The organism is Nocardia sp. GCM10030253 (assembly GCF_042675075.1).
Taxonomy (GTDB): domain Bacteria; phylum Actinomycetota; class Actinomycetes; order Mycobacteriales; family Mycobacteriaceae; genus Nocardia.
In genome coordinates, this window is the sequence record NZ_JBHTDL010000002.1 from 228,084 (window position 1) to 458,769 (window position 230,686).

Here is a 230,686-nt window from a genome sequence, read left to right on the forward strand (position 1 = left end):
CATCGTCGATAGTGAGATGCGGTGTGTCCGGCCCGACCGTCACGGTCATGCCGCACACTGGATCGAGCGCCTCGACCGCGACATTCGCCGGGCGGGGCGTGACGGCCAAGCCACCTTTGCGGATCGCCTGGATCACTTGCGCGACAATCGAGACGGCGATCTCCGCGGAAGTCTTGGCGCCGATCGGCAAACCCACCGGGGTGCGCACGCACGCCCGCTCGGCGTCGCTCAACCCGAGCTCGTCGAGAACCGACGCACCCCGAATCCTGCTGGCCACCAATCCGATATACCCCACACCGGCGTCGAGCGCGGCGCGGATCATCTCGGCTTCCGGGCCACCGTGGCTGGCGATCACCATCGCCGTCGTGTCGGCCAGCGAATCCAGCGAGTCGGCTCCGGCACCACTGCGCTGCACCCCGAATCCCACCAGTTCGCACATTTCGGCCAGGGCGTCCGCGATGGGTGTCGCGCCGCAGATGCGCACCAGCGGCGCGGGGATCTGCGGCTCGAGGAATATCTCCAGCGCTCCGCCGGACAGGCAGGGATTCACCACCACCGCCGCGCCGGGCGCTTCGGGAAACTGCACATCGCCGTCGGGCAGCACGCGCAGCAGCACACTCTCGTGCGACTGCAGGGCACCCAGCGCCGCCTTGCGGACCGAGTTCTGGGCGCACTGGCCGCCGACAAAACCTTCGATCGTCCCGTCCTGCAACAGGATCGCCTCGTCCCCGGTGTGCGCCGAGGTCGGCTGCTGCGCGCGCACGACGGTCGCGTGCACGAACGGAGTCCGGGTGCGGACCAACTGCTGTGCACGCTCGGTCAACTTCATCGGTGATCCCATCGCTCGCACCCACTCAGATAGGCGGTGTGGCCCGCCCCTGCATCGCTTCCCACACCCGCGACGGCGTCAGCGGCATGTCGGCGTGCCGAACTCCGAACGGCGCCAACGCATCCACCACCGCGTTGACCACCGCTGGCGGTGATCCGACTGTGGCCGATTCGCCGACGCCTTTCGCGCCGATCGGGTGGTGCGGCGACGGGGTGACCGTGTACCCGGTCTCGAAATGCGGAACCTCGAGCGCCGTCGGGATGAGGTAATCCATCAGGGATCCGCCGAGGCAGTTGCCGTCCTCGTCGAAGGCCATGATCTCCATCAGCGCCATGCCGATGCCGTCGGTGAGACCGCCGTGCACCTGGCCCTCGATGATCATCGGATTGATGCGGGTGCCGCAGTCGTCCACAGCTAGGAAGCGCCGGACCTTTACCACGGCCGTCCCCGGGTCGATGTCGACGACGCAGAAGTACGCACCATACGGGTAGGTGAGATTCTCCGGGTTGTAACAGATCTGCGCGTCGAGTCCGCCCTCGATGCCTTCGGGCAGATCACCGGCGCCGTGTGCGCGCATCGCGATCTGCTGGATCGTCACAGCCGCGGACGGATCGCCCTTGACGCGGAACGAGCCCTTCTCCCACTCGAGATCGGCGACGGAGACCTCGAGCATGCCGGACGCGATGATCCGCGCCTTGTCGCGCACCTTCCGCGCCACCAATGCGGCAGCGGCGCCCGAGACCGGTGTCGACCGGGTCCCGTAGGTGCCGAGGCCGAACGGAGTCTGATCGGTGTCGCCGTGCACGACGTCGATGTCGTCCGGTGGTATGCCGAGCTCTTCGGCGACGATCTGGGCGAACGTCGTCTCGTGCCCCTGCCCCTGGGTCTGAACCGACAGGCGCACAACGGCCTTGCCCGTCGGATGGACGCGTAGCTCGCATCCGTCGGCCATCCCGAGTCCGAGGATGTCCATATCCTTGCGCGGACCCGCGCCGACCGCCTCGGTGAAGAAAGACATCCCGATGCCCATCAACTCGCCGCGGGCGCGCTTGTCCTGCTGTTCTTTTCGCAAGGCGTCGTAGCCGATCATGTCCATCGCCAGGCGCATGGTCTTCTCGTAGTCGCCGGAGTCGTAGACCCAGCCGGTCTTGCTCGTGTACGGGAACTGTTCGGGGCGAAGGAGATTCCGCAGCCGTAGCTCGGCCGGATCCATCTTCAGTTCGTAGGCGAGGCAATCCACCAACCGCTCGACGAAGTACACGGCCTCGGTGATCCGGAACGAGCACGCGTAGGCAACGCCGCCGGGGGCCTTGTTCGTGTAGACCGCGGTCATCTTGCAGTAGGCGGCCTCGATGTCGTAGCTACCGGTGAAGACGCCGAAGAAGCCGGCCGGATACTTCAACGGCGCGGCCTGGCCATTGAAGGCGCCGTGATCGGCGAGCACGGTCGACCGGATGGCGAGGATCTTGCCGTCGGCGTCGGCGGCGATCTCGCCGACCATGATGTAGTCGCGGGCGAACCCGGTGCTGGTGAGATTTTCGCTGCGATCCTCCATCCACTTCACCGGTTTGCCCAGCAACAGCGACCCGACGATGGCGCAGACGTATCCCGGATAGATGGGCACCTTGTTGCCGAACCCGCCGCCGATATCGGGTGAGATCACCCGGATCTTGTGCTCGGGCAGTCCTGCCACCAACGCGTAGAGCGTGCGGTGGGCATGTGGCGCCTGGCTCGTCGACCACAGCGTGAGCTTCCCCGTCACAGGATCGAGATCCGCGACGGCACCGCAGGTCTCCATCGGGGCTGGATGCACTCGCGGATAGACGATCTCCTGCTTGACTACGACGTCGGCGCGCGCGAACACCGCCTCGGTCGCGGCGGCGTCGCCGGTCTCCCAGTCGAAGCACCGGTTGTCCCGCTTGCCCTCGAGATCATCGCGGATCACCGGCATCTCGGGCGCCAGTGCGGTCCGGGCGTCGATCACCGGATCGAGCATCTCGTACTCGACGTTGATGAGCTCCAACGCATCACGCGCGGAGTAGCGATCCTCGGCGACGACGAAGGCCACCTCCTGGCCCTGGAACCGGACCTTATCCGTCGCAAGCACCGCCTGCACATCGTTGGACAGCGTCGGCATCCAGGCCAGTCCCTTCGCCGCCAGATCCGCACCCGTGACAACCGCTCTGACCTTTGGATGTGCCTGTGCCGCAGAGACATCGACGCTCACGATCCGCGCGTGCGCGAACGGGGAACGCAGGATCGCCAAATGCAGCATGCCGGGCAACGACACGTCGTCGACGTAATTGCCGCGTCCCCTGATGAACCGCGGATCCTCCTTGCGGAGCATCCTGCCGTGACCACACGGCTTGTGGTCGTTGTCGACGCGGTCTTCGGGGCGGGACTCGACGGCGGTCATGATGCGCTCCGTACCGGCGCTGCTTTGGCAGCGGGTTCGGGCTCCGCCGCTTCGCCTCGTTGCTTCGCCGCGGCCCACAGGATCGACCGCACGATGGTGGTGTATCCGGTGCAGCGGCAGATCTGGCCCGAGATCGCCTCCCGGATGGTCTGCTCATCGGGGTTCGGGTTGCGGTCGAGCAGGGCGCGGGCGGTGATCATCATTCCCGGTGTGCAGAATCCGCACTGCAACCCGTGACACTGCATGAAGCCCTCCTGCACGGGGTCGAGTTGGCCGTCCACCTCGAGCCCCTCTACGGTGCGCACCGCACGACCGCCGGCCATGACGGCCAGCATCGTGCACGACTTCACCGGTTCGCCGTCGACCTCCACCACACAGGTGCCGCAGTTGCTGGTGTCACAGCCCCAGTGGGTTCCGGTGAGCCGCAACTGATCTCGCAGGAAGTGCACGAGCAGGGTGCGTGGCTCGACCTCCGCGGTCACCGGCTCGCCGTTGACGGTCATGGTTACCTGCATGGCTAATTCCCTTCCAGCGCAGAAACATTCAGTACGCGTTCGACCGCGGTGCGCAGCACGCGAATCGTCAGTTCGGACGCGAGATGGCGCTTGTAGTCCGTGCTGCCGCGCGCATCGGAGACCGGTGAGCACGCTGCGCTCGCCCGGCGGCCCGCCTCCGAGAAGACCTCCTCGGTGGGCGGCTCGCCGAGAAGCACGTCCACCGAGGAGGCGAGCGCCGCCGGATCGGGGTTGACGGCCGTCAGACCGATCCGCGCGGCCGCGATCGTCCCGCCGTGCAGTGTCACCGTCGCGCCGGCCGCCGCGATCGCCCAGTCGCCGACCCGGCGCTCAACCTTCGCGTAGGCACTCGATGTCCGATGCCGCACGGGAATTCGGATCTCGATCAGAAGTTCGTTGTGCGACATGGCGGTTTCGTACGGACCGACCAGGAAGTCGTCCATCGCGATCTCCCGTTCGCCGGACGGTCCGCGCACCAGACAGGTGGCGCCGAGGACCGTGCAGACCGTGGTGAGATCTTCGGCGGGATCGGCCTGGCACAGCGAGCCGCCGATCGTGCCGCGGTTGCGCACGACCGGATCGGCGATCACGCGCTCGGCGTCACGGAAAATCGGGCACACCGCGGCGAGGCGGTCTGATTCGAGCAAGTTCCGATGCCGGACCATCGCACCGATTCGCACCAGGGTCGGATCGGTGACGATGTATCCCAGCTCGGCTGCCAGGTCGTTGATGTCGATGAGGTATTCCGGATTGGCCAGACGCAGCTTCATCATCGGCAGCAGACTGTGCCCGCCCGCGATGATGCGCGCCTCCTCCCCCAGCCGGTCCAGTAGTCCGATGGCGTGATCCACACCCGTTGCGCGCTCGTATTCGAATGGCCCAGGAACTTGCATGTGATCGACCTCACATTCGCGGGAATGGGCTCAGCCTCTGCCCCGCCGATGCAGTCGTCAAGACCGATTTAAGGAATCACTTAATTCGCTGTTCGCGCCCGGTGTGTGGTGAATCCGGCCGCCGGTTTGGGCCAGTGAGCGGCCGTGTCCGCCCCAGCGTCGCGCGATGATCTCGGCCGCGATGGACACCGCCGTCTCTTCTGGTGTCCGGCCTCCCAGATCCAGCCCGATCGGGCTGGCAAGTCGGGCGAGTTGGTCGTCGGTGAGGCCGGCCTGTCGCAGCCGGGACAGCCGCTCGTCGTGTGTGCGGCGCGACCCCATGGCGCCGACATAGCCGATCTCCGGCGCGCGCAGCGCCACCTCGAGTAGCGGAACGTCGAACTTGGGATCGTGGGTCAGCACGCAGACGACGGTCTGCGAATCGACCGCACCGGCCGCGATCTGCGCGGCCAGGTAGCGGTGTGGCCAGTCGACGACGACCTCGTCGGCGGTCGGGAACCTGGCGGAGGTGGCGAAGACCGGCCGCGCGTCGCACACCGTCACCCGGTACCCGAGGAACGATCCCTGCTGGGCGACGGCGGCGGCGAAATCGATCGCACCGAACACCAGCATCCGCGGCTGTCGGGCATAGCTGGCGACGAAAACCGCCATGCCCTCACCGCGACGCTGGCCGTCCGGACCGTAGGACAGCACCTCGCTGCGGCCCGCCGCGAGCAGCCCGCCCGCGTCATCGATCACCGCATCGTCGGCGCGCGCCGACCCCAGCGTGCCGTGCGCATTGCTCGGCCGGATCAGCAGCCGTCGCCCTACCCGGGCGGGATCAGGGTGCTCGATGACGGTCGCGATCGCGACCGGCCGCTGGTCGGCGATGTCGGCGGCGACCTCGCCGAGTTCCGGAAACGTCTCCCGCGAGATCGCTTCGATGAAGATGTCGATGATGCCGCCACAGGTGAGACCAACGGCGAACGCGTCGTCGTCGGAGAAGCCGTAGCGCTGCAGCACCGGACGACCGGTCCGGACGACGTCGGTGGCGAGTTCGTAGACCGCGCCCTCGACGCAGCCACCGGAGACCGAACCGCCGACTGTCCCGTCCGGGGCGACGACCATGGCCGCACCGGGCGGTCGCGGCGACGAACGGAAGGTCCGCACGACCGTCGCGACCCCAGCCGTGCCCCCGGCGTTCCAGGTTGTCATCAGATCCGAGAGCACGTCCTGCATGATGTGTCCTCCAGGCGCGGCGCGACTGTAGGCGCTGCGTCCACCTCCAAAGTAGACTCGGATCGTGACGCCCGCCCAGCTTCGGGCCTACTCGACCGTGGTGCGGCTCGGCTCCGTCCATGCGGCGGCCAGAGAGCTGGGGATGTCCGACGCCGGTGTTTCGACGCACATCGCTCAGCTGCGCAAGGAGCTCGACGACCCGTTGTTCACCCGCACGGCGTCGGGTCTGGCGTTCACGCCCGGCGGGCTGCGCCTGGCCAGCCGGGCGATCGAGATTCTTGGACTGCAGCGCCAGACCGCCATCGAGGTGAGCGAGGCGGCGCACGGCCGACGGCTGCTCCACATCGCGGCATCGAGCGCGTTCGCCGAACATGCCGCGCCCGGCCTCATCGACCTGTTCGCGGCGCGGGCGAAGGATCTGTCGGTCGAGCTGAGTGTGCATCCCACCAGCCAGTTCCGCAGCCTGATCGAGACCCGTGCGGTGGACATCGCGCTGGGGCCCGGGCAGGACGGTACCGACACGACCATCACTGCCCGGCCGTTCCTGAAGTATCAGATCATTTCGGTCGCGCGCCCCGACAGCCCGCTGGCGGACGTCGCAGCACATCCGGCGCTGCTGCGGGAGCAGCAGTGGATGCTCGGCCCCAGCGCCGGCAGTGTCGACGGGCACATCGCGACGATGCTGCGCGACTTGGCCATTCCCGAATCACACCAGCGGATCTTCCAGAGCGACGCTGCCGCCCTCGAAGAGGTCCGCCGTGTCGGGGGCATCACCCTGACGATCGGCTTCGCCGTCTCCTCCGACCTCGCGGCCGGTCGGTTGAGCCACATCAAGGGACCCGGCCTTCAGGTATCCGATGAGTGGTGCGCGACCACCCTGCCGCCTGAAACCCGCCAGCCCGCGGTGTCGGAACTGCTGCGGTTCATCACCACCCCGCGATGCATCCAGGCGATGATCCGCGGGTCCGGCGTGGGCGTCACCCGGTTCCGTCCGAAAGTGCATGTGACGCTCTGGAGTTGAACGCGGGCACCACAGCGGAGCATCGGCTCGGGTGTAGCCCGGTCCTATCGGTGTTCTGCGGTGTCAGTGGGATGCAATGGATCCCAGCGGATGCAACGACCAAGGCATCGCCTCGATCGGGACTGTCGCAGCAGATTTGTCCATCCGGGTCGTCTTGGATCCGGTCGTGAATTCGGGATCGGTGCCCATAATGACGCGGCCTTCGTCGTTGACCAGCACTACCCGCTGACCGGATGCCTGGAATCGCGGAAGCAAGACCTCCTCGATCGCGGCAACAGGCACATCGGCACCGGCGATTCCGAGGAATGTTCCCGATGTGGTCGTGACCGGTATCGAGAATGTGCACACGTACTGATCGGAACACGCGTAATCGAGGTGCGGACCCTGCACCCATCGCCGACCCTGCTCGCGCGGAATCGTGAACCAGTCCATTTTGGTGTAGTCGTAGAAGTATTCACTATGGGGATTCAATTCCAGCATCAGGCGTTGCGCGTCCGGAAGCCACCATTCCAGGTGTCGGGGGCGGTCCGCGAGAACGCCGTCGGCCATCACTACGCCCGCGCCGGTGAACAGCTTTCCGCGCCGCTCGAGCTCGCCGAAAATGGTCTCGCGCAGCGGTGCCAGATCAGCCGACCGGGGAGCGGACCGTAGCTTCTCGGTGAGACCATCCCACAGGGTTGTCAGCGCGGTTCCGATGGTTGCCAGCGACAGGTAGGTGTCGTCGGCCAGTTTTGCGACGGAAGCAGCGAGCGACTCGACGGTTGCCGGGGCCGGAAAGTTATCGGTATCCCTCATCAATCACTGAGCTCCAAGCGTAGGGCGACGAGGCGGCGGATGCGTGATTCTGTATGCGATTCTGCCAGTTCTCTCGCCTGGGCATCGTCTTCTCGTTCGATCGCGTCCACCAGGTCACGGTGGGCGGCCGCCTCAGCCGCCGGGTCCAGTTTCAGCCGCGGCAGCCAGAGCAAGGCGGAGAGCTCGGCCTGCAGACCGACCTCGGCGCGGGTCAGCCGGGTCGACTGCGCGCACACCGCCATCTCGATATGAAAGCGACTGTCGGCCCGGCGTGCCGAGACGAGTTCGGTGCTGTCCTTCAGCCGGTCGGCAAGGGCGCGGAGCCGAACTATATCGGCCCGCACCCCGCGCCGCGCGGCAAACACAGCGACAGCTCCGGTGACGGCGAAGTGCTCGTCCCCCAGATCGCGCAGCTCCTGGATGCTCATCTGTTGCAACCGCGCCAGCGAGGTGTTCTCGAAGACCTCCGCCGAAGCGCTGATGAAGCTGCCGCCCCCGCGCCCGCGCTTGGTGTGCACGATGCCCTGGTGCCGAAGTACGACCAGCGCTTCGCGCAGGGTCATCGTCGATACACCCAACTGGTTGGCGAGATCGGTCTCGCTCGGCAACTGTTGGCCGTCGACCATCACGCCGAGGCTGATCGCAGCAGACAACCGCTGCACCACGGCCTCGGTTTTCGGGCCGCCGCCCTCGAGCGGTGACAGCACGGCGCCGAGCGCGGTCAATCCGGCCCTCTCCTGGTGGGACAACGCGACTCCTCGGGTGGCGGGGACGTGACATGATTCTAGCCAACTAACAGTTGAACTATGAACTCTAAAGTTAGAGGTACACCCTTGGTCAGCCGCGCTCCGGAGCCCCGGAGCGCTTCGCGGCCACCCGCATTTCCGCCGTACGCCCTGCTGGGGCAACCGACGGGTCGACTGTCCGACCGACATAACTCGCCGAGCTGCCAGTCGGCGAGGCGGCGTGCCAGATGGACGGTGAGGACGTAACGCGATTTTTACTGGGGAACCTCTTGAACTATGAAATCTAATGTCTTATGTTCAAGGCATGTGAACTGCCCCACCCGGACACCATGACGCGCCGGCGTCACGATCGAAGCAGGAATTCCTCATGTCCGAGACCCCGACCTGTCCTAGCGGGCACCTCCAGTGGTGCATCCGGGGCCATGCCGAGTTGCCAGCCGAGATGGTGGCGCATAGCCGAGTGCGGCCGGTTGATAGTGGTCGCCGAATGCACAAGGTAAGCGTGCGGCGACGGGGTATCGAAGATGGATGAAATGCGCCGAACGGAAGTCGACGGACTGCGTGTCACGTGGCGCTTGGTTCAGCATCATCTGATCGCAATTGTCGCCGTGGACAACGCATCCGACGCTTCGCCGGTAGCATCCTTCTGCCCCAGCAACTACCCGGATCTCGCCCTGGCGCGAGAACTCCTTCCGGAACTGACGAGGCTGTGGGATGCGGTCCGCCACGAATTCTGGACGAAGCTCATTCCGCCGCTGCCTCTGGCGGCCGGACAGCGGGCATTTGCCTAACGTCGCCGAACGTGGGTCGACCGCGCTCATCACGTCGCGGCGCACGCCGGGCTTGCCGACACGACCGACAAGGTGGTGGGCTATTCGGAAACGCCACATCACTCATGTCCCGATCCGCTAGTCCGGTCGAGAAAGAAAGCGGTTCACCAGGCAATCGCCTGGAACAGCCAGCCAGATGTCAGCGCCGAGATGGCGATGGAGCAACACATGGACGACGAGATCGAACGCACGCCGCGGCTCACGGCGTTCCCGCGCATCGACGACTACGGGTTCATTTCCGACTGCGAAGTCACTGCACTTATCGCCCCCAGCGGAGCCATCGAGTGGATGTGTCTACCCCGCATGGACTCCCCGAGTGTTTTCGCAGCCATACTCGATCGTTCCGCCGGCTCGTTTCGGTTCGCCCCCGCCGACTTCATGGTGCCCTCCGATCGCCGCTACGTCCCTGGCACGATGGTCATGGAGACGAGTTGGCGCAGTGGCGAAGGGTGGGCGACGGTTCGCGATGTGCTGCTGGTCGGGCCGTGGCGGCACCAGACACCCGGCCGTAGCGCCCATCGTCGAACCCCCACCGACTACGACGCCGAGCATATTCTGCTGCGGACCGTGCACTGTGAGACCGGGCAGATCCAGTTCGGGCTCGACTGTCAGCCGTCCTTCGGCTACGGCAGGCATCGCGCTCATTGGGAGTACCTCGACAGCTACCACCTCGCGCAGGCCAGCGCTGACGGGATTGATCTGCAGCTGACGCTGAGCACCGACATGCGCTTGGGGCTGGAAGGTACACACGCGCTTGCCCGCACCTTGCTGAAGGCGGGCGACACACGCTTCTGCGCGCTCTCCTGGGGTAGTCGCGACGCCCCCCGCGCTGTTGACGAGGCCGATGAACGGCTGCTGCAGACAATCCACCATTGGCGGCACTGGCTGGCCGGCGGGCGGTTTCCGGACCATCCGTGGACCGGCCAGCTCACCCGCAGCGCGCTGACCCTCAAGGGTCTGACCTTCGCACCCACCGGTGCCATCAGCGCCGCTGCCACCACATCATTACCCGAAACCCCAGGCGGACAACGCAATTGGGACTACCGCTACTCGTGGATACGCGACTCCGCCTTCGCGCTGTGGGGCCTGTACACACTGGGCTTCAGCTGGGAGGCGAACGACTTCTTCTCCTACATCATCAACTTGACCGAAGACGTCCGGGACATGCAGATTGTCTACGGCATCGGCGGCGAAACCGACCTCACCGAGCAGACCCTCACCCACCTGCGCGGCTACGAGAATGCCGGCCCCGTGCGCATCGGCAACGACGCGTACCAGCAACGCCAGCACGATGTGTGGGGCGCTGCGCTGGACGCGGTCTATCTCTACGCGCGCAACCAAGACCAAATCGACGCACGAGCCTGGCCGCTGCTGGGCCGGGCGGTCAAAAGCGCGCTCACCTACTGGCGCGAGCCCGACCATGGCATCTGGGAAGTACGCGGAGAGCCCCAACACTTCACCTCCAGCAAAGTCATGTGTTGGGTCGCCGCCGATCGCGGCGCCCGACTGGCCCGCATCCACCAGGACTTCGAACGCGCGCATCGCTGGCAACAGGCCGCAGACGAAATCCACGCCGACATATGCACCCATGCGGTCGACTCCCGGCAGGTCTTCACCCAGTACTACGGCAGCACGGCGCTGGATGCTTCGACCCTGCTCATCCCGCTGGTTCGTTTCCTGCCCCCCGACGACGACCGGGTACGCAACACGGTGTTGGCCATCGCCGACGAACTGACAGAGGACGGCCTCGTATTGCGGTACCGCGTCAGTGAAACCGACGATGGATGCGCTGGGGAAGAAGGTGCGTTCACGATCTGCTCGTTCTGGCTGGTTGCGGCGCTGTCGGAGATCGGCGAAAAGAAACGAGCCAAACAGCTGTGCGAGAAACTGCTTGCCTACGCCAGTCCCCTGGGCCTCTACGCCGAGGAGATCGACCCTCGAACCGGCCGGCACTGGGGCAACTATCCCCAGGCGTTCACCCACCTCGCCCTGATCAACGCCGTAATGCACGTCATCCAGGACGAACAAGCCATACTGCGGCAGGCACTCGGCGGGGAATCGATCGCCCCACGACTGGACGACGCATCATTCACACCGGGATACCTGCACCGCTGACCCCGACGCTGGCGATTACAACAACAGCTCGACGACTTGTGCGCCGGGAACACACTCGTCCGTGATCTGGTCTCACCGCTCGGAGATCCGGCGTGTCGAGGCGTCGGACCGAAACGCGTCGGGGGCGGTGGCGATAGACGGGACAGTCCCACCGGTGTCCGTACTGCGTAGGGCCGAAAACGACCGTAGACCAACAACTCTGGGTACGGTCCGTGCGGCGGTGAACCATGGTAGAACGCGCTTGCTCCTTGTCGGGGGAAGCGGCTTACCCAGGCCGGCGCTCGGACGCGCGCCTCTACCTCGGAATCAGGCAACCATGGCAATCACACGGCGATATGCCGACGTCCTCATCACTTTCGCGGCAGTCACGCTCGCAGCTGCGGCGTGCGGCACCGAGACCGCGTCGACACCGCCCACCAGCGCGCGGCTCACCACCTCGGCGGCACCCGCCACGAGCGCGACGCCCGCTCCGACGACAACCTCGGTGATACCGACTACGCCAGCCACACCACCAGGGATCGTCGCGCCCGCACCGCCGGCTGCGGCACCCGCGCCCGCCGCACCTCCAGCCGCCGCGCCGGTGCCGACAACCCCCTCGTCTCCCAGCGTCTACTACCCCAACTGCACCGCAGCTCGCGCTGCGGGCGCCGCGCCGCTACGACGTGGCGAACCCGGCTACAGTTCGAAACTGGACCGAGACAACGACGGCATCGCCTGCGAGTAGAGGCCGGCGAAACCACCGAAAGCCGCCGCGCCGCCGCAGAACCGTATCGAAGTCGAGTGCGGATAGTTGTCTTCGTCGATCCTGACTCCGGTTGCCCGGGTGAGCTTTTCGACGAAGGTCAGCAAATCCGAGGACCGAGCCCGGCTCACCGCGCCGGTGTCCGCACCCGCGTGACGACGTCGTGCGTGCGGTGTCGCCGCAGGCGAGTCGGGACGGCAGTGGCGACTGTTCAAGGTCGCTGAGGTCGGTGATAGACGGGGTCGCCGACTGGTAGTGATCGGTATTCAGGTAGTCGGTATTCAAGGTGAGCGGGTCGGTGGTCCTCAGCGGTCGTGATTGCCGGGTGCGTAGCGGTTCCAGGTGCCGCCAGCCTGGGCGAGGTGCCGGTGGGCGGTGGTGTAGTGGATGCTGGGGAACAGCCAGGGCGAAGTCGGGGGTGAAATCGGCTGCCCGCCTCGATGATCCGAAGTAGTGTGCTCGCTTGGGCACTGTGCGAAGATCGACCCGATTCGGGGAGAGGGAGCGGTGGCATATGACCGATCAGGAACCTATGACCAAGTCCCAGGTCGGATGCCTGAGCACGATACTCATAGTGGTTGCCGCCCTCGCGGTGGGCTTGCTGGTCCTCGGCTGGAATTTCACCCAGCAGGAACTCACCCCGGGCGGCTTCTGCGGCGGAAACAATGTCGCCGAGGACGCCGAATGCGTGACCTACGACCGCAGCTGGAACGAGATCTCGAGCAAGTCGGGCCGTGCGGCCAAGCAGGAGGAACTCGACACCCGGCACGTCTTCGGATGGATCTTCATTGTCGTGGGGGCGGTACTCATGCTTTTCGCTGTGGTGACCGTCAAGATGTGGCGCGACCAGGTTAAGGGTGCCGCGCCCTGACCGTCGCCACTGCGCGCGGTAGGGGGTCCCAGACTGGCCGGGACCGCTATTCAAGTAGTCGCTATTCGGACGTGAGGGCGGGTCACCGCGATCGTGATCGCCGGGCGCGTAGCGGTTCCAGGTGCCTCCGGCCTGCGCGACGTGTCGGTGAGCGGTGGTGTAGTGGATGCCCAGAGCGTCGGCGACCACTGGCGCCGGGGCTTGGAGCACGAGTTGCCGGAGTGCGGCGACGCGGCCGGTGATGCTGGGGATTCCATTCTTGACGGTCTACTGGCCGAGGGTTTCCGGCCGGAGCGGCTGGCCGGCGCGGCGACCGGGAAAGAGCCAGCGCTCGCGCTGGTCGACACCGGTCCGCAGCTGGATGCGTTGACCGACAACGGCCCGATCGCCAACCTGCTGTTGAACCCGGTGATAGGGCGGCCCTTGTGGCCGCTGCTCCCGGACGCCGCCGTTCGCAGTGGCCTGAGCCGCGTTCACCCGCGACGTACAAATTCCCGAGCAGATCAGCGATGGCGGCCATCGTCCACTCCGCGATGAGCATCGGCCGGATTGGAGTTCTGCGAACTCGTCTTGGACGACACTCCTCTGAACGTGCCCGACTTCCATCGCAATGTTGCGTTTGGGTGCTGCGCAGGGTTTTCACGTTTCCGTAGCCTGGACCGGGTGGGAGTTGCGGATATCGGCTGCGGGCCTGGTGTGGGTTGGGATTTCGCGGGTCCGTCCGCTGCCGCGCCGTCGGGTGCCGCGATCATCGGATACCGCGATGTGGGTGGCGCTGGGTTGGACATGCGGGTTGCCGCGACGACGGCGGTCGCCGTGGTAATCGAGTTCGGGGGTCGCGAACTGATTGTCGACGACGCTGGTGGGCGGCAGGCACTGGGCGGTTTCGTCGTCGGACTTCCCATGGCGACCACGCGCATTCATAGCAGGCAGGCCGAGTGCGTGGAGGTTCGCTTGTCGCCGATCCGGGCGCACTCCCTGTTGGGTATTGCCGCAACCGATCTGGGCCGTGGCGTTGTCCCGTTGGAGGAGCTGTGGGGATCCGAGGTTCGGCGACTGCGGGAGCAACTCGCGGACGCCGGGACCTGGGAGGAACGGTTCGCACTGACGAAATCGTTTCTGGCGCAGTGCGACAGGCCGATGCGGACGCCGGATCCCGAGGTGATCGCCGCCTGGCATCGCATACTCGCCTCCGGTGGCCAGGTGAAGGTCGGCGAGCTCGCCGAATCCCTCGGATGGAGCCGTAAACGGCTGTGGGCGAGGTTCGAATCCCAGATCGGTCTGACACCCAAGCGGGCGGCGATGCTGGTCCGATTCCGGTGCGCGGTCAACGGTTTGCTGGCGGGCCGGCCCGCCGCCGACGTCGCTGCGGTGTGTGGGTACACCGATCAGGCTCATCTGTGCCGGGATGTGGCGATCTTCGCGGACCGCACACCGGGGACGCTGCACGCGGACAATCTGCCTGTCATCGCCCGGGATCGGTACCGGGCCTGGGGAACATTTTTCCAATCTCCGGGATGACCGATCGGTCGATAGTGGTGTTCACCTCGGGTGCGGTCGGCGAGCCGAACGCAACTCGAACCCTCACCCCGATCGACGACGAGAGGACACGTGTCGTGACCGACACCCTCAGCCCTGCGAAGCTACAGACCGCCCTGGAGACCGTTCATCGCGCGGGCATGCCCGGAGTTGTTCGCCGAGGTGCGTGATGGTGACCGGATCTGGTGTTCCCGGCGAACACGGCGCGACGATCACGGTCCGAATGTTGATCAACCGCACCAGCGGCCTCGCCGAATACCTCCCGGATGCCTACCCCTAGCTCACGGCCTTCCCCGACGCGGCGAATACCACACCGGAGAGCCCGAACGACGATGACGAATTCGTAGACGGCCGATTGCAGCCGGGCCGTCGAAATACTCATAAAAGGAACACACGATCATGACGGCCGCATCTTGCGGCAAAGGAGAAAATCATATGGAAACCTCAGCACAAAGTACTGGAGAGCAGTCAGCGGCGATGAGACTGCTGCTGGCTTGCGGTGTCATTGCTCCGCTGCTCAACATTGTTGTCATTCTCATCCTTGGGGCCATACGCCCTGACTACAACGCCTGGATAGTCCCCGACAGCAACCTCGAACTGGGGCCTGGTGGGTGGATGCAAATAACCAACTACATCGTGACCGGAGCGCTCCTGCTCGCTTTTGCCATCGGGATGCGGCTGCTTCTGCGTACCGGACGTGGTTCCACCTGGGGCCCCATCCTGCTCGGCATCTATGGCCTCACCTTCATCGCCATCGGGCCTATCCTTCCCGACCCGTCGCTAGGTTACCCACCAGGAGCGTCGAGCGCGCTAACCATTCACGGCGCCATTCATAGTCTCCTTGGTCTGGTTCAGTTCACTTCGCTGACTGCGGCTTGCTTCGTGCTGGCGCGGCGCGATGAGGCGCTCGAAAGTCGCGGCTGGTCCCGGTATTCGGTTGCCACTGGCCTGCTGGTCGCCACCTCTTATGTCGCCTTCGTCCTCACCGCCAAATTGGTAGACGGGGGACCAGCAGGGCTCATTGAACGGATTGGGATCATTGCCGGCGGCATTTGGATTGCTCTGTTGGCGATCCGCCTGATGAGCAGGCCAGTCCCACGCGTGTCTGTCGAATAAATGGATCTGTCAGAACTCAGGTCGGTCTGGTCGTCGAGCTGGCGGGCGCGGATCGTGCCCACGTGCGCGTACAGCAGGTCCCGGCGCAGCGCATGCAGGGACTCGCCTTTATTGAGCTGGCGGGAGATCTTGCGCCGATAGTCAGGATCCGACAAGTAGCGGGCGGCGTAGACGGTGCGCCGCAGGGCCCCGTACTCCTCGAGCGCGGTGGCCAGGGGTGTTCTGCCGCCCGGACGCGAACACCTCGTCGCCACGAACCCCAACCTCCAGCACACCGACCAACCGACGGCTGTTCACCCGGCGACGGATTCAGGGGAACGGGCGAACCGGAGCGTGACGAGCTGGAAAGGCCGCAGCCGCAAGCGAACTCCCACGCCCTCCTGGATCGCGGCGGTGTCCCCCGGTAGCGGCCGCTCCAGCAAATCGCAGACCTGGAACCCGGCGACACCGAAGCCGACGGCCACCAGCGCCGAGGCACGGCCGCCGTGCGCCTCATAGACTCGGAGCACTATATCGCCGCTGCCGTCGTCGGCGAGTTTGACAGCGCTGGTCACCACGGCGTCATTGTCGATGGTGAACAGCGGTTCGACGGCTTCGGCGACACCCGGCCGCAACGGCGTGAGGTTGACGCGGTAGCCCTCACACACGGCGTCCCCGATCGAGGCGCCAGGGACCAGCGAGTGCCGGAAGTAGTGTGCACCGTGGTCGGTCTCCGGATCTGGAAATCGTGGCGCCCGCAACAGTGAAACCCGCAGTGTTGTCGTTGTCCCGCCATCGGCTCGGACCGTGCGGGTGACGTCGTGTCCGTAGGTGGAGTCGCTGACGAGCGCCACACCCCAGCCCGGCTCTGCGAAATGGACGAACCGGTGGTTACAGGCTTCGAATTTCGCGTACTCCCAGCTGGTGTTGGAGTGGGTAGGCCGGAAAAGATGCCCGAACTGGGTCTCGGAGGCATAGCGGTCGGCGTGGATGTCCAGGGGGAAAGCCAGTTTGAGGAATTTCTCCGTCTCGTACCACTCGACGCTGGTGTCGATGTCGAGGCAACGCGCGCCCGCCCGCAGCGCCAAGGTCTGCTCGACTTTGGAAGACCCGAACGAGCGGCTCACCCGCACCACAGCCGAGGCCGGCGAATCCGTGTCTACCGCAACGAAGTCCGCTTCGGTGAGGTTGGTGACCCGGTTTCGGTAGAAGAGCTCGACATCCCAAGCATCCCATGCGTTCGGGTAATCCGGGTGCAGCTGCAGCAGGTTCGCGGCCGAACCCGGCGGAAGCGTCTCACGCTGCTTCTCGAGGTCGAACACCGACACGACGAGTCCACGCGCGTCCACTTCGACCCGCAACAGTCTGTTGTCGAGGACGAACCCGCCACCCGCGCGCTCGGCCACCGAGCACGACTGACCCGGCTCCACCGCAGCCGCCGCACCGGCCGGGACCGATCGCCAAGTGTGCGGCGCCGGGTTGAAGAAATTCGGTCCCATCCGCTCACCGCCGAGCACCCATTGGGCCCGTTCGATGATCGTCGTCAGCTCCTCGGCCACTGCCGCGTAGGCCTGCTGCGCCTCTCGGTGTACCCATGCGATCGACGAGCCCGGCAGGATGTCATGAAACTGGTGCAGCAGCACCGTCTTCCAGATCCGGTCCAGTGCCGCGTAGGGATACTCGCAGTTCTTCCGCACCGCCGCCGTGGCGGCCCAGAGCTCGGCTTCCCGCAGCAGGTGCTCGCTGCGCCGGTTACCCTGCTTGGTCTTGGCTTGACTGGTCAGCGTGGCGCGGTGCAACTCCAGGTACAGCTCCCCCACCCACACCGGCGGGTTCTGATACTCGGCCTCGGCCTTGGCGAAGAAGGCGGCGGGGGTGTCCCACAACACCTTCGGCGAGCCCTCGAGGTTCTTCATCCTGGCGGCCTTGGCGACCATCTCCCGTGTCGTCCCGCCACCGCCGTCGCCCCATCCGGTCGGTGCCAGTGACATCGACGCCCGGCCCTTGTCCTTGAAATTCCTTGCGGCGTGCGCGATCTCGCGGCCATGCATCGAGCAGTTATAAGTGTCGACCGGCGGAAAATGGGTGAAGATCCGGGTTCCGTCGATGCCCTCCCACAGGAAGGTGTGGTGTGGAAACTGGTTGATCTGGCTCCAGGAGATCTTTTGTGTCAGTAGCCATTTGGACCCGGCGGCCTTGATGATCTGTGGCAGCCCGGCGGCGAATCCGAACGTGTCGGGCAGCCATGCCTCCTGGTTCTCGACACCGAACTCCTCCAGGAAGAACCGCTTGCCGTGCACGAACTGCCGCGCCATCGCTTCGGAGCCCGGCATATTCGTGTCCGACTCGACCCACATGCCGCCGGTCGGCACGAACCGTCCTTCCGACACGGCGTTCTTGACCCGCTCGTAGACCTCGGGTCGGTGCCGCTTGATGAAGTCGTATTGCGCGGCTTGGGACATCGCGTAGATGAACTCGGGCTCGTCGGCCAGCAACGCGGTCATGTTCGCGGTGGTGCGCGCCACCTTGCGCACCGTCTCGCGCAGCGGCCACAGCCACGCCGAGTCGATGTGCGCGTGCCCGACCGCGGAGATCTTGTGCGCGGACGCCACCGCCGGCTTGGCCAGCGCGTCGACCAAGCACGCGCGCGCCGCCGTGGCGGTGGCGTTCACGTTCTGCAGATCGACGGCGTCGAGCGCGCGCTCGAGCGCCCGCACGATGTCGTAGCGGCGGGCGGGATCCTCGGGCATCTCGTGCATCAGCTCGCCGAGCACCTCCAGATCCTGCACCAGCAGCCAGACCTCGTCGTCGAATACCGCGAGGTCCAGCCGACCCAACCGGTACTGGGGCTCGTCACCGGCGGTGGACTTCTCGCCGAGCGTGGTCGGCGAGAAGAAGTGAATGATCGGGTTCGAAGCCGCCTCGACGTGCAACACCACGTGCTCACCGCCGACCGCGGGGGACGCCACACGCACCCACTGATTACGCGGGTGCAAACCCTTGACCGGCGATCCGTCCGGCCGATAGACCAAGCCCTCGCACTGGAAACCCGTCATGTTCTGGTCGAAACCGAGATCGATGATCGCCTCGACGGTCTTGCCCGCCCACACGTCAGGCACCGTCGCCTCGACGGTGAGCCAACTGGTCCCCCATGGTGCGCCCCACCTGGCGCCGGATTCGATAGGCGTCCGGGGCGCGGCCAAGCCCTCGGCGACCGGTACCGGCTCATCCGGCGCAACCCAGATGGACGCTTTCAGCGGCACCGACTCCGGGTAGATCGCCGGAGTGATCCGCTCTGCCAAGACCCGCCCGAGGCGATTCTCGACCAACCGACGGTCATCGTGCATAGCGGTGGCTCCCATCGGACCGGGGGCGTGATCAACGAACCGCACCCATTCTCCGACAGCACGGTGATTTCTCGGGCACACCGGCTCATATTGCGTGTTTCACCGACCCGGCCGCGACGCCAACGGCACCGGGTTTACGGCATTCATCGGGGGGCATGTTCGGTGTGGAGGGCTTCGGCGTAGACCGACAGGATTCGGGCGATGTGCCTCGATTGGCGCGGTTCGTCGGCGTGCGCCGCGAGTGCCTTGCGCATGCCCGGCAGGCGGGTTCGGTTCCGCGCGAGGGCCTTCAGTACGGTGGCGAGCGACTCCACCAACGAATCGGGGGCGCGGACGCCGCCCTCATCGGGCACGGTTTCGGAGAGTTCGGGGTCGCAGTAGACGATCGGCAGACCCATCGCCACCGCTTCCAGCAACACCATGCCCTGAGTGTCGCAGTCGGAGGTGAGTAGCAGGACGTCGTGGTCGCGCATGGCGGTCAGGCAATCGGCCTGATCGACCTCGCCGTGCAGGTGGACGCGGTGGCTCAGATCCGCCTCGGCGCTCGCCGAGCGGACCCGATCGGCGAGCGGGCCGCTGCCGTAGATATCCAGCGTGCATTCGTCGACCAGGCGCGCCACCTCGATCGCTTCGAGCGGACGTTTCTCCGGCGACAGGCGACCGCACCACAGGGCACGCAGCGGTGCGTCCTGGTTCGTCGCCGTACCCTCCGCGCCGCGCATACGGTCGAGCAGCGTGTCATCGATACCGTTCGACACCACGTGAATCGGCCGGTCCACGCCGCGGGCGGCCAAGCGACGGGCGAAGTGCTGGGTCGGCACGATCACCCGATCGGCCGCCTGGGCCTGCGCGATCAGCGGACGCCACGCCAGCCGCGCGATTCGGCCGTCACTGTCGTATGCCGGTTGGCGGCGTAGCGGCACGAACCAGCCGTGCAGCAACCGCATGGTCAAGGCGGCCAGATACGGTGACGGCGAATACTTTTCGATCATCGCGTCATCACGGCTCTGCATAGTTTGGACGACCGGGATACCGTGCCTGCGTGCGGCGCGTACGCCCGCGATCCCGCAGCCGTAGGTCGTCAGCGTGTGCACGATGTCGACCGGGCCGCGCTCGGTGAACGCGGCGTCGATCAGACGCCGGTTGGCTCGGGTCGGAAGGACCACCGGCAGCCCGTTCGACATCGAGAGGGTCGGAACCGGTCCGAGCACGACCGTATCGGCCTCGGACCGCATGGAACCCGGTGCGGGAGGACAGAACACGGTCACCCGATGACCGAGCTGCCGCAGGCTGTCGCACAGCGACCGCATCGCGGTTTGGACGCCACCCAGAGTGGCCGGGTGGAAGTCGGTGAAGATCGCGACGTGCACGGAATCGGCCACAGTTCAGGCCGATGTCGTGACGGCGAGTTTTTCCACCGCGTCCGCCGCGGCACGGATACCGTTCTCGGCAGCGACCAGGCGGCCGAGTTCCGCGGCTCGGCTGCGCGCCTCGGGGGTCAACGTTCGGACCAGCGCATCGTGCAGCCGATCCTCGGTCAGCGACGGGTACGGGAAGTCGGCCCCGATTCCGAGCGCCGACATCCGCCAGCCGTAGAAGAACTGGTCGCTGTGCACGCCGATCACCACCGCGGGCAGTCCGGCACGCAGCACATCGTGGGAATTTCCGCTGCCGCCGTGATGGACCACCGCGCGACACCGCGGCAGGATTCGGTCGTAATCGAAGGAATCCAGGACGAACAGGTTCCGGTCGTATCCGATGCCACGGGGGTAGCCGTCACCTTTCACGGTGACCAGGGCGCGGGCGCCCAGCCTGCGGCATACGGCGGCGATCAGATCGCAGGAACCGGTGGGGTCCAGGATCGGCATACCGGTCATGCAGAAGTAGATCGGTGGCTCGCCCTCGTCGAGCCATTCGGTCAGCGCCGGATCGACTACCGACTCGCCCCAGGCCTCGCGCATATGTGCCGGCAGAATCGGCGCACCGACGACAGTCGAGCGGTCCGGCCAGTCGCCCGGCTTCGGCAACAGCACCGGACTCACCATGTGCACCAGCGGAATACCGTCCTTGCGGATGCGGCGGAACGGATTCTGGGGCTTACCGGGCAACCCCATCATTTGGCGCACCCGCCGGTCCATCTTGCGATACGCCACGCCGTACGCGATTTCGAACGCCGAGTAGCTGGCCAGTCGTAGTCGCCGCGACGAGATCATGTGCTTGACCATGAACGACGACGGGAACTCACCGGTGCGCTCTAGCGGATACGGCAATCCGCCGATCACGGGTTGTCCGGTTTTCTCCCTGCGCTCCATCGCCCACGGCAAGGTCGAGGCGCACGACACGATCACATCGGCCGATTCGCAGGCGCCGCTGAGCACCTGGTGCATCTGGTCACCACGCTCGCCCGCAATGATCTTGACCGTATCCAGCATGATCTGCAGGAACGGCAGCGGATTGCCCGAGGACAGGCCGCGTTTGGCCGCAGGCGATTCCAGCAGCTCCGCGGAGTTGAACGGGATAACGTGCGGCTCGAAGCCCGAGCGCCGCACCACCTCGGCGTAGTTCTCGGTGGCGGTCATCTCGACATGGTGTCCGCGCGACCGGAATTCGTCGGCCAGGGCGAGATACGGCTGATGATCGCCCCGGGTTCCCGCCGTCAACAATGCGATTCGCATACTCTCGACTTCCGTTTGTGATCTGTTGTGTTTCATCCGCATTCGCCGATCGTCCGGCCGTCGGAGCGGCCCGGCCACGGTGCGGTGCCGATGTTAGTGTCGGCGGATGACCGAAGACATCCGCCCCCGGCTGCGTATCGGGATCCTCGGTGCGGCGAATATCGCGCCCGCGTCCCTCATCCAACCGGCCGAGCGGAACCCTGAGGTCGTCGTCGCGGCGGTCGCTGCCCGGGATCGGTCGCGTGCGGAGGGGTTCGCCCGCAAGCACGGCATCGGGCGGGTCTACGACAGCTATCAGGCGCTGATCGATGCGCCCGATCTCGACGCGGTCTACATCCCGCTGCCCAACGGCCTGCACGGTCGCTGGACCCGCGCCGCCGTAGAGGCCGGGAAACATGTGCTGTGCGAGAAGCCGTTTACCGCCAACGCCGAGGAAGCGCGTGAGATCGCCACGCTGGCCGATGATTCCGATCGTGTGGTGATGGAAGCGTTCCACTACCGCTACCATCCGCTGATTGCGGCCGCCGAAAAGATCATCGCGTCCGGCGAATTGGGGAAGCTGCTGCGCGTGGAAGCCGCGCTGAGCTTCCCCCTGCCGAAGTTCTCCGATATCCGATACAACTACGACCTCGCGGGCGGAGCCCTGATGGACGCGGGCTGCTACGCCGTACACATGGCCCGCGTGCTCGGTGGCGAGAACCCGGAAGTGGTTTCGGCGCAGGCGAAGCTGCGTGACCAGCGGATCGACCGTGCGATGACCGCTGAACTGCGCTTCCCGTCCGGGCACACCGGCCGCATCCGGTGCTCGATGTGGTCGTCGGATGTGCTGCGCATCGGCGCCACCGTCGTCGGCGAACGCGGCCGGATGCGGCTGATCAATCCGGTGCTGCCGCATCTGGGACATGTGCTGTCGGTCCGTTCGGAGAACGGCAGGCGGTTGCGGCGGTTCGGTCGTCGTGCCTCCTACGACTACCAACTCGACGCCTTCGCCGCCGCGGTGCTGCGCGGCGAGCCGGTGGCAACCACACCGGGCGATGCCGTGGAGACCATGAGTGTCATCGATGCCATCTACCAAGCCGCCGGCCTGCCCCTACGCCAGCCGAGCTGACGTCTCGTCGAGGAAATCGACGATATATCCGAACACGTCCAATGCCGCGCCACGGCCGATGAACGTGTCGAGGTGGCCGTAGGAGGGAATCTCGGTGTACCGGACATCGATACTCGGATTGCGTGCCGAAAGCACCTCGTAACAAAGCTTGTTGGAATCGAGCCAGGCCTCGTTGCGGCTACCGGACAGCAGCAGTACCGGACAGTCGATGCGGTCGGCCTCGTCGAGCGCGTTCTCCGGGAGCGCACGGTAGCGCTCGTCGTCGACATTCCACCGGACGACGGCGTGCGCCAATTCCATCTGCCGCAGATGCGGCAGCACCGACAGCGGTACCGCCCCGAACAGCTCGGCCAGCCGATCGTGGGTGCGAGCGTCGAGGTGATCGTGTTCGAACAGCTTCGCGCCCATGCCCCAGCCATGGTGGACCATGCGGCAGGTCGGGTCGGGGCAGTCGCCCTTGCGCGATAGCGCGGCGTACAGCAGAGTGCGCTTGGACCATAAGCCGACCTTGCGGAAGTCGGATTCGAGGTGGGTGATGCGCGAGCCGATCAGTTCGCTGCCCAGCAGCACGCGCATCCGCGCCGATGTACTGACCTTCGGAGTCAGGAAGACCCCCTGCGCGACAACGCCCGCCAGTCCGGGGAGTAGTCCGCCCGTCATGCTCAGCGACAGGGCCAGTGCGCCGATGCAGTGTGCGACAACGAAGAGAGGGCGGTCCCCGATCCGCTCTCTGATCTGCGCGACCGCCGCAGGTAGGTCGTAGAGCGCGACATCGTCGAAGGTGTAGGGCCGACCGGATTCGTTGTAGGGCAGGCGGCAACTACCGCGCCAGTCGAGCAGCCACGACTGGTACCCCGCGTCGGTCAGGACATCGGTCACATTGCGAATCTCTGGAAGCGCGAACATCTCCGAGGACACGCCGTGCCCGTGCACCAGCAGCACCGCGGGCGCCTCGGCGGGGCCGACGCGACGCACTTGCAGGTCGATGCCGTCGGCGGTGCGGAAGGAGATCACCTCTGCGGCATCGAGTTCCGGGCTGGTCGATCGCGTCACCGGCGGTGCTCCTTACGCATGGCCCGGCGCAGATCCAGCAGATCGGTACCCACCCGAAGTACCGGTTCCATCAGGCTCTTTCCGAGTTGGCTGCCGAACCAGCTGAGCCACAACAGTTTCGCCAGGCGCTGCTGCCGTTCGGGCAGTCGTGGATCGATCTCGATGCCGTCGATCTGGTCGGACAGGTAGGTGTGCATCGGCACGGTGACCTCGCCGGTGTACGACGCGGGCTCCCCGGTGCGTCCGATCTCGATTACCTGAGTCCCGAGCTGGCGCACCAGGCGTCGCCGCGCCGCGGCGAATTTGTATCCCTCCAGCCACCATGTATCGCCGGACGAATCACGCAGCGTCAGTTGGTAATGCATGATCGGATGCCGTGCTTCGTGGCGCAAAGGTATCCCGTCGTGCGGCCGGACTGTCGCGGTGCCCTCGACCGTGAGCGACTCGTCGTGCAACCGAGGGCAGGTCAGCTCGCCGCTGACGTCGAGCGTTCGCGCGCTGAATACCTGAGCGCTGCTCGCGACGGACAGGGTCAGCCGTAGATCGCAGGGGATGTCGGCGGTCTCGCCGATCGGGCCGACCGTCCCGGTAAGTGTTTCGTGGAACCGCAGATAGGGCTCCTCGCCCGGCTGCGGTCCCATGCCCGCCATGGTGGCGAGCATCTTGCCGCGTGCCGCCGGACCGGAGGTGGCAGGCACGGGCAGGCCGTTGGCGGACACGAAGGCATCGGTACGCGCGGCCGATGCGGGCGGCGCGGTCACCATCGCCGCCAGCTGTCGCCGGGCCACCGGACTCTGCAGCACCTGCGCCAGCGATTCCAGTTCCGGCACCGGCCCTTCCCTGATCGCCCGTACCGTGTCATCGCACCACTGTTCCCAGTGCTGCACGCGAATACCCAAGCCGCCCATGGTGGTTTCGGCGACCATCTGCTCGAGCGAGGTGGGCGCGCCGGTGAGGTGATAGGTGTGGCCCCAGGCGCTCGGGGTGCCGATGATCTGCGCGGCCACCCGGCTGACCCAATCCACCGGGGCGGCGTTGAGGTACCGGAATCCCGGCACGGTGCGAAATCGCATCAATGCCGCGGTGATCCCTGCGTTGAGGTCACGCGGGTTGTGGGCACCGGTCTCCGGGTGGCTACCGATCCCGCCGGGACGAAGGATTGTCACCACGAGTCCGTGTTCGCCCGCCCGGCGCAGCACGGCCTCGGCGGCCCATTTGGATCGGTCGTATCCGATGGGCAGCGCGGCGACATTGGCGGTCGGTTCGTCCTCGCCCAGCGTCGTGGCATCAGATCCGTTGAACACCGCCAGTGAGGAGATGTGGTGCACCGGTTTGGGCCGATCGGTGCAGGCCAGCTCCGCGAGGATCAGCGGGCCGAGTACGTTGGTGCGGCGCAGCGACGGATAGCCGCGCAGGAAATCCACTGCGGCACCCGCGTTGACGATCGAATCAACTTCCGCGGCAAGGGTTTCCCACCGTTCGTCCGACAGGCCGAGACGGGGCAAGCGTAGGTCGCCAGCCAGCGGCGTCACTCGCCGCAGTACCTCCCGCGACCAGGGGAGCGCGAAGCGCCGCAGGGCGTGCTCCAGCCGCCCGGCGGCGGCCTTATCGTCGTCGGCGCGAACCAGGCACACTACGTGGGCCTGACTGTGCCGCAACAGATCCAGCAGCAGGTGACTGCCCAGAAAGCCGGTGGCCCCGGTCAGCAGAATGCGGCGCGGCGCGGCCCGCTCCGGCGCTGCTACGAGCGGCAGCCGGTCGGCCCCCGCGAGATCGGCGAAGAGTTGGGCGAGATCGTCGGTGTCGGTGAAGGGTCGGTCGACGTCGTCGGTATCGGCCTCGGGTTTCACTTCCGGCCGCGACGGTGCGGATTCCAGGTGGTCGGCCAGCCAGCGGTGCGCCAGCCTGCGCGGGCGCGCGTCGAAGAACACCGTGTCGAGATCCGGGTGGATGCCGAGCTCACGTGCGAGTGCCGCGACCAATTCCACTGCGGCGAGGGAGGTTCCGCCCGCGTCGAAGAAGTCGGTGTCGGCGTCGATGGGCGTCTCGGTGAACCGATTCGCCACCGCGGTGATCGCCGCAGCCAACGAGTCGGCGTCCCACTCTCTCGCGTCGCGCTGTGTCTCTACCTGCGGTGCGGCGACATCCGTTCCGGTAGAGCCTCGTTCGAGGGTTTCGCCGCGCACGCGACGGTCGACGGACGCGTTCTGGGTGCCGGTGCGTGCCAGCAGGGCAGCGACATCCATTCCGGCAGTGCCCCGTTCGAGGGCTTCGCCGCGCACGCGACGGTCGACGGAGGCGTTGCGGACCGCCGTCCCGTCGTCCGGCACGCGTTGGTCGATGGTCGGGTTGCGGGCCGCGGTTCGCTTGTCAGGACTGGTCAACCCGTCACCTCCTCGTCATTCGCCTGCGTCTCCCAGGACCGGAACTCCCGCAGGCGATCCGGGGTCGCAGATACCTCCAGCGGCCCATCCTCGGTGGCACCGGCGAGCAGCCGCGCCGCCAATCGTCGAGCTGGTTCGTTCCTGGCGGTGCGCTCGACCGATATCCGTACCGTCGAGCAGCCGAGGGCATCGGCCCTATCCGCTGACCAGCTCAGCAGCCGTTCCTCGACGCCGCGGCCGAGGGCACGGCAACTGAGCTGCCAGCCGCGAATCCACAGGCTGTCCGCATCCTTCCGTAGCGCGAGCACCGAGATCAGCCCGTAGTCGCCGAAGCGGTCGCGCGCCGTCGCGGTCCACACCTCGCCCTCGTCGCGCCACCGGTCGAGGTCGTCGACGGTGACGGCGGCAAGGGTGAACTGAGTGGTCCGCCGCACGAGTTGTCGTGCGCGCTCGATCGTGGCTTCGGTCAGCGGCTCGATATCGACCTCGAGGTTCAGTCGGTCGAGGAACTCCGCGAATTCCGTGGCGGCGCGAGCACTGTCGCGCTCCCGCTCCTGGTGGTAGAAGTCGGCTCGCGCGCGGTCTTCTGCCGTCGCCGCGACCGGCACCATCGGCCACAATCGCGTGATGAACGATTCCAGTTCATCGGCGGGAGGACACGTCACCGACAGCACCTCGGGCAGCAGCGCGCGCATGCGCGCCACTTCGACCTGGTTGTCGTCGAGATAGCAGAAGCTGTCGAGGCCGAGCCGCAGTGTGCGTGCGACCTGCTCCATCCGCTCGGGCTTACCGTCCCAACCTGTGGAGATCGCGGCGAAATCGTCGCGGCGCAGCGGGCTGTCTGGCCGGTCCAGGATGGCTCGGACGATATCGTCGTCGTTGTTCGTCACCAACACCAGCAACGTTCCCGCCGCGCGCCACTGCAACAGCCGCCTGGCCAGTGCTCGGCGTGGCTCATCGAAAGCCACAGCGGCGGAACCGAGTTCGCCCGCCGTACCACTCCACAAGGTGTCGTCGCCGTCCACCGCGATCACCTTCGGCGCGGGTTCGCTCACGACGCCGACGGTCGCGACGAGGGTGAGGGCCACCGCCGCCTGGAATTCGGGCGAGAAGGGCAGATGTGCAAGGATCTCGGTCCGGTCGTCGAAGGGGTTGTCCACCAGGTGATGGCGCGTCCATTCGCTCGGTTCCAGCACCGCGACGCCGGGAATCTCACGCAAGCGTTCGGCGACGAGCCGCTCCCACCTGAGCAACCGTTCCGGCGGCCTGGCCGACGGCAGGATGCCGACGACAATCGGCTTACGCATGCGTTCGGCCACCTCGCGCACGGCCGCCGGATAGTCGGCGGCGAGCTCGGTGAGCAGGTCGTCGGAAATCGCGCCGAATCGTTCCAGATCCGCCGCACGCAGCAGCACGATGCCCAGCGCCGTCGAGGGCTGCGCGAAGACGCCCGACGGGTCACGCAGGCACGACAGCACATGATGATAGGGCGCCTCCGCGACGGTGATCGCGGTGGCATCCGACGATGCCGCCACCAGCAACTCGGGCAGCCTGCCCAGCGCGAATGTCGCACCCAGTGCCGCACGAACACCGGAAACCGGCTGCTGTCCGACTGTTTCGGGCCGGACCGGCGCTCCGGGATCGGTGACCGCGGCGGCAACCGTCTCCAGGTATTCCGCGCCGAACTCGGCACAGGTCCGCGCGTCGATGATGTCGCTGTTGTAGGTGAACCACACCTGGCCGGTATCCGGCAGCACCGCCACCATGAGGTCGAGATCGGAGTAGCCGGTGCTCACCGGAACGACCTCGGCCGCAGCCACGGCGGAGTTGGCGCGCAGGTAGTTGAAGTACACCTCGATCATCGGCGCGTTGTCGCGGTGCAGGCCCTCGGTGGCCAGCGCGGCGAGCACGTCGGCGAAGCCCGCGCCGGGCGCGAGCAGATTCCGCAGCCGCTCACCCGTGCGCTGTAGCACGTCGGTGACAAGGTCACCGGTCGTGACGGTCGCCGGGAACGGCACGGGCACACCGAAATATCCGACGGCATCGGTCGCGTCGGCGTGCATGCGGGTATCCACCGGAACCGCAAGGGCGAATCGGTCGACCTGCTGTCGCCGGGCCAGCAGCACGGTCAGTGCGCCGAGGAAGACCGCGGCCGGCGTGAGGCCGAGGTCGCGGGCTCGGTCCGCGACCCGGTCGTGCAATCCGGCGGGCATGTCGATCGCTATCGCTCCCGCACCGTAGCTGCGTTGGGCCGGACGCGGATTCGCCAAGGTCAGCTCGAGTCGGCTTGCTCCGGAAAAGGTCTCGCGCCATCGCGTGACCGCGGCATCGGCAACGTCGCGCTTGTTCGGCTGCGCGGCGAGCAGTTGATGCATGTCACGGTTGGTGACAGCGTCGTCGAGCTGCGAACCGGACAGTTCCGCGGCGAGCTCGCCCCCGACGAGCAGCATCGACTGCACATCGCTCATGCTGTGATGTGCGCCGAAAAGCAGTACCTGGTCGTCGGATTCGCTGTTGAGCAGTTCGAAACGCCAGAGCGGGCCTGTCTCCAGGTCGAACGGCCGCGCCATCAGTTCCCGGAAGTGCTCCTGGACGATAGCGCCACCGAGGTGGTCGAGGTCGCGCCAACCGGCCAGGTCGCCGGGCTCGCGGCGAATCTCGAGCTGCCGTCCGTGCTCCTCGCTGCGCTGAATAGTGGTGCGCAGTGCGGCATGTCGGCGGGCAAGTCGCGTGAGTGCCTGCTCGAGTTGCTCTCGGGTGACCGGCGCGGACAGTCGCACGGCGACACCGCCGGTCTGCGCGGCGCTCGGGATACCGAGTTGTTCGGTCCGCAGCAGACGCATCATGTCCCTGGTCACCGGCAGCACTTCGACCTCGGGTACCTCGGTGGCCACGGCGTCGATATCGCCGCTATCGGCCTCCCGTGTCACCGCGTCCACGAGGTAGTCGGCGAAGTCGGTGAGATTCTGCTCGGCGAGGATCGTGCCGAGCGGCACCGAGATTCCGGTGTGCTCACGCACCTTGTTGCGCAGTTCGATCGCCATCAACGAATCCAGACCCAGACTCTGTAAGGGCTCCTCGACCGCGACCGTCTCGGTGCCCGCATGACCGAGCACCTGCCCGGTCCACTCGGCCACCGCGGCAATTGCCAGGGCGATCGCCTCCGCACGCGGTACGGCCCGTAGTTGTTCGGCGAAGCGCGATCCCGCCGCCACGTCGACGGTCGCGAGGTCGGCGACGGCCCGGCGCGGCACGCGGCGCACGAGTCCGCGCAGTAGCGGCGGGACGGCGGGCGCGCGCCGCAGCACGTCGGTGTCGAGCAGCAAGGGGACCAGCATCGGATCGCCGAGCCGAAGCGCGGCATCGAAACAGGCCATACCCTGCGGCACCGAGAACGTGCGAATACCCGCGCGCTCGATACGCCGGATGTCGGCCTGCGCGTAATGGTTGTGCATATCGACCTCCCACGCGCCCCAGGCCAGCGACTGGGCGGGCAACCCGAGTGCTCGGCGGCGCAGCGCCAGTGCGTCGAGATAGGCGTTGGCCGCCGCGTAGTTGGCCTGCCCCGGTGTGCCGAACAGTCCGCCTGCCGCGGAGAACAGCACGAACAGCGACAGCTCCCGATCCGCCGTCAGCTCGTGCAGATGGTGTGCCGCATCGACTTTCGGGCGCAGTACGCGGTCGAGCCGCTCGGGTGTCAGCGAGCTGAGTACGCCATCATCGAGTACGCACGCCGCGTGGACCACACCAGCCAGCGGCAAACCGTCGAGCAACTGTGCCAGTGCCGCCCGGTCGGCGATATCGCAGGCCGCGAATCGCACCCGCGCACCGCGGCGCTCCAGGTCGTCGCGCAACTCACGGCCACCCGGGCCCTCGATACCGCGGCGACTGACGAGCACCAGGTCGCGGGCACCGTACGCGTCGACCAGATGACGGGCCAGTGCCGAGCCGAGCCGACCCGGTGCCCCGGTGACCAGCACAGCACCGTCGCCGAGTGACACCTGGCCTTCCGGCACGCGCTGTGCGCTCTCCGGCAGCCGAACCAGCCGCGGCAGAAACGCCAGGCCGTCACGCACGGCCAACTGCGGTTCGCCCGTGGCGAGGAGTGCGGCGATGTCCACGTCGGGGTCGGCCGTGTCGATCAGCACGATGCGGCCCGGATTCTCCGACTGGGCCGAGCGCACCAGCCCCCAGACGACCGCACCCGCCGGATTCGGTACCTCCGCGCCGGGCCCTGCAAGAGCTGTCGCAGGCACGGCTACCGCATCTCGAGTCGCGGCCACTGCATCGCCAGTAGCGGGCGCAGCGCCGGAAGTGACGGGAGTAGCTGGCACACCGTCGCGTGTAGCGGGCGCAGCGACGCGAGCAACGAACACACTGTCGCGACCAACTGATACAGCGCCACGAGTACGCACGACAAGTGTCGTCTTCTCGAATCGACTGTCGCCGAGGATCGTTTGCAGCGCGGCCAGGATGTGCTGGGCAGTGTCGTGCACCTGTTCCAGCGAATCACCCTCGGGCACCGGCAGAATGATCGCGTCAGCTGTCGGCGGCTCGGCGGAATTCCACTCGCTCAGCGTGAGTGTCCGGTCCGGCGCGGGTAGCGCGAGTTCCGACCACTCCATCCGGAACAGGCGACGGTACGCGGGCGCGAGCGATGCGGCATCCCATTGCGCGGCGGCGACCGGTCGCAACAGCACCGAACCCACCGACACCACCGGTCGTCCGGTCCGGTCGGTCGCGGACATGGTGACGGTGTCGGCGCCAGACCGGGTGAGCCGGACGCGTAGCGCGGTGGCGCCTGAAGCCCACAGCGCCACATCGGTCCACACGAACGGCAGCATGGCGTGTTCGCCGTCGGCGGCGAACAGGGCGGTGGCGTGCAACGCGGCATCAAGCAGTGCTGGATGGATACCGAACTTCGCGGCGTCGCCTCGAGCGGATTCGGCGAGTTCCACCTCGACGAAGATTTCGTCGTCGCGTCGCCATGCCGCCCGCATCGCCTGGAACAGCGGACCGTAGTGGTGGCCGCGCGTGTACAGCTCGGAGTACAGGCCGTCGACGTCGACAGGCACCGCTTCCACAGGCGGCCACACCGACGAATCGGCTTGCAGCGGAACAGGTTCGGACTCCTCGGCTAGGGTGCCGTCGGCGTGCAGCGTCCATCGGGCATCCGGATCGTGCTCGTCGCGGGCGTAGATACGCACCGTCCTGCGGTCATCGGCGTCGGCGCCACCGACCACCGTCTGGATCTGCACGGCTCCGCGATCGGGGACGAGCATCGGGGCGCGCAACACCAGCTCCCGCACCACCGGGCTGTCCACCTCGTCACCGGCACGGACGGCCAGTTCGACCAATGCGGCGCCGGGCAACAGCACCGCGTTCGGGCCCGCGTGATCGGCCACCCACGGCTGCTGCCGACGCGATACCCGACCGGTCAGGATGACACCACCCGAATCCGGCTGCGGCACAACGGCACCCAGCACGGGGTGGGCAACGTCCCCGAGTCCGAGCGAGGTGGTATCACGGTGAACTCGGTCGGTCCAGAACCGCCGCTCGTCGAAGGCATAGGTGGGCAGGTCCACCCGCCCGTACTCGGGAACCATACTGGTCCAGTCGAGTTCGTGACCCGCGACGTAGAGTTCGGCCTGCGCCCTGGCCAGGCAGGTCGGTCCGTCCTGGTCTCGCACCAGTGAACCCACGGCCACCACCTCGCGCACGAGTTCCTCCGACACCGTCTTGACGGCGGCAGTCAGCGACGGGTGTACCCCCAGTTCGACGAAATACCGGAATCCGTCGGCGATCATGCGCTCGATCGTGGGTGCGAACCGCACGGTCTCGCGCGCGTTCCGATACCAATAGTCGGGTCCGATCGTCCCGCTCGTCACCGGCTCGCCCGATATCGTCGAATACCATGGTGTCGCAGGCGAATCCGTGGCCATATCGGCCAGCTCGGCCGTCAATGGTTCGCGGATGGATTCGATCAACCGGCTGTGCCCTGCGAAGCCGGTACCTGAGCCGGCGAGCCGCGTGTAGATTCCCGCGTGGCTCAGCTCGGCCAGCAGTTTCTCGACCGCGGCCTGCTCACCCGCCACGATAGTCGAACGGCGCACGTTCACCGCCGCGATCGACACCCGGCCGTCGAAGTCCGCCAGCCGCCCGCTGACCTCGGCTTCGGGCAGGCCGACCAGAGCCATCGCGCCCGCTCCGCGGACGGCCTGCATCAGGCGGCTGCGTGTGACGATAATCCTTGCGGCATCGCTCAATTCGATGGCACCGGCGCAGTAGGCAGCGGCGACCTCGCCCTGACTGTGGCCGATCACCGCATCCGGGATCACGCCCGCCGCTCGCCAGGTGGCCGCGAGCGCGGCCATGGTCGCGAACAACAGCGGCTGCACGACGGGGAAATCATCGAGGTCCGTGGTGGTCATGGTGGTCAACTTGTCCACCAGCGACCAGCCGGTGTGTGCACCGAAAGCCTTGTCGCACTGCTCGAATTCCGCGCGGAACTCCTCGGAGTGAGCGAGCATATCGCGCGCCATACCGACCCACTGCGTGCCCTGCCCGGGAAAGACGAAGGCGGTCTTGGCGTTGGTGAGCACCGCACCGGCGCCGACGACGACATTCGCCGACGACCCCCCGTCCACCAGATCGCGCAGCGCGGCGACCATCTCATCCCGATCGGCCGCCACCACGACCGCGCGACGCTCGAACTGGGTGCGCTGCAACGCCAGTGCGCGCGCGACCGGACCCGGCTCCAATCGCGGGTCGGCAATCACCAGATCGAGCAGCCGCTCGGCCTGACCGTGCAACGACGCCTGACTGCGAGCCGAAATCGGCAGCAGCGAAACACTCCGCTGGTCGGCTGACGTGTCCGGCACGACGATGGGCTCGGGCGGAGCTTCCTCGAGGATCAGGTGCGCGTTCGTGCCGCTGAGTCCGAAAGCACTCACACCGGCACGACGCAGCCGATCACCCCGGCGCCAGGGCATCGGCTCGGCCGCAACCACGACACCGCTTCGCTCCCAATCGACCTGCGGTGACGGCACACTCGCATTCAAGGTGGCTGGGATTCGTTCGTGCTGCAGTGCGAGCACCAGTTTGATGACACTGCCCACGCCCGCCGCGGCCTGGGTGTGACCGACATTGGATTTCAGCGACCCGATACCGAGTGGCCGAGCCGGGTCACGACCCGGCCCGAACACCCGCGCCAGTGCGCGCGCCTCGATCGGATCCCCGAGCGCCGTACCGGTGCCGTGTGCCTCGACGTAGTCGATGTCGTGCGGCGTCAGACCCGCGACACGCAGCGCCGAGCGCAGCACCTGCTCCTGGGCCGCGCCGTTGGGGGCGCTGAGACCCTGGCTGCGGCCGTCCTGATTGACGGCGGAACCACGAATGACCGCGAGCACCCGGTCCCCGTCGCGGCGAGCATCGCCGAGCCGCTTCAACAACAGCAGACCAGCGCCCTCGGCCCACACCGTCCCGTCCCCGTCGGCGGAGAACGGCGCACACCGGCCCGTCGGCGACAGCACACCCAATTTGCACAGTTCGATATGGGCGATCGGTGACATCAGCAGCGTGGCGCCGCCCGCCAAGGCGAGATCACATTCTCCCGCGCGCAGCGCCTGCATCGCCGAGTGCATCGCGACGATCGACGAGGAGCAGGCAGTGTCCATGGTGACCGCCGGACCGTGCAGCCCCAGCGTGTAGGAGATCCGCCCGGACGCGACACTCGGCGACAATCCGGTTCCCACTTGGCCGTTCAGCTGTTCCGGCGCGGGGTCGGCCAGATAGCCGGTGCTGTACACGCCGAGGTACACGCCGGTCGCGCTGCCGTGCAGGGTGCGCGGATCGCGCCCCGATCGTTCGATCGCCTCCCAGCTGAGCTGCAACATCATGCGCTGCTGCGGATCCATTACCGCGGCCTCACGCGGGCCGATACCGAAGAAGGCGGCATCGAAGCGATCGATGCCGTCGACATATCCGCCGCGGAAGGTGTACGCCTTGCCGGTCGCGGAGGTATCGGGGTCGTAGAGCCCGTCGATGTCCCAGCGGTCCGCTGGCACGTCGGTGAGCGCGTCGCCGTTGCCGTCCAGCAGCCGCCAGAGGGCCTCGGGTGAATCCGCCGCGCCGGCGAATCGGCAGGACATCGACAGGATCGCGATCGCGTCGTCGTCCGCGTTGTCTGCGTCATCGTCCGCGGTCGCCGCCTCGGGACCGGCCGTACCCGCCTCGATCGGCGCGGCGGGCGCCAGTGCCGTCGCCACTCCATCGATCGTGGGGTGGTCGAAAAACAGATTGGTGTCGATGAAGCGTCCGACGAAATCCGACAGCTCGACTACCAGCTCCACCAGATCGTGTGAGCCCAAACCGAATTCGACCAGCGGCAGATGCACATCGATACGTTCCGGATCCAGCGCCGCCTGCCGCGCGATCTCGGTCACCAGCCAGGATCGGACCGCCTCCGTGGACGGCTCCGCCGCAGACCGATCCGCCGACTCCTCGGTCGCCGTATCCGGTTCGTGCTCCTCGTCCACCGGCGCCCGCAGCGGACCCGCCGTCAACGTGAGCAACTCGCCGGACAGGTATGCCGCCCGGCACGCCGAACGCTGGATCTTCCCACTGCTGGTCTTGAATATGGTGCCCGGCCGAATCAGCAGCACCGTCGCGAGTGTGAGCCCGTACTCGGTCGCCACCGCGCCGCGCAGGGCGCCCTCGATCTCGGCCAGTTCGCCGGGATCCTCGCCGCGCACCTCGGCCACCACCACCGGCTGCTCGCCGGTCGGCCCGAGATCGACGGAGAAGGCCGCGACACAGCCGGCCCGGATACTGTCGTGCGCGGCCTCGACGGTCGATTCGATGTCCTGCGGATAGTGATTGCGGCCGTCGACGATCAATAGATCCTTGCGTCTGCCGGTGACGAACAACTCACCACCGGAGAGGATTCCGAGGTCCCCCGTGCGGAGGAAGCGGCGACCGTCACCGGGCAGCGTCGCCCCGAACACCTCGGCGGTGGCCTGCTCGTCACGGAAATAACCGGCGGAGACACTGTTTCCGGCGACCCAGATTTCGCCTTCGTCCCCGGCGGCGCGTTCGGTGCCGTTCTCGGGGTCCACGACCGCGATCGACATACCCTCGACCGGCCGCCCGACACCGACCAATTCGGCACCGCGCGCTCGGGTGTCCCGACCCGCAACCTCGCGGAGCGTCGGCGCCGCGGTGGTGGATGACGCGGTCACGATCAGGGTGGCTTCGGCCAGACCGTAGACCGGCTGGTGGGATGCGGCGCGGAATCCGACCCGACCGAAGGTGTCGGTGAACCGCCGCATCGTCGCGGCCCGTACCGGTTCGGAGCCGTTGAACGCCACCCGCCACCGGCTCAGGTCGAGCCGATCGATCTGTTCCGGCGCGATCTTGCGCGCACACAGTTCGTAGGCGAAGTTGGGGCCACCGCTGGTGTGGGCGCGGTAGGTTGAGATCGCCTGCAGCCATCGCTCGGGACGCTGCAGGAAATGCAGCGGCGACATCAGCACCGAATTGGCGCCGAGATAGACCGTATGCAGCAGCGGCGCAATGAGTCCCATGTCGTGGTACATCGGCAGCCAACTGGCGAACAGGGCGCCGTCCCATGAGTCGGCGAACGTGCGGTCATGCCCGAGCCCCGCGGCGATCGCCGCCTGGTTGTGCAGCAGATTTTCATGGGTGAGCAGTACGCCGCGCGGCGCGCTGGTCGAGCCGGAGGTGTACTGGATGAACGCGACCGAATCCGGGCCGAGATCCGGCTCCCGCCACCGCGCTGCCTGATCGTCCGCGATCTGGTCGGTGGCCAGCCACCGCACACCCGCCAACTCGGGAATCTCCGCACACAGCGCGGCCGAATCCGCGACGACGCGCTGCGGCGCCAGCACCACGTCGACCTCGGCGTGCGCCACCATCCGCCGCAGCCGGCGCAGCGAGCGGTTATCCCATTCGGGCAGCGGCGCGGGAACAGCGACCACGCCGGCCGCAAGACATCCGAAGAACGCCTCGGCGAACTCCGGGCCTGCCGGGTACAGCAACAGCGCCCGCTGCGGCATCGAATCCTGCAGCGCGGCGCCGATCGCCCGACTGCGGACACCCAGGTCTGTGTAGGAGATTTCGCGGACGACGCCTCCGACATCACCGCTGTCAAGGAACCGGTACACCACATCGGTCGGCCGATTCTCGACCTGAGTGAACAATGTCTCGACGAAAGTGTTGAGCACGGACTACTTCCTGTAAACGGTGAAACCCGAGATTGAGCCCGTCCTGATTCCCCTGATCTACGGGAAATGGCACGCGGCGCGTTGCGACTACAGCGCTCATCAATATAGCCGTCGTTACGCCGCTTCCCTCGGTAGGCAACTCGACGCAATCGCTCTGTGCCCCGGAAAATAGGGGCAGCGGCCGCTCGAAGCTCATTGCCGCTGGGGGGATTTCACGTTTGCGAGTTGACGACCCAGCGGTGAGGATGGCTACGTGTCAGACACCCTGGTATCGCTGCGCCAACTTCCCCGACTACGCACCCGTCACCTCGGGCGGATCGGTGGACTGCTGCGTCCCGGCACCCACCGTTCCCCCTTGCTCGAGCTTGGAAAGCGGTTCGTCATCTCGCCGCCAGGATTCCCGATCATGCTGGTCACCCACGACATGGACGATGTCCGAGAACTGTTCGCCAACCACGACGACTTCTCGATCGGGCAGGTACTGAGCCGGTTGTCCAGCCACGACATGATGTTCGGCAAGCAGACGTTGATTTTCCTCGACGGCGACGAGCACCGCCGCGAGCGCCGGCTGTTCTCTCCGCCGTTCCAGAACAAGGCACTGCGGTCCTACGAAGACCTCATGGTCGAGGTGGTCCAGCGCGAACTGCCCACCTGGCCGGTCGGCGAGCCGATCGAGTTCTTGAAGGTCGGCTACGACCTGGCCATCGGTGTGCTGCTCGGCGTCGTCTTCGGTGACGTGGCTCCGGCCCGCAGGGACCGGCTGAAGCAGGCGGTGAGCGAGTGGTTCGGGGAGATCGAAAGTCGCGGTTTCCTCGCCGTCACGTTGCTCACGCCGCTGTTCGGCGGCTACACCCCGCCCTACCCGCCGCTCGGTCGCCGCCAAGCCGATGTCGACACCGTCATCATCGAGGAGATCACCGCACGCCGATCCGACCCCGGCTACGCGGACGACCGGAAAGATGTGCTGTCCCGGTACGTCGGCACCGAACTGGATCAGCACGACGATGCCGCGCTGGCCCGCAACCTGCGCGGCATCCTGCTTGGCGCCTACGAGACCACCGCGATCACGCTCGGCTGGATCGCCGCCATGCTGGCCGGCCACCCGGAGGCCATGGCCGAACTGGACGCAGCGGCCGACTCCGGCGACCAAGCCAGGCTCGATGCCTACTTGGACGCCGTGGTCGCCGAAACGATGCGGCTGCGCCCGGTATCCCCGTTCACCGGCCGACGAGCGCTGCGCGACACCGTGATCAACGGTGTCCACATCCCCAAGGGCGCCATCGTCATCGTCCCGATCCTGCTCATTCACGAATCAGAACAGCACTACCCGGACCCGATGGTCTTCCGCCCCGAACGCTTCCTCGACGAGCGGCCGAACGGCCACACCTGGCTGACGTTCGGCGCCGGTCCGCATCGCTGCCTGGGCGCCCAGTTCGCCCTCGCGGAGGCGCGCATCCTCTTCCGCACCGTCCTAGAACATCGCCGCATCGACACGGTCCCAGGCCCGGTCGAACCCCCACGCCGCTACCACACCGGCCTCAGCCCCGCCCACAACGCCCGTATCACGCTCCTCCCCCGCTGACCCAGAAGCCGAGATGAACCGCAAGGTCCCCGATCTCAACAAAGATCGGGGACCTTCCTCATGTGGGCTCAGGCAGCGGAGACGCGAAAGCCCTTGTACCAGATGCAATTCCGCGCAGACTGAGCAATCTTGTTGTGATTCAGAGCAATTCGGCGTCGGGCAAATCGACGTCGCCCACTCGCCGCAGTGCCGCCGCCGCTGCGGCGGCTACCTCGGCCGTGATTGCACCCGAACTACTACGATCAGGATCCTGAGTCGACGTTTTGGCGGGAGAGGCCCGTTCGCGACCGGAGGGGCTACTACGCATGACCTATTTTCAGCACGAACCCGGCGATAACCGGAACCCGGGCACCCCCGAACCCGCACCGCTGCCATCCAACCCACCCGGCGGCCAGGACAGCCCCACTGCCGGCGCCGACCTCGTGTTCTCCGGTCCCGCTGCGGCTGCCGACTCGCCCTGGTACGGCCAACCCGGTCAGGGGTACCGGCCGCCACCGCCGTATCCGCCGCCGCCGTATCCGCCACAGTCGACCGGTAGCGGCAAAACGGGTCTGATCGTCGCCGGCGTTCTCGGGCTGGTGGTGGTGCTGGGTATCGGTGTGGCGATCGGTATCTTCGTCGGCGGCGACGGTGGCGGTGAGTCCGCCGGTGCCTCGACCACTGCCCAGCAGGGATCGACGCCCGGGACCTATTCGATGAACGGGATCACCAATGCGTGTGACCTGGTCGACCCCACACCGTTGACCAAGTGGTCGTCCACGCCGAAAGGCACTCCCAACCATCGGGAAACCTGGCCGTCCACCCACGACAGCGGCAGCCTGAAGTGCATTGCCGGCTACATCAGTTCGACCAGCGACGAGTTCACCATGAACAGAGCCGGAATGAGCGTCGAGGCCGAGTTCACCGACGGGACGGCTCCGCCCTTCTACGACCATTGGAAACACGCCGATACCGCAAACGCTGGACCGGGGTCGGTCTCCGGCGAGGTCACCGGAATCGGCAGCCAGGGCTACTGGCATTCCGAAGTGACCGGCAACCTGGTCTCGGAAATGGCCTACGTCGTGTGTGTGCAGGACGGTAACGTCTCGGTGCGGGTAAAGATCGCGCTCACGCGGGAGAAGGGTTCTCCTGCGGTGAGCCAGGACGAACTCGATTCGATCGCCAGGCGCCAAGTCCGCAGTGCGCTGGACGGTTTGAGGGAGAAGTAGAGGCCGCCGACTCGAGCAGGCCGGTGGGGACAGTGCGGATGACTGCTCGACGTCGGCAGTAATAGGATCGGTTCAGAGTTGATGGTCGACGGCGGAGCCCGTTGCAGAACCGGAGGGGCTACGTGGGATGACCTACTCCCAGCGCGGACCTGACGATCAGCCGACACCGGGAAGCGCCGATCCCGCTGTGCGGCAACACGATCCGCCGTTGGGCGACTGGCGTAACCCCGACTCGGGCACCTACACCTCAGTGCCTCCGCCCGCGTTTGCTCCCGGTCAACCTGTTATCGGGTACGGCCAACCTGGTCAGGGGTACGGGCCGCCGCCGTCGATCGGTAGCGGCAAAACGGGTCTGATCATCGCCGGCGTTCTCGGGCTGGTGGTGCTGGGCATCGGTGTGGCGATCGGTATCTTCGTCAGCGGCGGCGACAGTGGCGGCAATTCCGCCGCTGCCCCAGCCACTTCCAGCGCTGCCCCAGCCACTTCCAGCGCCGCCCCGGCCACGACGACGTCGCGCAGGGAAGCCGCGCCGGGGATCTATTCGATGAGCGCGATCACCAATGCCTGCGACCTTGTCGATCCCACGCCGTTGCACAGGTGGTCGTCCACGCCAAGGGAAGTCCCCCGGCATCAGGAATTCCCGCCGAATACCTCCGACGGCGGGAACCTGTACTGCGCGATCCGCTACACCAGCCCCTCGACCGTCGAGGACGACGCCACCGTCGACGAAGCCGGAATCAGCCTCCAGGCCCAGTTCACCGGCGCCGAAGCCGCCCCCGCGTACGACCGTTGGAAACAGACCGATACCGCCGCCACCGGAGCAGGGCGGGCCTCCGGCGAGGTCACCGGAATCGGCGCTCAGGGCTACTGGCACACCGCGACCACCGACACCGGCAACGGAATGACCTACATCGTGGGCGTGCACGACAGCAACATCTCGGTGCGAGTAGAGGTCGCCGTCCTGCGCGCAAAAGGCGAACCGCCGGTGAATCGGGACGATCTCGACACGATCGCCAAAAACCAAGCCCAGCAAGCTCTGAATGGACTAAAGACGGAATAGGCGTCACCAGCCATCCGCGACGGTGTCCACTAGTCGATAGTGTCACCAACGAACAGGTCGTCATGTTCGGATCCCGATCGTCGCTCCTGCGCGGTGGGTGTCGAAGAGACGTATCGAGATGTACGACGCGCCTGCGGGCAGCCGCACCGGGTCCGCCGGCCACCGACACCCCAACTGCCGAAAGCGGTCTGGATCAAAACTCCCGGCCTCACTCGAACGGCCGAGTGGCTCGGCGCCAGGACGCACGTGGTCAGAGGGGCTGGAGCCGGGGGTGCAGGAGGCAGAATTCGTTGCCTTCTGGGTCGGCCAGGACGTGCCAGCTGTTGGTGCCGGTCTGGCCGACGTCGACGGGCCTGGCGCCGAGAGCGAGCAGCCGCTCCAACTCGGCGTCCTGGTCGCGGTCGGTGGGGTTGACGTCGATGTGCAGTCGGAGCTTTCCGGTCCGGGGGTCGCTGCTGGGGATGAGGATTAGGGTGGGCTGCGGGCCGCCGAAGCCGGTGTCCGGCGGCCCGATCTCGATGCTTCCGTCGTCCTCCCGGCCGAGTTCGACGTAGCCGAGGACCTCGCTCCAGAATGCGGCGAGCCGGTCGGGGTCGGCGGCGTCGATGACGAGCTCACTGATGCGGCATGCCATGCCCGTCAGTGTAGGTAGACAACCCGGCAGTCGATAGTCGGTCGTGGTCCGGAGGGCAACGTGCGAAGGAGAACATGATGGTTCGCCGACATATTCAGGTGGCCACCGGGATTGGGGTGTTGACCGGGCGTGTGCCGTGTGCGGCGTTGCGCGTGTCCCAGCGCTGGCCTGGTGACGACGACCGGTAGGGACGTTCGGTGGGGATATCGGGTTCGTAGGACGAGGTTCGTGTCGATTGCCCTTGTGGTTCCACGTGTTTCATGTCCGCAAAACCGTTGGCGCGGACGCTGATCCGGGTCCGATCGCGCCGCGCCGGCGCAGCGACCTGCCGGAGTCGCGGGATCGACTGATCGCTGAAACTGCCTGCCACCACCGGTTTCGGCAACAAAGTTTGTACTACTGGGCTGCGCCCGCTGCGGTAGCACCGACAAGCTCCTCGCGTTGCGTGGAGTTCTGTTTCGGGAGTCTCCTACCTGGTCGGACGGTTAACGGTTGGGTCACTTACTAGTTGGCCAGGACTGACCTGTGCCTTGTCCGGCCAACAGCGCAGACTCCGATACATGTTGACACTCGGTGTTCATTTGTAACAGACTCGGCCGGTGATCATGAGCAGGGAGGTGCGCCGGTGACCGACAACGCCCGAGCGGCGCTCGAGATTCTTCGCGATGCGAGTCAGTTCAAGTGGTACGTCATCCCGTTCCTGCTGATCGTCATCTACATCTATGCCGTCGAAGTCGAGCGGCGGAACTGGAATGTCCTGTTTGCTGGGCTCGCGCTGTGGGGCATGGACTGGTTCAACGAGATCTGGAACGCTCTGGTCTTTCATTTCACCGATCGTGCACCTGTCTGGGGTGCGACCGGGTCCACCGCGTATCAGATCCTCATCGGTCTCAATATCGAGATCTGCTTCATGTTTGCCGTCATGGGTATCGCGGCGGCGAAGATGCTGCCGCCGCGTGAGACTCGCATCTTCGGCATGCCCAATCGGCCAGTGCTCATCGCGGCCAACTCGGCCGCGGCGGTGGGCGTCGAGGTGCTACTCAACAAGGTCGGTGTGCTCACCTGGGAATGGTCGTGGTGGCAGCCGAGCTTCCCCTTCCTCATCTGGCTCATCGGATATGTACCGTTCTTCGCGGCTTGCTTCTATGTGCATGATCTGCCCACCGTGCGAGCCAAAGCGCTGATCGTGGGCGTGATCCTCGGCATCGACGCCGTCGCCCTTATCGGTTTCGGCGCGGTGGGGTGGCTGTGATGCCCCGGCACGCCATCAGGCGTACCGCTGTCATCGCCGTGACCGGGTTGGTATTCGCTGGGATAACAACGCGTTCCGTGACTTTCGCCGACACCGGCTGTGCGCCGGTGGGCACCGTCGGCACTCCGGAACTGACAGTCGACGAATCCACCGCCGGGCTGGAGGCATTGGCCCCTGCCGCTGTCGACCTGCCCGAACGGGTCTACTTCCGCACCACCGCCGAGTCGTTCAACCGGCGTTGGACATTCGCCAACCGTGACGGCCATGTATACGTGAAAGAGTCCGCCGCCCAGGGCGGTTGGCGCATCGTCGCACTGCCGGGCTGTCTGGAGGGCCGCATCGTCGGTGTCTCCGCCGAGGACGACGAGGTGATGATGATCGACCGCGACGGCCGATTCTTCACCATGGACCACGCGCTGAGCGCACCCCGGGACTGGAACTGGAGCAGCCGCTACGGCACCCCGCTGTGGACCGGCCCCGGAAACACACTCCCACCAGGCACACTCACCTGGTCCTGGTCGGTGCTCTCCCCCAACGAGGACCACGTCTGGCGAGATACGGCCGGTAATGATCACCCGGTCGGCGGGGCGAAAGTATCGCACGTCTACGCGCTCACCAAAAATGGTCAGCGCATCCAGTACATCGATCCGTGGCTGCCCGTGGATCACAGCTACGAGATGGCCACACCGTATGGCGGCCGGTTTCAGGCGGTCGCACTGTCCACGAGCGCATCGACCTCGCTGATCGTCAACCGTTTCGGCGACTTCTACACGCGCCTCTACGATTTTGACATCTCCGGCGCCGACAAGGTGTTCTTCCGATACTCCTACCGTGATCAGCGCGGACTGCCCGAGGCTCCCGACATGCTGTCAGAACGGATGGACAGCCGATATGCCGCGATTCAGTTGCCCGCACCGGACTGGGTGCAGCAGCCGAAGGTTCCCGGTGAGATCACCGACCGCATCTCAATCCACAAGACTGGGCCTGGCTCGCTAGCGCGGGAACTGCGCGTCGAGGGCCGCCGCGGTGGTCGAAACGGGTTCTGGACAAAGCAACTCACCGACGAGTCGTGGACGTTTGCCCCTACCGATCAACCCCTCGTGGGGTCCGTGCTGGAAAACTCGCCGACCAACCGTTCGCTCGACACGCTGGCGGCCCCATCGCCATACGACTATCAGGGTGTCTCGACGCGGGGATGGAGCGCGCAGCTGCGCACCTTCGACGCGGCCGTGACCCCCACTCCGCTTCGGATCGAGTTCAGCGATGGCAATGGGCTGGACCTGATTCTGCACACTGTCGACGGGTTGCGCCAGACGCCTCAGCGGCCAGGAATCACCAGTCAACCCAGGTATTTCGACGGGACAATAGAACTGTCGCCGGAGTTGCTGGTCGGCCTGGATACGCAGCCCGCCACCGTCCGCGATTTCGTTCGAAACATATTGGGCGGGAATCGTTTCACGGATACATCCGTCGATGTCACCGACACCCAGTTCCACATCGCCCTGTTGGACCTGAGCTTGAACCGATCCTGATTTCGACCGACCGGCGCGACTTCCGAACCAGGATTAGGTGTCGCAGTCGTCCGTTGCCGGTCCAAACTGGTGGAGGTCGTAATTCGATCCCTCCGCTATTTGTCGGCAGGATCAGATGAATAGCGAAGAACACCGAGGAGTGAGTAGGTTGCCGATTCAGGTTGCCGTCTGCGGGCCCCGCCATTGCACCGACACCGACGCCGCGAACGCGAGAGAGATCGGTCGGCTGCTGGCCGAGGCTGGCGTGACCGTGCTGTGCGGCGGCGGGACCGGGGTCATGGCCGCCGTCGCGGAAGGCGCGACCGGCGCGGGTGGTCTCGTCATCGGGGTTCGCCCGGACGCCGACCGGTCCTTGGTCTGCGATGGACTGTCCGCCGTGCTCTACACGAACATGGGGGAAGCGCGGAACGCGATCCTCGTGTGGTCTGCCGACGCCGTAATCGTCGTCGGCGGATCCTGGGGCACGCTATCCGAGCTCGCGCTCGCCCATCGCCGCGGCGGCATCCCAGTCGTAACGCTTGGCGGGTGGCAACTACTCGACGCCACCGGGAAACCAATCGACGCCGCGCTCGTTGCGGACGATCCCCATCATGCGGTGGAACTCGCCCTCCCAACAGTATGAACACGGCGACATGCTGAGTTAGTCAGCCAAGTTGTTGCGCAGGAAAGGAACGGCCGAGAATAGCGGCTTCAACGGCGCCGATCCGATCGTCGATCTGCCTACCAGCCTCCTCGGTTCCTCGCCCCAGCCATTCCGCCGACCACCGCTCGAGCTGATCTGAGCGCTGAGGCTTCCAAAGAGATCACTCCCAACCGGATCGGCATCAGTTCCACCGAAACGCCGTCAGAAACGACTCGGCAAACTCACCCTGGTCGAGTTTGAAACAATCAACCAGACCGCACACTCGGCCTGAACCACTCGACCCCACGAGTCAACCAAAGTGGGGGCAGTCCCGTGGGTGTGCAGTGGCTAGGCGGCTGAAGCTATGAGCGCCGCAGTTTTTGCAGTATTTCCGAGATTTCGAGTCCGGCTCATCTGCTGATACCGACACCACAGAGCAGCACCACACCCAGCCGATCAACGTCGGCTACCGCGGCGCCCGACGACGCCGGAAGCTCCATCGCGCCGGCCGCAGCGACAACATCGAAGGGATTGGGCAGCAATGATTCACTTGATCATGCGAACCGCGATCTACGTGATGGCGGGAACCGGCCTCTCGTTCGCAGGCCCTCCAGCGCCCGTGGTCGCGGCGACCCCACCCATCGCAATCGTGACCGGCGGCGAGATCTCCGGCTTCGCCTCCGGCGGAATCACCAAATACCTGGGAATCCCCTTCGCCGCACCCACTGGCGGCGAAGCGCGATTCAGCCCACCACGGCCCGCACCGCCGTGGCCCGGCATCCGGCAGGCCCTCGGTCACGGACCACAGTGTCCGCAGAGCGGGTTCCTGCTCGGTGGGTTACCGACAGGCCCCACCAGCGAAGACTGCCTGAGCATCGACCTATACGTGCCCGACGGGATCCGCGACAGAAACCTGCCGGTCATGGTGTTCTTCCACGGCGGCGGCTACACCGACGGTTCCAACAGTCAATACGACGCGCCTACCCGGATGGTCGCCGAAGGCAACGTCATCGTGGCCATCCCCAACTACCGCCTCGGACCATTCGGATTCATGTCGCTACCAGAACTAGCCGCCGAGTCCGGTGGCGCCACCGGAACAGTCGGCATCCAGGATCAACAAGCCGCCCTACGCTGGGTGCGCGACAATGCCCACGCCTTCGGTGGCGACCCGTCCAACGTCACGATCTTTGGTGAATCGGCCGGCGCCGGAAGCATCTGCACACACTTCGCCGCACCCGCCTCCGACGGCCTCTACAACAAAGCCATCATCGAAAGCGGATCCTGCGCACAATCACCCTTGGTGCCCAGCAACCGCGACGACTCCTTCAGGCGCTCACAGCGATACGCCGAAAGCATCGGATGCGGAGATCCCGCAACACAATTGGCATGTTTGCGCGCACTACCGGCCGCGAAACTCCTGGATTCACCGATCGCCGAATTCTACGAACTACCACCGACCTGGATACCCAGCATCGACGGCGTAGTCGTCACCCAAACACTCGACACCGCACTCGCACGAGCAGCCGACCGAAAAATACCCCTGATCGTCGGAAACAACAGCAACGAAGGCGCACTTTTCATCGCCGAATCCGACTATGCCCGCGGCCACAACCCGGATGCCGCAAGTTACGAACGCTACGTCCGCCGGTCATTCGGCACCTTTGCCGACCGGGTACTCACCCAATACCCGCTCGACCGATACCCCTCACCCGCAGCCGCCCAATCAACAGTCATCACCGACGGCCTGTTCGCATGCCCCGCCCTGTTCGTCAGCCGCGCCGCCCGCGACACCGGACATCCGGTGTGGCAGTACGAATTCGACCAAGCCCCACTCGGCGACACAAACCCCCTGCTGCCCGGCGCCTTCCACACCGCCGAACTGCCCTACCTTTTCACCAGCCTGATAAGCCTGCCGATCCCATGGACCGGACCATCCGATGCCTTCTCCCGACAAATGCAGCGATGGTGGACCACCTTCGCCCACACCGGCAACCCGAACGGACCGGGCTCACCCCACTGGCCGGTCTGGCCCGAACCGACCGGGCAAAGCCCCGACGGGCCAGTATTGATCATGCGGGCAACCGGCAGCACTGTGTCCCAAGACTTCGCCGCCAGGCACAACTGCGGATTCTGGTCCGAACGCCCACAGTAAGGCCCCGTTCACCGAACCGATACCCCTGTTTCAGTGGGCAGTCTGGAGCCAGTCCTGGTAGTGCGTGGGTGCCAGGTGTGCGTCCGGTCCTGCGGTGAGCACATCGCCGGTGACGGCCGCGAACATGCCGGCCTTGTCGTCGGTGATGACGGTCCGGCTGTCGTGCTGTGCCGCCAGGGTGACCCTGGCGAGTTCGTCGAGAGGGAAGACGTCCGGGCCGGCGACGTTCCGGATCCCTTGCAGCGGGGTGCCAGTGGCGACCTCGACGACCGCGTCGACGACATCCGCGGCGGCGATCGGCTGGAGGCGGGTGGCGGGCAGGCGGACGGCGTCGCTGTCGGAGGTCCAGGACAAGACCGCGTCCATGAACTCGAAGAACTGGGTGACGCGCACGATGGAGTACGGCGTGGGCCCCTGCCGGAGCAGGTCCTCCTGCAAGGCCTTGGCCCGGTAGTAGTCCAGCTGGGGCACCTGGTCCACCCCCACGATCGAGAGGATGACCTGGTGCCGGACACCGGCACTCTCTGCTGCGGCGAGCAGGTTATTCATGGAGGTGCGGAAGAAGCTCAGAGACGCCTCGTCGAAGGTCGGCGAGTTCGCCAGGTTGATCACGACTTCGGCGCCCTCCAGCGCCTGGTCCAGGCCCTTCCCCGTGATCAGGTCGACACCGGTGGACACTGCCGCGGGGACGGCCTCATGACCGGCCGCGGTCAGCTTCTTGACCACCTGCGAGCCGATCCGTCCGGTACCGCCGATGACTGTGAGCTTCATGGTTCCCACCTTTCACGGCGTGCCACCGGGCATGCCGGGGGTTCGTAGAGGTCGATTGCACTGATGTCCGAAGTTCTGTTCACTGCGGCGGCCCGAAGTCGATCCGGCCCTTTTTTCGCAGCCGTGGGCACGAGTAGTGACCTACCTTTTCGCGGTTCAAGCATCCCACCAGCAAACCGATGGCGGAATGGGTCTGTCAGAGGTCGACGGAGTCCCACGAGGCCGACGCCACCCGATAAGCGAGCGCGGGCCATCATGCGCCGGGGCGGGCCGCCTGATGGCGCGCCGCATATCCCGACGGCGCTGTCGAGGCGTTGCCGAAGCGCCCCGGATCCGGTAGCAATTCGGAGTACACGGTGACCTGGCCGGTAACCCGTCACCGATCAGCAGGCACCAGTGCCTCCGACAGTTCCTGCGCGACCACAACCTCACGCTGACACCTGGGCTCCGCTCGCTCACCCCTGGTGACCCGATCAGCGTGCGGGAACTGAGGGCTGCCGCGCATGACTTGCTTCCCGCACTGAGCACACCTTGCCGCGTGAATAATCCGCCACAGTCGAACAGGTGTCCCACCTCGGTGATGACCGCTACGTCGACCAGCCAGTCGGGTCCGGTAACAAGTCGCATCAGAGCTGGAAGGTGAAGGTGCCGCACCGATCCCGCAGTTGGTTACGTCCGCGCCATGCCCCGGGTCTTCAGCGTCGCCGCCAAGTCATCCCATGTCGGCGCGGTAACATCCTGGGGATGATGACTCGTCAACGATGTCGCTCCCATCGTGACGGGCACGGCCCGGCAGTTACGGTAGTGGTTGCAGAGCCCCCGTGGGGCAAGGCATTCGCGGTGAGGGGCTCGGTTCCGTGACTGACATTTTGGCCATGGCATGGCGAGAAGCCGCCCAGCGCCTCGGGTTAGCGCTCGGTGAACGAACCCCCTTTGTGCTCGCGAGCCTATTCCATACGCCCGGCGCGGAGCTGAAGTTCATGGTCTCGAAAGTCGAGCGGCTGGACACCAATATCGCGAAGCGCATCATGTTGACAGCGGAGGAGGGAGTGAATCGGCGCGTCCCGCTGGGCGCAATCGGAAAGAAAGTGGTGGACCTTCAAAACACGCACCGTGCCGGCCTTGCCGCCGGGAAGGGGCTGCGGATGAGGCTGCCGAAGACCCGGCAAGCGCTGGACGATCTGAACGCGCCGCCCACCACCGCGCGTCCGGACGCCGAACTGGAAGTATCCTCCACCTACAGTCGCCCGACCGGCTACCGCAAAGGCGTCCGGCAAACGGTGTGGGATATGAACAAGGACGCCGATGGTCTCGTTCGCGACAAGTTGACCGGCCAGGTGATCGACCCCACCAAGCCGTGGCATATGGGGCACAAGCCTGGCCTGGAGTTCTGGAAACATCAACGCGATGCCGCAGTGCGCGGGATCACGCGAGAAGAGTTTCTGAACGAGCACAACGACGTCAACCGATATCGACCCGAACTACCGAGTTCGAATCTGAGCCATGCCGGTGAAGACCACAGTGACAACTACTTAGGGGGCGATCTTTGAAAGCCAGTGACGACAACCGGCAGATCGCGGAGACAGCCAGGGCCGTGTTCGGTGGCACTCCCCGCGTCGTGCAGTATCTCGATGCGGATGAAAAGTCCGAGATCGCAGTGCTCAGTAGCGTCGATCGACCTGAGCCCGGGTTGATCTCGTTCTGCACCATCACGCTGTCCGATCACCCGATTCCAGGCCGTGTCCAGCCGCCGCTCGGAGTCGAGATCGTCGCTGTCAGTACCGCGCCGGAGTTCGCGGCCGTGCTGTCGACAGCGGCCTTCTGCGCTATCAACAGTGGTTGGCTTGTCGAGCCCGGACGGGTCTTTCCAGATGTCGTTGGCGCACACATATCCGACACCACCGTCCCCCATCTGATGTTCGTCGACCCGTTCCTGTGGGACGACTCCGACTTCGCGGCCAGGCCGATGACCGGCAAGACCGTGGCGTGGGTTCAAGGTGTCCCGATCAGCGACGCCGAGATGGAATACGTCCGGTCGCATAGTTCGGACGCCTTGGAGGATCTGTTCGTGTCCGCTCAACCGGACGTGCTCGATCTCCGCCGGCCCTCGGTGGTGTGAGCCTCAGGCGGTGCTGGGGTCCCGCATTCGCCGCTGGCGAGAGATCCCGGTTCGGTCGGCAAACCCGTGGAGCCCGCTGCCCTTTCGCAGAGTCGATCGGCGACCGGATGTGGTCGATGACCTCGCTTCCATCCTGCGCGTCATCGGCCCCGAACTCCGACGGGCAAGGCGCCCTCTGCAATTCGCACGAAGTCGGACCCGGCTCCCGTGGCGTTCCCCTCCAGCACTCGCCCGATCTCGGGAAGCACCTCGGCCGCCATCATCTCATCGTGTGTGACGGCGAGCGGATAGTTGGCGATGGTGCCCGCGACATGCGGACGCCAGCGGCGCGACGCGGCGCTCGGGTCGGCTTTCAAGGTTCCCCCGTACTCCCGGGCCGCGGTGAAGAAGACCAGATCGCCGTCGTATCGGAGGGGACGGTAGCCCGCGACCATGCGCACCGCCGCGTTGTAGGAGGCGGTCAACCGCTCCAGATCGGTGCCGGTGACGTGGAGCGTGCCCGCCACGGTGCCGCGCAGCGCGGCCGCGGCCTCGTCGGCGCTCAGTGTGTTCGCGTCGACCCGCAGCCCGAACACCGGACCGAACTGGTGCACGAACTCACCCGGAGTGAGCGGATCCGGTGGCTCGAGGTGCCGCGCCGCCGGATCGGTGTCGAGCAGTACCAGCCGCACCGGCTCACCGGCGCGGCGCAGCCGTGCCGCCATCTCGTGTGCGACGAAGCCGCCGAAAGACCAGCCGAGTAGCTGGTACGGGCCGCGCGGAGCGATCTTGCGGATCTCCCGCAGATAGCGTTCGGCGTACTGGTGGATGGTCTCCGGGACGGCGTCGTCGGGACCCGCCGCCAATTCCGGCGATTGCAGCCCGTAGATCGGGCGGCGCGGGTCGACATGCGCGCCGAGCCCGGCGTAGCACCAGGCCAGGCCCGAGGCGGGTGCGACGCAGAACAGCGGGGGCAGGTCGACGTCCTCGGTCCTGGCCCGGATGGGCAGCACCACGTCCAGTGCCGTGCGCATCGCCACGGCAGGCTCTGTCTCTCCTGCGGCACCGCTCGCGATACGGTCGGCCAGGCCGGCGACGGTCGGATCGACCAACATCGCCAGCACCGCGACCTCGACACCGAGCGCGTCGTGGAGCAGCCGCACCGCCCGAACCGCGCTCAACGAGTTGCCGCCGAGGGCGAAGAAGTCGTCGTCCAGGCCGATGCAATCGGCGGCCAGCTCCAGCACCTCCGCGTAGGCGGCGGTCACCGCCCGCTCGATCCGCGTCACCGCCGGACGGAACTCGGCCCGGTTCGTACCTACCGGCGCCGCCCGCTCGTCGGCCCGGCGCCGCTCGGCCAGCGCCGCCAGCACTTCCGGGTTGTCGAACAAGGCGATCTCCTCGACCGCGGTCGAGGGGTCGGCCAGCACGGTGTGCAGGATCCGATCGAGCGCCGTGCCGAAGTCGGCCACCGTCTCCGCTTCGAAAAGGTCTGCCGCGTAAACGAAGTGGCCGATCATGCCGTTCGGGGTGCCCGCGTCACCGATGTTCTCGGCAATGTGCAGGTGCAGGTCGAAATGCGAGATGTCGGTGTCGATATCCAGCTCCGCCAGTTCCAGGCCGGGCAGCGAGTACCTGATCGTCGCGAGGTTCTCGAAGGAGAACCCCACCTGGAACAGCGGATGCCATGCGGCGGACCGGACCGGGTTGAGTACCTCGACGAGCCGCTCGAACGGCACATCCGTGTTGGCCAGCGTCCGCAGGTCTCGTTCCCGGGTCCGGGCGAGCAGGTCGGCGAAGCTCTCCCCCGGCTCGATAGCAGCGCGGAACACCACCGTATTGACGAACATGCCGATCAGGTCGTCCAATTCGGCCTCGCCACGCCCGGCGACCGGGGTGCCGACCGCGATATCGCGCGTGCCGGACAATTGGGCAAGTAGCACCGCGAACGCGGCATGCAGCAGCATGAACAGCGAAACCTTGTTGGCACGAGCCAGATCCGCGAGGGCGGCGTGCGTGGCGGCGTCCAGCTCGAACGGGATGCGTCCGCCTTTGTGGCCGAGCATCCGTGGCCGCGGCCGGTCGGTGGGCAGCGGCAGGTGATCCGGCAGCCCGGCCAACTCGGTGCGCCAGTAGCGGATCTGTTCGGCCGCTTCCGATTCCAGATCGTCCTCGCTGCCGAGCAACTCCCGCTGCCAGCATGCGAAGTCGCCGTACTGCACCGGCAGCGGCGCCCATTCCGGAGCGGCGCCCGCGACACGAGCGGCGTAAGCGGTCATCACGTCGCGTGCCAGCGGGGTGAACGACCGCCCGTCACCGGCGATCTGGTGGAGCACCAGCACGAGCACGTGTTCGGACGCAGCGCTTCTGCCACGAGGATCGCCGTTGCTCGTGACTCGCGTATCACGGTCGCTATCGGCGGCGCGACGCCCACCTCTGATTCGCAGCACCGCTCCGCGCACCGGCACCTCGGCCGTCACGTCGAACGGTGGCGCCGCGATTTCCCGGATTCGCTGCGAAACAGCGTTTTCCGCAATGTCTTCGACCGCCAATTCGGGCACGGATTCCGCCTCGTCCAGCACGACCTGCACCGGCCCCGCGGCGGACTCCGGGTAGATGGTACGCAGCACCTCATGCCGGGCAACCAGATCGCCGACCGCGGCCCGCATGGCACGCACGTCGAGCGCACCGGACAGCCGGATCGCGACCGGCATGTTGTAGGCACCGGAGTCGGTGTCGAGTCGGTTGAACAACCACATCCGTTGCTGTGCAAGCGACAGCGGGACCGAACCGGTCCGGTCGTATGCCCGCAGCCGTGGCCGGACCCGATCGTTGCCGACCGTCCTGGCCGCCAGTTCGACCGCGCTGGATGCCTCGTACAGATCGCGCAGCGTCACCGAGATACGGTGCACCGTCGCACTATTCGGGGTTTTGCCCGTGGCCGCGTTGTCATCCGCGATACCGAACTCGCTCGGCGCATCGCCAACGGGCTGCGCAATCCTCCGCAGGGCCGCCTCGAGCCTGCTGACCGCCTTGGTGGCCAGCAACGAATTCCCGCCCAGATCGAAGAAGGAATCGTCGATGCCGATACCTTCGGTCTCGAGCACCTTCTCGAATACTTCGAGGATGGCGCGCTCGCGTGGGGTGCGTGGCGCCCGGTAGGCGCGGCGTACCCCGACACGCAGGTCGGGTGCGGGCAGGGCGGCGCGGTCCAGTTTGCCGACCGGGGTCATCGGGATGCTGTCCAGTGGCACGATGACGGCAGGCACCAGGTAGGAGGGCAAGGTCGAGGCGATCCGGCCGCGCACCCCTTCGATATCCAGTCGCTCGCCGTCGGAGGGCAGTACGTAGGAAACCAGCACGGTCGCACCCGCTGGGCCCTTCTGCCCGATGGTGACCGCGAACTCGATCTCTGGCAGCCCGGTGAGCGCATTGTCGATCTCGCCGAGCTCGACGCGCACGCCACGAATCTTCACCTGGAAGTCGGTGCGGCCCACGTATTCCAGCGCGCGGTCTTCCGCGCTCCAGCGCACCAGATCGCCGGTGCGATACATCCGTCCGCCCGGATCGCCGAATGGATTCGCGACAAACCGCGCGGCGGTCAGGCTGTACCGGTCCAGATAGCCGCGCGCCAAGGCAGGACCGGCCAGGCACAGCTCGCCGACCGTGCCCTCGGGCACCGGACGCAGCCAGGAATCCAGCACCAGTGCCGCGGCGCCGCGGATCGGGGCGCCGATGGTGACCGGCTCATCCGCTGCCAGCTGAGCGCTTCCTGTTGCCCAAATGGTGAATTCGCTCGGGCCGTACAGGTTCAGCATGCGCCGGCCGGGCGCCCACTTGGCCACCAGTTCTGGACCGCATGTCTCACCCGCGACAGCGAGCACCCGCAGATCGGGCAGATTCGCCGGTTCCATCGTGGACAGCACCGACGGAGTGATCACCACGTGGCTGACGTGTTCGTCGCGCAGCAGATCTTCCAGTGCCGCACCGGCATACACATCCGCGCTCGCCACCACCATCCGCCCACCGGAACCGTGCGCCATCAGCAGTTCGAACACCGAGGCGTCGAAACTCGGCGAGGCCACGTGCAATACGCTCGCGTCGGGATCGACCAGCAGCGATTCCCGCTGCGCGGCAACAACACCGGCGATGCCACGGTGACCGAGCTGCACCGCCTTGGGCCTGCCGGTGGAACCGGAGGTGTAGATCAGATAGGCGGCCTGATCCGGGTATATCAGGCCGCCGCGCTCGCTGTCGGTGATCGGCGCCGTCGAACGGGTCACCGAGCCCGCGACGGTGGCGACATCATCGAGCAGCAGCCACTCCACCGTGTCCGGCAGGTTCGCTCGGCAACTGGTGGTGGTGAGCCCGAGATCGGCCTTGGTATCGGCAACCTCGAAGGCGATCCGGTCGGCTGGATGGCCGGGATCGAGCGGGACGAACGCGGCCCCGGTCTTGGCGACGGCCCACACGGACACCACCAATCCGATCGAGCGGGCCAGGGCGAGCAGCACCCGGCCGTCCGGTCCGGCACCGTGCTCCAGCAGCAACCGCGCCAGCTGGTTCGAGCGCATGTCCAGTTCGCGGTAGGTCAGATGGATCCCGTTGCACGACAGCGCGATCGCCTCGGGCGACCGGGCGACGGCCGCGGCGAGGGTCGCGGGCAGCGTCAGGGGCTCGGGCGCGGGCGGCCCGGACACCACCGCCTCGGCTACGGCCAGGTCGAAAGCGGCCAGTTTTGTCTCGGTGGCGGTAGCGAGTTGTGCCAGCAGCCCCGTGAAACGGCCGAGCAACGCGGCCGCCTCGCGAGTCTCCATGACGCCCCCGCGGTACTTCAACGTCACCTGCAACGTTTCGGTCCACTCGCCGTCGGTGCCCTGCGTGCGATGCGGGAGTATCTGCAGACACAGCGGATAGGGCGTGCTGTCGGTGCCGGCGACATCGAGCACCCGCATGCCCGCGATATCGGGCATGGCGGCCAGCGCCTCCAGATCGACCGGGTAGGACTCGAACACGGTTGCGGTGTCGAATAATTCGCGGCGGCCGATGGCACGCTGGATGTCCATCAAACCGGCGTGCTGATGCTCGAGCAGCGCGGCCTGCTCGGATTGGATGCGACGCAACAGTTCCGCGGCGGTCAGGCCCGGCTCCAGTCGCACCCGGACCGGCACCATGTTGATGAACAGGCCGATGGTCGATTCCACATCGGTCAGCTGCGGCGGGCGACCGGAGACAGTGGCGCCGAAGACGACATCGTCGCGGCCGGTGCGAGCACGCAGGATCAGCGCCCATGCGGCCTGCACGGCGGTGTTCACGGTGACGCCGAGGGCGCGGGAGAGGTCGTGCAGGGCTGCCGATGTTCGGACATCGATCTCGCGTGACACCTGGCCGGCCGCAGCGTCGGCGGGACCGGCCGCAGCGGCCAAGGTCGGCGCATCGATCCCCGCGAGCGCGTGGGCCCAAGCGTTTCTGGTCGCCTCCGCGTCCTGTGCCGCGAGCCAGGCCAAGAAGGCCCGGTAGGACGGCGCGGCAGGCAGTCCGCGCGCATCGCCGTCGGTCGCGTACAGGGTCAGCAGCTCCTGCACCAGCAGCGGGGTCGACCAGCCGTCCAGCAGGATGTGGTGGTTGGTCAGCAGCAGCCGATAAGTGTCGGCGCCGAGGCGGATCAGGTGTAGTCGCAGCATCGGTGGACGCGCCAGATCGAAGCGAGTGGTGGCGTTCTCGGCGACCAGCCTGTCGTACTCGGCGTGTGCCGCGTCCTCGGGTAGATGCGCCAGGTCGGTTGCGCGCCAGTCGATCTCGGCCGAACCGACGACGAGCTGCCGAGGCCCGCCGTCGGTGGCCACGAACGCCGTCCGAAGACTGTCGTGTCGGCACAGCAGCGCGGTGGCGGCGCGCCGCAGCCGATCGTCGTCGACAGTTCCGGTCAGCGACAGCACGGTCTGCACCACGTAGTCGTCGACACCGTTGTCGAAGCATGCATGGAAATACAGTCCGAACTGCAGTGGCGAGAGCGGCCACACATCGGCCAGTGTGGGGTAGCGCCGCTCCCAGCCGTCGATATCCCGCTGGGTGGTGGCAGTCAGCGGGAAATCCGACGGGGTATGTCCGCCTGCCTCGGCGGTTTCGGTGTGGCGGGCCAGGGCGCCGAGCGCCTCGACCCACAGGTGTGCCAGCGCCGCGACCTCGTGCTCGCCGAGGATCTCGGCGGCGAAGGTCCAGGTGGCGGCGAGTTCGTCGCCGTCGGTCAGCGCGTTGACGTCGACCACCGCGGGCAGCGGCATCGCGGCGTCCTGGGTAACCGCGAACGGTGCCCCGGAACCGGACAGCGCCCGGCCGGGCAGCCACGGCCCGGACAGCGCCCCGGTGTGGACCCGGCCCAGATAGTTGAACCCGATCTGCGGTGCGGGCCGGTCGGCCAGCACCGTCGCGGTGTCCGGGTTCAGGTGGCGCAGCATGCCGTAGCCGATGCCGTTGTCCGGCACCGCGCGCAACTGCTCCTTGATCCGCTTGATCGCCCGGCCGGCGTGCGTGCCACCGGCGAAGGCGTCCTCGATGTCGAGACCGCCGAGGTCGAGGCCGACCGGGAACACAGTGGTGAACCAGCCGACGGTGCGGGCGAGATCGGCCCGGCGGGCGTGTGTATCACCCAGTGCGACAGCCTGACTCGCATACTCCTCACGGCCGTGGCCTTCCAGCGCCACCAGTGTGCGGGCGGCCTCCGCCGCACCACGTTCGGCCCGCCACCGGGACACCGCCAGCGCCAGCGCCGTCAACAGCACGTCGTTGGCGCCACAGTGGAAACGCTCGACGGCAGTGCCGAGCACGGCCGCCGTGACGTCCGCAGGTACCCGAATGTCGATACGGCCCATGGTCGCCGCAGTGTCGCGCGCCGGATCCAGCTGCCGCACACCGAGATCAGCGTGCGGCAGGTCGAGCGCCCCCTGCCAGAACGGCAGTTCGGCGACCCGGGCCGGGTGCACAGCCCCATCGGCCAACGCCCGCGCCCAGCGGCGCATAGAGGTGCCGACCGGCTCGAGCGCGGGCACCTGCGCTGCTGCCACCCGCGCCCACGCGCTTGCCAGGTCCGGCAGGATGATTCGCCACGACACCCCGTCGACCACCAGGTGGTGCAGCACGAGCCACAGCGAGCCGGGCCGATCCGCACCGCGTTCCAGCCACACGGCCCGCAGCATCACGCCCGCGGCCGGATCCAGTCCGTCGGCGGCGATCTGCAGCTCACGCTCGGCCCAGCTGCCGTCATCGGCGACAACGGTCTCCGCACCGTGTGCGGCGCTGTCGGCGCCCACCACGGACCGACCCGAAATGCCGAAGCTGGCAAGCGCCTCGCGCGCCGCTATCCCATCCGGCGCGGCTGCGCCGTTTCCATGGGCTGCCGGTGCCTGCTCGGCGGGAGCGCCGATCCGGCTGTGCCGCAACAGCGATTCGGCACGCACCGTGCCGACCGGCTGGGTGACTATCGACCATGTTTCGCCGGTCCGGTCCAGCCGAGACCGCAGCATGTCGTGGTGGTCGATGACCACCTGCAGCGTGGCGGTGAGGGTGGTGTGGTCGATGCCGAGTGGGAGTTCGACCATGATGGCCTGGGCGAAGCGGCTGAAGTTGCCGTGCTGCAGCAAGTCGTCGGCGATCGGGATCGGCGTGATCGCGCCGATGCCCCCGCCGGGGAGCTCGTCCAGCACCGGCGGCGCATCGGCCACCTCGGTGGCGACGGCGGCCAGCCCGGCAACGGTCTTGCGCTCGAACACATCCCGCGCTGTGAACGCGAGTCCGGCCGCCTTCGCCCGGGCGACCAACTGCACCGAGACGATACTATCGCCACCGAGTGCGAAGAAACTCTGCTCGGCACCGACGGTGTCCAGGCGGAGGACCTCCGCGAACAGCCCCGCGAGCAGGTGTTCGCGTGATGTCGCAGGGGGGCGCGAGACCTGTTCGCGCGAACTGAAATCCGGGGTGGGCAGCGCGGCGCGATCCACCTTGCCCATGGTGGTCAGCGGCACCTCGTCGAGTAGGACGACGGCCGCGGGCACCATGTACTCCGGCAGAAAATCGGCGACGAAGATCTTCAACTCGACCGGGTCCGGCGCGGCGCCCGGCTTTGCCGACACATAGGAGACCAGCGCGGTGCCGCCGGTCGGTGTGGTGGCGGGGACGGTGATCGCCATGGCCACGTCGGCGTGGCGCTCGAGACGGCTGTCCACCTCGCCCGGCTCGATGCGTAGGCCGCGGATCTGCACTTGCAGGTCGCTGCGGCCGAGGAATTCCAGCTCCGGACCCGACTTGTGGTCGACCCAGCGCACCATGTCGCCGGTGCGGTACATCCGTGTGCCGGGCGCGGCGAACGGCGCGGCCACGAAACGCGCCGCGGTGAGGGCGAATCGGCCGAGGTAGCCGCGGGCCAGGCCGGGGCCGGTCAGGTACAGCTCACCGGCGGCGCCCACCGGGACGGGACGTAGTCTGCGGTCGAGAACGACGGCCGTCATCCCGGGTATCGGCCCGCCGATCGCGATCGGGGCATTCTGCTGCATGGGGTCGGGCATTGTCGCGGCGATGGTGGCCTCGGTGGGCCCGTAGCTGTTCACCAGGCGAACCCGGAAGGCCCAACGCGACACCAGGTCTGCCGGGCACACGTCCCCGCCGACGACCACCGCACGCAGCGCGGGCACCTCGTCGGGGTCGATCGAGGCGAGCACGGCCGGGGCGACCGAGAGCTGGGTGACCTCGTTGCTGCGCAGCACCGCGGCGAACTCCGGTCCCGCGTAGGCCTGCGGCGGCACGATCACCGAGGTGGCGCCGCAGGCGAAGGCCACGAGCAGTTCCTCGATGGAGGAGTCGAAACTGGGTGAATCCGCGTGCCCCAGCCGGGATGTCGCGTCGACATCCAGCGCACGGCGCGACTCGGCGACCAACGTTGCCAGCCCGCGATGGGAAACGGCCACGCCCTTGGGCAATCCGGTGGATCCGGAGGTGTAGATCACGTACACGGTGTTGTCGAGATGGATCGGCGCGCGGCGGTCGGTGTCGGTGATCGGGGCCGCATCCTGCTGCGCGCCGAGTGTTTCGGTGCGCGGGTCGTCCAGGACGAGCCAGTCGATCTCGACAGGTAGGTCCGCTCGCGCCTCGGCGACTGTCAATCCGGTGACGGCGCCACAATCGGCGAGCATGTGCGCGATCCGATCCGCGGGCAGCATCGGGTCGATCGGGACGAAGGCCGCGCCGGTCTTCGCCACCGCCCACACCGCGAGTACGGAGTGCACGGACCGCCCGATCACGATGGCCACCGCACGCTCCGGGCCAGCACCGTGCGCGATGAGCAGCCGGGCCAGCCGGGTCGATCGCGCATCGAGCTCCGCGTAGGTCAGCTCCACTTCGTCCGAGATCGCCGCAATACCCCGCGGGTTGCGCCGCACGCCCTGCGCGAGCAGCTCCGGGAGCGACTGCGGCGCAGCCGGATCCCTTCCCCGCACCGGGACCAGCTCGACGTACTCGCCCGGGTCGAGCAGCTCTACCGACGACACCGGCCGCTGCGGCCCGGCCGCGAGGAATCGGTGCAGGTAGGCGACAAACCGCCGATGGTGGCGCGCCAGCTCCGCCTCGGTGTACAGATTCGGGTTGGCCTGGAAGTCGATATGGGTGCTCTCGCCCCCGACGCCCGGATACAGGTTGACGAACAGGTCGTCGATGATCCCCGAGGTGAGCACGTGCAGCCGACCGGTGGCTTCGCCGAGCACCACCTTGGTATCGAACGCCATGATGTTGACCGAAGGGCCTAAGCTGGCGACCTGATCGCTGGCGTAGCCGAGGTCGCGGAAGATATCTTCCTGGCGGTAGCGCTGCCTGCGCAGCGCGCCGGTGAGCTCCTGCTGGGTGGCGTGGATGGCCGCGCCCACCGTGATCTCCTCGTCGATGGCGATGCGCAGCGGCACCACATTGGCGACCATGCCGCCGGAGCGCCGCAGCGCGGCGGTGGTACGAGCCGAGACGGGCAGGCTCAGCAACACGTCGCCGCCATCGTCGTCCCTCATCCCGCTTGTCATCCGGGACAGATACGCCGCGAACGCCGCGACCAGGACCGGCGCCGCGCTGGAATTCGCCTCGCAGGCCACCGACTCGAGCAGCTCGGCTGTCTCCGGCGGCAGGGCGGCGCTCACCCGCAGGGGGTGCGCATCGGCCGCCGCGACGGCACCGGACAGGCTGACCGCGGCCGGTGCGCCCGCCAGCCGCTGCGTCCAGTACGCGCCGTCGGCGCGAAAGCGCTCGGAATCGCGGTAGGCGGCGTCGGCGGTGACGATGTCGGTCAGGCACTGCGCCCGCGACGGGGGCTGCGGTGTTCCGTTAACCGTGGCGGTATAGAGCTCGGCGGTCCGGCCGACCATCGTCGCGGCCGCGTAGCCGTCCAGCGCGATGTGGTGGATCCGGCAGTACCACATCCAGGCGTCGTCGGCGACGCGCAGGCCTGCGGCCCGCACCAGGCGGTCGCGCAGCAGATCCAGCGGCGCGGTGTAGTCCGCTTGCATCCACTCACGGGCGGCCCGCACCGGATCCGGCTCCGCGCGCAGATCCACGATCTCCGGGTCGTCCTGCAGCGTCGGGTCCACCATCTGGTGCGGAATGCCGTCGATCTCGATCAGCCGCAGGTAACCGGTGCCGAACTCACGTCCGGCCTGGCGAGCCGCTGCGGTCATCGCGTCGAGATCGGCATCGCCGACGATCTCGACGTACTGCGCCATCGAGATCGGCGTGGAACCGGCGATCTGCTGCGCGAACCAGATGCCGCGCTGCGCCGCCGAAAGCGGAAACGGCCCGGCCTCGATATCTCTTCTCGTCGTGTGATCGGTGTCTATTTCCGCCGGTCGGTGCCGCATCAGTACCTCGCTCGAGCTCTTCCTAGCCACCGACCACCGGGCGCAGGTACAACGCTCCCGCAAATCGCTGCATTCAAATCTCTCGCTGATCGCGTCCGCTATACCGACGCCACTGTCGGTATGACCGCTCCAAGGGGTGTCAAACCCTCGCCAGATGCAGGGGCTCGCACTACCCGGTCCGAGCCCCGAACTCCGTCTACCTAAGGAATCGGGCTACCAATGTTCATGCGTTACAAGATAAAAACGAAATTCGGGATGTGAGGGGTTCAATTTCCCGCTGAAACGGGTGAAAATCGCACCGATCCCGGCAATTGCGACGGTCCGAAGGCATTCCTGTTCGGCGCGGGGACCGATTGCGGGGATGGCTGTCACCGATCTTGTTCAGTGCTACATCGCCGCGCAGCGGGTTCGGTTCGACGGCTCGCGCTCGACGGCGCGGTACGCCGCAACCCTCCAGCAGGTGGTTCGATGCGGGCACAGTTCCACTGGTGGAGTAGGTGTACGTGGTAGTCACGCCCCTCCGGACCGCAGCGTCGAGACCCGGCTCGATCTCCAGTCGAGGTTTACCCTTAAGCCGTTCCGACGTGTGCCATGAGGAGACGGACTCCGCCCAAGAGGGATTGCTCGCTGCGGGTTCGTAGCGGGAATCGTCGCCGGTGGCATCAAGACGGCCGCGGTCCCCGGCATTCCACCTTGCGCACACCAGGCGCATCGGTCGCTTTCCCCGGAGATGAATCAGCTCCCAAATTATGGTCGGACGCAATTCACACCGGAGAGGTCCTCTAAATTGCGCGGCGACTATTGGCGATTAGCATCGTTCAACTAACTCAACTAATTCAGTCGCGGTCGCCTGCTTACCATTTCACGCCTGTTCTCGGGAATCATCTTGAGGGGGGAGAGAATTGACGAAGCAGAGACCGTGGTGGTGACACGATCTCCGCCAGCAATCTTCGAGCGTATTTCGAATACCGCCTGTGGCAACGCAATCAAGAAACGGAGCGGCGCACCCGGGCCAACCAGGCCGCTTCGTCGACCACGCTGCCCGGAGTGAGTCCGAGTTGCTCGGCCTCGGCAACCGCCTCGGTGACACGGCCGCGGTAGCGGGCAGGCTGCAACTCTTCGAGCACCCAGCCGGCGCCGAACGCCTCCGAAATGGACGCCCGGCCGATGCGCGGGCCGAAACCCGGTTCGACGTCCGAGAGTGCCAAGACATGGACCAGCCCGCCGGGCTTGCACACCCGGCGCAGACTGCGGACATAGTCGGTCGGGTCGCCGTTGTCATGCGCGAAAACGTGAAACAACGCGCTGTCGATGATGGTGTCGTACAAGGGATCTGGGCCGAGATCCAGAGCATCGGCCACCTCGAACCGCGCGGAGACACCATGTTCCTCGGCACTGGCCCGGGCGTAGGCGATCGCGCTCGGCGACAGATCCACCCCGAGCACGTCGTAGCCGAGCCCGGCCAGATGAATGGTGTGCTCACCGGCTCCACACCCGACATCGAGCACCGCGCCGCGCACCCAGCCCTGTGCCACCAGATCGACGATCGCGGGCTGCGGCTCGCCGATCACCCACGGCGCAGAACCACTGTCATAGACGGAATTCCAGAAGTCGGCAGGTCGAATCATGCCCCCAGTCTTCAACCTCAACCCAGGTTCATGTCAATCATCGACCGCGCCTCTCGGGGTTCCGGACTGGCGGAATCGAATGTTCAACTGTCACGGATTCGCCGAGATCCGGTCGTATCGGTGGAGGGGCGCCTCACGTGGGCAATCGCTGCACCAGCTGCGCGATAGCTCTGCCCCACACGCTCGACACGATCATTCGCAACGCACACCGCGCTCAGCGAGTGCCTTGGCGGCGCTACAAGGTGGATAGATAGTTGCGCGCAGCACGTAGGACTCTCGCTCACACCGACCCGCCGAGCCAATCGCGAACAAGCAACTCGCCAGTGCCTCACGTCTCCCCCTGGCGGCAACAGCGAGAAGAAGAGGATCGCGGCTCCACACTCGCCTGCCTACATGCGACGCACCAGTACCGGCTGACCAGTCTGCGGCGATGTTGCTGACTCCGATCGTTGGGCTGCGTGTCATGACGCTGGCGAGTATGCTCGATCAATGTGCCCGAAACTTGCTTTGCTCAACCACAATTGGTTTATAGCGACGTTTCGGACATGCCCGCTAACCCTGACTCCTCCCTGAGAGCAGCCGGAATATGCAGCGTCACAATGCCTTATCACGCTGCGGAGTCGTCAGATGTTCCCCACTCATAGCGCTACGGCCATATCCACACCGGCCGAGCTTGTCGCCAACACTGTAACTCGTATGACCGGTCGCGGACGAGCGCTGAACAAAGTCTCGTCCGCGTGCCCGAAAGTTCGTGCAGATAGGTAGATCTCGCAGTCGACCTTACTCTTCGTCCTTGGGAGCCCGATCATGACCACCTCGCGTGCAACGACACATTCAATTGTTCCCCTGGCAGCGACGGCCGATGCCGAAGGTCCGCGCGAGTGATGCTGCATCTGCCTGAGTTCGCGACTGATCCGCACGGTGCATACCGGGACATGCGCCGCCACCATGGTTCGCTGGTGCCGGTTGAGCTAGCGCCCGGTATGCCTGCGACGTTGGTGATCGGCTATCGCGAGGCGCTGCACATCCTGGGCGACCCCCTACATTTTCCGGCCGATCCGCGGGTCTGGCAGTCCACGGTTCCGGCGGATTGCCCGGTGTTGTCGATGCTGGAGTGGCAGCCCAACGCGTCGCGGACCGCGGGCGAGGAACATGCCCGGTACCGGCGCGCCAGCACCGATAGTCTCGACAAAATCGATCTCTATGCACTGCGCGGCGGGGTCGAACGCACCGCGGCGGCGCTGATCGACAGTTTCTGCGAGTCCGGTTCGGCCGACCTGCTCGGCCAGTACGCGGTCCCGCTCACCGTGCGGGTGCTCAACGATGTGCTCGGGTTACCGCCCGAGACGGGGGAGGCCGCGTTCGCGGCGCTGGTGAGGCTGCGCGACGCGGACGACGCGGCAGCGCCCGAAGCGGGCAATCGGATGTTCACCTCGGCGATGCTGGAGGTGATTTCGGCCAAGCGGGAAGCCCCTGCCACGGATGTGATCTCGTTTCTGATGGAAAACTCTGCTGATAGCGACGATGCGGAGATCGTGCAGCAGATAGCCATGTTGTACATGGCAGGGACCGAACCGACGTGGAACCTGATCGCAAACACGTTGCTGTTGATGGTGATCGATGACGAGTTCCAGGGCGAGCTCCTCACAGGAGCGCTGTCCACCCGGGACGCGATCGATGAGGTGCTGTTCACCGATCCGCCGCTGACGAACTCCTGCTTCAGCTATCCGCTACAGCCACAAATTCTCGGCGATGTGCTGTTGCCCCCGCATCAACCGGTTGTGATCAGCTTGGCGGCATGCAACAACGATCCTGCGGCGGTGGACGGTGATCGCACCGGGAACCGTTCGCATCTGGCGTGGGGCGCCGGGCCCCACGCATGCCCGGCCAAGTCGCTGGCGATGGTCATCGTTCAGGAAGCGCTCGACCAGTTGCTCGATGCGTTACCCGAAATCCGGTTGGCGGTGCCCGACGAGCAATTGCAGTGGCGCCCGGGGGGGTTCCACCGTGCATTAGAGGCGCTGCCGGTGGTCTTCCCCCCATCCCCACCTTTGCCCAACGGTGGACGAATAACCGCTGGGATCGAAAATGAGTAGGAGGCGGTTATGGTTACGCACGGGTATAAGGAACGCACATCGCTTGGCGAGCTTCTTCGGCACGGCAACCTAGAGTTCCACCAGCAGCTGCAACAGGTTCTGGCCAACCCGGACTTCGCCGTCACGGACGAGCAGAGCCAGAATCAGCGGCGGGAGAACGCGTATCACCAGTTGCGAAATCTGGTCAAGGAGATAGGTACTCGCGATGTCGCGACCGATCTGCCCAAGCTGTTCGCGGTGTTCGACTGGTCCGCAGTCCTGGCGACGGACCTGATCCCGCTGATCTCCGGCCACTACAACCTGGCGTCGGGCAGCCTGGCCACCCTGACCGACTCCGACTCCGCCGAGCCGTACCTACAGGACCTGGATGACGCCACCAGCGTCGGCGTCATGCTGCTGACCGAGTACGGGTGCGGCTCCAACATCGGATTCATGCAGACCACCGCGACCTGGGATGGTGAGGGGTTCGTGCTCAACACCCCGCACCCGCTGGCACGGAAATTCATGCCGTCCGTTGGAATCCCGGTTGCTCGAGTCTGCGTCATCGGTGCACGGTTCATCGACGCGGCGGGCGTCGATCAGGGCGTGCACCTGTTCACGGCGCGACTACGAGACGCCAACGGCGACCCGGCCCCCGGCGTGACGATCACCCAACTCGACCATCAGCCGCTGGTCATCATGGACAACTCGGTCATCAGCTTCGATAATCTCCGGGTCGAGCGCACTGCCTGGCTGAGCAACGACCTGGCCACCATCGATGAGGGTGTGCTGACCTGGCACGACGAGAACAGCCGGAAGCGGGCGTTCGCCTCGGCGATCAGCCAACTGACTGTCGGACGCTTGGCGCTCTCGTCGTGCTTGAACGCCACGGCCCGCGCCTCGCTCTACATCGCCCTGCGCTACGCCGCCAAGCGGGTAGTGCCGTTGACGCCTGTCAACAGCACATTCATGTTCGATATCCCGCACGTGCGGGACACCCTGCTCACCGACCTGGCCGGCACTGTCGCCCGGACCGTTTACGGCAACGCGGTCAAGACCTTCCTCGCGGGCGCCGATCTCACCGCTCGCGACACCGTCGTGTCGGTGATGTTGGCCAAGTATTTCATCCAGGAGCATGCGTTGGAGACAGTCACTGACTCTCGCATCAAAATGGCTGCGCAAGGTATGTTCAGCGCCAACCGGGTCGCCGACTACCTCGGAGTCTGTCATGCCGCTATCACCGGCGAGGGTGACATCTACGTCCTCGGGTCCGTCGCCGGTCGCGTACTGGCCAAACAGCTCGTCGGCACGCCGCCACCCGAACCCGCTCTCCACGATCCCGCCGACCCCGGCGACCGCGCGCGCTTGCTCCGCGCCCGCACACTGACGATCGCGCAAGAGGCCCACCCGCACCTTGGCGATCCAGCGCTGAAAGCTCGACTAGAGATCATTCCAGACGCGCTCGAGCTCGCCGAGGCCTACTGCGCCGAGCAGGCCCTGCGGTTGCTCGACGAACACGCCGAACATCATCCCGAGATCGCCGCCCTGCGTGACGTTTTCGCTCTAGATCAGATCAACAAAGAGTCTGCGTGGTATCTCACCCACGGCCTTCTCGACATCGCTGCCGTGAAGGCCGTGAAGCAGCAGCTCCGGAGTGGGCTGCTCGCGCAGGCCATCGACAACCTCGCCGACCACCTGCCCGCACTGCTGGACGCTTTCGGCTTCGATGACGAGATCCTCGGCGCACCGGTACTGTCCGAGGATCTGCCTGCCGCGTGGGACTCCCGCTGCCACGACCCACACCGTCACTGATCCTGCCAAGGCAAGTCCGGATAGGGCACCCCGGCGGGGCGCCCTATCCGGGGCGTCGTAGCGGAACTCGTAAACCAGTGCTGCCTCCGCTGCTGATAACGTTCCACAACACCAGGCAATGTTCTCGAAATGTGGTGCAGCAGTCCGGTGTTGGACAGATCAACCGTCGGGCCGCAATCGCACGACCATAGCTCGGCCGTATACCGGGACGTCGGCTGATCAGCCGACGTTCGCACCATCCCGTCCCTGGCCCCCTGACGCCACAGAGGTTTTCGATGATCATCTTGTACTTGGGACCCAACCGGCGACGCCGAGCCTACTCTTCTCGAAGTAGCCACACCGCACCAAGTTGATAGCATCCCTGCCGCAGTAGCGCCAGCCAGCAGACAGTACACAAGACCCGGCGATGTGAGTTCGAAACCAGCCACGGTGACGGAATCCTGTTGGCAGGGAACAACATAGCGACCCGACGGCCTTCGCTCGGACCTCGCCTTTGGGTACTATGCTGCCGCAACCGACATCAAGGAGACTACGTGTATCCGCAGCACACGCATCAGGGTGCTACCGCCGACTCAAAGTCGTCGATCGAGTTCAAAGGTCCTCGAATCCCGATTTGGGATGAAAAATTTGCGGGCGATCCCCACGGGGCCTACCGCGACATGCGTGAACGCTACGGACCGCTGGTGCCGGTCGAGATGTGGCCAGGAGTGTCTGCGACCCTGGTTATCAAATATCGCATCGCCGTGCGAATCCTCAACGACCCCGAACACTTTCCCGCTGATCCCCGGACCTGGCAGACGACCGTACCTGCCGATATCCCGATCATGCCGATGATCGAGTACCGACCCAACGCAATACGTACCAGCGGTACAGAGCACACTCGCTACCGCGAGGCTTTGAACGACGCCTTGGCCGGGATGGACCTGAACTCCCTGCGATCCATGGTGGCGAGATCCGCCATCCCGATCATCAACACGTTCTGCAGGGACGGGCAGGCCGACGTGTTGAACCAGTACATCCTCCCGCTGGTCTTCTCGGTCTTCTGCCAGATAATCGGTTGTCCACCGAAAATCGGTCAAGAGGTCGCGAAGGCCAATGCTGCGATGTTCGACGGTGTGGATACCGAAACGGTGAACGCGATTATGGGCCCAGCGTTGCTCGAACTTACCGCTCTGAAGCGCGCCCACCCGGCTGACGACGTCATCACAAGACTGGTCCAGCATCACGCCGGGCTGTCCGACGAGGAGATGGTGCATCAGCTGGTCCTGCTGTTTGCGGCCGGCGTCGAACCAACACTGAACCTCACCGCCAACACCCTGCTGTTGATACTGACCGATACCCGCTATACCAGCGGTGACAATAGCCGCCCCTTGACAATCAAGACCGCACTCGAAGAGAGGCTGGCAACCGACCCCCCAATGACGAACTATTGCATTACTTATCCTCGCCAGCCAATTCTGGTCGAGGGCGTGTGGCTGCCGGCGAATCAGCCGGTAATCATCAGTATGGCCGCCTGTAATACGGATCCAGAGATGAACACAGGCGAATTCCTGGACAACGGATGGAATCTGGCGTTCAGCAGCGGCCCGCACGCCTGTCCTGCTGATGCCCGGTCGTACGGGCTTCTGCTCGCGCACGACGCCATCGATCAACTCCTGGACGTCCTCCCGGAACTGAAACTAGCGGATGCCGAAGAGGAGCTCGTGTGGCGCCCTGGCCCATTCCACCGAGCATTGACAGCGTTGCCGGTTGTATTCCCGCCTTCTTCTCCGTTGCCTCTCTGATGCTATCGCGCCAACCACGAGGGTTCGGTGGGTCCGCGGCCGCACCGAACCCAATGGGAGGCACATCGCCTTTGGAGAGGCGCTCGCTGCGCGGCAGCTCCCTTGGGCTCGGGCTGGCCCCAGGTTCCGAGGATGCCTCGCACTCGAATTGCTGCTTGGCCGGTGCGATGCCTTGGGGAGGGATCGTGGGCGCCACGTCCGGCCAGGGCGCGGCAGTCATCCAATTGGCTACGACGCCTTCGAGGTTGGCTGCCTCGAAGTAGTGCCGGGCATTGCTCGCGCCCGCAAGTTCTATGCCCGCAACGGCTGGTCCGACGAGGGCCCGTTCCCTCACCTCGCTCCTGGCCCGGACGGCCCCGTGCCCGTGCCGTGCCATCGTTACGTCAAGCACCTCGCTCGACCGCCGGAGCTGGGTTGACGTCGAGGTCAGCGGCGATGCGCCACGTCGTACCACTGGTGTGGAACCGACCAGTCCCAGCGCTCGGCGAGCCGCGGGTCGGTGGGGTTGTCGCGAGCCCACTCGACGTAGCACCGTGCCGATCCGCCGGAACACCCTCCAGCGAGGACCAGTCCACGCAACAGGTGGCGCCACAGCGCGCGACCTGAAATGTGTCGCAACATTGCGACCTCCTCGACGGTGACGGCGGTTTCCTACAGAGGCACAGCCTCAGGTCAGGGACCATACCGGCGCTCGGCCCGTCAGGAATGCGAAATGAAAGTTGTCGGTGCTGGGTGGCACTATCAGCGAATGGTCACCATCGAGGAGGTGCGCGGGCTGGCACTGACCCTGCCCCGCTCATACGAGGCGATCGTGCGAGACCGCATCAAATTCCGCGTCGGGCGGATCGTCTACATCTCCTTCTCCCGGGACGAATCCGTCATGGGCTTCGCGTTTCCCAAGGAGGAACGCGCAGCACTCATTGCCGCTGAACCAACGAGTTCCGGATGCCGCGGCTGTCGGATCAGCGCTACAACTGGGTGGATTGTTGGACGGCGGCGATCGATGAGCACGAGATGCGCGAACTCGTCATCGACGCGTGGCGGATGGTGGTGCCGAAGTTCCTGCACGACCATCCCAGTACAGGAAGACAACCCGATACCGATGCCCATTAGCATGCACCTCATGACGCGGAGCCGGAGATGGCGTACGTCGGTCTTGGGAGTCTGCGTGGTCGCGATGACAGCGACGGGATGCATCGGCGCGGTCGATCGCGCCGACTTCGAGGACATCGTGCACGAGCGGGGCGGAGGGTTGGTCACCGCGCTGCCCACCGGGGCGATCGCCGCCGTGCGGGAGCACTTGGGAGTGGCGGACTTCCAGACCAGCATCATCCTGTTGACCGCGCCCAACTCGTCTCAGGTCCGGATGGTCGTGCCCGATCGACCCACCCAGCTCACCCGCTTCCTCAACGGACACCATCTGGCGGGCCCGCAGGCGGTGGCGCACTTGCGTATTCGGGTGCCGCGGCAGCCTGAACAACTGGACGACTACACCTTCACCCAGGGGGCACTCAGCAAACCCACGCCGGTGCAGGTGGCGGCGTCCGACGATCTGGACGGCGAAGCATTCGCGGCAGGCGAGGTGACCGGCTTGTCGCGGATCGAGCAGATCGTCGATACCGCGCTCGCGCGTAGTGGGCTCGAAAACGGCTATGTATCAACGCTTTTGGTAAACCGGTTCAACCGAGACATCCTGATGACCGTCAATGTCACGTCCCCGCGCGCCGCGGCGGTCGCCCAGTTCGACAGCGCCGGAAAGTTCATTCGGGTGCAGCGGGCATGAGCCTTCGAAAGTTGGCGGTGCTCTTCGCCTCGATCGCCGTAAGCACCGCCATGCTCGGATGCGTACTGACCATTGCGATCTGGCCTGGCGAGGCGAAGCTGACCGCACCCTTGTTTTGCGAAGATCCCTACAACCAGCCGATGGTCGTATCGGACACCTTCGTCGACTCCGAAGGCACCGGAACCAATTTCACCCTCTACTGCGTCGGGGACCGCGGCGAGTTCACCGATGAGGGCTTCCTGCTGCCGTGGCTCGCGGTGTGGGCCGCACACACGCTGATCGTCTTCGTACTGGCACTGCTGATCGCCGCCGCGACCCGCCGGCGACCTGAAATCTCCGACACCGAGTCCGTCATCTGACCCACCACCACGCGGTCGGTGAATGTCAGTAGGGCGGTGCCGTCACGACTTCAGGATGATCCGGCTGCGTCGGCGCTGCCGCTCGATTGCGGCCGCGAGGACATGGCGAGTGGAAGCTCTTGCGGGGCAAGTAAGTTGTGTCCATGAGTGTCTGGATGGGTCTGGTTTCGTTCGCCGCTGTGGCGGGGTTGCTCACACTGGTTCCGGGCGTGGACACCGCGCTCGTACTGCGTGCCGCCATTGTCCGAGGCACCCGCCACGCCTTCACGACCGCGCTCGGTGTCGGGACCGGTGTCCTGGTCTGGGGCGCGGCCGCGGCATGCGGACTGTCGGTGCTGCTGACCACGTCGCAGTTGGCCTACACCGTGTTGCGCATCGCCGGCGCGGTGTACCTGGTCTGGCTCGGCGTCAAGACCTTGGTCACCCTCTGGCGTAATCGTGGGTCTGTCGACGGTATCGGTGCCGACGACAGCGATGCGAGCGGTGGCCTGCTGCGTGCGTGGGCGCGCGGTGCGGCCACCAATCTCCTCAATCCGAAGGTCGGAGTTTTCTACATCGCGATGCTGCCCCAATTCATCCCACCGGAAGCGCCACACCTGGCGATGGGTGTCGCGCTTGCGGTGGTCCACGGCATCGAGGGGATGCTGTGGTTCAGCGTCCTCATCTACGGCGTGCAGTTCACGAGAACATGGGTTGCCCGCCCGCCGGTGAAGCGAGCGATGGAAGCGGTGACCGGCTCGGTCCTGCTGGCGTTCGGGCTGAAGCTCGCCGTGTCCGAGACTCCCTGAGGAACTCGGCTACTTTTCGATTCCCTCGAAGTCGAACAGCCCGTTCCAAGTGAGCTCGGCCTTCTTCACCTTGTCCGACCGACCCGCGGCGGCAACGTAGTCGAACAGCGGGATGTCGGCCATATCCTTGATCAGCAGAGTCTGGGCCTGGGCCACGATCTTGTAGGACTCCTCCAGCGTCGGTGCCGCCAGCGCAGCGTCGAGCAGGGCATCCAACTCGGGGCTCTGGTAGTCGACGTTGTTGATAGTGGAGAAGCTGTAGTACATCGAGGTCAGAAACTGCAGCATGGTGGGATAGTCGCCCTGCCAGCCGTAACGGAACGCCTTACCGATGTCCCTCGAATTCACCAGGTCTCGAATGTTTTTGAACGTCGGATACGGTGCACCGACCGCCTCGATACCGAGCGTGTTCTTGATGCTGTTGGCCACCGCTTCGACCCACGCTTGATGGCCGCCATCGGAGTTGTAGGCGATCTCGTAGCGTCCCGACCACGGCGAAATAGCGTCGGCCTGCGCCCACACCTTCTTGGCTTCCTCCGGGTTGTACTTCAGCACCTCGGAGCCGGGTAGGTTTCCGTTGAACCCCGGCAGGGTGCTCGCGGTGAAATCACGTGCGGGCTTCCTGAGGCCTTGGAAGATGTTCTCGGAGATCTGTTCTCGATTGATCGCCATCGACAATGCCCTGCGGCGCAGCAGCCCCTCCTCGCCACCGAAGTGCGGGACATTGGTCTGGATGCCGAGGCATTGCTTGTACGCGATCGGCTTGGTGATCGCCCGATCGCCCAGATCCTTCTTGTAGGTCCTGAGTGCCGAGTCGGGGATTATGTCGAGGGTATCGAGGTTTCCTGCCTGCAGATCCGAGTACGCCGTGTCGAACGACTGGTACATGACGAACCGCAGGCCCTTGTTCTTCGCCGGGCGACCGCCCTGGTAGTCCGGGTTGGCCACCAGATCGATCTTGACGTTGTGCTCCCACGTCCGGAACTTGTACGGGCCGTTGCCGACCGGGTTCGCACCGAAGGCCTTCATATCCTTGAACGCGATCTCGGGCAGTGGATAGAACGGAATGAAGCCCAACGCGGTCTCGAAGTCGATGGACGGGTGCTTCAGCTCGACGGTGAAGGTGCGGTCATCGACCACCTTCAGACCCGACATCGTCTGTGCCGTCGGCTTTTCCGCCGACACCTCGTCGAATCCGAGGATCGGGTCGAACATCGAACCCTGCAGCTGCGCATTGGTACCGAGCGCGCCGTAATTCCACGCGTCGACGAACGACTTCGCCGTCACCGTCGTGCCGTCGGTGAATTTCCAGTTCGGCTTGATGGTGATCGTGTAGTTCTTCCGATCCGTCGACTTGATCGACTCCGCCATCTCGTCGTGAGCCACCCCATCGGCGTCGTAATACTTCAGACCGGCGAACAGCCGATCGGTCACACGGCCACCCATATTCTCGTTCGTATTGGTGGGCACCAACGGGTTCTGTGGCTCACCACCATTCGTCGTGACAAAGTCGGCGTCGGCACCGTCGTCCGACGAACATGCGGACAGTCCAAGGCTTGTGGCCAGCACTGCCGCCGCGACCAACGCTGTAGTTCTCGTGAATCTCAACGCGTTCTCCCGGTTCCAGAAGGAGCGAACCCACAGCACACTCGTGAGGTCAACCACTGCGATGCCGACATGGTTCGCCTTTGTAATGTCCTCGGACAGTAGCGATTCGGACGACCATTGTCCTCGGATCGACCGATCGTCCTCGCTACGCCTGAAGGGCCAGGCTTCCGCTGATTGATCCGGTGGATCTACGGGCAGCTGGTAGCGAGCGGTCCGCCCCGCAGCGCGGAGTCGATCAGCTCCCGAACCGCGGCGTCGATCGGCTCGTCGGCGTGACCGACCTGCCGCCCCGGGCAGAACGACTGGATGCTCCTGTTGGTCGCGCCCGGCAGCGGATTCTTCTCTCCCCCAGCGTCTTCGGTGAACAGGTGGTAGGCGGGCATACCGGGCGGAATCGCGGGGTCGGCGTTGAGCTGGGCGAGGAACGGGGAGCCGGGAACAAGGTCTCGGCAACCCGCGTACAAGACGTAGCACAGCCATCCGAGCTGTTCACCGAGCTCAGGAGTGCCGTAGTCGACGTAGGTGCCGATCTGATCGGATCCGCCGAGGAACTTGGCGTAGTGCCGTTGGGCGAGCCCACCCATCGAGTGACCGACGAGATCTACGCGCACGGAGCCGGTCTCGCGCCGAATCGCCGCGACCCTGTCGGCCACTGCCCGCGCCGAATCCGAGATCGCCGCGGTTCCGGTCGGGCTACCGAGCAACATCATCGAATGCGCCGAATACCCCCGCGCACCCAGCCACGCGCGCAGGCTTTCCAGTTTGGCTCGATCGGCGTCGAATCCGCCGATCACCAGCACCGGATTCGGCCCCTCAGCGGGAGCCGCGGTGGCGTGGCCCGCGGCCAATCCGATTGCCGCGCACATCGTGACGACGGCCAAGCGGGTGATTCGTGTGAGCATGAACATCGGCCTGCCTTCAGGGACGGTCCATTTGTCCGCGTGAACCTTACCGGCGACGACTCGAAGGGCAGCACGGTGGCGTCGCGCCCGGTTGTCCCGCCACCCAGACCCAGACCCGTACCATGCCACTCGATCACACACATCGAGTCCGAAGGGGCGTTGCCGATGCCGACCGACCAGCTCGTCACGAAGTTCCTCGCCGTCGACACCACCGCAATCTGTGACGCCGACAAGGCAACGCGAGTGCTGGACAGCGCGATTCGACCCCGATCCGCCACCACGAGGATCTTCGGACCCGCATACACCGTCCGCTGCCGAGACGACTTCTTCGCGGTACTGCGAGCCATCGAAACGGCCGCGCCCGGCGACGTCATCGTCGTAGACGGCGGCGCCGAGGAAATCGCCCTCGCCGGCGAACTGTTCGCCCGCGGCGCCCTGGCCCGCCACCTGGGCGGCATCATCATCGACGCAGGCTACCGAGACATCACCTACGTCCGAACCTGCGAACTCCCGATCTACAGCCGCTTCGTCACCCCGATGGCGGGCACCACCTCCGCCCTCGGCGAACTCCAGATCCCGATAACCTGCGGCGGCGTCCCCGTGTCCCCCGGCGACCTGATCCTCGCCGACGACGAAGGCATCATCGTTCTCGACCCCACTCGAGTCGAGCCCCTCCTCGACTCGGCCGCAGCCATCAAAGCAGCCGAAGCCACCGTCATCGCACAGTTGAACACTGGATCGACCTTGAGCGATGGACTCAACGTCGCCGAGCACAGCGAGACCCTGCTCGCGGGCAAGCCCTCCTCGCTGAAATTTCTGACCTGATGCCGATTCCCCACGAATAGATCTGTCGCTCAACCGATTTCGTACGAACCGACGCTATCGGTCAGACTCCGCGGTTCTTCGCTACGTAGTCGTCGATCTCGTGCAGGAATCCGTTCGACCGGGCGGGAGTAATCCAAGACGCCTGGAAGGAGTTCTTCGCCAGGGCGACCAATCGGTCGATGTCGAGACCGGCGTGGCCGGCGAGTGCGAGGTAGTTATCCGTGGCGTAGGCGTCGAAGTAGGACGGGTCGTCGCTGTTGATGGTGACGGCCAGGCCGCGGTCGAGGAGGGTGAGGATTTCGGTCGACTTCATCTGGTCGGTGACAAACGAATTCGAGACCGGGCAACAGGTCAGTCCGATGCCCCTGGACTTGGCCAATTCGACGAGTCGGTCGTCTTCGACGATATTCGTGCCGTGGTCGATGCGGTCGACGCCGATGTCCTCCAGCGCTTGCCGGATGTGCTCGATGGAGTCGGCCTGGTCGATATCGCAATGCATGGTGAGCAGGAAGCCTTCGCGGCGGGCGCGGGCGAAGACGGTGGCGAATTTGCTCGGGGGGTTACCGCGCTCGTCCGAGTCGAGCCCGACTCCGATGATCCAGTCTTTGTAGGGCAGCGCTTCGAGCAGTGTCGCCATCGCGTACTCGGCGGAGTAGTCACGCAGGAAACACAGGATGAGCTCGGCGGATATCCCGAACTCCCGGCGCGCCTGCACGATCGCCGAGCGATATCCGGTGATCACGGTGCCGAACGCGACACCGCGGCCGGTGTGCGCCTGCGGATCGAAGAACATCTCGACGTGCCGGATCCCGTCGGCGTGCGCCCTGGTCAGGTAGTCGAAGGCCAGGTCGTGGAAGTCCTGCGACTGTTGCAACACCCGCATGGCCGGGTAGTAGACCTGGAGAAACGAGGTCAGGTCGTGGAACTTGTAGGTCTGTTTCACCTCGGCAACGGTCTTCTCGGCCAGCTCGATGCCATTGCGCTGCGCCAGCCGGAACTTCAGCTCCGGCTCCAGCGTGCCTTCCAGATGCAGGTGCAATTCGGCCTTGGGCAGGCCCCGCACGAACGCGGCGAGATCCGATGACATGGAACCATCATCCCGTTGGGTGCCACGTCGGCCGAGGACAAACACGAATGTGAACCCACGTAACACCGAGAGGGTTGATGTTGATGAAACGAGTGTCACCCCAGAGCCTTTGCGCAACCTGATACTCCGTCGGTTCATCGCCGACGTCTGGTCGACCGACTGCGTCGATCCGGCATGCTCGGGTGGTTCGGCGCGGACAAGAAGGTGAACCGATGATGGTGGTAGCGCTATTGGTAGCGATGGGGGTCGCACTGCTGGCCGGGATCGCGTTCGGAGTTCTCATGGCACGAGACGAGCAGGCCGCGCTACGCGAGGTGTCCCGCCGTCAAATCTCGGACCCGAGCCGACGCGGCGATCGACATCTGCGCGCGCATCTGTTGCGTCTGGAGGTCGAAGAAAAGCTACCCGTCACCATCGAGCCCCGGTTGCGCCATATCCCGAAGCCGGCCCCCAAAGAGCAGACCCCGATCTGAGCCGCCGAACAACCCGCAGCGGGCGCTATGTGCGCCGTATGACGCGACGCCACCAACTCGGCTTGTCGTCGACGACTTCCGATTTACCTTGCGACTGAGGTACTTCCATGTCTGCTGCCTTGCTCGGATGCGCTGGAGCGCGCTCACCGCGCCACTGCGCGACAATGTCGTCGGCATCGACCGGAGAGACCGGAACATACGGCCCGGTCGGCTGCCGCAACCACGCCACGATCCGCCGGTTCAGCTCCGCCACCGCATCGCGAACCTGGCGTTCGGCATCCAACTCCGCCACCGTCTCCGGAAGCCGTTCCACATCGCGGCGCAGCAGCAACGACGGTGGCAACATCCCATCAGCGCTGGCCCCTTCGCGCCGCAGGTAGCTCTTCAGCCACCAGTTCTCGTCATCGCCACCATTGGACCCTGGAATCGGCTGCCCCGCCCCACGCAGGTTCTCGAACTCCCCGCGCTCGGTCGCCTCGCGAATCTGCTTGTCGATCCACGACTCGAAGGAGACGCCCAACGGCTTGCGCTCGGTCATCGCCACAATTTCGACGGAACCTGCATGCCTCGATACTACGTACGGTCCGCAGTGGCACACGGTGCCACCCAATCCGGGCAGGTAGTTACGGTTGACCCGGTAGCGACCTGACTCGGACACGAAAAGGAGCCCACGATGACCACGCCAACGAACCCCGGCGCTGTCGCGCGGCGGTACATCGAGGCGATTGCGGCGCAGGACTGGGACACAGTGGCGGCGTGCTGGCAGCCCGGTGCCATCGATGACTTCGTCGGGATCGCCGTACTGCGCGCACCTGAGGAGGTGGTGGACTACTTCCGTGCGATCCACCGGGGTGTGCCCGACTTTCGGGCCGAGATCATCTCGGTGACCGAGCAGGAGGACCGGGCAGCGGTGCACTGGCGGATGTGGGGCACCTTCGATGGCACCGAACCTTTGATCGGGGTGGCGCCCAACGGGTGCGCACTGAACATCCTCGGCACCGACGTGTTCGTCGTCCGCGACGGCCGGATCGCGGCCAACACCGCGATCGCGAACGGTCTCGAGATCGCCAGGCAACTGGCGATCATGCCCGCCCAGGGTTCGCGCGCCGACCGACTGCTGTTGCTGCTCGTCAATTCTGTTGCGCCGGTGGCCAAAGCGCTCCGCGCGCGGCGCCGCCGGGACCCGGCAACCTGACCGCCCGTACCAGACCGAGATCATCCCGCCAAGCATTCGGACCGGCGCGTGGCGTTGGCTGCCAGCCAGTCGGCAAAGGTGCCCCCGGCCAAGGGCGGCCTCAGCTCGCGTTCGGAACCAGCGGACGCCGGGGATTCCTCGGTCCGCAGCCCCAGTCGTGACGCCGACAGTTCGGCAGCCGCACTGGACATATCGATGACCACATCAAATTCGGTCGGCGCCCCATCGCACCGCGAGATCTCGACGACCTCGTGCCCCTCGCCGCGCAACGCATCGACAAGTTCTCTGCCTGCGCGTCCGGTCGCACCGACCACCGCGAACCGACTCCGGTTGTTCATCCCAGCACTCCAATCCACTCACCGGATTTCCGGCGGATTCCAGGATGTGGGGGCTGATTGATAATTCCGCGATACGTCCACGATGGGCCGCAGATGGCCACCCGCTGCGACGACCGGATGACCACCCGCGCCGACCGGATCGAGCGTGCCCATGCGCCGATCGGGGAACGCCCCAGGACGAAAGGGTTTACCGCACAACATAACTAAGTGTGGCTGGAGTATTTGTATGTCAAGCCCACTTGCCCGAGGTGGTGCTATCAGATCCGACGTTGGGTGTGGATCGTGTTATGGCGAAGCTGAATTCGTTGATGATGCGGAATCTGGCCAGTGCCGACGTTCGGAAACTCGTTCTCTCGCGCCCAGTGGAATTCGGCCGCGGCAATTCGAGACGGCGCGCAACCAGCGGCGCCGACCCAGCATTACGTTGAGCGCGGCCGATGTTCACCCAGAGGAGGGCGGGTGACGAGCTGTTTTCCGATCGTGACTGGTTACCAGTTCGGCAACGTCAGATACAGATACTGAAACTGAAGAAACCCAGCGGGATATTGAAGCACAGCGCCACCGAACCTCCGAGGGTCGGCGTAGGTTCTATTGGAGCGGCAGACGCTGTGGGTGCGGTGAGGGCGCCGACGGACAGGGTGATGGCAATTGCGGCGAGCGCCGAGGCAATTTTGGTAGACATTTTCGACTTCCTTCGCTGAGCAACGATTAGACCGAGCGAGCGATGGCTCCACATCTGATCATCCACCCGATCCAACGGCGGCCACAAGGATGAAACATTTGCGAATATCTTGTGCCGAATGCAATTGCGCCCGATTTGTCGCTTCTGCGGTGCGCGATCGCCCTACCAGCACCCCGGTACCGACCGCCACCATCGCCACGCGACTGCCCGCAGATACGCACGTCAACTACAGGTTCAGCGCCATCGCGCGATCGACTACACATGCTCGGGGAGGTCACGGCCCCGCCCTCGTCGGTAACCCTCACCCCCGTGTCCGACACCGCCCGTTACCAAGCCTTCGAACGCGACGCCTCCATAAACTTCCGCCCGGCATCAGCCGAGGCATCGGTGAACGCGCCATAAGCGGTGCGATGTTCGGTGGGACCGTTCTCCGTTGGTCGCGCAGGCAATGTCACGACACCCGGAAAGGATTTCGACGACGCCGCGGCAACCCAGTTACCCGAGTGTCGTTGCGGTACTTGCCGAAAGCTACGATCCTCGACATGATCGGCGAGCACGAGCCAACTCCCCCGACTGCGTCGAGTGTCGACCAGCCTGATTCGGCTGCGGAGAGTCGCGGAAACCCACTACGTGGCTGGGAGAGCGAAAACCACATCAGCAGCACCCAATACCAAAAGGCGCTCGCGCAGTACGAGTCGACGCGCCAGGCGGTGCTGGCCGCACTGTCCGACGACCCCACCGCCGACCGCTTGACCGAGATCGGCCGCGAGTACGGCGAAGCATTCAACAGCCTCGACGAGGAAGACCCCTTTATCGACACCGTCGACCGGGAGGAACTCTTCGACGCACTCGACCACATCCTCGACGAAGCGGAAGCCACGCTGAATCTCGACCTCGATTGGGCCAGGGAAAGCCTCATCGAGGGCACGGACTCCGTGCGCGACTGGTAGCCGCTGCTCACCTCGTCATCGCGCGTACCTCTCGGATCGGAGGTCGGGTTTGATCCGGCCGGCGGCGACCAGGTTTTGGAACGCGACTCGCTTCCATGGGCATGACTCGAGTCGGCAGTCTCGGTGTGCACGCATCAGCGTGTGTGCCTCGTCGATGCTGAACGCCTCGGCCGCGTCCCACGGCGGGACGTCGACGGCGGGCCACCCGAGCGAACAGAACGTCTCGCGGTCGAGTCGATCGCGAGACTCGTAGGGAATCGGCTCGTCTCGGCGTTCGCTCAGGACGGACGTCGCGACCAGGGCGCCACCGGCGGTGACCGCGACGGCCACCAGCACGAGCAGGATCCACTGCCAGCCCGTCATGGCTGATCGGTTTCCGTGCTGTGCCGGACGCCTCGGCGCAAGGCCCGTTGCGGGGTGATGGTGATCAGGTCGGCCACCACGAGTAGCGCGCGGGCGAAGTCCGCGACGTGGTCGTGGCTGGGCGTGATCACCGCGTCGGCGTCGGTTCTGCTGACCGCCACCAGGATCCGGCTGAACGGGTGCGGGACGTCCGGGCCGACGGTCAGAATGGTGTCGACCCGGTAGCCCTCGGCCGCCGCGAGATCATTGATCGCTTTTTCGTCGACCTCCCGGTCGTCGCCGGAGATGTCGCGCCGGAGGAATCCGATCGCGCGTTTCATCGGTTTCCGGCCAGCTACGCTGGACATGCTTCAGGGGGCCCAATCTTCTGAGGTGTATGGAAGGCTGAGGCGGCTGGAACCGCTTTGGTGCTTCGGCCCCCGGTGGCTGGAACCACCGGGGGCTACTCTTCTCGCGGCCCGGAGCGATGGTGGGCCAACTCCTGATCGGTCTGCTACGTGAAGCCGTCCACCTCCGCATCGTGATCGAGTCTCATCCGAAACACAAAGGCGCTGTAGCGATCTCGCGGGTAGCTGACGTCGGAGATCATCACCACTTCATCGGCGGCGCTGATGAATCTCTGGTGCACGGTCTTGACGAGCTCGCCTGCGGCGGTACCCAGCCAGGTCGCGTGTTCGGGCACCGGATGGCGGTCGGCGATCGTCTCCTCCAGGTAGGCGGGAGCCTTCTGGACGTGGTCGACCGGCTGGAAGGTATCGGAGATCGAGATCGGTCGCCCGTCCTCGGTGACTCGGGTGATCACATGCGTTACCTCGTCGTCGGGAGCGATGCCGAGCGCCGCTGCGAGGTCACCGGCTGGAACCCGGCGAACGTCGCGGTCTACGCGGACCGGGCGATCCGACTCGTTGCCGAAGGAACCCTCTGCGCTTTCGAACTGCCGTTCGGGAGATACCCGCACCAGATCGGGTCGCTCCGAGACGAAAGTGCCCTTACGCGGAACGGTACGAACAAGTCCCTGGCTGAGCAGCAGCGCGACGGCCTGACGGATGACAACACCCGAGACGTCGTACTGCTCAGCCAGATCCGAATAACTATGCAACTGTGTACCAGGCGAAAGCTTGCCGGTCCGAATCTGCTTCGCGACCTCGCCTGCGATGGATACGTACGCGGGTTCCGGCATCGCGAAGTCCTTTCAACAGCGTGAACCGAGTGTATACGCAGCTGTGTATACACAATGCGAAATCGCCGAAATCACGAGTGTCGGCGCCAGCATTGCGCCGCGTCGTGGAGGTTCCACCATGCTACGAAGTTCGCATCCTGATCGAGCAGCCGCCAATCGGCATCGAGTGCCTCGAAGAATGCGTCGTCCCCCGTTTTCCCACCGCGCGGTTCGCCGATATAGATGACGCGATCACCACCCGCCCGCTGGTAGGACGCAAGCGTCTCCGACGCCATGGGATTGCCCCAACCCGGCGGCCAGCACAAGAACAGCGCACCCTCGCCCTCGTTGCCCGCGGCGCGCAGCGCCGACAGCTCGTCGAGGTCACCGACCTCGCACCAGGTGGCGGGTTGACCGGCGGCGACAGGGAACGACACATTCTCCTGGCTGCCCGGTGGCTCGGAATCGAATGCCAGGACCTCGCCCCCGAACCGGGCAATCTGATCGGCCCAGTATCCGCGCCCCGCACCGACCTCGAGTACGCGCCGACCGTCGCAGGCCTCGACGATCCAACCCAGGGTCTCCGGCGAGGGGATGGCGTAGGCGTAGGCGGCTTGGAGAACGGTCTGCGCGTATCCCAGCCGCGCGCTCCCGTTGTCCCGGCCCCCGTTGACCACCCTGCGGGCCGTTGCCTCCCCCGCCCCGTCCGCGACAGCAGGAGAGACGATGTCCCAGTACGGGTTATCGCTGGGCCCACCGGTCATGTAATGCAGGAGCCGAATGTCGAACGCCCGATCAGCATCATCATCACCGCTGCCCGGCAACCGAGGCGCCGTATCGAGGTAGTCCGCCACCGCCGGATACTCGGCACGAAACCGCGTGTCGTCGCTGAGAAGGGTGGCGAGCTCGTCTCGCCGCTCGGGCGATAGTAGGAATTCGGTCACCCCTTGATTCTGGCCCCCACAGGGCATGCACCTCTGGAGCAACGTCAAATCGGCTGTCCTGCAACACTATTCGCGTGGCAGATCCTACTTTCCATGCTTTCCCGGGCGTGGCCACCCCTGACTCATCGAGCAGGCGTCGCGCCATCGCGTGCGCGCTTCGAACGTGACCAGCCGAAGGTAAGGGCGACTGCGCGCTTCCAGTTTTCGTACTCATCCGCGCGGAGATCCGGATCCATCTGCGGCATCCACTGCCCCGCCAAGCGCCAGTTGTTGCGCAGGCCTTCCAGGTCGGGCCAGTAGCCTACGGCCAGGCCGGCGGCGTAAGCCGCTCCGAGAGAGACGGTTTCGGGGACGAAGGGACGCATGACAGGGATGTCGAGGACGTCGGCGACGATCTGCATGAGCAAGTTGTCGGAGGTCATGCCACCATCCACGCGCAGGGTTCGGGCGTGCAGGCCGGAGTCGGCGTCCATGGCGTCGACAACCTCGCGGGTCTGCCATGCGGTGGCTTCCAGGACGGCACGCGCGATGTGGCCTTTGGTGATGTAGGAGGTGAGGCCGGCGATGAGGCCTCGGGCGTCGCTGCGCCAGTGCGGGGCGTAGAGGCCGGAGAAGGCGGGGACTATGTAGCAGCCGCCGTTGTCTTCCACTGTGCGAGCGAGGGTTTCGATTTCGGGGGCGCTGGCCACCAGGCCGATGTTGTCACGGACCCATTGCACCAGGGAGCCGGTGACGGCGATCGGGCCCTCCAGGGCGTAGACAGGTTCGGGGCCGATTTGATAGCCGATGGTGGTGAGCAGGCCGTGGGTGGATTGCACCAGTTCGGTGCCGGTGTTCATCATGAGGAAGCCGCCGGTGCCGTAGGTGCACTTGGTTTCCCCACGGGCGAAGCAGGTTTGACCGAAGAGGGCCGCGTGTTGGTCGCCGAGGGCGGCGGCGATGCGGATGCCGGGGACCACCCGGCGGGTGGTGCCGTAGTCGCCGGTCGAGGGTTGGATCCGCGGCAGCATGGCCGCGGGGATACCGAAGAAGCCGAGCAACTCCTCGTCCCAGGTGAGGGTGGCGAGGTTCATCAACAGGGTACGGCTGGCGTTGGTGACGTCGGTGACGTGGCTGCCGCCGTCGACGCCGCCGGTGAGGTTCCAGATCAGCCAGGTTTCCATGGTGCCGAAGAGGACTTCGCCGCGTTCGGCGCGTTCGCGCAGGCCGGGAATGGTGTCGAGCAGCCAGCGCAGGCGTGGGGCGGCGAAGTAGGTGGCCAAGGGTAGGCCGCTTAGTTCGCGGATGCGGTGCGCGCCGGGTGCGGCCTCGAGTTCACGCACGAGCTCTTCGGTGCGCACGTCTTGCCAGACGATGGCACGGCGCAGCGGCGTGCCGGTGCGGCGATCCCACACGACCGTGGTCTCGCGCTGGTTGGCGATACCGAGGGCCACGACCTGATCGACGGTGATGCCGGAATCGCGCAGCGCCTGCGGCACGATGCGGTCGACATTGCGCCAGATCTCCATCGCGTCCTGCTCGACCCAGCCCGGCCGCGGATAGTGCTGCTGATGTTCCCGCTGCGCGACACCGACCAGGCGGGCCCGCTGATCGAACAGGATGCACCGAGTGGAGGTGGTGCCCTGGTCGATCGCGAGAACAAAGCGTTGTGTCATCCGCGGTTATTTCCTGTCGGGATCGGGCGGAGCGAAGTCAGTGTCCTGCACCGAGATCACGTGACACGGCATGCGCGGCGTCGAGCACCTGGCCGACCAGCGCGGGCCGATGCCGCAATTGCGTGTCGCAGAGCCGGTCGACAGGACCGCTGATGCCGATGGCGCCGACCACGAGTCCGCCGTGGGCGCGGATCGGCGCCGCGATACCCGCTTCGCCGGGCCTGAATTCCTCGGTGTCACCGGCCCATCCGGCCTGGCGAACCCCGGCCAATGCCCGGGTGAGCGCGACGCGGTCGACAATGGTCCTGCGGGTGAGCGACGGCAAGTCGTGGCTGCGTACCGCCGCTGCCAGGTCCGTGTCGTAGGCCAGCAGCACCTTGCCGAGCGCGGTCGCGTGCGGCGGCAGCAGTTCTCCGACCTCGAGCGCCTGTTCGGTGTAGTCGGGGCGGAAGACGTGATGGACCACCACCACCTTCCCCTCGGCCGGGGTGCCGATCCGCACCGACTCCCCGGTACGCGCGGCAAGCCCGTCGGCCCAGTTGATCGCCCGTGACCGCAGTTCGTTGGCGTCGAGATAGCTGGTGCCGAGATGAAGGAACGCCGCGCCGAGTCGATATCGACCGCTGGCCGCGTCCTGTTCGACGAACCCGACACCCTGCAGAGTGCGCAGGATGCCGTGCACGGTGGGTTTGGCAAGACCGAGCGCGCCCGCGATGTCGCCGACGCCGAGGCGGCCCGAACCGCGAGCGAGCAGCCGCAGCACGGCCGCCGCTCGCTCGATCGATTGGATCGGGCCGGGCATAACCGGAAACTTAATCCGAACCCCGGGATTCGACAATGTCGAACGCGCAGTAATCGCGAAGCAACACTGCCGCCACCCGATGTGACCTGCGCCATAGCGACCTCCTCGACGGCCGAACAGTAGCCGCACCGGCGCGTCACCGACACCTCGATCGTTCAGCATTGTCGAACGCGAGGTATGTCCGCTTACGAAATCCCTCCGTAACGTCGAATCGACGGTCGCGGCTGCGACCAGCACGGCGAACGGAGGCTCAATGATGAACTTCGGCTCGATCTTTATGAGTGAAGCACTCGGCACAGGAATGCTGGTGTTGCTCGGAGTCGGTGTGGTCGCGAATGTGTTGCTGACGAAATCCAAAGGATTCGACAGCGGCTGGCTACTGATCAATATGGGATGGGGACTCGGCGTCATGGCCGGGGTGTACGTCGCCTACAAAACGGGCGGCCACCTCAACCCCGCGGTCACGATCGGCATCCTGTTCAGCGGCGCCGCCGAGTACGCGCCCGGCATCGAAGCCTCGATCCCGAACACCCTCGCCTACCTCAGCGCGCAACTATTCGGCGCGTTCGTCGGAGCCAATCTCGCCTATCTGGCATACAAACGGCACTTCGACGCCGAGACCGACGAAGCGAAGAAGCTCGGAGTTTTCGCCACCGGACCCGCGATCCGCGCCTACCGGTGGAACCTCGCCACCGAAGTGATCGGCACCTTCGTTCTCGTCCTCACCATCCTCGCCTTCGGCCACACCCCGACCGGATTGGGCCCGGTCGCCGCGGCACTGCTGGTCGTCGGCATCGGCGCCTCACTCGGCGGCCCGACCGGTTACGCCATCAACCCGGCCCGTGACCTCGGCCCCCGCATCGCCCACGCACTCCTCCCCCTCAGCACAACCGCACCCGCGCAACCCGCTCGGGTCCCGGCCGGTGTCGGCGCGGGCTACCGCCCGTCGTCCGGGACCGACGAACATTTCGAGTCCGAACACTCCACCGAGCCCCGCCGCAAGAACTCCGACTGGGCCTACGCGTGGGTGCCGGTGCTCGGACCACTGGCAGGTGGCGCACTCGCCGGCCTCGCCGCCCAATTCCTGTTCTGAAACGCCCCTCCCCCAGCAGTTTTCCCGAAAGGACAGCCATGAGCGAGCGAATGATCGACTCAGCGCCCATGGGTATGACGACGCCGAACGCCAGCGAGGCGCAGTCATGAGCGAGTACGTCGGCGCCATCGATCAGGGCACCACGAGCACCCGCTTCATGGTGTTCGACCACAGCGGCAACGAGGTCGCCCGCCACCAGCTCGAACACGAGCAGATCCTGCCGCAGCCAGGCTGGGTGGAACACAATCCGACCGAGATCTGGGAACGCACCAGGGCCGTCATTCAGAGCACCCTCACCAAGGCCGATCTCACTGCCGCGGACTTCGCCGCCGTGGGCGTCACCAACCAGCGCGAAACCACCGTGGTGTGGAATCGCAGGACCGGTCGCCCGTACTGCAACGCCATCGTCTGGCAGGACACCCGCACCGACCGCATCGCCGCCGAGCTGGAACGCGCGGGCCACGGCGAAGTCATCCGCCGCAAGGCCGGTCTGCCGCCCGCCACGTACTTCTCCGGCGGGAAGCTGCGCTGGATCCTGGACAACGTCCCCGGCGTCGCGGCCGACGCCGAACGGGGCGAGGCCATCTTCGGCACCACCGACACCTGGCTGCTGTGGAACCTCACCGGCGGCATCGACGGCGGCGTGCACGTCACCGATCCGACCAACGCCAGCCGCACCATGCTGATGAGCCTGGAAACCCTGGACTGGGACGACGAGCTGTTGTCTCTCTTCGGAATTCCACGTGTGATGCTGCCCGCCATCGCGCCCTCGTCCAACCCCGAGTTGTTCGGCACCACGCGCACCGACGGTCCGTTCGGCGGCGCGGTGGCGCTGGCGGGCGTGCTCGGCGACCAGCAGGCAGCCACCGTCGGCCAGGTGTGTTTCCGCCCCGGCGAGGCCAAGAACACCTACGGCACCGGAAATTTCCTGCTGCTCAACACCGGTCACGAAATCGTGCGCTCCCAGCACGGGCTGCTCACCACCGTCGCCTACCAGTTCGGCGACGAGAAGCCGGTGTACGCGCTGGAGGGTTCGATCGCGGTGACCGGCTCGGCCGTGCAGTGGCTGCGCGACCAGCTCGGCATCATTTCCGGTGCGGCACAAAGCGAATCGCTGGCACGGCAGGCAGAGGACAACGGCGGAGTGTACTTCGTGCCCGCGTTCTCCGGACTGTTCGCACCCTACTGGCGATCCGACGCGCGCGGCGCGATCGTCGGGCTGTCCCGCTACAGCACCAACGCCCATCTGGCGCGGGCAACCCTCGAATCCATCTGCTATCAGACCCGCGACGTCGTCGAGGCCATGGAGGCCGACTCCGGGGTGCGCCTGGACGTGTTACGCGTCGACGGCGGCGTCACCGCCAACGAACTCTGCATGCAGTTGCAGGCCGATTTCCTCGGCGTTGCGGTGTCGAAGCCCGTGGTCGCGGAGACGACCGCGCTCGGCGCCGCCTACGCCGCGGGCCTGGCCGTCGGATTCTGGAGCGGCACAGACGAACTCGTGCAGAACTGGCACGAGGACAAGCGCTGGAACCCCACCTGGACCCACGAGCAGCGCGAGCGCGGCTACGCCCGCTGGAAAAAGGCCGTCTCGCGCACCCTCGACTGGATCGACGTCGAGGACTGAAACGCCTCGACAACCCGTTGTCGACTACTGAATACCACTGATACAAGGAGAACGCTGTGTCCGCTCGTTTGGACCCCGCCTATCGCGCTGCCGCGCTGAAGTCATTGGGCGACAATGAAATCGATGTCCTGGTCATCGGTGGTGGCGTCGTCGGCGCCGGCGCCGCTCTCGACGCCGCCGCACGCGGCCTTTCGGTAACCCTGGTCGAGGCACGGGACTTCGCGGCGGGCACGTCGAGCCGTTCGAGCAAACTCATCCACGGTGGGCTGCGTTACCTCGAGCAGCTCGACTTCGCGCTGGTGCGCGAGGCATTGAAGGAACGTAGCCTGCTGCTGCGCAAGCTGGCGCCGCACCTGGTCCGCCCGGTGTCGTTCCTGCTCCCACTGCAGCATCGAGTGTGGGAGCGCGCCTATATCGGTGCGGGCGTCGCACTGTACGACACGATGGGTGGCGCACGGGCGCTGCCGATGCACCGGCATCTGTCCCGCACGCGGGCACTGGAATTGGCGCCCGCGCTGCGCGCCGACGCGCTGACCGGCGCCATCCGCTACTTCGACGCACAGGTCGATGATGCGCGGCACACCATGACGATCGCTCGCACCGCCGCCCAGCACGGCGCCACCGTACTGACCCGCACGAAGGTGACCGGCCTGCTGCGCGACGGCGCCCGTGTCATCGGCGCGCATGTCACCGATCTCGAATCCGGCCGCGAATACACCGTGCGTGCCCGCCGCGTGATCAGCGCGACCGGCGTGTGGACCGACGAGATGAACCAGATGACGGGCGTCGAATTCCCGTTCCGCGTCCGCACTTCCAAGGGCGTGCACATCCTGGTTCCACGCGAACGCCTCGATCTGGACACCGGCCTGATCATGCGCACCGAGAAGAGCGTGCTGTTCGTGATCCCGTGGGACAACCACTGGATCATCGGCACCACCGACACCGACTGGTCGTTGGACAAGGACCATCCCGCTGCCAGCAACGCCGATGTCCAGTATCTGCTCGACCATGTCAATGCGGTGCTGCGCGAGCCGCTGACCCGCGACGACATCGTCGGCACCTACGCCGGTCTGCGTCCGCTGCTGTCGGGCGCCTCCAGCGACACCGCCACGTTGTCGCGGGAACACGCTGTCGCCGAACCGGTTCCGGGCCTGCTCGTGATCGCGGGCGGTAAGTACACCACCTACCGGGTGATGGCCGCCGATGTCGTCGACGCCGCGGTCAAGGGCCTCGGTCGCGCCGCGGCACCGTCGGTGACCGAGCACCTGCCGCTGCTGGGGGCGGTCGGCTACCAGGAACTGGCCGCCGACGTGGCCAGCGTCGCCCAGCGGGCCGGACTGTCCGTGGCGACCGTCGAACGACTGCTCGGCCGCTACGGCTCCGCCGTCGCCGACCTGTTCGACCTGATCACCGCGGATTCCACACTCGGCAAGTCGATCCCGGGCGCCGACGAATACCTCGCCGCCGAGGTCGTCTACGCCGTAACCCACGAGGGTGCGCTGCATCTCGACGACGTTCTCACCCGCCGCACCCGCATCTCCATCGAATCCCCCGACCGCGGCCTGGCCGCGGCACCCGAGATCGCCTGGCTGATCGGACCCCACCTCGGCTGGGATGCCTCCGACACCGACCGCGAGGTGGCCCGCTACCGCGACCGCGTCCAGGCCGAACTCGCGGCCAACCAAGCCGCCGATGACGAGAGCGCGAACGCGGCCCGCCTGGTCGCCTGCGCCTGACCGATCGCGCGCGATCTCCACTCGAATACAGCAGGCCTCCGATCCCCTGATCGGAGGCCTGCTGTATTCGCTGCCGCCGCAACACCCGAGCCCGCGAAACCCATCGCAGCACTGCCCCTCGGCACATTGGCAGCTGCCGATTTCCGTATGACGCCCTCATCCCGAATCACGCAGGCCGCGAGCCGTAAGGCCTTGCGCGCCAATCCGACTCGACCATCCACGTCGGCGCGACTGCGGCAGATGTGTCTGGTACGGTCACCGCTATGTACCGTGCACACTCTCGTCTCGTGGTCGCCCTGTGTGCGGTCGCTGCCGCCGTCACCGTCACCGCCGGGTGTTCCGCGGAGTCGGAGAAACGTACCGACACCGCTCCCGTCACGCCGGTGTCCGCGCATCACGACAACGGGTGCCCGACACCCCCGTTGGGCTCGGACGGCAAGCCACTGCCGCCACCGTTGGGGTCCGACGGAAAGCCGCTGCCACCCCCGGTCGGTGCCGACGGCAAGCCCTGCCCGCCTCCGATGGGGCCCGACGGAAAGCCGCTGCCCCCGCCGCCCGGTCATCCCGCGCACCCCTGACAGCGCTTTCCCGTCTGAACGGGAGTCCCTTGTAGGGCGGACTCCCGACCAACGCGCACTGTCACCGGGCGCACCCCACCGACCCGACCCGGTCCGGGCAGGGCTGCGCTGGCGCGTGCGGGACCTACGTCATGAAGGCTCGGGCCGAGGCGGCCAAGCAGACGCGGGTCCATAGCGGCCGCGCTGACCCCCGTGGCCGTCAGAGCCGGTGCACTTCCGCATCCGGGTGTACCCAGCGCCAGTTGACCGGTGTCCACTGCTTCTTCAGGGCGGTGCGCTCCTTGGCATACCTACTCAGGGCAGCTTCCGCAGCGGCCCCCAGATCACCGAGGTCGTCAGGCGTGGGCATACGCAGGATCAGGTGCTGCTTGTTGTGTACGAGAAGCAGTTCCTGGCCCCGAGCTCGAAGCCCCCCGCCGTCCGCCAGCCCGATGATGTTGGGGTTCCGGTAGCAACCGCCGAATTTCGGGCGGATATGGCATAGCCGCTGGTCAGGTCACCGGCGGCGATCTGCTCCGGGACCGATGAGACTTGTGAGGTCGCGGGCGGTGGCGGCGTCGAGCAGGTCGCGGGCCTGGTCGTAGGACAACCTGGCCAGCCCGGTGTCGGGGCACACGTCGCGGTCGGCGAGGTACTTGCCGGGCCCGGGCCGCCGGTGGGTGACGAACAGCGGGCCGCAGGTGCGATCCTTGATCAGCCGGGGCAGCAGCCGGGCGGTGCCGGCATCCCAGTACACCGTCTCCAGAACGTGCTCAGCGTGGCCGGCACCACGGCGGCGGGTGCGCGGCTTGGCGCCCTTCGACTTCACGGCGCACGAGCGGGCGGCCAGGTCGAGGTCTTCGATGTTGACCTGCAGCAGTTCCTCTGCGCGGGCGCAGGTTTCGTACAGCATCCGCCACAGCGTCTTCTCCCGCACGTGGATGTCGCGGCGGGAGATCAGCCGGTCGATCGCGGTGCGGGCCCCCGGACCGGGGTGTCGGAGTCCGGCGGGGTGGACCGGCCGGCCGACGCTGGGACGGCTGGTGCGTCCCAGCCTTGTTCGCGGCACCAGGTCAGCCATTTGCCGACCGCTGCCCGGCGTGCGTTCCAGGTATTCACCGCCGCCTCGCCCCACAGGGCTTCCAGCGCGGCGCCGATCTCGGTGTCGGTGACGGCCGCCAGTGGCCGGCTGTCGGCGAGCAGTCCGTCCGGGCCGCGGCCGTCGAGCCGGTCGGCGGTCTTCACGATCGCGATGGTGTAGGCGCGGCGGGTGTTCGGTGAGCCGATGGTGTCCAGGAACGCTTGCGCGGCCGCCCGCACCGTGCGGGGCGGTACCGCCAGGATCCGGGTCACCGTGCCCGCCATCGCCACCGCCTTCTGTGCTTGCCCCGGATAACGGGGCCGCTTCGCGCACCGCTGCGGCGGGATCGCCGCAGGCCGGTTCCGATACTCCCCCGGATAGCAGCCCATTATCCCGGGTAACTCACAGCTGGTCGCATGGGCCTGTGCTTCGCCCCGAACGCGCCCACGGTGGTGAGTCGTCGACGTTCATCAGTGACCTCGGTGGCCGACCGGCCGTGTCTCCTCGGCCCAGCTCGCGAGTAGCCGCAGCGCGGTGTGCGAGGGTGATCCTTGTTCGACCGTGTGCGCGATGAGTGCTTGGTCCGGATCGTCGGGAAGGCGCAGGGTTTCGAAGCCGAGGTCCACTTCGCCAACTACCGGATGCCGGTAGATATACCGCCCGTGGGTTTTGTCCTGGAGGCGGTGCTCAGCCCAAGCCGTCCGGAATGCAGCGCTGTGCGCCGAGAGTTCGTCGAGCAACGCTGTCGTGGCCGGGTCGTCCGGGTGGCGTCCGGCGTCGAGGCGGAGGTACGCGGCCACATCACGGGCCTTCTGCGGCCAGTCGGCGTAGAGGCTGCGCATGCCTTCGTCGAGGAAGACCAGGCGGGCCAGGTTCCGCTGCGCGGGTGGTAGAGCGCCGAAGTCGGTGATCAGTGCGGCGGCGAGGCGATTCCAGGCCAGGACATCGGTGTTGCGGCCGACGATGTAGGCGGGCACGTCGCCGACCGAATCCAGCAGCCGCTGCAAACCCGCCCTGACCTGCTGCGGCGCCTCCGAACGGTCGCTATCGGGCCAGGGCCGCGCGAGCCGGTAGAAGTGTTGCCGTTCGACATCGTCGAGGCGCAGCGCGCGGGCGACCGCGTCCAGCACGGCTTCGGAGAAGTGCAGGGTGCGGCCCTGTTCCAGCCGAACGTAGTGATCGACGCTGACGCCGGCGAGCTGGGCGAGTTCCTCGCGGCGTAACCCGGGAACGCGGCGCCGACCGCCGTAGCTCGGCAGGCCGAGTTCCTCGGGACGCAAGCGGGCCCGCCGAGACCGCAGGAATTCGCCGAGCTCTGCCCGCCTGTCCAGTGCCATACGGCCACTATGCCAGCCCCTTCGGAGGCGAGGCAGGTCACGCGGTGCCCAGGCTCGAGCTGGCACTGGGTACCTCGCGGCACGGCGACCAGGGTGGGAGACACCGCAAACACCACCATCGAAGAAATGAGTACTGCGCGATGACGAACCTGACCACTACACCGCTCGGCACCACCGGCATGGACATCACCCGACTCGGCTTCGGTTCGTGGGCCGTGTCCGGCGCGGGGTGGACATTCAGCTGGGGGGCAACCGACGATACCGAGTCGATCACCGCGATCCGCCACGCACTCGACGCAGGCGTCAACTGGATCGACACCGCCGCGGTGTACGGGCTGGGCCATTCCGAAGAATTGGTCGGCAAGGCCATCGCCGACCTGCCCGAAGCCGACCGCCCATACATTTTCACCAAGGTCGGCCTGGTCTGGGACCCGGCGAACCGGTCGGCCGCGCCACGGCGGATCATGAAACCGGCCAGCGTGCGCCGCGAAATCGAGGACTCCTTGCGGCGGCTGCGGGTCGACCACATCGACCTGTACCAGGTGCACTATCCCGATACCGGCGAATCCTTGGAGTACGCCGGTGGCGGGTTCGGTGCGGTGTCGCCCAACGCCACCCCGTTGCAGGAGTACTGGCAGGTCATGGCGGACTTGAAGGCCGAGGGCAAGGTCCGTGCCATCGGATTGTCCAACCACACCCCTGATCTCCTCGAGGCCGCCGAGCAAATCGCTCACGTCGACGTCATCCAGCCGCCGTTCTCGGCGATCAACCGGTCGGCCGCGGCGGAGATCGCCTGGGCCCACGCACACGGAACCGGCGTGATCGTCTACTCACCACTGCAATCGGGCCTGCTCACCGGTGCGTTTTCCGCCGAGCGCGTGGCCGGCCTGCCTGCCGAGGATTGGCGGACCGCCCACCACGACTTCACCACCGGCCTGACCGCCAACCTCCGGTTGGCAGAGGCGTTGCGGCCTATCGCAGCACGGCACGACGCCACCGTCGCCGAGGTGGCCATCGCCTGGGTGCTGGCCTGGCCCGGCATCACCGGCGCCATCGTCGGCGCGCGCAAGACCGCCCAGGTGGACGGCTGGATCGGCGCGGACTCGGTGGTACTGACACCGGACGACCTGGCCGAAATCGCCACCGCGATCACTGCTTCCGGAGCGGGCACCGGTCCCGCCCGGTCCTGACAACCCGCACCACACAGGAGACGACGATGTCACTGACTGTTGTTGCCGAGTGCCTGGCCGCATCTGGACAGGAGGACCGGCTTCGCACCGCGTTGGAGGCGATGATCGAGCCTTCGCTGGAAGAACCCGGCTGCCTGTCCTACCGCCCCTACACCGACCCGAACCAACTGGGCCGGATGGTGATCGTCGAGGAGTGGACCGATGCGCAGGCCCTGGCCGAGCACTTCACCACCGCACACTTCCAGCACGTCAAGCAGGTCCTCGACTTCGTCCTTGCCGAGCCGATGATCATCCGCAAACTGGTCGCCGCCTGAACTGCTATCTCGCCACACCGGCCCGGTGTGGCGAGATAGCAGGGCGAGGGCTGGCGGTCTTCGACGAAGCAGCCGTAGAGGCTGCCGTTCTCGCCGGAGCCGCAGGGGTGATGCCCCCGGCGGCTCCGGCGGCCAGGAACCGGCGCCGCTCGGCGGGCACCACCGACATATCCAGGCTGTCCGCGCCCAGGCCGCGCAGGAACGCCAGCTTGTCGACCTCGGCGCGCACCGCGGCCGCCGACGCTTCCACCGGCCCGGTCGAGAGCCACCGCAACCGCGAGATCCCCAGCGATGCATCGGTGACCAGCAACGCGTCCAGCTCCGCGCAGCGGGCCGGGGTGAACTCGTGGGCCAGGCGGTCGTAGGTCTCGCGCTGGGCCTGCTCGCGAGCGTGGGCGATGCGTTCGACCATGGTCACCGGGCCGGGCCGGATCACCCGCGCCGAGATCAGATACTCACATCCCAGCCGGAACAGCAGGATCGGAGAATCGTGTTCCATCGCCCGCGCGAGCAGGAACTCGTCGAGTTCCTTGAACTCCATCGTCCCCGCCGGGCGCCAGCCCAGGTACTGGGCGACCAGGCGCAGATGGTCGGTGCGAGTCTGGGCGCGCCCGCCGTAGGAACGGATGTGGGTGCCGTCGATCTTCAGCTGCTCGGCCAGCCGCGCCACCGCGACCGGCGGGGCGGTCACCACGCGATCGGGCACGAACCCCAGCCACGGCTGCGTGCACAGCGCGATCGCGATGCCCAGCCGATCGGCCGGGCCGCGGCCGCGCCCGGGATCGATGAACGCGGCATCGGCCGGGGACAGCGTGAAGAACCGGAACAGCTCCTCGCGGCTGATCTCCGGGAACTCCCGCAGCCGCGCCAACTCCTCATTCGCGAACACCCGCGTTGCCACGAATCTGACCTCCGGCACCAACCAATAACGTTGGGAGCCAAGCCAACCAGCAACCGGCCATCACCGCAGGCCGAACCCGCGATTCAGCCTCGGCTCGCCGCGGCTACGCCATATCCGTTGGTTTTTCTGCGGTTACTACCGGAACCCCATGTTGGCGAGGCCGTGGCCATACCCGTGGGTCCCGTACTCGCCGGTCACACACAGCAGACGGCCCGACGGCGTGGCACTCGACCTCGCCGATCGAGCTAGATCTGGGGCGAACGCAACACCAGAACGGTGATCTCGCTGGGTGCGAAGACTCGTAGCTGCGGTCCCCAGAACCCGGTGCCCCGGCTGGTGTAGAGCTGGGTGTCGGCGCCGTGGCGGCTCAGGCCCGCGACGACGGGCTGCTCGAGGCGAACGAGGTAGTGGAACGGCCAGATCTGGCCGCCATGGGTGTGCCCGGAGATCTGTAGTGCGACACCCGCGGCAGCGGCATCGACGACCTGCCGGGGTTGATGGGCGAGCAACACGATCGGCACATCCGGTTCCACGCCGGCGAGTGCGGCGGAAAGATTCGGGCCGTGGCCTTCCAACCCGACGCCGGTGGGATCATCGATGCCCGCCATCACCAGCCGGTCACCGCCCCGGCCGACGATCTCGTGCTGGTTGTGCAGCGGCTGCCAGCCGATCGAGGCCATGTGCTCGATCCAGCCGGGCGCGTCGCCGAAATACTCGTGGTTGCCGGTGATGTAGAACTTGCCGAGTTCGGCCTCGACCTTGCCGAGCGGATCCACTTGGGCGCGCCGCTTCACGACCGATCCGTCCGCGAGATCACCTGCGTGGCAAGCGATATCGGGCCGTTGCGCATTGACGACCTCGACGACCCGCTCCGACCAGCGCAACCGGTCGAGCGCTGCGAAATGGGTATCGGTGATGACCACCATGCGCAGCCCGTCGAGCCCGCGTCCGAGCCCGGGGATCGACACATCGAGCGTCCTGACCCTCGGTACCCGCCGTGCCTCGATGATCCCCCACACCGTCAACGCGGCCGCCACCGCGAGCACACCCACCGCGACGATCCGCGACCGCGCCGGATCATCCACACCGGCGACAACCAACCCCAACCGGACCACGTTGCCGATCACCGACCAGCTGAACACCACCCACATCACACCGAGCAACGTGTCGCCCACGATGGATGCCGCGTCCGACTGTCTGGGCCCGTGCCCGAGGAACATCGCCGCGGGCAGGCAGAGGAACCCCAGCAGGAAAACCACCGACCCGAGCCAGAACAGTGGGCCTTCGCTCCCGGTCGGCGCCTCGACCACAGTCCACCAGGGCAGCAGGAACAGCACGGCGGGAATCGCCAGGAACAGAACAATACGCGGAACGTACTTCAACCGGATTCATCCTTGTTGGCGCAGGTGTAGCGCACGGTCCACTCCCGCCCGGCGCCATGGGCTCTATCGACGATAACAGCGTTAGCTCAACGTCAGCGGTGACTGCGCTCACCGCTGCCTGCACGGGGTGGTAGCTAGGGCTGGTAGGGCGGGGCGACGCCCCAGCCCCAATGCGGCATCGGAGCTTCCAGCGGCGGGTGGGCTTCGGGCTGTGAGTTGGTCTGCGCGATGCGGGTGCCCCACTCGATGTAGGAGGCGAAGGCGGCGCGGAATTCCGGGTCGTTGGGCAGACCCACCTCGTCGGCGGCGTCCATCAGCAGGTTCACCCAGCGACGGCGCTGCGGTTCGGTGATCGCTTTGCCGAGGTGCTGGCGCACCATGTGGTGGTAGCCGCCGCGTTCGGCGCTGTAGGTCTCGGGCCCGCCGAACACCTCGGCCAGCCACATCGCGACGTATTCGGGATGTCCTGGGTCCATGCCGCGGAACAGCGGGCCGACCACATCGTCCTTCAGGACCTCGCGGTAGAACGCGGTGGTCAACGCCCTGAAGGCTGGCATGCCGCCCGCCCATTCGAACAGGGTCGGCACGGCGGGGTCGCCGGCAGCAGGGTCCGTCACCGGCCCAACCCTACACAAACACCGGGGTGCTCCCCATGCGTGCGAAGGTCGCGTGTGAGGGCACGGCCGTGGCATTATCCGGGACTTCCCCTAGGGAGGCATCACTCCGGCGAGGGAGGCGAAATCCCTACTGGAGGTGATGATCTCGCCGGGTCGCGGCCCTAGCATGGCGGTGGTGACCGTTGCCGCTCGTGCCGTTCGCCGCCGCGCTCTGCGCGTTGCGGGGCTGTGTGCCCTGTTCCTGTCGGTCTGGATGGCACCCGCGTTCGCCGACTCGCCCGCCTCCGGCGTGGACGTCTCGGTCGCACAGAGCCTCGGAGATCGCGAACTCACCATCGTGCTGCGCCGGGTGACCAGCGTGCCCGGCCCGCTACGCGTGGACGTCGTCACCCACACCGGCACTGCCGCCGGGCAACTGACACTCGCTGCGACACCGACGGGGGCGATAGCGCACTCGGTGTCGCCCGCAGCGGGGATACCGGTGGCCGAGGCGGTTGTCGAACTGGGCAGCACACCCGGCATGTACTCGGCCACCCTGGCGATGGACCGGGCCGGACCTTGGGAACTGGCCATCGGCGACGGCGCTCGGGTGGCGCGGATCCCGCTTGTGGTGCCCAAGCAAGTCGCTTCGCCGCCGGAGCGGCTTGTCTTCGGCGGGTTCCTGGTGGCGGGGGTGCTGCTGCCCGTCTCGGTGCTCGTCGCGACCCGCGCCCGCCGTAGCGGGTGGGCGCTGCTTCCCGCCGCCGGGATGGTGGCAGGGGTGGCGGTGGCGGTGACCGCCGCGCTGTTGTCGGCGTCGTTTCCGCTGCCCCCGCAACCGGGTAGCCAGCTCGACCCGACCGTGGACAACCTCGACAATCCGTACGCCCTGAACCAGCCGTTGATTTCGGACTTCTCTCGTCCCCCTGCCCTGCTCACCATCGAGGGTGGCCCCATCACCGCCGGGCGGCCGGGCGATCTCGATCTGGTCGTGATCGATGCGGCCACCGGCGCGCCCGTCGATGACCTCCTCGTGCACGACAGTGCGCTGATGCATCTGCTGGTGGTCGGTCCGTCCGGTCGCCTGTCGCATCTGCACCCGATCCGGACCGGGCCCGGTCGCTATCAGGTTCATATGTCTTCACCCGAACCTGGGCGTCACGCCGTATCAGCAGAATTGGCGCGGCGCGGCGGCGGGGTCCAAATGGTGCGCGCGGCAACCAGTTTCACTGTCGTGCCGAACGCGGCGGGCGCTGCGCCGCCGAGCGTGCCGGTGTATCTGGGCAGTGGCGACACCGCCGCGTCGACTCTCGTCGACGCCGATCTCATCACCGTGCGGACAACTGCTGCGGTGGCCGGAGCGCCCACCACCATCACCGCGCAGGCCGGCGACAACGCCGACCTGCAACCGTGGCTCGGCATGGTCGGGCACATGATCATGGCTGGTCCGGTGCCCGACGGCGACAGCACTGATATTGCTGCGGCCGTACAGAATTCGCCCATCTGGGGGCATGCCCACTCGATGGGCTCGACATCGATGCAGGGCATGTCGGACATGCCAGGGATGAACATGCCGGACATGCCGGGAATGAGCGGGACGACCGCCGCCGCGGGCCGCGGAACCATGCTCATGCCGCCCGTCAACGGCGACAGCGCCCCCGACGAGACCGTCGCCGCCTATGGGCCCGATGTTCCTTTCACCTACACCTTCCCTGCCGCAGGCCGATATCGGCTGTGGATTCAGGTCGAACGGCACTACACCGTGCTCACTGTTCCGGTCGTGCTCGATGTCGCGGCGGCCCCGGCGCCGGGAGCGCACCGATGAGCGCCACCACGCAGGCAACGGATGCGGGCCCACGGTCGCGCCGGGTGCTCGTCGCCGGGGCCGTCGTGATCGCCGTCGTGATCGCCGCGCTCGGGTGGCTGGTGTGGCCGAGCGCGCCCGAACCGATGGTGCTGAATACCGGTACACCCCACCACCTGGTCACCCTCACCATCGACAACGTTCGCCTCGGCAACACCGATATCGACGTCACCGTCACCGACCGCGCCGGCGCCCCGATAGACCATGCCGCAGTGCGGATTCAGGCGAACCAGCTGCTCATGGGCCATGCCGGACAACCTGTCGCGGCGGCACCATCAGGTCCCGGGCGCTTCCACGCCTTTGCGGTGCCGTTGATGATGACCGGCCCATGGGACCTTCGACTGACCATCGATACCCACCACGGTGTCGACCAACTCACGCTGCCGCTCTGGGTCGGTGGCTGACATCGAGCCACCCCCCCGCACGCATCAGGAACACCCGTCGGAGCACGACCAGAGGAAGGACCGACCGTCCATGAGTACCCCAGCACCGCCCGACGCTTCCGAAGGTCGCGCCGGACCGGCCGTGACCACCGCCGAAACCGCACCGACCCGCTTATCCGACAACGGCACCGCGGCCCGCGTCGGCGCCTGGGGCGTCGTACTCGGCACCGCTGTCACGCTGGTGGGGCTGAGTTGGGATATCCAGTGGCACAACGAAGTCGGCCCCGATACCTTCTTCACCCTGCCGCACCTGTTCCTGTATTCCGGCAGCGCCATATCAGGGTTCGCCAGCCTCGCCATGGTGCTCATCGCCACCGCCGCCCAACGCGCCGGACGGCCCGTGCCCCGGCTGGGCGGCACCCCCATTCGGGTGTTCGGCAGCACTCTCACCGCCCCGCTCGGCTACATGGTCGCCGGGGCCGGTGCGGCATTGTTTCTGATCTACGGCCTGCTCGACCTGCAATGGCATGCGATCTACGGTTTCGACGCGGTGCTGAACACGCCGTCGCATGTGGCGCTGTTCCTGTCGATCACGCTCACCATGATCGGCAGTATCATCGCCTTCGCCGCCCATCGCGACCACCGCTGGGGCCGGATCGGCATTGTCGTGGCGATCCCCATCCTGATCACGTTCGCGCCGATTCCCACCAACGCGTTGAACAACTTGGAACTGCCCGCCGATCCGACCATCCTCGGGATCGTCCTGTTCGGGCCGATGCTGCTCATCCTCGGCGCGGCGTTGCTGGCCCGCGCCGGTGCCGCCGTCGCCATCGCGGCGGCACTGGGAGCGATGCAGGCGATCCTATGGTGGTTCTCGCCGTGGGCCGCGGAAACCTACGCTTCGGCGATCGGGCTCCCGCTGCGTGACGGACTCACGGCGGATCCACCGGAACTGCCCGCCATCATGCCGATGTTCCTGATCGTCGCCGCCGTCGCCGTCGAGGGTTTGTTCTGGCTGGCCCGCACCCGCGGGTACGACGCCAGGAAGATCGTATTGGTGGCGGGTGTCGTGACCGGCGTGATCGTCGGGGTGACGTTCCCGCTGCAAATGAACCTCACGCACGCCATGTCGCCTATCGCGTTCGGCGACGTCCTCACGATCACGCTGCTCGGTGTTCCGCTGGGGCTGCTCGCCGGGTTCCTCGCCGGACGGTTCACCACCATGCTGCCCGCACTCGCGGCGGCGCCGAAGGAACTCCGATGACAGTTCTGCGCAAGCTCGCCGTCACCGTGCTGGCGACCGTCACATTGTCGCTGGTCGCGATCGCGCCGGCGTCCGCCTACGCGCCGGTCGACATCGTCCACACCGAGCGCGTGCAGGCCGGCCCGTACGGCATCACGGTCGGGTTCTCCGCCTGGCCCATCCGCGCGATGAAGTCGCTGGACTTCACCTTCATGCCCGACGGGAGCATCGCCGACAAATCCGGGACGCTGCGAGTGGCGGGCCCCGCGATCAAACCCGGCAGGCGCGCCGCGCCGCTGGTGCGCCATCCCCGCAAACGCGACTCATGGGGCTTGGACGTCAGAGCGTTCGACGACCCCGGCATCTACCGCTTCACCTTCACGATCGACGGCCCGCTCGGACACGGCGAAGGGACCCTCGACGGCGTGGAAGTACTCGACCAGCCCGGACCACCACTGCCGCTGAGTTGGACGATCGGCACCCTGCCCCTACTCGGTCTGGTCGTATTCCTCACGGTGGCATGGCGTCGCACCCGACCCGGCCACCAGCCTTTGACCGTCTGACCCGGCGATGCGGCCGGGCAGTGGTAGTGCTGGCACAACCATCGGCGGAGGCTGGCGGTACCCGAATTTCGGCGTGCGGTCCGGACACCTCATGGGTGCCAGGGCGGGGTCATCGGGGCCAGGCCCAGATCGGCGAGCGCGGCCGCGCCGCGGGCAGCATGGTCGCCGCCGGCGAGCACCATGGTGCGCGCCGACTGGTAGCGGCAACCGGCGGCGTCGAACGCATCCGCCGTGGCGAGCAGCCGCTCCTGGTCCTTGGCGAGCAGCGCTTCGGCCCGCTCCACAATGGCACCGGCGATGGGGTTCCCGGCCACGATGGTCCTGGCCTCGGCCAGGCGGTCGCCGGCATCGGAACTCCCGGCGAGCACGGTGGCTTCGGCGCGCAGCGCCACATACCAGTGCAGCCAGATCCAGGTGACCCATCTCCACACCTCGCCGGGCTCCGGCGCCATCCGTTCCAGCGCCTCCCTTGCCTGTCCATTGTGGAGCAACAGCATCGCGTCGAAGACCGCCTGGTAGCCGTGGGCATGTCCCGGTGGGGTGCCGAGCTGATTCAAGACCGCGTTCCATTCGCGCCGGGCACTGTCGTCATCGCGTAGGCCGTGGATCATCTCCACACCGGCCACTGCCGCACCGAGGACCGTTCTGGCGGGGCTGCCGGCCCGCTGCCACGCCTCGAGGAACCGGACGCTGCGGGTGAGTACCTCGTCGACGTTGCCCGCCAACGCGTCGGCCACCAGCAGCCAACACGTGGCACGATGGCCAACCTCGGCCAGCAACGGATGATCCGCGAGTTGCCGTGCCCACCGGCGGGCACCCGGCAGGTCTCCCACACCGAGGCCGGCCTCGGTGGCCTCACCGAGCGCGTCGATCAGCTCGTGGGTGCCTGCCGGAGTGTTCGGTGTGGACGAGAGCAGCGCGATCCGGCGCCGTGCCGTGGCCGCGGCGGCGAATGTGTCCCCTGCCCAGCTCTGGGCGCCGGCGAGCGTGTCGAGGGCGGCGGACTCGGCGAGCGGGTCGCCTGTGCGGTGGGCGAGTTCGACCGCCCGTTCGGCGCGCGCGATCGTCTCCGGTACGGCGTTGTCGGATGCGCCCTGGGCGGCACCGAACGCTTCGGTCAGCGCCCTGCCAGCCTCGGCCAGCGCCAGCGCGGCCTGGGCGGCCGGGTCATCGCCGGCCAGCTCCCGCGCTTCGGTGATGAGCGCGGTCGCCTCCTCCGGTGGCAGGCTCCGGGCAAACTTGCTCGAAAACCGGTACGCGTTGGTGGCGGCGGTCGCCAGGTCGGTGGCGGCGCCAGCGGTGTCCCCGGCTCGGTGGGCGGCGTCCGCGGCCGCACGGAGCAGGCGGTACATGTCGTCGCCCCGCATCTGACATCCGGCCGCGGCAGCTGCGTGCCGCAGCAGCACTGCGGTGGCGGCCGGGTCATCTGCGAGCGCGGCCGCCTGCTCATAACGCATCTGGGACTCGCCGGTCAGGTGCCGAGTGAAGGTCAGGTCCGCCAGGTACCGGGCGAAGCGGTACGCATCCGCGCGCTGCTCCGGCCGGTCGGCCGCCCACGCCAGTGCGACGCGGAAGTCGTCGGCCACCGCGTCGAATCGTGGCCGCCAGCCCGCTCGCACCACCGCAAGGTCGGCGGCCTCGGCCAGGCACCAGCGAAGATGCCGGGACCGGGCGTCGACCAGCTCACCGGCCTCGGTGAGCCGCTCCATCCCGTACTGGCGGATGGTTTCCAGCGCCCGGTATTCGGTCCCGCTCGGGGACGCCGTCACCACCAGCAGGCTCTGCTCGACGAGCCGGGCAAGTCCCTCAGCGACAACGCCTTTCTCGGACGCGGCTACCTGCGCCGCCGCCGCAACGGTGAAAGACTTCACCAACACCGACACCCGCCGCAGGAGCACTCGATCGTCCGGCTCCAGCAGGGCGTGGCTCCAGTCCAGCGCTGCCCGCACCGAGCGGTGCCGGTCGTCGGCGCGGGCGCCGCCGGCGAGCATCCGGAGCTGGTCGGACAGGCCGGCGGTAAGGCCATCCAGCCCGAGCGTGGTCCAGCGCGCGGCGGCCAGCTCGATCGCCAGCGCCACTCCATCCAGCCGCTCGCAGAACTCGGCGACTTGGTCACGCAGTGCGTGATTCGGCGGCCAGCCGGCCGCCGCCGCGCGGTCCATGAACAACGCGACCGCATCCGATTCGCCCTCGCCGGCCAACGACATCGGCGGGACCGTATACACCCGTTCGAACGGCACCATCAGCCGGGCCCGGCTGGTCGCCAACACCGTCAATCGAGGGCAGGTCTCGAGCAGCCGTTCGATGAAAGGCGCCACCCCGTCCCGCACGTGTTCGCAGTTGTCCAGCACCAGCAAGGCGTGACGGTCGGCCAGCGCAGCCAGCACCGACTCGTCCATGCTCCGGCCGGGCTGCTCGCCGAGGCCGAGCGCAAGCGCGACCGTACCGGCGACCACGCAGGTGTCCGGGCTGGTGATCGGTACCAGGTCGACGAACCACACCCCGTCGGAGTACTCGCCGGTTGCCTCCGCGGCGACCGTCAACGCGAGCCGGGTCTTGCCCACTCCGCCGGGGCCGACCGCGGTCACCTGCCGGTGTTTTTTGATCATCTCGGTCAGTTCGGCCCGCTCCCGCGTCCGGCCGATGAACGAGGTCAGCGGTGTCGGCAGGACCGGTGCCGGGTTCGACCGGTCGGTGCGAGCCAGCTCGGACGCGCGCTGGGCCAGCGCCCGCCGATCAGGAACCTCGAGCTTGCGCAGGAGCGAGGAGACATGGCTCTCCACCGTACGCACCGAGATGAACAGTTGCGCACCGATCTCGGCGTTGCTGAGATGCTCCCCCACCAGCGCCAGCACCTCGGCTTCCCGAGCCGAGATCTCCACCGTCGCCGCCATGGGCCCTATTCTGCCGTATCCGCGTCACGCTCGTACTGCTCGGTTGGTTTCCCTGGTGGGCGCGGATGCCGGCCCCGGTGACGCGCAAGGCCGCAACGCATAACGTCCGGCATGGTCGCGGGGTAAAGACCCGGCAGCACAGCACCGGCCGTAGGCGATCCGTGCCCCCGATCAGTGGACGGTTCCGTGGTCGCCACGGATGCGGGTCGGGCGTGCCGGAGGAGATGCTGTGAACACGTCCGGTTCGTCGCAACAGACCGACATACCGGGTCGATGTGACCAACGACTTCAGGAGTGATCATGACCAGCTCTCCCACCCAGGGAATCAAGACCGTGCTGTATCCCGTGTCCGACCTGGCGGCAGCCAAGGCCGTGTACGCCGCCCTGCTCGGCGTACCGCCGCAGACCGACTCGTCCTACTACGTCGGTTTCGAGGCCGAGGGCCAGCACATCGGGCTGGTGCCCAGCGGTGGACAGCAGAGTCTGAGCGCATCGGTGGCCTATTGGCACGTGCCGGACATCGAAGCGAAGCTGGCCGAGATGACCGCAGCGGGAGCCACCGTGAAAGAGCCTGCGCACGACGTCGGCGGCGGCCGCCTGGTAGCCGCCGTGACCGACACCGACGGCAATGTCCTCGGCCTGATTCAGGACCGCTGAGTACCGACCCCGCCGTGCTCGTGTACTTGCCAAAAATTAGTCCCGCATCCGCGTGCTGAGAGCAGCCAGCGAGTGCACAGCCCCAAACATCAAGATCGTCCCCATCAAGAACTGACACGGAGGAAACCGGAATGAATACTCAGAAGTCCGCCACACGCACCACCGCGAAGAGCAAGGCCACCGTGGGATTCACCGACGACGAACGTGCCGCGATGAAAGAGCATGCCCAGGAGTTGAAGACGGCCGCGCGTCGTGGTGCGCGTGCTGCGAAGGCGGACGGGGAGAAAGACGTGCTCGCGAAAATCGCCGAGATGGCGGAATCGGATCGCGTCATGGCCGAACGGGTCCATGCCGTCATCAAAGCGAGCGCGCCGGAGCTCTCGCCGAAACTCTGGTACGGGATGCCCTCCTACGCCAAGGACGGGAAGGTCGTGTGTTTCTTCCAGAGCGCGGAGAAGTTCAAGGCGAGGTACGCGACGTTGGGGTTCAGTGACACCGCGAACCTCGACGACGGCGCGATGTGGCCGACGGCTTTCGCGCTGACGAAGGTGACCGCCGCCGACGAGGCGAAGATCGGCGAGCTCGTGAAGAAAGCGGTGGGCTGAGGCCCGCGCCGTGGCGACGAACTGGTCATCACCCGGCGAGACCCCGTGTAGCCGAGACGATGCATCAGCTGCGCCCACGCGCGCGCGGCCCCCGCGGTCGACCAGCCGACCGCGGGGCCGGAGAACCCGTAACCGGGAATGGTCGGCACGACGACGTGGAACGCGTCCTGCGCGTCGCCACCGTGCGCCACCGGGTCCGTCAGCGGCCCGATCACCTCGAGGAACTCCACAATCGATCCAGGCCATCCGTGCGTGAGCACCAACGGCAACGCGTCGGGTTCTGCCGACCGAACGTGGATGAAGTGCACGTCGTGGCCGTCGATCTCGGTGCGGAACTGCGGGAAGGAGTTGAGTCGGGCCTCCTGGGCTCGCCAATCGTAGGTGTCGCGCCAGTAGCGTGCCAGTTCCTCGGTGTAGTCGAGCGGGATGCCCTGTGCCCACCCCACACCGGTAACCCCGTCGGGCCAGCGGGTGTCGTCCAGTCGCCGATTCAAGTCGTCGAGCCGCTCTTGGGGATATCGATCCGGAAGGGGGTGATCTCTGTGCTCATGAGAACTACGCCATGAGCCACCTAGGGCAAATCCTGCCCTAGGTGGCTCAGCAGGTCGAGAGATGTGACCGAGACCTCCGATGCCTGCCGACTGCACCCGCGTCTACTCGGGACGCCCTCACCGAGGCGTTCGCGCCGACTGATTCTCGCGTTCTGCTACGCCGACTTCCGGACCGTCGAGACGCGCCCGGCAATCCAGGCCACCAGCATCGCGGCCAGGAACGACAGCAGTGACGCGCTCATCCAAGCCTGCTTGGTGAAATGCGCCTTCTCCTGGATGCCGACCCAGAAGTCGGTCCAGACACCCGCGTCGCCCGGGTTGATCAGCTGGTAGACCGACAGGCCGACGAGCCAAGCGACAATCATGCCCCAGCGCGAGGGGGCGTCCGGTGCCGTGTTCCATTGCCCCTTCGCGCGCAGGAAGAAGTCGGCGACCAGCACACCGAGCAGCGGCACGAACACCGAGCCGATCAGGCCGAGGAAGCCGAAGTAGTTCTCCATTTTCAGGCGCAACGCCAGCAGGGTGATCAGGACACCGAGTCCGATCGACAGCACGCGCCGATCGATGCGCGGCGCGAGGTTCTGGATGGAGACGGCGGTGGAGTACACGTTGGCGAAGGACTGGTCGGCCTCGCGCAACACGAAGACGAAGAAGAAGACCGCGCCGAGACTGACCTGCAGGAACGGCGTGTATTGGCCGCCGTCTCCGGTCGCAAGTGCCAGCGCGAACAGGCCGAGGATGTAGGCGACGATCTGGGTGACCGCGTAGGCGCCGCTCGCGGCGCCGAATGCCGCGCCGGTGCTGCGGGAGTGGCGGGTGTAGTCGGCGGCGACCGGCGCCCAGGAGATCGACACGGCCAGCGCCGCGTCGGTGGCGATCCAGAAGAGGTTCCAGTCGACACCGAACGGGCCGTCGCCCTCGGGGCCGGGGTTGATGGTCAGGTCGGGCAGGCCCTTCTGCAGGAACTGGATGTAGAACCAGACCAGGGCGATCACAACACCGATGGTCACGAATCGGCGCAACAACCGGACCGAGCCGAGCGGCCAGATCGTCAGCGCGGTCGTCAGCACACCGGCCAGCACCACATACAGCCAGTGCGGGCCGCCGCCGAACAGCTCTTCTGCCGCATTGCCGATGACGATCAACTCGAATATCCCCCAGCCGATCAACTGGGCGATATTGAGCACGGTCGGCAGATAGCTGAGCTTCGCGCCGAACAGGCCACGCAGCAACACCATCGAGGGCTTGCCCGTCTTCGCGCCCGGCACCGCGGCCATGCCGAGCATCAAACCGCCGAGGACGGTGCCGACGATCATCGCGAAAATGCCCGCGGCGATCGAGATCTGTGGTGCGTACTCGGTGTTCGGGGCCAGCACTGTGTAGGCGCCGCTGAAGGCGATGAGGCTGACGCCGAGGTTGGCCCAGAAGGCACTCTGGTCCCAAAAGGAAAGCACCTTCGGTGCGGGTTCATCGAGGGTGAACGGTGCCTCGTGCCGTTCGGATTCGTCCAGGGTCGGTGCGGACATGCCTGAGCACAACTCCCTACGCCGGCATTACCCGGACAGGTTCATGCGGTCGGCGAAACGTCGGGTCCGCCCTCTCAGCCCGGCCGTGCCCGAGCTCCCGCGGTGGGGTCTTATTCGGGCGAATCGTACACGTGTCGGACCGTGTGACGGCCATGGAAGGTGTACCGGACCATGACGGGGTCCTCGCTCGACAGCACATCGTGCAATTCGGCACTGCGGTCTGCGAAACTCGACTCGTACCACTGCGCGACGATGTCGAGGATGTCCAGCCCACAACCGCTGACGTTGTCGACGAAGTGTCCCCATGCCACACACGATTTCACCTGATGCAGCGAATGCCTGGTTGCAGCCGGTGAATTCGCCGAGGAGAGGCGGGCGGAGTTCATGACCGGATCCACGCGTCGCGCGGCCGCCGTCCTCGGCGCGATCGTCCTGTGGTGCGGGTCGACGGCCTGTGCGTCCGATACAAAACACGACGCAGACAATGGCAGCGCATCGACTTCCACCCAACAGGTGATCCGTGGCGAGGTCGTCTCGACGGTCCCGCTCGCACAGATGTCCACAGACGACACCATGGCCTACCTGAAAGCTTCGGCGCGCAACGGTGTCGACGCCTATCGCGTCGTGTATCGGACCATCGACACCAGCGGCGCGCCGACCACCGCGAGTGGACTTGTCGCGCTACCGCGCACCGAATCCCGTCGGCTACGCGTGGTCAGTTACGAGCACGGCACCCTGTCGCTCAAGAGCGATGCACCGTCGGTGAACGGCACAACCCGCCCCGACCGGGCTCGCACGATCATGTTCGCCGCGGCGGGCTATGCGGCGGTCGCTCCGGACTATTTGGGACTCGGCGAAGGCCCCGGTTTCCATCCATACACGCACGCACCGACGGAGGTCAGCGCTTCGGTCGACCTGCTGCGTGCGGCCCGCACGATCGCGGCGCAGCAGCAGCGCGAGTTCGACCCCGACATCCTCGTCACCGGCTTCTCCCAAGGCGGTCAGGCCGCGACGGCCCTGGGTAAAGCACTACAAGCAGGCGAGGCCCCCGGCTTCGGACTCGCGGCACTGGCACCGATCAGCGGCCCCTACGACGTGCGGAACGTCGAGACGCCCGCGGGTCTCGACGGCCGAGTCATACCCGCCAGCGCGGTGTTCTATTTCGCATACTGGCTCACCTCGATGAACCGCATCCACCATCTCTACGACAGTCCCGCCGAAGCGTTCCAGGAACCGTACGCATCCAAGGTAGAAGAACTCTTCGACGGCAACCACAATGAAATCGCCATCAGCGCAGCATTGCTCACTACGCCACAACAGCTGTTGACGCCGAAGTTCATCGCCTGGTCGCGCAACCCCACCGGAGCCGCACTGAAAGCGTTGGCCGACACCGACGGCACCTGTGACTGGACACCACGCGTCCCGGTCCGCCTCTACGCCGCCTCCGGCGATCGCAGTGTCCCCTACGCCAATTCTGAACACTGCCTGCAAGCACTGCGCAGCGACAAGGCCACCCTGGTCGATCTCGGCGATATCGACCACGGCAGCACGGCCCGCGTCGCCCTGCCGCAGATCCTCGAGGTATTCCAACAGGAATTCCCGCCCACCTGACGTGCCTGAACCGTCAACCGTCACCTGCGGCGGGCAATCCACGGGGCGGCGGATCCTAGAGGTCGGCGTATCGGCGCCGACCGGCCCCCGAGATGTCCTCAGATCGCCAGGCGCGCCGCGATGCCATCGAGGATGGAGTCCAGACCGATCTCGAACTGCCACCGCACGTCGTCCTTGCGGTCGGCCTCGTGGATATAGCGCGCGTACATCGGGTAACGGCCCGTGTTCATGAGCGAGGTCATCTGTGTGGCCAGTCCCGCGCGGGCCTCCTCGCGGGTGGACCAGCCGCGCACGTGGAGCATCTGACTCAGCCTGACCTCCGAGTCGACCGCGCCGTGTACATAGGCGGCGACGGTGCTGTAGACCGCCATGGCGGTGTCCACGTCGAGCCCGAGGCCGTCGAGTGCGACGAGGGCCGCCTCCACCACGGCCAGCTGGTTCGGGGTCGGCGCGCCGCACGCCGCCCGCGTCACCCACGAGTGCTGCAGCAGGACCTCCCGTATGCGCAGGGCGACGGACCGCATGGTCGCGCGCCAGCCGTCCTTGCCGTCAGGCAGATCCAGCTCCGCGTAGACGAAGTCGACCATCAGCTCGAGTAGCTCGTCCTTGCCGGTGACATAGCGGTACGCGGCCATGGGGGCGACGCCGAGTCCGGTGGCCAGGCGACGCATGGTGACCGCGTCGAGTCCCTCCGCGTCGGCGACGGCGACCGCGACCTCGGCGATCCGCCGGGGCGTGAGAGTGGTGCGGGGAGCCGGCGCCGGTCGTTCGAGGCGCTCCCACAACGAGACGGGGTCCTTGTCCTCGCTCGCTGACTGTCTCTCCTGGGAGGCCATCGCTTGGGTTCCTTCCGCCGGCCGATGCTGTGTACAGCGTACCGGGTGTGGACTTCGTACACTGCAATGTGTACGTTGTACGTTATGGATACAGCGTACACATTGTCGAGGGGTTTTCGTGGCTGACTTGACCGACGACATCCTGCGCACCGCAGTGATCATCGGCAGCACCCGGGACGGGCGGTTCGGTCCGGTCGTCGCCGACTGGATCGCCGGACACATCGCTCAGCGCGAGGACATGACGGCCGACCTGATCGACCTCGTCGAGACGCCCCTGCCGACCGTTTTCCCGGCGTTCGGGCAGGCACCGTCCGATGAGGTCGTGGCACAGCTTGGCGCGGTGTCGCCGCGGCTGGCCCAGGCTGATGCCTTCGTGATCGTCACGCCCGAGTACAACCACAGCTTCCCCGCGTCGCTGAAGAACGCCCTCGACTGGCACAACGAGCAGTGGCACGCCAAGCCGGTCGGCTTCGTCTCCTACGGTGGACTCGCCGGCGGGCTGCGCGCCGTTGAGCAGCTTCGTGTCGTGCTCGCGGAGCTGCACGCGGTCACGATCCGCAACACCGTCAGCTTCCACAACTACGGTGAGATCTTCGGTGCCGACGGCAAGCCGTCCGACCCCGGGTGCGACGTCGCAGCCAAGGCCATGCTCGACCAGCTCACCTGGTGGGGACAGTCCCTGCGCGAGGCCAGACGCGTCCGCCCGTACGCCGTCTGACATCGCCACAGCGATGAATGACCGACCGTCCGACACTCCCGCGCTCCTTCCTCGCGGCGCTCGACGGACAAAGGTCCTCGAACTCACCCCCTTCCACGGGGCCTTATCGGCAGTCTCCACAGAGCCGTACGGTCGCCTGCCCGACCGCAGGCCGATATCCCGTCCGCGCAGTGCACAGGTAACTGATAGTTGAAGTGATTGGAGCAAGGAAAATGCGAACCCGACCTACTCTCGGTGATCCATCGCGCGCTACCACGGCCCACGAGGTGGCCTCACGGTTCGCCGAAGGGCTACAGCAGTCAGGCGCAGCAGGCGACGCGGACGGCTACGATGCCGCTTTCGCGGCAGACGTGGTGTGGGGCAGTCCGTATGGTGCGTCAGTAACCGGCTACTCCGAATTGAACGCCATACACCGCCGCTTGATGGCCGCACAGGTTGCACCGCGGTCACACTTCGAAGTCGCTGGCGCGACTTCGCCCGCGCCGGGGGTCGTACTAACCCAGATCCGTAGGCTCGCCGCCGAAGCGGGCGGGTTCTCCGAGATCGCTATGTACGTACTGGTCGAGAAGGATGGCGGATGGTGGCTCGCGGGGGCCCAGAACACGCCTATCACGGATCCGCCCCAACGAACCGAGTCGAGTTCATGATCTGCTCGCGTAGGAGCACGTCTCATGCGCGGTAGTCGATGCCGCCGAATCCTCTGCGTTGCATGAGGTCCTGCTCGACCAGCCTGCCGTCGAGGCGAACCGAAGGCTGTGCCCCATCCAATGCGGATGGGGCACAGTTAGTTTCGAGGTGGTGCCTATGCCGTCGACGCTGACTCGACACCGAGTTCTTCGCATTCACTCCGCCGCAAGCGCTTTCGGCGCGCCCGGACGCCGTGTTTCGGCGAGCAACGCGTCGAGTTGGAGTTCGGCGCGTTCGGCGCGGGCCAGGGTTTGGGCGCGTGCTTCGTCCAATGCCTCGATACGTTGCGCTGCCTCGGCTCGCGCCTTCTCGATCGTCCCCGTCGCCTCGGTGCGTACCGCGGTGACCTCCGCCGCCGCCGCTCGCCGCGCCTCGGCCAGCTCGGTGCGCGTGGCATCGAGTTCGGCTCGGACCCTTCGCCATTCCTCGCGTGCCTCGTTGGCTGCCTCCACTCGTTCCACGGCTGCCTGCTCGGCGCGTTCGGTCGCGCGCTCGGCATCCGCGGCCCGCTGCACGGCGAGATCGCGTTCCGATTGTGCGGCCGCTACCCGCGCCGCCGATTCGCGCTGGGCATGTCCGATCTCGCTGTCGGCGCGTCGCTGTGCTTGTTGCACCTGATCGGCCGTTTCCTGCCGGATCCGCTCGATGTCCTCGGCCGCCTCGCGCCGCGCGGTGCGGATTTCGGCCTCGGCGTCACTTCGGGCGGCGAACACATCGTCGGCGGCTTGCCGGGTGGTGCGCTCGACCTCGCGCAGCGCGTCATCGCGGGCCGTATTCGCCGCGGCGACCAGCCCTTCCGCGTGTTCGGCCGCAGCGGCGGCATCCTCGGCGGCGGCGTCGGCGACCGCTCTGGCTACCTCGGCCTCGCGCCGCGCCTGTTCGGCGGCGACCCCCGCCATCTCGGCTTCGGCGATCCGGCGTGCCGCATCCGCCTGCACGGCCTGGACCTGCGCTTCGGCAATCGAGGGGTCGGCCAGCGTGGACAGCTCGGCCACGGCCGCGTTCAACGTAGTGCCCAATTGATCGGCCAGTCCACGGAACTGGGTGAGCAGTTCATCGGCGCGTAAGCGGGCGACCGTCGCCGGACCCTGTTGCGTCACAGTGACGGAAGCGGTCGAGATCTCCGACTCCTGCTGCTGCCGTTGACGTTCCCGCCAGGCTCGCCATCGCGTGTGATCTGGATGGTCACAGTATTCCGACGGCCGGCCGGGGCCGCCGCCGCGAGTGATGGGCCGGGGGCAGCCCGGGTAGTTGCACACGTTGGACACCGGAGAATCGTAGCGTTTGTTTCGTCATTTCCAACGTATTTAGACGAAACGAAATACGTGTCGCCCCAGGAAGACTCATTTTGCGACACCTTCGTCTGACCGCCGATAAGTGAACCTTATCGGTGGTCAGATTCGGATAGAGTGACCGATAGCCGGTGCAGGAGTTCCGTTTTCGTTTGGTTGACACAAACGAAACGAAACCGCTACGGAACCACACGAAAACTAGGGAGCTGATTCGTGGACGATCGAACCGCTGTTGTCGCGGTGCCGGAGTCGGTACAGACCGAACTACGCAAAGGAGTGCGCAGCGTGCTGATCGATGCTGCCGCACTGCGATTGGTTCGCGAACGCTTCGACGACAACCAAGCCGGATCGTTGCGCCGATATCTCGAGGCATCCCAATCCGCGAATACGTTGCGCGCGTACCGCACCGACTGGATCGCGTGGTCGGCGTGGTGTGCTGCCGAAAGCCGGCAAGCCCTCCCCGCCGACCCCCTCGATGTCGCCGTCTACCTGGCCGCAGCCGCCGACGCAATGCGTCACAGTGACGATGAAACCGCGCCTCAGCAGTGGGCTTTCAGCGCCGCCACCCTCGAACGCAAGGCCGCCGCTATCGCCGCCGTCCACGCCGCCAACGGACTTCCCTCCCCCACCCGCTCCGACGTAGTCCGTCTGACCTTGCGCGGCATCCGTCGCACTCGCCGCACTCAACCCACGCGCAAACGCCCCGTCCTGCTGCACACTCTCGAACAGCTCCTCGCCGGTCTCCCGGAACCAGGCTGGCCGACCGAACCCGCCCGCCGCCGCGACACCTTGGCGCTGCTCGTCGGATTCGCTGGTGCTCTGCGCCGCAGCGAACTCGCCGGTCTCCGTATCAGCGATATCCGCGTGAACCTCGATCACCGCACCGGCGAACCCCTCCTGCTGGTCCAACTGCCCACCACGAAAACCGACCCCACCGGTGTCACCGAACAACGCGTCGCCCTCCCCCGCGGCCAACGCCCGCACACCTGCCCCGTCTGCGCTTTCGCCGATTGGCTGCGACTACTCGAAGTCCATGCCGCCCACGGCAACACCGGCCTGCGAGCGTGGCTCACCGACACACCACCCGCATCCCCGGACATCCACCGGTGCCACGGTTTCGAAGGCACAACCCTCGCCGACTACACCGACCAACCACTGTTCCCGACGATCACCCGCCACGGCGGCATCGCCGCCCACCCCATGTCCGGTCGCGCCATCGCCGAACTCATCAAGCGCTATGCCGCCCGCGCCGGCCTCGACCCCGCCCTTTTCTCCGGCCACTCCCTGCGCGCGGGCTTCGCCACCCAAGCCGCACTCGGCGGCGCCAGCGACCGCGAAATCATGCGGCAAGGGCGCTGGTCCAACCCCCGCACTGTGCACGGCTACATCCGCACCGCAAACCCCTTGGAAGACAATGCCGTCACCAAACTGGGCCTCTGAGCATCCGGCGATCCCACCAGGGCGAACGTGCGTTCCTCGGGGAGGGTGCGAGGCCGCGACGCATCACTCGCCACCGCCACCGCAGCCTCCTCCTCCACCACCGTCTCCACCGCCATCGGAGCCACCCCCACCGCAACCACCATTCACATAGCTGCCGAGTGCGGCACCACCGCCATAACGCCCCACCCGAGCCCGGCCGCTCGCAGTCCATGACTGGGCACGTCGCCGCTGACGGAAGAAACGGACACCGCTGATCCCGATCAACACCACCGCGACAAAGAAGGACACACCGGCAGCGACAGGATAGAACCCGACCAGCACAACGCCCGCAAGCGCGAATACCACAACCATCAATACGGACATCTGAACCTCCCCCGCAGAAGCAATGTCCTCAGCATACCGGCGACCACCGACAGGTCCATGAAATATCTTGCGGCAGTGAGTGATCGATTCGACGCCGCACACTATGTCCTGTGTCACCACCAGCGCGGTCAACGTGCCGATCACGGCAGCCGAAGCCCAAGAGTCGGTTAATGTCAATCGGGCGATCGACTGGTCCGATATCGTTGAGGTTTGAACTTTCGACCAGTGGGGCACTGTACCGAGGGGTATGTAAATCTGGAGGTAATGCGATGGTGGGTGGACGGCCTCGACAGTTCGACCCTGATGCTGCTCTCGACCGAGCGCTGGACGTGTTCTGGCGCCAAGGATATGAAGGCACGGCGCTGTCGGACCTGACCGAGGCGATGGGTATCAACCGCCCCAGTCTCTATGCCGCTTTCGGCAACAAGGAGGAACTCTTCGGCCAAGTCCTCGACCGCTACATCACCGGCCCCGGCGCGTACGCGGCGCAGGCGCTGGACCGCCCCACCGCGCTCGAGGTCGCCGAAGCCCTGATACACGGAGCAATCGAGCTGACCGCAGGCCCCAACACACCTCGCGGCTGCCTCTTGGTGAGCAACGTGCACGCCTGCGGCCCCGATACCGACTCGATCCGGCACGAGGTCATCGCGCGACGCAAAGCAGGCACCCTCGCACTGCGCCACCGCCTCGAACGCGCCAGAGCCGAGGGCGACCTTCCCATCGACGCCGACCCGAAAGCTTTGGCCCACTTCGTCGCAGCCATCACCGACGGCATCGCCACCCAAGCGGCCAACGGCTGCGACGTCGAAGACCTCCGCCACATCGCCGAACTCGCCCTCCGAACCTGGCCCACCCGAATCCCCACCTGGGCCGCCGACCTCAGCCGACCGATCTACCGAAGGCGACCCGTCCCCGCACCGACTTCGTACACGAACTCCAAACCATCGACCAGATCGAACTGGTTGCCCACCCGGACGAAACCGTACTGACCGATCAACGCCAGAGACGGTTGGTTGTCAGGACTGACCGATGCGCGAACAACACGCACGGCCGGTTCACGCGCGGCTCGATCCAGCAACTCCACCAACGCGGCCCGCGCATACCCTCGTCGTCGAAACACCGGATCAATGGCGTAACCGACCTCGACCATCCCACGTCGATCCGCAGGACCGTGATACCCGGCGCAACCCACACAGACGCCTAGCAGCGGGTCGTAAACCACACCCGTTGCCCACGCCGCCACCGCCGAGTCCGCCTGGACCTGCTCGTACCGCAACGCCCACATCCGCCGATGGTCCGCTTCGATGAGATACCCCGTAATCGGAAGCCCGGACACCCGTGCAGCGTCCGCGGCGTCACCATCCGCCAGCGCCCGCAGCGTCTGCAACCCCAGCGCCACCAACTCCACCACAACACCCACCCCGGATTCCCCACTCATCATCATTCCCGAGCCTTCCGACCGAGTCGCCATGGCAGTAGCAGCGAGCTGGCGAGTAGTGCGATGGCCGCGCACCCGATGGCAACGCGGATGCTGGTGGCAGCGGCAAGGAATCCACCGAGCGCGATGAATACGGGTTGGAAGCATTTCGCGCTGATCGACCATGCGGTGCCGACGCGGGCCATGTGGTCATCGGCGGTCGCGTTCATGCGGTAAGTAGTGAAGACAGGGTTGAAGACGCCGACGCAGAACAGCAGCAGTGTTTCCGCGGTCAGGATCACGACAAGCCCGACGGTGTTCGGGCCCGCGGTCAGGAGCAACCCCAGCCAACAAGTGCGCAGGGTCCCGAAGCCCACCAACACCGTTGGTTCACCGAACGCCTTGACAAGCGCTCTTGTGCACACGGATCCGAGGAGACCACCCAGGCAGGGCAGGCCGAGAGCGAGCCCGTATTGCCAGGGGCCGAAGCCGAGGTCACGAAGCATGAGCAGGGCGAGCAGCGGTGCGGTGAGCATGAGAGAACCGCCGAAGAACATGCCGTTCCAGAACAGCCGATGCAGTGCCGGGTTGGCGAAGATGTAGGCCCACCCACTGCGGATCTCGGTCCTCCAGCGGTGCGCGGGCCGCTCATGTGCCGTTTGCTGCTCAGGTGTGCTGATAGTGCGAATCATCCACGCGGACAGCAGATAGCTGCCCGCGTCGATGAGGACAGTGACGGACGCGCCGAGCAGGGAGACGAGTGCGCCACCCGCCGGTACCCCGAGGGTGGAGGCGGTCCAGAACGTGGTCTCCAACCGGCTGTTGGCCCGGATGCGCCCGGGTTCGGGGACCAGCGCCTTCACGTAAACACCACTGGCTGCGTTGAACACGATGCGGCACAACGTGACGAGCGTGACCACGACACACAATTGCGTGTACGTCAGCACACCGAGCCACGCCGCTACCGGGACGCTGCCGAGTGCGGCAAACGATACGAGATCGGCGTGCACCATGATCGGTCGTTTGCGGTGGAACTCGACGAACGACCCCAGGGGAAGGGCGATTGCGGCACTGGCCAGCCCGGACAGGGCCGCCATCAACGACACCTGCAGATCCGAGGATTCCAGCACCAGTATGGCGATCAACGGCAGTGCGCCCGTCCCGAGTGCGCTGCCGACCTGGCTGATCGTGAAAGCTCCCCAGAGTCTGCGGAAGTCGCCTGTCAGACGGATTTCGGTCGCGACTGTGGGTTTCACTCGGCGCGTCCGCGTGGATGGAAGTCAGTGCGGCGCAGCTCAAGTCTGCGATGCTCGTCGGTCGTGTAGCCGACCCGGCTGCGCACTCCTACCACCATAGTGGACCGATCGACATGGGGTTCCCGATACCGGGTGCTGACAAGATCGGAGCCGCCACGGCTTCGGCCGGTATTCTCCCGAAGATGCTCGGACAACTCACGCTTGCGCGCCTTCGACGAATCACGGCACTGGTGGCCGGAACAGCGATAACTGTGGTGGCGATCCCGGCGGCGGCGCAGGAACCGCTCGCGAGCAACGAGTTGCGGGTGTGCACGCCCGGCGACTATCCGCCGTATTCGGTGGGCGACGGCGCCGACGGATACATCGGAATCGACATCGAACTGATCCGGGGCTTCGCCGATGTGCTGCGTCGCCCGATCCAGTTCGTCCCGGTGACCTGGGCGACGCTGGCAACGGATTTCGGTCCGAAGCGCTGCGATATCGCGGTCGGGGGCATCTCGGATCTGCCTGCGCGCCGCGGGTTCTCGGACTTTTCGATCTCGTATGGAACCGACGGGAAGGCCCCGATCACGCGTCGCACGAGCGGTGCCGACTACTCGACGATCGAGCAGATCAACCAGCCCGGTGTGCGAGTAATCGCGAACCGTGGTGGCACCAATGAGGCTTTCGCGCGGAAGAACTTTCCCGACGCGCAGCTGACCCTGTGGAACGACAACCTCACGCTCTTCGATGAACTCGACCAGGGCCGAGTGGACGTCTTCGTCACGGATTCGGTCGAGGGACGCTACCGCGTCCGCGAACACCCCGGTCTGCAAGTCCTGCACCCGGACAGCCCGTTCGATTCATTCCAGAAAGTATTCCTGCTGAGAAAGAACGACCCCGTGCTGGCCGCGACGGTGAACGCCTGGCTGGCAGCTCAACTTGCCACGGGCGCCGTCGACCGCTCATTCGCCCAATGGATCGGCGGTGTTCCGGTCCGAGGCAACTGAAAGCGCACCGACCCGAGGTCCCCATCGGCGACCGGTCTCAGCCGCGGCAGCTACGGCTCCCAGTCGGACTCGACTCGGGCCTGCCGCCCGCCCACACAGTGGTGCGGGCGACCGCCCGTCAGGTACGGCGGAGTTCGAAGATCCGGAATTCGCGGCCGCCGGAGAGTTCGTACTCCATCTCGTATCCTGGCCAGAATTCGACGGCGAGGTCCCAGGCGCGTTTGCGGTCTACGCCGGTGATTTCTGTGACGGTGACCTCGAGCTGTTCGGACTTCGTTCGAACGGTGGCGGTGCTGGCGGCGCGGAGGTTGGCCGACCAGACCGGATGCTTCGCGCTGCCCCAATTGGAGCCGAGGACAAGGAAGTCCTCACCGTGCGGGACATACAGCAGCGACGTGGTACGTGGGAGTCCGGTCTTGCGGCCGAGCACGGTGATCTCGATCGACGGCAGCCCAGCCAGGTCCAGGACGCCACGCTTGCCACCGCTCACCCGCCGCACCAATCGTTCCAGCAGCAGCACCACCGGCGCTGTGCGCATGACCCAGCGCTGTGCGGCGAGCCATCGGGCGATAGCGGGTAACGGATTGGACACCATACTCGAATCCTGACAGAAGTCGGTACCGAGCGAGCATACCGAACCGCGTAGTGAGACCACCCTCACTGCCGCTGGGCCGTGTCCGAGCAGTCGCGGGTGCCGGGGGCATCACGGCGCCGGGTGAGCGTGCTCACGTCAGCGCCCGATCCATTGGGTCACGTTGCGCCACAACGATTCCCGGTATCGGCCGAAGTCCGGACCGCGGTGTCTTGTGCGACAAGCGGGTGCATGATCACCACCGCCGCGCCGTCGGGCGCGCGACAGCACCGAACCACGGACGCACCGCTCGATCGCCGCGCCGTTGGCCTCGGAATCAGGTGGGGCGAGTCGATGGAGCAAGTACACGCCGACACCGTGCGGCGACAACACCGCGATCACATGCAGCACAGTGGCAACCCAGCCCGTGGTGTCGCCGTGACCGATCGCGTCGAGGGCCAGCAGCGGCGCGTCGCCGGGTGGATCGTTGCGCACTCCGTGTGTGCCCCGACGGATCCATGCCCGACGACGGTCGCGGCGTGATACGGCCGGCTGCTGGTCGCGACCACATCCGCGGCGGAGGCGAAATGGTTCAGCGGAGTTCTGGAACCGATTACCCGGGAGCGAATTTCACGTCGTCGGGTCTCGGTCGGGCAGGCCGAAGTATGCACGTAGCTCGGTCGGGATGGTGGTGAGGCCGGGCTGGAAGATCTCGACGAGGAGCTGGTCGGGTCCTCGGGCCATGGCGTAGGAGGCGGTGGGTTCATGCCGGATGTCGGTCACCGAAATGCCATGTGCCCGTAAGCGTTCGACGATGCCCTCCAGTTCGTCGATGACGATGCCGAGGTGATGGACGCCTCGAGGTCGGTGGCCATCAGGTGGGCGTGGTGGAGACTGATCATCCCCGTACCTTATGACAGTCGTTATAGCGGCGTGTACGGTTTCTATGACACTCGCTATAGGAGGTACTCATGACCGTAATCACCGTCAACATGGTGCGCGGCCGGTTCGACCAGACGCAGCGGCGGGAGCTGGCGCGGACGTTGACCGATGCCGTCCTGGTGCCCGAGGTCGGGCAGCTCGCACCGGCGGCGAGGGCCGGGTTCCAGGTCCACTTCTGCGAGCGCGACCCGGACATGATGGCCATCGGCGGCATCGTGCTCGCCGATCAGGACCAGGACGCCCTCGTCGTCGACATCGCGGTGATGGACGGGGACTGGCGGCAGGAAGTTCGCACACAGGTGATCGAACGCATCCTCGCGGCGCTCACCGCAGCGGCGGGGTCGACTGCCCCGGCGCCGACCTGGTGGGTGAACTTCCGGGTCATCGAGGAAGGCAGTTGGGGTTCGCGCGGTGGGGTGTTGTCGATCCTGGATCTGCTGCCGTCGGGGGTGTTCACCGCGGAGAAGGCTGCGGCGATCCAGGCCGCGATCGGCTCGCCCGCCCGGTGACCGGCGAGCCGTTGCTGCTGTTGCGCGGCTCATCATGTAGCGCCCATCCCGACCGTGCTTGGGCATCGCGCAGGCGCACCGACGTGGCCGGACACTGACCGGCGCCGGCTAGATCCCGGTGTCGTCGGTGACGGTACGGACGACGGCTTCGAGTGCGTCGGCGGTCTGATCGAGCGGATCGGTGCTGCGCTGCGCCCGGCACATCGCGACGGTGCCCTCGATCGCGGCGACGATCAAGGTAGCGGTCTGCTGGGCGGCGGCGTCGGTTGCGCCGTGGGTGCGCAGTGAGTCAGCCAACAGCTCGGTCCAGTGAGCGAAGGCGGCCGCGGCCGCGCGGCGTGGTTCGTCGTCATCGCCGGGCTGGTCTTCCACCGAGACCGCCAGCACAGGACATCCGGCTCGGAAGTCACTGTCGACCACGACTTTCCGCCACATGTCCACGAACGCCCGCAGCCCGGCAACCGGGCCGGCGGGCAGCTCCTTGGCCAGCTTGCGAGCGGCCAGGACGTCGGCGAAGCGAACCGCCTCCGCCGCCAGCTGGGACTTGCCTCCGGGGAAGTAGTGATAGGTCGAGCCCAGCGGCGCGCCGGAGTGCTTGGCAAGCTCCCGCACGCTGGTCGCGTTCAACCCGCGCCGCCGCAGCATGTCGGCCGCACCAGCCACCATCCGATCCCGCGCCTGCGACTGCGACTGCGACATCACACACCTCCCTTGCTCATAACGACTGTCATAGCGTACCGTCCACGGAATATAACAGTCGTTATAACGGAGGAGTTCCCATGCCGATGATCCAGCTCACCCTGCCTGCCGGCGTCCTGTCCGACGACGTCCGCAGCGGGATGCACAGGACACTCACCGCCACCCTGCTGCAGTGGGAAGGCGCACCCGACTCTGCGTTCTTCCGCGCCCAGGCCTGGTGCCGCATCGACGAAGTGTCCGCCGGCGGGTTCGTCAGCGCCGAGGACGACCTGCCGCGGTTCCGGGTCGATGTCACCGTGCCCGAAGGCGCGCTGTCCGATCGCCGCAAGCAGGGCCTGATCAAACAGGTGACCGCCGACGTGCTGACCGCCGCCGGGCTCGGTGAGGGTGACGGGCTGCGGGTGTGGGTGCTCATCCACGAGCAGCCCGAGGGCACCTGGGGCGCGGCCGGCACCATCGTGCGCTTCGCCGAACTGAAGGCCCTGGCAGCACAGGCGCGCGGCTGATGCGGGAGCTGAACCTGCTGCGCGCCAACCACCTCGAGTGGCGTGAGCGCCCCGATCCGGTCCTGACCGGCCCACGAGATGCGATCGTTCGCCCGTTCGTCGCCGGCCGCTGCGACGGCGACACCCTGCCCATCCACCGGCACGTCTCACGCCCCATGCAACTGGGCATCCGGACCGGGCTGATCGACCCCGTGGTCGCCGGCATCTGCGGACCGGTCCCGTTCCAGGGCCCCTTCGCCATCGGCCACGAATGCATCGCCGAAGTCCTCGAGATCGGCCCCGACGTCACCGGACTCACACGTGGAGACTTCGTCGTCGTGCCGTGGGCGGTGTCGTGCGGAGACTGCCCCGAATGCACGCGCGGGCTCACCGCCAAATGTTCCACCACCCGCGCCGGTACCCTGGCCGCGTTCGGGTTCGGGCCGGCCAGCGGGCCGTGGGGCGGCATGATCGCTGATCGCCTGCGCATCCCATATGCCGACCACATGCTCGTGCGCCTGCCCGACGGGCTCGACCCGCTGCGGGTAGCCGCCGCCAGCGACAACCTCGCCGACGCGTGGCGCTGCATCGTTGCGCCCCTGACCCGACAGCCCGGCGGGTCGGTGCTCGTCCTCGGTGGCGCGGCCCAGAGCATCGGCCTCTACGCCGCGGGGCTGGCCACAGCGCACGGCGCCGAGATCGTCGACTACGTCGATCACCGGCCCGAACGCCTTGCGATCGCCGAAAAGCTCGGTGCCCGAGCGCATCCGGTCAAGAAAGGGAAACTGCGACGCGCGGACCTGCCGTCGCGCCGCTACGACATCGTCGTCGAAGGCACCTCCACCGGCGCCGGGGTCGACGTCGGCCTGCGCGCACTGCAACCGGGCGGGATCTGCACCCCGGTCGGTTACTACCTCCCACCGGGGACGAAGGTGCCGCTGATGCACATGTACGCAAACGACGCGACACTGAAAATCGGTGTCTCCCACGTACGTCCGGTCCTGCCGGAGCTGCTGGACTTCGTTGCCCGTACCGGCTTCCCCGCCGAGCACGTCACCACAGTGCTCGCCGACTGGGACGACGCCCCCGACGCCTACCGAGCCCACACCACCAAACTCGTCCTGCAGCGACCACCGCTCGGCGTTGCCTGACCACCGCACAGACACGATGGATCCGACAGTTCAGAACAAGGGCGTCACGCACGCACAGCGGCCGGTCGACGGTGCCGCCGAGCTGGGCGAGTCCGGCATCGATGTCGTCGACGGATCTTCGCGGCGCATCTGCTCCACGCCAGCCCGTCATGCGCACCAAAAGTGGTGGGCTGCACGCTAGACAGTTGCGGGCGGACGGTCGACGGCCAACTCGGGCACCTCGCCTCGATACAGTTCGATCTCGACCAGGGCGAGCTGACCGATACAGCCCTGGCTCAGGCGCGAGGTTCCGCGGTCCGCGGTGAGCACATTCGGGTTACCGTGTCGGCAGAAGCTCGGGTCGGCGGGGTCCGGGTCGTACCAGGCGCCAGTAGACAACTGCGCGACGCCCGCGCGTACCGCATCATCGACGATGACCCCCGCCAGGCAACTGCCGCGGTCGTTGAAGATCCGCACGATGTCGCCGTCCCGGACGCCGCGCCCGCCCGCGTCGTCGGGGTGCAACCGAACCGGTTCTCGCCCAACTATTTTCGCGGACCTACTGTGCGCACCGACGTCGAGCTGGCTGTGCAGCTTGGTGCGCGGCTGGTTGGCGATCAACTGCAACGGAAACTTCGCAGCCGCACGACCGCCGAGCCACTCCTCAGGTTCCATCCAGACCGGATGGCCTGGACAGTCGGCGTACCCGAAACTGTCGATTGCTTCGGAAAAGATCTCGATCTTCCCGCTGGGGGTGGCGAGCGGGAAGCGTTGCGGGTCGGCACGGAAGTCCGCGAGCAGCACCTGGTCCCGGTCGGGCACCGGAAGCTCGATATGCTCGCTGCCCCAGAAGTCGTCGAAGTCCGGCACATCGTCTCCGATGCGCGACTGCCACTGCTGATAGAGGTGCCGCAACCATTCGTCCGCGGTGCGGCCCTCGGTGAATTCCTTTCCGACACCGATTGTTTCGGCCAGCTCGGCAAAAATCGCGTAATCGTCGCGCGACTGCCCGTACGGCCGGGTCAGCGCGGGCATCGGAAAGAACAGCCGATCGTTCTGTCCAGATCCGTAGTCGTCTCGCTCGATGGACATCGTCGCCGGGAGCACGATATCGGCGTGCCGCGCGGTCGCGGTCCAGAACGCATCGTGCACGACCACCGTTTCCGGCCGGGCGAATGCCGCACGTAACCGGGCCAGATCCTGATGGTGGTGGAAAGGATTCCCACCGCACCAGTACACGAGTCTGATGTCCGGGTAGGTCAGCTGCCGACCGTCGTAGTCGTAGGCAACACCAGGTTGGAGGAGCATGTCGGCGATCCTGGCGACCGGGATGAACGTATCGACACCGTTGCGGCCCTGCGGGAACTTCGGTACCGAGTAGGTACGCGCGGCCTCGCCGACGTGCGCCGTCGATCCGTAACCGTGGCCGAATCCACCACCGGGCAGTCCGATCTGACCGAGCATCGCCGCGAGCACCACACCGAGCCACAGCGGTTGCTCGCCGTGCTCGGCTCGTTGCAGCGACCAACTGACGGTGACCATCGTTCGTGCCGCGGCCATATCGTGCGCCAACGCCCGGATCTCGCCAGCGGCCAGCCCGGTGATCGGCGCCGCCCACTCCGGATCCTTCACGACCCCGTCGCGTTCGCCACGCAGATAGTCGGCGAACCGTTCGTAGCCGACGGTATACCTGTCCAGGAACTCCTTGTCCGCCAACCCATCCGCGTCCAACACTTGCGCCAGCGCGAGCATCAGCGCCGCGTCGCTACCGGGCCGCGGAGCGATCCACTCGGCCTGCGCCTCAGCAGGAATGTCATCACGCAGCGGGCTGATCGACACGAACCGGCAGCCACGCGCCCGCGCCGCACCGATCCATGTCCGCGTGTTGTGACGAGACACACCGCCCGGCGACACCGCGGAATTCTTCGGCGACAGCCCACCGAACGCCACCACCAACTCCGAATGCTCCGCAAGCACACTCTTGGCCGTCGCATGCCCTTCGAGCACCGACATGTCGGCGATCACGTGCGGCAACAACACGCTCGACGCGCCGAGGCTGTAGCTGTTCACATGCCGCACGTAACCACCGAGACAGTTCAGGAACCGATGCACCTGACTCTGCGCGTGATGAAACCGCCCCGCACTGGCCCACCCATAGGACCCTCCGTACACCGACTCCGCACCATGCTCGCGATAGACCCGACTCAGCTCACCGGAGAGCAACTCCACCGCCGTCTCCCACGACACCGGGACAAACGACTCGTCACCGCGACGTGCGGGCCCCGGCCCGTGCTCCAGCCACCCCCGGCGCACATACGGTTGATCGATCCGAGTCGGATGATGCTGCGCGGAAGCGACATTGTCGATCAACGCCATCGGCTCCGGATCACCGCGCCACGGGCGCACCGAGGTCAGCCGCTCACCGTCGCTGCTCGCCTCGAACACTCCCCAGTGCGTCAGATGCGTGGTCACCACACCACGGTAGCCCGCCCGCCGGACCCCTCGCCCCACCTTCATGCCCCCTCATCATCGTTGACGGTATCAACGCACCGGATGAATGGCACGTTGATACCGTCAAAATTCGCCCTGAGCAGTTCAGGATTCGGACTCGACCGGCAGACCCGCTTCCGTCCAGTCCTGGATTCCGGCACGGTAGGCGCGCACGTTCGTATAGCCGAGCGCGCGCAGCTTCACGGCGACGACCTCACTGTTCCCGCAGGCCAGGTTCGAGCAGTAGGTGACAACGGGCGCATCCCGGTCCGGAAGCAGCTGGGCGGCCTTGGAATTCACGTCGGCTTCTACCAGCGTGAGCGCGCCGGGCAGGTGCGCCTTCTCGTAATAGCCTGCGCCCAGGGTGTCGAGCACCGTCACCGAGCCCGCCTCGATCGCCGCGGCCAGTTCGGTACGGGTAATCACTGTGGTCATGAAATTTCCTTCCTCGACAACACTCACATTTATGTGCGTGCACACACTACTATATACGTGCAGGCGCACATAATGGGTAGGATCAGAACGTGACGAACTCCGAAAAGCATCGCCGCGCCGCCAGCAGCGCATGGTCGGCACTGCTGCGCGTGCACGCACAGCTCGTCCCACAACTCGACGCCGACCTGCGCCAATCCTTCGGACTACCACTGGCCTGGTACGACGTACTCCTCGAACTGGACGGCATCCAACCGCTACGCATGACCGACCTCGGCGACCGCGTCGTACTCAGCCGCACCCGAGTCAGCAGACTCGTCACCGAAATGCAGACCGCAGGCCTCGTCACCCGCGAAACCAACCCGGACGACGGCAGATCCGCGTTCGTCACGATCACCGACACCGGCCGCGCACGCCTGCGCGCATCCGCACCCCGCTACCTCGCGAACATCGACAAACACTTCGCCGACAAACTCGACACCGACGAACTCGCCGCCCTCGCCACCACACTCGGCAAGATCCTCGGACCGACCGAACTCCCACTGACCACCAACACCAACCACCGCACCCGGTAGGCGGCGACCCGGCACACACACCGACACGCCGTTATAGTCGGTGGCGTGTCATTCGTGCAGCCCGCACTCGATCGAATCCCGGAGCCCTATCGCTCCAAGGCGATCCAGCATCGCGAACTGCTGAAGTTTGCCGTCGTCGGCGCCATCACCTGGTTCATCGACACCGGCGTCGTCTACACCGTGAAACTCACCGTGCTGGGCGAAAAACCGCTCACCGCAAGACTTCTCGGGGTACTCATCGCCACCATCGCCTCCTACATCCTCAACCGCGAATGGTCGTTCCGCACCAGGGGCGGGCGACAACGCCACCATGAGGCCGCACTATTCTTTGCCATCAGCGCACTCGGCATCGGCGTCACCCTGCTACCGCAGGCCGTCTCGCTCTACGCACTCAACATCAGAGTGCCGCACGTCGGACCGATCACCCAGGCAGTCACGAACTTCATCACCGGACAAATCCTGGGCGTCCTGCTCGCAATGGGCTTCCGCTTCTGGGCATTCCGCCGTTTCGTCTTCCCCGACGATCTCCACGAAGCCGAACTCCACAGCATCTGACCACTCCAGCCCCATCTGTACCTTTGATGACAAGCACACCGTGCGTCCACTCGCGGAAAGGATGCAGCCCCTTGTCGATCGGCGCCGCACACCCAGCCTCTCAACCGTTCTCGGCCCTGCCGACCCGCCACCCGACGCAAGGAGTCGGCTGATGTTCGCAAGCTGGGGGAACCTCGTCTATCGATTCCGTTTCGCCGTCATCGGCATTATCGTCACAGCACTCCTGGCTCTCGGCGGCTACGGCATCGGCCTCGAAGACCACCTCAGCTCCAGCGGACTCGACGATCCCACCTCCGAATCCGCTCGCGCAGGCCGCCTCGCCGATGAGGCATTCGGCCGCAACCACGACGGCGACGTCATCCTGCTGTTCACCGCACCCGCGGGCAAGACCGTCGACGACCCCGCCTTCAGCGCCGCAGTAGTCGACCACCTCAACCGCCTACCCCGCGAACATCCCAACGAGGTCACCGGCATCAACGGCGCCTACTGGCGCACCGAAACCGGAAAACTCAGCGGCACACAGGCCGCGACCAAAGACAAGACCAAAGCCTTCGCCGCACTCGCGATTCGCGGCGACAACGACACCGACATGGTGCGCAACTTCCGAAAGGTCAAGGACGCCCTCCTCCTTCCCGGCGTACAAGTCCAGATCGCCGGATTACAGGCCGTCGGCGGAACCCTCAACGACACAATCACCACCGACACCAAACGGATGGAGAAACTCGCCATACCCGCCGTTGCGGTGTTGCTGTTCTTCATCTTCGGCGGCCTCATCGCCGCTGGACTACCGCTGGTCATCGGCGGTCTCACGGTGCTCGGCGCGGGCGGCATAGTCCGAATCCTCACAAACTTCACCGAGGTCAACTCGTTCGTCAACGGCGTCGTGTCCATGGTCGGCCTCGGCCTGGCCATCGACTACGGGCTGTTCATAGTCAGCCGATTCCGCGAAGAACTCGCCGAAGGCTACGACACCCCCACGGCAGTACGCCGCACCGTCATGACCGCCGGACGCACCGTCGTCTTCTCCGCCACCATGATCATCGCCAGCCTCGGCGGACTGCTGCTGTTCCCACAAGGCTTCCTCAAATCCCTCGCCTACGGCGCCATCGCGACCGTCTCGCTCGCCGCCCTCACCGCCATCACCATCCTGCCCGCGACCCTCGCCATCCTCGGCCCGCGCGTAGACATGCTCGGGCTCAAACGATTCCGCAAGACCAAGACCGCCGACGAAGTAGAAAACGGCTTCTGGGGACGCGCCACCGGCTGGGTGATGCAGCGCCCGCTACGGATCGCCGTCCCCCTCTGCATCGGACTGTTCCTGCTGATCCTCCCGATGAAGAACCTCGTCTTCGGCGGCATGAGCGAAAAATACCTACCCACCGACAACCCCATTCGAATGGCACAGCAAGACTTCGACGAACTGTTCCATCTCCGACCAACCGATCCACTCCAGCTGATCATCACCTCCGACAATCCTTTGAAGGTCGGCGAAGTCACGCGGCTGGCCAACGAGGCCCCCGGCCTCGCTCAGAAATTCGGTGTCCCCCAGCCCGCACCATCACGAGCGGGCACCTACCGACTACAGACTCCGCTCATCGACACCGCCAAGGGCGGCAAAACCATCGAATACCTGCGCGCCATGGACGTTCCCGAAGGCGTGACACTAATGGTCGGCGGCAAACCGGCAATCGAGAAGGACAGCATCGACGCCCTGCTGTACCGCATGCCGTTCATGATCGCGATGGTCCTGATCATCACCACCATCCTGATGTTCCTCACCTTCGGGTCACTGGTGCTGCCGATCAAGGCCGCACTCATGAGCGCACTCGGACTCGGCTCCACCCTCGGCATCCTGACCTGGATCTTCATCGACGGACACGGCGCAGGCCTACTCAACTTCACCCCGCAGCCGATGATGGCGCCGGTGCTCGTACTGATCATCGCGATCATCTACGGTCTATCGACCGACTACGAAGTCTTCCTGCTATCGCGAATGGTCGAAGCCCGCGCCAAAGGCGCGAGCACCAGTGAGGCCATCCGAACCGGCACCGCGCACACCGGCCGCATCATCACCGCCGCCGCACTGATCCTGCTCGTGGTCACCGGCGCATTCGCCTTCTCCGATCTGGTGATGATGCAATACATCGCCTACGGCATGATCGCCGCGCTGTTCATCGACGCCACCATCCTGCGCATGCTCCTGGTACCCGCCATCATGAAACTGCTCGGCGACGACTGCTGGTGGGCCCCGGACTGGATGAAACGGATCCAGCAGAAGATCGGCCTCGGCGAACCTATCCTGGACGATGAACGCCCCGGCACCAGCGATCTACACGACCTGGTGAAGTCCACCCCGATTACCGACCCGGTCACCATGAAGCTCCCCGTTGTCAGCGCGTCACACTCCGAGCACGTCTAACAACGGCGCCCGGCTCGCCGAAAACACTCGACAGCGCCGTCCACGGAGGTACGCTCACCGCCGGAAAGCGTCACCCCCGGCCACAGGACCGAAGGACGACCACCGATGACCAGCCCCCGCCTCGAAGCCGAATACGCCGATCCGACCCCACTACAGGTCCGCATCGACACCCACCGGAAATACTCCGAGAAGCCGGACGACCCCGGCGCCGATGTGCTGGCCGCGGTCGAACTGACCGGAACCGAGCATCTAGCCGATATCGGCTGCGGCGACGCCCGCTTCCTCGCCGGCCTGGCCGCGCGCGGCCACCGCGGCCCACTGGTCGGCCTCGACACCTCGCCCGCCATGGTCGCTGCCGCGGCGGCGATCCCCGGTGTGCAAGCGGTACTGGCCGACGCCGAGCAGATCCCATTCGAAGACAACAGCTTCGACGTGATCACCGCTCGGCACATGCTCTACCACGTACCCGACCCGAGGGCCGCTCTCGCCGAATTCCGACGCACCGCCAAGCCTGGCGGCGCTGTCGCCGTCGTGGTAAATCATCCCGATGCCTGCCCGCGCACCGCAGAACTGGTCGCCGCCCACGCGGGCAGCTACGGCATCACCACCGCCGAAGCCTTCACCGCCACCGTCGATTCCGACACGCTGCCCGCCATGATGACCGACATCTTCGGCACCATCCGGATTCACCGATCCGACAACGCCCTCGTGTTCGACGCCGCCGCCCCTTTGATCCGTTTCGCCGAAGCATTGTTCAGCTTCTACGGCGTCATGCCCGATCATCCACGGCGGCAGGCAATCCTGACCGATATGAGCGAAGACATCGAGGACTGGTTCACCCACCATCCCGGCCAGAGCTGGCGCGATCCCAAGGGATACATCGTCGCAAGCGCGGCTACATAGTCGCCGACGTATGTAGCGCGTTTCCTCCGTCCCGCACCCAACTGTCCGGTACCAGCGAAACGAGTGCGGACAAGAGATCAGAGCTCCCTCACGAACCGCCAGGTTGTTGCCCCACGCGTCTATGCGGCTTTTGTTCGGAGGTACCGAGGTGGGCTTGTGGAGCTGAGCTGCGGAGTTCGTTGAAAAAGGTAGACTGCATGCGTAGATGCGCATATCTACGTAAGATAATGTTTATGAACTCACCATAGCCCGGTTCAGCGGATTCATCCGGCAACGATCGAATCGCCTTGGCTCACAGCAACTCCCCCACCGGCTCGCCGGGGCTCCGTGCGGCACCGCTCCCCTTCCCTGGCCCGATCTGTCCGAACCCCTGCGTGTACCTCTCCCCCGGCAAACCGTTGCACCCGCGCTCCAGGCCCTGCTCGGTCGCCGACGCGGCCGCGACCTGCACGACCCCGTCACCATCCCCAATCAGCAAGCGGGACTTCCCCGGAGCCGCCCCGCGACTGCATCGAGTGCAAACCCGCTCCGCATGCATCAGCGCGCTGGTTGCATCTTCATACGATGCGCCGCTTTGGGGAGTGTCGACTGGTAGAGCGCCGACCACGAGATTATGCTGACCTCGCCGTGTGACGTGGCGGCGTTCACGCGGCGCACGGGGAAGCGGCCCGCTCGGCTACGCGTATGCATAGCCGAGCGGGCCAACTCGAACTACAACCTCCGCACCTGACCGCGGTGCCATACGCGCAGAGCTCCTGACCGCTGCCACCGAAATCGTCCGCATCGCCAAATCCTCGTAGCGTTCGCACCTCGATCTCCAGCTAAGCGAACGCTCGGCGGCATCATCCACCGGCTACTGTTGCCTCGTCCCTCAGGTTGACATCGTGTCGGCCAGAGGTCGCGCAACGCAGGTAGCTCACCAGGCGGCGCGAGTCGTTCACGTTGCGCCGGTGGGGGTTGGGACAACCAATGATCGAGCTCGTACTTGCGGCGGTTATCGTCCTCGAAACCTCGGGCTTGATCGTGCTGTCGGTGCTGCTCGTCCGTAGCCGCAAGCAGTTCGAGGCACTGCGGCGCCGGGTCGACACTCGACAACAGTGGATGAACGGCAGTCGCGAGGCGGTCAAGACGGTGTGGGAGACCGCGAACCTGGTGCGCAAGAAGGGATTGCGCGGTGCGGTCCTCAGTTCGATCGAGGAACTGGCGGACTGGGCCCAGGTCGAACGCCCTGACCTCGCCCGGCTCACGCCGGATGGGCACGTCGTGATCGCGTTCTCCGATATCGAAGGATCCACCGCGCTCAACGAGCGGCTGGGTGATCGCGTCTGGGTCAAGCTGCTCGATCGCCACGACAGACTGATCCGGAAGTTCGTCACCGAGCACGGCGGGCACATAGTGAAGAGCCAGGGGGACGGCTTCATGATCGCCTTCGCCCAACCGGAACAGGCGGTGCGATGTGGGCTGGACGTCCAAAGCGCGCTCGGCGACGGCGCCAAACCTACTGGGCTCGAGCGGGTTCGAGTACGTATCGGCATCCATATGGGTATGTCGGTCCGGCGCGGCGACGACTTGTTCGGCCGAAATGTGGCAATGGCGGCACGGGTGGCCGGACAAGCCGACGGCGGCGAAGTCCTGATCAGTGCGGCCGTCCGGGACGCCGTCGACGGCGACCCGGACATCGTCGTCGATCAAGGACGCGAAGCCGAGCTGAAAGGCTTCCGCGGCACCCATCATCTGTACTCGGTCGAACGCGCGAGCTGAACCGGTGCACTCGCACAGCAATTCAGCCGACCGAAAAGGTCCTACCGCCGTGCGGTGCCGACGCTGGGGTCAGCCGCGCGGGAAACTATTGCCGATGGACGACTCCCGATCCTCTCACTTGGTTCGCTCGATGGCATCGTCGGCGATGTGGCGCATGGCCTCGATCACCGAGGCGGGAAAGGGTGCCTTGTCGAGGACCCGGTTGGCCTCGGCCCACCGCGCACGAATCATCTGGTGGACCGTTTCCCTTGCGGTGGCGGCAATGATGTCCCGGCAACTGGCAGCGCCACAGTCGTCCAGCTCAGGGTCACCGAGCAGGCTCCGTAGCCGCGCCGCCTGTTCGGCGTCGGCGTGCTCGAGGGCAATCGCCACCAGGACAGTGTGTTTGCCGTCGCGTAGGTCTTCGAGGTTGGACTTGCCGGTTCGGGCTGGATCGCCGTACACGCCGAGCAGATCGTCCTGCAATTGGAACGCCTCGCCGAGCGGTCGGGCATAGCAGGTCAGGGCGTCGTGAATGCGGGCGCCTGCGTCGGCGATCGCGGCACCGAGGTGCAGGGGGCTGTCGAAGGTGTAGGCGACGGTCTTGTATCGGACAATCTGCATCGCTCGATCGATGTCGCCGGACGGACGTCCGCTGGCGAGGAGATCGAGGTACTGGCCGTACATCACGTCGCTGCGCATGGCGTCGACGACCGTGCGGGCGGCGCCGAGTTGGGCGGCGGTGAGCTGCGCGATGTCCAGGAGTTCGGCCGACCAGACCATAGCGAGATCGCCGAGGACAATCGCGGCGTCGGCGCCGAACCTGATCGGATCGGGTCGGTCGTCGTACAACCCGGCCAATGCGCGGTGGACGGTCGGTCGGTCGCGCCGGGTTTCGCTGTTGTCGATGATGTCGTCGTGGATCAGCACCGACGCGTGGAACAGCTCCAGCGACGCCGCGGCCTTGATGACTGCTTGGGGCGGCGCGGCGCTGCCAGCGGCGGCGTACCAGCCCAGGACGCACAGCAGTGGCCTTATCCGTTTGCCGCCCGCGAACAAGAAGGTATGCAGCGCGCGCGTGATCTCCTCGGGCAATCGAAGTTTTGCGCCAGCGCGGGCTTTGTCGCGCAGGAAGTCCGCCAGGGCGGCGTCGACCTGTCCGCGGATTGCCTGCAGATCCAGTGGTTCGGCGATTTGCACGGATGCGGTCACGGTGTCGGCTCCGTTTCGTGGAGGTCGGCCTGTTGGGTGAGCGCGAGCGCTTCTTCGAGCAGTGCGTCGACGATGAGGTGTTCGGGAACTGTGCGTATGATCCGACCCTTCACGAAGATCTGGCCTTTGCCGTTGCCCGAGGAGACGCCGAGGTCTGCTTCGCGAGCCTCACCGGGACCGTTGACGACACAACCCATTACGGCGACGCGCAACGGGTGCGGGAACCCTTCGAAGGCGGCTTCGACGCGGTCGGCGAGGCGATGGATGTCGACCTGTAGGCGGCCACAGCCCGGACAGGAAACGATCTCCAGTTTGCGCGGACGAAGCCCGAGCGACTGCAGGATGTGGTTGCCCGCCTTGACCTGATCGACCGGCGGTGCCGAGATCGAGACACGGAGCGTGTCTCCGATCCCTTCGGAGAGCAGGATGGCAAACGCGACAGCGGATTTTACGGTTCCCTGGAACATCGGACCGGCCTCGGTGACACCGAGGTGGACCGGATAGTCGCAGCTCTCGGCGAGGAGCCGGTTGGCGGCGATCATGGTCTGTGGGTCATGGTGTTTTACGGCGATCTTCAGATCGCCGAACCCGTGTTCCTCGAACAGCGCCGCCTCCCACAGCGCGGATTCCACGAGGGCTTCGGCGGTGGCGGAACCGTGCTTGGCCAACAGCCGGGGATCCAACGAGCCCGCGTTGACCCCGACACGGATCGGTATCCGGGCTGCCGACGCGGCCCGCGCTATGTCGGCGACACGGTCGTCGAACTTCTTGATATTGCCCGGATTTACCCGAACTGCCGCGCAGCCCGCGTCGATGGCGGCGAACACATAGCGCGGCTGGAAATGGATGTCGGCGATCACCGGTAGCGATGATCGGGCCACGATGGCCGCCAGTGCGGCGGCGTCGTCCTGCGTCGGTACCGCGACCCGGATCAGGTCACACCCCGCGGCAGTGACCTCCGCAATTTGCTGGAGTGTGGCGTCGACATCGGCGGTGCGAGTCGTGGTCATGGTCTGGATGGAGACGGGCGCGCCCCCTCCGACCGGAACCTCGCCGATATTCAGACGCCGGGTGCGTCTACCCACCGGCGGCGTGGGCAGGCCGAGATCGGCGGTGGTCATCTGCTCGCCTCCTGATTCCGATACGGATAAGGCCGCGCAGGCCCGCAATTCGATCCGCGGAGAGTCGCCTATGGATGCCGGTGATGCACGTCGACGGGCGCGCAAAGCTACGGCAGAGGAAGCTATTCCATTACTGAACGAGGACCGTTCGCGACGCATGATCCGATGACAGGAAAACCCACCGGAGCAATCGAATCGACTATCCGGATTGGTGCGATGATCTATGGGGACACGGCATATCAACAGAGCTGTACGGCCAGTTAGACCCGACCGCCGGATGGGCAGTGCGGGTGCCGAGTGATGGACTCCTCCACCGGACCAACCGACCGGCCCGGCAACTCTCACCAACTGCGTTGTGTAGACCCGACTCCGATTCTAGTGAGTCCCAACTACTTTCCGACATCGAATTGCTCAGATCGTCCTGAACAATCATCGAATCGTCGGCAACCGAGTGGGTTTCCGGCCCGACGATCGCGACACGCCGAACCGGCACTGTCCGACTGCTGGACCTGGACAGCAAGCGTGGCACGTCGAAGTGCTCAGTTGAGGCGGGCTACCGGTGGTGATGATCCGGCCGATACAATCTCCATGGTCGCCGGGCGGCGGACTCGATCTTGATCACCGTGCACATCGGGATGGTCTGCCCTCGACACACAGGGATGCGCATCAGGCGTTGTCGCGACCTCGCTCGGCCAACCGAATGAATCCGACACCGGACAGCCGTGGTGGCCGGCTCTCGGTGCGGCTGCTGACAATTTCAGCCAGACGCGACAGGATCAAGCCCACCGTCGGTAACAAGCGCTTGGCCTCGGCACGCGCTGACGGGAGAGGTTTGATCGACATCGCCAGCCCTTCCCTGATGCAGATCCGCAGCTCGCTTGGACCTGCTCCACCAGGGTCCGGGGTGAAGAGAACGTCACCCGGATCAACGCACTGAGACCCGACCGACACTCAACAGGATAGGTCTCCGACAGTGTGCGCTGCCAGCCACTTTCCGATCCGCTCACCAGCCAGCCGCGACGACTGGAGGCTCGAGCACCGCGGGCAACCCCCTATCACCCCCTGTCCGCTGCTGTAAGCCGTTCTCCGCGAGCCCGATCAGCCAACGCCGGCGTGCGTCGAAACCGCGCCCACGACCAGCGGATTCATTCGACTCTTGTTCCACTGCAATACCTTTCGGTCACCGCCGACCGCCGTGCCATAGCAACTCCGGACCGAGAACAGGCTGAAAACCGTGTGGCAGGGTCATCGGCTATGAAGACGATCCTGATCACCGGGGCCACATCTGGTATCGGTCTCGAGGCTGCTCAACAGATAGCCGCCGAGGGTGACCGACTGGTGCTCGTCGGACGCAATCCGGGCAAGCTGGCCGAGGCGGCGGAGCTGGTTCGCGCCGCCGGCGCGGGCGGCGTCGACACCCTCGAATGCGACTTCGCCTCACAGACCTCGGTGCGGCAACTGGCCAAAGCGATACTCGCACAGTACGACCGGATCGACGTGCTGGCCAACAACGCGGGCGGCTACCACCAGCAGCGAACCGAAACCGAGGACGGGATCGAGGCCACCTTCGCGGTCAATCACCTCGGTGGTTTCCTCCTCACCGAACTGCTTCTCGATCTGATGTTGCGCAGCGCCCCGGCGCGGATCGTGTTCACCTCCTCGGTCCTGCACTTCGGGAGCACATTGGATTTCGATGATCTCGGCTTCCGGCACGGCTATTCGGGAGAGAAAGCCTATAGCCGATCCAAGCTGGCCAATGTTCTGTACGCCCAGTCATTGGCACATCGCCTCGAAGGAACCGGCGTGACGGCCAACGCCTTCCATCCCGGCGCGGTGGCCACCAATATCTGGGACTCGGTGCCATGGTTCGGGCAGCCCTTGGTCGCGATCGCCAAGCGGCTGTTCATGATCTCCGCCGCCGACGGCGGCCGCGCCTTGACCCGCGTCGCCACCGATCCGGAGTTCGCCGATGTCTCCGGGTGCTACATCCAGGGAAATCGCATCAAGACACCGTCACGTCACGCACAGGACGACGCGATCAGGCAGCAACTTTGCGCCGTCAGCGCAACCCTGGTCGGGCTGCCCGAGTAGTCCACCATTCCGCTCCAGCGCAGTGGCTCTCCAGTCAGCGACAACGTTGTCGAAGCCCCAGCGACACAAAGGCAATGGCTATGCAACGTACCCGTTTCGAATCGATCGGCTCATACACGCCGGCAACTGTCCGTTCCACCGAAGAGCTGATCGCAAGCCTTGCGGTGCCCAGGTCATTGGACCTGGAGCGGATCACCGGTATCAAGAATCGGCGAGTCTATGACCCCAGTCCAGAACACTACGAATCGTCCTTCGATCTGGCCCTGCGCGCCATCGATGACTGCCTGAAGCACTCCGATTACGCGCCCGACGAGCTCGACATCGTCATCTCCGCCTCCATTACCCGTACTCGTGGGAAGGAAATCTTCTGCTATGCACCAGCATTCGGGCTCATGATCCGCAATGCGATCGGCGCGACGCAGGCACGGCACTTCGATGTCTCCAACGCCTGCGCGGGGATGATGACCGGCGTCATGGTGCTGGATCGCATGATCAAGACCGGCGTCGTGCGCAACGGCCTCGTCGTCAGCGGTGAACAGATCACACCGATCGCGGAGACGGCGGTGCGCGAAATCAGCGAGCCGTACGATCCGCAGTTCGCGGCCCTGACGGTCGGGGATGCCGCGGTGGCGGTGGTGCTCGACGACCGCGGCGGCGACCACGACGAAATCCACTACGTCGAACTCATGACCACGTCCGCAGGAGCCGAGCACTGCATCGGCATGCCGAGCGACCGTTCCAACGGGATCGCCCTTTATACCGACAATCGCGCGATGCAGAACGAGGCCCGCTACCTGCAGGCCATCAATCGCATGGCCATGTTCCTGAAGGACACCGGGCGGACCTGGGAGGGTGAGAAGTACGACTACTGGATCCATCATCAGTTCAGCGCGCCTGCCATCGAATACATCTCCAGTTTGACCGAGCAGCACTTCGGGACTCCGATGCCGCAGGCCCTCAATGTGTTGCACGAGTACGGCAACACGGCTTCGACCTCGCACTTCCTGGTGTTGCACGAATACTTAGCGCAACAACAGATCCCGAAGGGATCCAAGATTCTGATGATTCCGGAGGCCTCCGGAATCGTCTCCGGTCACCTGGCCGCGACCATCTCACGCTTGGAGGCCTGAGCCATGCCGACCGCCATCATCTCGGCCGCCACCAATTCCGATCTCGACACCGGCAGCTATTTCGAGCTCGCCACCCGTGCGGCTCGCACCTGCCTGGAGCAGTCGAGGGTCTCCGTTGATCGCGTCGGAATGCTGATCAACGCAGGCGTCTTCCGAGACAACAACATCTCCGAACCCGCGGTGTCCGCACTCATCCAGAAGCGACTTGGGCTCGGGCTCGAATACCGGCCCGGCGTGGTGCCCGCGTTCTCCTTCGATTTGATGAACGGCGCCACCGGCCTGCTGCACGCCATTACGACCGCCGAATGCTTCCTCGCCACCGGCGAACTCGACTACGCGCTGCTGGTCGCGGGCGACACCCATCCCTCGACGCAACGGTATGCCGCCGAGTTCCCCTACACCACTACCGCCGCCGCACTGCTTATCGGAACCAACAGCACCACAAGCGGATTCAGCACACTTTATACGGCCGAGACCGCCGGGCCCGCCGAACCGTCCGCATGGGTGGCGCTCGGCGCGGTCGGCGCGAACGGACGCATGGCGATGCGGGTGCGCGACGGCATGGAGGATCCGGTCACGCTCGCGGCCGAGGCAGTACGCGCCTGTCTGATCGGCGAAGGGCTCGATGGTGACGATTTCACACATGGACGCGCCGTTTTACTGGCGCCCGCACCAGCACTCGGATTCCACGCGCGCTTGGCGGAAGCGCTCGATCTCACTCCGGAATCGGTCATCGGCGTAGACCCGGCTATGGGCGACCCGTACTCCGCGGCTCCGGTCCACGCGTATCTGCGGGCGCGGGATACGGGCGCTCTCGCCGCCGCTCGCACAGTGCTGTTCCTCGCGGCCGACGATGCGTCGGCCGCCTGCCTGGCCTATCACTCGCAGCCACCGACCCATGCCATCGCATCGAGAGGTCGGCAGAGCGAAAGACACTGAGACAAATAACATCTCGTAAGGCAAGGACAGATCGTGGCGAGCGACCTACGCTGACTGCACCGGCTGGATCAAAGGGGGCATCCGGTCACGCCCCTGCAGCGACGACGCCGCATCTTCAGTGCACCCGAGTCGCTCGCTTCGATGGTGCCCGCCCACAGTCGGGATATCTCATCGACGAAGGGGCTCACCTATGCACCAACCGATCTCGCCGCACCGGATCGGTCAGGCCATAGCTGTCCTCGGCGATGCGAGCTCACTCGGCCTCATTGCCGAACTGCTCGAGGCCGACCCGGCAGCGGTACAGTCCGTCGCCCGACAGCTCACCGGGTCCGCGGATGCCCGCTTCGATCGCCGCGAGATCTCCGACCGAATACTGCGCGACACCCCGGAAGAGGTCCGCAACCAGTTGCGCTGTCGTGCGGCAGAACTGCTCTATCACAGGGGCTTTCCGGCGGAAGCGGTCGCCGATCAGCTGATCGACGCCGGTTTCGCCGGATACCCGTGGGCCGCCGACGTACTGGTCGCCGCGGCCGACGAGGCGATAGCGAACGACCAGATCGATCAGGCTGTCGATCGGCTCGAGTTGGCCTACCGCGCGACCGGCAATCCAGGTGATCGGGCGGCAATCACCATCAGGCTCATCTGTGCCGAATGGCGCAGCACCCCGTCGAACCGGACACGCAGCTTCACCCGACTCAGAGCGGCACTGTATGCGGGGCGAGTTCCCCGCCAGGTGCTGCCTGCCGCCATCATGTACCTGCTCTGGCAGGGGCAGGACCGGCACGTCGATCACGCACTGTCCCAACTCGATTCCCTTCGCGGGGACGAGATCACACCCGAGACGGAATTCCTGGCCGCGTGGCTCCGATACTCGCACCCGCCGCACGTCGAGCGACACCCGCGACTCGTCACTGCCCGACAACGACGACTACCGACGACCACCGATCAGCACTCGCCACACCGAAACGGCGCCGATCTGCTCGCGGGATTGTTCACCCGCCCGCTCAGCGAGATCGCCGCGCTCGCACAATGCTTGCTGACGCGCCATCGACTCGCCTCGACCACCACCGAAACCTTGGTGTCGGCGGTGCAATGCCTCATCTATTCCAACCAGCTCGACACCGCAGCGGCCTGGTGTGACGCGCTGCTGGCCGAGTCCGACGCGCGCCGGGCACCGACATGGCAGTCCATCTTCGCCGGGTTGCGTGCCGAAACCATGCTGCGCAAGGGCAACGCCGCCAGCGCGGCCAGCGACGCGATTTCGGCGTTGAAGCATGTGCCTGCCGAACATCTCGGTGTCTGGATCGGGACACCGATCGCCGCCCTGGTTCGCTCGCTCACCGTCACCGGCCGCCACGCCGAGGCCGAGGCTCAACTCCAACGCCCGACTCCCCCAAGCATGTTCGAGTCACGGTTCGGGCTGCCCTACCTGCACGCCCGAGGCCATCATCACCTCGCTGTCGGCCGCCCCGACGAAGCACTGCGCAATTTCCGCCGCTGCGGCGCCCTCATGCACCGATGGAAGATGGATTTCCCCTGGCTGATTCCGTGGCGCAATGACGTCGCGGCCGCCTACCTCGCCACCGGTGAACACCGCCAAGCCTGCGAATACGCGACAAGGCATCTGGAACTGCTCGGCGGCGCCGACCGACATCGCACCGGCGGTGTTTCGCTGCGACTACTGGCCGCCACCGGTGACCGCTACCAACGTGTCCGCCTGCTGCGGGATTCTGTGGCGATTGCCCGAGTAGGCGGCGACGAGCTCGAATTGGCAACGAACCTAGGTGAACTCGCCAAGGCGCACCGCGCCGTCGGCGATCGCGACAAATCGCGGACGCTCAACCGCGAGGCAGCCAGAATAGCCGAGTCCTGTGGCGCGGAAGTTCTGCTGCGCGATCTACGAAGCGGCCGACCGCAGCCGACGACACAGCCGCTCCCGCAACTTCGTTCGGTCTCCGGCGGTATCGAGACCCTGAGTCCCGCTGAACGACGCGTCGCGGAACTCGCGGCGCTCGGAAAGCGCAATCGCGAGATCGCCGACACCCTGGCCATCACTGTCAGCACCGTCGAGCAGCACCTCACGCGCGCCTACCGCAAGCTCGATGTCGCAAGGCGCAGTGAACTGCGATTCGTACTGCGGCCGTGCGGAACCGAATCGACGGAGTCCACCGCCTCGGCTACCGGGTAGCGCGGCGACCAATCGACCCCACCCACTACGCTGGGGCCGCCTCATAGGACCGACACCGCCCGCTCGTAGCGCTGAGGAGCAATCATCATGGCTACATCGAGTTTTACCGGAAAGTCCTGTGTCGTTACCGGTGCCGCCAGCGGCATCGGCCACGCCACCGCCGTACTGTTCGCCCGCCGCGGCGCCGCCGTCACCGCGACCGACATCAACGAGACCGGCCTCGATACGCTGCGCCGGATGCTGGCCGCAGAGGGCCGCACGATAGCGACCGTCACCGGAGACGTCGCTCGCCCCGAGGACGCGCGGACGATGATCAGCGCCGCGGTCGACGCAACAGGGCAGCTGGATATGGTCGTCGCCAATGCCGGGATCATCCCACTGTCGAGCATTCTGGAGACCAGTGCGCAGGATTGGGACCGCGTGATGGCGGTTGACGGCCGCGGCATGTTTCTCACCTGCAAATACGCTATCGAGCAGATGGTAGCCAGCGGGCGCGGCGGGGCCATCGTCTGTGTGTCCTCCATCAGCGGCCTGGCAGGCCAAGCTCGCCAAGCCGCCTACGGCCCGGCCAAATACGTCGCCTCCGGCCTCACCAAACACCTCGCCATCGAATGGGCCACCAGCGGCATCCGCGTGAACGCCGTCGCCCCCGGCACCATTCGCACCGAACGCGTCCGAGCGCTGGCAGCTGAGCCGGGCGGCCCCGAATACATCTCCGAGATGGTGGGCAAACACCCCATGGGCAGGCTCGGCGAACCCGACGAGGTCGCCGAAGCCATCGCGTTCCTCGCCTCCGACGCCGCATCGTTCATCACCGGCGCAATCCTGCCGGTCGACGGCGGCTACCTTGCTCAATAGCGGTCGCTGAGCACTCTCTCCGGTGAGAGGGTACCGAAAGATGGTAATTACGAGCGGCATTCGATCGACATTGGCCGCTCGATACCGAAAGGTATTAATACCGAATGGTATTCGGTCCCCATGCGGTTGCCAAATACCGAAAGGTATTGATACCGCAGGGTATTCTTATCCCCGTTTCCAGGGGAAATGCTTGGCAGACCGGAATTGTCCGCCGTTTGCCCTTTCATCACTCGCTGGCAGTGTGTACCGTCTGGATTTCTGAAACCCCTCACATGACAGGCCAGGAGCGCGGTGATCGGTATTGACGGCTGCCTGCAACGCATCATGGATATTCCCGGTGCGCGCAGCGTGACGCTGGTAGACGGCGCGAGCGGTCTCGCGATCGCCGCGGCCGGTCAGCACGATCTGGTGGACCAACACGAAGACGCCGCGGCCACTACCGACGTGGTCCGCGCGGTGCTCGGCTGCCCGGCGCTGGCGACCGGCCGCGACCACGACGACATCACCGAAATAACTGTCTGCGGGACCCGTGGTTATCACCTATTGAATCTGGTGAACGGCGACTTCGACGGCCGGCTTTTCGTACATGTTCTGTTCGACGACGACACCGGGAATCTGGCGATGGCGCGGTTTCAGCTCCGCGGAATCCTCGCCGAATTGGCCGAGGACGGTCATGAGCGCTGAACTCGCGGTCGACCACGAGGTGCTCTTCTGCCTGCGGGCGGCTTCGGAGGAGCTTTCGTGACCGCGCGGAAGAAACTGCTCGGCGAACTGATGGGAAGGTTGACCAAGGTGGCGATGTCCGGACCCGAACAGAACACGGTGGTGCTGGCGGAGCTGAAGTTGCTACGCGATCGCGTTCCGTGGCTGACCGGCACGCTGGTCGCGTCCAACGACGGGCTGCTCGTCGCGCACGATCTGCCGCCGCACATCGAGCCCTCCGGGATGGCCGCGATGGCCGCGGCGCAACTCTCGCTGTCGCACCGGCTGGCCACCACCGCGCACGGTGGCGGTTTCCACGAGGTGGTGGTCCGCGGCACCGGTGGGCACGTGGTGATCTACGCCGCGGGCTGGAACTCGCTGACTGTGCTGGCGAGCCCCGAGGTGAATGTCGGCCGGCTCCATCTGGAGTCACGCCCGGTGGCCCGCGCGATCACCGACCATCTGACGGCGATGACGAACGACCCCAGAAAAGACCAGGCAACCAACACCGAATGAAAGGAACGGACATGTCCAACATGGATCTGTCACTGAAGGACATGATGGTGATCGACGGCGCGATCGGCGCCGCCGTCGTCGACTACAACAGCGGCATGGCACTCGGCGTGCTCGGCAGTTCCAAGTCCCTCGACCTCCAGGTCGCCTCTGCGGGCAACACCGAGGTGGTGCGCGCCAAAATGCGCACCATAGAACAGCTCGGTATCAACGAGGATATCGAGGACATCCTCATCACACTGTCTGCGCAATACCACATCATCCGACCGATGACCGGCCGCAAGGCCAAAGGCTTATTCCTCTACCTCGCCCTGGACCGAGGCCGGGCGAACCTGGCGTTGGCCCGGCACCGCCTCAAGGGCATCGAGGAGGACTTGGAGGTGTGATCAGCGCGGAGGGTTCCACGGGATCAATACGATCTTTCCCCTGACCCGGCCGGATTCGCTGAGTTGATGGGCTTTCGCGACGTCCGCCAAGCTCAGCACCTGGTCGATCTCGACCCGGAGTTCGCCGCGTTCGACGGCGGCTGTGATCTCCCGCAGATCGGAGCCCGAGGGGACGACGTAATGGCGGTGGTATCGGGGATCGGTCTCCGCGTCGTTGCCCTGCGCGTCGATGATTCGGCCGCTCGTGGTCAGTACCGGCAGTGAGCGCGAGCCGTATTCGCCACCGACGAGATCGAGTACTACATCGACGTCCCGCACCGCGGCGGCGAAATCCGTTGCCGTGTAGTCGATCAGCTCGTCGGCACCGAGGCCGCGCAAGAATTCGTGATTCGTTGTGCGGGCGGTGCCGATCACGTGCGCGCCGCGCGCTCTGGCTATCTGTACCGCCAGGTGACCGACGCCGCCCGCCGCGGCGTGCACGAGCACTCGTTGTCCGGGCTGCAGCTCCGCGAGGGCCTGCCAGGCCGTCAGCGCGGCGGTCGGCAATGCGGCCGCGTGGACGTGATCCAGAGTCGCCGGTTTGGCGGCGAGTGCAACCTCCTGTGCGACAACATATTCGGCGTACGCGCCGAATCGGCTGAATACCATGCCGTGGACCTCGGCGCCGGGCCGGAATCGCGTCGTGCCCGCGCCGAGCTCTTCGATGACTCCGGACACATCGAAGCCGAGGGTGAAGGGCGGATCTCCGAGTCCACGGATCAGTCCCGAGCGGACCTTCCAGTCCGCCGCATTCACCCCTGTCGCGGCCACTCGGACCAACACCTCGCCCACCCCTGGTCGAGGCCGATCGACCTCTACCGTCTCGAGAACTTCCGGACCGCCGTATGTCTGTTGCGTGATTGCCAGCATGCCGATGATTCTGCGGCGGCCTAGTATCAATTGGAAAGAAGGCACCTTTCCGATACCGAGGTACCCAATGGATACTGCCTGGGACTGGGATCCCTCCCCCAACCTGGTCGAAAGCTACCTACGACATTGCCCGGCACGGGAAGTGCTGAGCGTGCTCGCGGACAAATGGGTGCTGCTCGTGCTCGGCGTGCTGCGCAAGAGCGACGGCCCGGTGCGATTCAACGACCTGCGCCGTCGTCTCGACGGCATCACCCAGAAGATGCTGACCAAGACCTTGCGCGGCCTCGAACGCGACGGCCTGGTTCGCCGCGACGTCTATCCGACGGTGCCGCCCCGAGTGGAGTATTCGCTCTCCGAACTCGGCGCCAGCCTCGGGGAGCTCAGCCACGCGATGGGCATGTGGTCGGAGCGACACCACATCGAAATCCTCGCCGCACGCGAGGATTTCGATGCCAGAGCGGCACGGGAGCCGCAGCCGCTCCGCTAGCGCAAGCGGGCGGCCAGCCGGGTGGCGTTCATGTAGGCGATGGCTTCGATCGACACCATCGGATTCACACCGGATGCGGTGGGGAAGCAAGATCCGTCCGCGACAACGAGATTCGGGAAACCCCACACCGCACCATCGGGATCCGTTGCCGAATCCGCCGCGGATCCGCCCATCCGGGCCGAGCCCATGATGTGTAGCGCACCCATCGCGCATCGACCGGGGTCGTAGCCCGCGCTGCGGCACTGTGCCACGAACTCCTCGAACGAACCATGCACACCCGGTTCGTAAGCGGGCCCCGACTGATGGCCGGAGAAGATTCGCCGGGCCCCTGCGGCTTCGAGAATCCTTGCGGCTCCTTCAATTCCGGAGTGCATGTGTTTCTTGTCGTGGCCGGACAGCCGATATCGGACCACGGCTTCGCCCCCGCGATCGATCGACACCGAACCGTGGTCGCGGTCGCGGGTGATGACCCCGACCGCGACCGTGTGCGCCAGGTTCAGCATGGCATCGCGATGCTGCGCGCCGCCGCTCCAGTTCATGAAGCCCACCGACATCGCCGGTGTCATGGGCCCGGTCTCGTAGATGACGCCGTACCCCGCGCCGTCCAGGTCGCTGTGCTGTGTCGAGTAGCGGGTCTGCATACCGCCCTCCCACGGGCGGATTTCTTCGTCGAACGTCCCGAACACGGCGGTCGCAGGGTGTAGTCGCAGGTATCTGCCGATGTTCTTGCCGGTGATGCCGGACCTGCGCAGCAGTGCCGGAGTCTGAATCGCGCCTGCGGCAACGACAACAGCGCGGGACCGGATGGTGATCGCATTTCCGGCGGCCGTGACGGCTTCGACGCCGGCCGCGGAACCCTTGTCCACCATGATCTTTCGGACATCGGTACCGATCAGCATCCGAGCGCCGTGCTCGGCGGCGTCGGCCAGCCAGGTCTTCACAACCGATTGTTTGGCACCGATCCGGCAGCCGAAACCGCAACGGCCGCACTCGATTCCCGCATCACAGTTGCGCACATTGCGCGGCATCGCATCGATGTGCCAGCCGAGCTGGGTCGCTCCGCGCTCGAGCACGGTATCGCGAGCGGAGATGGCGGAATGGTCGCGGTTCATCGAGATCCGGCGTTCCACCGCGTCCAGTGCCTCGGTGAACTCATCGGTCGCGAACTGCTCGGCGCCCACTCGCGCCCATTCGTCGCGCACCGCGTCGGGTGTGCGGAACGACGTGGTCCAGTTGACGACCGTGCCGCCGCCGAGACAAGTCCCGGCCACCAGACCGAGTTGCCCTTCCGCGGTCGTGGCCGGACCGGGAGCGTACAAACGCAGCAACCCGTCGAGCTCACCGGAACCGAAGTTCTCGTCGTCGTAGTATCCGCCGCGCTCGACGACCACCACCTCCAAACCGGCCGCGGCCAGCACCGCCGCCGCGGTCCCACCGCCAGCGCCGGACCCGATCACCACTACGTCACAATCCAGGGTCGTATCCTCGGTCGGCTGCACGGGCCGCAAACGGGGTGCGGGCGCGTCTGGCAACGGGCCGGGCGGCGGCGCGAATCCCATTCGCTCCCAAGCGGGATGGACGCCGGTCGGCCCGGACGCCACGTAGTAGGCCGTCACCGCCGCCGACTTCAGCGCCTGGAACAACGCGCGCTTACGCGCGACCCTGGAGCCGCCGAGACCGAGCAGCGCCTGCTCACGGTCCTCCGGACTCAGCGAGGAGAACCGCCGCGCGCCTCGGCCCGTGAGCACACCGAACGTTCGGGAATCCCAGGCGTTGAGCAGAACGTCGAATGCCTTCTTGTCGGCCGCGCTCGGATTGCGTTCGAGCAGCTGCTCGACAACGTCGACGGCCCCGATCTGCGTCGCGGAGGGCAGATCGGGCCCGTCTCCTGGTGTGAAGGTGTCGCAGATGAGGCCGAGCGTAGCTCGCTGCTTGGCAGTCAATGGCATGAGCGAGAAGCATATTGGCTAATTCACTCACCGGCAGCGGAAGCCCGTGAGAACGCGGCGGTACGCAGGTGACTACGAGGCCGCTCGGGTAGCGGTAGTGCGGCTACCCGAGCGCAACTGCTTCGAGATGACTCGCGGTCAGCTGAACCGTGCCCGCTCGAATTCTCCGTTCAGCACTCCGGACCGGAATGCCTCGACCTCGGCCGAACTGAAGTGCAACTCCACCCCGTCCACCGGCTGCGGCGCGGCCGCGTCGGCACTGAAAACGTAGCCGCCGTTGTCGTGCCGCGTCGTCAAGTACGGCCCCTCGGCGCGACCGGCCCGCAGACCGTCTTGGAAGGCATCGAACTGCTCGTCGGTGAAGTACAGAAGCTGCTCGCCGGACAGCGTCGTATCGAGGGCGATGTGCTCATCGGCAAGCTTGTCGTCCCAGACCGCGGTCCAGCCGTCCCGGCGGGCGACGCGAACACAGTTCTGTTTGGGTGAACTGGCCGCTGCCTTGATGAATTCGCCAATAGTGAAGGTCGGCTCCATTGTCGTTCCTTTCTACGGGGTAAAACTGGTAGGCGCAGCAACTCAGGAGTCACTACCCTCCCGTGTTACGGCGTATAGCCGACGGCCGCGAAATTACACGGCCGTGCCGGATGATCGACATCTACGGGTCGATCCGGCCGCCAGTCGGGGGCATAGACGATGCCCGGCTCGACCAGTTCGAAGCCGCCGAAGAGGGCCGCGAACTGGTCGCGGCTGCGCAACGTCACTGGATCCGACGTTTCGTCGTACAACTCGGCGGCCGAGGCCATCTGCTGCTGGATCTCCGTGCCCGCGTCATCCAGCGACACATGGGTCATGGCGACGTAGCTGCCCGCAGGTAGTCGGTCCCGCAATCGAGCCATCAGTTCCAGCGGGCGCTCCGACTCCGGCACGAACGGCCAGACGCTCACGATCAGCAAGCCGACCGGCTGGTCGAAGTCGATGAGGCGGCGGGTGTCGGCGTGATCGAGAATCAGGTCGGGGTTGCGCAGGTCGGCCTCGACGATCGCCGTTGTGTCGAGAGCCCTTTGGCGCAGCAGCAGATCGTGGGCGCGGTTGACCGCTTCCAGGTCGTTGTCGACATAGACCACGCGCACGTCGGGAGCGGACTCGCGGACCACTTCATGGGTGTTGCCGCCGGTCGGCAGGCCGGATCCGATATCGAGGAACTGCCCGATACCCTGCTCGACCATGAATCGCGCGGCGCGACCGAGGAAGTCGCGGTTGTGATGCGCCCAGGTATCGAGGTGGGAAAATCGCGCGAAGACCCGCTCGGCGAACAGCTTGTCCGCATCGAACACAGGCTCGCCGGTCAGGTAGTAGTGATACAGGCGAGCGGCGGACGGTACGCGCGGGTCGATCTCGCGCGACTCGAAGTCGTTGGCGGCCATGGAGGCTCCTGTTCGTGCGGCTTACGAGCGGTTCATCACGAGGTAGCTGTTTTGCGACGGAACGAGCGGGCGACGTGCTCCATGAACTGCCGCGAATCCTCGGCGCTGAGCGCGGCAGCGCTCAGCCGCGACCAGACGGTTTCACGACGCGCGACGGCGGGTTTTTCGTCGATGTAGCGGATGTCGCCCTGGAGTTCGTCGATCGCCATCTCCAGATCTCCGGCCGCACCGGGCGAGGGCACCCGGATCAGCGTGTACCGGTCCTCCATCCCCGCACCGTTCGTCGGGATCGCGAACGGCAGCACTTGGATGAGGATGTTCGGTCTTCGGGATAGGTCGCGTAGGTGCTCGATCTGATCGACCATCACGTTGCGGTCACCGTATTCGCGGCGCAGGCAGGACTCGGACAGGATCGCGCGGAACTCGGGCGGATTGCGCTCGACCAGGATTTCTTGCCGAGCGAGTCGCGCCTGCACCAAGTCCTCGACAGTGATGCCGTCGGCCTCGCCCGCACCGGGGATCTCGGGCTTGTGCAATGCACGGATGTAGGACTCGCACTGCACAAGACCGGGCATGATCTCCGCCTCCGCCGTGCGCAGCAGATCGGCGTGCGCCTCCAGATCGACCAGTAGCCGCAGCTCTTCGCTGTAGGCGCGGCGATGACTTGTGCTCCAGTAGCCGCGCCGGTGATTGTCGCGCCTGAGCTCGAGCAGGGTCTCGACGTAGCTCGCGTCGCCGAAACCCAATCCGCCCGCCAGCTTTTCGAGATCGCCCACGGAGATTGTGCCAATGCCGTTGATGAGCCCGTTGATTCGACTCTGGCCTACCTCGATGATCTTCCCCGCGTCGGTCTGACTGATGCCCGCAGTCTTGATCATGTGCTCGATTTCGCGCCCCAGCAGCAGTTTTCGTGCGGTTCGCGGTCGCGTAGCCATGGCCCCCAGCGTATCCAACTGCCCCGATTATTCCGCTCCACTTCCTGAAGCGTGATAATCACGGTACATTTAACACATTCACGATATCACGGAACGCCGAGGCAGCGGGCGTCACAGACCGCAGTTCCCGCAGCTCGGAGAGGGGCATCGGCTGATGACGACCAGACCGATTGCCGACGATGAGATGCGCAGGAAAGCCCCTGCGCCGCTACCTATTTCAGCTCGCAAACCCGCCACATCCGGAACCGTGCCGGTAGTCGGGAAGCGGATCGCCGCCGGCCACCGCTGTTGCCTATCGGACGGCACCGAACCGGAGTTGAACGACCTCACCGCGAGAGCGATACTAGCCGCCGAACACACCCTGCCGTGTGATCGATGGCTGGCGGCGGCCGCGTATATGTCGGCCGACCTGGATGACGACTAGGGCATGGACTGGATCCATATAGGGAGACGCCATACGGAGCGGCGTCTGCGAGCGGAGCACAGATGACTATCCATGACGCACAACAGTTTCGGCGGCGGCAGACCGCGGCGGCGCCTCAACGGCCCGGCCTGCTGCCGAACGCCGAGGAGCTGATGGAGGCAATACATGACGACGGGTCGAGCAATCACCCGCTGGCGGTGTCGGCGAGCCATGCCGGCAGCCTGCACCGCCGGCGTATGGACGATCCCGCCCGCGTCGCCGAAATCGACACACACCGAGGGCAATTGATCACCGCGATCGACATGTGGGTGAGCCGAAACGTGCCGACGGCACACACTGGCCCGACCATGCACACCGAAGGGCTCGGGCCCGTCGTCGACCGCCTCGCCGAGCGACTCGTGCAGGCCGAGCACGCCACCCGATCACTACCGCCGAACCACACAGAGGCACGCCGAGCCCGTAATCGCCTCGATGAGATCAGCACCGCCTACGACGCGCTGGTCGCCGAGGTCCTCGGCGGCAAGCGCCAACTCCCCCGCGCCACTGCCCGGAGATAAACAGCCGCCGACCGGAAGGCCCCGATTGCGAGGCCCGTCACGATGACTTGCCCGTGAAACAGTTGTGAGAACGCAATGGTTGCGTGAATACAACGGTTGAGGAGTTGACGCCGCGGCGCACCGCCATGGATGCGCCCGCCACCACCGTGGTCGTCAACAATCTCGAAGAATTGGGTCTGGTCGTCCGCGAGGTGGACCCGACGAACCGCAGACGCAAGCACGTCTCCATCACACTGGCGGGCCGCGCCGTGCTGGCCCAGGCAATGGCCACCCCCGACCCGGTCGCCGCCCTATCCCCCGACGACCTGCGGACGCTGCGCGACCTGTTGCGCAAACTCGAGCGCTAGACCTGGCGAACGATCAACGGCGGAAACCGAGCAGGTCCACCAGCCGGTCGAGCTGGAGCTCGAACAGTTCGGCCCGATCGACGAAGGTGTCACGGCCGTACATATCGAAGACGTCGAAGCTCACCGCACCGAACATCGCGCTCCACACCGTGATCCCGCGAGAAAACAGCCAGTCCGGCGCATCGAGCTCGAACTCGATGCGGATCTGCTCGAAGCTCGGCGCGAGCGCGGGAGATACGGTGACAGGCTCGGAGGGCTCGGCGAGCTGTCCGGCGCGGTAGGCCTGACCGTAGATCCGCAACAGCGCGGCGATCACCCGGACGCCCGGGGCGACGGTCTGTTCGGCGGGCGCGTCATATCCCGGCACCGGCGTGCCGAAAAGTAGCCCGTACCAAGCAGGTTCGGCCAACGCCCAGGTGCGCACGGCCCGGCCGACCACCCGCAATCGCTCCTCCGGGTGCTCGGGCGCCTGCGCGAGCGCCGCGTCGACGGCATCGCCGAGCGCGTTGTAGCCCTCCACCACCAGCAGGGTGAGCAGCTCGTCTCGGCTGCGCACGTATCGGTAGACCGCCGAGGAGACGACGCCGAGGTCGCGCGCCACCGCACGCAGCGACAGCGCGGCGGCACCGTCGGTCGCCAGATGTTCGCGGCCGATCCGAACGATGTCGGCCATAGTCTGCGCGCGGGCACGGGCGCGTGGAGTCGTCGGCATGACACCACCGTGCATTTTTCAGAGAGCAATGTCAACAACCGCGAGCACTGCTCTTGACGAGAGATATCGACCGACCATGTGGAACACCGCCGCCTGGAAAACCCCGCTGTGAACTGTCACTACCTGCCCGTATCCACTTGCTGACAGCCCACAATCGGACCGAACCTACTCGGTAGTAGTGTTAGCGGTGTCACTGAGGACACTGATCGAGGAGCACCGTATGGACCAGCGAGAGACGGATTTCGACGTACTCATCGTCGGTTCAGGGTTCGGCGGCAGCGTGACCGCGCTGCGGCTGGTCGAGAAGGGCTACAAGGTCGGCGTGCTGGAGGCGGGTCGGCGCTACGCCGACGACGAGCTACCCGAGACCAGTTGGGACCTACGAAAGTTTCTGTGGGCACCCAAGCTCGGTTGCTATGGCATCCAGCGTATCCACCCGCTGCGCAACGTCCTCATCCTCGGTGGCGCCGGAGTCGGCGGTGGTTCGCTGAACTACGCCAACACGCTGTATGTGCCGCCGGAGCCCTTCTTCCAGGACGCACAGTGGCGCGACATCACCGACTGGCGCGCCGAACTCACCCCGTACTACGAGCGGGCGCAGCAGATGCTCGGTGTGGTCCGCAATCCGCACATGACACCGGCCGACGAAATCTTCAAGCAGGTGGCCGACGACCTCGGCGTCGGCGACACCTTCGTGCAGACTCCGGTCGGCGTGTTCTTCGGCGAGCCGGGCAAGACCGTGGCGGACCCGTATTTCGGCGGTGTCGGACCCGAGCGCACCGGCTGCCTCGAATGCGGTGAATGCATGACGGGCTGCCGGCACGGCGCCAAGAACACCCTAGTCAAGAACTACCTGTACCTCGCGGAAAAGGCAGGCGCGCAGGTTGTTCCGATGACAACGGTCACCCAGCTGCGCCCGCTTCCGGACGGTACCTGGGATGTGTCGACCGAACGCACCGGAGCCTGGGTGCGCAAGCGCCCGGCGACCTACACCGCCCGACAGGTCGTCCTCGCCGCGGGCACCCTCGGCACTCAAAAGCTGCTGCACGCTATGCGCGACAAGGGTGTACTACCCGAACTGTCCGATCGCCTGGGCCAACTCACCAGGACGAATTCCGAATCCATCGTCGGAGCCGCGACCAAGAAGGTCACCCCGGGAGTGGATTTCACCAAGGGCGTCGCAATCACATCGTCAATCCATCCCACCCACGACACACATATCGAGCCCGTCCGGTACGGCAAGGGCTCCAATGTGATGGGTCTGATGCAGACGCTGATGGTCGACGGCGGCGGTCGGATGCCGCGTTGGCTGCGGTTCCTCGGCGTTGTGCTGCGCAACCCGCTAACGCTGCTGAGTTTCCTCAGCGTCAAGAACTGGAGCGAGCGCACGATCATCACGCTGGTGATGCAACACCTGGACAACTCCATCACGACCTACACCAAGCGAGGCGTGTTCGGCCGCAAGCTGACCAGCAAGCAGGGCCACGGCGAACCGAACCCGACCTGGATCCCGGCGGGCAACGACGTCACCCGACGAGTCGCGGACAAGATCGGCGGCATCGCGGGCGGCAGCTGGGGCGAGATCTTCAATATCCCGCTGACCGCACACTTCTTGGGCGGCGCGCCCATCGGCGCCGACCGGGAAACCGGTGTCATCGACGCCTACCACCGCGTGTACGGATACCCGACCTTGAGCGTCGTGGATGGCGCCGCGGTGTCGGCGAACCTCGGTGTCAATCCCTCGCTGACCATCACCGCACAGGCCGAGCGGGCCGCGGCCTACTGGCCGAACAACGGCGAGCAGGACACACGTCCGGAGCAAGGCGTTGCTTACCAACAGATCTCGCCGGTAGCGCCCAACAGTCCGGTCGTGCCCGCTGGCGTACCGACCGCGCTGGTGTTGCCGATCGTCGAGATCCGCAGCGGCCGTGGTGCGGCCGACGAGAGCGCGACCGCCTGAACCTCGAGGTCAGCCAGGCGGTGCGATCTTGGTGATGATGACGGCACCGTCGCGATCCGCCACGGACACGATCTGTCGGTAGGTCCGCACGGTCGCGTTGGGACGGCTCTCGGTGATCACCACGTCGAACCGGCCGTCGTTCATCGGCACGATCAGTACGCAGTGCCTGCTGTCGGGCGGGATGGACGCGATGCCCGCGTCGATCACCTCGACCCGCGGTACCGACGCGTCCGGAGTCGTGACCGCCCGCGCCGCCTCTCCCGAACGCTCCACGTAGTAGGCGTGCTGGAAAGCGAGAATCACCTCCGGACCGGTCGTGGTCGAACCGATACCGTTGCCGCGCACCAACTGTTCGCTCCGGGTCGCTTCACACCCTGGCCCGCCGCCGAGTACCGGGTCCGCGACCGTCGCGGACTGGCGTGGGTTGGTGGCGGCGGCGCTGTAGACCAGCACAACTGCCGCTGTCGCCAGTGACCCGCCGATCGCGAACGCACCCAGCCACCAGAAACGCAACGGTCCATGGTGTGCACGACCAGGGCGGCGCTGGGGCCGTCGCTGCCGATCGAGAGTCTGTCTCGGATCCAGGCGCACCGGTGGTTTCAGACGCTGCGGTGGGTCGTACCGCTCCGGTGTGGTGTAGCGCCGTGGCGGCTCCGACGAGATCATGCCTGGCCACAGTGGTACGCCCGACGCCCTACCCCGGCCACGACGTGCCGCGACATGGCCGCCGGACTCGGATGTGTTCGACGACGACATACTTTCGCCGCACCCCCTTTGCCGTCGCCTGGGCAAGCTCGGGTTCCCTATGAATGCCGTTGTGCAATAACAAGATTGCACACCTTTGCCAGTTATGGCGACCGAATGGCCGAGAGACCACCGAAACGGCCGTCAGTTATCTTCGGGCACATAATCTTTCGGTCATTCAGCGGCCTCGTGCAGAGCCGGGATCGCCCCGTTCGTCGTCAGAATAGGTGACGCTGCCGCAAGTCCGCGACGTACTTGTGGATCAGGGATGGCGACAGGTGCGGAATGTCGTTGTCGGGACCGATCTTCGCGGCCTGAACCGCGGCGGTGAAGCCTTTCGCCGGAATGACCGATCCATCGATGGGCGGGCCCGGCCGCCGATAGGCGTGCAGCAGCGGCAACAGCGACGCTTGCCGCCGCTGTTCGGGCAGGCCCCGAATCGCGGTGTCGAAGCGGGCGAACCACTCGCGGTAGTCGTCGATCCGCTGAATCGGGTGTCCCGCCTCGATCAGCCAGTCGACGAATTCGTCCAGCGAGATACCGTCGTCGTGCGGGTTCAGCACATCGAAGGTCCGGAAGCCCGCAGTAGCCTGCGCGCCGAGGGTGGCGATCGCTTCGGCGGTGAAGTCGGCGGGCAGGCCGTCGTAATGGGCCCGCTGCCGCGCGCCGTCGGCGCCGGTCTCGTAGAAGGAGTACGGCGCGATGCCGGTGGCAAGCAGGCTGATCAGCAGGCGGGTGAACATATCGGGCACGTTGAGCTGGCCCGCGTATCGACTGTGGGCCAGGATCATGTCCGACCGGAAGACCGCAACGGGAAGACCGCAGTGGTCGTGCGCTTCCCGCAGCAGCACTTCACCCGCCCATTTGCTGTTGCCGTAACCGTTCGCGTAGCTGTCGTCGATGGCCCGCACGACGCTGATGTCGCGAATGTCGCCGTCTTCCTCGAAGACCGCGGGGTCGATCTGCGCGGCCACCGCGACGGTCGAGAGGTAGTTGACGGGCTTGAGCTGAGTGGTGATCGCCAGGCGAATGATTTCCGCGGTACCGACGACGTTCGGTCCGAACAAATGGCCATAGGGAAGCACGTGATTTACCAGGGCGGCCGGATGAACGATGAGATCGACGCTTTCCGCAAGACGGCGCCAAGTCGCTTCGTCCAAGCCGAGATTCGGCTCGCCGATATCGCCGGCGAGGACCTCCAGATTCCTACTTGCCAAGTCCCGGAAGTGCCGGAGCAATTCGGCGTCGCCGCTGTCGAACGACTCCTCGAGCCGCTTACCTGCGGCGGCCGCGTCACGTCCCCGGATGATGCAGATCAGTTTGCCGCTCGTCCGATCGAGGCGTTCGAGCCATTCGAGGCAGAGGAACCGGCCCAAGTAGCCGTTGGCTCCGGTCAACACCACGGTGCGTGCGGGCGCGACAGCTCGCGGGAGGTCCTGTGCGGCAGTAAGAGTCCGGACGTCGATGAACCTGTCCAGCGTGAGATCGTCGGCCCTGGCTCGGTCGGCGCCGGAACCGTGCACCGAGGCGAACGTCGGACGCTGGGATACGGAGCCCCTCGCCGCCTCGATATAAACCGCGAGCTTGTGTAAATCATTGGCCGGGCTGACGATGATGCCGACCGGCACCTCGACGCCGAGGATCTCCTGCAGCAGATTCGAGAAGGACAGTGCGGCAAGGGAATCGCCGCCGAGATCGGTGAAGTGCGCGTCGGGCCGCAGATCGGCGCCCGCACAGCCGAGCAGCGCGCGGGCGGCGCGGCTGATGGTTTCGAGCACCGGCAGATCTGCGGCCTCTCGGCGCAGCGCAAGCAATTCGCTCGCCTGACCTTCGGCAAGGTCGGTGTACAGCTGCTGGAGCCGCTCGCCATAGCGCTCGGTGAGCTTGGGCCGCAGCAACTTGCCGATGCCCGAGAGCAACCCGTTGTCGGCGGTGAACGGCTCGGTCTCGATGAGGAAGTCGCGCGGGACCTCATAGGAGTTGAGGTCGCTGTCCACGGCGATCCGTTGCAGCGACTCGGCGAGTGACACTTTCAGCGCATCCAGGTCAGGAGCGTCGGTGAGTGCGTCCTCGGTAGGCACGATTACCGCGAGCAGATAAGCGCGTTCGCTGCTGCCATAGACGAAAATCTGGCGAATCGACGGGCTGTTGGCGAAGACGGCCTCGAGACGCGATACAGCCACGAACTCACCCTGGGACAACTTCAGTACGTTGTTGCGGCGATCGACATAGACAAGCTGATCCGGTCCCAACTCGGCGACGATGTCACCGGTCTTGTAGAAACCGTCGGCGTCGAAGATCTCCGCGGTGATATCGGGCCGTTTGTAGTAGCCGGGAATCATGGTGGACGTCTTCAGCAGTAGCTCGCCGCGCGGGTGCGGCTGGTCGGTGCGGAAGTAGCCGAGTTCGGGCACGTCGACCAGCTTGTAGTCGAGCACGGGTGGCCGCCGCACCAGATTGTCGATGACGAGGCCGCCGCCCGCCTCTGTCGAGCCGTAACCGTCGTGCAGATCCAAGTCGAGCAGGGACTCGATGAATGTCTTCATTTCCGCGGCCAGCGGCGCACTCCCACAGAGAGCGGTCATGAAGCGACCGCCGAAAAAGTCTTCGCGCAGTTGCGCTTTCACCTCACTGTCGAGGTCCGTATGGTCGCGGCCCGGTAGGGCACGGCGGTCCATCTCACTCTGGTAGCGCTGGAACACCATCTCGCACACTCGCGGCACGAAGAACAGTTCCGTCGGACGGACCAGTGAGATGTCGTCGAACAGCGTCGAGATATCGCTCTTGGCGGCGAAGTAGGCGGTGCCGCCACGGGCGAGCACCCTGAACAGCGAGATGCGCCCCGCGACGTGGCTCATCGGCATGTAGTTGAGATTGATCGCGGACACCGGGGGCGCACCGAGCCACATCGTCGAGGCCAACCGGTCGGTGTACATCGCGCCTTTCGGCGTGCCGGTGCTTCCCGAGGTATAGATGAGCAGGGCCAGCGGATCGTCCTCGGCCGCGGAGACGACCAACGGGGCCCGCGGAAGTGCGCGTCCCCGTTCGAGGACCGACTCCAGTGGATGGACGGACACCTGGCTGCCGACGCCGGCGAGACGTTGCCGAGCGGCGTCGAACGCGTCGCGCTGGTCGTCGTCCTCGGGGTGGTAGTCGAAAACGATCAGACGTCGCGTCGATCCGCCCGCAAGAATGCAGTCGACGGCGGCCGCGAGATGTTCCGGTGTCGCGGCCAGAATGCGCGGGGCCGTCTCCTCGACGATGGCCGTCAGCTGAGCGACCGACGCACTTGCCTGCAGCGGGACGACGACCGCGCCGAGATGTAGACAGGCCAGATCGATCGTGGTGTAGTCAGGGCTGGTGAATCCCAGGATCGCCACGAATTCACCGGCACGCAAAGGATGCTCGGGATCGTGATGCCACGCGCTCGCCACCGCCGCGACTCGCGTCCACAATTCGCGGTAGCTGATGGTCTCGAAAGTGGGCAGCAGTCGCAGCGAATGACGGCCGGTCGTAACGTCCACCATCGGCTCGACGGCGCGCTGTCCGAGGGCGGGTCGGTCGGCGTAGGCAGTCATGACCGCCGCGGCGATCTGCGCCGGGCGCATTTCGGGATGTCGAATCGCTTCGTTGACCGTTTCGAGCGGCTGTGCGTCACGAATCTCTTGTTCGGCCGCATACAGGTCAGCGATGCGGCGCATAAGGCGCTCCCGCGCGTCAGCGGCCATTGCGCACCTCCTCGGGTCGTCGGTCAACCTTCGGTCGCTCCGTGCACTCACGGAAGACACCATATCCAGCAATATGTTAGCTTGCCTAAGTATTCCAGGATCGGCGCGGAACGGGCAATGGGCGAATATCCTGTTGCCCATTGCCTCGGCGTCACAGCGGCGGAAGTTCGAGATTCTCCCGGAAAGTACCGCCGATGTAGTCGGCCCCGACGATGCCCCGGCGCCGCAGTTCGGGGAGTAGTCCGTTGGTGAGGAAGTCGCGGGTCCGTGGGTCCGCGAGCCCACCCAGCGAGATGACGTCGAGCACTCCCGCCCGGTAGCGCTCCTCGATCGCGTCTGCCAACTGCTCCGGAGTACCTGCCGCCGCCCAGTGCCCGGTGTCTTTCGACGCGATGATCAACTCGCGCAGTGTCCGGCCCGATGCCGCGAGCTTGGTGAAGATCTCGACTCGTCCACGTCGGCGGTTCACCGAGGCCATCTCCGGCAGCAGATGCTGCGGGATGGGTTTGTCCAGGGGCAGTTCCGACAGGTCGATGCCGCCGCCGAACATGTCTGCCAGGCGGATTCTGCCCGCATCCAGATCGGTTGCCTCCGCGTCCTCGCGGACCAGTCGGCGCGCCTCTTCCTCGGTCGCACCGTAGGTGGCGTGGAAAGAGCTCATGATCAACGGCAACGAATCGGCGCGTCCCAGTTCGGCCGCGCGGGCGCGCACCGTTTTCGTATATGTGAAGGCGTCTTCGAGCGTCGGCAGTGAGGTGAAAACGACCTCCGCGAACCGGGCGCCGAGCTCGATACCGCCCGCTGACTGCCCCGCCTGGAATTGCACAGGCCGCCGCTGCGGCAAGGGCGGGATGTTGAGTGGCCCCTTTACCGTAAAGAACTGTCCCGCATGGTCGATCGGCCGCACTCGTGCCGGGTCGAGGATCGCGCCGCCAAGGCCGTCGGGCGTCAACGCGCCCGAATGCCAGCTGTCGAACAGCGCGTTGATCACTTCGAGGGACTCGGTTGCCCGCGCATACCGCTCCTCCGGGCTCGGCAGGTCTTGGTCGCCGTAATTCTCCTCGCCCACAGACGAAGTCACGACGTTCCACGCCGCACGGCCATTGCTCACATGATCGAGGGTGCCGAACAGCCGCGCGAGATTGTAGGGATGATGGAAGGTGCTGGTCACGGTGGCGATCAGACCGACATCCGAGGTCACCGAACTCAACGCGGACAAGTAGATCAGCGGCTCCTGCGCGCCGATCGCGCCTTGCGCGCCGAAGCTCAGCAGGTCGGCGGCGAACAGCGCGTCGAACTTGTTGGCCTCCGCGACCTTCGCGATCTCGATCGAGGATGCGACGGTCGACTGCCGCGGATCTATCGCGGCCGCATACACGTTCACGGCGCCGCTGACTCCGGTGACCGTCTTCAGCGTCCGGCGTCTTGCAGAAGTCATCGTTCGAGTCCAGCACTCGACGCGATCGGCGGCCACGGTTCGGATCAGCCGAATTCTTTAGCAGCCATAAACAACGGTATCGGTCGGGATCGGCTCCGACGACGAGATCGGCTGCTTCCTGCCGCAAGAGCGTTCCGGCTCCCGGCCGCCACCCACCGACGGCGGCACCGAGCCGAACATGGGTGACCAGGTCTCCGAATGGGTACAAACCCATTACAGCGCAACAAAAGTCGGCACCGTGATGGTCTAAGACCTCACGAACTCCGCCGCCCCCTGATCCACCTGTCGAGGGTGTCCGCGCCGCAACGGCGCGGAGCGGACACCCGCTCGCCGGCATTCCTACCGGTCCCAGGAAACTCCCCTGCCGCGCGACTTCCGTGCGCCGACCTTAGCGTGCGGTTCCACGGAAGCTGGCGACGTCTTCTTTCACACCGCGTGGCACCGGCGTACATTCAGTTAACGCTGCTCGGGCTGTTTCCTATGCGAAGGGATCGCCGTCATGAGCGTGCCGAATCGCCCGTGGATACACCGCACGGCATGCGGTGCGCTCGCGGTTGTCATCGCGCTGGCTACCGGAGCCTGCGGATCGGATCGTCACACCGAAGACGGGCAGCCCGCGACTGAGCCGGGAGCGGAGACATCGCGCGTCGACAACTCCGAAGCCGCGAGGATCGTCGTGACCGCCCGCGGCAAATTAGCCGAACTCGGTCTCAGCGCTGCCGTGTTCGGTGTGTGGCGTGGCGACGACGAGATCGTTCTCGGTGCGCTCGGCGGATCCCCGCTCGGCATTTCGGCGACGCCTGATATGCGTCTGCGGGTGGGCCAGCCGATGGAGCCGATGCTCTCGACGGTGCTATTGCAGCTCGACAAGGCGGGGGTGGTGCGGCTGGACGAGCCCATCGCCAAGTGGGTACCCGACTTCCCCCGCGCCGACAAGATCACCCCGCGGATGCTCGCCAACAGCACCACGGGTATCGCGGACTATGTCACCGATCCCGAGTTTCTCAAGCGCTTCTACGCGAACCCGATGCTGGGGTGGACCTCACGGGAGATCCTCGAGCTTGCCAACTCACGACCGCCGCTGTTCGAGCCCGGCACCAACTGGGCGTACGCCCATAGCGACTTGGTCCTACTCGGCGTGGTGTTGGAGAAGGCGACCGGTCAGTCCCTCGGCGACCTGCTCGAGCAGCACATCTTGGATCCGCTGGGCATGCACCAGAGCCAGGTGGTGCTCACTCCACAGATAACCGAGCCGATCCTGCACGGCTACACGAACGAGCGCGACGTATTCGAGGACTCCACGTTCTGGAATCCCACAGCCTTCCTGCACAGCGGCAACATGAACTCCACCGTCGCCGATGTCGGACGGTGGGTGCGTGCGCTCGGCACGGGCAAGCTGCTCTCCGACGCACAGTTCAAGGAGATGATGGCGGCGTCGACGGCTGGGCTCGGCCCACTGACTCCCCAGAAGTACTTCGCGTTCGGGGTCGCCCATTTCGACGACTGGCTCTTCATGAACCCGGCATTCGGCGGATACAACGGCGTCGCCCTATACGACATGAAAACCGAGACGACCATCGTCGTCTATGCCACCCTCGGGCCGATGGTCGACGCCAACACCGACAACGCCGTCCCCATGGGCACCGCGATCGGTGCCGTCGTCGTTCCGGACCGCCCGCCGCACGTCTCATGACGGTTGGGTGGGATTTTCCGAGCCGGAGAACGGGTTGTACGTGGGGTCGATACGAGGAGGTCATGTGGCACCGGAATACAACCGAAATCTCGCGGCGGTGGCCGCGCTGTCGACCGAGCAGAAGGAGGAGGCGTGACCGACACGCGGAAGGCGATTCTGGCCGGCGGATGCTTCTGGGGCATGGAGGATTTGATTCGTAAGCAGCCGGGTGTGCTGTCGACGCGTGTCGGGTACAGCGGCGGGCGCAACGACCACCCCACATATGGCAATCACCCGGGCCATGCGGAGGCCGTGGAGATCATCTACGACCCAGCGCGGACGGACTACAGGGCGCTGCTGGAGTTCTTCTTCCAAATCCATGATCCGACAACGAAGGATCGCCAGGGCAATGACGTAGGTACCAGCTACCGTTCGGCGATCTTCTATCTCGACGACGATCAGAAACGTATCGCGCTGGACACCATCGCCGATGTCGACGCCTCGGGCCTGTGGCCCGGTAAGGCGGTCACGGAGGTGACCGCGGCGAGTGAGTTCTGGGAGGCCGAGCCCGAGCACCAGGACTACCTGGAACGCTATCCGGACGGCTACACCTGCCACTTTCCGCGGCCCGGTTGGAAGCTGCCGACCCGGTAGACCACCGCGCCGTAGGCCTTGCGAGTCGAGTGCGTTCGAATACAGGGCAGGTAGGTGACGCTGAGATCATGCGCAACCGACTGCGCCACCTCGCTCAGGTGGCGCAGTCGCCGCGCTCGGCGGCACATCCGCCGTCAGCACCCACTCGTGGCGGACGATCCGAGACGCTTCACGAGTCGTGTCCATCTTGTGCCGTGATATCGAGAACGGCGAGGAAGGCGGTCGCCGCCGGCGTGCGGCTGAAGCGGCTCCAGATGACGTACTCGACGCGGGCCGGCGCGTCAGCGACCTCGATGGTGATTACGCCAGTGAGCTGAGGTGCGTAGGCGGAGGGGAGCATGGCCACGGCGAGGCCAGGCTCGACGAGTCGAGCGATGAAGTCTGCGGTAGTCACTTCGAAGGCGACGTCACGGTCGAGACCAGCGGCTGCGAAGGCTTGGTCGGATTGGACACGTCCGGCTGTCCCGGCCGGAAGGTCCACGAAAACCTCGGAGGAAAGCCGGCGAAGGTCGACCACTTGTGCGTCGGCAAGTGGATGGTCCGGTGCGACCACGGCGACGAGTCGGTCACGGGCGAGTTCGCGGGCGGCGACACCTTGGGGTTGCGCTGTGGTAGGCAGCCCAAGGAAGGCCACGTCGATGGCTCCTTGCCTGACTTGCTCGGCGAGGTCGTCGCTCGCGCCCACACGCAGGCTGATGCGCACGTGCGGGTACTGCTGACGGAAGTCACGCAGCGCGCCCGGGATGTCGACCGCGGCGACAGTAGGGATCAGGCCAACGGCAAGACGTCCGCGCACCTCTCCGACAGCCGCGGCGACCTCGGCAGCTGCGCGCTCGGCGGCGTCCAGACACTGGCGGGCGGCGGGGAGGAACGCAGCACCGGCCGGCGTCAGCCGCACCCGGCGGCTGGTGCGCTCGAAAAGTCTCGTGCCGAGTTCCCGTTCCAGGCGCGCGATCTGGTGACTGAGGGCGGACTGGACGACCAGACATCGTTGAGCGGCCTGGGTGAAGCTGTTCGTCTCGGCAACGGCGACGACGTAGCGCATCTGCTGAAGCTCCATTGATCAATCTTGCATTGAGATTGATGAGGTGACAAACATGTGTTGGACTCATTGATCGCTGCGGTGTGAGATAGCGAGTGTGAAAAGTCCAGCAGCACAAAGGGTTTCCGGCGGACCCCGCAGCGGTGCTCCCTATGGAGATCTACCTCGCACCGCCCTGACGGCAGTCGCTCCCTTGGCATGGGGCACCACCTATATCGTCATCACCGAGCTTCTCCCACATGGACATCCCTTGTTCGCGGGACTCATGCGCGCGTTGCCCGCCGGCCTGATCGCGCTGGCGATCACCAGGACGCTGCCGCGTGGAGCCTGGTGGGGGAAGGCCGCAGTGCTCGGTGTGCTGAACGTCGGCATGCTCACCGCGCTGCTGTTCATCGCGGCCGAACGCCTGCCGGGCGGCGTGGCCGCCACCCTGACAGCGGCCCAGCCGCTCATCGTCGCCGGTCTGGCCCTGATCGTCCTGCACGAGCGCCCCTCCGCCTGGCGCCTCGCCTGGGGAGTAACCGGCGTGGTCGGCGTCGGCTTGGTGGTGATCGGGCCGAATGCGGCACTCGACATCACCGGGATCGTGGCGGGCCTGGCCAGCGCGGCCTCGATGGCGCTCGGGTTGACGCTCACCAAGCGCTGGGGACGTCCCCCCGAGGCCAGTCCGACCGCGTTCGCAGGCTGGCAGCTCGCCGCAGGAGGCCTATTCCTGCTGCCTGTCACATTTCTTGTCGAGGGGCCACCTCCTGCGATCAACCCGACCGCTGCCCTCGGCTACCTCTGGCTGGGTCTGGTCGGCGGTCTTATCGCGTATGTCCTGTGGTTCCGCGGCATCACCACCTTGCCCGTCACCTCTGTCTCGGTTCTCGCCCTGCTCTCGCCGCTGGTCGCCACAGTTCTGGGCGCCATCCTGCTCGGCCAGACACTCGGCCCGATCCAACTCGTGGGGTTCGGACTCTCACTCGCCGCGATCGTCGCGGGACAGCTTCCGGCGCCCACCCGCTCACCCGACTCTGTTTCAACACCCACACCTGAAAGGACACCTCGATGAAGATCGCCGTCGTCGGAGCCGCGGGCATGGTCGGCTCGCGCGTCGTCAACGAAGCCGCAAGCCGGGGCCATGAACTCATCGCGGTACTCCGGAAAGGGCGGCCAGCCGCCCTGCCGCCCGGAGTGACCGCCGTCGAAGGCGACGCGAACGACCCCGACCACATGAGCAGGCTGTTCGACGGCACCGACGCGATCGTGGCTGCGACCCGTCCTGCCCCTGGACACGAACACACCCTCGCCACCACCACGACGGCGCTGCTCGACGCGGCCGCGACAGCCCGGACGCGCATCCTCGTTGTCGGTGGCGCCGCCCCCTTACAGATCCCGGGACACCCCGACCGACTCGTTGTCGACAGCCCGGAGTACGTGCCGAAACAATGGCGCACCATCGCCGCTGCCAGCGCCGCGCAACTGGACGCCTGCCGACCACACTCGGCCGACTGGGCCTATCTCAGCCCACCCGCCGTCCTCGAACCCGGACGCCGCACCGGAAAGTACCGGCGCGGCACCACCACACTCATCACCAGCGCCGACGGCACGTCCCGAATCTCAGCCGAAGACCTCGCCGTCGCCGTCCTCGACGAGCTCGAGAACCCACGCGGAAGCAAACACTTCACCGTCAGTTACTAGGCCCGACGAGGACGACATCGCCGATGTAAGACCGGGTGATCGGGAAGACGAGGTTGTCGACGCACTCGCTGCCGCGGACCCCGTAGAGCGGATACACCAACAGGGTGCCGGCGCCGACCACCCCGAACGGTTCAACCGGAATCAGATGATCATGCCGGCGGGCCCGGCCGGCATGACGACGGAGGGAACGATGAGATGAAGCGAGTCCTCGGTATCGCGATCGCGCTCGCCTGCCTCGGCGTGACGGTGCTGGTACCCGCGGACCGGGCGGCGGCGCACCGTCCGGTGTCCTTCCCCACCGCGATTGACCTGCCCGCCGGGTTCCAGCCGGAGGGTATTGCGATCGGGTCGCTGCCGGTGGCCTACTTCGGCTCGCGGGCGGACGGCTCCATCTACCGCGCCAGCCTGGTGACGGGGCGGGGCGCCATCCTGAACCCAGGGCCGGGTACGCCGTCGCTCGGGCTCGAAGTCGACCAGCGCGGTCGGCTGTTCGTCGCCGGCGGCATCGGGGGCGACGCCCGCGTCGTGGACACCCGTACGGGCGCGGTGCTGGCGAGCTACCGGCTCGGAACGCCGCCGGACACGTTCGTCAACGACGTGGTGGTCACGCCCACGGGCGCGTGGTTCACCGACTCGAGCACGCCCGTGCTGTACCACCTGCCCGTTGGCCGCGACGGTGCGCTGCCACCCCCCGCGGCGGTGGTGCGACGGCCGTTGTCCGGCGACATCGTTTACCTGCCCGGAGCGATCAACGCCAACGGGATCGTGCGCACGCCCGATAGCACGGGGCTGATCATCGTGCAGTCGGTGACCGGCCGACTGTTCCGCGTCGACCCGGCGACGGGCGCGACGCAGCAGGTCGATCTCGGCACCGAGGCGGTGCCCAACGGTGACGGACTGCTATTGCACGGCAGCACGCTGTTTGTCGTACAGAACCGGCTCAACGCGATCGCCGTGGTCGCGCTCAACCGTGCGGGCACGACGGGCACGGTCGAACGGCGCGTCACCGACCCGCGCTTCGACATACCGACGACCGTCGCGGCTTTCGGAGGACGCCTGTACCTGCCGGACGCCCGCTTCACCACGCCGCCGACGCCGACCACGCCGTACAACGCCGTCGCGGTCGATCGACCCCGATGAGTAGGTTCAGGGTCGATCCGCGCAGATCGGCTCACGCGATGACAAACGCTCATCCCCATTCGTTGGGTTGCGCAGCGGCGCGGTGGGGCCGCACGCCTAGAATCTCGGTCGAGAAGGAAGGACGGCTGATGAAGCGAAACCTGAACTGCCCCTGCGGAGAAAACATTGTCGGGTCCGATGAGGACGATCTTGTGCAGAAAACACAGGCCCACCTGGCCGAGAACCACCCCGGGCACGAGTACTCGCGCGACGAGATCTTGTTCATCGCTTACTGATCGATGAATCCGCATGGGGCGCACGTCTCTTACGGCGAGTGATCGCGGCAAAATCAGTATGCCGCAACGTGATACTCTTCCGAATCACTTGCGCGACGACCCTGGGGGGCGCCGCTGATCGGCGAAGGAATCAGGGATGGCAGCGCCACAGGGCACCCCGAAGCCCCGGAATTTTCGGCCGTGGATTCTTGCCGCCCTCGGCAGTTCGGTCGCAGTGGTCGTGGCGATCGGCATCGTGGTAGCAACTGCCGGCCATGACCGCGACACCGTCGAGAAAGGTTACAGCGCAGACGGTGTCGCCGATGCCTGCGATTTGCTCGACCTGTCGGTCTTGAACAGGTGGGAATCCAGACCCGGCAAACGCGACCACAAGAAGGAACGAAACGTGCTGGGGACGGTGCTGACGTGCGAAGCGGAAAACGAATCCGCGAACGTCGCGCGCCTGGCCGCGATGACGTTGACCGCGACCATCCACGACTCCGAAGCTGAAGCGCTGGCTGGTTACGAGATGGGCGAGCGATTCGCCGAGAACTCCTCGGGCGCAACACCCAGCGGCACGGTGCCCGGTCTCGGCGACCGCTCCTTCCTCGTATGGAACAAGAAGGATTACAGTCCGACCAGCTTATTGAATCAGGCATCCAGCCTTCAACTCTCGACGCGGGACGGTCAGCTGGAGATCCACCTCATCATCAGCATCGCCGCCGATTTCGATGAGGACGAAGTTGTCACCGTCGCTACCGAACAGGTGCGGCGCGTAATGAACACCTTGAAGGGATAACAGCAGGTATGCATCGCATGAAGACCGTGGTAGCCATATTCGCCATGGGCGCAGGCGTTCTCGCCGGATGCGGCGATAGCGACAGCAACTCGAGTTCCGCCTACTGCGAAGCCCTAAAGGACTTGGGTGGCGGTAGTTATGTGCCCAACACGGCCTCGTCGGAAACGGTGCCCAAGATGCGCAAGATCGCCGAAGTGGCGCCGGACGAAATCAAGGCGGACTGGAAACGACTCGCTGATGCACAGGAGCAGCTGATGTCGTCGGCTGCTGGCTCCCCCAGCGCTGCGAGCGCCCCGGCCGACATCGGGCTGGTCGCCCAGCGGCTCGTCACTTTCAATGAGAAGACCTGCATGAAGTGATCTGCCGCAGCGCGTTCGCCCGCGTCAGGTGAGGTCGACTTGGTCGCTGTGGTGAACGTGCACGGGCACGTCGTCCGCCCATGGCTGGCGGATCACCATGTCCGCGACCTTCACCTCTCCGCGCTCGAACTCGCCGGTGGCGGCGTCGACGAGACGGTATTGCTGTGTCTGCTTGTGGATCGGCTGAGCGTCGAGCAGAACGATGCGTACTTCGCCGGGTTCGAAATGGCAACGCTGCTGCATCGCGGCGATCAGTTGCTCGTTGTGCATGTGGCCGTCGCCGAAGTTCCAGCCGACCGCGGTGCTGCATATGCGCTCGCCGTCGGTGATGGTGTATTCGTCCTCGCGGCCTGCGGGCATGGCTCGGTGAACGAGGGTGAAGAGCGCACGACCGTGGGTGTTCATGGCGCGGAAGGCATATCCCATGTACATCGGAACCTGCGCCCGATCCTTACCGTAGAACCGCTCCAGCTGTGCCTGCGGCATGCTGGCGATCGCGACGATACCCCGGCTGATCTTTTCCGCGGCCGAGGGTTTGATGCACCACATCGTCGTATCCCAGTTGCCGGCGTAGTAGCGCATGCCCGGTAGGAACGAGATCTTGCGCGGGAACAGGTTTCCGGCGATCACGATGCTCGCGATCACGGCGAACAGCAACGCCATCGACGCTGGGTTGTTCAGACTGCCGAGACCGAGATCGGCGTGCGCGACGAACAACACCAGCACACCGAAGATCATGAAGACGTTCCACTCCAATGGCACTCCCATGGGAACGGCGGTGAGGATCGCCAGGTGGAAGCCCACCATCACGAGCGCGGCGATCGCCGTCAGTGGGCCACCGTGCGAGAAGAACAGCACCAACGGAATACACATTTCGACGGCAGTACCACCGTGGGCGAAAATGCGGGACAGGCGACTCGGCCTCAGGTCGTCGGGGAAGTTTTCGAAGAACATGCGCTTGAGGGACTTCCGCCGGAACACCGGGCTGTTGGACATCATTGTGGACACCACGAACGGGAAGTGCTTGTTCAGCTTCGAGGTCGCCGCGCCCATCCAGATCACCACGAAAACCACCTTCGCGGCGACAATCGTGTCGGCGCCGGTGAACAGGAAGGTGACCGCCAGCGTGGCATAGACCTCGCCGCGCGCAGCCAGAAAGATCACCTTGTCGCGCAACCCGAGTACCGCAAGCAGGCCGAGGATCACCGCGATCTGCCACACCGGCAGCAGCCCCACCGTCGTGTCCAGCTCCGGTACCGGACCGGTCCCATCGGTCAGCAACGCGACCGATGTCATCACAAGCAACGCCGCGTACAGTACGACATCCACCGCCGTACGTTCGGTGCCTTTGGTCAGCGGAATACGCCCGGGCCATGGCGGCAGCCGAATGGTCTTGGGCCGCAACCAATACAAGATCGAGCCGAGCGGTGGGAAAAACCTGTTGTTCAGCGGACCGAATCCGCAACCGAGTCCGACCACCTCGAACAGCAGCGTGTACAGCACGGCCTTCTGGAACACGATCGGCTCCGACCACCAGTCACCGACGCCAGTGAATCCGTCGATCCTCTCGGTGGACAACATGACCAGCCAGCCACCGAGAATGTAGAGGCAGACCTTGCCGACATAGAACAGGTGCAACGCAACCGGCGTCCCGAACCCCACCTCGGCCCAATGCCTGGCCATCGGACGGATCCGCTCACTACGAGTGCGCCTGCTCCATTCCGCCATATCGACCGCGGGCAGGTCGGGCTCGAGAAATCCCATCAAGCACTCTCCGATTCGATGACACCGAGGCACCAGCCGAATCAGGACCTCGAAGTCCATCGATACGTTGACAGGTAAGGCATTTGCTGTCAATGAGCACGACTACATCGGTTCTCGCCACTTTCGTCGCCCATTGATGCCGACTGGACTGCGGCACGACGTTTCCGGCGCTTCTGAAGCAGCGTTCCGTTCTGGACCTTGTTTCTCTGACCATCCACCAATTCACTGAGGGGTGGTGAGTGGTGGATGGTCAGAGAAGTAAGAAATGTCTGTCCGCCAGATACTCCAGTGCATCGATCCGGACGTACGCGGTTCATTCACGCACAGCGCAGGCGTTCGTAGCCGAGCCGCAGCGCGGACCACGCTCGTTCAGCTGCCGCCTGTGGTGAATGGGCGACGTGGCGGAGTCTCTAGCCGCCGGAACCGCTGGCCGACAGCGATTCCAGCAGGCAGTCCCAGTGCGGGGCGCCACCGGGGCAGCCGGGGCTGGCTACCGGATCCGACTGTTCGACAACGGGTTCGGCGGGCTGCAGTGGGATGGCCGAAGCCGGCACGACTGCGGCCAAAGGCGCCAGCAGGATTGCGCCGGCGAGCATTCCGGCACGAACGTGGTTACGCATCTATGTTTCCTTTCGAGCGGCAAGGGTAGCCGCCGCCAGGAGACGCTATCGGCGGCGACGACATTGCGGACAGACCCGGGAAGGTACGCCACCGAAACTGGGGGCTCCGCCGCTACCGGCCCGACCGGATTCAGATTGCCGACTCACGGGGCGTTAGCGAGCAGCTGCGAACACGCTGAACGCCAGTACTTTGCTCAAATTCGGATATCGTGTGCGTCCGTCGCCGTGCAAACCCGCAATGGCGGCCAGTTAAACGTCTCGACCAGATCCCATGCACGTCGGGGCCGCAGGTGCATACGAACACCGATGTTCTGCGCCGACGTGGCCGGATTCGGCATCGTAGGACCACTGACAACGGCCACCCGCTGTCCGTTCTAGGCTAGGGCGGTGTCGCTTCATCCGGGTGCCCAGTTCGAGGGCTATGTCGTTCGCGCGCCACTCGGTAGAGGCGGTAGCAGCGATGTGTATCTCGTCGACGACCCGGGACACTCGCGTCAGGCGGTGCTGAAGATCCTCGATCACCCAGTGGGTGATTTATCAACTGCGCGCAGACAATTCCACAATGACTTCGATATTGCGAGCACGCTGCATCACCCCAATGTGGTCGAGATGCTTGCGCAGGGAGAGTTCCTGGGGCAGCCGTGGCTGACGTACGCATACGGCGAGCGTGAGCCCGGTTCCACACTGATTCCGGGCCGGCGCGACGAGGTCGATCTGACGCGAGCGCTACCCGCGCTTGCCGAGATCGCCGCAGCCTTGGACTACATTCATCAACACGACGTGCTGCACCTCGACGTCAAACCGCACAACATGCTGATCGGCCTGCAGGGCGCGACGACGGTGCTCACCGATTTCGGGATCGCGCACCGGCTCAGCGACGATACGCCGCTCGCCGGGCCCGATGGCTTTGTGCCCGTGTCACTCGCGTACGCGGCGCCGGAAGTTCTGCGTGGCGCGCAGATATACCCCGCGACGGACCAGTATTCGCTGGCATGTGCGGTGGTCGAGTTCCTCACCGGCCGACCGCCCTTCCCGATGCCGAACCAGTTCGCGATCGCCGATGCCCATCTGTGGGCCACTCCCCCGGACGTATCGTGGCGGCGGCCCTGGATCCCGCACGCGGTCGACTCGATTCTGGACAAGGCGCTGGCGAAAGATCCGCGCGCACGTTACGACTCTTGCGCCGAGCCGATCCACCTGATCACGCGGGTACTTCGCGACGTGGAACAGCCTCGAGCACACCGCTGACGCGAGCATATTTCGGCTTCCCGCGAGGTCGGCCGGGCTGTTGAATCTGATTGCCACGCTTGCCCGATTCGTCGGCCTACGCTGGGTCTTTCGCGACACCTCGGCAGTCCCATCAGCGGCGTGACACCCACCAAGGAGGACAGTATCTCGTGAGACTTCTCGTCACCGGCGGCGCAGGCTACATCGGCAGCGTCGTCGCCCATCAGCTCGTCGATGCCGGACACCAGGTCGAAATCCTCGACGACTTGTCCACCGGCTTCGCCACGAATGTCCCCGAAAATGCGGTGTTGCACCGCACATCGATCCATCAGGTCGCTGAGATCCTGACCCCGGACTCCGGGTTCGACGGCGTGCTGCATTTCGCCGCGAAGATCGAGGTCGCGGAATCGGTGCGCAATCCGGAGAAATACTGGTTCAACAACATCGAAGGTTCATTGACCCTGTTGCGGGCGATGCGCACCGCTGGAACACCGCGGTTGATCTTCTCCAGCACGGGGTCGATGTACACCGGCGACGGTGTGACGGCATTCGATGAGAACGCCGAAGTGCGGCCGAAGAACCCGTATGCCGCGACCAAAGCGACGGTCGACATGATGATCGCGGGCGAGTGCGCAGCCACCGGTCTGGCCGCGGCGTCACTGCGCTACTTCAACGCCTCCGGTGCCGTGGTGGCCCATGGCGTCCATCTCGGCGAGCGGCACGAGCCCGAATCGCATCTGATTCCGATTCTGCTGCAAACCGCAGGCGGACAACGCGATTCGTTCACGCTCTTCGGCACCGACTATCCGACGCCGGACGGCACCTGTATCCGCGACTACGTCCATGTCGCCGACCTCACCACCGCTCACCTGCTCGCGCTCGACGCCATCGAGCCGGGCAGCCATGAGGTGTTCAATCTCGGCAACGGCAGCGGCTACTCCAACCGGCAGGTCCTCGACACCGTTCGCGAGGTCACCAGCCGAGACTTCCCTGTCACCACCGCGCCGCGCAGGCCCGGTGACCCAGCGGTCTGTGTCGCCTCGAGCGCCAAGGCAGGCGATCGGTTCGGCTGGAAACCGCAGCGGCCCGACCTGGCCGACATCATCGGTGACGCCTGGAATTTCCACCTCGCCGTGCACGGCGACACCACCGGCTGAGCGCCGCAACCAATCTCCTGCGAGCAGCCGTCCGACAAGACGGCAGCTCACGGGTCAGGGCCGCCGAGCGAGTTCGATTATTGTCGTGTCGTCGGTCACATCCAACCTGCAACGCGGTATTCGATTCGTGGGAATGTCCCATGAAAGATCCACCCATACGCCCCGCTCATAGACGGTTTTCGCACCTTCGGAATCCGGAATGAGCCGTGTGCTACGTTGGATGTCAAGGCCCTGATCGGGCCTCCGGACGAGGGCTCAGTACCCGGACAGCGACAAGACTGACCATGGAGGTCAGCTCGTCATGGCTTGGGTAATTCTGATCGCGTCGGGTGTGCTGGAGGCGGTGTGGGCCACCGCGCTAGCCGCGTCCCACGGTTTCCGGCGCGTCGGCGCCACCTTTGTTTTCGCGGTTGCGTTGGTAGGCAGCATGATCGGGCTCGCCATTGCTATGAATACCCTGCCGACCGGTACCGCATATGCGATCTGGGTAGGTATCGGCGCTGTGCTGACCGCGGTCTGGGCGATTATCAGCGGCAAAGGGAAAGCGACTGCCGCGCGAACCCTCTTGCTACTCGGGCTGATCGGCTGCGTCGCCGGTCTGAAGGCGGTGAGCTGACATGCCGTGGATCATTCTGCTGATCAGTGCGGTGTTCGAGGCCGTATGGGCGACCGCACTCGGTAGCTCTCATGGTCTTTCCGAACCGGTCCCGACGATGGTCTTCCTGATCGGGTTGGCGCTCAGCATGATCGGACTCGCGATCGCGCTGCGCAAGCTTTCCCTCAGCGTCGCCTACGCTGTCTGGATCGGCGTCGGCGCCGCACTCACCGTCACCTACGCGATGCTCACCGGCGCGGAATCGGTTTCCGCACTGAAGGTCCTGTTCCTCGGCGGCATCGTCGCCAGCGTGATCGGTCTGAAGTTCGTGAAGTCAGCCCCTGAGGCCGCAATCGCCACCGCTACGCTGACGGCATCGCTCGAAGCAGGGGATGGGGAGGGTGCCCGTGGCCCGATTTGACCAGCACCACAATGAATTCTTCTCACACGCCGAACGTCAGGCCAGACGCTCAGGCCGGGGCAACGCCGAGCTGCTGCCTTAGTGAGAAGATATCGACGACCCCCCAAGCCTCCGCGATTCGACCTTTGACGAAGCGGACGATGAAGATCTCGTTGTACGTGACGGACTTGCCGGTTGGTGCAAGCCCCATGAATTCACCCTTGTGGGTCCCGGTAACCACCGACCTGCTGACAACCTTGTCCCCCTCCGCGATCAAATCCTCGACCGTAACGTGAACATCGGGAAAGGCCCGCAGGAGCATCGCCCATACCTGCTTGAACGCCTCTCGATGAGGAAGCCGGATGGCGATCGTATCGCGATAATGACTCGAGACCGCTGATCTGGAAGCACCAGGATATTGCGATGGCCGACAACGAAGACTGTGCGAATCGGATCGATTGGTACGAGCTGCCGCATACGGCGCGCAGTGCGGTCGAGGACCACCTCGGCTCGAGGATTCGATCGGCGATCACCCAGCCGGGCGGATTCAGCCACGGCGTCGCCGCTCGCCTCGAATTGAGTGACGGCCGGACGAATACGGGCCTGAGCTGGTCTCCTGGCGGCAGTTCGCCGAGCACGGGCCACCCGTGGATCTCGATGAGTGGTCGCTGCGCCATCTGGACCGTTTGGCCGAACTGGAGTCGACATGGTGGACGGCTGCCGCGGGTGAAACGTTGCTGCACACCGACCTTCGTCCGGACAACATGCTGCTCGGATCCGATGGCACCGTCGTGGTTGTCGACTGGGCATGCTGCTCTGAGGTCTCAGGGTCCCGGACATGCGAGAGCCCCCGGCAGGTTTCGGCTGCGGAACCATGGCCTATCCGAGCCGAAAGGCCCCGGAGGTCATGGACAATGGGCGCTGGACATTGATGGTCGAGATGCCGATGCCGTGGGAACCGAGCATGCCGACGGGAAGCCTCGAGCAATCGCCGGGCCCGCGCGAAAGGAGGACGCGCCATGCCGCGCCGCAAACCATGGCTCCCCCCACGATGGGTGGTTCGCCTCGCCTGGTACACACACCGCGCCCTGTACCGCGTGACCCGCGGCCGTACCGGGTTGTGGCGTCCCAAGGACCGCACCCATTGGGGGACGATGCGGCTCACCACTACCGGGCGCCGCACCGGTCGTGCGCGCAGCGTCATGCTCGGCTACTTCGAGGACGGCTCGAACCTCGTCACGCTAGCGATGAATGGGTGGGCCGACGGAGAACCGGCCTGGTGGCTCAACCTCCAGACACACCCCGATGCGACGGTTGATCTGAAGGGCGGCGCTCGCCCGGTGCGCGGGCGCGCCGCGGAGGGAGAGGAGCAAGCACGGCTGTGGGACAGGTGGCGTGAGATCGACCGCGATCTCGATGCCTACGCCGCGCTCAGGTCGTCGGAAACTGCCGTCGTGGTCCTCGTGCCGCGGACCGAGTCACGTCGACCGGAAACTCCGGTGGCGGGAACGACGTGAAACCTTCAAACATCAGAACCTTGCGACCAGTCGACCTGGCAAGGGAGCACGCGCTGTCCACCCAGGCGGTCCGCAACTACGAGGACCTCGGTGCGCTCCCCCGGGCCGAGCGCACCGACACCGGCTATCGCCGCTACACCGACCTGCACGCCCAGGCTTTGAAGACGTTCTTGGCGCTGCGCGCCGGCTACGGTCACCAACCCGCCATCGACCTCATGCGCAGCGCGAACCGCAACGACCGAACTGCCCTCTACACTCGGTTGGACGAACTGCACGCGGCCTCCCTGCACGAACGCCGCACTCACGCCGAGGTCACCTCGGTGCTCGAATCCCTAGGCAGCACTCCGCTACCCCGGCATCCGTCCGAACCCGTCACGGTCGGGCAACTGGCACACCGCCTCGGCATACATCCTGCAACACTGCGGCAATGGGAGAATGCAGGCATCATCCAACCGCCCCGCGACCACACCACCGGCTACCGCACCTACGGCAGCACTGACATCCGTGACGCCCACCTTGCCCTGTACCTCCGCAAGGCCGACATCTCCGTCCAACAGATAGCCACCTTCGTCCGAGAACTGCGCCAGGCCGGCAACACGGACCGCATGCTGACCCTCCTCACCGACTGGAGTACGCGCCTGTCAGCCCGCAGTCGCAGCGCCGTAAATGGAATCGCCCACCTCGATCACTACCTCACCGAACTCGAGCACGCCCGATCCGGACGATCCTGACCATGTCAGAGCCCCTTCGGTTGGATATCCCATAATGCCGCGAAGCGCGCGGTCGGCAAACACGCGCACCGATGTGCGGACGCCCAACCTGCCGGGGTAACTGCGCGATGGTTGTGCCAGGGACTTGCTGCGCGGCCGGGGCAGTTGCCGTTCCACGCGGGGGCAGTCCACCTAGGTCACAGGTGGCGATGTCCGTATGGTCGCAACTCGGGAGGGTTCGGGGTATTCCGTGAAGTAGACCCCTTCGTTCCAAGGAACACCGAGGATAATTACGAAGTCTCGGTCGCCGAACTCGGCAGCAAGGTGTTTCCAGTTGCGAACCAGGTACTCGACGGCGGCCCAGGACGAATCGCCACGCACACCAACGCAGAAGAAGTTCGCGACGTCCTCGCTACTGCGGTGCACCTTCTCGATCACGGCGAGATTCTTACGGGCCCTTATGTGTTGCACGTTGTCACCGTCGAGGCGGACGGCGACGGTGACCTCGTCGCCAGCCGCGTACCAAGGTTCGCCTGGGCGCTGTTCGGCCTCCAGCGTGGCTTTGACCAGTTGGCGATCGACACCGTATCGGCGGATCGAGTTGCGTGCGCTACTGCCGACAACAATGCAGCTGTCGGACAGTTGAGCACCATCAGTGGTCGGCGGGCTGACCTCCGCCAGATGGCGGATCGGACGACGTAACCAGATCCCATCGACAAGGCCACGCGCAAGTTCCGGAAGCCGCAACGGAGCGGCGCCGAAGAGCTTGTTCACGCTCTGAATTGCCTGGAATTCATGGAAAGCAAGCGCGAGACGAGGTCTGCCATCGGAGCGTGGGGTATGTTCGGCGGCGTTTGACAGGTACACCTGCACGCGGCGGCTGTTCCCGAGTCCGAAGAACCGGACCATCCTCCGCTCGACAGTGCGACCGCCAGCGAGGAATCCGAGACCGAGTGCAAGCCAAAAGGCAATGTTAGCAACAAGATTGGTCGCGACCGCTAATACAAAAGACACGGTCGAATTCTAGAGGTAGGTCGCCCTTCGGCCGAGTATTCTCCAGCAGGGCCCATTAGGCGGGAGCACCCGTTGAGCCAGCGACGAGCGTGACGTTCACCGCGAACCGATTCGAGTATGGATCTGGATCGTCGATGCAACGCAGACTGACGCGCAGGGCTGTCGTGTGACATGCGGTCTTGCAGGTCGTAGACGGTGAGCTTGTCCCTCCGTCGGTGCGGAAGTACGAGCCAGAGGAGCCCGAACGCGAGGACCGCTGACACGACCGGAGACACGGCGAACAGCAGTAGCAGCGTCATATCACTCGCCCTCCTCGAGAGCGCCGCACGGTGGCGACCACGGCTGCGCGGCAACGACTTCGGCGACGAGGTCAGTCCAAGCCGTCGCTAGGAAACCCAGATCGGACCAGGCATCATGCACTTCCCTCGCCGACGTCGGCACATCGGTTTCGAGCACCAACTCGGCGACTACGAACGCACCGGCCATCTCGTCAACTGCAGCGCCGAGGGATTGGGTCGGTAGTGGGGTGTTCGACCGCGCGGGCAGATGGCTGGCAATCCAGCCGTCGATGAGAACGACGAGTTGTTCTCGGCGGTGGTCGATTTCGTCGGCGCGACCTGGGTTGATGTGTCGGAAACGATGTAAATGGCCAAGGTTTTGCGCCCACCGCGTGATCAGGTGATCGCCCGGCGTGCGGCCCTTCTGTCCACGGAATGCCGCGAAGACCTCCTGCTTGTCGGGCAGAGTCGGCCGGGCAGAGGCCGATTCCACGAGCAATACCTTGCGCTGGAATCCCTCGACCGCCACGACGATCTCAGTCGACGACGGTGGAGACGGCGTTCAGTGCCGCGACATACTGGCGACATCGACTTCCGTGCCCTGCATGCAAGGTGAGAACGAACAATCCCCGTTCCCAATTCATGACCAACGGCTGGACGGTGCAGTCGTGATGCTCTGCTTCCCACAAGTCCCTATTGCTCGACGATATGTACATGGCTGTGTCTCCCCTGGCAACGGTCTGGAGCACCCGGCGCCGGCCTCCAACCGGCGGTCGCTCGGTTCCACCGATCGGTGCACGCGTATCGGAGATGAGAGACCGAACACCTGGTGCTGGGTACAGCTTCGAGCGTGGCTGACCAGGTGGTTCGATCCCAGGTACAAGACCGCACCGAACCGATACGCTGCCGATACAGCGGATTGCACGTGCGGGGATGGAGCGGCAATGATCGTTACCAATTGGACGGGCGTTGAGGTCAAGGCACTGCGCTGCGCCGCACTGCGGCTCACACAGGAACAGTTCTCGGAGCGAATCGGCTACGAGCCTGTGACGGTCAGAAAGTGGGAGCGTGCGCCGCAGTCGCGGCCGGTGCGAGGCAAGTCCGCCCACGACCTGGACACCAAACTTGCGCGGCTGGACGACGAACAGGCCGAACGGTTTTGGGCGGCGGTCGCTGAAGCACGGACATCGAATTCCGGGCATCCTGGCGGATGTGCAGCCGACGCTACGACCGGTCGGCAAGGCGAAGGGCTCGGCATATATGCATGGGAAGTCGATGGTGACGTGAGGCGGCGTGAGTTCGCGAGGTTGGCTGCGGTGGCAGGCGCCGCTGCGTTTGTGGACCCGTGGGAAATCGGCGGCGACCGTCTCGGCATGTCCGACGTACGGGGACTGCTGAAAAGCGTTGACACGCTGGAACTGCAGGACCAGCGGGCCGGTGGTGCCCCGCTGGTGAGAATCGCGGTCGAAGGGCTTGCCCGCGCCAAGGGTCGGCTAGAGAAGTGTGCATTCGATATTGCAACGGGTGACGCATTCACCAGCGCGGCCGGAGAGCTTGCGGTACTGGCCGGGTGGCTGGCCTTCGACGCCGACATGCATCCGCTTGCGCGCCGCTGCTACTCGGACGCCATAGCATTGGCAAGCCAGGCAGACGACGACGATCTCACAGCCCACACTTGCCTGTATGCCGCGAACCAATCCATCGCGCTCAGTCAGACCGGCCAAGCAAGCCCGCACCACGCTCTGAAACTGATCGACCGCGCACGCGACCTCATGCGGGGCCGACCACCCGGCCGAATCCACGCGCTCATCGCTATCCGGCAAGCCCAGGCCGTGGGTTTGCTCGGTGATAGGACGGCTTTCGGGCGTGCGATCGCAACAGCATGGCGGGAGGTCGATCAGGCCGTCGAATACGAGCCCGTCGAGGAATGCCCGACGTGGCTTCGATTCGTGAACCACACCGAAGTTCGCGGTCACGAGGCCCGGGGTTATGGGCGCGTCGGCGATTTCGCGAAGGCGGTGGAACTGTTCGAAGCCGCAGCGAACTCGGACGCCGCAGCGCGGAACGCCGTCAACGCACGGGCTTGGTTAGCATCCGCACGAGCCGCAGTCGGAGACCTCGGCGCAGCGCTGGCAGAGGCCTTTCCAGTGCTGGAACACCTGGACAACTCGGTGTCGTCACCCCGCACCGTCAAGGTCCTCGAACCTGTCCGCCGCGCTACCGCCAGCTTGCCCGCCGGAGCCGAATTCCGTCAGCGATTCGACGCTCTGACGCAGAGGGCGATCACCGAATGAAACTTCCTGATGGAGTCGAATTCCAGCATCTCGATGCCGGGCAGGCCCGCGACCTTCGCTCGACCGTTGAAGACATCTACCGCAGGTCGTATCTCGAGGCGATCGCGTCCGGTGACCCGTTCGATTCGCCGGAGCAGTTCATGCACCGCTTCGACCGCTACACCGATCCCGCACGCGGCAGCGTGTTCGCGATGGTGGTTGCTCACGTCGACTGTAGGCCTGCAGGGCAGATCTGGGGCTGGACGCTCAGCCCGAATGCCGCGTGGTGGAAAAGATTTCAACCTGACGCCAGCATCGCGGCCTTTGACGAGTTCATCGCCGAGGACGGCACGCGGACATTCGGGCTGTCGGAAATCATGGTGTGCTCCGAGTTCACCGGCCACGGCCTAGCGCGTGCACTGCACGATGAACTCCTGGACAGCCGACCCGAACGGCGGGCGACGCTGCTGGTCGAGCCCGACAACAACCGTGCTTACCGGGCGTATGTGAAGTGGGGTTGGTCCCGAGTCGGTGTGACGAAACCAAGCTGGCCGAACGCGCCGGTGTTCGATGTGCTGATGCGGGACCTCTGATTATCCAGCAATCGAACCCGGAGTGCTGCCACTGCTGCGCGAACTGGGCATCGGCTTCGTGCCCTACCCACCACTGGGCCACGGCTTCCTGACCGGCCGGATCCGCTCCACCGACGACGACTGGCGCAAAACCAACCCGCGCTTCACTGGCGAAAACTTCCAGAGCAACCTACGCATCGTCGACGAAATCCAGGCCATCGCCACCGAGGCAGGTGCCACACCCGCGCAGATCGCGCTGGCCTGGCTCCTCTTCCAAGGCAACGACATCGCCCCGATCCCCGACACCAAGCGGGTTGCGCGCGTGGAAGAGAACACCGTTGCCGACCGTATCGAACTGAGCACCGAACAGGTCGAGCGGCTCAACAACCTCGCTCCGGCCGCGGGCGAGCGCCGTGACGAAGCGAATATGGCCGCCGTCGATCGCTAGGTCATACGGGTTGTCGAGCGCGAGTCCGATAACGCTGTTCGCACGACTATTGACATTTAGAGACCGATCGGTTGCTATGTATATGTGAGCTACGACACGATCATCAAGGGTGGACGCTGGTTCGACGGCGCGGGCTCGACATCGGCCGTCCGCCATCTCGGAATCCGCGGCGGGCGGGTTGCCGCCGTGTCGGTGGAACCGCTCGATGAGGAGGGTTGTGCCGACGTCGTCGATGCCGTGGGCAAATGGGTGCTGCCCGGCATGGTCGACATCCATACGCACTACGACATCGAGGTGTTGCAGACGCCATCGTTGAGCGAATCCGTTCGCCATGGCATCACCACGGTGTTCCTCGGTTCATGCTCACTGTCGACCGTGCATGTCGGAGGCACGGATGCAGGAGATCTGTTCGGCCGCGTCGAGGCGATTCCCCGCCGCCATGTCATCGGCACTGTCGAGGAGACCAAGACGTGGAGTTCCGCGCGCGAGTATGTCGCGGCACTGGAGGCGTTGCCGTTGGGGCCGAATATTGCCGCGTTCCTCGGACATTCCGATGTCCGGGCCGCGGAGATGGGCCTCGAGCGTGCAACCCGCAAGGACGTCCGGCCCACGGCCGACGAGCTCGCGGCGATGGAGACGAAGCTGACCGAGGCGCTCGACGCGGGCTTCGTCGGCATGTCTGCGCAGCAGCTGCTTTTCGATAAGCTCGACGGCGACACCTGCCGATCGCGCACCCTGCCGTCGACCTACGCCAAGACCAGGGAACGCCGGCGGCTCAACGCAATCCTGCGGCGCCGCCGTCGGGTACTGCAAGCCGGACCCGACATCACCTCGCCACGCAGCGTCGGCGCGATGACGCTCAGCAGCCTGGGCATTTTCCGCAAACCGCTGAAGACCAGCCTGCTGTCCGCCGCCGACATCAAGGCCAGTCCCTTCCTCATTCACATACTGGGCCCGATTGCGCGCCTGCTCAACCTCTTCGGCGGCGACTTCCGCTGGCAGCATCTGCCGGTGCCGTTCGAGGTCTATGCCGACGGCATCGACCTGGTCATCTTCGAAGAGTTCGGCTCGGGCGCCGCCGCGCTGCATATGTCCGATCACGTCGAGCGGAACGCATTGATGCGGGATGAGGCCTACCGCAGGCGGTTTCGCAAGGACTACGACGCCAAGTTCGGGCTGCGGGTCTGGCACCGGGACTTCTTCGATGCCGAGATCGTGGCCTGCCCCGACGACCGGGTGATCGGCAAGACCTTCGGTCAGGTGGGTCTGGATCGCGGCGGGCTGCATGCCGTCGACGCCTTCCTCGACCTGGTCGTCGAACACGGCACCAAGTTGCGATGGCGCACCACGATTTCCAACCACCGTCCCGCATACCTGGAGAAGCTCGGCAGCGATCCCGGCGTCCAGCTCGGATTCTCCGACGCGGGAGCACACCTGCGCAACATGGCGTTCTACAACTTCGGGCTCCGCTTCCTGCGCCGCGTGCACCAGGCCGAGGCGGCAGGCAGGCCGTTCATGTCGCTGGAACGCGCGGTGCACCGGCTGACCGGGGAGCTCGCCGACTGGTACGGCCTCGACGCCGGACACCTGCGTGCGGGCGACCGTGCCGACCTGGTGGTCGTCGACCCCACATATCTCGACGAGTCGCTCGACGCGTACGCGGAAAGCCCCGTCGCCCAGTTCGATAACATGCCACGCATGGTCAATCGCAATGACGACGCCGTCACGGCCGTCTTCATCGGCGGCGAGTACGTCTTCGGGAACGGCAAGGCCGCACCCGTGCTCGGCACCCGCCGCACCGGAAAATTCCTGCGGTCCGGGCAGCGGTGACGGCCCCGCCGCGCCGCACTCAAGCCGAACGACGGGCAGCAACCGTCGCCAAACTCGTCGACGCGACGATCGAAGCCATCGCCGAAGTCGGCTACCACCGCACATCGCTCGGTGAGATCAGCCAACGTTCCGGCGTATCCAAAGGCGGCATCTTCCGGCATTTCGATTCGCGAATCGACCTTGTAGTCGCCGCCGCCGAAGAAGTCGGGCACCAGCATATGGCGGCCTTCAACTCCCGGCCGGTGAGCCACGAGCCGAGGGACTTCGTGGACGTCATGCGTGCCGCCCGTGCGCAGATCCGCCACCGCACGAACACCGTGTGGTTCGAACTGCTGGTCGCCGCTCGTACCGAACCGGAACTGCAAGTCCGACTCGCGCCGGTGGCGCACGCGTTGATCGCAGACGTCGAGCGGGCCGCGGTCGAAACGCTCGGCCCCGAGGTTCCACCGGAACTCGCACGTCTGCTGGCCACCTCGTTGATCCATATGTTCGACGGCGAGGCGATCTTCCGATCCACCTATCCTCGCCCCGAGCTCGAGGACGCCCGAATCGACTATGTCGCCGAGGCTTACCAATTGCTGGCGCGACCGGGTCGACAGTAAGCGCTGTACACCTCGTCTCCCGGTCCCGTCAGGCATCTCGCTCAGACATTGTTTATGACTGACCAGTCATTCATAATAAGAGGTATGCCGAAGAAAGTTGACCGGATCGCGCGCCAGGAGGACATCCTCGACGCGGCCGTACGGGTGTTCGCACGCAAAGGGTTTGCCGCATCGCGGATCGAGGACGTCGCCGCCGAGGCCGGAATCGCCAAGGGCAGTGTGTATCTGTACTTCGACAGCCGGAATGCGTTGCTGGCAGGCGTTTTCGATAGTTACGCTGCCAGCTCGGCGCGAGCGTTGAACGAATTGGGTGACGGACCGCCGCTGGAGCGACTGACCCGACTGGTGCATGCCGCCGTCGAGATGCTCGCCGCGCACCCCGGCCATGCGCGAGTGCTGCTGGACGTGTGGGCGTCCAATCCGCCACTGGACATGGCGGCGATCTACCACGAATATCGCGGCGCCATCGCCGCATTGCTGACCCAAGCGAAGATGGCGGGTGAATTGCGGCCCGAAATCGATGAGCGGCACGCCGCGGTGATCGTCGGTGCGATCGAGGGCTGCTTGGTGCAGTCGCTCGTGGATCCGCAGGTGTCGCTCCGTGAGCTGGCCGAACCGGTGGTGCAGGTCTGCGTGGATGGGATCCGGCGATGACGCTCACCGATCGACTGATCGCGCCCGGGGCGACCCGCGGCGAGATCGTGACCGCATTCACCGCCGCCATCGCCGGTGCCGCAATGGCTTTCGGTCTCGCTCTGCACGCCGACCTCACACTGTGGCGAGCTACGGTCGTCGCCTTCGTCGCCTTCGATATGTTCGGTGGCGCAGTGGTGAACGCGACCGGCTCCGCCAAGCGCTGGTACCACGGTCCGGGGCGGACGTCCCGGCACCACCTCGGCTTCGTCGCGATCCACGTGCAGCCGTTCATTCTGGCTCTGGTAGTTCCCGACTTCACCTGGCTCGCGGCCGCCGCGATCTACACCCTTACCCTGATCGGGGCCATCACTGTCACCGCCTCCCCCGCCGCGCTGCGGCGCCCGATCGCCTTCGGCGCCACCGCTTTTGCCGTGATCGTCGCGACCAGCGTTCTCACCGTTCCGCACGCACTGACCTGGTTCGCCCCCGTCCTGTTGATCAAACTGCTTCTCGCCCACTTGCTGCCGGAGGAGTTCGCCCAATGAACCACCGACGTGGCATCGAGCGGTACCGGGAGTGCCTACGCGCCAGGGTCACCGCGGGCTTCCGTGAACTGCCTACTGGTCCCTGATTCCGCGTCGACGTCTGACGGTTTCAGCCATCGGGTCAGTGCGGGAGACCGTCAGGAAATGAGATCGGCGCGGTCGATCAAGTAGGTGCCGTTGTTCGGGACGAGCTGTGCGCGGCGCGTTTCGACGGCGGGGCCCCGGCCGTCGGCCCAGCGGATGGTCGACCGGTAGGTGACCGTCATGGCGGCGGTATCGGACCCGATCACGTCGACCGCGACGGAATCGACGGTGGCCCAGAATGCTCGATAGGCGTTGTAGCCGCCTATTTCGCTCTGGTATCGAGGCGTAAGACGGGCCCACGCGGCCGAGGTGTCGGGCGGCAGCAGTGCGTAGTGGGACCGCACGTAGTCCGCCATTCGTTCGGCCACCGATTGCGCCGGGGTCGAAGAGATTGTGGTTCGACCGATGCCGGAGGTCTGCGGCGGCGCACCCAGGGTAGGCGCCGGAGGCAGTCCACCGGCGCCTTCAGACGTCCGTATGTCGGTGGTGCTCTGATCCGGAGTTGTTGTCGTCGAAGGTGTTTCCTCGCCCGCGAACCTGCTGAACAGTACCCCGCCACCGACAAGCGCGACCAACGCCGCTGCCGCCCAGATGAAGCCGAGCCGACGAGGTGGCTGCGGTCGAGGCGCTTGCGGTCGCGCGGGCACAGGTGCCGCGTCGACCTGCGTGGCAGCCGTCCTCGAGTAGACGGGCACCGTGGGCTGATGACCGCCGTCGAGTGCGGCCCGAGCCGAGCCTGCCAATGCCCCGGCGGAGGGATAACGGTCTGCGGGATTCTTCGCCATCCCGCGCACGATCACCTCGTCGAACGCAGCGGGAACATTCATGACGGATGTCGACGGTCGCGGCGGCGGGGCGGTCAGGTGCGCCGCGATCTGCCGCTCGACGCTATCGCCGGGAAACGGCTTCGACCCGGTGAGACATTCGTAGAGCACGCAGGCCAAGGCGTAGACGTCCGACCGGGCGTCGTAGTCCCCGTCGGTCAGCCGCTCGGGCGCCATATAGGCGAAAGTGCCTATTGCCGCGCCGGTCGTCGTCAACCCGGTGTCGTCGGTGCCGCGCGCGATCCCGAAATCGATGAGGTACGCGAAATCCTCCGGGGTGATGAGGACATTGGACGGTTTCACATCGCGATGCACCAACCCCGCGCGATGCGCCGCATCCAATGCCGAGGCGATCTGTCCGATGTAGGCCACCGCCGCGGTCCGTTCCATCGGCCCCCTGGCAGCGAGAGCCGCCAAATCGGTCCCCTCGACCAACCGCATATCCAGGAACAGGCGCCCGTCGATCTCGCCGTAGTCGTGAATGGGAATGATGTGTGGTTCGCTCAGCCGCGCCGCCGCCTGCGCCTCCCGCCGGAACCGCTCGCGATACACGGCGTCGTGCGCGTACTGCGGCGGCAGCACCTTCAGCGCGACGACCCGGTCGGTACCGGTGTCATACGCCCGATAGACCTGCCCCATCCCGCCCGCACCGAGCAACGCGAGCAGGCGATACCGCCCGAAAGGAGTCCCTTCCATCCCGTACCCCTACCACACCCGACGCCAGACCCCCAGTCCCCCAGCCGAATCCGCGCGTGTTGCACGCGCCGCGCCGAATGATTGTGTGCACCGCGACGGAGGTTCGCGACGGCGGGATGTCCGGATCAGCTCAGGCGCCGACCGCTTCGGCCAGCCGGGGCAGCTGCCGCAGCGGATTGAGCCGCTCGACCTCCAGGCGCTGGTCGGCGTCGAAGAAGTCGCTGAGGCCGGGCGCGGGATCGTGGGAACCGGTCTGCGGCAGCGTGAGTGCGCTGAAGGGCCAGTCGGAGCCGAAGACGACGTGGTCGCGGCCGGTGACCGCGAGGACGCTCGCCATGGCGGCGGCCGAGCCGCTCAAGGCAGTGTCGTAGTAGAAGCGGCCGATTTGCCGCTGGGTGTCGAGGATCGATGGCCTCGGCAGGTCCTGGGGCCAGAGCTGCCCGAGTACGGTCTGTGAGGCGACGCTGACGCGGTGCGACAGGAAAGGAAGGGTGCCGCCGGCATGGGCGAGCTGGAAGCGAATGTTCGGGTACCGCTGGGTCATTCCCGTCGCCATCATGAGGGTGGCCGCGCGGGTGGTGTCGAAGGTGAATTCCTGCAGGAAATCCGGCAGCGGCAGTTCTGGTTTGGCGCCAGCGGGGATGGCGGCCGGGTGCAGGAAGACGTACGCGTTACGCTGATTCAGGGCGACCATGAGCGGTTCGAAGCGCGGGTCACCGAGGTACACGCCGTTGTAGGCCGATAGCAGGACCACACCGTCGAGCCGCAGTTCGTCCAGCGCGAAGAACGCCTCACTGATGGAGGCGGCGATATCGGGCATGGGCAGCACCGCGAACGCTCCGAAACGGGTGGGGTGATCCCGGAAGAGTTGCGCCGCATGAGTATTGCAGTAGCGGGCCATGTCTATTGCCTCCTGCCCGCCCAGAAAAGACACGCCAGGATCGGAGATGGACAGCGCCTGCGCCTGTATCCCGTAGTAGTCCATGAAGGCGATGGCCTGCTCGGGCGACCAGTCGGGCGTCGGGTATCCGCCGATGGTGATGTGCCCGTGCTCGAGCAGAGCGGCGCGGTAGTCCGGCGGCAGGAAGTGCGCGTGCAGATCGATTCGGTAGGTCCCGGATGGCGTCGACTGTCGCCTGCGCGCCGGGGCGGCGTCGGCGATCGGCAGTGAGGCCGCCGTCGCGGCGACGCCGAGCGCTCCCGTAGCTGCGCCACCCAGCACACGGCGGCGACTCATCGGACGGGATTGCGAACGGGAGGTAGGCACTAAACTTCTCACTTTCCGGGACACGGAATCGTGTCTGATAGTTTTCTCAGATACGATTCGTCTGACGATTTCGAATGGACGAGGAGCAATGGCCGCCGAACCCGTAGCGCGCAACCGTATCGACCGCCGCCGTGAGCGCACCCGCAACGCTCTGCTCGGGGCAGCACGGAAGTTCTTGTCCGAAGGCCGTTCCGCGGTCAGCATCCAGGAGATCACAGACGCCGCCGATGTCGGTTTCGGATCTTTCTACAACCACTTCGAATCCAAAGATCAGCTGTTCGATGAAGCGGTGCGTTCGGTCTTGCAGGTCTACAGCGAGATGCGTGACGGCATCGTGGCGCTGTACGACGATCCGGCCGAGGTGTTCGCGGTGAGCTTCCGGATGACCGGACGACTGCAGCGGCAGGTGCCGGAGATGGTGCGGGTGCTTCTGCATTCTGGCATGTCGGTACTGCTGCGTGACGAAGGTCTGGCCCCGCGGGCCCGCCGCGACATCATCGCCGCCCAGGAAGCGGGCCGATTCGAGCCGATGGACCCGGATATGGCGATAATGGCCGCGGGCGGTGCCCTGCTGGGTCTGCTCCAACTGCTGGACGCGCGGCCGGACGCCGACGCCGGGGCGCTCACCGACGATATGACCTTCCATGTCCTGCGCATGTTCGGCATGAACAAGCGCTCGGCGCAGAAACTGACCACCACTGCCCTGCCACCACAGCCGCAGCTGTAACGGCACCGTCGGGGGGTCACGCGACCCGGTTGCCGACCAGGGACAGCGCGATTTCGACGATCATGTCTTCTTGACCGCCGACGAGCCCGCGGCGTCCCGCCTCGGCCAGCAGCGTTCGGACATCGACTCCGTATGTCGCGGCGGCCTTTTCGGCGTGGCGGAGGAAGCTGGAGTACACCCCGGCGAAGCCGAGGGTCAGCGTCTCCCGATCCACCTGTACCGGCCGGTCCATCAGCGGCCGGATCAGATCGTCGGCGGCATCGGTCAGCGCATCGAGGTCGGCGCGGTGTTTCCAACCGGACAGGTCGGCTACCGCGACGAACGCTTCCAGCGGCGTATTGCCCGCTCCCGCACCGAGACCCGCCAGCGAGGCGTCGACGCGGCGGACGCCCTCCTCGACGGCGACCACACTGTTGGCGACCGCGAGCGAGAGGTTCTGGTGGGCGTGGATGCCGATCTCGGTGGCGGGATCGAGCACGTCCCGATACGCGCGCACCCTATCGCGGACACCGGCCATGGTCAGTCGCCCGCCAGAGTCGGTCACGTAAACACATTGCGCGCCATACGATTCCATGAGCGCGGCCTGACCGGCGAGTCCGTCCGGGGTGTTCATGTGACTCATCATGAGGAAGCCGGACACGTCCATGCCGAGCTCGCAGGCGTAGGCGATGTGCTGGGCCGCGATATCGGCCTCAGTGCAGTGCGTGGCCACCCGCACCGAACGCACACCGAGGTCATAGGCCCGCCGCAGATCGTCGGTGGTCCCGATACCCGGCAACAGCAACGTCGTCAGTCGCGCATTTGTCAGCGCACCCGCGGCGGCTTCGATCCATTTCCAGTCGGTGTGGCTGCCCGGACCATACGTGAGGCTCCCGCCGTGCAGGCCGTCGCCGTGCGCGACCTCGACGGCGTCGACGCCCGCAGCGTCCAACGCGGACGCGACGGCGGCCACGGCAGCGGGTGTGATGCGGTGTCGCAGCGCGTGCATGCCGTCGCGCAGCGTCACGTCCTGGAGAAAGACTTCGGGCCCACCCCTCATCGAATCGCTCTGCGATGCTGTGTTCATTTGACACTCTCCGGGGTTGTGGCGGCGATGCGTTCGGCGACGCGCAGCGCGGCCGAGGTCATGATGTCGAGGTTGCCCGCATAGGCGGGCAGATAATGGGCCGCACCCTCGACCTCGAGGAACACCGAAACCTGGTGTGTGACAACAGCGTCACCGGCCAAGGTGTGCAGCGACCCGTCCGGGGCGACCGGCGTGATCTGGACAGTCTGCTTCAGCCGGTAGCCGGGCACGTAGGCCGCGACTTCCGCGACCATCGCCTCGATCGAATCCCGCACGGCGGCATGGGTACCCGGATCGGAAGCGCCGATCAGAGCCAGCACCGTGTCCCGCATGATCAGCGGAGGCTCGGCGGGATTGAGGACGATGATGGCCCGGCCGCTTGTCGCACCACCGACGGCTTCGATGGCCTGCGAGGTGGTCTCGGTGAATTCGTCGATATTGGCACGGGTTCCGGGACCAGCGGACTTCGAGGCAATCGACGCGACGATCTCGGCGTACGGCACGTCGGTAATCCGGGAGATCGCGGCGACGATAGGGATCGTCGCCTGGCCCCCGCAGGTCACCATGTTCACATTCGGGGCCGCCAAGTGCTGATCGAGATTAACCGCGGGCACGACGAACGGGCCGATCGCGGCCGGGGTCAGGTCGATCAAGCGTTTTCCGTACGGCTCGAGGGCGGCCGCATTGGCCTGGTGCGCACCCGCGGAGGTGGCGTCGAAGATGATGTCGATCTCGTCGAAGTGCGCCATGGCGATGAGTCCGGTGACACCGCGCGCGGTGGTCGGCACGCCCAGGCGATCGGCGCGTGCCAGTCCGTCGGAGGCCGGATCGATGCCGACCATGGCGGCCATCTCGAGGGTGTCGGACAGCCGTAGAACCTTGATCATCAGGTCAGTGCCGATATTGCCGGAGCCGATGACGGCCACCTTGGTGCGGCTCATGATTCCTCCCATCTGAAGTCGACGGCGCCGAGTGTCGTCGCACCGCTGAAGAGTTCGGATCGGACGTGGGCACCGGGGCGCAGCGCCGCCATCGGTCCGAGCGCGCCGGACAGGATGATCTCGCCGGCCCGCAGTGGCGCGCCGAAGTCGCGGGCGGTGCGGGCCAGCCACGCCAGGGCGTTGAGCGGGTCCCCCAGACACGCAGAACCCGTTCCAGTGGAGACGATTTCGCCGTCGATCGTCATATTCATCGCGATCTCCCGCGGTTCGAAGTCCGTCAGCGAAAGTCGCTGCGATCCGAGTACGAACCATCCACTCGAGGCGTTGTCCGCGACGGTGTCGGCGAAACTGATATCCCAATCGGCGATGCGGCTGTCGACGATCTCGAGCGCGGCGACCGCATACTCGACCGCGCCGCGCACACTGACCCCGTCCAGTCGGTGGTCGTCGAGGTCGGCCCCCAGTACGAAGGCCAGCTCCGCTTCCACCTTGGGCTGCAGCAGTCGAGGGCGCTGTGCCACCGGTGTTCGGGCAACGTGCATGGTGTCGAACAGGACGCCGAAGTCGGGCTGGTTCACGCCCAACTGCTGCTGCACGGCCGGCGAGGTGAGCCCGATCTTGCGGCCGACGAGGCGGTCGCCCGCGGCGATCCGTTCGTGAATGCCGATGCTCTGCACCGCATACGCCAGTTCGACATCGGCGGAGCCGATCAGGTCGCGGACCGGGGGAACCGGGACGCCGAACGCGGTGGCCGCGGCCAGGCGAACGGCGGCGGCCTCGATATCCTGCCTCGAAGTCATCGTGCCTCCTCGAAGTGCAGTCCCCGCACCGGCTCGGATCGGGTCGGCGCACCCGCTGCGGTCGCGCGGTGGATGGTGGAGCCGGTGACCTGCCGGAACAATTCGGCGGTCAGCGCGCCCTCGTGACCGGCCGCGGCCGTGCCGAAGACGTACCGGTCCGGACGCACCAGGATGATTCCGCCTTTGCCGACACCGGCTTTGGCGAACCAGCGGCTCAGCGCGCCGGTGTGGTCTTCCACGTCGATGTAGTTCTCGCCGGTGGAGCGCCCTTCGCCGGGCTTACCCTGCGGCCGCCCGCCGAGGGGATAGACGGTGACGAATCCGGCCCCCAGTGATTCCAGCGCGGACCGATCGTCGGCGACGAGCGCGGCACGCGGGTCGACGCCGTAGCCGATCACCGAAAACCCGAGGCCGAGAACCTCATCGAAGCGGCGGTGGCATCCGTCGTAGGTGCGCACATCCGGTTGCGGCGAGAGCGTTCCTTCGACGCCGCGCAGTCCGCGACGGGGCAGCCCGAGATAAGCGCCGCGCCGGAACCGTGGTGACGGCTTCATCTTCGCGCCCCGGATCCACCCGCCCAGTCCAGGCATCCGCAGCGCGGTCGTCAGTGCGATATCGCGGGCCGCGGCCACCAGCTTGTTGTCGACCGAGACCAGACTCTTGTTCAGCACCGACAGGTCGATCATCGCCTTGGCATGTGGGCGGCGCTCCGATTCGTAGCTGTCCAGAATCGGCAGTGCCGCACTGTGTTTCACGATTGCGGCGAGTTTCCAGGACAGGTTGTCAGCATCCCGCACACCGGAGTTCATACCTTGGCCGATGAACTGCGGGGTCATATGCGCGGCATCGCCCGCGATCAGGATCCGCCCGTCACGCCACCGGTCGGCGACCACGGCGTTGAAGGTGTAGACCAGCTTGCGCAGCACCTCGACCTCGTTCGGGTCGACGAAGCGAGAAATGCAGCGGCCCACGGTGTCCGGATCCTCCATCTGCTCTTTGGTCTGGTCGTCGCTGAGCATGAACTCGAAGCGGTGATGCCGGCCGGGCTGCGGACAGGACACGATCGGCAGCGCGGGATCGCAGACGAAGTCGAAGTACGGCAGATGCCGGAACGCGTCCACACCGTCGCGGGCCTTCAGGTCGACCACCAGCCAGCGTTCCGGAAAACTGGTGCCGGACATGTCGATGCCGAGCGTGGTGCGCACCACACTGCGGCCGCCGTCACAGCCGACCAGGAACTTCGCCAGCACCCGCGCGGCGGTCCGCGGATCGGTGTCGGGGGCGTGTTTGCCGTATCCGGTGCCGCGGCATTCGACGTGCTCGATGCTGACACCCGTCGCGTCCTGGTCGAAGCCGGTCACCTCCCGGCCACGCCGGACCGTGACATGCGGATAACGGCCGAGCGCGCGTTCGAGGGCGTTCTCCAGATAGGGCTGGTAGAGGAAGTTCACCACCGGCCAGCCCAGCGGCCGGTCGGTTTGATGGAACTGCGCCAGGACCCGGCCGTCGCCCCGCACCCATTGCACAGTCGAATCGATGTTCATGTCGGCCGCGAGTTCGTCTGCCGCACCAGCGGTTTGGAAGATGCGCATGCCCTCGTCGTCGGTATACACCGCGCGCGCCAGCCCGTAGAATTCGGGCTCACGTTCCAGCACCAGCACGCTCACCCCGCGCCGGCCCAGTAGATTGGCCAGCGTCAGGCCGGTCGGGCCGAGACCGACGACCACCACGTCGTAGTCGGTATTCATCGGATGAGTCCTCCCGCCAGTTCGGGAACAGTGATTTCGGGTGTGCCCGCGCTCCGCAGCGCCTGCCGGAACTGGGCGAATTTGTCCAGCACGGTTTCGCCCACCGTGGTGTGGCCCCAGATGCTGATGCCCTGGTACGTGGTCGGCTCCCAGGTGGATTCGAGCTCGGGGCCGATCACGATCGGATTCCAGCCGACCTCCAGTTCGAAGCCGGACGGGGTGACGCAGTAGTAGGACAGTTCGCGATCGTTGGTGTGCTGCCCGACCGACCATTGCATGCGGAACCCGAGCTCGGTGACCCGCTGGAAGGAGGCGAGCATGTCGTCCAGCGTCTCGGATTGAATATTTATGTGCTGCACCGAAGTTCGGATCGGATCGATCTTGACGCCGCGGAGACCGGCGATGGCGATCGAGTGATGCCGTTCATTGACCCGCAGGAAGCGGATCTTCATCTTCAGCCCGGAGATGTTCTCGTCGATGTAATCGCTCAGCCGGGAATCGAAGACCGTGTGGAAGTACCCGCGCGTCGTCTCCGGCTCCCGCGACAGGATCGCCACGTGACCCAGCCCGGCCTCGCCGGTCACCCAGCCGGAACTCTGCATACGCAGTGGCTCGGGCGTCGTCACCGGTACCGTGAAAATCTCCTGCGCAATGCCTTTCGGCCCGGCGAAACGCCACAGCCGCTGCACGCCCCGCAGGGCCGCCTCCTCGGGAGTGCCTTCGATGACCGGCACATCGCGCGCGGTGACCCGGGCGATGATCCGGTCGAAGGCCTCGTGGTCATCGACCTGCCAGCCCAGCGCGATGACATCCTCGGCCGAGCCACGCCGGATCAGGAAGCGACAGGCGCGGTCGTCCAGACGGAAGCGCACAGTGTTGCTGTCGAGTTCGTCGACGTGCAGGCCGATCGCGTCAACTCCGAAACGCCGCCAGTCGGTCAGCCGATTCGATTGCACGACAACGTATCCCAGATGGACCGCACCGAACACCGAGCCGTCGCCGATCGGGCGCAGAAGCTCGGTCACGACTTCGCCTCCAGAAACGCGGTGGCCAGCGCGTTGAACAACTCGGCGCGCTCCCACTGCACCCAGTGGCCGACGTTGGCCGCCATGTACAGGTCGCAGTTGGGCATGGCGCCGGCGAGCATGCGCCCACCGGCGGGCCGGTTGACCTTGTCGTCGGTCCCCCAGATCACCAGGGCCGGGTGGGTGACCGCGCGCAGTCGCCGGTCGCGGGTGAAGTCCATCCGCCACAGCGTGCGCAGCGCCAGCGGGCCCGAGGGGCGGCGCAGCGGTGGGTTCGCGACCACCTCCGGGTCGAGGCTGGCCTGGTAGCGCGTCTCGATCAGCTCGTCGGGCACCGCGCTGCCGTCGTACACCAGGTACTCGCGTATGAAGCGGACGATCTTCTCCCGGCTCGGGCCGCTGCCGGTGTAGTAGTTGAGTAGTTCCCGCAACCCCGGGGTGGGCAGCGCCCGCGTGGTTCCCACCCCGCCTGGGCCCATGAGGATCAGCCGGTTCACCTTGTCGGGCCGATCCATGGCCAGCCGCAGCGCGGCCGCGCCGCCATAGGAGTTGCCGATCAAATGCGCTGCGGCGATACCGAGTTCGTCCAGCAGCCCGCCGGTCGCCCGCGCCAGATCACCGAACGGATCCGACCGGTCGACCCACTTCGACGACCGCCCGTAGCCTGGCATATCCGGCACGATCACCCGGAACCGCTGCGCCAACTCCTCGATATTGCGCGAGTAGTTCGACACCCCGGATGCGCCGGGCCCACCACCGTGCAGCAGCACCAGCGCCGGACCGGACCCCGCCTCCACGAAGAAGATTTCACGCTGGCCGACCCGGATCGTCCGACCGGTGCCGACACCCTTGTCGATGCTTGTCACAGCTACCTCCACAACCGTAATTGATTAAATCATCAGTTACGATGGATGCATCTGTCAAGAGATACTTGATGAAATCATCACAATCATGTCCGATCGGCCATCTCCGTGCCCGCATGAGCTTCGAGCAGGGACGGCAACCCTTGACGGGCCGTAGCGGCACACACCCTTGCAGAATCGAACGGATGGAGTGAGCACAATGCGATTGACGAAGCTCGTCGCGGCAGCGTCCGCCGCGACACTGTCAGGGTTGTCATCCCGTTCAGAACGCGCGCGCGATAGTCAGCGCTTTGGCGCCGCGGTGCGGCACCACCCCGATCGCGCTCGTCGGCTACAGCCAAGGCTCGGACACTGCCGGTGACCTCACCGCCGAAATCGGTACCGATGACTGTTTCTGAGCCGCGTTGCGGCACTGTAGGGCCCATGCCGTACAGGTCCAGGCGACCGCCATATAGGCGATGACCAGCGCCTACCTGGTGCGGCCTCCGACCGGTGTTGTCAACCCGGCAATCACGAATTCCCGGAGCGACTCGACCGCCTGCTCCGACATGTCTCGCTCCTCGGTTTCGACTCGCCCGAATCGCGTGATGATCAGGTCGAATGCCAGCATCCACCGCCGCCGGCTCTCCTGCTTGCTCAGTTCCGGGAGCAGGCCGGTCCACGAATCCAATTGGAACCACGGCTGATGCCATGCGGTTGTACGCCGTCCGAAGACGAACTGAGCCAACAGCCGCAGATGCAACCGACCGACAGGGTCGGCGGCCAATTCCGTGAACGGTTCGATCACGGCATCGACGACCGCGGGAACCGCCGCGCGCTCAGCGGTCACCGTTGCCAGTCGATCAGCCCACAGCGGTCCGAGACGGACTTCGAGCAACGCCGCGACCAGCGCGTCCTTCGACCCGAAGTGATAATGCACAGCGGCCGCGTTCGCCCCGGCCTCGGAGCAGATCCCACGCACCGAGACCTCGTCGTACGGCCGAGTCAGCAACAACCGCTCAGCGGCCGCCAGAAGACGTTCACGAGTGTCGGTGGAGATCTTGTCTGCCATAGCCTCAGTGAAACATGCATCCAACAACGATTCAATCATTGATAGAGAACATCGAACAGTGAGACCGAGTGACGTCGAGGTGGACGTAGGCGGCACCATTCCCGGGTGCACGGAGTCGACGCGAATGGTGTGCCGCGCGAGCTCCAAGGCCACCGATTCGGTCAGACCTCGGGGCGAACTCGGTCGCGGTGTAGCCGTGCACAGCCGGTGCCCGCGACCCGGCCGCTCACCCCTGCACTGCTTCCGGGTCCGCGGTGGCATCGAGCCGCTGATCGAGCCGGAATACGCAGCGTGTCCCGGTGTAGATCGTGGGCATGCACTCATTGCAGTGGGTACACGCCGACTGGGCGCCGGGGTCGGTGTGGATGCGCTGCAACAAATTCGGCTCCCTGAGCAGGGCGCGTCCCATAGCGACGAAGTCGAACCCCTCCCCCATCGCTTGCCGCATCGTGTCCAAATTAGTGATGCCGCCCAACAGAACCAGCGGCATCGACAGCTCACGCCGGAACTGGCGCGCCCGCTCGAGCAGATACGCCTCCCGATACGGATACTCCTTCAAGAACGCCTTGCCGACGAGCCGGAACCCCCATCGCGCCGGAACGGGAAGCACTTTCGCGAACTCCCTGCGTGGGGCATCGCCGTGGAACAGCAGCATCGGGTTGAGCAATGAACTGCCCGCGGTCAGCTCCAGTGCGTCCAGCGCGCCGTCGGCCTCCAGCCACGCCGCCACCTGGAGCGAATCCGGCAGCGTGAGCCCGCCGGATACGCCGTCTTCCATATTCAGTTTCGCGATCACCGCAAGCCGATCGCCCACGGCTTCCCGGACAGCACGGGCGATCTCGCGCGCCAGCCGCGCGCGATGGGCCGGTGAACCGCCGTAGCGATCCTTGCGCCGATTCAGCTTCGGGCTCAGGAACGAGCTCACCAGATAGTTGTGACCGAAATGGATTTCCACCGCGTCGAATCCGGACTCCGCGGCGAGCCGCGCGGCATTCGCGTGCGCGGCAACGATCTCGCTGATCTCGGTGACGTCGGGTACCTTCATCGGACGCATGCCGAGCGGACTGAACATCCGGCTCGGTGCGAGTGCGGGAGCACCGTTGGAGGCCGCATTGGCCACCGGGCCGGCATGCCCGATCTGTGCGCTCGCCGCCGCACCCTCCGCATGCACGGCGTCGGTCAACGTCCGCAGACCGGCGACGGCCTCTGGACGCATCCAGATCTGATGCCGATCGGTACGACCACCCGGCGCGACAGCGCAATACGCGACCGTCGTCATCCCCACCCCGCCCGCGGCCGTCTCCCGATGAAACTGGATGAGCTCATCGGTCACCAGCGCGTCCGGTGTCCGGCCCTCGAACGTCGCCGCTTTGATCACCCTGTTGCGCAGTGTGATCGGGCCAAGCGCGGCCGGCGCGAAAACATCGGTCACTTCTTCACTCCTCTCGACGCCGAGACCAACGTCTTCTTCGACGCCTGCGACCTCGTCGGTCACTCCACGAGTCAAGCACGATTCAAACGTCGTTTCAATCATTGATTGAAATGTGGCCCTCGACGAGGGTGCAGTCGGTGACCGACGGCTCCTGTGGTGTTCGTCAGAAGCTGGAGACGCCCGCGCGGGCGGTGGAGAACGCGCTGTGGGTCCCCATTTCCTTGAGCGCGACCGCGCTGCGTCCAGCGAGGTAGGCCCGCCGGACGCTGTCGTCGGCATGGGTGAATTGGGTTACTGCGTCCTTGCGTCCGAGGGACAGACCACGGTTCCAGTAGGGGAACGAGTGCGGTTTGGGTTTGCGGCCTTTCAGCAGGCGGGCGAAGTTGTCGGCCGCGTGAATGGCTTGCGGTAGCGCGGTGTAGCAGGCGAAACGAGCGCCGGGCACGGCGGCGCAGTCGCCCACCGCAAAGATCCGCTCGTCACTGACGCTGCACAAGAACTCATCGACAACCGCGCGACCGCGCGAATCGACCTCGAGACCGCTGCGCGCCGCGAGGTCGGGAACGTCCGCCACGATCGCCCACAGGGTCAGATCGGAGGCCATCTCCCGCCCCGACCGCACGCGCACGGCACCGCCGAATTGCCCTGCGCCAGAGCCGATCTCTGTAACCGCGTCGTCGACGATCTCGACCGTCAGCCGCTCCAGTCCGGCGCGCAACCGCCGGTATGCCCATCCGAAAGGCCCCCGGCCACAGCGGAACCAACCAACCGCACCCGCAAATCCGGCCTGGCCTCGGCGATCTCGGCTGCCGTCTCGATGCCCGTCGCGCCGCCCCCGATGACCGTGACCTGCCTGCCCGCCGAAAGCGCCGCCAACGCCGCGCGAGCTTGCTGCGCGCCTTCCCACATGCCCACCGGGACCGTCCCCGGCATCGGCACCACCGTGCTGCCCACGGCCAGGAAGGCGTAGTCGAAGTCGATTCTTTCGCCGTCGGTGAGGGCGACGGTGCCGTTGCCGATCTTGTCGACGGTGCCGACCCGTGCTGTGATCTCCGCACGGAGCATGTCCGTCAGAGGTGTTGCGGCCGAATATCGCGAGACCCATCTGCACCGTTGAGTCCGAGCTCCTCGACTTACGAACTCTTCCCAGTCCAGGTCGCCCGAGGTTTTTGGCGTGGGCGCGGCGTTGATAGCCAACCGAGAGGGCCGATTGCCGACCACGCCACCAACGCCGCGCTCACACCAAGCCACTACCAGCGACGATCCCCGTCAGATCTCAGCAGGTGACGGGCGCAGGCTCTCCGCGAACCCGGGCGTTGAGCCACCCCAGTACCGCGGGGGAGCCCTCTACCGCCGCGGATAAATGCTCGGGCGCGGACACCTGCATCGTCTGCAACCGCACCCCGGCCTCGCACCAGTGGCGGTCGGTGTTGTTGATGGCGTCGACCGGAATCAGCGGGTCGCTCGGCGAATGCCATTCGAACATCGGTATTTCCGGCACCCCGGCGTAGAGTTCCAGACTGTTCTCCTCCACCACCGACCGGGCCTCGGGACTCTCGAAAATCGAGGTGCTGGTGAGGTAATCGCGAGCGCTGCCGTTGGCGCCCATGGCGAGGATACTGTTGGTGCAGCTGTTGGCGATGGCGTCACGGGCCGCGAAGCCACGCGGGTTGAGATACGAGCTGATCGGCACCCGGTCGGGGTACTCCCGCTCCAGACCCATTGCCGTTGCCATGGCCAGCCCGAAGGCCGGGTGCGGGTCGAGGCCCAGCGCCTGCGCCATCGTCACCAGGTTCGCCGGGACGCCGCCGATGGCCGCGCCCGCGAGCCGCAGCTCAGGTGCGTACGACGGCTGCAGCGCTGCCGCCCATCCGGTGGCCAGGCCGCCACCGGAGTAGCCGGCCATCACCGCTGGGCTGTGCCGCATGGCGAGCTCGGGCAGCCGCTTCACCGCCCGGATGCCATCCAATACGATCTGGCCACCCAAACGCCCGGCTCCGAGGGCGAACTGCGGTCCGAGATGATCCGGCAGCGCGACACTCCAACCCTGCTGCAGCACCACGTTCAGAATCGGCGTCGTCGCCGTCAGATTCAGATCGCTGTTGTACAGCGTGTGCGATACCGCGCAGCCGGTGCCGAGCGCATTGATGAAATGCTGATACGACAGCAACGGCCCGTCGGGCCGATGACCGGCCGGGGTGAGGACCGTGGTGGTCGCCGCGATCGGCGCACCGTGCGAGTCGGTGGACCGGAACTTGACCAGTCTGACGGTGGCGGTGGGGAAGAGAGGCAATGGCGGCATTCCCCGCACGTCGAGCACGTCACCGGGTCGGTGCGCTGCCAGATCCGCCGGTGCGGCATAGAACGGGTCCGGATCGGGCCGCGGATACAGCGGTTCCGCGGTTGCCGGCGTCGCAAGCAGCAGCGCGAGTGCCACACCGCCGAATGCGCCGAAGACATGGGCCCAACCGCTGCGCCTGCTGCCGAAGGAAAGAAGGAACGGACGAGTCAAGACCTTGACCTCCACGAGTTGTGCGTGGCATTCGTCGACCAGCCAGGCTGAATTCTGGCGCCACTGCTGGCAAACCTCCAGCGACACGCCGAAGAGAGAGCCGAATATGTCGAAAAATGACACTGCGCGTCCGATGTGGTCCCCGACCGGTGGCACTGTCGTCGAGCCTTTCAGAGCAGCACGGCAGATATGCCACGCCGAGACGACCCGGAACTCGACAGCCTGATACTTCGGCGACTCCCCCACCGCCGATCCGCACCTGCTGCGTCCGACACGCTGGGAAACAACATCGTTTCTTGCTCACAACTCGGCGAAACTCTCACTCTCCGAACACAACTCGGTGAACAGCATCGAAACCCGGCGGGTTTCGGCTTCGCGGGACATCAGTTCGTCGCGGGCCTGACGACGCCGCCGTCATCGGTCCAAGCGACAACGCGCAGCGGAAACGAGCCCATCCCGCGCACTGGCGCTGGAAGTGCGACCAGCCTGGCACCGGTGTCGGGGACCGCGTCCAGGTTCGTCATATGCTCGATGATCGGGATTCCCGCGCCGAGCAGACTGTGGTGGCACGGCCGGGTCGGCAGGGACGTATCGTCGATGTCGAGCGAGTCGATTCCGACCAGCGCCACGTTGGCGGCGACCAGCGCATCCGCGACCTCGCCGACCAGGAACGGATGCCCGGGGCCCCGGTACGCGGACGAACCCCACCGGGCCGACCATCCAGTGTGCACGAGCACCGCCTTGCCCCATAGCCGCGCCGGGTCGCCGAGCACATCCGGTCCCACCACGCGGATCCCCGCCACGCGGATCATCACGATCGACACGTTGAAAAGCCGTTCCAGCGGCAGCTCGGCAATATCCGCGCCATCGGCGTGGAAATGGAAGGGCGCGTCGATATAGGTCCCGGTGTTGCCGACCATATCCACGCGCGCGATGTCGTAGGTCATGTCGATCAGCGGCGACTGCTCGCGCGAAATATCGGTGGTGACGCGCGGTCCAGGCAGGTTCGGATAGGTGAGCATGCCGTCCGAGATCGGATGGGACAGCTCCCACATCGCCTTGCTCATGCTGAAGACCGTACCGGCCGATCCCGAACTCGCACGCCCAACACCGATGCTGGCGAATGCATTGACGGACAACCGATCAGCGACATGAGCATGCGTTCGATTCGAATCGTCGAGGTGATGAAAAATAGCGTGTCACGTGAGTTGTGCCCATGTGGTCGCTACTTGACGATCGATGAGTGGAGCCCATTGCTCACAGGTGACCACATGACGCTGTACGCCGGATAGCCCTGGGCTTTCGGCCAGCTCCGCGCAGCGGGAGGTCTCGCGTAGATTTCCCGCTATGGCGACTCTGGGGATCGGGCCGATACGTGGCGGGCGATCGGCCGTGACGACATGGGCGCGGACGAGGTCGGTCAGTGGCTCGGCCGGCCGATGATTCGGGTGCTGGTCGCGGAGGACATGCGAATTCTCCGTGAGGCGCTGGTCGGGTTGCTGGCGCTGGAGCACGACATCGAGGTCGTCGCCGAGCTCGGCTCGGGCGGGGAGATATTGGCCGCCGGGCTGCGGACCATGCCCGACGTCGCGGTCCTCGACATCGAGCTGCCCGGGCTGGACGGGCTGTCCGCGGCGGCCGAGCTGCGGGAACGGTTACCCGATTGCCGGACGCTGATCTTGACCGGGTTCGGCAGGCCTGGCAATCTCCGTCGGGCGGTGGCGGCCGGTGTTGCCGGTTTCATGTTGAAAGATTCCCGACCGGCGGACCTGGTCGCGGCGGTCCGGACGATCGCGGCGGGCGGCCGGGTGATCGATCCGCAGCTCGCCTACGCGGCGTTGGACGCCCCGGCCGGCCCGTTGACGGACCGCGAGCTGGACGTGCTCCGGCTGACCGCCGCCGGTTGCGAGCCAAGGGAGGCGGCCTCGCAGCTCCAGCTGTCCTACGGCACGGTGCGCAACTATCTCGCGTCAGCCGTGACCAAGCTGAACGCCCGCAACCGGGTGGACGCGATCCGGATCGCCACGGACGCCGGCTGGCTCTGAGCCGGCCACTGTCGGCACTTCGACGTGCACGGTGAACCAGTCGACCGACCGGTGCACGTCGAGTCGGCCGCCGACCTCGGCGACCCGGCGGGTCAGGTTGTCCAGTCCGTCGCCGGTCCGGCGCGAGCCACTGGCCTGCCCCACCGATCCACACAGGTCCGCACCTGAGCCGTCGTTGGCCACCGAGAGCCGCACGACCGGCCCCGCGACGCTCGCCGAGATCAGGCAACTGGTGGCCCGCGCGTGCCGGACCACGTTGGTCACCGCTTCCCGGAGCACGACCGCGAACAGTGCGTCGGCGGCGGCCGGCAGGACCGGCAGTTGCACGCGGACGTCGATCCCGGCGGCGGCGAGCACGGCCCGGGCTGTTGCCGCCTCCTGCGCCGCGGACAGTGGGACGGGGTCGCCGACGATGGCCTTGACGTCGGCCATGGCCTGTTCGGCCAGGGCCCGGAGGCCGGCGAACTCGGCGCTGGTCCGGTCGGGCACGACGCCGATCAGCCGGTCGGCGAGTTCGCCTTTCATCACGATCGCGGACAACCGAAAGCCGAGCAGGTCATGCAGGTCGCGGGCGACCCGGAGTCGTTCGGCGAGCACCGCCATCCGGGCCAGGTCCTGCCGGGCCTGGTCGAGCTCGTAGGCTGCCTCGGGCAGCCGGGTCAGCGCGTAGGCCATCAACGCGAGGCCCGCTACGGCGGCGACAAACCCGCCGATGAACGCGGAGGGAACCCAGAACGCGGCGCTGCAGGCGATCACGACCGCCGAGATCAGCCACGAATAGCGGGGGCGAATCAGGAACAGGATGTTGCCGACGAACAGGCAGACGTAGACGATCGCGGATGCCCCGACGGCCGCCACCGCCCCGCAGATCAACAACGCCTGGAGGGTCAGGGTCCACGGCCAGGCGGGCGGTCGGACTCCCGGCCGGGGCAGGCCGTGGTAGAGCTGGATCCCGCTGGCCAGCAACAGCGCGATGCCGACCGGAACCAGTACCACGGGGCTTGTCACGGTGCCGTACCACAACTGGCGCAGCACTGTTGTGCCGATCAAGTCGATCTCCAGGACCACCAGCGCCCACCAGGCCAGCCGCGGCATGGCTGCCAGCGGAGTCAGGGTTGCGGCGGGCGTGGCGGTTAGCCGGATGTCCAGCCGGCCGGGGCCGGTGGTCAGCTCCCCGCCCGCGCCGGCCACCTCGGCGGCCAAGCCGGTCACAACCGGTGGTGAACTGTCTCCTTCGATGCGGAGTCGAGCGGCGGCGACGCTGATTCGGACCTCGCGGGGCGCCTGCTCTGTAGTCCAGGTGAGGACTGTTGCCCGCAGCGCCCTGGCCAGCAGTTCGTCCACCGGCGCAGGCAGCGCGGCGCCATCGGAGCGGATAAGGGCGGTGATTCCGAGAGCTTCGAGTACCGCACCGGTCGCCGCGAGTTCCCCGGTCAGGCTGCGCCGCCCGTGGTCGGCGGCCACGGCGCGGACCGTCGCCAGTGCGTCGCGGGCGGTGTGCACGGCGGCGGCAAGTTCGGCGCGCGGGTCGGGGGCGGCCCGCATCCGGTCGAAAACGCCGATCAGCCCGGCGAGTCGGTCACAGAGCGACTCACACAGAGCCCGGGCACCCGGAGCCGCTCCTGGGCCGCCTCCAGCCGGGCGACGTCGGCCTTCGCCGCCTCACGCTGTTGGATCAGGTCGTGCAGCCGGCACAGGGCGTACAAGCCGACGCCGGTGCCCGCCGTCGCGAGCACGGCCCAGTACGGCCGCATACCCGGGTCCTGCGTCGCCCAGTACCGGACCGCGAACTCGCCGAACAGCACCGGACCGACCGACAGCCAGGCCGGGCCGGGCCGGAACGCGAGCAGGATCGTGGCGAGGAGCAGGTTCGTGACCGTGGCGTATGGCGACGAGGTGAAGTACAGCAGGTAGGACAGCCCGGCCTGCACAGCGAGGAGGACCCACACGGCCCGCCGGGACACCCGCCGGAACGCGACGGGCACGAACAGCGCCGTCTGCACGACCACGACCGCCGCTGGCCACAGGATGCCCCAGCCCTCGGTGACCTCGGCGAACTGCGAGATCTTGCTGGCGATGTTCGTCGCCAGCGCCACGATGGTCAGGCCTCGGGCCAGCCGGATCTGGGGTGCAATTTGCACACTGAACTCGTGCGCCACAGCACTACTCGCCGGGATTCTGGTCGGGAACGCTGATCATCATGAGTGATCATATTGAGCCCTTTACCATTCGGATCCCACAGGAGGACCTCTACGAGTTGCAGGCCCGGCTGGCTCGCACCCGCCACACCGATGAGGTCGGCGACCAGTACGGATTCAGCGGCGCCCGGCTCCGCGGCCTGGTCGAGCACTGGACGACCGGCTACGACTGGCGGGCTTGGGAAGCCAAGCTCAACACCTATCCGCAGTTCACCACCACGATCGATGGGCAGCGGATTCATTTCCTCCATGTCCGCTCGGCGAAGCCCGACGCGCTGGCTCTGCTGCTCACCCACGGCTGGCCGGGTTCGTTCGTCGAGTACCTGGACGTGATCGACCTGCTGTCAGCGGAGTTCCACCTCGTCATCCCGTCGGTGCCCGGCTTCGGTTTCTCTGGGCCGACCACAGAGCCGGGCTGGGGCACGGTTCGGACGGCGAAGGCGTGGGTGGAACTGATGCGCCGGTTGGGCTACGACCGTTACGGCGCGGTCGGCAACGACGGCGGCTCGATGGTCTCCCCGGAGGTGGGCCGGCTGGATCCAGAACATGTGGTCGGCGTGCACGTGACGCAGATCTTCTCCTTCCCCTCCGGCGATCCGGCTGAGCTGGTCGATCTGACCGAGGAGGAAGGGGTAGCCCTTGGGGTCCTGAAGTGGTTCTGGGAGGAGAAGGGCGCATTCAACGTGCTGCACTCCCAGCAACCGCAGACCCTGGCGCACGCCCTCGCCGACTCGCCGGCCGGCCTGCTGGCGTGGAACGCGCAGCTGTTCGACGAGACGGTCGACGACGACTTCGTGCTCACCAACACGGCGATCTACTGGTTCACCGGCACGGCAGGCTCGGCGATCCGGTTCTATTACGAGGACGCCAAAGCCGACCACCAGCCGACCGAGCCCACCACGGTGCCGCTTGCCTTAGGCATGGCCGCCTCCGGTGACTTCGCGTCGATCCGTCGGTTCGCCGAGCGCGACCACGCGAACATCGTGTCCTGGCGGACGCTGGACGGCACCGGTCACTACCTGGCGCACACCCATCCGAACGCGCTGGCCGCTGATGTGAACGAGTTCTTCGCGAAGTTCTGACGGAGCCGGTTGCCGCTGCTCCCGGTGCACGTGCACCGGGAGTAGCGGCTCGCATTGGGCCTGGCGACGGACGGGCGGGCACGCCTGTTGGTCCTCGCCGGGCGTCAAAGCCTCGCGCGGCGGGCACCGCGGCGCCGTGGACGTAGCTGGTACAGGCGGTACCAAGCCAGCGCGAGGAAGGCGGCCCCTAGGCCGGCGACGGCTCCCATGTCGACCAGCCACGTGCCGAGGGTGTGTTCCCACAGCGGGTCGGGTCCGCCCGTGTGCGGTGAGATGGTGTCGAGGTCGAGGGTGGCGGCTGAGGCGCCGAACCCCCAACGGGACGGCGATAGGTAGGACAGTTGCTCTAGACCGGGTGTGCCGGGGAGCCGCACCAGCCCGCCCGTGAGCACCAGTTGTGCCATCGACAGCACAATCAGCAGCGGCAGTGTCTTCTCCGAGGTGTTCACCGACACCGACACCAGCAAGCCCAATGCCAGCGATGCGATGCCGAGCATCGCCATCGCCAGAATCAGCTCCAGCTCGACTGTCGTGAAAATCCCCTTGGGCGGCATATCCACACCAATGGTGCCGATCAAGACCAACACCACCGCCTGGAGGGTGGTTATCACGCCCAGAACCAGCAGTTTCGACATCAGGTAGGCCCCTGCTGACAGGCCTGCCGCGCGTTCTCTGCGGTAGATCGTCTGCTCCTTGACGATCTCGCGAATCGCATTGCCGGTGCCCACGAAGCAGGCAGCGAATGCCAAAACCATGAGCTTGGTCGGGGCATCGACGTTGGTTCCCGGCGCCCCGATGAACCCCTCGCCCGACGGCACCGCGGCGATCAACCCACCCAGAATCAGGGGCATCACGCCGAGGAGCGCCAGATAACTTCGGTCCGAGGCAATCACCGCCAGATATCGTCGGCACAACGTACTGAGCTGGCTGAGCTTGGACTGCGGCGCGGGCGGTGGCGCCGGTGGGTGCACTTCCGCTGGGCCGACATCGCCGGTCAGTCCGACCGCCACGTAATGCTCGAAGCGTGGCGAAGTCCGGAACTCACCAGCCCAGTCGCGGTCGGCCTCGCGCTCGAATGCCTGGAACACCTCGGCCCAGGTGCGCTGCGCGAACTGCTGCAGCCCCTCCGCGGGCGGCCCGTAGTAGGCCAGCCTACCGCCGGGCACCAGAACCAGCAGACGGTCGCAGGAGTCGAGATTCGCCACGCTGTGTGTAACGACGATGACGGTCCGCCCGTCGTGCGCCAGTTCGGACAGCATTTCCATGACCGTTTTATCCAGGCCAGGGTCGAGGCCGGAGGTCGGTTCGTCGAGAAATAACAGGGACGGTTTGGTCAACAACTCCAGTGCGACGCTCACGCGTTTTCGCTGCCCGCCCGAGAGCCTGTCGATGCGGGTATCGGCGTGCCGCGTCAAGCCGAGTTCGTCGAGGACCTCGTCGACCCGCTGCTCGCGCTCCTCGCTGCGCGTGTCACCGGGGAAGCGCAGTTCTGCCGCGTAGAGCAGCGCGCGCCGCGTCGGAAGCTGGTTGTGCAGGATGTCCTCCTGCGGGACCAGCCCGATCCGGTGCCGGAGCTCGTCGTAATCGGTGTACAGGTCGCGTCCGTCGTAGCGGACCGTCCCCTCCGTCGCCGGCCGCAATCCGGTGACCGCGCCGAGCAGCGTCGACTTGCCCGCTCCGCTGGGCCCGATGACCCCCACGAGCGAGCGTTGCGGGATGGGGAAGCTCACCTCGTCGAGGAGCACCTTGCCCTCAGGTGTCCGCACGGTGATGTTCTGCACCGAGACCGACACGTCTCCGGTGTCGACGAACTCGCGCAGCTCGTCGCCGACCAGCCGGAACGTGGTGTGCCCCATGCCGATCAAGTCGGATTCGGATAGGTCCGCGGCGTCAACCCTGGTGCCGTTGACGTAGGTGCCGTTGTGGCTGCCGAGGTCGACGATCCGGTACTTGCCGGCGCCGATCATGTGCAACTCGGCGTGATGGCGGGAGAGCATGAGATCAGGCGCGACAATGTCGTTGTCGGCCGCGCGTCCGATCCGAAGCGTGGGCGATGTGATCTGGACGACCGCGCTGGGGTGCGCCGCCGGAGGTGACGATCGCCAAACTTGCCGGGGCAGGCTCGAGTGGAACTTCGTGACCGTTGCTTCATCGTCGAGGTCGTAGCCGGGATCGGGGACGACGATCGTGTCTCCACCGATATCGAGATCAGGCTCGGGGCCAGATGGCGCTTCCACCGAGCAGGCCAATTGCTCGCCGTCCACGGCGTGCCCGAGCTTGAACGTCTCTTCTCGGTCGATCACCATCCGGTCGACGCGGCGGCCGTCGAAAAAAGTGCCGTTGAGGCTGCCGACGTCCTCGATTTCCCAACCGTCCCCACCCCGCGCCAGAACGGCGTGCAACGAAGATACGCGCGGATCGGTCACAACAATGTCGGCTGTCGGATCGCGGCCGACATTGTATGCGCCTCCGGCGCGTAGCCGATAGACGCGTTCCCTCGTCTGCACCACAAGAACCGGCGCCTCGGAGAATTCCATGGAGGACGGTTCATCCGCCATAACGCGAGTATACGACTGCCGCCGCAATGGTCGGTGCTATAAGTTGCACTACCGGGAATTTGACGGTGTCGACCCCCGAGTGGGAATGGGACACCGACTTGCTGCGCTTCCGAAGTCGATTGGAGCAGCGGTTCCTCGCCGCACTACGCGAAACATCGCGGGCGGCAAGGCTTTGCACCGGGAGCTCGACGCCTTGCTCGTCGAACCGGTCGGCGGCACCGGCATCAATCGGATCGATTTATCACCACAAAGAGGCCGATCCGGACGCCTGGGTTATTCCGCTCCTCTCGAATCCCGAGAAGTAGTCGAAACATTCTATCGTGCAACATAATTCGGCAGAGCCGAACGAACAACGAGTACTATCGGCCAGCGCGACACGCCTTCAGACGCCGACCGGACCGCTGAACGCAACGTAGTGGTCGGGACCGCATCGGTGCTCATGTTCCCGAGCCCCGGACAACCGGGGGAACCTGGGATCGATGTCAGGGGCTGCGCGACGGCTGTTCGGGATCATCCCCCCGCTGCGTCTCACCCGACTTCGAGTCCGGATCGACCTTATCCGCGCGCTCCCACTCCTTGTCCAGCTCGGTTCGCGAATCAGCCGCCTCGCTGCGATGCACCTGCGCCTGCTGGGCAAGCTGCTCGGCCTGCGCCGCCTTGACCTCGCCTTCCGCCTCTGCCGCCCGGCTCCTGGCAGCGATCTCCTCCGCCCGAGCCTCCCGCTGACCGACCTCGAATTCCTGTTCCGCCGCGCGATCACGGATGCCCTCGGCTTCGACCCGCTGGTGTTCGCGCCGTTTGCGCATCAACACCCAGGCCGCAAGCACAATGACCACAACCGCGACGACGATGATCACGATCACAATGGTGGTGCTCATGTCTCGACTCCTCGCACTCTCCCCCCTCTACCCTAACGCCACTCGACCACCTCCGAACTGGGAAAATGAGCGATTATATGCCCAGGCTGATCCGGCCCCGTATCTACCACCGGCAGGGAATGGGGGCTACGCTGACAGCGCGGCAAGGCCACTCAACGGACACCCTCTGATCACCGAAGTCGGGTGGGTTCCCGGGGCGACGGACCCCGAACAGTCCGCCTCCGGACCGCGCTCCCCACCCTGCTACCGCCCGACGCACCCCAGCGGGGCTTTCACCAACACCACCAATACGAGGCGGGCACCGTGCCTGACAACAACCCGTCCCCGACGTCCTCCGGCGCATCGCCGTCGGCGTCCTACGACAACTCGTCGTCCATGGCAGGCCGGCTCGCCCAGAACAGCATCTTCGAACGATTCGCCCGCGCCGGCTTCGTCGTGAGCGGCATCGTGCACCTGATCATCGGCTACATCGCCATCCGGATCGCCCTCGGCGGCGCCGGCACCGCCGACCAATCCGGGGCCATGACGGAGCTGGCCGGCAAACCGGGTGGCGTCGTCGCCCTGTGGGTGGGCGTGGTCGCGTTTCTGCTGATGGCGCTGTGGCGGCTCGCCGAAGCGGCACTCGGCAGCTCGTCCAAACCTGACGCCGACAGCAAGAAGTCCGAAGCGATCGATCGCGTCAAGGCGTTTGCCCTGGCCGTAGTCTATTTCGCCTTCGCCGTCTCCGCGTTCGGATTCGCCCGCGGCAGCGGCAAATCCAGCAGCGGCCAAAGTGCGGGGATCACCGCCCGCATGATGCACACCACCACTGGCACGATCGCCCTCGTGGCAGGCGGGCTGATCATCATCGCGATCGGTGGCTACCACGTCTACAAAGGAGTGAGCCAGAACTTCCTCGAAGACCTCGAGGGCACCACCAGCGACCTCGTGCGCAGACTGGGCACAGTCGGATATATCGCGAAAGGGCTGGCCATCGTCGCGGTCGGCTTGCTGGTGATCCTCGCCGTGAGCCAATCCGAGCCGGGCAAAGCCGCCGGACTCGACGGCGCCTTCAAAACCGTGGGGGCTCAACCCTACGGGGCGGCTCTCCTCATAGGGTCTGGCCTGGGCATCATCACCTACGGCATCTACAGCTTCGCCATGGCCCGATACACCAAGATGTAATCGGCACGGCCCCGGCAGCTTCGAGGCGGTATCCACGAGGGACGAACCGACCTGCTTGTCGAACAGGCTCGGACGCCGATGACGCCTACCAGTAGTGAGCCTGAGCGAGCCGAGTTTCAGGAGATTCGACGACTCAGGACGAGGATGGCATTCTGCGGCTGGATCAGTCACGTACACCTTCTCGCGCAACGATTTCAGCGTCTCGGCCAAGATGCGTGGCACAGGCACCCGGGATACAGGCACTCGAGACATCGGGAGCCGTCTCGGCAAAGCCAACCCCCTGTGACGGGTGGCCAGCAGTTTGCCATCAAGGCTTATCGCCAGCGACGGGAACACCCCGGGCTCGGACTGGATCATGGGTCGACGCAGCCGGATCCAGCACCAGAACGCCTCCTGCGGCCTCGGCGCAACGCGAGTACGCTTATGTATCTACACCGATCAGTAGGGTGTGCCACCGGTTCGCCGGGAGGTGGAGATGCTTAGCGCCACCGAGCAGTTCAGCAGGGAACGCGCCCCGTGCGGGAAGCTGAGGGACGGGGCTCGCCACCGCGAAGACGACGAAGCGGGCCTGGTCATTGACGATCTGCGTTACGACTGTGGCTGCCGCCGGATTCGGCACATATTCCACGACGGCAGCGTTCGGATCAGAACCGTTCGCCATGACGGCAAGGTCCTGATGGACGAGCACAGTGCCGACTTCGAGGCCTGACTGACGACGACGCCCAGGTGGTGCCACCATGACCGCTTCTCATGACGTCGTGATCGTTGGCGGGGGCGGCGCGGGCCTGCGTGCGGCCATCGCCATCGCGGAACACAACCCTCGGTTGAGTATCGCGATCGTTTCCAAGGTTTATCCGATGCGCAGCCACACCGTCTCCGCCGAGGGTGGCGCCGCCGGAGTCGCCGGTCCCGGCGACAGCTTGGCAGAGCATGCGTACGACACGGTCTCCGGCAGCGATTGGCTCTGCGACCAAGACGCTGTCGAGGCCTTCGTCGAGGAAGCACCGCGGGAGCTGCTCCAGCTGGAGCATTGGGGCTGCCCATGGAGTCGCCGGCCGGACGGGCACATCGCGGTACGGGCGTTCGGCGGCATGACGAACAATCGCACCTGGTTCGCAGCCGACAAGACCGGTTTTCACTTGCTGCACACCCTGTTCCAGACCGCACTGTCCTATCGGGACATCGTCAGGTACGACGAGTGGTTCGCCACAACATTGCTCGTCGACGACGGCAAGGTGTACGGCATTGTCGCCATAGAACTGGCCACCGGCCGCGTCGAAACCATTTTCGCCGGCGCTGTCATCGTGTGCACTGGTGGCTGCGGCCGAGTGTATCCGTTCACCACCAACGCCAATATCAACACCGGCGACGGTATGGCGTTGGCCTACCGGGCAGGCGCGCCGCTCAAGGACATGGAATTCGTCCAGTACCACCCGACCGGCCTTCCGTTCACGGGCATCTTGATCACCGAGGCAGCGCGCGCGGAGGGCGGCTGGCTGCTCAACAAGGACGGTTACCGCTACTTGCAGGATTACGACCTCGGGACGCCATCACCGGTGCCGGTGATGCGAAGCATGGAACTCGGGCCACGGGACCGGCTGTCGCAGGCGTTCGTACACGAACTCGACAAGGGCCGGACCACCGACACACCGTACGGACACGTCGTCCACCTCGACATACGCCACCTGGGTGCCGATCTCATCGACACGAAACTTCCGTTCGTGCGCGAGCTGTGCTCGAAGTACCAGAACATCGACCCGGTCCAGGAACTGATCCCGGTACGCCCCGTCGTCCACTACATGATGGGCGGCATCCATACCGACATCCATGGCGCAACACCCCTGGAGGGCCTGTACGCCGTCGGAGAGGTCGCCTGCGTCAGTATCAACGGCGCCAACCGGCTCGGGTCGAACTCCCTCCCCGAGTTGCTGGTCTTCGGTGCGCGAGCCGGTCGTGCCGCCGCCGAGTACGTGAGCTCGGCCACGGCTGGCCAGACGTCGGCGGTCCTGGCGCGCGGACGCGCCGAACAGGACCGGCTGGAACGGGACCTCATGCGACACGCCGAGGGATCCGAACGCATCGCACACATCCGCACCGAGATGCAACAGACGCTGGAGACCAGTGCCGGGATCTACCGGGACGGCGACTCCCTCGCGGAGGCGACCGACAAGTTGCGCGAGCTTCGCGATCGGTTCGGCAGCGTTTGCCTCGATGACCACAGCCGGGCGTTCAACACCGAACTGGTGGCGGTGCTGGAGCTGTCGTGCATGCTCGATGTGGCGGAATGCATCGTCGCCTGCGCGCTGGCGCGGGAGGAATCCCGTGGCGCGCACCAACGGACCGATTTCCCCGCCAGGAACGACCAGCGATTCCTGGCCCATTCGGTGATCCATCGGCAGCCGGACGGCTTGGGCCACGTCTCGTACCTCCCGGTAACCATCACTCGCTGGCCTCCCGGCGAACGCGTATACGGGAGGTGATGACGATGGTGGACCGGATAACCCTGCAGGTCGCGCGCTACCGACCGGATCAAGAGGACGAACCGGTACTGCAGTCGTACGAGGTTCCGCTGCACAAGGAATGGACGGTGCTCGACGGCCTCAACTACATCAAGGACTACCTCGACGGAACGGTGTCGTACCGGTGGTCGTGCCGGATGGGGATCTGCGGTAGCTGCGGCATGACCGTCAACGGCGAGCCACGACTGAGCTGCGCCACTTTCCTGACCGACTACGCGCCGGGGCCGGTGCGGGTCGAGCCATTGCGCAACTTCCCGGTGATCCGGGATCTCGTCATAGAGATCAGCGACTTCATGCACAAACTGACCGAGGTCGAGCCATGGCTGATCAGGACGGAACACCGGCCACTCGAAGACGGCGAGTACCTGCAAACACCGTCCGAAATGGACGATTACAAGAAGTACAGCATGTGTATCAACTGCATGCTCTGCTACTCGGCTTGTCCCGTCTACGCGCTCCAGCCCGAGTTCCTCGGTCCGGCGGCGATCGCGCTGGCCCAACGCTACAACCTCGACTCACGCGATGAGGGAGCCGAAGATCGGCGGGACGTCCTCGCGTCCGCCGAGGGAGTATGGTCCTGCACCTTTGTCGGCGAGTGCACCACCGCCTGCCCCAAGGGGGTCGACCCGGCAGGCGCGATCCAACGCTACAAGCTCACCGCGGCCACGCAATCGCTCCGAGATTTCCTCATGCCTTGGCGGGCACGATGACCACGACACCCCGGTTGTACCGAAAGCCGATCTCCACGTTCTGGTGGGTGCGACGACGCTCATACCTGATCTTCGTCCTGCGCGAACTCAGCAGCGTGTTCGTCGCTTGGTTCGTGGTATATCTCCTGCTTCTTGTCAACGCGGTCAGTTCCGGAAGCGAGGAGTACCAGCGGTTTCTGGACTGGAGCGCCCGCCCGTGGATGCTTGCGCTGAACAGCATCGCCCTGCTGTTTGTGCTTCTGCACACGGTCACCTGGTTCAATCTCGCGCCCAAGGCGATGGTGGTCCGCGTGCGAAACCGGCGTGTCGCACCGGTCGTGATTCTTGGGCTGCACTATCTGCTCTGGGGTCTGCTGACAGCGATCACGCTGTGGGTGGTGCTTCGATGACGAAAAGGAGATCCCTGGAACCGTTGATGTGGCTGCTGTTCAGCATCGGTGGGATGGCCGCTGCGCTGCTCATACCGGTACTGCTGTTCCTGTTCGGCCTCGCCTTCCCGCTGGGCTGGCTTCCCACGCCCGACCGCGTACACCTGCTCTCGGTGTTGCGTCACCCTGTCACCCGGCTGGTCCTTTTCGGACTCTGTGTGCTGGCTCTATTCCACTCGGCACACCGCATCCGCTACACGCTGTACGACGGCTTGCGGCTCGAGCGGTTCAGCGCGTCGATCATCCTGGCCTGCTACGGCGGCGCTGTCATCGGCTCGGGAGCTGCCGCTTACTTCCTGCTGCGCGTCTAACACGCGGGATATTCAGGAAGGAGACAGATATGTCGTTCTCCTCGAGTGGAGCCCCGCGTGCCCGACCCACCGAACGGGCCTCCCGAAACATGGTCATCAGTCCGACCGTTCTTTCGGCGTCCCTTCTGCCCCGGTGATGATCTTGATCACCGCGGCAACAAGCGGGCCGTCGGGGTCGCTGAGACGCGGCAACGATCTCCGATTGACCAACAGAGATCCAAGCGTGAGATCTACCAGTTCAGCACCGACCTGCTCGGCAGAGCTACGCCCTTCTGGCTCGAACCATGTCCACGCCCATTGCGCGGCACCGAAGATGAGCAGGCTCCGGATACTTCTATCGACAGGCCGGAACTCACCCGAAGCAATGCCCGCATCGAGCACGCCGTGCATGATTCCGATGTAATGCCGTCGCAGCTTCCGCCCCTCGGAACTCTCATCTTGCTGGGCGAACCGCGCGACCTCGCGCTGGAACGCGACAGTCCGATTTCGATCGTGCACCTGATACAACATGGACGCGTGCAACAGCCCGGCCAGCCTTTCGGTCGGCGTAGAAAACTCCGACACGATGCGCTCAGCCTCATCGATCCGCTGCCGCATATAGGAAATATGCAGGGTTTCCAGCAACCGCGCCTTCGTGCCGTAATGATGCACGATCAAACCCTGTGAGATGCCCAATTCACTTGCAACACCACTGAAGCTAGTTCCGTCGTAGCCCTTCTCGGCAACATGGCGCGTGAAAATATCGAGAATCGCACCCGACTTGCCCGGCTCCGCCGCACGCCTACTCACCGATACCACCCCTCCTCGTCCAAATTTCCCGCACACTGTAGCGTCCACTGGCTGCTCAACCAGTCATTGACTGAGCGCGCAGTCAGTATTAGCATTATGCGCCGAGTCACAGCGCCGTACTCGCCGCATCAACCATTCATCTACATTCGAGCAATCAACTATGCAACAGCACGCCTATCCAGCTGAGGCCGCGATCGAACAACGAGCCTCAGATCTCCACACCCGAGCCGGCTTCCGCGGCCCGTGGAATCTGCGCACTACAGGTAGCGACCACGGCGCCGGCCTTGCCGACCAGGGGTTCGCACCGCCGACCGAAATCACCGTTCATAGCCTTCGCCTGCTCCCGGCACCGGCAATGTTGAACTGCTCGACGGCACCATCCGATCTGCGCTTCGCATGACCAGCCTCTGTGGCCATGGCACCAACCCGGCGACGAAGGACCATCTGGCGTGCCGAAGCGGCGGCCCGCGATGAAGGACATGTGATCCCCATGGACGCGGGTATGGCGGCGGCACGAGAGGATCCGGCCACGGATGCGGGATCTCTGCTGTCGCCGGATCAACTATTGGCCGCGATCGCCGGTCGTCTCACTGAACCGTCGCCGCTGATCGCGTGGGCGAGAGAACTGGGCGATCTACACGCCGCACTGATTTCGGCGGTTTTGAATCCTCGGCGGCGTCCACCGGACGTCACCGAGGCGGCCCTCCATGCGGATATCGCGAAGGTCATCGACAAGATCAACTCTTGGGCGGTGTTCTACGTCCGCCACAGCCGGTGCGCCCGCCGTCACACTCACTCCTTTGGTGAGGTGATCAGTCATGTCGCAAAGACCTACGCCGAGGCGTGGTGGACGGTGCTGCACACCGACTGCGAGGAGCTTCGGCACTCGGCGTGGGTCCATCTCGGCGAGGTCCGTGAAGGCTACGCGCAGCTCATCGGCGATATCCGGGCCGGCCGCGTCCAACTCCCACTGGGATGGCGAGGCATCCGACATACCCGACAAAATGACAGAGACAACCCAGCCTAAAAGGGGATTCCGGAATCGGCGTTCGCGGCCTACGCCGCGATCAGGACGCAATGACAGCCGCACTAACACTGGAGCAGCGGCCCGGCCGCGCCGACGGTCGCAACCGACCTTTCATCAGTCTCAACAGGACTTGCTCGGCCCCAACGCATCACCAGCCAGCCCTATCCCGCAGCAACGTGGAACTGCTCCCGATGCTCCACCCACGGACGCTGCCGATCCTCCACACTCATCGCCATGACCGCCGGTAAGTGAATGTTCCGACGGTCAGAACTGACGCAGTTGTCAATGTTCGAAGTCGTTTGCACGGACTACCGAAGCGGTCTGCACGGCCTGGTCGGAGCGGTCCCGTAGATTCCGCAAACGGGTTCTGACCGGATCGAGGGTTCGAGCAACCCGCGGTTTCACGAACGACAGTGCGGCGAACCGGTTTTGGGTCGAGAATGATCGTTTTCACCCATCGCGCCTGCGGTCATGGCTGCGGCTCGGCTGGGTGTGATGGGGTAGTTGCGAAGTGCAGCCAGGTGTCGTGCAGCCACTGCTGGTAGGTGGCCGGATCCCAGCCGAGGGAACGGGTGAGCAGGATGTAGGTTTCGGCTTGCCCGAGCACGCCAGCGGTGGCAATGATCCAGTCCAGGTCGGCGTCGGGATGCAGCAGGCCGTCGGCGTGCATCTGCCGCCAGATTCCGGCGATGTTGTCCTGGGTGGCGGTGCGTCCGGCGTGGGCGGCCTGCGCGATCACTGGTTCGCTGGCTTCAGCCTGGACGGCGACCGCAATGAGCGGGGCGACACGCTCCATCAGAGCCCGTGCGCCGGGCGCGTAGGCAGCGATCCGATCATGCGGGGTGGGGGCGGTCGCGGCGCGCAGATACCAGTCGCGGTGGGCGAGATCGATGTGGTGGGTATCGCCGACGATCGCCACGTCGATAGCGCGTTTGAGCAGCCCTGCTTTGGACCCGAACCGCAGGTAGACCGTGCGCGATCCCACCTTGGCGGCGTCGGCGACCGCCGCAAGGGAGGTCGCGGCATAGCCATCGGCGATGAACAGCCGGGTGGCCGCGTCGATGATCTTCTGTTCGGTCTCCGCCTTGCGCGCATCCCACAACGGCGAGGCCTTCTTGCCCGCCGAACCCTTGACACCTTCACTCATTTGCCGCATCCTTACTGCATCACTACAGTGATACTGCACCATTACATAGCTACTGCAAAGGATAGCAGCGATGATTCCCGCACTCGCTGGGGTGCATCACCTCAAACTTCCCGTCTCCGATCTGACGCGTTCTATCGACTGGTACCGCACCCGGCTGGGCTACACCGTCAGCATCGAATTCCACGAGCAGGGCACCCTGATGGGCGTGGCCCTGCACCACCCGGCCGGCGGCCCGATGCTCGCTCTTCGGTACGACCCCGAAAAAGCCGTGGCGGCAGCGGGATTCGACTACTTCTCCCTCGGCGTGCCAGACAAGACAGCGCTGGAAGCGCTCGCGGCGGCACTGGCAGATCTCGGCGAATCCCATGCCGGGGTGCATTTCGCCACGATCGGCTGGATCCTGCCCGAGCTACACGACCCCGACGGGCACGAAATCCGCTTCTACACGGTGGAATCCCACACCGAACTCGGTGACCAGTGCCTGGTCATCACCGACGCCCGCGAAACCCGCCCATAGCGATCCTGCACCAGCCGTTCGCGCTTCAGCGGCCGAAACTCCGCGGCGGAAGCCGTGATCCCATCAACTCACAGGAAAGTCGCCGCTCGCATCAGCGCGGCCCTTCTTGTCAAGACGCTGTTCGCCGCTGTGCCCGGCCAGGCACAGGCCGCCGACGACTGTAAAAGCCCGGGGACCGGCTTCGGACGAGCGCAAATTTGTCTGAGAAGTACACTCCATCGACAAGGAGGCCATCATGGCATCCAGCACGCAATTCGTCTCCGGCCGCGGAGGTTTCCGCGCGAACGTAGCCCCGCGCGAACGTTCGAAGCGACTCCGATGCCTGATTGCCGCCGCCGCGGTGATACCGGGACTGCTCGTTGTAGGTCAGGGCACCGCCGAGGCGGCCGGTCCATGCGCTCTCTGGGCATTCCCCGCCAACGGCATCGTTCGCATCACCCAAAGCAACGGCTGGACCGTGACCTTCACGGGCGTCGGCCAACAGGTCACGTCACGAGCGTTGGCCACCTCGTCCCGCGCCAACATGATGGACGGGACGGTCAGTTGGCACTCGAACTGGACCAACGACAACAACCCTGCGGTGGTCAGCTTCACGATCAACTGGAGCAGCGGCCCTCCGGGCGACTACACGGGCACCCCGGACAGCAATGGTTTCGCGCATGGAACCACATATGACAAGAAAAATCGCTCGTCCAAGGCTACGTGGGACTCGACAACACCCTTTCAGTGCATATCGCGGTCAGCTAGATAGTCTGGTGTGGCCTCGAGGTACATCCCAACACCACGGCTGCGACCGGTGCGAACAGCGTCAGAATAGGGTCAGTTGTGACAATTCAGGCTCCGGGAAGGATTCCCAGTGATGCGCGTCGGCTACCTCCGAGTCAGCACCGGCCATCAGAACGCCGATCGCCAACTCGACGGCATCGACGTCGAAAAGATCTTCACCGATTGGGCCTCCGGGGAAAAACACCACTCGCCTGAAACTCGACGAGCTGATCGCGTTCGTCCGTAAGGGCGACACGGTGACCGTGCACTCGACGGATCGGCTCGCCCGCAACCCCGTCCCATCACGGATGGGCGAAACATACAGGTCAGAGGCGATTCTCGGCTCAGTCACCCCTACAACGCAAGGACCGCCCAACCTCTCACTGCTGCGATTCGCGGTGTGCGTCGCCACGCTGACCGGCGCGGTGGCGGCCATCATTTGGGCGATGGGTCTGTAATTCCGCCACAGGAGACAATTTTCGAGCAGGATGTCTTCGCACTGACGGAGGATTTGGGAAGGGAGTAGGCGCGCCGGCAAGCACAGCGGGATACCGGTCCGGCGCATTCAGATAGCAGGGCGTGTCACGTACCGGTTGGGCACAGCCGCAGATTTGCCAGGCGCACACGGATTCGACAGTTTTCCCTGACCCGGCCGCGCCGGCCGCTTAAGCTAGCTGCGCCGCAACCTGCAACAAATACTCGAGGTCGAGAAGCGCTAAGACGTAGACGTCCAGGAGGTACGGAATGCCGGAAGCCGGTCGTTGGCGGCTATCACGTCCGATATTGATTGCGAGCATGTTGCCGCTTGCGGTTGTTCTCGGAACCGGAGTAGCCAACGCATCCCCGGGGGACACCGCGCAAGCACCCGCCATGCCACCGACGACAACGGACTGGCTGGTGCTGACGCACAACGAGCAGGGGCAAGGTCCTTTCCCGTTGCCCGCCCTACTCTCTCTACTCGGCCAGTCGCCGGTCGATATCGGACCGCTGGTCGACACGCACCGCGGCGATCGAGCTGTCGGCCCAGCGAATCCGCTCGCCGCCGACAGTCGGACCCGAGTCGAGACGGTGGACGCGCCGGACTCGCCGCCGGCCGTGGATCCGGAGCCGATCCAGGCGTTCTGCCAGCACGTCCCCGTAGATCCCCGCCGATGCTCCGTCACCGCCGTGGACGCGGGCGTCGGTGCGGCAATCGGTGCGGGCATCGCCGCAGGAATGTCCGCGCCCGTCGCGATAGCCGCCGCACTGGTCGGCGCCGGCGTCGGGTTCGTCGTCGGTATCCCGTTCCTGCCGACCGGCTTGGTTGTCGGCCCGCTCGTCGGCGCGGCCGTCGGCGTCGCCGTCGTTGCCGGACCTGCCGCCCTGCTCGGTGGGGCGTTCGGGGCGGCGGTCGGGGTGATAGTGGGCATCACCACGCCCCTTCCACAAGACGACGGTCGAATCGATGGATCCGGCGCGCCCACCACCTCGCCGAGATCGAACACGGTCATCGATCCAGTCGTGCGTTGAGAATCCGGGCGATCTGAGCAATCGCACCCGGTTCGGTCATTGCGAGGTGGGTCGCATCGATGTCGAAAATCGACATCTGCCCGCGGACCACCCGCGCCCATCCCGCGTGACCCGCAGCATCGGATCGCCTTTCACGTGTCGCGGTGAAATAGAGCATGTCGCTGTCCAAGACCGCGGGCCGCCACACACTGGCTGCCCGGATCGCCAGGTTGTAGGCAGCGGTCAGGCGCTCGATCCGTGCGGCGTCGATACCGAGGCTGCCCCCGAGGTGCCGTTCGATCAGGTCGGCGGCCTCCTCGGCAGTCGCATCGGGGCTCACGAAATCGACGCCCATGACCGGGCCGAGATTGCTGATCAGTTCGCCGGCCGTGACGGCGTAGAGCGTCGACTCGTCGACACCGTCCGCCTCGGCGTCCAACAGTGCCAGTAGCGCAACCTGTTCACCGGCGGCACGCATCTCGACGGCAATGGCATGGGCGATCACACCACCCAGTGACCAGCCGAGGAGGTGATAGGGGCCGTGTGGCTGAACCGCGCGAATCTCGTCGAAGTAGCGTTCGGCCATTTCTTCGATCGATGTGGGACCGGGGTCCTCGCCACCGATTTGCGGCGCCTGAATGCCGTAGATCGGTCGTCCGTCGGAGAGGTACCGGTCGAGTGTGCGGTAACACCACGACAGGCCCAACGCCGGGTGGATACAGAACAGTGGTGGTCGCTCACCGCTGGTCCGGATCGGAAGCAGCGCGTCGAAGCCGACATCGGTCCGGTCGATGGCCGGACCGGAGCGCATTCTGGCTTCGATCCGCTTTGCCAGGTCGGCCGGGCAGGGATCCGACAACATCCAGCTGATCGGAACCTCGTAGTCGAGTTCTTTCCGCAACTCGCTCACCACTTGCACCGACTTCAGCGAGTTACCACCCAATGCATAGAAGTCGTCATCGGCGCCCACCCGATCCACGCCGAGTACCGCTCCGAAGGCCCGTGCGACCTCCCCTTCCAGCCACGACGAGGGCTGCCTGAACTCCGCTACCGCGAGCACCGGCTCCGGTAGCAGCGTGCGGTCCAGCTTGCCCGACGCGGTGAGCGGCACCGTGTCGAGCACCATCATCGTGGTGGGCACCATGTAGTCGGGCAGTTTGGCTGCCGCGTGCGCCGAGACCGCCGCGGTGTCGACCGTGGCGCCCGCGGCGGGTACGAGGTAACCGACGAGGTGGTCCACCGCACCGGTGGAGCGCACCACAGCGATCGCCCGGGCGATGCTGGGGTGCTCGGCAAGTACTGCCTCGATTTCACCGAGTTCGATACGCAGGCCGCGCAGCTTCACCTGGAAATCGGTGCGGCCCAGATATTCCAATTCGCCGTTCTGGCGCCAGCGCACCAGGTCGCCGGTGCGGTACAGGCGCAGGCCGTCACCGTGCGGGTCGGGCACGAACCGTTCCGCGGTGAGGCCCGGACGTGACTGATAGCCGCGCGCGAGCTGGGTGCCCGCCAAGTACAGCTCCCCGGCGACACCGGGCGGTACCGGATGTAACCGGTTGTCGAGCACGTATGCCCGCGCGTTCCATACCGGTGTGCCCATCGGCATGCTCCCGCTGTCGGCTTCGGTCACCCGATGCGCGGTCGCGCACACGGTGAACTCCGTCGGCCCGTACAGATTGTGCAACTCGACCCCTGGCACTATTCGCCGCACCGCGGCAACCACCTCGGGGCCGAATGCCTCACCGCCCACCAGGAGCGTCCGCACCGACTCCAGTGACTCCGCGGGCGCCGCGTCCGCTAGTACCGCCAGCATCGACGGCACGAACGCGGTGATCGTGACCCGCTGGGTGGCAATGGTTTCGGCGAGATAGGCCGGGTCGGTATGCCCGTCGGCTCGCGCGATCACCAGCCGCGCCCCCACCGCCAGTGTCGCAAACAGCTCCCACACCGACATGTCGAACGTGGCCGGGGACTTGTGCAACACGACGTCATTCGGCGTCAGTGCGTAGGTCCCGCTCACCCACCGCAACTGGTTGACCACCGAACAATGCGATATCGCAACACCTTTCGGTCGCCCGGTCGACCCCGAAGTGAAGAGCACGTATGCGACGTTGTGCGGTCGCAGCGGTGCGCGCCGATCGGCGTCGGTGACCGGCGCGTCATCGAATCCGGACAGCTCCAGCCCATCGAGGGACGACAGCTCCAGCACCGGTGCGGCGATCGACAGCATGTACGCGATGCGGTCGGCCGGAAGGTCCGGATCGACCGGCACGTACCCGCCGCCTGCGGCGTGCACCGCGTACATGGCGATGACCTGATCCAGTGAACGCCGCACCCGCAGCGCCACCAACGACTCCGGACCCACTCCGCGGGAAATCAACCACCGCGCCAACCGGTATACGCGAGACGCGAATTCCGCATAGGTCAGCGTCTGTTCCCCGACTATCACCGCGGGCCGGTCCGCATGCGCCCGCACGGAGTGGGCGAAGACGGAGGCGAGCGTCTCACCCGCACGGAGCCTGCGATCGGTCGAATTCCACTGCGTCAGAACGGCTTCCCGTTCATCGGCGCCGAGCAGATCCACCTCGTGCACCGGCTGCGCCGAATCGGTCACCAGTGCGCCGAGCAACCGCAGCAGGCGATCGACGATCGTGGTCACTGTCGTCGCGTCGAAGAGGTCGCTCGCGTAGGTCACCCCGCCGCTGATGCCGGCCGGGCCACCGGTGGAGTCATAGGAATCCGACATCGTGATCTGCAGATCGAACAGTGCGGTGTCGATGTCGGCCGTCATGGCCGACGCCGAGAGCCCCGGAAGTTCGAACTGGGCCCAGGCGACGTTCTGGAATGCCAGCATCACTTGGAACAGTGGATGGTGGGCATGCGACCGCACCGGGTTCAACTCCTGCACCAGCCGCTCGAACGGAACATCGGCGTGCCCGAACGCGGCCAGATCGGTCCCACGCACGTGTTCGAGGAGCTGGGTGAACGTCATCCCCGGGGTCAACCGGGTCCGCAGCACCAGGGTGTTGACGAACATCCCGACCAGATCGTCGAGTTCGGGCTCGCCGCGTCCCGCATACGGAGTGCCGATCGCTATATCGTCCGTATCGGCCAGCCGGGCCAGCGTGGCCGCCAGCGCAGCGTGGAAGACCATGAACAGCGTCGTGTTGTGTGCTCGCGCGACCTGCTGTAATCCCGCATGCAGATCGGCACCGACGGCTATCGGTACGCTCGCGCCCGCATAGGTCTGTATGGGCGGACGCGGTCGGTCGGTCGGCAGCTCCAGCAAAACCGGGAGCTCCGCCAATTCGAGTGTCCAGTAGTCGATCTGGGCACGTAGCAGCGATTCGGGATCGGCTTCGGTCCCCAACACCGTCCGCTGCCAGATCGCGTAATCGGCGTGCTGCACCGGCAGCAGCGGCCAGCTCGGCGTCTCCCTGAGCAGGTGTGCTGTGTACGCGGTCATCATGTCCCGTGCCAGCGGGCCGAGCGACGACCCGTCGCAGGAAATGTGGTGCACCACCACGGCCAGGACCCACTCGTTCGGCCCGAGCTCGAACAACCGTACCCGCACCGGCGCCTCGACCGTCACATCGAATACCGTCGAGACGAATGCCGACAACGACTCGGCCAGTTCCGGTTCCGCGACCGAGGTCACGGTCATCGGCGCAAATGCCTCGGCGGAGGGAAGGACAACCTGCGACGGCTCACCCTCGGCATACGGGTATACGGTCCGCAGTACTTCGTGCCGGTTCAGCACATCCTCGATGGCCGCGCGCAGCGCGTCGAGATTCAGCTGTCCGGACAGCCGCAGCACGATCGGAATGCTGTAGGCGGCCGAGCCGGGCTCGAGCTGGTTCAGGAACCACATCCGCTGCTGTGCGTACGACAGGGGAATTCGCTGCGGCCGTGGCTGTGCGGTCAGCGCTACCCGACCGGTGTCGGCCTGCGATTCGGCGCGCGCGGCCAACCTCCCGACCGTCGGCGCCTCGAAAATCATCGACGCAGGGATGGTCGCGTCGAGCGCGGCACCGATCCGCGCGGCTACCCGGGTGGCCACCAGGCTGTTGCCACCGAGCTCGAAGAAGTCGTCGTCGGCGCCTACGGGACCGTCGATGTCGAGGACGTCGGCGAATACGCCTGCCACTATTTCCTCCACCGGTGAGGCCGGGGCCCGGAATCGCTTGGCCTGGACGACGGGTGCCGGCAGGGCCGCCCGGTCGAGCTTTCCATTCGGCGACAGGGGGATCGCGTCGAGGATCATCACCGCGGCGGGCACCAGGTACGACGGCAGCACCTCGGCCAACGCCGCCCGTAACTGTTCGCCCGAGAGGCTCGCACCGGTTTCGGGCACCGCATAGGACACCAACTGCGCCGGACCCGCGTCCGCACGCCACGGCACCGTGACCGCGTATGCCACCTCCGCCCGCGCGCTCAGCACAGCGTCGATCTCGCCCAGCTCGACCCGGTAACCACGGACTTTCACCTGGGAATCGTTGCGCCCCAGGAACTCCAGGGCACCGTCGGTATTCCAGCGCACCACATCCCCGGTGCGGTACATGCGGCGTCCCGGTTCCCCGAACGGACGCGCCACGAACCGCGCCGCATTGGTAGCCGCCTGGTTCAGGTACCCGCGCGCCAGCGCCGGACCTGCCAGATACAGCTCTCCGGCCACCCCCACCGGCACCGGCTGCAGCCGGGCATCCAGGACCAGCGCCTGTATTCCCGGCATCGGGGCACCGATCGTCGGCCGGTCATCCGGCCGCAGCGCACCCGTCGCCGTGGCGACAATCGTGGCCTCGGTCGGCCCGTACAGCACCTGGAACTTCCGGGCGCCCGCGACGTCGGTGCCCGCCCATCGGCTCACCAGATCCGCCAGAACCTCCTCACCACCGGACATCACCAGCCGCAAGTCGTCCAGCCCGGCCGGATCCACCGACGCGAGCGCGGCCGGGGTCATGAAGGCGTGGGTGACCCGCTGCACGCGCAAGAACTCGGCCAGCTCACCGCCGCCGTATATACCCGTCGGCGCCACGACCAGTGCACCGGCCCGGCTGACCGCGATCAGGATCTCCATCAGTGCGGCGTCGAACGACGGCGACGCGAAATGCAACACCCTGGACGTACGCCGGAGCTCGCGGTCGGCGCGCCGCCCCGAGACGAAGTCGGCAATGCCGGAATGTGTGATGGCGACGCCCTTCGGCACCCCGGTGGATCCGGAGGTGAAGACCACGTAGGCGACATCCGAGGCCCGCAGCGGCCGCGGCCGCTCGTCATCGCCGATCGGGCCGCTCGCCGCCGCGTCGATCTGTGCGGCGACGACCGGGTCGTCGAGCACGATCCAGTCCACCGAACCGGGCAGCTGGGCACGCGCTGACGACAGCGTAATTCCCAGCGTCGCATCGGAATCCGAGACCATCTGCGCGATCCGGCTCGCGGGATAGCCCGGGTCCACCGGTACGTACGCCGCACCCGTCTTGACCACCGCCCACCACGCGACGACGGATTCCATCGACCGCGCTGCCGCCACCAGCACCGGATGCTCCGGTCCGGCGCCACGGCGGATCAGTACCCTCGCCAGCCGGCTGGACCGCTCGTCCAGCTGCGCGTACGACAACGTGGCATCCCCCGCAACAACGGCGATACCGTCGCCATTGTCCCCTACGGCCGAGGCGAACACGTCCGGCAGCAATCCGGAGGGCTCCGGCGCCGCCACGGTATGCGTCCCCACCCGTGACGTGAGCGCCGAACGCTCGTCGGCTTCCAGCCAGTCGATATCCCCGATCACTACGGTCGGATCGTCGGCGACGGCTTCCAGCACCCGCACCAACCGTCGGACGATCGCCGCCGCGGTCGCCTCGTCGAACAGATCCCGTGCATAGGCCATCGTGCCCGAGATGCCTTGCACCACACCGGCATTGCCGAACGAATCGGACAGCACCAGTTGCAGGTCGAACTGGGTCGCCCCGGTATCCACATCTGCTCGGGCGACCCGGACATCGGGCAGCGCGATATCGACCGTCGACACGTTCTGGAACGCCAGAGCCACCTGGAACAACGGATGCCGCGCCGCAGATCGCTCCGGGCTCAACGCCTCCACGACCCGCTCGAACGGCACGTCCGCGTGATCGAATGCAAGCAGGTCCGTCTCGCGAGTGCGCATCAGCAACTCGGAGAACGGCTCGCCCGTATCCACCCGGGTCCGCAATGCGAGGGTGTTCACGAACATCCCCACCAGATCGTCCAGAGCGGGCTCGCCGCGCCCCGCGACCGGGGTGCCGATCACTACATCATCGCTGCCACCGAGACGCCCTAATACCGTTGCCAGCGCCGCGTGCATCACCATGAACAGCGACGACCCGCGCGACCGTGCCAGCGCGAGCAGCCGCTCGTGCAGCCTCGCATCGATCTCCACCGGAACCCGGCTTCCCGACAGCGATGCGACGGCCGGGCGTGGTCGGTCCGCGGGCAGTTCCAGCCGATCCGGTGCGCCCGCGAGCGTCGAGCGCCAGAACTCCAGCTGCGCGGACATCAACGACGCCGGATCGTCCTCGGTCCCCAGCATCTGCCGTTGCCACCACGCGAAATCCGCGTACTGCACGGCGAGCGGCTCCCATTCCGGCGCGTGCCCGGCCAGTCGCGCGGCATACGCCGCCATCACGTCACGGGCCAACGGCCCCATCGACTGACCATCGCCTGCGATGTGATGGACAACCAGCACCAGCAGGAATTCTCCTGTGTCACCGTCGAACTCGAACAATCCCACTCGCATCGGCACTCCGGCCGTCACATCGAATCCGCGCCGCACGAACTCGCCCACCACATCCGCGACCGAATCCGCGGGCACTCGCACCGGCTCCGCCGGCACCGCGGGCTCGTCGAGAACGACCTGCCGCGGCTCACCGGAGACTTCCGGATATATCGTCCGCAGAACCTCGTGACGTGCCATCACATCCGTGAGTGCGGCCGCCAGCGCCGCGGTGTCCAGCCGCCCCGACAGCCGCAGCATCACCGGAATGTTGTATGCCGCCGACTTCGGGTCGAACCGGTTCAGGAACCACATCCGCTGCTGTGCCAGCGACAGCGGTACGGGATCGGGGTGTACTCCTGGCAGCAGGGGCAACCGGCCCCCACCGCTGAGTGTCCCTGCGAGCGCGGCCAATTCGCCGACGGTCGGCGCCTCGAACACCGAACGCACCGGGACGCGCACGTCCATGGCCGCACCTATGCGCGCCACCACCAGCGAGGCGCTCAGCGAATCGCCGCCCAGCGCGAAGAAGTCGTCGTCGACTCCCACCCGGTCCACGTCGAGTACCTGCTCGAATGTCCGCGCGACCAACGCTTCCAACCCGGGCGATGGCGCTCGGAATTCGCGGGCGACGGCAACCGGGTCGGGCAACCGCTCGCGATCCAGCTTCCCGTTGGCGGTCAGCGGCACCTCGTTCAGCACCACCACCGCGGATGGCACCATGTACCGGGGCAACGCCTCGGCCAGCGCCGCACGCAACTCCTCGCCCGATACCTCCGCCCCGGTCGCGGGCACGACATAGGACACCAGCAGCACCGGTCGCCCCTCATCGCTCCACGGCACGGTGACCGCGTATGCCACATCCGCATGCGCACCCAGCACCGCGTCGATCTCCCCCAGCTCGATCCTGGTGCCGCGCACCTTCACCTGAAAATCGTTGCGCCCAAGGAACTCCATCTCACCATCGGCGGTGCGGCGCACCACGTCACCGGTCGCGTACATGCGCTGACCCGGCTCCCCGAACGGGCATGCGACGAACCGCGCCGCGGTCAACCCCGTCCTGGCGACGTACCCATCGGCCAGGCCGGGGCCGAACAGGTACAGCTCGCCCGCGACACCGTGTGGCACGGGCCGCAACCAGGTATCCAGGACCACGGCCGCGACCGGGCCGACCGGCCTGCCGATCGTGATCGCGGCACCCGGTGTCAGAGCGTCGCCGGAGGTAGCCCAGATAGTGCATTCCGTCGGCCCGTAGACATTGACCATAGTGCGATGCGGCGCCCACCGATCGACCAGTTCCGGACCGACCGGCTCACCGGCCGGTGCCAGCACGCGCAGCCCGTCGAGACCATCGCACGGGACTGTCGCCAACGCCGACGGGGTCACGATGGCATGCGAAATACCTTCTCGCCGGATCAGATTCGCCAGCTCTGGACCGGCGTAGACATCGGCAGGCGATACGACGAGCCGACCGCCCGAGCCGTGCGCCATCAACAGCTCGAACACCGAGGCGTCGAAGCTGGGCGAGGCGACCTGCAGTACCACCGACGTCGGGTCGACCCCGAGTATTCGTCGCTGCGCCGCGACAATATCGGCCAAGCCGCGATGGCTGACGAGAACGCCCTTGGGCGTTCCGGTCGACCCGGAGGTATAGCTCACGTACACGGTCTGATCCCGCCGAATCGGCCCGCCGCGTTCAGCATCGGTGATCGGCGCGACTGGGACCGAGTCCAGGGCGCCGACCGTCTGCTCCCCGTCGAGGATCAGCCAGTCGACGCCCTCGGGAAGATGCTTCCTGGTTGATGTATCAGTCAGTCCGAGAGAGATTTTCGAGTCCGACAGCAGAAATTCGATGCGCTCCGCCGGCAGGATCGGATCGATCGGCAGGAAGGCGGCGCCGGTCTTGGCCACGGCCCACAGGGCGACCGTCGCCGCAAGGGATCGCGGAAGCACGCAAGCGACGACCTGGCCCCGCCGGGCACCATGCCGCAGCAGGATCCGAGCCAGACGTGCGGATCGCTCGTCGAGCTGCCGGTAGGTAATGGCGGCCGTACCGCACCGCACGGCGATCGCGTCGAGTTCAGCGGCAGCGGAAGCGGCGAGGATGCGGTCCAACGTGTCCGGAATCGCAGCTTCCGCACCCGAAACCGGCCACGACGGCCCCGGTTCCTCGTCGAGCGGCAGCTCGCCGAGCCGCACGTCCGCGTTCTCGGCGATCCGGCACAGCAGCTCGATGAAGCGGTCGAGGATGCGGCGCGCCGAGGCCGTGTCGAATGCGCGCTCGTGGAACCGGAGGATGATCCGCAGCCCCTGTACCTCGCCGTCCTCGGACTGCTTCGGTTCCGCGGCCAGGATCAGCGGGTACGGCGTCGCGTCCACACCGCTGAGTTCATCCACCCGCAGGCCCGCCGAATCGACGAGTTCCTGCAGCGCCCTCCGGTCGACAGGGAACGACTGGAAGGTGATGGCGGTGTCGAAGAGTTCGGGCAGGCCGACGCTGCGGTGAATCTCGGGTAGGCCGATATGGTGATGCTCCAGCATGCGCGCGTGCCGCGCCTGAATGCCGGTCAGCAACTCGCGCACCGTCATGGTTGGTTCGAGCGGGACCCTCACCGGAACCGTAGTCAGGAACATGCCGAGCGTCTGATCGACCAGCGGCAACTCCGGGGGCCTGCCCGACACCGCGGCGCCGAAGATCACATCGGTCTCACCGGTCGATACGCGCAGATTCAAGGCCCAGGCCGCGGCCACCGCCGCATTGATGGTGACGGCTGTCTCCGCCGCCACTCGACGGAGTTCCGCGAAACGATCCGCCGTGAGTTCGGCCGCGACCTCGGCGGCGGATGCGGAGCCCGTCGCGGCGGCTTCGCGGGACACCCGGGTGGGTGCGTCGACATCCGAAAAGGCTTGTGCCCATGCCGATTTGGCTGCGGCGCTGTCCTGCCGACCCAACCAGGACAGATAGTCGCGGTAGGAGGGAGCGGGCCCGGCGGAGTCGATATGTGCGGGAGATCCGTAGTAGTCGAGCAGTTCTCGCATCAGCAACGGCATCGACCAGCCGTCCAGGATCACATGGTGATTCGTGACGAGCAGCCGGAAAGACCGCGCATCGAGACGGATCAGCGTCAAGCGCAGGAGCGGAGGAGCCGACAGGTCGAATCCCGCCGCCGCGTCCGCCGCGGCGATCGCTCCCGGGTCGGCGGGCGATTCCGCATCGCCACCATCGGCGAGATCGATCTCCCGGAACGGGATTTCGGCATGGTCCAGCACGACCTGGCACGGCCCTGCCGCCGTCTCCACAAAGGCGGCCCGCAGGATATCGTGCCGGTCGACCACGGCCTGGGCGGCACGTCGCAGGCGCTCACCGTCGACCGCGCCGGACAATCCGATCGTCGTCTGGACGGTGTAGTTGTCCCCGGCATCCGGGTCGAACGTCGAGTCGAAGTGCATCCCGGATTGCATGGGCGACAACGGCCAAATATCGGACAGGCCGGGGTACTGCCGTTCGAGCCGATCGATGTCCTGTTCTGTCAGCACGACGAGCGGATGATCCGAGGTGCGATCCGCCGTCGGGTGTCGCGGGGGTTCCTCGATGGCCATCGGAGCCGCATCGCGGCCCGCCAGGGCGGCGAGGGCGGCAACCGTCTTGCCTTCGAACACATCTCGCGGTGTCAACGTGAGCCCGGCGGATCTCGCCAGCGCCACCAGCCGCATCGAGACGATACTGTCCCCGCCGAGCGCGAAGAAGTTGCTGTCGGCGGACACCGTGTCGAGATGGAGCACATCGGCGAAGAGTTGCGCCACGACCTGCTCCGTAGGCGTCGACGGCGGCCTGCCGCCCGCGGCGTCGAGATCGAAGGCGCACTGCCGCAATGCTTTCCGATCGATCTTGCCCGTCGGCGTGCGCGGCATCTCCTCGAGCCGCACGATCGTCGCGGGATTCATATAACGGGGTAGCCTGTCCGCGAGATCGTCTCCGATTGCCGCCACATTCACGGCGGAGCCCGGCACGGAGACGACATAGGACACCAGAACCGGTTCGCCTGCAGGCCCCTGCACCGCGACGGTGGCGACGCTCGCCACTTCCGGGTGCCGGGCCACGTGGGCATCGATTTCCCCTGGCTCGATCCGGAGGCCGTGAATCTTGATCTGCTGATCGCAGCGGCCCAGGTATTCCAGTGCCAACCCGGCGGGTCCGCGCACCCAGCGCACGGAATCACCGGTGCGGTAGATCCGCTCGCCACGAGTGGATCGCGGATCCGCGACGAAGCGCGACGCGGTCACGCCCGGTCGATCGATGTACCCGCGGGCAAGTCCGGGACCACCGATATAGAGTTCGCCCGCGACACCGACCGGCACCGGTCGCAGCCACGTGTCGAGAACCAAGGCGGACGCGCCGCGGATCGGGCCACCGATCGTCATCGGCTCGCCCGGTACCAGGGCATCCGACCCCGTCGCCCAGATCGTGCACTCGGTCGGTCCGTAATGATTCATCAGCCGTCGTCCATGGCCCCACCGGTGCACGGTGTCCGGCCCGGTCGCTTCGCCGACAACCGCGAGCGTTGTCAACGATGGTGTGCGAGACGGATCCATCGTGTTCAGCACGGACGGGGTGATGATCGCGTGCGAAACCTGCTGCGACCGGAGCAATTCCTCGAGGTCGGCCCCGGCGTACACCTCCGGTGGCGCCACGACCAGACAGGCGCCACTGGCGTGCGCCACCAGCAACTCCGACAGGCAGGCGTCGAATCCCGGCGCCGCGACCTGCAACACCCGTGAATCCGTATCCACACCGAAGGCGTCGATCTGCGCCGCGACCAGACAGGCCAGACCTCGATGGCTGAGGTGGACCGCCTTCGGTTTGCCGGTCGATCCGGACGTATAGATCACGTATGCCGCGTTGTCGGCGGACAGCCGGTCGGTCCCGGCCGAACGAGGTAGACCATCATGAGCGTCCGAAGCCGAGGCGTCCAGCAGCAACCAATCGATAGTATCCGGAAGCTGCTGCGCCACAGCGCTGGTCGTCACGCCAAGTCCGGTCCGCGAGTCGGACAACAACTCCCCGATCCGCGCGGCGGGATTGCCGAGATCCAACGGCAGGAAGGCGGCACCTGTTTTCGCCACCGCCCAGATCGCGACCACCAGTTCGGCCGAACGGGGAACGGCCACTGCGACGATCGACTCGGCGCGAGCACCGTGGGCGGCCAGCAGGCGAGCGAACCTGTCTGCGCGACGCTCCAGCTCACGATAGGTCCACGTGGTGTCACCGCACCGGACAGCCACGGCATCCGGATACCTCCGCGCGGTCCTCCACAGGATGTCGCGCAGTACGAGCTCCGCGACCGGCTCCTCGCTGCCGACCGAAAGCAGTTCCGCGCGTTCGGAATCCCAGCAAGAGGAGATCGTGGCGACCGTCCGGGCGGGATCGATGACGATCTGCGTGAGAAGCAGCTCGAATCGTTCGAGCAGCGTGCGGGCATCGTCCGAATCGAATCGGTCGGTGGCGAATTTCAGCGTCACCGTGTAAGTGCCGGGCTCGTCGGCGTCCGGTCGTCCGTCGCGACTCGACCGCGGCGGGGTCACTTGCAAACTCAGCGGATACGGCGTGGCATCGTGCGCGTCGATCTCGACGAGCCGCAATCCGGCGTCGGAGAGATTGCGTGCCAACAGTTCCCGGTCGAGCGGATAGGACTCGAGCACCGTCGCGGTGTCGAACATATCGGTGATACCGGTGGCCCGTTGCAGCTCCGCCAAGCCGATGTGCTGGTGATCCAGCATTGCGGCCTGCTCGGATTGCACGCGGACGAGTAGGTCGCCGACGGTTTCGTCGGGTTCGAGCCGGACTCGGACGGGCAGCGTGTTGACGAGGAGCCCGACCATGCGCTCGACATCCGGAATCTGCGGCGGACGGTGCGACACCGTATTGCCGAACACCACGTCCGACCGTCCGGTCAGGGCGGCCACCAGCAATGCCCACGCCACCTGCAGAGCCGTGTTGGCAGTGACGCCGTGCGAGCGGCCCAGATCGAGAATCGCAGCGGTGGTCGCGGCGTCCAGATTCAGGCCGACTTCACCGGCGTGCGCGGTGACGGTCCGACCCGGCCCGCTGGTGACCCGCGTCGGACTGTCGATTCCGGCGAGCATCTCCCGCCACGCGGCGATTGCGGCGTCGCGATCCTGAGCCTGTAGCCACTGCAGATACTCTCGGTACGAACGAGGGGGCGCGAGCTCGGCGGTATCGCAATCGGATATGTACAACGAGAGCAACTCGTGGATCAGCAGGGGCATCGACCAGCCGTCCAGCACGAGGTGGTGGTTGGTGACCAGCAACTGGAACATATCGACACCGGTGCGCACGAGGTGGAAACGCACCAGCGGCGGGCGGGCCGGGTCGAACGGAGCCGCAGCCGCCGTCGCGAGTCGCCGAAGTGCTTCTGCCTGCTGGCCGACATCGCTGATATCGGCGATATTCGACTCGCCCCAATCGACCCTGGTGCCGCGCAATACGATCTGACGTGGCCCATCGGCATTCTCGACGAACGCGGTCCGCAGGCTGTCGTGCCGGTCGATGAGCACCTGCGCGGCCCGCCGCATCCGCTCCCCATCCACCGGCCCGGCAAACGTCAGCGCTGCCTGCACGATGTAGCCATCGACCCCATCCCGGTCGTAGACCGTGTGGAACAGCAGCCCGGACTGCAAGGCGGTGAGTGGCCACACATCGGTCACCGACGGGTATTCCCGCAGCCAGTGGTCGATATCGTCCTGCGATACCGCGGTGAGCGGGAAGTCGGATGGAGAGAAGCCGTATACGGTTTCGGATCGAACGTGATCGGCAAGCGCCCCCAGGGCCCGAGCCCACAGCCCTGCGAGCTCTTCGACCTCCTCACCTCCCAACACCTGCGAGGCGAACTCCCAGGTCGCGTCGAGTTCGAGCCCGTCGCGACCTTCCTCGGCGATCGCATTGATATCGAGCACGGCGGACAGCGCCATCCCCGGATCGCTCGTCGCGGTCAGTGCGGTGAACTCGGTGGTGGGTGCCCAGGGCCCCGAGCGTTCACCTACACCCACCCGCCCGAGGTAGTTGAAACTGATCTGAGGTTCGGGCAGGTCTGCGAGCTCGGCGCTTCCCCGTGAATCGAGATGACGCAGCATCTGATAGCCGATGCCGTTGCCGGGCACCGCGCGCAACTGCTCCTTCACCTGCTTTATCGCCAGTCCCGCACCCATGCCGCCGGCTAGCGCATCATCGAGGTCGACATTTTCCCACTCGATCCGGACCGGGAAGCGTGTGGTGAACCAGCCAACGGTGGCGCTGAGATCGGCGCCGGGTAGGGCCCGCTCCTCGCGGCCGTGTCCCTCCAGTGAGATCAACTCTCCGGCGACCGCCGACGTACCGCGCCTGCGCCGCCACTCACCGAGTGCCAGCACCAGGGCCGCCAGCAGCGGATCGTTGGGACCGCAGTGGAAGCGGTCCGGAATGGTGGTGAGAACCGCCTCGGCAACCGCTGCCGAGATGCGCTGATGTACCCGGCCCGCCGTGGCCCCGATGTCACGATCCGGGACCAGACGGCGCGACCCGAGTAGCTGATCGCCTCGCTCGAGTACGTCTTTCCACAGGTCGAGCTCCGCCGACCGCCTGCCCGGCGCCTGCTCGACCAGGCCGTGCACCCACCGCCGGAACGAGGTGGTGACCGGGCCGAAACGCGGTTCGCCGCCGTCGGAAACCTGCGACCAGGCCTGCGCGAGGTCGGCGAGGATGATGCGCCACGACACCGCGTCGACGGCGAGATGGTGAATCACCAGCCACATCAGGTCGGGTCCCGAGCCGTTGCGATCCTGAATCCAGACGGCCTGAACGAGCACACCGTTGCCCGGGTCCAATCGATCCGCGGCGTTGTGCAGGTGCCGGTCGACTTCAGCGGCGTCACGTCGATCGAGCCGAACATCGACGAGCGCGGCGTCCGGGTCGGCCGCTTCCCGATCGAGTACTTCGACGTACCGATCAACCGAATCGCCGCCGCGCAGTGCCGCCCGCAACATGTCGTGGCGGTCCAGCAGGGATCCCAGCGCGCGCACGAGGCCCGCTCGATCGACCCCTTCGGGAAGCTGCACGAGCGCGGCCTGCGCAAATCGGTCGTAATGACCCCGATCGAGCATTGCGTGCATGATCGGCGACAACGGCATCGGCCCTACGCCGCCACCGGGCAACTCGGCCAACTCGGGGGTGTCGCCGGCTTCCGTCGCCGTGGCGGCCAAGCCCGCGACGGTCTTGTGCACGAACACATCCTGTGTGGAGAAACTCAGGCCCTCGGCCTTGGCCCGCGCCACCAGCCGGATCGACAGAATGCTATCGCCGCCTAGGGCGAAGAAGCTGTCGTCCGCCCCGACCAAAGGCACGCCGAGCACCTCGGTGAACAGCCTTGCGACCGCCTTTTCCCGGGCGGTGGCCGGTGCCCGGCCGTCCGGCGCGGTCCCGAATTCGGGCTTCGGCAAAGCGCTGCGATCGAGCTTGCCGAAGGCGTTCACCGGGAGGCTGTCCAACGAGAGGATCACCGCCGGGACCATATGCGGAGGCAGCGAAGCGCGGGCGAAGCGCTGGAGTTCGAGCGGATCGATCCGACGGCCGCTGACCGGGACGACATAGGACGCAAGCACGGTCGTGCCTGCGTTGTTCCGCACCGGCACTGTGACGGAAAGATCCACGTCCTCGTGTGTGGTGAGCGCGGCGTCGATCTCACCCGGTTCGATCCGGTATCCGCGGATCTTGACCTGAAAGTCGCTGCGCCCCATCAATTCCAGCGTCATATCGGCGTTGTCGCCGGTCCAGCGTGCGATGTCGCCGGTGCGGTACATCCGCTCGCCGGCGCCCCCATACGGATCGGCGACGAACCGGGCGGCGGTTTCGACGAACAGATGGCTGTATCCACGGGCCAATCCCGGACCGGCGAGATACAACTCGCCCGCGGTGCCCTTGGGCACGGGTTGGAGCGTTCGGTCCAGCACCATCGCCGAGACGCCACGGATAGGGCCACCGACCGTGTGGGCCTGGCCGGGTCTCAGCATGGCGCCGACGGCGGTCACGGTGGTTTCGGTGGGACCGTATTCGTTGTACATGGACAACGACGGT

194 protein-coding genes, 5 pseudogenes and 2 riboswitches (2 of these 201 only partly in view) are annotated in these 230,686 nt (G+C 66.0%); of the genes and pseudogenes, 106 read left to right on the forward strand and 93 right to left on the reverse strand.

What is annotated here, in order from left to right; all coding sequences use genetic code 11:
- The 5 genes in view from ACFQZZ_RS01515 to ACFQZZ_RS01535 are tightly spaced (at most 57 nt apart) and all read right to left on the reverse strand, a layout consistent with a single transcriptional unit that may run on beyond the window.
- A protein-coding gene (locus tag ACFQZZ_RS01515) for an XdhC family protein (protein ID WP_378672676.1) crosses the window boundary here: on the reverse strand, nucleotides 1-829 show its 5' portion. Its footprint begins 65 nt before the window's first position; 829 of the gene's 894 nt are visible here — the first part of the coding sequence; its start codon is at nucleotides 827-829; its stop codon lies beyond the left edge, outside the window.
- A 25-nt stretch (nucleotides 830-854) separates the two neighbouring features.
- A complete protein-coding gene (locus ACFQZZ_RS01520; RefSeq protein ID WP_378672679.1) occupies nucleotides 855-3,245 on the reverse strand; it encodes an aerobic carbon-monoxide dehydrogenase large subunit in 2,391 nt (796 codons plus the stop codon).
- Entirely contained in the window at nucleotides 3,242-3,760 is a 519-nt protein-coding gene (locus ACFQZZ_RS01525; RefSeq protein ID WP_378672681.1) for a (2Fe-2S)-binding protein, read from the reverse strand. The genes ACFQZZ_RS01520 and ACFQZZ_RS01525 overlap by 4 nt, the downstream gene beginning before the upstream one ends.
- Before the next feature lie 2 nt (nucleotides 3,761-3,762).
- Entirely contained in the window at nucleotides 3,763-4,653 is an 891-nt protein-coding gene (locus ACFQZZ_RS01530) for an FAD binding domain-containing protein (protein WP_378672684.1), read from the reverse strand.
- A 57-nt stretch (nucleotides 4,654-4,710) separates the two neighbouring features.
- The gene (locus ACFQZZ_RS01535; protein ID WP_378672687.1) at nucleotides 4,711-5,871 is read right to left on the reverse strand and encodes an XdhC family protein; all 1,161 of its coding nucleotides are present in this window, start codon (nucleotides 5,869-5,871) and stop codon (nucleotides 4,711-4,713) included.
- Nucleotides 5,872-5,935: 64 nt separating this feature from the next.
- On the opposite strand from ACFQZZ_RS01535, the gene ACFQZZ_RS01540 reads away from it, so the two are divergent.
- A complete protein-coding gene (locus ACFQZZ_RS01540) occupies nucleotides 5,936-6,892 on the forward strand; it encodes a LysR family transcriptional regulator (RefSeq protein ID WP_378672689.1) in 957 nt (318 codons plus the stop codon).
- Between the two features lie 63 nt (nucleotides 6,893-6,955).
- Here the strand turns inward: ACFQZZ_RS01540 and ACFQZZ_RS01545 are convergent, their stop codons facing one another.
- Nucleotides 6,956-7,687: a cache domain-containing protein gene (locus ACFQZZ_RS01545; RefSeq protein ID WP_378672692.1), complete on the reverse strand. Its 732-nt coding sequence runs from the start codon at nucleotides 7,685-7,687 to the stop codon at nucleotides 6,956-6,958.
- Complete coding sequence (locus ACFQZZ_RS01550) at nucleotides 7,687-8,436, reverse strand: FadR/GntR family transcriptional regulator (protein WP_378672695.1); 750 nt, start codon at nucleotides 8,434-8,436, stop codon at nucleotides 7,687-7,689. The genes ACFQZZ_RS01545 and ACFQZZ_RS01550 overlap by 1 nt, the downstream gene beginning before the upstream one ends.
- Before the next feature lie 530 nt (nucleotides 8,437-8,966).
- Between ACFQZZ_RS01550 and ACFQZZ_RS01555 the strand changes: the two genes are divergently transcribed.
- Nucleotides 8,967-9,224 (forward strand): hypothetical protein, encoded by a 258-nt coding sequence (locus tag ACFQZZ_RS01555; protein WP_378672698.1) that lies wholly within the window; start codon nucleotides 8,967-8,969, stop codon nucleotides 9,222-9,224.
- 207 nt (nucleotides 9,225-9,431) lie between these two features.
- Entirely contained in the window at nucleotides 9,432-11,378 is a 1,947-nt protein-coding gene (locus ACFQZZ_RS01560; RefSeq protein WP_378672701.1) for a glycoside hydrolase family 15 protein, read from the forward strand.
- Nucleotides 11,379-11,684: 306 nt separating this feature from the next.
- On the opposite strand, the gene ACFQZZ_RS01565 is transcribed toward ACFQZZ_RS01560, so the two are convergent.
- Nucleotides 11,685-11,885, reverse strand: coding sequence for a hypothetical protein (locus ACFQZZ_RS01565; RefSeq protein ID WP_378673264.1), 201 nt, complete (start codon nucleotides 11,883-11,885; stop codon nucleotides 11,685-11,687).
- A gap of 73 nt (nucleotides 11,886-11,958) precedes the next feature.
- Between ACFQZZ_RS01565 and ACFQZZ_RS01570 the strand changes: the two genes are divergently transcribed.
- The gene (locus ACFQZZ_RS01570) at nucleotides 11,959-12,102 is read left to right on the forward strand and encodes an excalibur calcium-binding domain-containing protein (RefSeq protein ID WP_378673225.1); all 144 of its coding nucleotides are present in this window, start codon (nucleotides 11,959-11,961) and stop codon (nucleotides 12,100-12,102) included.
- Here the strand turns inward: ACFQZZ_RS01570 and ACFQZZ_RS01575 are convergent.
- The gene (locus tag ACFQZZ_RS01575) at nucleotides 12,054-12,251 is read right to left on the reverse strand and encodes a hypothetical protein (protein ID WP_378673267.1); all 198 of its coding nucleotides are present in this window, start codon (nucleotides 12,249-12,251) and stop codon (nucleotides 12,054-12,056) included. The genes ACFQZZ_RS01570 and ACFQZZ_RS01575 overlap by 49 nt on opposite strands.
- A gap of 383 nt (nucleotides 12,252-12,634) precedes the next feature.
- On the opposite strand from ACFQZZ_RS01575, the gene ACFQZZ_RS01580 reads away from it, so the two are divergent.
- The 5 genes from ACFQZZ_RS01580 (at nucleotide 12,635) to ACFQZZ_RS01600 (ending at nucleotide 15,646) form a co-directional block, all read left to right on the forward strand.
- Complete coding sequence (locus ACFQZZ_RS01580) at nucleotides 12,635-12,991, forward strand: hypothetical protein (protein WP_378672704.1); 357 nt, start codon at nucleotides 12,635-12,637, stop codon at nucleotides 12,989-12,991.
- 162 nt (nucleotides 12,992-13,153) lie between these two features.
- A complete protein-coding gene (locus tag ACFQZZ_RS01585) occupies nucleotides 13,154-13,528 on the forward strand; it encodes a hypothetical protein (protein WP_378672707.1) in 375 nt (124 codons plus the stop codon).
- Nucleotides 13,529-13,654: 126 nt separating this feature from the next.
- Nucleotides 13,655-14,512 (forward strand): helix-turn-helix domain-containing protein, encoded by an 858-nt coding sequence (locus tag ACFQZZ_RS01590; RefSeq protein ID WP_378672710.1) that lies wholly within the window; start codon nucleotides 13,655-13,657, stop codon nucleotides 14,510-14,512.
- Complete coding sequence (locus ACFQZZ_RS01595; protein ID WP_378672712.1) at nucleotides 14,509-14,700, forward strand: hypothetical protein; 192 nt, start codon at nucleotides 14,509-14,511, stop codon at nucleotides 14,698-14,700. Before ACFQZZ_RS01590 ends, ACFQZZ_RS01595 begins: the two co-directional genes overlap by 4 nt.
- Before the next feature lie 229 nt (nucleotides 14,701-14,929).
- Nucleotides 14,930-15,646: a DUF998 domain-containing protein gene (locus ACFQZZ_RS01600; RefSeq protein ID WP_378672715.1), complete on the forward strand. Its 717-nt coding sequence runs from the start codon at nucleotides 14,930-14,932 to the stop codon at nucleotides 15,644-15,646.
- Nucleotides 15,647-15,666: 20 nt separating this feature from the next.
- Here the strand turns inward: ACFQZZ_RS01600 and ACFQZZ_RS01605 are convergent.
- The 4 genes and pseudogenes from ACFQZZ_RS01605 to ACFQZZ_RS01620 form a co-directional block, all read right to left on the reverse strand.
- Nucleotides 15,667-15,931, reverse strand: a pseudogene (locus ACFQZZ_RS01605) (Tn3 family transposase); the annotation flags it as partial.
- A gap of 8 nt (nucleotides 15,932-15,939) precedes the next feature.
- Nucleotides 15,940-18,972 (reverse strand): alpha-mannosidase, encoded by a 3,033-nt coding sequence (locus ACFQZZ_RS01610; protein ID WP_378672717.1) that lies wholly within the window; start codon nucleotides 18,970-18,972, stop codon nucleotides 15,940-15,942.
- Nucleotides 18,973-19,115: 143 nt separating this feature from the next.
- Complete coding sequence (locus ACFQZZ_RS01615) at nucleotides 19,116-20,354, reverse strand: glycosyltransferase (protein ID WP_378672719.1); 1,239 nt, start codon at nucleotides 20,352-20,354, stop codon at nucleotides 19,116-19,118.
- Between the two features lie 3 nt (nucleotides 20,355-20,357).
- Complete coding sequence (locus ACFQZZ_RS01620) at nucleotides 20,358-21,647, reverse strand: glycosyltransferase (protein ID WP_378672722.1); 1,290 nt, start codon at nucleotides 21,645-21,647, stop codon at nucleotides 20,358-20,360.
- Nucleotides 21,648-21,753: 106 nt separating this feature from the next.
- Here ACFQZZ_RS01620 and ACFQZZ_RS01625 point away from each other — a divergent pair, with 106 nt between their 5' ends.
- Entirely contained in the window at nucleotides 21,754-22,755 is a 1,002-nt protein-coding gene (locus ACFQZZ_RS01625; RefSeq protein WP_378672725.1) for a Gfo/Idh/MocA family protein, read from the forward strand.
- On the opposite strand, the gene ACFQZZ_RS01630 is transcribed toward ACFQZZ_RS01625, so the two are convergent.
- The 3 genes from ACFQZZ_RS01630 to ACFQZZ_RS01640 are packed head-to-tail and all read right to left on the reverse strand — an operon-like array spanning nucleotide 22,738 to nucleotide 36,436.
- On the reverse strand, nucleotides 22,738-23,808 hold the full coding sequence (locus ACFQZZ_RS01630; RefSeq protein ID WP_378672728.1) for an alpha/beta hydrolase: 1,071 nt from the start codon (nucleotides 23,806-23,808) through the stop codon (nucleotides 22,738-22,740). The genes ACFQZZ_RS01625 and ACFQZZ_RS01630 overlap by 18 nt on opposite strands.
- Nucleotides 23,805-26,192, reverse strand: coding sequence for a thioester reductase domain-containing protein (locus ACFQZZ_RS01635; protein WP_378672731.1), 2,388 nt, complete (start codon nucleotides 26,190-26,192; stop codon nucleotides 23,805-23,807). Before ACFQZZ_RS01635 ends, ACFQZZ_RS01630 begins: the two co-directional genes overlap by 4 nt.
- The gene (locus ACFQZZ_RS01640; RefSeq protein WP_378672734.1) at nucleotides 26,189-36,436 is read right to left on the reverse strand and encodes an HAD-IIIC family phosphatase; all 10,248 of its coding nucleotides are present in this window, start codon (nucleotides 36,434-36,436) and stop codon (nucleotides 26,189-26,191) included. Before ACFQZZ_RS01640 ends, ACFQZZ_RS01635 begins: the two co-directional genes overlap by 4 nt.
- A gap of 253 nt (nucleotides 36,437-36,689) precedes the next feature.
- Here ACFQZZ_RS01640 and ACFQZZ_RS01645 point away from each other — a divergent pair, with 253 nt between their 5' ends.
- The 3 genes from ACFQZZ_RS01645 (at nucleotide 36,690) to ACFQZZ_RS01655 (ending at nucleotide 40,286) form a co-directional block, all read left to right on the forward strand.
- Entirely contained in the window at nucleotides 36,690-38,018 is a 1,329-nt protein-coding gene (locus ACFQZZ_RS01645) for a cytochrome P450 (protein WP_378672738.1), read from the forward strand.
- Between the two features lie 305 nt (nucleotides 38,019-38,323).
- Nucleotides 38,324-39,226: a hypothetical protein gene (locus ACFQZZ_RS01650; RefSeq protein ID WP_378672741.1), complete on the forward strand. Its 903-nt coding sequence runs from the start codon at nucleotides 38,324-38,326 to the stop codon at nucleotides 39,224-39,226.
- Nucleotides 39,227-39,353: 127 nt separating this feature from the next.
- Nucleotides 39,354-40,286, forward strand: a complete 933-nt coding sequence (locus tag ACFQZZ_RS01655) for a hypothetical protein (protein WP_378672744.1) — start codon at nucleotides 39,354-39,356, stop codon at nucleotides 40,284-40,286.
- 250 nt (nucleotides 40,287-40,536) lie between these two features.
- Here the strand turns inward: ACFQZZ_RS01655 and ACFQZZ_RS01660 are convergent, their stop codons facing one another.
- Complete coding sequence (locus ACFQZZ_RS01660; protein ID WP_378672747.1) at nucleotides 40,537-40,920, reverse strand: VOC family protein; 384 nt, start codon at nucleotides 40,918-40,920, stop codon at nucleotides 40,537-40,539.
- A gap of 625 nt (nucleotides 40,921-41,545) precedes the next feature.
- On the opposite strand from ACFQZZ_RS01660, the gene ACFQZZ_RS01665 reads away from it, so the two are divergent.
- From ACFQZZ_RS01665 to ACFQZZ_RS01680, 4 genes are all read left to right on the forward strand, one after another.
- Nucleotides 41,546-42,172, forward strand: a complete 627-nt coding sequence (locus ACFQZZ_RS01665; RefSeq protein ID WP_378672750.1) for a hypothetical protein — start codon at nucleotides 41,546-41,548, stop codon at nucleotides 42,170-42,172.
- Between the two features lie 77 nt (nucleotides 42,173-42,249).
- The gene (locus ACFQZZ_RS01670) at nucleotides 42,250-43,704 is read left to right on the forward strand and encodes a hypothetical protein (protein ID WP_378672753.1); all 1,455 of its coding nucleotides are present in this window, start codon (nucleotides 42,250-42,252) and stop codon (nucleotides 43,702-43,704) included.
- A 139-nt stretch (nucleotides 43,705-43,843) separates the two neighbouring features.
- Nucleotides 43,844-44,326: an LOG family protein gene (locus ACFQZZ_RS01675; protein WP_378672756.1), complete on the forward strand. Its 483-nt coding sequence runs from the start codon at nucleotides 43,844-43,846 to the stop codon at nucleotides 44,324-44,326.
- 556 nt (nucleotides 44,327-44,882) lie between these two features.
- A complete protein-coding gene (locus ACFQZZ_RS01680; protein ID WP_378672759.1) occupies nucleotides 44,883-46,478 on the forward strand; it encodes a carboxylesterase/lipase family protein in 1,596 nt (531 codons plus the stop codon).
- A gap of 30 nt (nucleotides 46,479-46,508) precedes the next feature.
- Here the strand turns inward: ACFQZZ_RS01680 and ACFQZZ_RS01685 are convergent, their stop codons facing one another.
- The gene (locus ACFQZZ_RS01685) at nucleotides 46,509-47,249 is read right to left on the reverse strand and encodes an SDR family oxidoreductase (protein ID WP_378672762.1); all 741 of its coding nucleotides are present in this window, start codon (nucleotides 47,247-47,249) and stop codon (nucleotides 46,509-46,511) included.
- Between the two features lie 857 nt (nucleotides 47,250-48,106).
- On the opposite strand from ACFQZZ_RS01685, the gene ACFQZZ_RS01690 reads away from it, so the two are divergent.
- Both ACFQZZ_RS01690 and ACFQZZ_RS01695 read left to right on the forward strand, forming a co-directional pair.
- Nucleotides 48,107-48,799 carry an HNH/ENDO VII family nuclease gene (locus ACFQZZ_RS01690; protein ID WP_378672765.1) on the forward strand — a complete coding sequence of 231 codons (693 nt, stop codon included), beginning with the start codon at nucleotides 48,107-48,109 and terminating at the stop codon, nucleotides 48,797-48,799.
- Nucleotides 48,796-49,368 carry a suppressor of fused domain protein gene (locus ACFQZZ_RS01695; RefSeq protein ID WP_378672768.1) on the forward strand — a complete coding sequence of 191 codons (573 nt, stop codon included), beginning with the start codon at nucleotides 48,796-48,798 and terminating at the stop codon, nucleotides 49,366-49,368. The genes ACFQZZ_RS01690 and ACFQZZ_RS01695 overlap by 4 nt, the downstream gene beginning before the upstream one ends.
- Before the next feature lie 140 nt (nucleotides 49,369-49,508).
- Here ACFQZZ_RS01695 and ACFQZZ_RS01700 read toward each other — a convergent pair whose 3' ends face one another.
- A complete protein-coding gene (locus tag ACFQZZ_RS01700; RefSeq protein WP_378672771.1) occupies nucleotides 49,509-60,233 on the reverse strand; it encodes an amino acid adenylation domain-containing protein in 10,725 nt (3,574 codons plus the stop codon).
- A gap of 986 nt (nucleotides 60,234-61,219) precedes the next feature.
- The gene (locus ACFQZZ_RS01705; protein ID WP_378672774.1) at nucleotides 61,220-61,861 is read right to left on the reverse strand and encodes a class I SAM-dependent methyltransferase; all 642 of its coding nucleotides are present in this window, start codon (nucleotides 61,859-61,861) and stop codon (nucleotides 61,220-61,222) included.
- Nucleotides 61,862-62,745: 884 nt separating this feature from the next.
- Here ACFQZZ_RS01705 and ACFQZZ_RS01710 point away from each other — a divergent pair.
- The 3 genes from ACFQZZ_RS01710 (at nucleotide 62,746) to ACFQZZ_RS01720 (ending at nucleotide 67,532) form a co-directional block, all read left to right on the forward strand.
- Nucleotides 62,746-63,957, forward strand: a complete 1,212-nt coding sequence (locus ACFQZZ_RS01710) for a cytochrome P450 (protein ID WP_378673228.1) — start codon at nucleotides 62,746-62,748, stop codon at nucleotides 63,955-63,957.
- Nucleotides 63,958-63,966: 9 nt separating this feature from the next.
- Nucleotides 63,967-65,748: an acyl-CoA dehydrogenase gene (locus tag ACFQZZ_RS01715; protein WP_378672777.1), complete on the forward strand. Its 1,782-nt coding sequence runs from the start codon at nucleotides 63,967-63,969 to the stop codon at nucleotides 65,746-65,748.
- Between the two features lie 533 nt (nucleotides 65,749-66,281).
- Nucleotides 66,282-67,532, forward strand: coding sequence for a cytochrome P450 (locus ACFQZZ_RS01720; protein ID WP_378672780.1), 1,251 nt, complete (start codon nucleotides 66,282-66,284; stop codon nucleotides 67,530-67,532).
- A gap of 426 nt (nucleotides 67,533-67,958) precedes the next feature.
- On the opposite strand, the gene ACFQZZ_RS01725 is transcribed toward ACFQZZ_RS01720, so the two are convergent.
- Nucleotides 67,959-68,153 (reverse strand): hypothetical protein, encoded by a 195-nt coding sequence (locus ACFQZZ_RS01725; RefSeq protein ID WP_378672783.1) that lies wholly within the window; start codon nucleotides 68,151-68,153, stop codon nucleotides 67,959-67,961.
- A 324-nt stretch (nucleotides 68,154-68,477) separates the two neighbouring features.
- Here ACFQZZ_RS01725 and ACFQZZ_RS01730 point away from each other — a divergent pair, with 324 nt between their 5' ends.
- The 4 genes from ACFQZZ_RS01730 (at nucleotide 68,478) to ACFQZZ_RS01745 (ending at nucleotide 70,462) form a co-directional block, all read left to right on the forward strand.
- Nucleotides 68,478-68,645 (forward strand): hypothetical protein, encoded by a 168-nt coding sequence (locus tag ACFQZZ_RS01730; protein WP_378672786.1) that lies wholly within the window; start codon nucleotides 68,478-68,480, stop codon nucleotides 68,643-68,645.
- Between the two features lie 64 nt (nucleotides 68,646-68,709).
- Nucleotides 68,710-69,315, forward strand: coding sequence for a hypothetical protein (locus ACFQZZ_RS01735; RefSeq protein WP_378672789.1), 606 nt, complete (start codon nucleotides 68,710-68,712; stop codon nucleotides 69,313-69,315).
- Nucleotides 69,312-69,674 carry a hypothetical protein gene (locus ACFQZZ_RS01740; protein ID WP_378672792.1) on the forward strand — a complete coding sequence of 121 codons (363 nt, stop codon included), beginning with the start codon at nucleotides 69,312-69,314 and terminating at the stop codon, nucleotides 69,672-69,674. Before ACFQZZ_RS01735 ends, ACFQZZ_RS01740 begins: the two co-directional genes overlap by 4 nt.
- A gap of 143 nt (nucleotides 69,675-69,817) precedes the next feature.
- On the forward strand, nucleotides 69,818-70,462 hold the full coding sequence (locus tag ACFQZZ_RS01745; protein WP_378672794.1) for a LysE family translocator: 645 nt from the start codon (nucleotides 69,818-69,820) through the stop codon (nucleotides 70,460-70,462).
- Nucleotides 70,463-70,471: 9 nt separating this feature from the next.
- On the opposite strand, the gene ACFQZZ_RS01750 is transcribed toward ACFQZZ_RS01745, so the two are convergent.
- Nucleotides 70,472-72,070, reverse strand: a complete 1,599-nt coding sequence (locus ACFQZZ_RS01750; protein ID WP_378672797.1) for an ABC transporter substrate-binding protein — start codon at nucleotides 72,068-72,070, stop codon at nucleotides 70,472-70,474.
- Between the two features lie 188 nt (nucleotides 72,071-72,258).
- Nucleotides 72,259-72,978: an esterase/lipase family protein gene (locus ACFQZZ_RS01755; RefSeq protein ID WP_378672800.1), complete on the reverse strand. Its 720-nt coding sequence runs from the start codon at nucleotides 72,976-72,978 to the stop codon at nucleotides 72,259-72,261.
- Between the two features lie 159 nt (nucleotides 72,979-73,137).
- Between ACFQZZ_RS01755 and ACFQZZ_RS01760 the strand changes: the two genes are divergently transcribed.
- Entirely contained in the window at nucleotides 73,138-73,797 is a 660-nt protein-coding gene (locus tag ACFQZZ_RS01760; protein ID WP_378672802.1) for an RraA family protein, read from the forward strand.
- A 61-nt stretch (nucleotides 73,798-73,858) separates the two neighbouring features.
- Here the strand turns inward: ACFQZZ_RS01760 and add are convergent, their stop codons facing one another.
- A complete protein-coding gene (gene add, locus ACFQZZ_RS01765; protein WP_378672805.1) occupies nucleotides 73,859-74,884 on the reverse strand; it encodes an adenosine deaminase in 1,026 nt (341 codons plus the stop codon).
- A 212-nt stretch (nucleotides 74,885-75,096) separates the two neighbouring features.
- Between add and ACFQZZ_RS01770 the strand changes: the two genes are divergently transcribed.
- Nucleotides 75,097-75,357: a hypothetical protein gene (locus tag ACFQZZ_RS01770; RefSeq protein WP_378672808.1), complete on the forward strand. Its 261-nt coding sequence runs from the start codon at nucleotides 75,097-75,099 to the stop codon at nucleotides 75,355-75,357.
- A 25-nt stretch (nucleotides 75,358-75,382) separates the two neighbouring features.
- Here the strand turns inward: ACFQZZ_RS01770 and ACFQZZ_RS01775 are convergent, their stop codons facing one another.
- Nucleotides 75,383-75,895: a DUF1992 domain-containing protein gene (locus tag ACFQZZ_RS01775; protein WP_378672811.1), complete on the reverse strand. Its 513-nt coding sequence runs from the start codon at nucleotides 75,893-75,895 to the stop codon at nucleotides 75,383-75,385.
- Nucleotides 75,896-76,030: 135 nt separating this feature from the next.
- Here ACFQZZ_RS01775 and ACFQZZ_RS01780 point away from each other — a divergent pair, with 135 nt between their 5' ends.
- Nucleotides 76,031-76,552: an ester cyclase gene (locus ACFQZZ_RS01780; protein WP_378672813.1), complete on the forward strand. Its 522-nt coding sequence runs from the start codon at nucleotides 76,031-76,033 to the stop codon at nucleotides 76,550-76,552.
- A 20-nt stretch (nucleotides 76,553-76,572) separates the two neighbouring features.
- Here the strand turns inward: ACFQZZ_RS01780 and ACFQZZ_RS01785 are convergent, their stop codons facing one another.
- A complete protein-coding gene (locus ACFQZZ_RS01785) occupies nucleotides 76,573-76,890 on the reverse strand; it encodes a hypothetical protein (RefSeq protein ID WP_378672816.1) in 318 nt (105 codons plus the stop codon).
- 505 nt (nucleotides 76,891-77,395) lie between these two features.
- Entirely contained in the window at nucleotides 77,396-77,572 is a 177-nt protein-coding gene (locus ACFQZZ_RS01790) for a hypothetical protein (protein ID WP_378672818.1), read from the reverse strand.
- A gap of 542 nt (nucleotides 77,573-78,114) precedes the next feature.
- Between ACFQZZ_RS01790 and ACFQZZ_RS01795 the strand changes: the two genes are divergently transcribed.
- Nucleotides 78,115-78,522, forward strand: a complete 408-nt coding sequence (locus tag ACFQZZ_RS01795; protein ID WP_378672821.1) for a hypothetical protein — start codon at nucleotides 78,115-78,117, stop codon at nucleotides 78,520-78,522.
- Nucleotides 78,523-78,537: 15 nt separating this feature from the next.
- Here ACFQZZ_RS01795 and ACFQZZ_RS01800 read toward each other — a convergent pair whose 3' ends face one another.
- From ACFQZZ_RS01800 to ACFQZZ_RS01825, 6 genes are all read right to left on the reverse strand, one after another.
- Complete coding sequence (locus ACFQZZ_RS01800) at nucleotides 78,538-78,885, reverse strand: hypothetical protein (RefSeq protein ID WP_378672824.1); 348 nt, start codon at nucleotides 78,883-78,885, stop codon at nucleotides 78,538-78,540.
- The gene (locus ACFQZZ_RS01805; protein ID WP_378672826.1) at nucleotides 78,882-79,205 is read right to left on the reverse strand and encodes a hypothetical protein; all 324 of its coding nucleotides are present in this window, start codon (nucleotides 79,203-79,205) and stop codon (nucleotides 78,882-78,884) included. Before ACFQZZ_RS01805 ends, ACFQZZ_RS01800 begins: the two co-directional genes overlap by 4 nt.
- Before the next feature lie 173 nt (nucleotides 79,206-79,378).
- Nucleotides 79,379-80,065: a GntR family transcriptional regulator gene (locus tag ACFQZZ_RS01810; protein WP_378672829.1), complete on the reverse strand. Its 687-nt coding sequence runs from the start codon at nucleotides 80,063-80,065 to the stop codon at nucleotides 79,379-79,381.
- A 71-nt stretch (nucleotides 80,066-80,136) separates the two neighbouring features.
- A complete protein-coding gene (locus tag ACFQZZ_RS01815) occupies nucleotides 80,137-80,988 on the reverse strand; it encodes a hypothetical protein (RefSeq protein WP_378672832.1) in 852 nt (283 codons plus the stop codon).
- 122 nt (nucleotides 80,989-81,110) lie between these two features.
- Nucleotides 81,111-82,643 (reverse strand): glycerol kinase GlpK, encoded by a 1,533-nt coding sequence (gene glpK / locus ACFQZZ_RS01820; RefSeq protein WP_378672835.1) that lies wholly within the window; start codon nucleotides 82,641-82,643, stop codon nucleotides 81,111-81,113.
- A gap of 37 nt (nucleotides 82,644-82,680) precedes the next feature.
- On the reverse strand, nucleotides 82,681-83,445 hold the full coding sequence (locus ACFQZZ_RS01825) for an IclR family transcriptional regulator (RefSeq protein WP_378672838.1): 765 nt from the start codon (nucleotides 83,443-83,445) through the stop codon (nucleotides 82,681-82,683).
- Between the two features lie 277 nt (nucleotides 83,446-83,722).
- Here ACFQZZ_RS01825 and ACFQZZ_RS01830 point away from each other — a divergent pair, with 277 nt between their 5' ends.
- From ACFQZZ_RS01830 to ACFQZZ_RS01845, 4 genes are all read left to right on the forward strand, one after another.
- Nucleotides 83,723-84,538 (forward strand): MIP/aquaporin family protein, encoded by an 816-nt coding sequence (locus tag ACFQZZ_RS01830; RefSeq protein WP_378672841.1) that lies wholly within the window; start codon nucleotides 83,723-83,725, stop codon nucleotides 84,536-84,538.
- 106 nt (nucleotides 84,539-84,644) lie between these two features.
- On the forward strand, nucleotides 84,645-86,165 hold the full coding sequence (gene glpK / locus ACFQZZ_RS01835; protein WP_378672844.1) for a glycerol kinase GlpK: 1,521 nt from the start codon (nucleotides 84,645-84,647) through the stop codon (nucleotides 86,163-86,165).
- Nucleotides 86,166-86,221: 56 nt separating this feature from the next.
- Nucleotides 86,222-87,901 (forward strand): glycerol-3-phosphate dehydrogenase, encoded by a 1,680-nt coding sequence (gene glpD / locus ACFQZZ_RS01840; protein ID WP_378672847.1) that lies wholly within the window; start codon nucleotides 86,222-86,224, stop codon nucleotides 87,899-87,901.
- Nucleotides 87,902-88,164: 263 nt separating this feature from the next.
- Entirely contained in the window at nucleotides 88,165-88,479 is a 315-nt protein-coding gene (locus ACFQZZ_RS01845; RefSeq protein WP_378672850.1) for a hypothetical protein, read from the forward strand.
- A gap of 199 nt (nucleotides 88,480-88,678) precedes the next feature.
- Here the strand turns inward: ACFQZZ_RS01845 and ACFQZZ_RS01850 are convergent, their stop codons facing one another.
- The 4 genes from ACFQZZ_RS01850 to ACFQZZ_RS01865 all read right to left on the reverse strand — a co-directional run bounded on the left by ACFQZZ_RS01850 (nucleotide 88,679) and on the right by ACFQZZ_RS01865 (nucleotide 90,876).
- Nucleotides 88,679-88,828, reverse strand: a complete 150-nt coding sequence (locus ACFQZZ_RS01850) for a hypothetical protein (protein WP_378672853.1) — start codon at nucleotides 88,826-88,828, stop codon at nucleotides 88,679-88,681.
- Between the two features lie 147 nt (nucleotides 88,829-88,975).
- Nucleotides 88,976-89,371, reverse strand: a complete 396-nt coding sequence (locus ACFQZZ_RS01855) for a hypothetical protein (RefSeq protein ID WP_378672855.1) — start codon at nucleotides 89,369-89,371, stop codon at nucleotides 88,976-88,978.
- 44 nt (nucleotides 89,372-89,415) lie between these two features.
- Complete coding sequence (locus tag ACFQZZ_RS01860; RefSeq protein WP_378672858.1) at nucleotides 89,416-89,823, reverse strand: hypothetical protein; 408 nt, start codon at nucleotides 89,821-89,823, stop codon at nucleotides 89,416-89,418.
- Nucleotides 89,824-90,009: 186 nt separating this feature from the next.
- Nucleotides 90,010-90,876 (reverse strand): helix-turn-helix transcriptional regulator, encoded by an 867-nt coding sequence (locus ACFQZZ_RS01865; RefSeq protein WP_378672860.1) that lies wholly within the window; start codon nucleotides 90,874-90,876, stop codon nucleotides 90,010-90,012.
- Nucleotides 90,877-91,016: 140 nt separating this feature from the next.
- Between ACFQZZ_RS01865 and ACFQZZ_RS01870 the strand changes: the two genes are divergently transcribed.
- Nucleotides 91,017-92,066, forward strand: a complete 1,050-nt coding sequence (locus ACFQZZ_RS01870; protein WP_378672863.1) for an aldo/keto reductase — start codon at nucleotides 91,017-91,019, stop codon at nucleotides 92,064-92,066.
- Nucleotides 92,067-92,092: 26 nt separating this feature from the next.
- On the forward strand, nucleotides 92,093-92,380 hold the full coding sequence (locus ACFQZZ_RS01875) for a putative quinol monooxygenase (RefSeq protein ID WP_378672865.1): 288 nt from the start codon (nucleotides 92,093-92,095) through the stop codon (nucleotides 92,378-92,380).
- Between the two features lie 130 nt (nucleotides 92,381-92,510).
- On the opposite strand, the pseudogene ACFQZZ_RS01880 reads toward ACFQZZ_RS01875, so the two are convergent.
- The 3 genes and pseudogenes from ACFQZZ_RS01880 to ACFQZZ_RS01890 all read right to left on the reverse strand — a co-directional run.
- A pseudogene (locus ACFQZZ_RS01880) lies at nucleotides 92,511-93,281 on the reverse strand (DUF4158 domain-containing protein); the annotation flags it as partial.
- A gap of 245 nt (nucleotides 93,282-93,526) precedes the next feature.
- The gene (locus ACFQZZ_RS01885; RefSeq protein WP_378672868.1) at nucleotides 93,527-94,663 is read right to left on the reverse strand and encodes a metallophosphoesterase; all 1,137 of its coding nucleotides are present in this window, start codon (nucleotides 94,661-94,663) and stop codon (nucleotides 93,527-93,529) included.
- A gap of 134 nt (nucleotides 94,664-94,797) precedes the next feature.
- Nucleotides 94,798-95,280, reverse strand: a complete 483-nt coding sequence (locus ACFQZZ_RS01890) for a group II truncated hemoglobin (protein ID WP_378672871.1) — start codon at nucleotides 95,278-95,280, stop codon at nucleotides 94,798-94,800.
- A 166-nt stretch (nucleotides 95,281-95,446) separates the two neighbouring features.
- Here ACFQZZ_RS01890 and ACFQZZ_RS01895 point away from each other — a divergent pair, with 166 nt between their 5' ends.
- The 4 genes from ACFQZZ_RS01895 to ACFQZZ_RS01910 all read left to right on the forward strand — a co-directional run bounded on the left by ACFQZZ_RS01895 (nucleotide 95,447) and on the right by ACFQZZ_RS01910 (nucleotide 99,312).
- Nucleotides 95,447-97,084, forward strand: a complete 1,638-nt coding sequence (locus ACFQZZ_RS01895) for a hypothetical protein (protein ID WP_378672874.1) — start codon at nucleotides 95,447-95,449, stop codon at nucleotides 97,082-97,084.
- Nucleotides 97,081-97,527 carry a FixH family protein gene (locus tag ACFQZZ_RS01900; RefSeq protein ID WP_378672877.1) on the forward strand — a complete coding sequence of 149 codons (447 nt, stop codon included), beginning with the start codon at nucleotides 97,081-97,083 and terminating at the stop codon, nucleotides 97,525-97,527. Before ACFQZZ_RS01895 ends, ACFQZZ_RS01900 begins: the two co-directional genes overlap by 4 nt.
- 70 nt (nucleotides 97,528-97,597) lie before the next feature.
- Nucleotides 97,598-98,770, forward strand: coding sequence for a hypothetical protein (locus ACFQZZ_RS01905; protein WP_378672880.1), 1,173 nt, complete (start codon nucleotides 97,598-97,600; stop codon nucleotides 98,768-98,770).
- On the forward strand, nucleotides 98,767-99,312 hold the full coding sequence (locus tag ACFQZZ_RS01910; RefSeq protein WP_378672882.1) for a hypothetical protein: 546 nt from the start codon (nucleotides 98,767-98,769) through the stop codon (nucleotides 99,310-99,312). Before ACFQZZ_RS01905 ends, ACFQZZ_RS01910 begins: the two co-directional genes overlap by 4 nt.
- Before the next feature lie 89 nt (nucleotides 99,313-99,401).
- Here the strand turns inward: ACFQZZ_RS01910 and ACFQZZ_RS01915 are convergent, their stop codons facing one another.
- Nucleotides 99,402-102,206, reverse strand: a complete 2,805-nt coding sequence (locus ACFQZZ_RS01915; protein WP_378672885.1) for an ATP-binding protein — start codon at nucleotides 102,204-102,206, stop codon at nucleotides 99,402-99,404.
- A 300-nt stretch (nucleotides 102,207-102,506) separates the two neighbouring features.
- On the opposite strand from ACFQZZ_RS01915, the gene ACFQZZ_RS01920 reads away from it, so the two are divergent.
- Both ACFQZZ_RS01920 and ACFQZZ_RS01925 read left to right on the forward strand, forming a co-directional pair.
- A complete protein-coding gene (locus ACFQZZ_RS01920) occupies nucleotides 102,507-102,863 on the forward strand; it encodes a VOC family protein (RefSeq protein ID WP_378672891.1) in 357 nt (118 codons plus the stop codon).
- A 131-nt stretch (nucleotides 102,864-102,994) separates the two neighbouring features.
- Nucleotides 102,995-103,468: an iron chaperone gene (locus tag ACFQZZ_RS01925; protein ID WP_378672894.1), complete on the forward strand. Its 474-nt coding sequence runs from the start codon at nucleotides 102,995-102,997 to the stop codon at nucleotides 103,466-103,468.
- 281 nt (nucleotides 103,469-103,749) lie between these two features.
- Here ACFQZZ_RS01925 and ACFQZZ_RS01930 read toward each other — a convergent pair.
- The 3 genes and pseudogenes from ACFQZZ_RS01930 to ACFQZZ_RS01940 form a co-directional block, all read right to left on the reverse strand.
- Nucleotides 103,750-104,115: pseudogene (locus ACFQZZ_RS01930) on the reverse strand (epoxide hydrolase N-terminal domain-containing protein); the annotation flags it as partial.
- 59 nt (nucleotides 104,116-104,174) lie between these two features.
- The gene (locus ACFQZZ_RS01935; protein ID WP_378672896.1) at nucleotides 104,175-105,545 is read right to left on the reverse strand and encodes a purine-cytosine permease family protein; all 1,371 of its coding nucleotides are present in this window, start codon (nucleotides 105,543-105,545) and stop codon (nucleotides 104,175-104,177) included.
- Nucleotides 105,542-105,656, reverse strand: a riboswitch (TPP riboswitch). (Overlaps the previous gene by 4 nt.)
- Nucleotides 105,656-105,931: a hypothetical protein gene (locus ACFQZZ_RS01940; protein ID WP_378672900.1), complete on the reverse strand. Its 276-nt coding sequence runs from the start codon at nucleotides 105,929-105,931 to the stop codon at nucleotides 105,656-105,658. It overlaps the preceding riboswitch by 1 nt.
- Here ACFQZZ_RS01940 and ACFQZZ_RS01945 point away from each other — a divergent pair.
- A complete protein-coding gene (locus ACFQZZ_RS01945) occupies nucleotides 105,930-107,156 on the forward strand; it encodes an alpha/beta fold hydrolase (RefSeq protein ID WP_378672902.1) in 1,227 nt (408 codons plus the stop codon). The genes ACFQZZ_RS01940 and ACFQZZ_RS01945 overlap by 2 nt on opposite strands.
- Nucleotides 107,157-107,254: 98 nt before the next feature.
- Here ACFQZZ_RS01945 and ACFQZZ_RS01950 read toward each other — a convergent pair whose 3' ends face one another.
- Nucleotides 107,255-107,992 carry a TetR/AcrR family transcriptional regulator gene (locus ACFQZZ_RS01950; protein ID WP_378672905.1) on the reverse strand — a complete coding sequence of 246 codons (738 nt, stop codon included), beginning with the start codon at nucleotides 107,990-107,992 and terminating at the stop codon, nucleotides 107,255-107,257.
- Nucleotides 107,993-108,119: 127 nt separating this feature from the next.
- Between ACFQZZ_RS01950 and ACFQZZ_RS01955 the strand changes: the two genes are divergently transcribed.
- Complete coding sequence (locus ACFQZZ_RS01955) at nucleotides 108,120-108,710, forward strand: NADPH-dependent FMN reductase (protein ID WP_378673231.1); 591 nt, start codon at nucleotides 108,120-108,122, stop codon at nucleotides 108,708-108,710.
- Between the two features lie 842 nt (nucleotides 108,711-109,552).
- Here ACFQZZ_RS01955 and ACFQZZ_RS01960 read toward each other — a convergent pair.
- Nucleotides 109,553-110,497, reverse strand: a complete 945-nt coding sequence (locus ACFQZZ_RS01960; protein ID WP_378672908.1) for a hypothetical protein — start codon at nucleotides 110,495-110,497, stop codon at nucleotides 109,553-109,555.
- A gap of 405 nt (nucleotides 110,498-110,902) precedes the next feature.
- Between ACFQZZ_RS01960 and ACFQZZ_RS01965 the strand changes: the two genes are divergently transcribed.
- Nucleotides 110,903-112,129: a site-specific integrase gene (locus ACFQZZ_RS01965; protein WP_378672911.1), complete on the forward strand. Its 1,227-nt coding sequence runs from the start codon at nucleotides 110,903-110,905 to the stop codon at nucleotides 112,127-112,129.
- Between the two features lie 63 nt (nucleotides 112,130-112,192).
- Here the strand turns inward: ACFQZZ_RS01965 and ACFQZZ_RS01970 are convergent, their stop codons facing one another.
- Nucleotides 112,193-112,492, reverse strand: coding sequence for a hypothetical protein (locus ACFQZZ_RS01970; RefSeq protein ID WP_378672914.1), 300 nt, complete (start codon nucleotides 112,490-112,492; stop codon nucleotides 112,193-112,195).
- Nucleotides 112,493-112,761: 269 nt separating this feature from the next.
- On the opposite strand from ACFQZZ_RS01970, the gene ACFQZZ_RS01975 reads away from it, so the two are divergent.
- Nucleotides 112,762-113,481 (forward strand): TetR/AcrR family transcriptional regulator, encoded by a 720-nt coding sequence (locus ACFQZZ_RS01975; protein ID WP_378672917.1) that lies wholly within the window; start codon nucleotides 112,762-112,764, stop codon nucleotides 113,479-113,481.
- Here the strand turns inward: ACFQZZ_RS01975 and ACFQZZ_RS01980 are convergent.
- Both ACFQZZ_RS01980 and ACFQZZ_RS01985 read right to left on the reverse strand, forming a co-directional pair.
- On the reverse strand, nucleotides 113,385-113,936 hold the full coding sequence (locus ACFQZZ_RS01980) for a GNAT family N-acetyltransferase (RefSeq protein WP_378672920.1): 552 nt from the start codon (nucleotides 113,934-113,936) through the stop codon (nucleotides 113,385-113,387). The genes ACFQZZ_RS01975 and ACFQZZ_RS01980 overlap by 97 nt on opposite strands.
- Nucleotides 113,933-115,165: an MFS transporter gene (locus ACFQZZ_RS01985; protein ID WP_378672923.1), complete on the reverse strand. Its 1,233-nt coding sequence runs from the start codon at nucleotides 115,163-115,165 to the stop codon at nucleotides 113,933-113,935. Before ACFQZZ_RS01985 ends, ACFQZZ_RS01980 begins: the two co-directional genes overlap by 4 nt.
- Before the next feature lie 182 nt (nucleotides 115,166-115,347).
- Here ACFQZZ_RS01985 and ACFQZZ_RS01990 point away from each other — a divergent pair, with 182 nt between their 5' ends.
- Entirely contained in the window at nucleotides 115,348-116,154 is an 807-nt protein-coding gene (locus ACFQZZ_RS01990) for a transporter substrate-binding domain-containing protein (RefSeq protein ID WP_378672926.1), read from the forward strand.
- A 118-nt stretch (nucleotides 116,155-116,272) separates the two neighbouring features.
- Here the strand turns inward: ACFQZZ_RS01990 and ACFQZZ_RS01995 are convergent, their stop codons facing one another.
- The 3 genes from ACFQZZ_RS01995 to ACFQZZ_RS02005 form a co-directional block, all read right to left on the reverse strand.
- Nucleotides 116,273-116,749, reverse strand: a complete 477-nt coding sequence (locus ACFQZZ_RS01995; RefSeq protein ID WP_378672928.1) for a nitroreductase family deazaflavin-dependent oxidoreductase — start codon at nucleotides 116,747-116,749, stop codon at nucleotides 116,273-116,275.
- A gap of 135 nt (nucleotides 116,750-116,884) precedes the next feature.
- On the reverse strand, nucleotides 116,885-117,220 hold the full coding sequence (locus ACFQZZ_RS02000; RefSeq protein ID WP_378672930.1) for a hypothetical protein: 336 nt from the start codon (nucleotides 117,218-117,220) through the stop codon (nucleotides 116,885-116,887).
- Between the two features lie 135 nt (nucleotides 117,221-117,355).
- A complete protein-coding gene (locus ACFQZZ_RS02005) occupies nucleotides 117,356-117,685 on the reverse strand; it encodes a VOC family protein (protein ID WP_378673234.1) in 330 nt (109 codons plus the stop codon).
- An 11-nt stretch (nucleotides 117,686-117,696) separates the two neighbouring features.
- Here ACFQZZ_RS02005 and ACFQZZ_RS02010 point away from each other — a divergent pair, with 11 nt between their 5' ends.
- Nucleotides 117,697-118,176, forward strand: a complete 480-nt coding sequence (locus ACFQZZ_RS02010) for a 4-oxalocrotonate tautomerase family protein (RefSeq protein ID WP_378672932.1) — start codon at nucleotides 117,697-117,699, stop codon at nucleotides 118,174-118,176.
- A gap of 108 nt (nucleotides 118,177-118,284) precedes the next feature.
- On the opposite strand, the gene ACFQZZ_RS02015 is transcribed toward ACFQZZ_RS02010, so the two are convergent.
- Nucleotides 118,285-118,875: a TetR/AcrR family transcriptional regulator gene (locus ACFQZZ_RS02015; protein WP_378672935.1), complete on the reverse strand. Its 591-nt coding sequence runs from the start codon at nucleotides 118,873-118,875 to the stop codon at nucleotides 118,285-118,287.
- Between the two features lie 80 nt (nucleotides 118,876-118,955).
- Between ACFQZZ_RS02015 and ACFQZZ_RS02020 the strand changes: the two genes are divergently transcribed.
- Together ACFQZZ_RS02020 and ACFQZZ_RS02025 are read left to right on the forward strand one after the other, a co-directional pair.
- On the forward strand, nucleotides 118,956-119,381 hold the full coding sequence (locus ACFQZZ_RS02020; protein WP_378672938.1) for a 4-oxalocrotonate tautomerase family protein: 426 nt from the start codon (nucleotides 118,956-118,958) through the stop codon (nucleotides 119,379-119,381).
- Complete coding sequence (locus ACFQZZ_RS02025) at nucleotides 119,381-120,511, forward strand: zinc-binding dehydrogenase (RefSeq protein ID WP_378672941.1); 1,131 nt, start codon at nucleotides 119,381-119,383, stop codon at nucleotides 120,509-120,511. Before ACFQZZ_RS02020 ends, ACFQZZ_RS02025 begins: the two co-directional genes overlap by 1 nt.
- A gap of 177 nt (nucleotides 120,512-120,688) precedes the next feature.
- On the opposite strand, the gene ACFQZZ_RS02030 is transcribed toward ACFQZZ_RS02025, so the two are convergent.
- Entirely contained in the window at nucleotides 120,689-123,007 is a 2,319-nt protein-coding gene (locus ACFQZZ_RS02030; RefSeq protein ID WP_378672944.1) for a molybdopterin guanine dinucleotide-containing S/N-oxide reductase, read from the reverse strand.
- A gap of 78 nt (nucleotides 123,008-123,085) precedes the next feature.
- Nucleotides 123,086-123,415, reverse strand: coding sequence for a rhodanese-like domain-containing protein (locus ACFQZZ_RS02035; RefSeq protein ID WP_378672947.1), 330 nt, complete (start codon nucleotides 123,413-123,415; stop codon nucleotides 123,086-123,088).
- Nucleotides 123,416-123,504: 89 nt separating this feature from the next.
- Between ACFQZZ_RS02035 and ACFQZZ_RS02040 the strand changes: the two genes are divergently transcribed.
- The 5 genes from ACFQZZ_RS02040 (at nucleotide 123,505) to ACFQZZ_RS02060 (ending at nucleotide 129,625) form a co-directional block, all read left to right on the forward strand.
- Nucleotides 123,505-123,987: a MarR family winged helix-turn-helix transcriptional regulator gene (locus ACFQZZ_RS02040; RefSeq protein ID WP_378672950.1), complete on the forward strand. Its 483-nt coding sequence runs from the start codon at nucleotides 123,505-123,507 to the stop codon at nucleotides 123,985-123,987.
- A 45-nt stretch (nucleotides 123,988-124,032) separates the two neighbouring features.
- Complete coding sequence (locus tag ACFQZZ_RS02045) at nucleotides 124,033-124,542, forward strand: GtrA family protein (RefSeq protein ID WP_378672953.1); 510 nt, start codon at nucleotides 124,033-124,035, stop codon at nucleotides 124,540-124,542.
- Between the two features lie 151 nt (nucleotides 124,543-124,693).
- Complete coding sequence (locus tag ACFQZZ_RS02050; RefSeq protein WP_378672956.1) at nucleotides 124,694-126,961, forward strand: MMPL family transporter; 2,268 nt, start codon at nucleotides 124,694-124,696, stop codon at nucleotides 126,959-126,961.
- A 105-nt stretch (nucleotides 126,962-127,066) separates the two neighbouring features.
- Nucleotides 127,067-127,864, forward strand: coding sequence for a class I SAM-dependent methyltransferase (locus ACFQZZ_RS02055; RefSeq protein ID WP_378672959.1), 798 nt, complete (start codon nucleotides 127,067-127,069; stop codon nucleotides 127,862-127,864).
- Nucleotides 127,865-128,833: 969 nt separating this feature from the next.
- Entirely contained in the window at nucleotides 128,834-129,625 is a 792-nt protein-coding gene (locus ACFQZZ_RS02060; RefSeq protein WP_378672962.1) for an adenylate/guanylate cyclase domain-containing protein, read from the forward strand.
- A 114-nt stretch (nucleotides 129,626-129,739) separates the two neighbouring features.
- Here ACFQZZ_RS02060 and ACFQZZ_RS02065 read toward each other — a convergent pair whose 3' ends face one another.
- Nucleotides 129,740-130,816 (reverse strand): polyprenyl synthetase family protein, encoded by a 1,077-nt coding sequence (locus ACFQZZ_RS02065; protein WP_378672965.1) that lies wholly within the window; start codon nucleotides 130,814-130,816, stop codon nucleotides 129,740-129,742.
- Nucleotides 130,813-131,937 carry a flavodoxin-dependent (E)-4-hydroxy-3-methylbut-2-enyl-diphosphate synthase gene (gene ispG / locus ACFQZZ_RS02070; RefSeq protein ID WP_378672968.1) on the reverse strand — a complete coding sequence of 375 codons (1,125 nt, stop codon included), beginning with the start codon at nucleotides 131,935-131,937 and terminating at the stop codon, nucleotides 130,813-130,815. Before ispG ends, ACFQZZ_RS02065 begins: the two co-directional genes overlap by 4 nt.
- Nucleotides 131,938-133,191: 1,254 nt before the next feature.
- On the opposite strand from ispG, the gene ACFQZZ_RS02075 reads away from it, so the two are divergent.
- The 8 genes from ACFQZZ_RS02075 to ACFQZZ_RS02110 all read left to right on the forward strand — a co-directional run bounded on the left by ACFQZZ_RS02075 (nucleotide 133,192) and on the right by ACFQZZ_RS02110 (nucleotide 140,744).
- Nucleotides 133,192-134,028, forward strand: a complete 837-nt coding sequence (locus ACFQZZ_RS02075) for an SDR family oxidoreductase (RefSeq protein WP_378672971.1) — start codon at nucleotides 133,192-133,194, stop codon at nucleotides 134,026-134,028.
- 80 nt (nucleotides 134,029-134,108) lie between these two features.
- On the forward strand, nucleotides 134,109-135,158 hold the full coding sequence (locus ACFQZZ_RS02080; protein ID WP_378672974.1) for a 3-oxoacyl-ACP synthase III family protein: 1,050 nt from the start codon (nucleotides 134,109-134,111) through the stop codon (nucleotides 135,156-135,158).
- A 3-nt stretch (nucleotides 135,159-135,161) separates the two neighbouring features.
- Complete coding sequence (locus tag ACFQZZ_RS02085; protein ID WP_378672977.1) at nucleotides 135,162-136,097, forward strand: hypothetical protein; 936 nt, start codon at nucleotides 135,162-135,164, stop codon at nucleotides 136,095-136,097.
- Nucleotides 136,098-136,287: 190 nt separating this feature from the next.
- Entirely contained in the window at nucleotides 136,288-138,285 is a 1,998-nt protein-coding gene (locus ACFQZZ_RS02090; protein ID WP_378672980.1) for a LuxR C-terminal-related transcriptional regulator, read from the forward strand.
- Nucleotides 138,286-138,372: 87 nt separating this feature from the next.
- A complete protein-coding gene (locus ACFQZZ_RS02095) occupies nucleotides 138,373-139,143 on the forward strand; it encodes an SDR family NAD(P)-dependent oxidoreductase (protein ID WP_378672983.1) in 771 nt (256 codons plus the stop codon).
- Nucleotides 139,144-139,434: 291 nt separating this feature from the next.
- Entirely contained in the window at nucleotides 139,435-139,827 is a 393-nt protein-coding gene (locus tag ACFQZZ_RS02100) for a hypothetical protein (RefSeq protein WP_378672986.1), read from the forward strand.
- A gap of 57 nt (nucleotides 139,828-139,884) precedes the next feature.
- On the forward strand, nucleotides 139,885-140,361 hold the full coding sequence (locus ACFQZZ_RS02105) for a roadblock/LC7 domain-containing protein (protein ID WP_378672989.1): 477 nt from the start codon (nucleotides 139,885-139,887) through the stop codon (nucleotides 140,359-140,361).
- An 11-nt stretch (nucleotides 140,362-140,372) separates the two neighbouring features.
- The gene (locus ACFQZZ_RS02110; RefSeq protein WP_378672992.1) at nucleotides 140,373-140,744 is read left to right on the forward strand and encodes a hypothetical protein; all 372 of its coding nucleotides are present in this window, start codon (nucleotides 140,373-140,375) and stop codon (nucleotides 140,742-140,744) included.
- Here the strand turns inward: ACFQZZ_RS02110 and ACFQZZ_RS02115 are convergent, their stop codons facing one another.
- Nucleotides 140,745-141,653 carry an NADP-dependent oxidoreductase gene (locus tag ACFQZZ_RS02115; protein ID WP_378672995.1) on the reverse strand — a complete coding sequence of 303 codons (909 nt, stop codon included), beginning with the start codon at nucleotides 141,651-141,653 and terminating at the stop codon, nucleotides 140,745-140,747.
- Nucleotides 141,654-141,720: 67 nt separating this feature from the next.
- Here ACFQZZ_RS02115 and ACFQZZ_RS02120 point away from each other — a divergent pair, with 67 nt between their 5' ends.
- Nucleotides 141,721-142,140 (forward strand): winged helix-turn-helix transcriptional regulator, encoded by a 420-nt coding sequence (locus tag ACFQZZ_RS02120; RefSeq protein WP_378672998.1) that lies wholly within the window; start codon nucleotides 141,721-141,723, stop codon nucleotides 142,138-142,140.
- On the opposite strand, the gene ACFQZZ_RS02125 is transcribed toward ACFQZZ_RS02120, so the two are convergent.
- The 4 genes from ACFQZZ_RS02125 to ACFQZZ_RS02140 all read right to left on the reverse strand — a co-directional run bounded on the left by ACFQZZ_RS02125 (nucleotide 142,137) and on the right by ACFQZZ_RS02140 (nucleotide 146,448).
- On the reverse strand, nucleotides 142,137-144,089 hold the full coding sequence (locus ACFQZZ_RS02125) for a GMC family oxidoreductase N-terminal domain-containing protein (protein WP_378673001.1): 1,953 nt from the start codon (nucleotides 144,087-144,089) through the stop codon (nucleotides 142,137-142,139). The two genes, ACFQZZ_RS02120 and ACFQZZ_RS02125, sit on opposite strands and share 4 nt — an antisense overlap.
- Nucleotides 144,090-144,227: 138 nt before the next feature.
- Complete coding sequence (locus ACFQZZ_RS02130; RefSeq protein WP_378673004.1) at nucleotides 144,228-144,623, reverse strand: hypothetical protein; 396 nt, start codon at nucleotides 144,621-144,623, stop codon at nucleotides 144,228-144,230.
- Between the two features lie 65 nt (nucleotides 144,624-144,688).
- Nucleotides 144,689-145,513 (reverse strand): SAM-dependent methyltransferase, encoded by an 825-nt coding sequence (locus ACFQZZ_RS02135; RefSeq protein ID WP_378673007.1) that lies wholly within the window; start codon nucleotides 145,511-145,513, stop codon nucleotides 144,689-144,691.
- Between the two features lie 35 nt (nucleotides 145,514-145,548).
- Nucleotides 145,549-146,448: a helix-turn-helix domain-containing protein gene (locus tag ACFQZZ_RS02140; RefSeq protein ID WP_378673010.1), complete on the reverse strand. Its 900-nt coding sequence runs from the start codon at nucleotides 146,446-146,448 to the stop codon at nucleotides 145,549-145,551.
- 154 nt (nucleotides 146,449-146,602) lie between these two features.
- Between ACFQZZ_RS02140 and ACFQZZ_RS02145 the strand changes: the two genes are divergently transcribed.
- From ACFQZZ_RS02145 to ACFQZZ_RS02155, 3 genes are all read left to right on the forward strand, one after another.
- Nucleotides 146,603-146,872, forward strand: a complete 270-nt coding sequence (locus ACFQZZ_RS02145; RefSeq protein ID WP_378673012.1) for a hypothetical protein — start codon at nucleotides 146,603-146,605, stop codon at nucleotides 146,870-146,872.
- Nucleotides 146,873-146,934: 62 nt separating this feature from the next.
- The gene (locus ACFQZZ_RS02150; protein WP_378673015.1) at nucleotides 146,935-147,429 is read left to right on the forward strand and encodes a DUF4254 domain-containing protein; all 495 of its coding nucleotides are present in this window, start codon (nucleotides 146,935-146,937) and stop codon (nucleotides 147,427-147,429) included.
- 83 nt (nucleotides 147,430-147,512) lie between these two features.
- Nucleotides 147,513-147,776: a MarR family winged helix-turn-helix transcriptional regulator gene (locus ACFQZZ_RS02155; protein ID WP_378673018.1), complete on the forward strand. Its 264-nt coding sequence runs from the start codon at nucleotides 147,513-147,515 to the stop codon at nucleotides 147,774-147,776.
- A 13-nt stretch (nucleotides 147,777-147,789) separates the two neighbouring features.
- Here the strand turns inward: ACFQZZ_RS02155 and ACFQZZ_RS02160 are convergent, their stop codons facing one another.
- On the reverse strand, nucleotides 147,790-148,488 hold the full coding sequence (locus tag ACFQZZ_RS02160) for a TetR/AcrR family transcriptional regulator (RefSeq protein ID WP_378673020.1): 699 nt from the start codon (nucleotides 148,486-148,488) through the stop codon (nucleotides 147,790-147,792).
- A gap of 220 nt (nucleotides 148,489-148,708) precedes the next feature.
- Between ACFQZZ_RS02160 and ACFQZZ_RS02165 the strand changes: the two genes are divergently transcribed.
- Nucleotides 148,709-150,448: a GMC oxidoreductase gene (locus ACFQZZ_RS02165; protein WP_378673023.1), complete on the forward strand. Its 1,740-nt coding sequence runs from the start codon at nucleotides 148,709-148,711 to the stop codon at nucleotides 150,446-150,448.
- Between the two features lie 9 nt (nucleotides 150,449-150,457).
- On the opposite strand, the gene ACFQZZ_RS02170 is transcribed toward ACFQZZ_RS02165, so the two are convergent.
- The 3 genes from ACFQZZ_RS02170 to ACFQZZ_RS02180 all read right to left on the reverse strand — a co-directional run bounded on the left by ACFQZZ_RS02170 (nucleotide 150,458) and on the right by ACFQZZ_RS02180 (nucleotide 156,358).
- Nucleotides 150,458-151,114 (reverse strand): hypothetical protein, encoded by a 657-nt coding sequence (locus tag ACFQZZ_RS02170; protein WP_378673026.1) that lies wholly within the window; start codon nucleotides 151,112-151,114, stop codon nucleotides 150,458-150,460.
- A gap of 296 nt (nucleotides 151,115-151,410) precedes the next feature.
- Nucleotides 151,411-154,920, reverse strand: coding sequence for a carboxylic acid reductase (gene car, locus ACFQZZ_RS02175; RefSeq protein ID WP_378673237.1), 3,510 nt, complete (start codon nucleotides 154,918-154,920; stop codon nucleotides 151,411-151,413).
- A gap of 151 nt (nucleotides 154,921-155,071) precedes the next feature.
- Complete coding sequence (locus ACFQZZ_RS02180; protein WP_378673029.1) at nucleotides 155,072-156,358, reverse strand: NtaA/DmoA family FMN-dependent monooxygenase; 1,287 nt, start codon at nucleotides 156,356-156,358, stop codon at nucleotides 155,072-155,074.
- A 499-nt stretch (nucleotides 156,359-156,857) separates the two neighbouring features.
- On the opposite strand from ACFQZZ_RS02180, the gene ACFQZZ_RS02185 reads away from it, so the two are divergent.
- Nucleotides 156,858-158,051: a serine hydrolase domain-containing protein gene (locus ACFQZZ_RS02185; protein WP_378673032.1), complete on the forward strand. Its 1,194-nt coding sequence runs from the start codon at nucleotides 156,858-156,860 to the stop codon at nucleotides 158,049-158,051.
- Between the two features lie 180 nt (nucleotides 158,052-158,231).
- Nucleotides 158,232-158,684: a peptide-methionine (S)-S-oxide reductase MsrA gene (gene msrA, locus ACFQZZ_RS02190; RefSeq protein ID WP_378673240.1), complete on the forward strand. Its 453-nt coding sequence runs from the start codon at nucleotides 158,232-158,234 to the stop codon at nucleotides 158,682-158,684.
- Between the two features lie 169 nt (nucleotides 158,685-158,853).
- Here msrA and ACFQZZ_RS02195 read toward each other — a convergent pair whose 3' ends face one another.
- Nucleotides 158,854-159,744, reverse strand: coding sequence for a LysR family transcriptional regulator (locus ACFQZZ_RS02195; RefSeq protein ID WP_378673035.1), 891 nt, complete (start codon nucleotides 159,742-159,744; stop codon nucleotides 158,854-158,856).
- Nucleotides 159,745-159,823: 79 nt separating this feature from the next.
- Between ACFQZZ_RS02195 and ACFQZZ_RS02200 the strand changes: the two genes are divergently transcribed.
- The 6 genes from ACFQZZ_RS02200 (at nucleotide 159,824) to ACFQZZ_RS02225 (ending at nucleotide 163,961) form a co-directional block, all read left to right on the forward strand.
- Nucleotides 159,824-160,780: an EamA family transporter gene (locus ACFQZZ_RS02200; RefSeq protein ID WP_378673037.1), complete on the forward strand. Its 957-nt coding sequence runs from the start codon at nucleotides 159,824-159,826 to the stop codon at nucleotides 160,778-160,780.
- The gene (locus tag ACFQZZ_RS02205) at nucleotides 160,777-161,409 is read left to right on the forward strand and encodes an NAD(P)-dependent oxidoreductase (protein WP_378673040.1); all 633 of its coding nucleotides are present in this window, start codon (nucleotides 160,777-160,779) and stop codon (nucleotides 161,407-161,409) included. Before ACFQZZ_RS02200 ends, ACFQZZ_RS02205 begins: the two co-directional genes overlap by 4 nt.
- A gap of 195 nt (nucleotides 161,410-161,604) precedes the next feature.
- On the forward strand, nucleotides 161,605-162,549 hold the full coding sequence (locus ACFQZZ_RS02210) for an SMP-30/gluconolactonase/LRE family protein (RefSeq protein WP_378673043.1): 945 nt from the start codon (nucleotides 161,605-161,607) through the stop codon (nucleotides 162,547-162,549).
- Between the two features lie 128 nt (nucleotides 162,550-162,677).
- Nucleotides 162,678-162,824 (forward strand): DUF1059 domain-containing protein, encoded by a 147-nt coding sequence (locus ACFQZZ_RS02215; RefSeq protein WP_378673046.1) that lies wholly within the window; start codon nucleotides 162,678-162,680, stop codon nucleotides 162,822-162,824.
- A gap of 220 nt (nucleotides 162,825-163,044) precedes the next feature.
- Nucleotides 163,045-163,602 carry a hypothetical protein gene (locus ACFQZZ_RS02220; protein WP_378673049.1) on the forward strand — a complete coding sequence of 186 codons (558 nt, stop codon included), beginning with the start codon at nucleotides 163,045-163,047 and terminating at the stop codon, nucleotides 163,600-163,602.
- A 17-nt stretch (nucleotides 163,603-163,619) separates the two neighbouring features.
- Nucleotides 163,620-163,961 (forward strand): hypothetical protein, encoded by a 342-nt coding sequence (locus ACFQZZ_RS02225; RefSeq protein ID WP_378673052.1) that lies wholly within the window; start codon nucleotides 163,620-163,622, stop codon nucleotides 163,959-163,961.
- Between the two features lie 24 nt (nucleotides 163,962-163,985).
- Here ACFQZZ_RS02225 and ACFQZZ_RS02230 read toward each other — a convergent pair whose 3' ends face one another.
- The gene (locus ACFQZZ_RS02230; RefSeq protein ID WP_378673055.1) at nucleotides 163,986-165,725 is read right to left on the reverse strand and encodes a DUF3556 domain-containing protein; all 1,740 of its coding nucleotides are present in this window, start codon (nucleotides 165,723-165,725) and stop codon (nucleotides 163,986-163,988) included.
- Nucleotides 165,726-166,135: 410 nt separating this feature from the next.
- The gene (locus tag ACFQZZ_RS02235) at nucleotides 166,136-166,345 is read right to left on the reverse strand and encodes a hypothetical protein (protein ID WP_378673058.1); all 210 of its coding nucleotides are present in this window, start codon (nucleotides 166,343-166,345) and stop codon (nucleotides 166,136-166,138) included.
- Nucleotides 166,346-166,732: 387 nt separating this feature from the next.
- Here ACFQZZ_RS02235 and ACFQZZ_RS02240 point away from each other — a divergent pair, with 387 nt between their 5' ends.
- The 4 genes from ACFQZZ_RS02240 (at nucleotide 166,733) to ACFQZZ_RS02255 (ending at nucleotide 169,745) form a co-directional block, all read left to right on the forward strand.
- Nucleotides 166,733-167,593, forward strand: coding sequence for a serine/threonine-protein kinase (locus ACFQZZ_RS02240; RefSeq protein ID WP_378673061.1), 861 nt, complete (start codon nucleotides 166,733-166,735; stop codon nucleotides 167,591-167,593).
- A gap of 149 nt (nucleotides 167,594-167,742) precedes the next feature.
- Entirely contained in the window at nucleotides 167,743-168,729 is a 987-nt protein-coding gene (gene galE / locus ACFQZZ_RS02245) for a UDP-glucose 4-epimerase GalE (RefSeq protein ID WP_378673063.1), read from the forward strand.
- 222 nt (nucleotides 168,730-168,951) lie between these two features.
- A riboswitch (guanidine-III (ykkC-III) riboswitch) is annotated at nucleotides 168,952-169,016 on the forward strand.
- A 14-nt stretch (nucleotides 169,017-169,030) separates the two neighbouring features.
- A complete protein-coding gene (locus ACFQZZ_RS02250) occupies nucleotides 169,031-169,345 on the forward strand; it encodes a DMT family transporter (RefSeq protein WP_378673066.1) in 315 nt (104 codons plus the stop codon).
- Between the two features lies 1 nt (nucleotide 169,346).
- Nucleotides 169,347-169,745: a DMT family transporter gene (locus ACFQZZ_RS02255; RefSeq protein WP_378673068.1), complete on the forward strand. Its 399-nt coding sequence runs from the start codon at nucleotides 169,347-169,349 to the stop codon at nucleotides 169,743-169,745.
- A 49-nt stretch (nucleotides 169,746-169,794) separates the two neighbouring features.
- On the opposite strand, the gene ACFQZZ_RS02260 is transcribed toward ACFQZZ_RS02255, so the two are convergent.
- Nucleotides 169,795-170,247, reverse strand: coding sequence for an ester cyclase (locus tag ACFQZZ_RS02260; RefSeq protein WP_378673243.1), 453 nt, complete (start codon nucleotides 170,245-170,247; stop codon nucleotides 169,795-169,797).
- A gap of 124 nt (nucleotides 170,248-170,371) precedes the next feature.
- Here ACFQZZ_RS02260 and ACFQZZ_RS02265 point away from each other — a divergent pair, with 124 nt between their 5' ends.
- The 3 genes from ACFQZZ_RS02265 (at nucleotide 170,372) to ACFQZZ_RS02275 (ending at nucleotide 171,972) form a co-directional block, all read left to right on the forward strand.
- On the forward strand, nucleotides 170,372-170,656 hold the full coding sequence (locus ACFQZZ_RS02265; protein ID WP_378673071.1) for a phosphotransferase: 285 nt from the start codon (nucleotides 170,372-170,374) through the stop codon (nucleotides 170,654-170,656).
- Nucleotides 170,657-170,743: 87 nt separating this feature from the next.
- Nucleotides 170,744-171,241: a nitroreductase/quinone reductase family protein gene (locus ACFQZZ_RS02270; protein ID WP_378673074.1), complete on the forward strand. Its 498-nt coding sequence runs from the start codon at nucleotides 170,744-170,746 to the stop codon at nucleotides 171,239-171,241.
- Nucleotides 171,242-171,261: 20 nt separating this feature from the next.
- Nucleotides 171,262-171,972, forward strand: a complete 711-nt coding sequence (locus ACFQZZ_RS02275) for a MerR family transcriptional regulator (protein ID WP_378673077.1) — start codon at nucleotides 171,262-171,264, stop codon at nucleotides 171,970-171,972.
- A gap of 171 nt (nucleotides 171,973-172,143) precedes the next feature.
- Here the strand turns inward: ACFQZZ_RS02275 and ACFQZZ_RS02280 are convergent, their stop codons facing one another.
- Together ACFQZZ_RS02280 and ACFQZZ_RS02285 are read right to left on the reverse strand one after the other, a co-directional pair.
- Nucleotides 172,144-172,860, reverse strand: a complete 717-nt coding sequence (locus ACFQZZ_RS02280; protein ID WP_378673080.1) for a hypothetical protein — start codon at nucleotides 172,858-172,860, stop codon at nucleotides 172,144-172,146.
- Nucleotides 172,861-173,265: 405 nt separating this feature from the next.
- The gene (locus ACFQZZ_RS02285; RefSeq protein WP_378673083.1) at nucleotides 173,266-173,772 is read right to left on the reverse strand and encodes a DUF4254 domain-containing protein; all 507 of its coding nucleotides are present in this window, start codon (nucleotides 173,770-173,772) and stop codon (nucleotides 173,266-173,268) included.
- A gap of 415 nt (nucleotides 173,773-174,187) precedes the next feature.
- Between ACFQZZ_RS02285 and ACFQZZ_RS02290 the strand changes: the two genes are divergently transcribed.
- The 7 genes and pseudogenes from ACFQZZ_RS02290 (at nucleotide 174,188) to ACFQZZ_RS02320 (ending at nucleotide 180,149) form a co-directional block, all read left to right on the forward strand.
- A complete protein-coding gene (locus tag ACFQZZ_RS02290; RefSeq protein ID WP_378673086.1) occupies nucleotides 174,188-175,537 on the forward strand; it encodes a helix-turn-helix domain-containing protein in 1,350 nt (449 codons plus the stop codon).
- Entirely contained in the window at nucleotides 175,534-176,109 is a 576-nt protein-coding gene (locus ACFQZZ_RS02295; RefSeq protein ID WP_378673088.1) for a GNAT family N-acetyltransferase, read from the forward strand. The genes ACFQZZ_RS02290 and ACFQZZ_RS02295 overlap by 4 nt, the downstream gene beginning before the upstream one ends.
- A 13-nt stretch (nucleotides 176,110-176,122) precedes the next feature.
- Nucleotides 176,123-176,536 (forward strand): annotated as a pseudogene (locus ACFQZZ_RS02300) (aldo/keto reductase); the annotation flags it as partial.
- Nucleotides 176,537-176,620: 84 nt separating this feature from the next.
- Entirely contained in the window at nucleotides 176,621-178,366 is a 1,746-nt protein-coding gene (locus tag ACFQZZ_RS02305) for an amidohydrolase family protein (RefSeq protein ID WP_378673090.1), read from the forward strand.
- Entirely contained in the window at nucleotides 178,363-178,968 is a 606-nt protein-coding gene (locus tag ACFQZZ_RS02310; protein WP_378673091.1) for a TetR/AcrR family transcriptional regulator, read from the forward strand. Before ACFQZZ_RS02305 ends, ACFQZZ_RS02310 begins: the two co-directional genes overlap by 4 nt.
- 84 nt (nucleotides 178,969-179,052) lie before the next feature.
- Nucleotides 179,053-179,622 carry a TetR/AcrR family transcriptional regulator gene (locus tag ACFQZZ_RS02315; protein ID WP_378673093.1) on the forward strand — a complete coding sequence of 190 codons (570 nt, stop codon included), beginning with the start codon at nucleotides 179,053-179,055 and terminating at the stop codon, nucleotides 179,620-179,622.
- Nucleotides 179,619-180,149 carry a hypothetical protein gene (locus tag ACFQZZ_RS02320; protein ID WP_378673096.1) on the forward strand — a complete coding sequence of 177 codons (531 nt, stop codon included), beginning with the start codon at nucleotides 179,619-179,621 and terminating at the stop codon, nucleotides 180,147-180,149. The genes ACFQZZ_RS02315 and ACFQZZ_RS02320 overlap by 4 nt, the downstream gene beginning before the upstream one ends.
- Nucleotides 180,150-180,286: 137 nt before the next feature.
- Here the strand turns inward: ACFQZZ_RS02320 and ACFQZZ_RS02325 are convergent, their stop codons facing one another.
- Entirely contained in the window at nucleotides 180,287-181,753 is a 1,467-nt protein-coding gene (locus ACFQZZ_RS02325; protein WP_378673099.1) for a serine/threonine-protein kinase, read from the reverse strand.
- A gap of 130 nt (nucleotides 181,754-181,883) precedes the next feature.
- Entirely contained in the window at nucleotides 181,884-182,990 is a 1,107-nt protein-coding gene (locus ACFQZZ_RS02330) for an amidohydrolase family protein (protein ID WP_378673101.1), read from the reverse strand.
- A 118-nt stretch (nucleotides 182,991-183,108) separates the two neighbouring features.
- On the opposite strand from ACFQZZ_RS02330, the gene ACFQZZ_RS02335 reads away from it, so the two are divergent.
- The gene (locus tag ACFQZZ_RS02335; RefSeq protein ID WP_378673103.1) at nucleotides 183,109-183,747 is read left to right on the forward strand and encodes a TetR/AcrR family transcriptional regulator; all 639 of its coding nucleotides are present in this window, start codon (nucleotides 183,109-183,111) and stop codon (nucleotides 183,745-183,747) included.
- A 16-nt stretch (nucleotides 183,748-183,763) separates the two neighbouring features.
- Here the strand turns inward: ACFQZZ_RS02335 and dmpG are convergent, their stop codons facing one another.
- Genes dmpG through ACFQZZ_RS02365 form a run of 6 tightly spaced genes read right to left on the reverse strand, consistent with a single transcriptional unit; the run spans nucleotide 183,764 to nucleotide 190,184 of the window.
- Nucleotides 183,764-184,813 carry a 4-hydroxy-2-oxovalerate aldolase gene (gene dmpG / locus ACFQZZ_RS02340; protein WP_378673106.1) on the reverse strand — a complete coding sequence of 350 codons (1,050 nt, stop codon included), beginning with the start codon at nucleotides 184,811-184,813 and terminating at the stop codon, nucleotides 183,764-183,766.
- Nucleotides 184,810-185,754, reverse strand: coding sequence for an acetaldehyde dehydrogenase (acetylating) (locus ACFQZZ_RS02345; RefSeq protein WP_378673108.1), 945 nt, complete (start codon nucleotides 185,752-185,754; stop codon nucleotides 184,810-184,812). The genes dmpG and ACFQZZ_RS02345 overlap by 4 nt, the downstream gene beginning before the upstream one ends.
- Nucleotides 185,751-186,554, reverse strand: coding sequence for a 2-keto-4-pentenoate hydratase (locus ACFQZZ_RS02350; protein WP_378673111.1), 804 nt, complete (start codon nucleotides 186,552-186,554; stop codon nucleotides 185,751-185,753). Before ACFQZZ_RS02350 ends, ACFQZZ_RS02345 begins: the two co-directional genes overlap by 4 nt.
- A complete protein-coding gene (locus ACFQZZ_RS02355) occupies nucleotides 186,551-188,302 on the reverse strand; it encodes a bifunctional 3-(3-hydroxy-phenyl)propionate/3-hydroxycinnamic acid hydroxylase (protein WP_378673114.1) in 1,752 nt (583 codons plus the stop codon). Before ACFQZZ_RS02355 ends, ACFQZZ_RS02350 begins: the two co-directional genes overlap by 4 nt.
- A complete protein-coding gene (locus tag ACFQZZ_RS02360) occupies nucleotides 188,299-189,327 on the reverse strand; it encodes a VOC family protein (protein WP_378673117.1) in 1,029 nt (342 codons plus the stop codon). The genes ACFQZZ_RS02355 and ACFQZZ_RS02360 overlap by 4 nt, the downstream gene beginning before the upstream one ends.
- Entirely contained in the window at nucleotides 189,324-190,184 is an 861-nt protein-coding gene (locus tag ACFQZZ_RS02365; RefSeq protein WP_378673246.1) for an alpha/beta fold hydrolase, read from the reverse strand. The genes ACFQZZ_RS02360 and ACFQZZ_RS02365 overlap by 4 nt, the downstream gene beginning before the upstream one ends.
- Before the next feature lie 266 nt (nucleotides 190,185-190,450).
- Between ACFQZZ_RS02365 and ACFQZZ_RS02370 the strand changes: the two are divergent.
- A pseudogene (locus ACFQZZ_RS02370) lies at nucleotides 190,451-190,573 on the forward strand (cutinase); the annotation flags it as partial.
- 86 nt (nucleotides 190,574-190,659) lie between these two features.
- Here the strand turns inward: ACFQZZ_RS02370 and ACFQZZ_RS02375 are convergent.
- The 6 genes from ACFQZZ_RS02375 to ACFQZZ_RS02400 form a co-directional block, all read right to left on the reverse strand.
- The gene (locus ACFQZZ_RS02375) at nucleotides 190,660-191,241 is read right to left on the reverse strand and encodes a helix-turn-helix domain-containing protein (RefSeq protein WP_378673120.1); all 582 of its coding nucleotides are present in this window, start codon (nucleotides 191,239-191,241) and stop codon (nucleotides 190,660-190,662) included.
- 226 nt (nucleotides 191,242-191,467) lie between these two features.
- Nucleotides 191,468-192,673 carry an NADH:flavin oxidoreductase gene (locus tag ACFQZZ_RS02380; RefSeq protein WP_378673249.1) on the reverse strand — a complete coding sequence of 402 codons (1,206 nt, stop codon included), beginning with the start codon at nucleotides 192,671-192,673 and terminating at the stop codon, nucleotides 191,468-191,470.
- A 163-nt stretch (nucleotides 192,674-192,836) separates the two neighbouring features.
- Entirely contained in the window at nucleotides 192,837-193,391 is a 555-nt protein-coding gene (locus ACFQZZ_RS02385; RefSeq protein WP_378673123.1) for an FAD-dependent oxidoreductase, read from the reverse strand.
- Nucleotides 193,367-193,738, reverse strand: coding sequence for an FAD-dependent oxidoreductase (locus tag ACFQZZ_RS02390; RefSeq protein WP_378673126.1), 372 nt, complete (start codon nucleotides 193,736-193,738; stop codon nucleotides 193,367-193,369). The genes ACFQZZ_RS02385 and ACFQZZ_RS02390 overlap by 25 nt, the downstream gene beginning before the upstream one ends.
- A 211-nt stretch (nucleotides 193,739-193,949) precedes the next feature.
- Nucleotides 193,950-195,110, reverse strand: coding sequence for a lipase family protein (locus ACFQZZ_RS02395; protein WP_378673252.1), 1,161 nt, complete (start codon nucleotides 195,108-195,110; stop codon nucleotides 193,950-193,952).
- 458 nt (nucleotides 195,111-195,568) lie between these two features.
- Complete coding sequence (locus ACFQZZ_RS02400) at nucleotides 195,569-196,252, reverse strand: cyclase family protein (RefSeq protein WP_378673129.1); 684 nt, start codon at nucleotides 196,250-196,252, stop codon at nucleotides 195,569-195,571.
- Nucleotides 196,253-196,624: 372 nt separating this feature from the next.
- Here ACFQZZ_RS02400 and ACFQZZ_RS02405 point away from each other — a divergent pair, with 372 nt between their 5' ends.
- On the forward strand, nucleotides 196,625-197,230 hold the full coding sequence (locus tag ACFQZZ_RS02405; protein WP_378673255.1) for a DNA-binding response regulator: 606 nt from the start codon (nucleotides 196,625-196,627) through the stop codon (nucleotides 197,228-197,230).
- Here the strand turns inward: ACFQZZ_RS02405 and ACFQZZ_RS02410 are convergent.
- Both ACFQZZ_RS02410 and ACFQZZ_RS02415 read right to left on the reverse strand, forming a co-directional pair.
- Nucleotides 197,156-198,775 carry a sensor histidine kinase gene (locus ACFQZZ_RS02410; RefSeq protein ID WP_378673131.1) on the reverse strand — a complete coding sequence of 540 codons (1,620 nt, stop codon included), beginning with the start codon at nucleotides 198,773-198,775 and terminating at the stop codon, nucleotides 197,156-197,158. The two genes, ACFQZZ_RS02405 and ACFQZZ_RS02410, sit on opposite strands and share 75 nt — an antisense overlap.
- A 17-nt stretch (nucleotides 198,776-198,792) precedes the next feature.
- Entirely contained in the window at nucleotides 198,793-199,371 is a 579-nt protein-coding gene (locus ACFQZZ_RS02415; protein WP_378673133.1) for a hypothetical protein, read from the reverse strand.
- 59 nt (nucleotides 199,372-199,430) lie between these two features.
- Here ACFQZZ_RS02415 and ACFQZZ_RS02420 point away from each other — a divergent pair, with 59 nt between their 5' ends.
- Nucleotides 199,431-200,510, forward strand: coding sequence for an epoxide hydrolase family protein (locus tag ACFQZZ_RS02420; protein ID WP_378673136.1), 1,080 nt, complete (start codon nucleotides 199,431-199,433; stop codon nucleotides 200,508-200,510).
- A gap of 104 nt (nucleotides 200,511-200,614) precedes the next feature.
- Here the strand turns inward: ACFQZZ_RS02420 and ACFQZZ_RS02425 are convergent, their stop codons facing one another.
- Together ACFQZZ_RS02425 and ACFQZZ_RS02430 are read right to left on the reverse strand one after the other, a co-directional pair.
- A complete protein-coding gene (locus ACFQZZ_RS02425; protein WP_378673139.1) occupies nucleotides 200,615-203,068 on the reverse strand; it encodes an FHA domain-containing protein in 2,454 nt (817 codons plus the stop codon).
- A 482-nt stretch (nucleotides 203,069-203,550) separates the two neighbouring features.
- Complete coding sequence (locus ACFQZZ_RS02430; protein WP_378673143.1) at nucleotides 203,551-203,946, reverse strand: hypothetical protein; 396 nt, start codon at nucleotides 203,944-203,946, stop codon at nucleotides 203,551-203,553.
- A 375-nt stretch (nucleotides 203,947-204,321) separates the two neighbouring features.
- Here ACFQZZ_RS02430 and ACFQZZ_RS02435 point away from each other — a divergent pair, with 375 nt between their 5' ends.
- The 6 genes from ACFQZZ_RS02435 (at nucleotide 204,322) to frdD (ending at nucleotide 209,078) form a co-directional block, all read left to right on the forward strand.
- Entirely contained in the window at nucleotides 204,322-205,110 is a 789-nt protein-coding gene (locus ACFQZZ_RS02435) for a DUF1206 domain-containing protein (protein WP_378673146.1), read from the forward strand.
- A gap of 475 nt (nucleotides 205,111-205,585) precedes the next feature.
- Nucleotides 205,586-205,819 carry a hypothetical protein gene (locus ACFQZZ_RS02440; protein WP_378673149.1) on the forward strand — a complete coding sequence of 78 codons (234 nt, stop codon included), beginning with the start codon at nucleotides 205,586-205,588 and terminating at the stop codon, nucleotides 205,817-205,819.
- Nucleotides 205,820-205,847: 28 nt separating this feature from the next.
- Nucleotides 205,848-207,590, forward strand: a complete 1,743-nt coding sequence (gene frdA, locus ACFQZZ_RS02445; protein ID WP_378673152.1) for a fumarate reductase (quinol) flavoprotein subunit — start codon at nucleotides 205,848-205,850, stop codon at nucleotides 207,588-207,590.
- Nucleotides 207,591-207,595: 5 nt separating this feature from the next.
- Nucleotides 207,596-208,339, forward strand: coding sequence for a succinate dehydrogenase/fumarate reductase iron-sulfur subunit (locus tag ACFQZZ_RS02450; RefSeq protein ID WP_378673155.1), 744 nt, complete (start codon nucleotides 207,596-207,598; stop codon nucleotides 208,337-208,339).
- Nucleotides 208,336-208,728, forward strand: coding sequence for a fumarate reductase subunit C (locus ACFQZZ_RS02455; protein WP_378673158.1), 393 nt, complete (start codon nucleotides 208,336-208,338; stop codon nucleotides 208,726-208,728). The genes ACFQZZ_RS02450 and ACFQZZ_RS02455 overlap by 4 nt, the downstream gene beginning before the upstream one ends.
- Nucleotides 208,725-209,078, forward strand: a complete 354-nt coding sequence (gene frdD / locus ACFQZZ_RS02460) for a fumarate reductase subunit FrdD (protein WP_378673161.1) — start codon at nucleotides 208,725-208,727, stop codon at nucleotides 209,076-209,078. The genes ACFQZZ_RS02455 and frdD overlap by 4 nt, the downstream gene beginning before the upstream one ends.
- Nucleotides 209,079-209,174: 96 nt before the next feature.
- Here frdD and ACFQZZ_RS02465 read toward each other — a convergent pair whose 3' ends face one another.
- Entirely contained in the window at nucleotides 209,175-209,867 is a 693-nt protein-coding gene (locus ACFQZZ_RS02465) for a TetR/AcrR family transcriptional regulator (protein WP_378673164.1), read from the reverse strand.
- A gap of 415 nt (nucleotides 209,868-210,282) precedes the next feature.
- Here ACFQZZ_RS02465 and ACFQZZ_RS02470 point away from each other — a divergent pair, with 415 nt between their 5' ends.
- Complete coding sequence (locus ACFQZZ_RS02470) at nucleotides 210,283-210,894, forward strand: hypothetical protein (RefSeq protein ID WP_378673166.1); 612 nt, start codon at nucleotides 210,283-210,285, stop codon at nucleotides 210,892-210,894.
- 469 nt (nucleotides 210,895-211,363) lie between these two features.
- Here the strand turns inward: ACFQZZ_RS02470 and ACFQZZ_RS02475 are convergent, their stop codons facing one another.
- Complete coding sequence (locus tag ACFQZZ_RS02475; RefSeq protein WP_378673169.1) at nucleotides 211,364-212,041, reverse strand: TetR/AcrR family transcriptional regulator; 678 nt, start codon at nucleotides 212,039-212,041, stop codon at nucleotides 211,364-211,366.
- 70 nt (nucleotides 212,042-212,111) lie between these two features.
- On the opposite strand from ACFQZZ_RS02475, the gene ACFQZZ_RS02480 reads away from it, so the two are divergent.
- From ACFQZZ_RS02480 to ACFQZZ_RS02500, 5 genes are all read left to right on the forward strand, one after another.
- A complete protein-coding gene (locus ACFQZZ_RS02480; protein WP_378673172.1) occupies nucleotides 212,112-212,558 on the forward strand; it encodes a VOC family protein in 447 nt (148 codons plus the stop codon).
- A 235-nt stretch (nucleotides 212,559-212,793) separates the two neighbouring features.
- Nucleotides 212,794-213,309 (forward strand): hypothetical protein, encoded by a 516-nt coding sequence (locus tag ACFQZZ_RS02485; protein ID WP_378673175.1) that lies wholly within the window; start codon nucleotides 212,794-212,796, stop codon nucleotides 213,307-213,309.
- Nucleotides 213,310-213,417: 108 nt separating this feature from the next.
- A complete protein-coding gene (locus tag ACFQZZ_RS02490; protein ID WP_378673178.1) occupies nucleotides 213,418-213,570 on the forward strand; it encodes a hypothetical protein in 153 nt (50 codons plus the stop codon).
- Nucleotides 213,554-213,781, forward strand: a complete 228-nt coding sequence (locus ACFQZZ_RS02495; RefSeq protein ID WP_378673258.1) for a hypothetical protein — start codon at nucleotides 213,554-213,556, stop codon at nucleotides 213,779-213,781. Before ACFQZZ_RS02490 ends, ACFQZZ_RS02495 begins: the two co-directional genes overlap by 17 nt.
- A 337-nt stretch (nucleotides 213,782-214,118) precedes the next feature.
- Nucleotides 214,119-214,832 (forward strand): hypothetical protein, encoded by a 714-nt coding sequence (locus ACFQZZ_RS02500; RefSeq protein ID WP_378673181.1) that lies wholly within the window; start codon nucleotides 214,119-214,121, stop codon nucleotides 214,830-214,832.
- On the opposite strand, the gene ACFQZZ_RS02505 is transcribed toward ACFQZZ_RS02500, so the two are convergent.
- Nucleotides 214,810-230,686, reverse strand: the 3' portion of a protein-coding gene (locus ACFQZZ_RS02505) for an amino acid adenylation domain-containing protein (RefSeq protein WP_378673183.1). It continues 2,330 nt past the right edge of the window; 15,877 of the gene's 18,207 nt are visible here — the last part of the coding sequence; its start codon lies beyond the right edge, outside the window — the gene reads right to left on this strand; its stop codon occupies nucleotides 214,810-214,812. The genes ACFQZZ_RS02500 and ACFQZZ_RS02505 overlap by 23 nt on opposite strands.

What these genes read in the sequence shown, in the direction of transcription:
- ACFQZZ_RS02410 (WP_378673131.1), bottom strand. Translation starts at nt 198,775, where the DNA reads ATGCGGGCCGCCCCCGACCCGCGCGCCGAACTTGCCGCCGCCGTGCAC.
- ACFQZZ_RS02270 (WP_378673074.1), top strand. Translation starts at nt 170,744, where the DNA reads ATGCCGCGCCGCAAACCATGGCTCCCCCCACGATGGGTGGTTCGCCTC.
- ACFQZZ_RS01595 (WP_378672712.1), top strand. Translation starts at nt 14,509, where the DNA reads ATGACCGATCGGTCGATAGTGGTGTTCACCTCGGGTGCGGTCGGCGAG.
- ACFQZZ_RS01810 (WP_378672829.1), bottom strand. Translation starts at nt 80,065, where the DNA reads ATGCCGGAACCCGCGTACGTATCCATCGCAGGCGAGGTCGCGAAGCAG.
- ACFQZZ_RS02085 (WP_378672977.1), top strand. Translation starts at nt 135,162, where the DNA reads ATGCCGACCGCCATCATCTCGGCCGCCACCAATTCCGATCTCGACACC.
- ACFQZZ_RS02335 (WP_378673103.1), top strand. Translation starts at nt 183,109, where the DNA reads ATGGCCGCCGAACCCGTAGCGCGCAACCGTATCGACCGCCGCCGTGAG.
- ACFQZZ_RS01685 (WP_378672762.1), bottom strand. Translation starts at nt 47,249, where the DNA reads ATGAAGCTCACAGTCATCGGCGGTACCGGACGGATCGGCTCGCAGGTG.
- ACFQZZ_RS02095 (WP_378672983.1), top strand. Translation starts at nt 138,373, where the DNA reads ATGGCTACATCGAGTTTTACCGGAAAGTCCTGTGTCGTTACCGGTGCC.
- ACFQZZ_RS02110 (WP_378672992.1), top strand. Translation starts at nt 140,373, where the DNA reads ATGTCCAACATGGATCTGTCACTGAAGGACATGATGGTGATCGACGGC.
- ACFQZZ_RS02165 (WP_378673023.1), top strand. Translation starts at nt 148,709, where the DNA reads ATGGACCAGCGAGAGACGGATTTCGACGTACTCATCGTCGGTTCAGGG.
- ACFQZZ_RS01845 (WP_378672850.1), top strand. Translation starts at nt 88,165, where the DNA reads ATGTACCGTGCACACTCTCGTCTCGTGGTCGCCCTGTGTGCGGTCGCT.
- ACFQZZ_RS01620 (WP_378672722.1), bottom strand. Translation starts at nt 21,647, where the DNA reads ATGCGAATCGCATTGTTGACGGCGGGAACCCGGGGCGATCATCAGCCG.
- ACFQZZ_RS02435 (WP_378673146.1), top strand. Translation starts at nt 204,322, where the DNA reads ATGGCAGGCCGGCTCGCCCAGAACAGCATCTTCGAACGATTCGCCCGC.
- ACFQZZ_RS01785 (WP_378672816.1), bottom strand. Translation starts at nt 76,890, where the DNA reads ATGAACAACCGGAGTCGGTTCGCGGTGGTCGGTGCGACCGGACGCGCA.
- ACFQZZ_RS01705 (WP_378672774.1), bottom strand. Translation starts at nt 61,861, where the DNA reads ATGATTCGACCTGCCGACTTCTGGAATTCCGTCTATGACAGTGGTTCT.
- ACFQZZ_RS02480 (WP_378673172.1), top strand. Translation starts at nt 212,112, where the DNA reads ATGATTCCCGCACTCGCTGGGGTGCATCACCTCAAACTTCCCGTCTCC.
- ACFQZZ_RS02490 (WP_378673178.1), top strand. Translation starts at nt 213,418, where the DNA reads ATGCGCGTCGGCTACCTCCGAGTCAGCACCGGCCATCAGAACGCCGAT.
- ACFQZZ_RS02205 (WP_378673040.1), top strand. Translation starts at nt 160,777, where the DNA reads ATGAAGATCGCCGTCGTCGGAGCCGCGGGCATGGTCGGCTCGCGCGTC.
- ACFQZZ_RS02355 (WP_378673114.1), bottom strand. Translation starts at nt 188,302, where the DNA reads ATGAATACCGACTACGACGTGGTGGTCGTCGGTCTCGGCCCGACCGGC.
- ACFQZZ_RS02500 (WP_378673181.1), top strand. Translation starts at nt 214,119, where the DNA reads ATGTTGCCGCTTGCGGTTGTTCTCGGAACCGGAGTAGCCAACGCATCC.
- ACFQZZ_RS02470 (WP_378673166.1), top strand. Translation starts at nt 210,283, where the DNA reads ATGGCACCAACCCGGCGACGAAGGACCATCTGGCGTGCCGAAGCGGCG.
- ACFQZZ_RS02125 (WP_378673001.1), bottom strand. Translation starts at nt 144,089, where the DNA reads ATGCCATTGACTGCCAAGCAGCGAGCTACGCTCGGCCTCATCTGCGAC.
- ACFQZZ_RS02135 (WP_378673007.1), bottom strand. Translation starts at nt 145,513, where the DNA reads ATGGCCGCCAACGACTTCGAGTCGCGCGAGATCGACCCGCGCGTACCG.
- ACFQZZ_RS01700 (WP_378672771.1), bottom strand. Translation starts at nt 60,233, where the DNA reads ATGCGGCACCGACCGGCGGAAATAGACACCGATCACACGACGAGAAGA.
- ACFQZZ_RS02160 (WP_378673020.1), bottom strand. Translation starts at nt 148,488, where the DNA reads ATGCCGACGACTCCACGCGCCCGTGCCCGCGCGCAGACTATGGCCGAC.
- car (WP_378673237.1), bottom strand. Translation starts at nt 154,920, where the DNA reads ATGGCCGCTGACGCGCGGGAGCGCCTTATGCGCCGCATCGCTGACCTG.
- add (WP_378672805.1), bottom strand. Translation starts at nt 74,884, where the DNA reads ATGTCATCGGATCTCGCCGCGTTCGTGCGGGGCCTGCCCAAGGCCGAA.
- ACFQZZ_RS01790 (WP_378672818.1), bottom strand. Translation starts at nt 77,572, where the DNA reads ATGTCTACCAAAATTGCCTCGGCGCTCGCCGCAATTGCCATCACCCTG.
- ACFQZZ_RS01995 (WP_378672928.1), bottom strand. Translation starts at nt 116,749, where the DNA reads ATGGTGTCCAATCCGTTACCCGCTATCGCCCGATGGCTCGCCGCACAG.
- ACFQZZ_RS02485 (WP_378673175.1), top strand. Translation starts at nt 212,794, where the DNA reads ATGGCATCCAGCACGCAATTCGTCTCCGGCCGCGGAGGTTTCCGCGCG.
- ACFQZZ_RS01950 (WP_378672905.1), bottom strand. Translation starts at nt 107,992, where the DNA reads ATGGCCTCCCAGGAGAGACAGTCAGCGAGCGAGGACAAGGACCCCGTC.
- ACFQZZ_RS02475 (WP_378673169.1), bottom strand. Translation starts at nt 212,041, where the DNA reads ATGAGTGAAGGTGTCAAGGGTTCGGCGGGCAAGAAGGCCTCGCCGTTG.
- ACFQZZ_RS02180 (WP_378673029.1), bottom strand. Translation starts at nt 156,358, where the DNA reads ATGACTTCTGCAAGACGCCGGACGCTGAAGACGGTCACCGGAGTCAGC.
- ACFQZZ_RS02145 (WP_378673012.1), top strand. Translation starts at nt 146,603, where the DNA reads ATGACGACCAGACCGATTGCCGACGATGAGATGCGCAGGAAAGCCCCT.
- ACFQZZ_RS02390 (WP_378673126.1), bottom strand. Translation starts at nt 193,738, where the DNA reads ATGCTCCGTGCGGAGATCACAGCACGGGTCGGCACCGTCGACAAGATC.
- ACFQZZ_RS02290 (WP_378673086.1), top strand. Translation starts at nt 174,188, where the DNA reads ATGATCGTTACCAATTGGACGGGCGTTGAGGTCAAGGCACTGCGCTGC.
- ACFQZZ_RS02185 (WP_378673032.1), top strand. Translation starts at nt 156,858, where the DNA reads ATGAGCGTGCCGAATCGCCCGTGGATACACCGCACGGCATGCGGTGCG.
- ACFQZZ_RS01805 (WP_378672826.1), bottom strand. Translation starts at nt 79,205, where the DNA reads ATGAAACGCGCGATCGGATTCCTCCGGCGCGACATCTCCGGCGACGAC.
- ACFQZZ_RS02250 (WP_378673066.1), top strand. Translation starts at nt 169,031, where the DNA reads ATGGCTTGGGTAATTCTGATCGCGTCGGGTGTGCTGGAGGCGGTGTGG.
- ACFQZZ_RS02230 (WP_378673055.1), bottom strand. Translation starts at nt 165,725, where the DNA reads ATGGGATTTCTCGAGCCCGACCTGCCCGCGGTCGATATGGCGGAATGG.
- ACFQZZ_RS01940 (WP_378672900.1), bottom strand. Translation starts at nt 105,931, where the DNA reads ATGAACTCCGCCCGCCTCTCCTCGGCGAATTCACCGGCTGCAACCAGG.
- ACFQZZ_RS02170 (WP_378673026.1), bottom strand. Translation starts at nt 151,114, where the DNA reads ATGATCTCGTCGGAGCCGCCACGGCGCTACACCACACCGGAGCGGTAC.
- ACFQZZ_RS01910 (WP_378672882.1), top strand. Translation starts at nt 98,767, where the DNA reads ATGACAGTTCTGCGCAAGCTCGCCGTCACCGTGCTGGCGACCGTCACA.
- ispG (WP_378672968.1), bottom strand. Translation starts at nt 131,937, where the DNA reads ATGACCACCGCCGATCTCGGCCTGCCCACGCCGCCGGTGGGTAGACGC.
- ACFQZZ_RS01725 (WP_378672783.1), bottom strand. Translation starts at nt 68,153, where the DNA reads ATGTTGCGACACATTTCAGGTCGCGCGCTGTGGCGCCACCTGTTGCGT.
- ACFQZZ_RS01970 (WP_378672914.1), bottom strand. Translation starts at nt 112,492, where the DNA reads ATGTCCGTATTGATGGTTGTGGTATTCGCGCTTGCGGGCGTTGTGCTG.
- ACFQZZ_RS01560 (WP_378672701.1), top strand. Translation starts at nt 9,432, where the DNA reads ATGGACGACGAGATCGAACGCACGCCGCGGCTCACGGCGTTCCCGCGC.
- ACFQZZ_RS01715 (WP_378672777.1), top strand. Translation starts at nt 63,967, where the DNA reads ATGGTTACGCACGGGTATAAGGAACGCACATCGCTTGGCGAGCTTCTT.
- glpK (WP_378672844.1), top strand. Translation starts at nt 84,645, where the DNA reads ATGAGCGAGTACGTCGGCGCCATCGATCAGGGCACCACGAGCACCCGC.
- ACFQZZ_RS02320 (WP_378673096.1), top strand. Translation starts at nt 179,619, where the DNA reads ATGACGCTCACCGATCGACTGATCGCGCCCGGGGCGACCCGCGGCGAG.
- ACFQZZ_RS02350 (WP_378673111.1), bottom strand. Translation starts at nt 186,554, where the DNA reads ATGACTTCGAGGCAGGATATCGAGGCCGCCGCCGTTCGCCTGGCCGCG.
- ACFQZZ_RS01530 (WP_378672684.1), bottom strand. Translation starts at nt 4,653, where the DNA reads ATGCAAGTTCCTGGGCCATTCGAATACGAGCGCGCAACGGGTGTGGAT.
- ACFQZZ_RS02015 (WP_378672935.1), bottom strand. Translation starts at nt 118,875, where the DNA reads ATGTCGCAGTCGCAGTCGCAGGCGCGGGATCGGATGGTGGCTGGTGCG.
- ACFQZZ_RS02150 (WP_378673015.1), top strand. Translation starts at nt 146,935, where the DNA reads ATGACTATCCATGACGCACAACAGTTTCGGCGGCGGCAGACCGCGGCG.
- ACFQZZ_RS02195 (WP_378673035.1), bottom strand. Translation starts at nt 159,744, where the DNA reads ATGGAGCTTCAGCAGATGCGCTACGTCGTCGCCGTTGCCGAGACGAAC.
- ACFQZZ_RS01830 (WP_378672841.1), top strand. Translation starts at nt 83,723, where the DNA reads ATGAGTGAAGCACTCGGCACAGGAATGCTGGTGTTGCTCGGAGTCGGT.
- ACFQZZ_RS02400 (WP_378673129.1), bottom strand. Translation starts at nt 196,252, where the DNA reads ATGAGCAAGGCGATGTGGGAGCTGTCCCATCCGATCTCGGACGGCATG.
- ACFQZZ_RS02130 (WP_378673004.1), bottom strand. Translation starts at nt 144,623, where the DNA reads ATGGAGCCGACCTTCACTATTGGCGAATTCATCAAGGCAGCGGCCAGT.
- ACFQZZ_RS01650 (WP_378672741.1), top strand. Translation starts at nt 38,324, where the DNA reads ATGACCTATTTTCAGCACGAACCCGGCGATAACCGGAACCCGGGCACC.
- ACFQZZ_RS01865 (WP_378672860.1), bottom strand. Translation starts at nt 90,876, where the DNA reads ATGGCACTGGACAGGCGGGCAGAGCTCGGCGAATTCCTGCGGTCTCGG.
- ACFQZZ_RS02235 (WP_378673058.1), bottom strand. Translation starts at nt 166,345, where the DNA reads ATGCGTAACCACGTTCGTGCCGGAATGCTCGCCGGCGCAATCCTGCTG.
- ACFQZZ_RS02140 (WP_378673010.1), bottom strand. Translation starts at nt 146,448, where the DNA reads ATGGCTACGCGACCGCGAACCGCACGAAAACTGCTGCTGGGGCGCGAA.
- ACFQZZ_RS01535 (WP_378672687.1), bottom strand. Translation starts at nt 5,871, where the DNA reads ATGCAGGACGTGCTCTCGGATCTGATGACAACCTGGAACGCCGGGGGC.
- ACFQZZ_RS01610 (WP_378672717.1), bottom strand. Translation starts at nt 18,972, where the DNA reads ATGCACGATGACCGTCGGTTGGTCGAGAATCGCCTCGGGCGGGTCTTG.
- ACFQZZ_RS01780 (WP_378672813.1), top strand. Translation starts at nt 76,031, where the DNA reads ATGACCACGCCAACGAACCCCGGCGCTGTCGCGCGGCGGTACATCGAG.
- ACFQZZ_RS01755 (WP_378672800.1), bottom strand. Translation starts at nt 72,978, where the DNA reads ATGTTCATGCTCACACGAATCACCCGCTTGGCCGTCGTCACGATGTGC.
- ACFQZZ_RS01935 (WP_378672896.1), bottom strand. Translation starts at nt 105,545, where the DNA reads ATGTCCGCACCGACCCTGGACGAATCCGAACGGCACGAGGCACCGTTC.
- ACFQZZ_RS01905 (WP_378672880.1), top strand. Translation starts at nt 97,598, where the DNA reads ATGAGTACCCCAGCACCGCCCGACGCTTCCGAAGGTCGCGCCGGACCG.
- ACFQZZ_RS01655 (WP_378672744.1), top strand. Translation starts at nt 39,354, where the DNA reads ATGACCTACTCCCAGCGCGGACCTGACGATCAGCCGACACCGGGAAGC.
- ACFQZZ_RS01545 (WP_378672692.1), bottom strand. Translation starts at nt 7,687, where the DNA reads ATGAGGGATACCGATAACTTTCCGGCCCCGGCAACCGTCGAGTCGCTC.
- ACFQZZ_RS02080 (WP_378672974.1), top strand. Translation starts at nt 134,109, where the DNA reads ATGCAACGTACCCGTTTCGAATCGATCGGCTCATACACGCCGGCAACT.
- ACFQZZ_RS01525 (WP_378672681.1), bottom strand. Translation starts at nt 3,760, where the DNA reads ATGCAGGTAACCATGACCGTCAACGGCGAGCCGGTGACCGCGGAGGTC.
- ACFQZZ_RS02295 (WP_378673088.1), top strand. Translation starts at nt 175,534, where the DNA reads ATGAAACTTCCTGATGGAGTCGAATTCCAGCATCTCGATGCCGGGCAG.
- ACFQZZ_RS01900 (WP_378672877.1), top strand. Translation starts at nt 97,081, where the DNA reads ATGAGCGCCACCACGCAGGCAACGGATGCGGGCCCACGGTCGCGCCGG.
- ACFQZZ_RS01860 (WP_378672858.1), bottom strand. Translation starts at nt 89,823, where the DNA reads ATGGCGGGCACGGTGACCCGGATCCTGGCGGTACCGCCCCGCACGGTG.
- ACFQZZ_RS01850 (WP_378672853.1), bottom strand. Translation starts at nt 88,828, where the DNA reads ATGCCCACGCCTGACGACCTCGGTGATCTGGGGGCCGCTGCGGAAGCT.
- ACFQZZ_RS02025 (WP_378672941.1), top strand. Translation starts at nt 119,381, where the DNA reads ATGCGGGAGCTGAACCTGCTGCGCGCCAACCACCTCGAGTGGCGTGAG.
- ACFQZZ_RS02345 (WP_378673108.1), bottom strand. Translation starts at nt 185,754, where the DNA reads ATGAGCCGCACCAAGGTGGCCGTCATCGGCTCCGGCAATATCGGCACT.
- ACFQZZ_RS01915 (WP_378672885.1), bottom strand. Translation starts at nt 102,206, where the DNA reads ATGGCGGCGACGGTGGAGATCTCGGCTCGGGAAGCCGAGGTGCTGGCG.
- ACFQZZ_RS01680 (WP_378672759.1), top strand. Translation starts at nt 44,883, where the DNA reads ATGCGAACCGCGATCTACGTGATGGCGGGAACCGGCCTCTCGTTCGCA.
- ACFQZZ_RS02010 (WP_378672932.1), top strand. Translation starts at nt 117,697, where the DNA reads ATGACCGTAATCACCGTCAACATGGTGCGCGGCCGGTTCGACCAGACG.
- ACFQZZ_RS01775 (WP_378672811.1), bottom strand. Translation starts at nt 75,895, where the DNA reads ATGACCGAGCGCAAGCCGTTGGGCGTCTCCTTCGAGTCGTGGATCGAC.
- ACFQZZ_RS01625 (WP_378672725.1), top strand. Translation starts at nt 21,754, where the DNA reads ATGACCGAAGACATCCGCCCCCGGCTGCGTATCGGGATCCTCGGTGCG.
- ACFQZZ_RS01760 (WP_378672802.1), top strand. Translation starts at nt 73,138, where the DNA reads ATGCCGACCGACCAGCTCGTCACGAAGTTCCTCGCCGTCGACACCACC.
- ACFQZZ_RS02425 (WP_378673139.1), bottom strand. Translation starts at nt 203,068, where the DNA reads ATGGCGGATGAACCGTCCTCCATGGAATTCTCCGAGGCGCCGGTTCTT.
- ACFQZZ_RS02430 (WP_378673143.1), bottom strand. Translation starts at nt 203,946, where the DNA reads ATGAGCACCACCATTGTGATCGTGATCATCGTCGTCGCGGTTGTGGTC.
- ACFQZZ_RS01740 (WP_378672792.1), top strand. Translation starts at nt 69,312, where the DNA reads ATGAGCCTTCGAAAGTTGGCGGTGCTCTTCGCCTCGATCGCCGTAAGC.
- frdA (WP_378673152.1), top strand. Translation starts at nt 205,848, where the DNA reads ATGACCGCTTCTCATGACGTCGTGATCGTTGGCGGGGGCGGCGCGGGC.
- ACFQZZ_RS02225 (WP_378673052.1), top strand. Translation starts at nt 163,620, where the DNA reads ATGAAGACCGTGGTAGCCATATTCGCCATGGGCGCAGGCGTTCTCGCC.
- ACFQZZ_RS01745 (WP_378672794.1), top strand. Translation starts at nt 69,818, where the DNA reads ATGAGTGTCTGGATGGGTCTGGTTTCGTTCGCCGCTGTGGCGGGGTTG.
- ACFQZZ_RS01770 (WP_378672808.1), top strand. Translation starts at nt 75,097, where the DNA reads ATGATGGTGGTAGCGCTATTGGTAGCGATGGGGGTCGCACTGCTGGCC.
- ACFQZZ_RS01920 (WP_378672891.1), top strand. Translation starts at nt 102,507, where the DNA reads ATGACCAGCTCTCCCACCCAGGGAATCAAGACCGTGCTGTATCCCGTG.
- ACFQZZ_RS02060 (WP_378672962.1), top strand. Translation starts at nt 128,834, where the DNA reads ATGATCGAGCTCGTACTTGCGGCGGTTATCGTCCTCGAAACCTCGGGC.
- ACFQZZ_RS01990 (WP_378672926.1), top strand. Translation starts at nt 115,348, where the DNA reads ATGCTCGGACAACTCACGCTTGCGCGCCTTCGACGAATCACGGCACTG.
- ACFQZZ_RS01975 (WP_378672917.1), top strand. Translation starts at nt 112,762, where the DNA reads ATGGTGGGTGGACGGCCTCGACAGTTCGACCCTGATGCTGCTCTCGAC.
- ACFQZZ_RS02210 (WP_378673043.1), top strand. Translation starts at nt 161,605, where the DNA reads ATGAAGCGAGTCCTCGGTATCGCGATCGCGCTCGCCTGCCTCGGCGTG.
- ACFQZZ_RS02120 (WP_378672998.1), top strand. Translation starts at nt 141,721, where the DNA reads ATGGATACTGCCTGGGACTGGGATCCCTCCCCCAACCTGGTCGAAAGC.
- ACFQZZ_RS02055 (WP_378672959.1), top strand. Translation starts at nt 127,067, where the DNA reads ATGACCAGCCCCCGCCTCGAAGCCGAATACGCCGATCCGACCCCACTA.
- glpK (WP_378672835.1), bottom strand. Translation starts at nt 82,643, where the DNA reads ATGACACAACGCTTTGTTCTCGCGATCGACCAGGGCACCACCTCCACT.
- ACFQZZ_RS01855 (WP_378672855.1), bottom strand. Translation starts at nt 89,371, where the DNA reads ATGCTGTACGAAACCTGCGCCCGCGCAGAGGAACTGCTGCAGGTCAAC.
- ACFQZZ_RS02420 (WP_378673136.1), top strand. Translation starts at nt 199,431, where the DNA reads ATGAGTGATCATATTGAGCCCTTTACCATTCGGATCCCACAGGAGGAC.
- ACFQZZ_RS02020 (WP_378672938.1), top strand. Translation starts at nt 118,956, where the DNA reads ATGCCGATGATCCAGCTCACCCTGCCTGCCGGCGTCCTGTCCGACGAC.
- ACFQZZ_RS01795 (WP_378672821.1), top strand. Translation starts at nt 78,115, where the DNA reads ATGATCGGCGAGCACGAGCCAACTCCCCCGACTGCGTCGAGTGTCGAC.
- ACFQZZ_RS02450 (WP_378673155.1), top strand. Translation starts at nt 207,596, where the DNA reads ATGGTGGACCGGATAACCCTGCAGGTCGCGCGCTACCGACCGGATCAA.
- ACFQZZ_RS01710 (WP_378673228.1), top strand. Translation starts at nt 62,746, where the DNA reads ATGCTGCATCTGCCTGAGTTCGCGACTGATCCGCACGGTGCATACCGG.
- ACFQZZ_RS02330 (WP_378673101.1), bottom strand. Translation starts at nt 182,990, where the DNA reads ATGAGTCGCCGCCGTGTGCTGGGTGGCGCAGCTACGGGAGCGCTCGGC.
- ACFQZZ_RS01580 (WP_378672704.1), top strand. Translation starts at nt 12,635, where the DNA reads ATGACCGATCAGGAACCTATGACCAAGTCCCAGGTCGGATGCCTGAGC.
- ACFQZZ_RS01600 (WP_378672715.1), top strand. Translation starts at nt 14,930, where the DNA reads ATGACGGCCGCATCTTGCGGCAAAGGAGAAAATCATATGGAAACCTCA.
- frdD (WP_378673161.1), top strand. Translation starts at nt 208,725, where the DNA reads ATGACGAAAAGGAGATCCCTGGAACCGTTGATGTGGCTGCTGTTCAGC.
- dmpG (WP_378673106.1), bottom strand. Translation starts at nt 184,813, where the DNA reads ATGAACACAGCATCGCAGAGCGATTCGATGAGGGGTGGGCCCGAAGTC.
- ACFQZZ_RS02035 (WP_378672947.1), bottom strand. Translation starts at nt 123,415, where the DNA reads ATGACCACAGTGATTACCCGTACCGAACTGGCCGCGGCGATCGAGGCG.
- ACFQZZ_RS01800 (WP_378672824.1), bottom strand. Translation starts at nt 78,885, where the DNA reads ATGACGGGCTGGCAGTGGATCCTGCTCGTGCTGGTGGCCGTCGCGGTC.
- ACFQZZ_RS01825 (WP_378672838.1), bottom strand. Translation starts at nt 83,445, where the DNA reads ATGCCCGGCCCGATCCAATCGATCGAGCGAGCGGCGGCCGTGCTGCGG.
- ACFQZZ_RS01520 (WP_378672679.1), bottom strand. Translation starts at nt 3,245, where the DNA reads ATGACCGCCGTCGAGTCCCGCCCCGAAGACCGCGTCGACAACGACCAC.
- ACFQZZ_RS02075 (WP_378672971.1), top strand. Translation starts at nt 133,192, where the DNA reads ATGAAGACGATCCTGATCACCGGGGCCACATCTGGTATCGGTCTCGAG.
- ACFQZZ_RS02030 (WP_378672944.1), bottom strand. Translation starts at nt 123,007, where the DNA reads ATGAAGGTGGGGCGAGGGGTCCGGCGGGCGGGCTACCGTGGTGTGGTG.
- ACFQZZ_RS02255 (WP_378673068.1), top strand. Translation starts at nt 169,347, where the DNA reads ATGCCGTGGATCATTCTGCTGATCAGTGCGGTGTTCGAGGCCGTATGG.
- ACFQZZ_RS01555 (WP_378672698.1), top strand. Translation starts at nt 8,967, where the DNA reads ATGCGCCGAACGGAAGTCGACGGACTGCGTGTCACGTGGCGCTTGGTT.
- ACFQZZ_RS01980 (WP_378672920.1), bottom strand. Translation starts at nt 113,936, where the DNA reads ATGATGATGAGTGGGGAATCCGGGGTGGGTGTTGTGGTGGAGTTGGTG.
- ACFQZZ_RS02280 (WP_378673080.1), bottom strand. Translation starts at nt 172,860, where the DNA reads ATGGTCCGGTTCTTCGGACTCGGGAACAGCCGCCGCGTGCAGGTGTAC.
- msrA (WP_378673240.1), top strand. Translation starts at nt 158,232, where the DNA reads ATGGAGGATTTGATTCGTAAGCAGCCGGGTGTGCTGTCGACGCGTGTC.
- ACFQZZ_RS01875 (WP_378672865.1), top strand. Translation starts at nt 92,093, where the DNA reads ATGTCACTGACTGTTGTTGCCGAGTGCCTGGCCGCATCTGGACAGGAG.
- ACFQZZ_RS01945 (WP_378672902.1), top strand. Translation starts at nt 105,930, where the DNA reads ATGACCGGATCCACGCGTCGCGCGGCCGCCGTCCTCGGCGCGATCGTC.
- ACFQZZ_RS02375 (WP_378673120.1), bottom strand. Translation starts at nt 191,241, where the DNA reads ATGGCAGACAAGATCTCCACCGACACTCGTGAACGTCTTCTGGCGGCC.
- ACFQZZ_RS01870 (WP_378672863.1), top strand. Translation starts at nt 91,017, where the DNA reads ATGACGAACCTGACCACTACACCGCTCGGCACCACCGGCATGGACATC.
- ACFQZZ_RS02455 (WP_378673158.1), top strand. Translation starts at nt 208,336, where the DNA reads ATGACCACGACACCCCGGTTGTACCGAAAGCCGATCTCCACGTTCTGG.
- ACFQZZ_RS02115 (WP_378672995.1), bottom strand. Translation starts at nt 141,653, where the DNA reads ATGCTGGCAATCACGCAACAGACATACGGCGGTCCGGAAGTTCTCGAG.
- ACFQZZ_RS02440 (WP_378673149.1), top strand. Translation starts at nt 205,586, where the DNA reads ATGCTTAGCGCCACCGAGCAGTTCAGCAGGGAACGCGCCCCGTGCGGG.
- ACFQZZ_RS01925 (WP_378672894.1), top strand. Translation starts at nt 102,995, where the DNA reads ATGAATACTCAGAAGTCCGCCACACGCACCACCGCGAAGAGCAAGGCC.
- ACFQZZ_RS02050 (WP_378672956.1), top strand. Translation starts at nt 124,694, where the DNA reads ATGTTCGCAAGCTGGGGGAACCTCGTCTATCGATTCCGTTTCGCCGTC.
- ACFQZZ_RS01730 (WP_378672786.1), top strand. Translation starts at nt 68,478, where the DNA reads ATGCCGCGGCTGTCGGATCAGCGCTACAACTGGGTGGATTGTTGGACG.
- ACFQZZ_RS02090 (WP_378672980.1), top strand. Translation starts at nt 136,288, where the DNA reads ATGCACCAACCGATCTCGCCGCACCGGATCGGTCAGGCCATAGCTGTC.
- ACFQZZ_RS01735 (WP_378672789.1), top strand. Translation starts at nt 68,710, where the DNA reads ATGACAGCGACGGGATGCATCGGCGCGGTCGATCGCGCCGACTTCGAG.
- ACFQZZ_RS01660 (WP_378672747.1), bottom strand. Translation starts at nt 40,920, where the DNA reads ATGGCATGCCGCATCAGTGAGCTCGTCATCGACGCCGCCGACCCCGAC.
- ACFQZZ_RS02215 (WP_378673046.1), top strand. Translation starts at nt 162,678, where the DNA reads ATGAAGCGAAACCTGAACTGCCCCTGCGGAGAAAACATTGTCGGGTCC.
- ACFQZZ_RS01895 (WP_378672874.1), top strand. Translation starts at nt 95,447, where the DNA reads ATGGCGGTGGTGACCGTTGCCGCTCGTGCCGTTCGCCGCCGCGCTCTG.
- ACFQZZ_RS02405 (WP_378673255.1), top strand. Translation starts at nt 196,625, where the DNA reads ATGATTCGGGTGCTGGTCGCGGAGGACATGCGAATTCTCCGTGAGGCG.
- ACFQZZ_RS02325 (WP_378673099.1), bottom strand. Translation starts at nt 181,753, where the DNA reads ATGGAAGGGACTCCTTTCGGGCGGTATCGCCTGCTCGCGTTGCTCGGT.
- ACFQZZ_RS02315 (WP_378673093.1), top strand. Translation starts at nt 179,053, where the DNA reads ATGCCGAAGAAAGTTGACCGGATCGCGCGCCAGGAGGACATCCTCGAC.